Raw genomic sequence first — 196,085 nt, forward strand, 5'->3', positions numbered from 1 at the left:
TCGATCTGCGCGATTACCACGGTGCGCGCCGCGCTCGCAGCGAGATGGTCGTTCACTGAGCGCGTGGTGTAGCCCGCCGCACGCGACGAGCCGGCATAGCCGCGACCGCCATGGCCGTATTGGCTGGCGCGGACCGCCGCGCGCGCCTCCTCGGCCGAGCGGACGTGCGGGATCACCACACCGGTCGCGCCGCAATCGAGCGCGCCGAGGATCTGCGCGGGATCGGCCGAGGCGATGCGCACAAGCACATCCTTGCCACTCGACCGCGCCGCCATCACGCAGCCGTCGATTGCGGCGCGATCGAACGGGGCATGCTCGGCATCGAGGCAGAGGCAATCGAGGTCGGTCAGCGACAGCACCTCGACGATGATCGGCGATGGCGTCTTGACGAAGGTCCCGACCAGGGTCTCACGCGCGGCGAGGCGCTGTTTCAAAGACGTCATGCGCCCCGTGCCCAAATCCGTTCGCTCGCAATCGCTGCGCCGTCCGACAGCGCCGCGAGCTTGGCGTAGACGATATCGGGATCGATCGCACCAAATCCCGCGAACGTTGAAAAGCCGCAGTCGGTGCCGGCGATCACGCGGTCGCGACCGACAATATCGACATATTGTTCGATCCGCTGCGCCACCACTTTGGGATGCTCGACGAAGTTGGTGGTTGAATCGATCACGCCGGGGATCAGAACGCGATCCTCGGGGATCAGCGTTACCATGTCGGTAAAGGCCTGCCAGTCATGCTGGTGGCGCGGATTGGAGGTTTCGAACAGAAGCCCATGCGGCTTCGCCTGCATCAACGTCGGCAAGATCACCGCCATCTCGACGTCGCAGTGGTGGGGGCCTTCGTAATTGCCCCAGCAGACATGCATCCGCACCTGGCCCGCGGGCACGTTGCGCAACGCGTGATTGAGCACTTCGACATGCTGGCCGATCAGTGAGAGATAGTCGGCGTCGCTGCGATCCTTGTACCTCATGTGGCGCCCGAGCCCGAGATCGGGGCTGTCGAGCTGCAGCGTTAGCCCGGCGGCGCAGATCGCCTCGTATTCGGGCCGCATCGCCTCAGCCAGCGCCTCGAGATATGCGTCCTGCGTCGCGTAGAAGTCGTTGGGTTGGAACAAGGCGATCACGCCGGGCGAGGCGGCGTTCATGAACGCGCCGTGCGGCGCATGCAGGCGCACGGCGTGATCCAGCCGTGCGACGTCGTCGTGCAGTGGCTGCAGCGTCAGCGGCGCGATCTCGCCGACGCAGCGCGGGCGGCGATAGGTCGGCGTGCCGCCAGCTGCGGCTTGGCGCGCGAGGAAGCCGGGAAACGCCTCGAGATCGGCCGGCGGTGTGCGCGCGCTGTCGCCGGCAAAGCCGGTGATTCGGTCCTTGATATAGGTGGCGTACGAGATCTTGGACATCTCGCCGTCCGACACCAGGTCGATGCCAACAGCGACCTGGCGCGCGACGCAGGCATCGACCGCGGCACCGACGACACGGTCGAACTCGGCAGGGTCGACCGGCTCGTCGCGTTCGTGCGCGAAGATCAGGTCGGTGACCGCCTTGTCGCGCGGCAGCGAGCCGACATGCGTCGTCAGAATCCGGTCGGCCATCAGTCTTATCCCATGTTAGTGCGCTGACGATGCGGCGCGATCAATCGGCGGTCCAGCCGCCATCCACGATCAGGCTGGTGGCCGTCATCAGCGCCGAACCGGCGCCGGCGAGGAACACCACCGGACCCATCAAATCCTCAACTTGGCCAATCCGTCCGAGCTTGATCTTGGCGAGCACGCCCGCCTTGAATGCCGCATCTTCGAAATAGGGGCGCGTCAGCGGCGTCTCGATGAAGGTTGGGGCGATCGTGTTCGAGCGGATGCCGTAGGGTGCGAGGTCTAGTGCGAAGCTCTTGCTCATCCCCTCGATTGCCCATTTCGACGCGCAATACAGCGCGCGATTGGGGCCGCCGACATGGCCCATTTGCGAACTCATATGGATCAGCGAGCCGGACAGGCCTTCGGCGATCATCCTTCGCGCGGCAGCCTGCGCGACGAAGAAGCTCGCCTTGAGGTTGAGGTCGAGCACCGCGTCGTAATCCGCCTCCTCAACCTCCTGCATCGGCTTGGGCCGATTGGTCCCGGCATTGTTGACCAGCACGTCGAACGCCGGGCGCTTGGCGAAGAAGGCGGAGACGGCAGCGAGGTCTGATACGTCGAGCACCGCTGCCTCGGCCTGTACGCCGGTTGCGCGAATGGCCGCCGCCGCCTGCTCGATCTCGCCGAGGGAGCGCGCCACCAGCGTCACCGCCGCGCCCGCCGCCGCCAGCGCGGCGCTGCAGGCGAGGCCGATGCCACGCCCCGCGCCGGTCACGATCGCGCGCTTGCCGCCGAGCGACGGGGACGGTGTGATCGGCAGCCCCATCTACTCGGCCGCGACCAGCGGCTCGGCGCGCCCGGCATAGGGCACGTTGCGGCCGCCATAGCGTCGCACACGGACATTGGCCTGTTCCCCATGCCCGGCAAACCCTTCGAGCGCGCAGAGCCGGCTACAATATTCGCCGATCATGGCCGATGCCTCGTCCGTCATCACCTTCTGGTAAGTGCAGGTCTTAAGAAATTTGCCGACCCACAGCCCGCCGGTGTAGCGTGCTGCCTTCTGCGTCGGCAGCGTATGGTTGGTGCCGATGACCTTGTCGCCATAGGCGACGTTAGTGCGCGCACCGAGGAATAGCGCGCCGTAATTGGTCATGTTGGCGAGGAAATAATCGGGGTCGCGCGTCATCACCTGGACATGCTCGGAGGCAATTGCGTTGGCGATCTCGACCATCTCGGCATCGGTCTCGGCGACGATCACCTCGCCGAAACTGTCCCACGCCTTGCGGGCGTAATCGGCGGTCGGCAGGATCTGCAGCAGCCGGTCGATCTCCGCCATCGTCTCGCGTGCGAGCTTTTCCGAGGTGGTGAGCAGGACGGCGGGGCTGTCGGGTCCGTGCTCGGCCTGGCCGAGCAGATCGGTCGCGCACAATTCGGCGTCGGCCCCGATGTCGTCGGCGATCACGAGCGTCTCGGTCGGGCCGGCGAACAGGTCGATCCCGACCCGGCCGAACAGCTGGCGTTTGGCTTCGGCAACGAAGGCGTTACCGGGGCCTACAAGAATATCGACCGGGGCGATCGACGCAGTGCCGATCCCCATTGCGGCGACTGCCTGAATTCCGCCGAGGCAGTAGATTTCATCGGCGCCCGCCATTGCCTGCGCAGCGACGATCGCCGGGGCAGGCTTGCCCTTGAACGGGGGCGCGCAGGTGATCACACGCGCCACTCCGGCGACCTTGGCGGTGATGACCGACATATGTGCCGAGGCAAGCAGAGGGTATTTGCCGCCCGGAACGTAGCAGCCAGCTGCGTTCACCGGCACGTTCTTGTGGCCGAGGATGACACCGGGAAGCGTCTCGACCTCGACGTCGCGCATCGAATCGCGCTGGACCTGCGCGAAGTTGCGGATCTGCGTCTGGGCGAATTCAATGTCCTTAAGGTCCTGCGCGGCGAGCTGGTCGATGCAATCCTGGATTTCCTTCGCACTTAGGCGAAAGCTGTCGCGGTCCCAGTCATCGAAGCGGATCGACAGGTCGCGTACGGCGTCGTCGCCGCGAAGCTCTATGTCCTCCAAGATCTTTTCTACGGCGTCACGGACTTCACGATTTCGCGTTGCCTTTGCCTCGAGCGTCGCGCCGCGTTTGAGATGATATGCCATAAGCGATCCTTTGCATTCGAATGCAAACGTCGTAGCGTTGGTTTGGCGACGGATCAAGAAGTGGAAATATGGTGGGGTTCAATAAGTGCGATGCCCGCGCGCACGACGCGCTATTCCGGGCCGCGCGATAGCCCATTATTGTTATGATCGGTGCTGTCCTTGTGGGAGCAATCGTCTCCTACCTCGCGCCGCACCTGGGTCACGGCAAGGTCAATGGTGGCGACAATCCGGTCCAATTTTTGCGGTTCCGGCCTCGGTTGCGAACGCGGGTCGCGCGAAAGTGGGCAGCCAATTATCGGGCGGAAAAGCGGACGGGCAGAAATCGATCGATAGCTTGCCATCCGCGGACGAACCGTTTGTCAAACGCTGCAAGAGCGGCAAATTAGGCGATGGGAAACATCCAGCCGATAAGTCCCGCAAAGGGAGGGCACTATCAATGCGATGTCCAATGCTTTCATCAGTTACTCGACGGTTGTCACTCGCGAATTTCGTGACAGCCTTGTTGGCGGCTCAGGTCGCGCATGCACAGTCTTTCGGTGGCAGATACGACCCGCCGTCTTATCGGGACGGCAAAGCGCACTACGAGAAAGGGGAAGAGAGCTTCGGTCAATTTGCCGTTGTGCGGTATGTCGAAGACCGTCGGGAAACTCCCATACCCGATGTCGCTTCCGTTACGATGGAATCAACGCTCAACTGGCACGACAGTAGAAATAGGATCGGGTTTGCTATCAAGGACGATGGATCCTACGTTACCTTCCAAGCGCAAGGAAAAAGCGCTGACGGCAAAACGATCTGCATCATGGGAAGCACCATTGTTGACTATGATCGCAACCCGAGCACAATAAAGAACTGGCAAAACCTCCAACCTCTTATTCGTGAGCAAATAAAAGGCTGCACAGCGATAGACTATGCGGATTTTGACCGGGCTATGATGGAAATGCATACCTCAAGCTTTGACTACGTTGCAGCCGCAAACTACTGGAAAAGTGTGTCCGCAGGCCTTTTCGGTCCGTCTGGCAGGCGCTGCCTCGCAGAGCGCATGATCAAGCCCCACGTCTTGCCGCCGCAATTTGAGTGTACAAGATTTTCGCTGCCATGAAATTGCTTTCTTTAAGAAGGAGCGTTTGGCCGCGGCTTGTGACCTAGTCTTATCAAAGCTGCCGGTCGCCTTTTCACCAATTGCGGACATTCCTATTCGATGCCAAGCTTAGCACGGCAGCAGTGATTAAAGCACGAGGTTGGAGGAGAGATCGGTGAGCGGCTTCATTTTCAAGCGTGCGCTTGATAAATTCGCCGAGGAAACCCTGGCCAGTGGTGGATTTGGCCTACTGCATGCCTAGTGGGTATTATCGTGGCTGTAGCAATCGTCGCCTTCGATTTGTAGGCTCTAGTCGAAAAGCGAGAGCGGTCGAAGTTTATCCGCTTGCCATCAATTGTTCCATTACAAGGGACTGTCATGGTTCCGATCGCGCCTGCGCGTCGGCGCGGTAGGGAGACGGTGTGATGGCGGGAAAATCGCATTTCGATAGCACGCCGCAAGAGAATTACGCGCTTTTCGTAAACGCTTTGGCTGGTCTTGAGGATGATGCTGGAATCGAGTGCTACTCGCAGGAGGACATTCGTCTTTTCCGCGAGGCGCTGGAAGAATTTCGTTCCGACTATCGCGTTCGGCATGGCTAACCACCAACTATCGCCGTTCGAGCGCCGCCGGCGCGATCACCGTTTCCAAAAGTCGACCGACTGCTATTGGGCGAGAAAGTGGTCGGTCTCAAATCGGCCAAATTACAACGTGGACAGTTTGCGGATTTTGAGAATAGCCACTTCTAGAGAATTGGCGTGGTCCTGTTGCGCGTGCCATCCCCGATTGCGAATCTACTGTCAGAGGGTTCGAATCTTAACCTAGGAATCGAATTTTCGCCTCAAGTGGTTGCAATGAAAAGTTTATTTTCCGAGGTATTTTTCGAGGCTTTGTTACGAATCGTGAAGAAAAAAAGTTCAAATTATCAGTGACCTATCTCTAAATGTCGAATCCCTCCGTCTCCGCCAGGGGCTCGTTCGGAGCCCGCCGCAACAAGTTACATATCTTAGCAAAATCCCCAGAAAACCGTCGTTTCGGTCCTATCCGTGCGCATGCCTCCACACCTACCGTGGGCATCGAATGAGGTGTCGAGCAGCGTGGAGGTTGCTCGATCGGATGGATTTGTCTCCATCCGCCATTGGTTCGACCCGAAGGACGACAATCAGAGCCACTCGCCCCCCATCTCTGCTTCAGTCGGTTAGTGTCGAAAGATAGCAGTCGGACGCGCTTCTTTTTCGCTTCTCTACGACGATCTTGCATGCTTATGGCCACGGTGAGTGGGAACAAGACGTTTCGAGTTTTTGTGCCGGCAAGCCAATCGGCGCGGTGGTTGTCGACCGACCCCGTCGGCACCCGTGCGACGAGCCAGGGTCTTTGTTCCGCCACCGCAGCGCCGCCCTGCGCCAAGGCAGACGCATAAGTCGCCATTCAACGTCCTCCTCGACGTTTCCGACTTTCGACACTCGTTCATCTTCGCCGGGCAGCGGTCGATCAGCCACCGAAGGCGATATGGAATGCCGGGAAGTTGGACAAACGCGTCATTCCCAAGTTGCAGATTGAGCGTCGACTCTTGTCGGACGCCGACGTTCGGCGCTTGTCCGGGCGGCGTGGCGTTACGACTGAAGCTGGGCTGGTAGCGGGCAGTCCGGCAAACCGCCGGGTTCGAGCCCCGATCGGGCGAATACCATAGTGCCTAGCTATAACGATCCCGAGGGGGCACCGCTATTGCGTCACCAGCTACCGTAGTTTTACGCATGCCGTGAAAATGTCGAGTTAACTGGCGACCGATAAAATAGCAGATGAAATATGCGTAACATAGCGCAGCGAGGAGGGCGCTCGCTGGTGCGGCAATTGGCTCTAGGGAGGGCAGTCCACGCCAAGATTATTGTCATCATTGGCGAAGAGACGTGAGCCGATCGGATCAGGAAGTGTCTGTCCGACGGCGTGCAAGCATCGGGCTTTTTCCGGATCCCGCCACCCTCGCGCTGCCAATTTACCGGGAATTCGTCGATATGCTTTTCGGTATGCGACTTCCGGTATTAGGGCTCGGCGCCGTCTATGTGGCAATTTGCGTTATTGCGAGCTACACACTCGGCCAAACCATATTTGCCATTCTTGCAATCCTTGGCGCGTTGACGACGTGGGCGCGCGTCGCCGCTATTGGCGCGTATCAGCGCGCACCACCCGCCGAGGGCATGGAAGACGTGCGCTGCTGGGAACGGCGCTACGCCATCGGAAATTACATATCGGCAGTGCTGCTAGCAGCCCTCAACGTCGCGGCGCTCTCGACCCCTTATCCGGCTTTGCACCTCGTTACCGTAAGCTTGCTGTTCAGCTACGGCGCGGGCTGGATCTCCCGAACGTCGGTGAGACCAAAGATATGCGTGATAAGCCTCTTGCTCGCGACCGGACCAACCGTCGCGGCGCTCGCCTTCCAAGCGTTTGCGCCCCATCCTGACGCGCTACACACGGAGATGTTCCTCGTCGAAGCCGCGCTCGTTGCGATGATTGAAGGGCTCAGCCTGCATACCGTCGGACACCTTTATCGGTCGGCGGTTGAGCATCACACGGCAAGGCATGATTTTGCGCAGCTCGCCAAATATGATGCGCTGACCGGCCTCGCAAATCGCCTGCTTCTGCGGGAGCGATTTCAGGCATCCATAGACGCCGCCGAGCGCAGTCATACCCGGCTTGCGGTTCATTTTCTCGATCTCGACGGGTTTAAGGCGATCAATGATCAGCACGGCCACCCCACTGGAGACGCCCTATTGCAGCAGGTCGCGCAACGATTGAAAGCTTTGGTCGGCGCCGGGGATACTGTTGCAAGGCTGGGCGGAGATGAATTCGTGTTGCTACAGACCGGCGTGTTGCATGACGACGAAGCCAGCATGCTGGCTCGGCGAATTATCTGGCAGCTAAGCCTTCCCTACGAAATCGACGAAAACGCCGTAAATATTTCAGTCAGCGTCGGCATTGCAGTGGCCCCTCATCAGGGCGTTGAGCTCGTGCGGCTGCTGTCCCGAGCCGATGCCGCTCTTTATCATGCGAAGGCAGACGGCAAGGCGCGAGCGATGTTTTGCACCGACGACGCCGCGGTGCATCTCGCGGCATGATGTCAGTCGGGCGTGCTCCTTTTTAACTTATCGACGATGATCTTGCATGCTTGTGGTGACCATGAGCCGGAAGGGGACGTTTTAAGTTTTTGCGCACGCAACGTGCCCGACGCTTGCGCAAGATTGAGCGCGATGCTGGAAAATGAAGCGCGGCACCTAGTCGCAGCCTGAAACCTTGGCCGCGTTAAATGCGCTCGCGGGCATGCTACCACGCTGCCGACGTCGCGCGAGCGCGCCGATCGTCTGGTCAGAGTGCGGGATTATCGATAGGCGGCGGCTTCCACTCTCAGCGAAAGCCTCGAACTATGAACAATTCTGATCTCGTGGAGAAGATTGCCGCTTCCAGCGATCTGAGCAAGGGTGACGCCAAGAGCGTGGTCGATGCGGTGTTCGCCGCAATCGCCGACGCGGCAGCCGCGGGCGAAGAAATCTCGCTCAACGGCTTTGGCAAATTCAAGGTCAAGGACAGCGCCGCACGCGAGGGCCGCAATCCGTCCACGGGCGCAACCATTCAGATCGCCGCGTCAAAAAAGATGGGTTTTACGCCGGCAAAGGCTCTTAAAGACCGCCTGAACGGCTGAGCAAATCGGTGACGATCGTTGCGTCGGGCACGCTCTCGCTTGGGAGGGTGTTCGACGTCATGTTGCGCCCGCGCCTTGTGAAGGAACCATAATGGCCGAGAAGCGGAACACCTCGCCGACCGAAATCGCCCACATCACGACGGGGAAGGCAGAGGTCGACGTTGTGCTCGAGGGACTTCTGAACTCGGGGACGGGCCCTGGCACCCTCAAGTTCATCGTGGAGAATTTGCAAGCTGCTTGCCAACGCACCCGTCATCGAGAAGCCGGTGACAGCGAGCAAACCGATCCGCCTTACTCGACCAAGGCTCCCGTGCTTTCGGGGTCCACCGCAGGGTCAGCATCCGCCGACCAGGAGGAAACTCTGGCTGCCGGTACCGCGTCAGTCATCGTCACTGAACTGGTGTCGACCGATACATGGTGGGCGCAACGTTGGATCGACAAGGCGACACCAGGAGAGGTCGCCGCAATGCGCGAACTATTGGTATCCCGGGGCTGAAGCTGACCTTGCCCCGAATACGCCCAATGACAGTCGCGTCGTCCAACCAGTCAACTTCGACCCGCAATTCCATCACCGCGCTCGGCGCGAGCCCGTCGTGGATTTTCTGGGCCCACCTCCGTCGCTTCGCTGCCAGGGGCGACACGAAAACAAACATCCAGTTCCCTCGCAGCGCGGACGTACGTTCATCTGCTATTCGGATGCGTGTCGCCCCGAAAACCTAATAGACGACGACACTCCGGTCTCCCTTCCTGCTTTCCGAAACGCGCCGCTCGTTCAGGTTCGAACTTCTTGCAGTGTCGGCCATCGTCCGCGTTCGGTTAGCCACGCTAACCGAACGCAGCGATTGAGGTCAGTGCCTCGAGAGTACGCGGGCGGCGGCCTCGGCCGTGTCTTCGGGCCGCGTATTGAAGGCGATCGCGGCATTGGGCGCCGCTTTGTGGACGAGGTTCACCACGGTCTCGAACAGGCCGAGGCTCTTGGGTGGAAGCCGCAGACCGCCACCGATCACCACACAATCATAAGCGGCACCGTGCAGCGCGGTTGCCAGCATCGCGCTGCCCGCGGCGTCGGGCGTGATCATGCAGGTGTCGCCCTGCCACCCGCGCTCCCGAATTTTTTCGAGCGCAATGGCGATGCCCGCATTGATCCTGTCGGCGTTGAAGCCGGGCGGGAGCGATGGGTCCGTAAAGTCGACGGTTTCCGGCTTCTGGCCGACGAACAGGATGCTGGTCATGAGAGATCTCCTCGGAGGGACTGGTTCAGAGCTCAGGCGGTCGCCCATCCAGCGGCCGCATCCTCGGCGAAAGCGCGATAGGATCGCGGGGCATGGCCGAGCAGAGCCGTGAGGCGCGCGATCTCGGCATCGGTGGCGATCGCGCCGTCTTGCTGATAGCGCTGCATCATCAGCCGCATGTCATAGGCGAGCCACGCCGGTCCGAACGCTTTCAGCCGGTGCTCCAGCGCTTCCAGGTCGTTCCCGGCATAGCCGATCGGGCGCCCGAGCACGTCGCTCCAAAGCGCTGAGATCGTCGCGCCAGTCAGGACGTCAGGACCGACCAGTTCATAGGTCTCAGCCGCCAGGGGGGCGTCGGCTTGCTCGCGGCGAAGCAGTTCTTTGGCCGCAGCCTCGCCAATGTCGCGGATGTCGACCATCGAAATGCCCTTGTCGCCGATCGGCATGCCGTACACGCCGCCGCCCAGGAGTGCGTCCTTCTGCCGCAGGTCGTTCTGGATGAAATAGGCCGGGCGCAAAATGGTGACGGGCAGCCCTGCGGCATGGATCATGCGCTCGACCGTCACCTTGCTCGCGAAGTGCGGTACGTCGGCATAGGCCTCGCCCTTGAATACCGACAGATAGACGACGCCCTTCACGCCCGCGGTGCGCGCCGCATCCAGCGTCAGCATCGCCTGCGTCAGCTCATCGGGCGCGTTCGGCGCGAGCAGGAACAGTGTGCTTACGCCGCGAAGCGCGGCGCGAACGCTGTCGATATCGGAAAGATCGCCTTGCACGGCGGTGACGCCGGCCGGGACCTGCGCCTTTTCCGGCGTCCTCGTCAGCGCATTGACCTCGGCACCCTGCCCGGTGAGGAAGGCCAGCACCTGCGTCCCGATCGTGCCCGTGCTGCCCGTTACCAAGATCGTCATGTCGTATCTCCTTGATCGCCGAGACGACCTCTGTCGTCGCTGGGTGCAAGATAGGCGTTTCAAATCATTGCATAAGACGGCATGTTTGAGACACCTCGTCTCTAAAATGGAACGTCAATGGATCTCGCTGCCCTTGCCGATTTCAACCTGGTCGCGACCCATGGCGGCTTCGGCCGCGCCAGTCGCGCGGCGCAGCGGCCCAAGGCGACGCTGTCCCGCAAGGTCGCCGAACTGGAAGCCCAACTGGGCGTGCGGCTGATCGATCGAGGGTCGCGGACGTTGCGCCTCACGCCGGAAGGGCGCGCGCTGCATGATCGTACCCAGGGCCCGCTCGCCGAGATCGGCGAGGCCGAGCGGGCCGTCGCGTCGGGCGCATCGGAACCCCGCGGCACGCTCCGGATCAGCGCTCCGATCGTGCTCGCGCATGTTCTGCTACCACGCGTCGCGTCGGATTTCGTCCAGGCCTACCCCCATGTCGCGCTCGAGATTGTTGCCGAGGATCGCAAGGTCGACCCCGTCGAGGACAATTACGATCTGGTGATCCGTATCAACCCGGACCCCGACGAGCGGCTGGTCGGGCGACGTATTCTTGAGGACGAGCGCGTTTTGGTGGCATCCCCCGATTTGCCCAATGCCTTCCTCACGCACCCCGAAGTCGCCACAGTGACCGTAGCTGCGGTAGGGCATATCGCCACGTCCGCCGACGCGCTCTGGCGCATCAGGACCGACCAAGGGCTGCGCGTGCTGAGCCCGCAGATGCGGCTGCGCTTCTCATCTTTCCTGATGGTGCAGGGCGCGGTCCTCGCAAGCGCAGGCGTAGCCCTGATGCCGAAAATGCTTGCAGCGCAAGATATCGCTGCGGGCAGGTTGGTCGTGTGGGGCGTCGATGACGGGCCGAAAGTCGAGATCTGGGCGCTCCAGAACTCGCGCCGCCTGTCGAGCTCGAAGATCCGCGCTTTCCTAAATGTCCTTACGTCGCTGAAGTGACTGCCAATGCGCGCTTGCTGTATTGCACTCCACCAATGTGAACCGCGGGACGGCGGCCCATGCCGGCCGAACCGAAGCTCGGCGAACCGCGAAGACCCACAATCCGACATTCGTGCTACCTTGGCGTGGCCCCTGACGCGGACGTCGACTCAACTGCTTCGTAAGACATCGATAGCTCCCGATGATCGGCCGGAACGACCCGCGGCGGCTCTATGCAGCGACGCTCACGTCGTCGCCGGCGCGATTGGCGACGATTTGCTCGACCTTGGTGATATGTTCAGTGCCCCAAGCACATAGCGGTACGAGCGTATCGGCCAGCGTCTTGCCGAAAGGCGTCAGCGTATAGTCGACTTTGGGCGGGACCTGTTGATGATCGCGGCGATCGACAACGCCATCTGCATTCAGCTCCTTGAGCTGCTGGATCAGCACCTTGTCGCTCACGCCACCGATCGCCCGCTTGAGCTCTCCGTAGCGCCGCGTTTCGTGCGCCAGATGGAACAGGATCAGCGGCTTCCACTTACCGCCAATCACCGACAGCGCCACGTCCAGACCGCAGTTGAAATTCCTGCTCTCCACCGGCAACTCCAGGTACTTACCAAAAGGTGCATACTAGTAAGCACGAAAGCCCATGTCTACTTCTGCATCATTCGATGCTCGGAGCAACACATGACCAGACTTCAAGGCAAAACAGCCCTCATCACCGGCGGCACCAGTGGCATTGGCCTCGCGACCGCAAAGCGCTTCGTTGCTGAGGGCGCTTACGTTTTCATCACCGGGCGCCGCCAGGCCGAACTGGACAAAGCCATCGACGAGATCGGCGGCGCCGTCACAGGCATTCGCAGTGATGTTGCCAGCCTCCACGATCTCGACCGGTTGTTCGACGTCGTACGGGATAAGCGTGGCGGATTGGATATCGTGTTCGCCAACGCCGGGGGTGGCGATATGGCGCCGCTTGGCATGATTACGGAGGAGCAGTTCGACCGCACTTTCGATACCAACGTGCGGGGCACGCTGTTTACTGTACAAAAAGCGCTGCCACTGATGCAGTCGGGCGGATCAATCATTCTCACCGGCTCGACCACTGGGTCGAAAGGCACAGCGGCGTTCAGCGTCTACAGTGCAAGCAAGGCCGCGGTGCGCAATTTCGCGCGAAGCTGGGCGCTGGACCTCAAGGACAGCGGGATCCGCGTCAACGTGCTTTCGCCCGGAGCGACCTTCACGCCGGGTCTCCAAGGTCTCGCGGGTTCGCCCGAAGAGGAAAAGGCGCTCGTCGCCGCCCTGACGGCACAAACGCCGCTAGGTCGGATCGGCCAGCCCGAAGAGACGGCCGCAGTTGCGCTGTTCCTTGCCAGCGAAGACAGCAGCTTCATGACCGGTGCCGAGGTGTTCGTCGACGGAGGCATGGCGCAGGTCTGAGCCGTCGAACGGCAATTTCGCAGATCGCCAATGCCCGGTTCTTCGCCATCGACGGCCGCATACCGACGCTCGGCGGCGGTGTCGGCCTATCGCACACGGTTCGTGGATTACATCTATCTCGGCAATACCGGGGTCTCGCGGACGCTGCCCGTGCGCGAATGGCGACAGGGCGACACCCGATTCAGCGGGATCGAGGGGGAGGCGACGTTCCGCGCGGTCTTCGCCCTGCCGGACGGGTATAGTCCGTTTGCGAGTGGCGCGACCGACGCGCTGGATCGCCAATATTTCCGCCAGCAGCTCGACGGCGACGCTCTGCCGCGCACGCCGATGTCGCGCTATGGCGGTGATCTGGGTTGGGAAAATGGCGCACTGCGCGCGTCAGTCGGGGCGGTCCGCTATCTGCGGCAGGCCGATGTCGCCAAGGGCGAGCCGGTCTCGGACGGCTTCACGCTGGTCGATGCGCATGCCGCCTATCGCTTGGGTAGGGGCGCGCGTTACGAAGTCTTTGCGGATGTCGCCAATCTGACGAACGCGGAAGCGCGGCTGCACAACTCCTTCCTTCGGCTGCGCGCTCCATTGCCTGGCCGCGCGGTGGCCCTGGGTTTTCGCGCGACGTTCTGATCCGATGGCCCCCTGTCGGGGGCCATCGCACACTGTCTCTCCGACCTCGCTCGCGCGACGCGCTATCCCCGACACCACAGCGGCGGTACCGCGACGCATGATGTGAGGTGCGCCCCGGCCGTGCCGCTTGGCACCGAATCGCCGTTCGCGCATTGTGCAGGGCGATGGCCGATAATGATTCCGCGCTTGGCGCATTCCGTACCTGGCGGGGGGCGCCGATGGCGCTCGCCACCGTCCTGTCGACCTGGGGCTCGGCACCGCGCCCGCGCGGCAGCCACATGCTGGTCCATGCCGATGGCCGGATGGAGGGCTCGGTGTCGGGCGGCTGCGTCGAAGGCGACGTGCTCGCGCTCGCCGCCGAGGTTCTGCGCAGCGGGCGCTCCGAGCGGCGGCAATATGGCGTTGCCGACGGCTCGGCATGGCAGGTCGGGCTGCCGTGCGGCGGGACGATCGACGTGCTCGTCCAGCCGGTCGGCGATGCGGGTTTCCCCGAGGCGCTCTTCGACGCGATCGATGCGGCGCGCAGCACCGGGCACGGCCTGACCGTCCACACCGATCTCGCGACGGGCAAGAGCGCGCTGACGCCGGTCGCGGGGAACGAATCGTTCGCCAACAGCTACACTGCGCCGCGCCAGTTGCTGATCGTCGGCGCGGTGCAGATCGCGCAGTCGCTCGCGCAGATCGCGGCGACGCTCGGGGTCAAGACGGTCGTGATCGACCCACGCACGCGCTTCCTCACCGAGGAGCGTTTTCCCGGCGTGACGCTCGACGATCGCTGGCCCGACGAGGCGATCGCGGCGTGGCGGCCGGGTCCGTCGACCGCGGTCGTCACGCTCAGCCACGATCCCAAGATCGACGATCCCGGCCTGATCGCCGCGCTCGCCGCGCAGACCGGCTATGTCGCCGCGCTCGGCTCGCGGCGCAGCCATGCGGCGCGGCTCGAGCGGCTGGCGGGGGAGGGCGTCGCGGCGGCCGATCTCGCGCGGATCGACGGCCCCGCCGGGATCGACATCAACGCGCTCGGCGCGGCCGAGATCGCATTGTCGGTCGCGGCCGGGATGGTGCGGGCGCTCCGCGACGCCGGCTGATTCCGGCGCGCGGCGTTACAGCAATTTGTCGAGCGTGATCGGCAGGTCGCGGACGCGCTTGCCGGTGGCGTTGAACACCGCATTCGCCACCGCTGCAGCGACGCCGGTGATGCCGATCTCGCCGATGCCGTGCGCGCCCATCGGCGCATGCGGATCGGGGATGTCGGTCCAGATCACGTCGATCTCGGGCACGTCCATGTGGACGGGTACATGATATTCGGCGAGACTCGGGTTCATTACCCGGCCGTTGCGCTCGTCGAACTGCGTCTCCTCCATCAGCGCCATGCCGAGGCCCATGATGATCCCGCCGCGGAACTGGCTCGTCGCGGTCTTGGCATTGAGGATCTTGCCGCAGTCGAACGAGCCGAGGAACCGGCTGATCCGCACTTCGCCGGTCACCGCATTGACGCGCGCCTCGCAGAACATCGCGCCATAGGAGTGCATCGACCAATGCTGCGTCTCGAGCGGGCGCGAGCCCTCGGCCTCGACGCTCACCGAATCGCGCTGCGCGCGCGACAGGATCGAGACGTAGCTTTCGCACGCGCTCGGATCGTCGAGCTTGCACAGCCCGCCGTCATGCCCGCCGACCTCGCTCGGCTTGAGCCCGGCAAGCGGCGAATCGTTGCCCGCCAGCTTGAGCAATTCGGTGAACAAGGCGGTCTGCGCGGCGATCACCGCCGCGCCGATCGAGGCGGTCTGCTGCGACCCGCCGGCGAGCACCACCCCCGGCATCTTCGAATCGCCATAGCGGAAGGTGACCTGGTCGAGCGGCAGCCCGAGCCGGTCGGCCAGCACCATCGTATGCGTCGTCGCGGTGCCCATGCCCATTTCGTGCGCGGCGATCTCGACCGTGGCGTGGCCGTCCTTGTCGAGCGTCAGCCGCGCGGCGCCGCCGGGCATACGGTAATAGGGATAGGTCGCGGTCGCGCAGCCGAGCCCGACCAGCCATTCGCCCTCGCGGCGTGACCCCGGCGTGGCGTTGCGCTTGTCCCAGCCGAAGCGCTCGGCGCCGGTGCGATACGCCGCGACGATGTTGCGCGTCGAAAAGGGCGTGCCCGTCGTCGGGTCCTTCTCGGGCTCGTTGCGTTCGCGCAGCGCGATCGGGTCGATCCCGAGCTGCACCGCGAGCTCGTCGACCGCGCTTTCGAGTGCGAAGGTGCCGACCGATTCGCCCGGCGCGCGCATGAAGGTGTTGGCGAGCATGTCGAGCTCGACCGCCTCGACGTCGAGCCGGAAGCTGCCCGCGGCATAGGCCGACTTCGAGGGCAGGATGAACGGCTCGGGCATGTTGTTGTGCGCGGTCATCGCCACGGTGCCGGTGTGGATCAGCGCATCGAAGCCGCCATCAGCCTGCGCGCCGATTGCGACACGCTGCTCGGTCAGCGTGCGCCCGCCGACGACGCGATAGACGCCCTCGCGCGTCAGCATGATGCGCACCGGGCGCCCGGCGAGCTTGGCCGCCGCGGCGGCGAGGATCTGGTGCTGCCACAGCGTCTTGCTGCCGAAACCACCGCCGACATAGGGCGAGGTGACGTGGACCTGGTCCTCCTCGAGCCCGAACACCTGCGCCAGCGTCCAGGCGACGTGCGCGACGGCTTGCGATGCGTCATGGACGATCAGAGTGTCGCCCTCCCACAGCACGGTCGCGGCGTGCAGCTCGATCGGATTGTGGTTGTGGCGCGGGGTGCGATAGGTGACGTCGACCTTGTGCGGCGCCGCGGCGAGCGCGGCATCGGCGTCACCGATCTCGAGCAGCATCGGCTCGCCCTGGAAACTAGCGGGCTTGCTGTCGCCCCTGGCATCCTCGAACACCGTCTTGGCGGGTTCGGACTCATAGGTCGCGACGATCAGCGAAGCGGCATGGTCGGCCTGCTCCTGCGTCTCGGCGAGCACGACGGCGATCGGCTGTCCGTTCCAGTTGACGCGATCGTCCTGCAGCACGGGAATATCATCGCCGCCTGCGGCTTTCGGGCCGGTCATGAAGGCGGGCGTCGGCTTCAGCTCGGGCGCGTTGCGATGCGTCATCACCAGGACGACGCCGGGTGCGGCTTCCGCCGCCGCAACGTCGAGCGTCGCGATCCGGCCCTTGGCGATCGTGCTGAAGGCGAGCGCGGCATAGACCATATGCTCGACCGGAAATTCGGCCGAGAAGCGCGCCGCGCCCTGCACCTTGAGCGGACCGTCGAGCCGCGAGACCTGCGTACCGACCAGGCCATGCTTGTGCTGGATCAGCGGATCGGGAACGCCGCCGGGAATCCAGCTGTCGGGGGCGAGCTCGATCGCCTTCTTCATCACCGACTGGACCGCGCCTTGTACCCGCGCCGCTGCGCTCTCGACGATACTCATGCCGGGTTCTCCGTCAGTTCGGTCAATGTGGCGACGATCGCGCGCCTGGCGAGCTCGATCTTGAACGCATTGTCGCGCAAGGGGGCGGCATCGGCGAGCTCGAACTCGGCCGCGGCGCGGAAATTGGCCTCGGTCGGCGCCTGGCCGCGCAGCGCTGCCTCGGCTTTCAGCGCACGCCACGGCTTGTGCGCGACGCCACCGAGCGCGATCCGCACGTCGCCGATCGTGGCGCCGTCGAGTTCGACCGCAGCGCCGACCGAGACCAGCGCAAAGGCATAGCTCGCGCGGTCGCGCACCTTACGATAGGCCGAGCGCGCCGCGAACGACGAGGCCGGCAGCTCGACAGCGACGATCAGCTCGCCGGCGCGGAGCTCGGTCTCGATATCAGGGCGATCACCGGGCAAACGGTGGAGATCGGCCAGCGCGATGCTGCGCGCGCCCTCTGGCCCCGACAGGTGAACCTGCGCGTCGAGCGCGGCGAGCGCGACGCACATGTCCGACGGATGCGTCGCGACACACGCCGGCGACGCGCCGAGGATCGCGTGGATGCGGTTGAACCCGCCGACTGCGTCGCAGCCCGCACCGGGCTCGCGCTTGTTGCAGCGCGCGGCATCGTCGTAGAAATAGCCGCAGCGCGTGCGCTGGAGGATGTTGCCGCCGACGGTGGCCATGTTGCGGATCTGCGCGCTCGCGCCGGCGAGGATCGCGCGCGACAGCAAGGGGAATTTCGCGCGGATCGTGTGGTCGGCGGCGAGCGCGGTGTTGGTCACCGCCGCGCCGATCAGCACCGAGCCGTCGTCGCGCGCAACGATCTCTCGCGAAAGCTGGGTGACGTCGACCAGGCTCGCCGGTTTCTCGATCGTCTCGCGCATCAGGTCGACGAGGTTGGTCCCGCCGCCGAGATATTTCGCGGCGGGCTCGGCGCCGAGCAGCCGGATCGCGTCGGGCGCGTCGGCGGCGCGGGCGTAGCGGAACGGGGTCATGCCGCTTTCTCCCGATAGGTCTCGGCGATCGCGTCGACGATCCCATTGTACGCGCCGCAGCGGCACAGATTGCCGCTCATCCGCTCGCGCAGTTCGTCATGGTCGAGCGCGATCGTCTCGGCGGTGAGGTCGCCGGTCACATGGCTCGGCACGCCGCGCGCGATCTCGCCCGCCATCGCCACTGCCGAGCAGAGCTGGCCGGGGGTGCAATAGCCGCACTGGAAGCCGTCATGCTCGATGAAGGCGCGCTGCAGCGGGTGGAGTCCGTCGGCGTCGCTCAGGCCCTCGACCGTGGTGATCGAGCGCCCTTCATATTGCACCGCGAGCGCGAGGCAGGCGTTGATCCGGTCGCCGTCGACAATCACGGTGCACGCCCCGCAGGCGCCCTGATTGCAGCCCTTCTTGCTGCCCATCAGCCCGAGATTTTCGCGCAACAGGTCGAGGAGCGAGGTGCGCGGATCGGCCTCAACCTCTACCGCGCGATCATTGACGATGAAGTGCATGCGGGACCTCGGCTTCGGTCTGGATAAGGTGAGCGGGTAACGCACGCACCATGCCTTAAGGTTCCCGCGCCAGCAATGAATCGGGGCGCTGTCAGCCCTTTTTGAACGGCGTCATCGTACCCAGAAACGCCTGGTCGGATTCGACCGACTGGCGCTCGCGTTCGAGATAACCGGCGATCGCGCGGCGGAAGCCGGCGTCGGGGATGTAGTGCGCCGACCAGGTCGGCACGGGGACATAGCCGCGCGCGAGCTTGTGCTCGCCCTGCGCGCCGGCCTCGACCGTCTTGAGGCCGCGCGCAATCGCAGCGTCGATCGCCTGATAGTAACAGAGCTCGAAATGGAGGAACGGCACGTCCTCGGTGCAGCCCCAATAGCGGCCGTAGAGCGTGTCTTCGCCGATCAGGTTGAGCGCGCCGGCGATCGGGCGGCCGTCGCGCTCGGCGAGAATCAGCAGCACGCGTTCGGGCATCGTCTCGCCGAGCAGGCTGAAGAATTGCCGCGTTAGGTAGGGCTGGCCCCATTTGCGCGCGCCGGTGTCCTGATAGAACACCCAGAAGGCGTCCCAGTCGGCTTCGCTGATGTCGGCGCCCGCGACGTGGCGGATCGTCAGCCCCTCGACCGCGCCGGCGCGCTCCTTGCGGATCGCCTTGCGCTTGCGGCTGGCGAGATCTGCGAGGAAGCCGTCGAAATCGGCATAGCCCTGATTCTGCCAGTGGAATTGCGTCCCCTCGCGGATCAGCCAGCCTGCCGCCTCGAATGCGGGCAGCTGCTCGGGCGCGATGAAGGTGGCGTGCGCCGAGGAGAGACCGTGCTGGTCGGTCACCGCCTCGATCGCGGCGATCAGCGCCGGCGCCTGCGTGGGATCGCGCAGCAGCAGCCGCGGCCCCGGCGCGGGGGTAAAGGGCACCGCGATCTGCAGCTTGGGGTAATAGGATCCGCCGGCGCGCTCCCACGCATCGGCCCAGGCATGGTCGAAGACATATTCGCCCTGGCTGTGGCTCTTGGCGTAAGCCGGGGCGATTCCGGCGGGCGTGCCGTCCTCGCCGTCGACGACGATCGGGATCGGCTGCCAGCCGGTGCGCGCGCGGGCGCTGCCCGAGGCTTCGAGGATCGAGAGAAAGGCGTGGCTGACGAAGGGATTGGCGCTGCCGGCGCAGGCATCCCACTGGCCCGCAGGGATGGCGGCGATGCCGTCGGCGATGCGGGCGGTGACGGCGTTCTTCACCGCCCCAAGCTAGGGGGCGTGGGAGGCTTTCTCAACCGGTAGCGTGAACGACCAGCACAAAGCGAGCAGCAGGAACGGCGTGACGAACTCGCGGTGGCGCTCGCCAAATTCGAACCACACGCCGAACAGCAGCAGTTGCAGCCCGCACGCGGCGATCAGCAGGACGAGCGTGAAGGGCACGCGTCCGCCGAGCTTGGCCGCCGCCCCGCCGAGCATGCCGAGGTGTGCGAACAGCGACAGCGGCCACAACGCGGCGGCAAGCACACGCGGAAAGGGCGGCCCCATCGCGACGAGCCGGTCGACCCCGAAATCGGCGATCCCGCCCGCGCGCACGAACTTGGTCAGCGTCAGCCGGACGAAGCCGAGCGGATGCGTGACGATCCACTCGCGCGCGAGACCGCCGATCCGCTTGCCGTAGTCGAGCTCGGGGATGCCCTTGAGCTCGGGCGGGGGCGGTTCCCAATTGCCGGTCGCCTCGGGATTATTGCCGATCCACAGGCTCGCCTCGCCTGCGGTAGTGAGCGGCACGAAGGCGTGGAAGACGATCGCGTTGCGCACCCACCACGGCAGCAGCACGATGACGGCGACGAGTCCGCCGCGCAGTCCGGTCAGAAGGACGCCCCACAGGCCGATCCGGCCGACCAGCACCAGCCCGAACAAAGCGGCAAGCGGCGCCTCGCCCGGCTGGGTCAGCGCGAGCAGCCCGGCGGGGAGCCCCAGAGCGAGCGCGCCGCGCCAACCCGGGCGTCGATCGATCCACGCCAGCGCGAGCGCGAGCACGAGCACTGCGCACAGCGATTCCTTCTGCGCGAGCGGCGCCGAAAACAGCACCGACGGCCAGATCAGGTAGAGCCACGCCGCCCGCCGCGCGGCGAGCGCGCCGCCGAGCCGCGTGCCGAGCCGATACAGCAGCCACGCCGCGACCAGGTCGACCACAGTCCCCAGCGCCAGCACCGCGGGCGTGGCGAAGCCGAACAGCGCGCCCCAGCCGGCGAGCAAAAGCGGGTAGAGCGGCGGGAACAGCGCGCGCCACGCCGACCCGAAAAACGGCTCGTAAATCACCAGCCCGTGGCCTGCGAGCAGGCCCTTGGCGAGGTTGAGATAGGAATTGGGGTCGCCGGTCGAGGTCCGCCCGACCGCGAGCAGCGCGAAGGCGCAGCGCATCACGACGAGCGCAAGGCCCAGCGCGGCGAGCGGCGCCGGGCCGGGGCGGTCGCGCAGCATGTGGAAGCCCGTCGCGGCGAGCGCGATCCAGCCGGCGACGACGCCGACGCTGGTAAAGCTGGTGCCCCACTGCCCGGCAAGCGCAGGGATGGCGGTCAGGCCGTAGAGCAGCAGCAGCGCGAGTGCGGCTTGCAGACTGAGTGTGACCCAGCGCTCGGTCCTGCGCTCGCCCGGCATTATTGTCCGAAGCTGGTCGCGCGGTAGAGCAGGGTGATCGCGACGCGGCGATTGCGCGGGTCGGACGGCGTGCCCTTGATCATCGGCTCACGGTCGGCGACGCCCTCGATCCGGTTGAAGCGCTGCTCGGCGATCCCACCCGCCGCGAGCCGCCGGCGCGTCGCCTCGGCGCGCGCGCTCGACAGCATCCAATTGTTCATCGCGAGCGGGTCGCCATAGCCCAGGCTGTCGGTGTGTCCGCGGATCATGATGGGATTGTCGGTGCCCTTTATCGAATTCGCGATCAACCCGATGAGCGTCGACGCGCGCGGATCGAGTTGCGTCGTGCCGAGGTCGAACATCGAATAATCGGCATCGTCGAGCAGGTCGATCCGCATCCCGTCATTGGTCTTGATGAAGCGGACGTGGCTCGAGAGCTTGGCGAGCGCTGGGTTGGTCGCCATCGACTTGGTCAATTGGCGCTTCATCACCGCGAAGTTGCGGCGGTCCTCGGCCGACAGGGCGGCCTTGTCCTTGAGCGTGCCCTTCTGCCCGGTGCCGACCTGGTCGCCGCCGATCGCCTCGACCGGGATCGTCATCGAGCGCGTTCCGGTCTGCGAGGCGCGATGCGCGTAATTGTCCTTCGAGGTCATCGAATCGCCGCCGAAGATGCCGTTCGAGCCGGCGCTGTTTTCCTTCAGCTGGACAAGCGTCGGCGAGAAATAGTCGGCGAGCGCCTTGCGCTGCTTTTCGTTGGTCGCGCCGAGCAGCCACATCAGCAGGAAGAAGGCCATCATCGCGGTGACGAAATCGGCATAGGCGACCTTCCAGGCGCCGCCGTGATGCCCGCCATGGCCTTCGATGTAGATCTTCTTGTAGATGATCTTGGGCGGCACGTTGCTGCCATGCGGGGCGCGCGCGGCGGCCATCGATCAGCGCCCGCGAAGGCCGTCGAACACCTCGGCGAAGCCAGGCTGGTTCGAATGCGCGATGCCGGAGCGCGCCGCTTCGATGACGAGCGGCTGGGGGTGGCCGTGGAGCGAGGCGATGATGATCTGCTTGACGACGTGGTAGATCGCGCCGTCGGCGTCGATCACCTGCTTCAGCCGGTTGGCGAGCGGCGCGACGATGCCATAGGCGAGCAGCACCCCCATGAAGGTGCCGACCAGCGCCGAGCCGATCATCGCGCCGAGGATTGCCGGCGGCTTGTCGATCGAGCCCATCGTCTTGACCACGCCGAGCACCGCCGCAACGATGCCGAGCGCGGGCAGCGCATCCGCGAGCGTCGCGAGCGTACCCTGCGCGCCCTCGACCTCGTGGTGGTGGGTCTTGATCATATTGTCCATCACGTCCTCGACCGCGTGGACGTCGAGCGTCCCCGACGACACGACGACCAGTCGCAGCGTGTCGGCGATCAGGTTGGTGAGCGTGTGATCGGCGAGTAGGCGCGGATATTCGGCGAACACCGCCGAGGATTTGGGATCCTCGACATGCGGCTCGAGCGCGATCGGTCCGTCGGTGCGCAGCATCTTCATCAGCTTGCTGACGAGGAAGATGACGTCGAGATAATCCTGCTTCTTGTATTTCGGTCCCTTGAAGACCTTGGCCAGGCCGCCGCCAAGCGCCTTCAGTTCCTTCATCGAATTGCCGATGATCAGCGCACCGATCGCGGCGCCGCCGATGATCAGCATCTCGTGCGGGATCGCCTCCATCACCGGGCCGAGTGCGCCACCGGTGATCGCGAATCCGCCGAAGATCATCACGAGGAGGACGACAAGGCCGATAACCGGAAACATAGGTGATGGTGGCCCCTGGCTTGGCGGGTCGGGAGGACCAGCCGGCGTATCATGAGGGTTAGCGCGGATTGGTGTGCAAGCGGTTAACCAGGGCGGGTTTCTTCTGCACCGCGCTCCCCCGGCCCCACCGTGCGGGCGCGATTATTTCAGATAATCGAACAGCGACAACGAATTGAGCTTGGTGAAGCTCGCTTGCGTCGCCGACAGCACGGTCATCGTCTTCTGCAACTCGACGATGGCGCTCGATTGGTCGGTATCCTCGAGCGCCGAGCGGTCGAGCTCGCGCGCACCGGCGGCATCGGTCGCCTGCGTCGAGACGATGTCGAGCCGCGCGGCGCGCGCGCCGACCGAGCCCTGCACGCTACTGACCTGCGTCAGCGCGGCCTGCAGCCCGTTCGCGGCCGTGCCCGTCGCGGTCGACACGTCGCCGCCGGCGTTGAGCGCGGTGACGAAGGTCGACAGCAGCGCGAACACGTCGGTCGTGCCGCCGCCGCTGGTCGGGATCGCGCCGAATACGCGCCGTGCGCTGTCGGTCGCCTGGATCGCGGTGCCGTCGGCGACCGGAATCGCCGATGCTTCCCCCGTCCCGCCGAAGCTGACCGTACCGTCGGCGGCTTGCGTTACCGCGGTCGTGCCGGTCGCGGCGCCGAACAGCGGCTGGCCGCGCACATCCTTGGTCCCCGCCAGATTGACGAGATCGTCGCGAATGCTCTGCAGGTCGATCGCGATGGTCTTGCGGTCGGTGTCGTTGAGCGTGCCGTTCGCCGCCTGCGTGGTCAGTTCGGCGGCACGCTGGAGTTGCGTCGAGACCGCCGAGAGCGTCGAATCCGACTGCGCGAGCAGCGACTTGGCGAGGCTGACGTTGCTGGCATAGGCGGCGCCGTCGGCCGTTGCCTGCTTGATCGTCGCAAGCCGCGTATAGGCGACGACATCGGCCGACGGAGCGGTGAACCTCTTGGTCGTCGCGATCTGCGTGTTGAGCGCGTCGGCCTTGGCCGACAGTTTCGACAGCTGCGACGACCCGGTGTCGTAAAACTGGTTGGTCCCGATCTGCATGGAGCGTCCTAGCGAATGTCGAGGATCGACTGGAGCGTGTCGCGCGCGACCTGGATCACGCGGCTCGACGCCGAATAGGCTTGCTGGAAGCGCAGCAGGTCGACCGCTTCGGTGTCGAGATTGACCCCCGACACCGCATCGCGCGCGGCGATCGCGGTGTCGCGGATCGCGCCTTGCGCATCGGCGACCTTCTGCCGCCCGGCGAGCGTCGCGGCGTTGCTCGAGACGAGCGCTGTGGTCCTGGTCTCGAAGCCGCCGGCGGTGCGCAGCGTGTCGAGCCTGGCGAGATTGCTGTTGTCGCGCGCGCTCGCGCCGCTCGCCGCGGCGGCGATGCCGTTCGGGTCGGTCAGCGCGACGCTGATCTCGGTCGGCGCGCTTCCGGTGGCGAACAGCGCGGCACCGGTCTTGCCGGCAAGATCGCTGCCTTGCGCCTGGACCGAATTGACGCCGCTGGTGAAGGCGCTGGCGATGCCGCCGAGCTGGATCCGTGCATCGGCGATCCGCGCCGCGCCTTCGACCATTCCGGCGAGCGCGCCACCCGACGGCGTGACGGGCACATCGCCGTCCGCAGTCCCAAGCGTGAACGCGATAGTGCCGTCGGTGCCGCGCGCGTAGCTGAGGCCGGCCGACTGGTTGCCCGCGACGAGCGTCGGGCCGCCGGCATTGCCGAGCTTGACGCTCGCGCGGCCGGCAGGATCGATCGACACCGAGAGATCGCTGAGCGCGCTCATCTGGTCGAGGATCGAATCGCGCTGGTCGCCGAGCTGGGCGGCCCCGTTCGAGCCGGCCTGCGCGCGGCCGAGCCCGTCGTTGATCTTGGCAAGCGCGGCACCGAGCGTGGTGAGCGTCGTCGCGGCCTGCGTCGCGCTGCTGTCGAGATCGGCGTCGAGCGCGTCGAGCGCCTTGCCGGTCGCGGTGAAGCTGCTTGCGACGGTCCTGGCCTGTTCGAGCATCGCGGCGCGCGGCGTCGCGGCAGTCGGATCGGCGGCGATCGTCTTGGCGGCGTTGAAGAAACCGGTGATCTGGTCGCCGACTTGGTTGCCGGTCAGCGCATCCTGGATGCGGCCGAGCCAGGCGACGCTGGTGTCGCTGCGCGCGAGATCGGCGCTGGCGTTGCGCACGTCGGCGGCGCGCAGCGCATCGGCCGAGCGGGTGATGCCGGTCGCGCCGACGCCTTGCCCTACGGTGACCTTGGTACCGCTGCCGATGCCAGTCGCGGGTGCGACCTCGCGCAGGTCGGCGGTGCGCTTGGCATAGCCCGGCGTCGCGGCATTGGCGATATTCTCGGACACGGTGGTGAGCGCGGTCTGATACGCCTTCACCCCGCTCGCGCCGATGCTGAGCATGTCGCTCATGGCGTCGTGGCCTTATCGGTCGGCGCGTCGCTGGCGGGCGCGGTCGCTTGCAGCGCGGCCTGCGACTTGGCGAGGAAGTCGGTCATCGCCTTGCCGATGCCGAGCGGCGCATGTTCGGCCATGTGCTGCGCGACCTGCGTGTCCTGCATCTCCTTGAAGGTATCCATCCCCTTCGAGCCGAACAGGCCGTCCTCGGCGAGATGCGTCGAGCGCATCGACTTGACCATCATGCCGGTGAACACCGCCTCGAACTTCTTGCCCGCCGCCTCGAGATTGGCGCGGCTCTGCAAGCGGCTGGTGTCGCGGCTGATGCCGGTGGTCGGCGACGGCGCGGCGATCGGGGTGAGGGCGGGAAGCTCGCTCACAGGATGATCAACTCGGCCTTGAGCGCGCCGGCTTCCTTCAGCGCCTCGAGGATCGCCACCAGATCGGCCGGCGACGCGCCGATCGCGTTGACCGCCTTGACCACGTCGGACAGCCGCGGGCCGGGCTGGATCAGGAACATCGGATGCTTTTCCTCGTCGACCGCGACTGCGGACTTCTGCTCCTTGGTGGTCTGGCCCTGGCTGAACGGTGCGGGCTGGCTGACGCGTTCGGATTCGTCGATCCGCACCGTCAGCTTGCCGTGCGTCACCGCCGCGGTGCCGACGCGCACCGCCGAATTGATCACGACGGTGCCGGTGCGCGCGTTGACGATCACCTTCGCCGAGGGTTCGGCCGAGACGACGTCGAGATTTTCGATCTCGCTCATCAAGGTCGCACGAATGTCGCCGCCGACCGGTGCGCGCACCGCGACCGAGACCGCGTCGGTCGCCTGCGCGGTGCCGGCGCCGAGCCGCGAGTTGATCGCCGCGGCGACGTTCTGCGCGGTGGTGAAATCGGCGCGGGTGAGGTTGTAGGTCAGCGTCGGCGTGTTCTCGAACCCAGTCGCGACCGCGCGCTCGACCGTCGCGCCTTCGGGGATGCGGCCGGCCGAGGGGATGTTGACGACGATCTGCGAGCCGTCCTTGCCCTCGGCGCCAAGGCCGCCGACCGCGAGATTGCCCTGCGCCATCGCATAGATCTGCCCGTCGGCACCCATCAGCGGCGTCATGATCAGCGCACCGCCGCGCAAGGACTTGGCCTTGCCCATCGACGCGACGGTGATGTCGAGCTTCTGGCCGGGCTTGGCAAAGGCCGGCAGGTCGGCGGTGATCATCACCACCGCGGCATTCTTGAGGCCGGGGTTGACCGTCGCGGGCAACTGCAGCCCGAAGCGCGAGGCGACCGCCTTCATCGACTGGATGGTGTATTCGAGATTGTCGTCACCGGTTCCGGGCAGGCCGACGACGATGCCGTAGCCGGTCAGCTGGTTGGTGCGGATGCCCTGGAAGCCGCCGAGATCCTTGATCCGGTCGGCATAAGCAGGGGTGGCGAGGGTGAGCGTGGCCAAGATCGACAGCATGAGCCACAGCGCACGCGCCCACCCCCGTTCGCCCTGAGCCTGTCGAAGGGCCTGAGCGAACGCTGCGCGGGGTGCTTCGACACGCTCAGCACGAACGGTGGTGGATGGCATGCTGCGCGCTTTCATCAGAACGGGCTCACCACCGAGAAGAAGCGGCCGAGCCACCCCTGGCGGCTGGCGCGGGCGACATCGCCCTTGCCGGTATAGGCGATCTGCGCGTCGGCGACGCGGGTCGAGGGGACGCGGTTGTTGGCGTCGATGTCGGCCGAGCGGACCAGCCCCTTGATCTGGACGAATTCGTCGCCGCGGTTGAGCGTGACGCGCTTCTGCCCCTGGACCAGCATCGTGCCGTTCGGGAGAACCCGGCTGACCGTCACGCTGACTTCGCCCGACAGGCTGTTCGACTGGTCGGCCGCGCCGCTGCCGGTGAAATTGCGGCTGGTGCTCATGTTGACGTCGGTGCCTTGGAACAAAGCGAGATGCCCCGTCGCCGGCGGCGTGACGCTGAGCCCGCCGTTCGAGCCGAGTTTCGAGGTCGCCGATTTCGATGCGGCGGTCGCCTCGACCAGCACGATCGTCAGCGGATCGCCGACGCGGTGCGCGCGGCTGCCTTCGTAGAGCGCGGCATAGCCCGTGCTGGCCTGGAAGATCGATCCGTTCGGTACAGGGGGCGCCTCGGGCAATGCCGCGGGCATCACCGCCGAATAATCGACCGGCGGCGTCTTCTTGCCGCCGAACAGGTTCGCCTGTGCCGCCGCGGGAACGAGCGCGAGCGTGACGAGACACGCGATTCGGAAAGGAGGGAATGCCATGGCGTTAACCATCACAGATTCTGGTTAACATATTTCAGCATCTCGTCGGTCGCGGTGATCATTTTCGAATTCACCTCATAGGCGCGCTGCGTCTCGATCATGTCGACCAGCTCCTCGACGACGTTGACGTTCGACCCTTCGAGCTGACCCTGGCGGATGTTGCCGCGTCCGTCCTGCCCGGCGATGCCGAGATTGGCCGCGCCCGATGCCGAGGTCTCGGCGAGGTAGTTGTCGCCCTTCGACAGCAGGCCTGCCGCGTTGGGGAAGCTCGCGACCTGGATCTGGCCGAGCTCGCTCGACGCCGACTGGCCCGGCACGGTCGCCGAGACCGTGCCGTCGGTACCGACGGTGATCGCGGTCGCGCCCTCGGGGATCGTGATGCCCGGCTGCACCTGATAGCCCTCGCTCGTCACGAGCAGGCCTTCGGGGCTGCGCGAGAAATTGCCCGCGCGGGTGTAGCCGAGCGTACCGCCGGGCAGCTGCACCTGGAAATAGCCGTCGCCGTCGAGCGCCATGTCGAGGCTGTTGTTGGTCTGCTGGAACGAGCCCTGCGTATCGATCCGCGCGGTGCCCTGGATCTTGACGCCGGTGCCGAGGTTGAGCCCGGTCGCATATTTCGATTCGGACGAGCTCGGCGCGCCCGGCGCGGTCACGGTCTGGTAGGCGAGCGTCTCGAACGCGGCGCGGTCCTTCTTGTACGCCGTGGTGTTCACGTTCGCGAGGTTGTTCGAGATGACGCGCATGCGCATGTCCTGGGCATCGATCCCAGTCCGCGCGATCTGCATGGCTGCACTACCCATGGTCTATTCCTTCTTCAGCTTGGCAGCCGCATCAGCGATGCGCTGGATTCATCCATGTCCTTGGCCGACTTCATCAGATTGGCCTGGACCTCGTAGCTGCGCTGGTTCTCGATCATGTCGACCAGCGCCTGGGTCATGTTGACGTTCGAGCCTTCGAGCGCACCGCTCTCGATCTTCGCGTCGACGTCGGCGGGCAGCACGCCGCCGCCGCGCACGTAGAGCAGATTGTCGGTGCCCTTGACGGTGTCCGACCCCTTGGCGCTGGCGATCTTGAGCGTGTCGATCACCTGCGGGTTCTTGATGTCGCCGCCGATCGGGATGATCGACACTTCGCCGGTTTGCGAGATGCTGACGCTCTGCGCGGGAGGGATAGTGATCGGGCCCCCCGACCCGATCACCGGGAAGCCGTCGCCGGTCTGGAGCACGCCCGAGGGCGCGATCTCGAGGTCACCGCGGCGCGTATAGGCCTCGGTCCCGTCAGTCGCCTGGACGGTCAGCCAGCTGTCGCTCGCCACCGCCACGTCGAGTGGCCGCCCGGTCTGCTGGATCGTGCCGGCCTTGCGATCGGCGTCGACCACCTCGGCCGAGGCCGGGGTGCGCGTGTCGAAATCGGAGCCTTTGAGGGACAGCCGGTCGAACACCACGCGATCGGCGCGGAAGCCGATCGTCGAGGCGTTCGCCATATTGTTGGCGATCGCGGCCTGCGACGCGAGATGCGCCTTGAGCCCCGAGGCTGCGGTGTAGACCAGCTTGTCCATGCGTTACTCCAATCGCCTCCCGATCAGCCCTGGATCTGGATGATCGTCTGCGAGATCTGGCTGGCGGTATCGAGCGCCTTGGCGTTCGCCTGGAAGTTGCGCTGCGCCGCGATCAGATTGACCAGTTCCTCGGTGATATCGACGTTCGAGCCTTCCAGCGTGCCCGACAGGAGCGATCCGAAACCATTCTCGCTCGCCGCGCCGAGCGTCGCCTGGCCCGAAATGCCGCTGGCCGACCAATAGCTTTCGCCCAGCTGGCGCAGCCCGGTTGGGTTGGCGAAGTTGGCGAGGCCGATCTTGCCGAGCGAAACGGTGTCGCCGTTCGAATAGGAGGCCGAGACGATCCCCTGCGTGTTGACCGCAACACCGGCGAGCTCGCCGACCGACGCGCCATCGGACTTGCGCGTGTTGACCGCGAATGCGCTCGCCGCCTGGGTCGAGCCGGCCAGACTGAGGCTCAGCGTCTGCGTCACGCCGCCGGTGGTGGGGGTGAAAGCGTCGTAGGCGATCGGCGCGGCGGGGGCGCTGATCCTGCCGCTCGCATCGAACGTGACTGGCGTGCCCGCGGTCGAACCGCCGACCGAGAGCTCCTTGTCGCCAACGAAGCTGTGGACGGTCCACGCATTGTCGGCGGTCTTGACGTAATAATTGGTCAGCGTGCTGGCCTTGCCCGCCGAATCGTAGATCGTCGTGGTGGTCGAGCTGTTGTAGGTCGATGCATTGGTCGCGCTGAACGCCGTGGCGGACACCGTGGCGGCGGAATAGAGATTGACCCCGAGCGCGACCGCGCTGGTCGGTGAGGGCTTTCCACTGGTCTCGGGCAAGACCAGCGCGACGAGACCGTCGGCGCCGGTCGCGGTGGCATTGCCCTTGGCGTCGACCGGAAAGCCCATCAGCGCCGAGCCCTGCGCGTCGACGATCGTGTGCGTCGCGGGATCGATCTGGAACGCACCGTTGCGCGTGTAGACGGTCGATGGATTGATTCCCGCGGTCTTGACCGTGAAGAAGCCGTCGCCGCTCACCGTGAGATCGAGCGCCGAGCCGGTCGTCTTGAGATTGCCCTCGCCAAAATTCTGCTGGTTGCCTTTCACCACGACGCCAGAGCCGACGCTCTTGGTCGGATCGGCGGTGATGCTCGAGGCAATCACGTCGGCGAAGTTGGTGCGGCTCTTCTTGAAGCCGTCGGTCGCTACGTTGGCGAGGTTGTGCGAGACGGTGGAGAGTTCGGTCTGCGCGGCCTGCAGGCCGCTGAGCGAGGTGTAGAAGGACATGCGCGGGGCTCCTTGAAATCCGGAAGAATCGAGAAAGGGTCAGCCGACCTGGCGGACGGCGGTCAGCGCGACCTGGCCGACGCCGGGGACGGTGAGCGACGGGCTGCCGGTGGCGGGGACCGAGACCGCGGCGACCGGTGCCCAGACGAGGTTGCGGCTCGCGACCGTCCCGCCGCTGCCGGTCGCATTGACCGAGACGGTGAACGGGCCGGTACCGGCATCGGCGCCGCTCGCGGTCTTGCCGTCCCAGTCGTAGCTGATCGCGCCGGCCTTCTGCGCGCCGAGATCGAGCGTCTTCAGCGTCTGACCGTTGGCGTCCTTGATCGCGACCTGGACCGCGGTCGCGTCGGCATCGATTTCGGCGGCGCCGGCGATCCCGCCGCCGGTACGGCCATAGGCGGTGTTGCCCGCGGTCAGGATGGTCTTGCCGACATAGGAGAGCGCATCGGCCGTGCTGGTGCCGCTGAGCTTGCTCTGGATTTCCTTCAGCGTGGTGCCCATGTCGGCGATGCCCGAGGTGCTGGTGATCTGCGCGAGCTGCGCGACCATCTGGCTGTTGTCGGTCGGCGAGAAGGGATCCTGGTTCTGCAGCTGCGCGGTGAGCAGCTTGAGGAAGTCCGAGGTGCCGAGCGAGGTCGACTTCGAGCTCGCCGCCGCCTTTGCCGCAGTCGAGGCCGCCGAGGCGGTCGAACCGATGCCGAGACTGGAGAGTGTGGTATCGAAGGTGCTGGCCATGTTAGCGTCCCATCTTGAGGGTATCGAGAATCAGCGATTTCGCGGTCTGCATGACCTCGACATTGTTCTGGTAGGTGCGCGAGGTCTCCATCATGTCGACCAGCTCGCGCGTCTCATCGACCGCCGATTCCCAGACGTTGCCGTCCTTGTCGGCAAGCGGATGCGACGGATCGTAATGTTTCGACGGCGTCTCGCCGGCGGTGACGATGCTCTCGACGTTGACCGTCGCGAGCCCGCTCGCCTTGTCATATTGCGTGCGGAACACCGGCTTGATCGTGCGGTAGGCAGCGTCGGCGCTGGTTGCGACCGAACCGGCATTGGCGAGGTTCGACGCGGTGGTGTTCATCCGCACCAGCTGCGCCGACATCGCGCGTCCGGCGACCTGGAAGATCGTGAGGGGATCGGCCATCTTATTCGCCTCTGAGTGCGCGGGTGATCTGGCTGATCCGCCCGTTGAGGAAGGAGAGCGTCGTCTGATAGGCGACCGCATTCTCGGCAAAGGCGGTCTGCTCGGTCGCCAGCTCTACGGTGTTGCCGTCGAGCGAGGGCTGTGAGGGCACGCGATATTGCAGCGCGCCCGAGATGCTCGCGTTGCCGCCGCCGGCACTTTCGACCGCGGCGAGCGCGGTGTGGAAATCGACGTCCTGCGCCTTGAACCCGGGGGTCGAGGCGTTGGCGATGTTCGAGGCGAGCACGCCCATGCGCTGCGACCGCACTTCGAGCGCGGCACCATGAACTCCGAACAGACTGTCGTTGGGCATCGCCCGTCTCCAGCGCAGGATTGCGCGACGGGGTATCAGCAAAGGGCGTGCCAACTGCGCTGTGGGGCGCGAAATGATGCGCGATTGGGCGGAAGCGGCAAGCCCTTGCCGGGGGCGGCAACAGGATTGCCGGTCGGCACGTCGCGTCGCCCCGGCGCAGGCCGGGGCCGCTGCGATGTGGGCGAGCCAGCGCGGGGCGTTGGTGAGCGTCGCGCGCGGCAATGTGGCGGCCCCGGCCTTCGCCGGGGCGACGCGGCGTGAAACTGGCCCGCGCCTTGCAGTGCGTCCGGCGATGACAGCGCTCCTCGCCCCCTTCCTCGATCCCCTCGCCTTCGCCATCGTCGCGGGCGGGACGCTCGCCGCGATGATCCTGCGGACGCCGACGCGCGATCTGGTGCACGGCCTCGCTGCGCTCGGCACGCTCGCCGCCCCGCGCATGAGTGCCGATCCGCTGATCGAGCAGATCGCCGCCTTCGGCCGGATCGCCAAGCGCAACGGCGTGATGGCGCTCGACCGGTCGGTGATCGCCGACCGCGATGTCGCCGCCGCGGTCGCCGCGATCGTCGATGGCGCGCTGCCCGAGGATGTCGCCGAACTGTTGCGCCAGCGCCGCCGTGCGCGGACCGAGCGCGCTGTCGCCGCCGCCGAGTTGTGGTCCGGCGCTGCCGATACCGCGCCGGCGATGGGCATGGTCGGCACGCTGATCGGCCTGGTCGGCATGTTCGTGAAGATGCAGGATCCGAGCGCGATCGGCGCGGCAATGGCGGTCGCCTTGCTCGCCACGCTCTATGGCGCACTGCTCGCCAATCTGTTGCTCGCGCCGATCGCCGCGCGGCTGCGTCGCCACGCGCGAGACGAAGCGGTCGAGCGGCTGCGGCTCGACGCGCCGCTGATCGCGCTGGCCGCGCGCGAGCGGCCGCGCGGCTCCCCCTTGCGCGAGGTCGCATGAGCGCCGCGATTGCCTTGCCGGGGGACGACGATCTCCCCGAGATCGCGCTGGGTCGCCCGATCTGGTTGATCACGCTCGCCGATCTCGCGCTGTTGCTGGTTGGCTTCTTCGTGTTCGTCCAGGCCAGTCAGCATCTCGACGGCCAGGCGCTCGCCAAGGGCCTGCGCGAGGGCTTCGGCGTGCGCGGCACGGCGCCGACGATCGCCCAGCCGATCGCGGCGAAGGACCCGATGGCGGTCTCGCTCGGTGCGCTCGGCGGCTTCGCGGCGGGGTCGGCGGTGCCGCCGCAGGCGACCGCCGCGATTGTCGCCTGGGCGCGCGACGCGACGCGCGACCCGCGCGTGACGCTCCGCATCACCGGCGCGGTCGACGGGTCGGCGCGCGACGTCGATCCGGTCACCGGCAGTGGTGCGATGCTCGCCGCCGATCGCGCGCGCGCGGTCGCAACGGTGCTGCTGGTCGCGCATGCCGTCCCCGCCGATCGCCTGACCCTAGTTTCCGCCGCGCGGCCGTCCGGTCGCTCGGTTACCCTATCGACCGGCTTTGCCGGGGGCGGCACCATCCTGCCGCCCGGCAACCCGCCTTTGCCGCTGCCAAGGACCCCGTCATGATCCCACGTCTTTCCCCATTGCTGCTGCTCGTCCTCGCGACCCCACTCGCTGCGACCGCGCCGCGCGCCTTCCAGGATACCGTCGCGCTCGATCGCGCGGTCGCCGCCTTTGCCGGCAAGGGCATTGGCGACGAGGGCGGCGCGCGCACGCCGATCGACAGCCGGCTCAAGCTCGCCGCCTGTCCGATGGTGTCGATGGCGTGGCGCTCCGACGCGCATGACGCGGTGGTCGTGACCTGCACCGGCCCCGAATGGCGGATGTTCGTGCCGATGAAATTGCCGGTCGTGGCGCCCAAGTCGGCCGCGCCGCTGGTGATCACGGCGTCCGAAGGCGCGGTGGCGCGCCCGGTCTATGTCATCAAGCGCGGCGATCCGGTGACGATCAGCGCCGGCTCGACGGGCTTCTCGATCACGCGCGACGGTGTCGCGGTGGGCGACGCCGTCGCCGGCGGACGCTTCCTGGTCAAGGTCGACGCTGCCAAGGCACCGATCCAGGCGGTCGCGATCGCCAGTGGCCGCGCGACGCTGCCCGGCTGGGTCGAATGAGCGGCGCGCGGCAACTGCGCTAAAATACTTTCTTAAGGTCCGTCGCGCCCGGTCGTTTCTCTCTATGTCGGCAAAGACCGGGAAGGTGCAGGCATGGTAGACGCGATCGGACCCAAGGCAGTTACTCCGCACGATCGGCTGGTCGTGCCGGTTGCCGCAGCGTCGGCGCCGCCGGCGCCCACGTCGAGCGCGATGTCCGACACCGTCGCCAAGCAGCGCGAATTGTCGGCGATCGCGTTCGATTTCGGCAAGCCCAGCCCGGTCGACGACAAGCGCGTCGAAGAAGTCCGCCGCGCGGTGCGCAACGGCACCTACCCGATCACACCGGAAACGATTGCCGACCGCATGCTCGCCCTGAAGCTGTACTGGAGCCCGCACAAATGATCCCCGTAACGCGGCGCGACGCCCTGATCGGCGTGATCGAATCGCTTCACGCCGAAATCGCCGCGCTCAAGGCCAACGACGTTGTCGGGCTCGAGCGCGCCACCGCCGACAAGCTTGCCGGGATCGAGGCGATTGCAGGGTTCGGCGCGGCGCCGGCCGGCGACGAATTGCGCGCGCTTGCCGACGAGGCGCATCGCTTGAACGAGACGTGCCGGATCTACGTCAACCTGATGGCGGCAAATGTTCGCCGCCGCCTGCAAACCTTGACCGGCTCTGCCGGTGTCGCGGTCGGTTCGCCCCCGGGCACGGTGTATCGCCCCGGCATGGGGATCGCTGCTTACGCCTGATTAAGCATATTGGCACGGCCCTTGCTGAGATCCCTGGAAATCCGGGTGAACCAGTCGAGGACCGATGCCTTTCAATCCACTTTCCATTCTGAACGGGGTTGTCGATGCCACCGGTGCGGGCGGCGTCGTCCGCAGCGCCATCGCCAATGCCAGTCAGAAGACGGGCATCGACTTCAACTTCCTGCTCGGCCAGGCCAAGCTCGAGAGCGGGCTCAACGCCACCGCCAAGGCGGGCACGTCGAGCGCGAGCGGGCTCTATCAGTTTGTCGACCAGAGCTGGCTCCGCGTGGTCAAGGCGCATGGCGCCGAGCACGGCCTCGGCTGGGCCGCCAACGCGATCTCGACCACCAGCAGCGGTCGCGCGGTGGTGTCCGATCCGGCGATAAAGCGCGCGATCCTCGCGCTGCGCAACGATCCGTCGGCGGCATCGCTGATGGCGGCCGAGCATGCCAGCGACAATAAGGATGCGCTCGAAAGCGCGACCGGCCGCACCGCGACCGGAACCGATCTCTACATGGCGCATTTCCTCGGGCTCGGCGGTGCGCGCTCGTTCCTCACCGCGATGCAGTCCAATCCCGACCGCAGCGGTGCCGCGATGTTCCCGGCCGCGGCGCACGCCAATCGCGGCGTGTTCTACAATAGCGACGGGAGCGCCAAGTCGCTGTCGGCGATCTACAGCCGCTTCGCCAGCAAGCTCGACCAGAGCGCAGCCGGCGCGAGCGCGCCGGCGACCTCGGGCCTCGCGGCGACGCGGCTCGGCCAATGGGGTGCCGACGTCATTCCCGGCAATGCAGAGGCATCGACCTCTGACGCCGCGGTGTGGGCGCAATCGACGCTCGAACGGCTCGGCGGCGCGACCGGCAATAGCGCGACGCAACTCGCGTCGGCCTCGTCGAGCCTGATGCGGCCGACGCCGGCCAATGCGCGCCTCGCGTACATGTTGCTCGCGCAGATGGGCGCATAAGGCATGGCGGTTGCTCTAACATCCGGCGCGGCCAAGTCGGGCGGCCTGCTGCCGCTGCTGCGCTCGGCAGCGCTTCCGGTCGCGATCCTGTTGCTCGTCGTGCTGATGGTCGTGCCGATCCCGGCGGCGATGCTCGACGTGTTCTTCATCATGAACATCACGATCAGCCTCGCCGTGTTGATGGTGTCGCTGAACGCGCAGAAGCCGCTCGATTTCTCGGCCTTCCCGACCGTGCTGCTGTTCGCCACGCTGTTCCGCCTCAGCCTCAACGTCGCCTCGACGCGCGTCGTGCTGGTGCACGGCCATGAAGGCGAGAGCGCCGCGGGCCATGTGATCGAGGCGTTCGGCACCTTCCTGATTGGCGGCGACTATGTCGTCGGCCTGTTCGTCTTCGCGATCCTCGTGATCATCAACATGATCGTCGTTACCAAGGGCGCCGGGCGCGTGTCCGAAGTGTCGGCACGCTTCACGCTCGACGCGCTGCCCGGCAAGCAGATGGCGATCGACGCCGATTTGAACGCGGGCCTCATCACCCCCGACGAAGCCAAGCTGCGCCGTGTCGAAGTCGCGACCGAAGCCGATTTCTACGGCTCGATGGACGGTTCGTCGAAGTTCGTGAAGGGCGACGCGGTCGCCGGCCTGCTGATCCTCGCCGCCAATATCGTCGGCGGGTTGATCCTGGGGCCGGTCAGCCACGGCATGACGATTGCGGCCGCGGCGCATAATTACGTGCTGCTCGCGATCGGCGATGCGCTCGTCGCGCAGATCCCGTCGCTGATGCTGTCGATCGCCGCCGCCGCGATCGTCACCCGCGTCCAGTCGACGATGGATCTCGCCGGTCAGATCGGCAGCCAGTTCGGCTCGGCGCGGACCTGGACCCCGGTCGCGATCATCCTTGGCCTGCTCGGCGTGATGCCGGGGATGCCGCACCTCATCATCCTGCCCGCCGCGGGTCTCGCCGGCTTTGCTGCGTGGAAGATGCGCCAGGCCTCGCGCCGCCCCGCGCCGGTCGAGATCGTACCGGCCGAGCCCGTCGATTATTCGAAGATCGGCTGGGACGAAGTCGCCGACACGATGCAGGTCAATCTCGACATTGGCTATGGTCTCGTCCCGCTGGTCGACGAGCGCCGCGGTGCGCCGCTGATGGGGCGGATCACCGGCGTGCGGCGCCAGCTGTCGAAGGAAATGGGCTTCGTCATCCCGCAGGTCCGCGTGCGCGACGACATCAATCTGGCGCCGTTCGCCTATCGCATCATCGTCGGCGGCGTCGTCGTCGGCGAGGACAGCGTCTCGCCCGACGAGATGCTCGCGCTCGATACGGGGCAAGCGGTCGGCGGGCTGATGGGCAAGCGCGCCAAGGACCCGACGTTCGGGCTCGACGCGGTGTGGATCGCACCCGGCGACGCCGATGCGGCAACGGGCGCGGGCTATCTCGTGGTCGATCCCGGCACGGTGATGGCGACGCATCTCAACCACCAGCTCGGCGTGCATGCGTCCGAACTGCTCGGCCCCGACGAAGTCCAGGCGCTGCTCGACGGGCTCAAGGAGCGCGCGGCAAACCTCGTCGCGTCGCTCTCGCCCAACCCGTTGCCGCTCACCACGCTCACCCAGGTGCTGCGCGGGCTGCTGGCGGAGAATGTCCCGCTCAAGGAATTCCGTCGCATTGCCGCGGCGATCGCGGTCGCCGCGCAGCGCACGCTCGATGCCGACGAGATCATCGAGACGATCCGCCCCGCGCTCGGCGGGCTGATCATCGGTAAACTGTGCGGCGTGCGCGAGCCGCTGCGCGTGATGACGCTCGAAGGCGGGCTCGAGGGCCTGCTCGGTCAAGCGATGCGCAGCGATCCGTCGAAGCGCCACACGATCGAGCCCGATCTCGGCCGCCGGATCGTCGACGCGCTGCAGAATGCCGCGCAACCGCTGATCAACGAAGCCAAGCCGTTCGCGCTCGTCGTCCAGCCCGCGATCCGCGTCGCGATCCGCAAGCTGGTCAGGACCTGCCTGCCCGACATCCCGGTGATGAGCTTCTTCGAAGTGCCCGAGGACAAGGCGGTCGAAGTCGTCGCCGTGATCGGTGCCCCCAACCCGGCGCAAGTCGGCTTTGCCCCCGGAGCGCTCGCAGCATGACCGCCCAGCCCAACCCCGCCCAGCCCAACCCCGCGCCGTTTGCCGGTGCGCTCGCTGCGGTGGCCCCGCCGCTCGTCTACGGCCGCACCGCCGCGCCCGACCTCGCCGTCCTCGCGCGCAAGCATCTGCCGCTGGTCCGGCGGATCGCCTGGCATGTTCACGGCGGGATGTCGTCGGCGGTCGACGTCGAGGATCTTGTCCAGATCGGTATGGTCGCGTTGGTCGAGGCGGCGGGCGCGTTCGAAGATCGTGGCCAGGTTCCGTTCGAGCAATATCTCGCCACGCGCGTGCGCGGATCGATGATCGATGCGCTGCGGCGCAGCGCCACGCTAACGCGCGGCGCGATGCAAAGGAAACGCCGCTATGCCGAGACCGTCGCGATGCTGACCAGTGAATTGGGGCATGCCCCCGACGCGGCACAGGTCGCCGACCGGCTCGGCGTAACCCCGGAAAAGCTCCGGCTCGAATATGCCAATGCCCAGCCGCTGCGAATGGAGTCGATCGACGAGGTCTATTCGGACGAGGGGCCGTGGTTCGCGAGCGAGGATCCCGACGCTTTCGCGCTGCTCTCCGCCGGCGAGGAGCGCGATACGCTGATCGCCGCGATCGCCGCGCTGCCCGAGCGCGAGGCGCTGGTGATCCAGCTATATTATGTCGAGGAGTTCAACCTCGAGGAGATTGGCGCGGTGATCGGCGTCGGCGCGGCGCGGGTGTGCCAGATCAAGGCGTCGGCGCATGCCCGGCTGAAGAAGGCAATGCTGCGGCGCTAGGGCAGAGGGCGTTCGCCAGCCCGAAGGCAAGGAAGACGTGCCGGCGAACTTTGCGTCAGCCGGGCATCAGCCGATCAGCAACCCGGCGAGCGCCGCCGACATCAGATTGGCAAGGCTCCCCGCCGCCAACGCCTTGAGACCGAGCCGCGCGATCATCGGGCGCTGGTTGGGCGCCAGGCTCCCGGTCACCGCCATCTGGATCGCGATCGACGAGAAATTGGCGAAACCGCACAGCGCAAAGGTCACCACCGCGATGGTGTGCTCGCTCAGGCCCTTCTGCGTGCCCAGGCTGATGTAGGCGACGAATTCGTTGAGCACGATCTTCTGCCCGAACAGTCCGCCGGCGATCTGCGCTTCGCCCCACGGCACGTTGAGCAGCACCATGATCGGCGCGAAGATCGTGCCGAGCAGCCCCTGGAAGCTGAGCGCCGGATAGCCGAACCAGCCGCCGATCCCGCCGAGAATGCCGTTCGCGAGCGCGACCAGAGCGACGAAGGCGAGCACCATCGCGCCGACCGCGACGGCGAGCTTGACCCCGGTCTGTGCACCTTGCGCGGCCGCCATGATGAGGTTCGCGGGCTTTTCCTCGTCATGGCTGGCATGCGGCATCGGCTCGCCGGGAACGCCCTCGGGCAGCAGCGCGGCGGGCCCCTGGCCGCTGATCCGCGCCTCGGAGAGCTGGATATTCTCCTCGGGATGATCGCCGAGCGGCAGCTCGCCCTGGCGTACCGGCTCGTCGGGCATCATGATCTTGGCCATCAGGATTCCCGCGGGTGCTGCCATGAAGCTCGCCGCGAGCAGATATTCGATGCGAATTCCCATCGAGGCATAGGCCGCGAGGATCGTGCCGGCGACGCCCGCCATCCCGCTGGTCATCACCGTGAACAGCTGTGCCGGCGTCAGCCCGGCGAGATACGGCCGGATGACGAGCGGCGATTCGCTCTGTCCGACGAAGATGTTGGCCGCGGCACACAGCGCCTCGACCTTCGACACGCCGATCACCGCCTCGATCGCGCCGCCGAGCCAGCGAACGACGAACTGCATGATGCCGAGATAATAGAGAATCGACACCAGGCTGGCGAAGAAGATGATCACCGGAAGCGCCGCGATCGCAAAGCTGTTGCCGCCGATCTCGGGGCGGGCGAGCGGGCCGAACAGGAAATCTACGCCGTTATGCGCATAGCCGAGCAGGTTAGACACGCCGCCCGACAGGAATTGCAACGCGGCAACGCCTGCGGGCACCTTGAGCACGAGTACCGCGATCGCGACCTGCAGCGCGAATGCGGCGCCGACGACGCGCAGCCGGATCGCGCGCCGGTTGCTCGACAAAGCGAAGGCGATCAGCAGGATGACCGCGATGCCGGCGACGCCGATGAGAAGTCGATTCATGTGGGTCGGTACTCGCGTTGAAAATCGGCACGCGGCCCCCCGCGCAAGCGGGCCACCATACAGCGCCGTGCGCGGGGGGCTAGTGCGGGTTTGACCGGCGGGGTGACGTGCCGGTTTGACCGGCGGGCGAAACCGGCTAGCGTCGGCGCGATGAACACAGCTGCTTCTCCCGCGGTCGGCGGTATCCCGCGCTCGCTCTTCGCTTTCTCGATCTTCTACGGCGGGATGGTCTGCATCGCGGGCGTGCTCGGTAACAAACAGGTCTCGCTCGGGCCGATCTCGGCGATCGGGCCGGTCTTCGGCTTGGGGCCGCTCGCGGTCGAGGCGGGGATCTTCGCCTTCCTGCTGCTCGTGGTGACGTCGAGCGCCGTGGCCGAGCTGCACGGCGGCGCGGTCGCCAACCGGCTGGTGCGGATCGGCTTCGTGCCGCTGCTGATGTCGATCCTGCTGTCGTGGATCGTCTGGATCCTGCCGCCGTCGCCCGCGATGCTGCCCGCCAATCGCGACGCGATCCAGCTCGTGCTCGGGTCTACCTGGCGGATCTGGGCGGGCGGGATCATCGCCTATGGCCTGTCGCAGACGCTGAACGTCACGATCTTCGCGGCGCTGAAAGGGCGCGAGGGCAGCAGCCTGCTGTGGCTGCGCGCGGCGATCGCCAGCATGCTGAGCCAGGTGCTCGATACGCTGCTGTTCGTGACGATCGCCTTCTACGGCGAATTCCCGATCGGCCAGCTGCTCGCCGGGCAGATGCTGATCAAGGTCGTGCTGTCGGCAATCCTCGTCCCGCCGGCGATCTATCTCGCGGTTGCGATCGGGCGGCGGCTCGATCGGTAAGCACAAAGATTGCAGAACGACCGCGGGGAGGGCATGGCGCGCAACGACTGCCCGACAGGCCCTCCCCCGACCCCTCCGCCAAGCGGGAGGGGAGCAGAAGGTTCCCGCATGACCGATCATTCCCCCGCGCCCGAACTGCTCGCCAAGGCTGAAACGCTGGTCGAGGCGCTGCCCTACATGCAGCGCTACGCCGGCAAGACCTTCGTCGTGAAATATGGCGGGCACGCGATGGGCGACCCCGAGCTCGCGCGCGATTTCGCCGAGGACGTCGTCTTGATGAAGGCGGTCGGGATCAATCCGGTCGTCGTCCATGGCGGCGGCCCGCAGATCGGCGCGATGCTCAAGCGCTTGGGCGTCGAATCGCGCTTCGTCGATGGCTTGCGCGTCACCGACGCCGAGACCGCGCAGATCGCCGAAATGGTGTTGGCGGGATCGATCAATAAGGAAATCGTCGGCTGGATCGGCCAAGCCGGGGGCCGCGCGGTCGGGATTTCGGGCAAGGATGCCGGCTTCGTCACTGCCGCCAAGGTCGGCCGCGACACGCCCGACAAATTGCAGGGGATCGAGCGCCACGTCGACCTTGGTTTCGTCGGCGAGCCGATCGGAGTCGACCGGCGGATCATCGACACGCTGTCGCAGGCCGGGATCATCCCGGTGATCGCGCCGATCGCGATCGGCGCCGACGGCCACACCTACAATATCAACGCCGATACGATGGCGGGTTCGATCGCGGCGGCGCTCGGCGCGGAACGCCTGTTCATGCTGACCGACGTGGTCGGCGTGCTCGACAAGCAGGGCGAGCTCGTCACCGATCTCGATCCGGCCGGCGTCGCCGCGCTGCGCGCCGACGGCACGATCAGCGGCGGGATGATCCCCAAGCTCGAAACCTGCGTCCACGCGGTCGAGGGCGGAGTCGACGCCGCGGTCATTCTCGACGGCCGGGTGCCGCACGCGATGCTGCTCGAAATCTTCACGCGGCGCGGTGCCGGAACGCTGGTGCGGCGCTAAGCCGCACGCTTTGCGCGCCGGAGCGCGCTAGGGGTGTTCGCATCCGCTCTCTGGCGCTAGAACCGTAACGACCTTATTCGGAGACCAGCGTTGATCACGATTATCCAGATCCTGCAGGTATTGATCGATGCGGTCACGCTGATCGTTATCGTGCAGGTGATCCTGTCGTTGCTCGTGTCGTTCAATGTCATCAACACCTATAACGAAGTCGTCCGCTCGATTTACACCGGCCTCAACCGCGGCACCGAGCCGCTGTATCGCCCGTTCCGGCGGATCCTTCCCGATTTCGGATCGATCGACCTCGCCCCGTTCGCGGTGCTGCTGACGCTGCGCATCCTCAGCATCATCCTCAACAATCTTGCTGCCCATATCCTGAGCGGCACGCCGCTCTGACGCGAGGACCGCTATGACTGCCGCCATCATCGACGGGAAGGCGTTCGCCTTATCCTTGCGCGGCCGCGTTGCCGAGCGGGTCGCCGCGTTCGTCGCCAAAGCCGGACGCGCGCCGGGGCTGGCGGTGGTGCTCGTCGGCGATGATCCCGCCTCGGCGGTCTATGTCCGCAACAAGGGGCGCGCGACGCGCGAGGCCGGGATGGCGGGCGTCGAGCATCGCCTTCCGGCCGACGTCCCGCAGCAGGCGCTGCTCGATCTCGTCGACGCGCTCAACGGCGACCCGGCGATCGACGGCATCTTGGTCCAGCTGCCGCTGCCGTCGCATATCGACGAGCAGGCGGTGACGACGCGGATCGACCCCGACAAGGATGTCGACGGCTTCCACCCGGTCAATGCCGGCAGGCTCGCGGTCGGGCTGTCGGGCTTCGTGCCGTGCACGCCGATGGGGTGCCTGATGCTGCTCAAGGACCAGCTCGGCGATCTCTCTGGGCTAGACGCGGTCGTGATCGGCCGGTCGAACATCGTCGGCAAGCCGATGGCGCAATTGCTGATCGCCGAAAGCTGCACCGTCACCGTCGCGCATTCGCGCACGCGCGATCTGTCGAGCGTGGTCAAGCGCGCCGACATCGTCGTCGCCGCGGTCGGCCGGCCGCATCTGGTCAAGGGCGACTGGCTCAAGCCTGGCGCGACGGTGATCGACGTCGGCATCAACCGCACGCCCGAGGGTCTGGTCGGCGACGTCGATTATGCCGGCGCGCTGAGCGTCGCCGGTGCGGTGACGCCGGTGCCCGGCGGCGTCGGCCCGATGACGATCGCAGTGCTGCTGCGCAATACTTTGATTTCCGCCGAGCGGCGCGAAAACGTCGTCGGCGAGGGCGCGCTTTGATCGAACTCTATATTTCGTCGCTGATCACCTTCTTCGTGGTGATCGATCCGCCCGGTTGCGCGCCGATCTATGCCGGGCTGTCGTCGGGCGCCTCGCCCGCCAATCGCCGTGCGATGGCGATCCGCGCGGTGCTGGTCGCGGCCGCGATCCTGTTCGCCTTTGCCGCGTTCGGCGAAGTGCTGCTCAAGTCACTGGGCATCAGCCTCGATTCGTTCCGCATCGCCGGCGGGATCATGCTGTTCCTGATCGCGCTCGAGATGGTGTTCGAAAAGCGCACCGAACGCCGCGAGGACCGCGCCGCCAAGGTTGCTGCGACGCCCGAGGTCGAGGACGTCTCGATCTTCCCGATGGCGATGCCGATGATCGCCGGGCCAGGTTCGATCGCTTCGGTGATGCTGCTGATGAGCCGCAATCACGGGATCGAGCCGATCGCCGTCGTGCTCGCCGCGCTTGCCACGATCCTGGCGCTGACGCTCGCCGCCTTGCTTGCCGCCGGGCCGATCATGCGCGTGCTCGGCGCCAAGATCGAAGCGGTGATCACGCGACTGCTCGGCGTGCTGCTCGCGGCGCTTGCGGTGCAGTTCGTGATCGACGGGATCAAAGCCAGCCTTGGCTGATACCTGAAAGCCCCTCCCCCTCAGGGGGGAGGCGTAATTGTCAGTCCTTGATCCGCCACAGTCGCAGCGGCGACTTGGCCGGCATCGGCAATTCCTCCAGCCAGTCGAACGTCTTGCGGTGTGCCAGCTGGTCGTAGAAGCCGCCCGGCGCACGCACGCGGTAGATCGTCGATTCGGCCATGTTGGGGCAGACCAGCAGCATCGTCGCACCGTGCCGCCTGGCGATCGCGCGAAAATTGTCCGGGCTGCCCGAGAAGGCGTGTTGCACGTCGAGGATCGCGGCGCCGTTGCGGTGATACGGCCCCGCCACCGCGTCATGGTGCGTGATCGTGATGATCCGCGGCCCCAGGTCGACGAAGCTGAAGATCGTCTGCGCCGGATAGCGGTCGAGCGGGCGCAGCGACGTCATCGTGGGGCAGATGCCGCTGGCCCGGTCGACGATCTGGACACGCTTGCTCGGCCGGTCGATCGGCAGGAAGCGCACCGCCAGCCCGGCGAACAGCCCCGAGCCGATCAGCAGGATCGCGGCGAAGGTGCCGAGCACGCGCACCAGCACAGAGCCGTTGGCCTGCAGCCTCGGAATCAACAGCCAGCCGAGCGCCACCGCGCCCGGCACCGACAGCATCTGCGCGGCCGGGCCGGCCCGCGCCTGCCACAGCAGCAGCAGCGCGGCGCCGGTGACGAACAGCAAGACCGTCGCCCACGCCCCGCCGAGCGCCGTGCCGCGCGCTCGCCAGGTCGCGAGCGCGGCGCCGAGCACGCCGACCACCGGCATGATCGCGACCGGGAAGGCGACGCGGAACGGATGGCTGTAGATCGGCTTGGCCTCGCGGATCATGTTGAGCCAGTTCTTCTGCAGCTCGGGCGAGGCCTGTTCGGGCCGGCCGAGGCATTGCGGGAAGACGAGCGCGAAGCCGATGACGATGATCGCGCCGGCTACGATGGCGAGGCCGAGCCGCACCCAGCGATTGGCCGGGTTCGCCCAGCCGAGCGCGAACAGCAACGCGCCCGCCATCACCATCACGCTGAGCCACACCGGGGTCAGCGCGTCACAGCGCAGCACCGCATCGGCATAGGATGCGAACAGCGCGTAGCCGAGCCCGCTGCCCGCGCCGAGGCACAGCGCGTAGATGGCGAGCCGTGGCGCCTCGCTGCGGTCCCAGATCCAGCGCAGCGTCAGGATCGAGCCGGCCAGCGCGGCGTAGGGCAGCATCTCGAGCCCGATCGTCAGCGAGACGGCGCTCGCCACGCCGACGATCGCGCCGCCGCGCGCGCCCTTGGGGTCGGACAGGCCGGCGACCGCGAGGCTCAGCATCGCGAGCTGCCAGCCATGATGGTCGATCCGCTCGGGCATATACATCAGCATCGTCGCCGTGCAGCATAGCAGCAACACGATGCCGAGCGGCCAGGCATAGACGCTGACCAGCCGTCGGACGGTCGCGCCGAGGCCGAGCATGGCAATGCTCAAGGGGAGCAAGGGGGCGATGCCGCAGGCGAGCATCTCGGCCTCGCGCGGGCCGACGAACGGGCGCAGCAGCACGATCAGCCCGGCGATCGGAAGGTCGACCAGCCGGCTCCAATGCATGTCGAAGCCGAGCGGCGGATTGAGCCGATACTGGCGCAGATCGTACCAGCCTTGCCCGCCGAGCCAGGCGCGGACCTGCATCAGCCGCATATTGTCGTCGGTGTCGCCGAGCTGGAGGTAGTGGATCCCGGTCCAGCGCTGCGCGACATAATAGATCGCGATGCCGACCCAGGCGATCAGGCTGAGGCGGACCCAATCCCGATCGAGCGTCCGCGCCACTGTTCCGTCAACCATGTAAAACGCTTTCCTCGGGTCTCTTCGCCCTCTAGTGGCGCTATCGTAAAGGGCAAGCCAACGTGACAGCGATCCAGCGACAGATTGATAGCCTGCGGGACAATGCGCTGCTCGGGCAGCTCGTGCGCTTCGGGATTTCGGGCGCGGTGTCGACCTTGATCTACTCGGCCGTCTATCTGCCGTTGACGCTGTATGTGTTCGAGCGGCGGCATGCCGTCTACGCGGTTCCGTTCGCCTTCGTCATCGCGGTCACGGCCGGCTTCTTCCTGCACAGCCGCTGGAGCTTCAAGGGGCACGGTTCGCGTGAACCCGGCGGCTTGCGCCACGTCAAGTTCGTCGCTGTCCAGGCAACCGGAATGGCGCTCAACGCCGTCGTCACCTGGGTCGGCACCGCCAAGCTCGGCTATCCCGGATGGGTGCCGCTGCTGCCGGCGGTGGCGCTCGCGACGATCGTGACCTTCTATCTCAACCGCCGACTGGTTTTCGCGTAATGAAGAGCACTCACTGATGGACCGCATCGTCTACGATCGCATGGCAGCGCATGATTCCACGCATTGGTGGTATCGCGCGCGCCGCGACATCCTCGCCGATTATCTCGTGCGCGAGGGTAATCTGCCGGCGGACGCGCGGATTCTCGAGATCGGTTGCGGCACGGGCCACAATCTGCCGATGCTGGCGCGCTTCGGGCGGGTCGAGGCGATCGAGATCGATCCCGCCGCCCGCGCGATCGCGAGCGCACGGCTCGGCGCCCCGGTCAGTGCCGCGCCGCTCCCCGAGCTCCCCGGGATCGAGCGCGGCACCTATGATCTGATCGCGGTGCTCGACGTGCTCGAACATATCGAGGACGATGTCGCGGCGTTGAAGGCGATGGGCGAGTGTCTCAAGCCCGGCGGCAAGATCCTGATCGCGGTGCCGGCTCATCAATGGATGTGGAGCGCGCACGACGTCGTCAACCACCATCACCGCCGCTATTCGAAGCCGACGCTTGGCGCCGCGATCGCCCAGGCCGGGCTCAAGCATAACGGGCTGCGCTGGTTCAACTCGTTGCTCTTCCCGCTCGCCGCCGCGTCGCGCATCGTCGGGCGGCTGCGCGGCAAGGACGATAGCGACGATTCACCGCCGCCGGCCGTGCTCAACACGCTGTTCGAGCGGGTCTTCCGGCTCGAGCGCCACCTCGTCGGCCGCGTACCGCTGTCGCCGGGGGTTTCGATCGTGACGCTGGTGTCGAGGAAATAGCGCGGCGCGGCTAACCGTCGGTGCGGGCTGGGTCGGTCGAAGCACTGCGGGCGGTAAGCCCGCTCGGATGTGGCGCGGCGAGCCCGGCGGCAAGCTCGGGGCGAACGGATCGCGGCTCGACCTCGGCACGGTAGCCGAGCGTGGCGCGGCCCTGCACTGGCCCGACCACGTCGGCGACGAGATAGAGCGGCCGGCGCTTCGATTCGACATAGAGCCGGCCGAGATATTCGCCGATCATCCCGAGCACGAACATCTGGAACGCGCCGAGCAACACGACCACCAGCATCGTCGAGGTCCAGCCCGCCACCGCGCTGCCGCTGAAGAAGCCGATCGCGATGTAGAGGAACAGCAGCAGCGACGCCCCGGTCAGCGCGAGCCCGAGATGGCTGGCGAAGCGCAACGGCGCGGTCGAGAACCCCGTCACCGCATCGAGCGCGAGGCGGATCATCTTGCCGAGCGGATAATTGGTCTCGCCGGCATGGCGCTCGGCGCGATCGTACGGGAAAGGGATCTGCTTGAAGCCGACCCAGGCGACCATCCCCCGGATAAAACGCGCCTGCTCGGGCATCGCCAGGAAGGCGTCGAGCGCGCGCCGGCTCATCAGGCGGAAATCGCCGGTGTCGAGCGGGATCGCCGTGTCGGTGACGCGGTCGAGAAGCCGGTAGAAGACCGCCGCGGTCAGTTTCTTGAACGCCGTCTCGCCCTCGCGGCTGCGGCGCACCGCATAGACGACGTCGGCTTGGCTCGTCGCCATCGCGGCGCGCATCTCGCTCAGCAGCTCGGGCGGGTCCTGCAGGTCGGCATCGATGATCAGGATCTGCTCGCCCGAGCACAGGTCGAGCCCGGCCGTCAGCGCGAGCTGGTGGCCGTGGTTGCGCGACAGGTTGATCACCACCAGCCGCGGGTCGGCGGCGGCGAGGCGCTGCATCACCGGCCAGCTGTCGTCGCGCGATCCGTCGTTGATGAAGAGAATCTCGTAATCCTCGCCCACCGCGGCGCGCGCCGCAGCCGAGACGCGCGCATGCAGCAGATCGAGGCATTTCGCCTCGTTGTAGCAGGGGATGACGACAGAGAGAGCTGGGGAGGTCATGCTACAGGTTTAGCGCGGCTTTGCGCACGCGTCATCGGGCAATCCACCGGACTGCCCGGACGCGACGCCCCGCTCAGGCCTGCGCCCGCGCGCGCTCCTCGGTCAGCCGCTCGAGGATCACCAGCGGCACCGCGCCGTTGCGCAGCACCTCGTGGAACTGCTTGAGGTCGAAGCGGGCGCCGAGGATCGCCTTGGCCTTGGCGCGCGCGCGCACCCAGCTGACATGGCCGATCTTGTAGCTGCACGCCTGTCCCGGCATGGTGCAGTAGCGGTTGACCTCGCTCGTCGCGCGCGCCGGCGGGAAGCCGGTGACGTCGACCATATAGGCGATCGCCTTCTCGCGGCTCCAGCGCTTGGCGTGCATGCCCGTATCGACGACGAGCCGGCAGGCGCGGAACAGCAGCGACTGGTAGAAACCGATCTTGCCGAGCGGATCGGTCTCAAACACGCCGCTCTCGTCGGCGAGCTGCTCGGCATAGAGCGCCCAGCCTTCGGTATAGGCGTTGAAGAAGCTCGTCTTGCGGATCAGCGGCCCTTCCGCGCCCTGCGCGATGCTGATCTGGAGGTGGTGGCCCGGCACGCCCTCGTGATGCGTCAGCGTCGGCAGGCCGTATTTCGGCCAGTCGGTGATGTGCTTCAGGTTGATCCAGTAGATGGCCGGGCGCGAGCCATCGAGCGCGGCACGGTAATAATAGCCGTTCGACGCGCCGTCCTGGATCTCGACCGGCACCGCGCGGATCTCGAGCGGGGCGTCGGGCGGGTTGATGAACAGCGCGGGCAGTCGCGCCTGCATCGTGCGGACCTGGCCGTTAAGGCTGGCGAGCAAGGCGGAGCGGCCCTCGGCCGAATCGGGGAAGAGCTGCGCCGGGGTGGTGTTGAGCGTGTCGAGCCGTGCGCTGACGCTGCCCGTCGTCAGGCCTTGCGCCTTGAGCAGGCTGTCGAGCGTCGCGCTGATCTCGGCGACCTGGTCGAGCCCCATCTGGTGGACCTGGTCGGGGGTGAAATCGGTCGTCGTCGCGCTGGCGAGCGCGGCGGCATAGAGCGCGGCGCCGTCGGGCAGCGCCCACAGGCCGACGTCGCTGCGCGCGGTCTTGCGCAGCCGCGTGACCAACGCGATCTGCCGGTCGAGCGCGGGATAGACCGAGTCGGTGACGATCCTGGTCGCGCGCGTGCCGTAGTCGCCGCTGAGCCCGGCCGCCTTCGCCCGGCGGACGAGCGAGGTGACGAGGCCGCTCTCGGCCGGCGCCGGCTTGCGCAACGCCGCCATCTGGCCGAGCGCGAGATCGAGCGCGAAGGCGGGCGCGAGCCGGCCGCGCTTGGCGCCCTCTTCCTGCACCGCATTCTCGGCATCGAGCACGCGCGCGAAATCGGCGAGCCGGTCGAGATAGGCCTCGGCATCGGCGGCGGTGGCGACGACGTGGCGCGAATTGAGGAAGTCGGGAACGCTGAAATAGGCGCCCTGCTGCTGCGTGATCGGATAGGGCCGCTGCGGCGATCCGACACCGAAGCGCGCAGGGCCGACCTCGCGCTGGCGCAGCGAGTAGAGCACGACTTCACGGTCGAGCTTGCTCGCCGGCGACAGCGTGGCGGGGTCGATCGCGTTCAGCGCGGCGATCGCGCGGCGCGTGCGGGCGAGGCCGCGCGTGCGGTTGGCGATCGAGGGATCGTCGAGCTTGCGCTTGAGCGCTGCGTTGGCGCCCTTGTCGAGCCCGAGTTGCGTCGCGCTTTCGGGGCTGTCCTGCAGGCCTTCGTTGAAGATGCGATCGAACAGAGCCGCCAGCGCGGCGTCGCCCGCGCCAACCGCGGCCGCTGCCCGCGCAGCGGCGGCGGGAAGCAGGGCGAGCGCACCGAATACGCTGGTTGAATACAGAAAATCACGCCGGTCCATCATCGTCCCTCTGCTTGCAGGCGGCCAGCCTAACGGCTCGCTCCCCGTGCGCAAGGTCAGACTCGGACCACCGCATTGACCGCGTCGGCGGCGCGCAACGCCCCGATGACGTGCATCAGATGCTGCACGTCATGCACTTCGACGTCGATCGTGTTGGTGTGGAAACCCGTGTCGCGATTGTCGAGCCGCAGGTTGACGATGTTCGCCTTCTGCGCGCCGATGATCGTCGCGATCGTGCCCAAGGCACCGGGCTCGTTCTTGACCTCGACCGAGATCCGTCCGGTCGCCCCTTCGGTCTTGTCGCCCCACGACAGGTCGACCCAGTCGGCATCGTCGGCGGCGGCGAGCACGGGGCAGTCGATCGTGTGGACCTCGATCCCCGCATCGGGGCGGCGCAGCCCGACGATCCGGTCGCCGGGTACCGGGTGGCAGCATTCGGCGAGATCGAACGCGACGCCCGCAGTCAGCCCGCGGATCGAGATCGCGCTCGATTGCGGCGGCAGGTCGCGCATCGCATCGGCCCCCGCCGAACCCGGCATCAGCGCTTCCATCACCGCGGCATCGGGAATGCGGCGCCGCGCGATCGCCTCGAGCAGCGCCGGCTCGTCAGAGACCTTGAGTCGCTGCATCGCGGTCGCCTGCGCATTGCCGGCGAGCGGGGCGGGAAGGCGCGAGACGAGCTCGTCGTACATCTTGCGGCCGAGTGCCTGCGTCTCGACTCGCTCCTTGTGGCGCAAATGCCGCCGGATCGCCGCGCGCGCCTTGCCGGTGATCGCGAAATTGAGCCAGCCGGGCTGCGGCTCCTGCGCCTTGGAGCGCAGGATCTGCACTTGGTCGCCATTGTCGATCACGGTGCGCAGCGGGACGACGCGGCCGTTGATCTTGGCGCCGACCGCCTGATCGCCCAGATCGGTGTGGACCGCATAGGCAAAGTCGATCGGCGAGGCGCCCTTGGGCAACTGGTGGAGCTCGCCCTTAGGGGTGAAGGCGAAGATGCGATCCTGATACATCGCCATCTTGGTATGCTCGAGCAGCTCCTCGGGACTCTCGGCATTGTCGAGGATCTCGACCAGGTCGCGGATCCAGCTGACCTGCGTGTCTGGTCGGACCCGCCCGTTCATCGGGTCCTGCTTGTAGGCCCAGTGCGCAGCCAGACCCAGCTCGGCTTCCTCGTGCATGTCGCCGGTGCGGATCTGGATTTCGACGCGCGTATTGTCGGCGTGGATCACCGTCGTGTGGAGCGAGCGATAGCCGTTGCGCTTGGGGGTCGAGATATAATCTTTGAACCGCCCCGGCACCATCGGCCAGCGGCGGTGGATCACGCCGAGCGCGGTGTAGCACGCCTCCTCGTCGGGCACGATCACGCGGAACGCCATGATGTCGGAGAGCTGCTCGAAGCTGATGTGCCGCTCGGCCATCTTCTTCCAGATCGAATAGGGATGCTTCTCGCGTCCCGACACTTCGCCTACAATCCCGTGGCGGCTGAGCAGCAGCTTCAATCCCGAGCCGATCTTGGCGATCCGGTCGCCGCCGCCCTCTTTCAGCTGGGCGAGCCGCTTGGTGATCGATTCATACGCTTCGGGCTCAAGCTGCGCGAAGGCGAGCGTCTGCATCTCCTTCATGAACTCGTACATCCCGATCCGCTCGGCGAGCGGGGCGTAGATGTCCATCGTCTCGCGCGCGATGCGTTTGCGCTTGTCGGGATTCTTGATGAAATGCAGCGTGCGCATGTTGTGCAGCCGGTCGGCGAGCTTGACCAGCAGCACGCGGATGTCGTCCGACATGGCGAGCAGGAACTTGCGCAGATTCTCCGCGGCGCGCTCGTTCTCGGTCTGCGCCTCGATCTTCGACAGCTTGGTGACACCGTCGACCAGCCGCGCGACGCTCGGCCCGAACAGCCGGGCGATCTCCTCGGGCGTCGCGACGGTGTCCTCGATCGTGTCGTGGAGAATGGCCGTCGCGATCGTTTCGTCGTCGAGATGGAGGTCGGTCAGGATGCCCGCGACTTCGATTGGGTGGCTGAAATAGGGGTCGCCATTGGCGCGTTTCTGCGACCCATGGGCCTGCATCGAGAAGACGTAGGCGCGGTTGAGCAGCGCCTCGTTGGCGGTCGGATCGTAGTCGAGGACGCGATCGACGAGTTCATATTGACGCAACATCTCAGGACAAGATGGCGTCGCCGGCTGTTGCTTTGCAACATGTTTGCGCAGGCGGCAGCAAAAAGCCCGTTCCGCGCGGCGGCGGAACGGGCGGGATCAGCACCGGCGCGGGCGACTTATTTGGCGCGGGCGTTGCACTTGGCGAGTGCATCGGCGTCGATCGGCTGGCCCGCGACCGCGAAGGCCGAGAGCTTGCCGGCACGCTGCGCGATCATCTCGCAGACGATGCCCTGGCGCTGCGGGCCCTTGGTCGCGGTGAAGGCTGTGTCGGTCCACTTCCACACGGTGCCATTGGTGATGAACATCGTCTTGGCCGGCGCGGCGACCGGAGTGGCGGCGTAATAGGCGCCCGCGTCTGCCGCGCTGGCAGCAGCCGGTGCGAGGACGGAAGCGCCGATCAAAGCGGCGGCGGCGAGCGAAAGCTGACGGACCATGGGGAGGCTCCTTCCGTTTAGGTTGCGAATCACTACCTAAATGCTGCACCTGCGAGTTGCAAGGAAAAACGTAGTTTTGCTTCCCCTTGTCAACAAACATGCGATAAGGTTGTCGATTATGGATGCAAAACTGCGTGAGCCCCTGCGGGACCTGGTGAAATGCAGCCTTCCTGCGGCGCTCGAAGCAATGGGCGAACGCTGGAGTTTCATGATCTTGCGCGCCGCATTCAACGGCTTGCACCATTTCGAGGAATTCCAGTCCGAGCTCGGCATCGCGCGCAACATCCTCGCCAACAGGCTCGGGCGGCTGGTCGAGCATGGCATCCTGACGCGTACCGCGGTGGCGGCCGACCGGCGCAAGATCCAATATGAACTGACCGAGAAGGGCGCCGCCCTGCTGCCGACGATGCTCGCCTTGCGGCAATGGGGCGAGCGGTGGGAGACCGGCTTCCCGGCGAGTCCGGTGCTGGTCGACAAGCGCGATATGCGCCCGATCGCGCCGGTCGACGTGCGCGCGTGGGACGGCCGCGTGTTGACCAAGCACGAATTGCTCTGGGCACTGCCCGAAGATGTCGATTATGGTGGGACCGGGTTACGCGCAGCGGAGTAAGCATACTCGCTGAAGGATGAGGAGAGACCAGCTTGACGATAGATTCTTCCATGTTTCTTGCGTAACCCTCAGCGCGTGCCGAGCCTCCACGCCCTCGCCAATCCGGCGCGTTTTCTGAAACTTGCGCGACCGCTCACGCCCCTGCTGTTCTGGGTCGGCGTGGCGTTGATCGGCGTCGGCTCGTGGGGCGGGCTGACGCAGACGCCGCCCGATTATCTCCAAGGCGAGACGGTGCGCATCCTCTACATCCACGTGCCGACCGCCTGGCTCGGCATGGGCGGCTGGAGCGGGATCGCGATCTCCTCGCTGATGTTCCTCGTCTGGCGTCACCCGCTGGCGATGATCGCCGCGCGCGCGATCGCGCTGCCGGGCGCGGTGTTCGCCGGGCTATGCTTGGCGACGGGCTCGATCTGGGGGCGCCCGACGTGGGGGACGTGGTGGCAGTGGGACGGTCGGCTGACCTCGATGCTGCTGCTGTTCTTCGTCTATCTCGGCTTCATGGCGCTGGTCCGCGCCGATGACGATCGCGGCGGCGACGGGCGGATCCCGGCTTTGTACGGGATCGCCGGGTCAGTGCTGCTGCCGATCATCCGCTACTCGGTGGTGTGGTGGAATACGCTCCACCAGGGGCAGAGCATCGGCCTTACCAAATCGACGATCGATTCGTCGATCCTGTGGCCGCTGTGGTTCACGCTCAGCGGCTTCACCTTTTTCTTCGCGGGCATCGTGCTGATGCGGATGCGCACGATCCTTGCGCGCACCAAGGCCGAGGCACGGCTGCGGCGGATGGCCAATGTCGTCGAGGTGACCGCATGAACCCCTGGCCCTTCGTCACCGCCGCCTATGTCCTGGCCGCGGTCGTTTCGGTCGCGCTCGCCGTGTGGAGTTTCCTGGCGATGCGCAGCAGCGAGAAGAAATGAAAGCCAAACATCAACGCCTCACGCTCGTCCTGCTCGCGATCGGCGCGGTCGGCGGGGCGAGCCTGCTCGCTTTGTCGGCGTTGAAGGACCAGGCGGCGTTCTTCTACGCGCCGGGCGACGTCAAGAAGGACGGTCTGCCGATCGGCCGCGCGGTGCGGCTTGGCGGGATGGTCGCCGATCATTCGATCCAGCGGCTTGCCGATGGCGTCTCGATGCGCTTCGTCGTCACCGATGGCGTCGCGACCGTGCCGGTCGCCTTCAAGGGCATCGCGCCCGACCTGTTCCGCGAGAAATCGGGCGTCGTCGCCGAAGGCTCGTTCAACCCCGACGGCAGCTTCACCGCGACCAATCTGCTCGCCAAGCATGACGAGAAATACATGCCCCCCGAAATCGCCGGCAAGATGCACGAGACGAAGACGTTGCAGCAATGATCGTGGATCGCTCGTCCCAGCCTGCTTCGTCACCCCGGGCTTGTCCCGGGGTCCACCGCGCCGCACGCGCGACGCTCGTTGCTGGGTGGACCCCGGGACGAGCCGGGCGTGACGGCGGGGGGATGCCGGCGTGATCGCCGAGGCCGGTCTTGCTGCTTTGTGGTTCGCCGCTGCGCTCGCGCTGCTGCAGTTGGTGCTCGCAGGGCTGGGCGTTTGGCGCTCCGCTTCCGCCGTTCGCCCTGCGCGCGTCGCGACCGAACAGGGGCAGACGCTGACCGCCGAGATCATGGCGGCGGTCCGCCCGGTCGCGGTGGTGCAGGGCGTGCTCGCCTTGTTCGCGATGCTGCTGCTGATCAGCGTGTTCATGCGCAGCGACATGTCGGTGCTGCTCGTCGCCGAGAACAGCCATTCCGACAAGCCGATGCTCTACAAGATCGCCGGCGCGTGGGGGAATCACGAAGGATCGATGCTGCTGTGGGTGACGATCCTCGGCGTCGCCGGCGCCGTGGTCGCGTTGCTCGAGCGTAGCCTCGCCAAGCCCACGCTGATCGCCACGCTCGGCGCGCAGGCGGCGATCGCGCTCGGCTTCTACGCCTTCTTGCTCTTCTCCTCGAACCCGTTCGCGCGGATCGATCCGGCACCGGCCGATGGCAACGGGCTCAACCCGTTGTTGCAGGACCCCGGCTTGGCGTTCCATCCGCCGACGCTCTACATCGGCTATGTCGGCATCTCGATCGCCTTCTCCTTTGCGGTCGGCGCGATGATCACGCGCGATGTCGGCCCGGCGTTTGCGCGCGCGATGCGGCCGTGGGTGCTCGGCGCGTGGATCTTCCTGACGCTGGGCATCACGGCGGGATCGTATTGGGCGTATTACGAGCTGGGCTGGGGCGGCTGGTGGTTCTGGGATCCGGTCGAGAATGCCTCGCTGATGCCGTGGCTCGCGGCGACCGCGCTCCTCCATTCGGTCAGTGTGCTCGCGACCCGCGACGGGTTGCGCGCGTGGACGCTGATGCTCGCCGTTGTCGCCTTCTCGATGTCGATGATCGGCACCTTTCTGGTGCGTTCCGGCATCCTCACCAGCGTCCACGCTTTCGCGGTCGATCCGACGCGCGGGTCGTTCATCCTCGCTTTGCTCGCCATCTATATCGGCGGCGCGCTGCTGCTGTTTGCGCTCCGTGTCGGCACGGTGAAGCAGGGCAACACCTTCGACGCGATCAGCCGCGAGGGCGCGTTGATCGTCAACAATCTGCTGCTCTCGGTGATCCTCGCGCTCGTCCTGCTATTCACGCTCTATCCGATCGTCGCGGCGGGCTTCGGCACGCAATTGTCGATCGGCAAGCCGTTCTTCGACAAGTTCATCGGCCCGATCGCGCTTGCGCTCGGCGTGGTGATGGCGGTCGGTCCGATGGTCCGCTGGCGGCGGGACGATCCGGGCGTCGTGCTCGGGCGGATGATGGTGCCGGTTGCGGTGACCGGCTTCGCGCTGGTCGCGTTGGTCGCGCTCGGCGGCGGGATCGCGTGGCTGCCGCTGATCGGGCTCGCCCTCGCGATCGGGTTGGCGGTGGCGAGCGTGCTGCCTCTGTGGGGGCGCAACCTGCGCCGCACCCCTTTGTTCACCTACGGCATGGTCGTCGCGCATCTCGGCATAGCGGTGAGCCTTGCGGGCATGGCGTGCGATGCCGCCTTCACGCAGGAAACGCTCGTCGCGGTGCGCGTCGGCGAGCCGTATCGCACCGGGCCGTTCACCGTGACGCTCGACGGGATCAAGCCGGTGGTCGGCCCCAATTGGTCGGCGCTCGAGGCGCGGCTGAGCGCGCGACGCGGCAGCGATGGCGCGGTCTTCTACCTGCGCCCGCAATCGCGCTTCTTCGCCAATCCGGTGACGGTGACGAGCGAATCGGCGATCGCGACGCGCTGGGATGGGCAACTCTATACCGTGCTCGGCGAGCCCGATGGCACCGGGCGCTGGCAGCTGCGCCTGTGGTGGAAGCCGTTCGTGACGCTGATCTGGTTCGGCGGCGCGCTCGTCGCGATCGGCGGGGCGTTGTCGCTGCTCGGTCGCCTGCGGCGCGAACGCCGCGTGCGGGTGCGCGAGGCAGAGGCATGAGGCGCGGGCTGATCTGGGTGCCGTTCGCGGTGGCGCTGGGCTTGCTCGCTTTGGTCGGCTGGGGGCTCTACAAGCCGGCCGATCGCACGGTACGCTCGGCGCTCGTCGGGCAGCCCTTGCCCAAATTCGCGCTCCCGCCGATCGTGCCGGGCAAGCCGGGCCTCGCGACCGCCGCCTTCGCCAAGGGAAAGCCGCGCTTGCTCAACGTCTTCGCCAGCTGGTGCATCCCGTGCATCGCCGAGGCGCCGCAACTGCTCGCGATAAAGCGCGCGGGGATCGAGATCGACGCGGTCGCGATCCGCGATACGCCTGCCGCGATCGCCGATTTCCTCGCGCGCAACGGCGATCCCTATGCCGCGATCGGCGACGACAAGACGAGCTCGGTCCAGCTCGCGCTCGGATCGTCGGGGGTGCCCGAAACCTTTGTCATCGGCGGTGACGGGCGGATCGTGCTCCAGCATGTCGGCGACATCCGCGCCGAGGAAGTGCCGGGGTTGATCGCGGCGGTGAGGAACGCGCGATGAAGCGGTTGCTGCTCCTCGTGCTGATGCTGGTCGCGGCGCCCGCCTTCGCCGACAGCAACCTCCCGGCCGCGCCGCTCGCCAACGTCCAGCTCAAGGATCCAGCCAAGGAGCGCCAAGCGCAGGCGCTGATGCTGACGCTGCGCTGCGTCGTCTGCCAGGGCCAGTCAATCGCCGACAGCAATGCCGAGATGGCGGGCGACATGCGCGCGCTCGTCCGCACGCGGATCGCCGCAGGGCAGAGCCCGGAGGCGATCCGTGCATGGCTGATCGCGCGCTATGGCGAATATGTCAGCTACGACCCGCCGTTGAGCGCGATGACCGCACCGTTGTGGATCGCACCGCTGATCCTGCTCGCGCTCGGCGCCTGGCTTGCGCGGGCGAGCTTCAAGAGGCGGCGGCGGACGTGAACCTGCTGGTGCTCGCCTTGGTCGGAGTCGCTGCGGCGGGCCTGTTGTGGGCGTTGCGGCTGGGACGGTCGCTGTGGACGATCGCGGGCGCCGCGCTGGTGCTGGGGGCGGCAGGGTTCGCGTTGCAGAGCGTGCGACACCTGCCGGGCAAGCCGATCGAAGCCGATGTCACGCCGATCGCCGTCGATCCCGGAATGGTCGCGTTTCGCGACGCGGTGTTCGCCCCCTCGCGCGCCGACAGTCTCGCGCTCGCCAGCGCCGATGCGCGGCTCGAGGCGGGCGATGCGCACGCCGCGGTCGACGGGCTGCGCCGCGAGATCGCGCTGCGCCCCGATGATGCCACGCTGTGGACCGGCCTCGGCTACGCGCTCGCGCTGCATGATCGCGCGGTATCGCCCGCCGCCAAATTTGCCTTCCGCCGCGCGGTCGCGCTGGCGCCACGCAGCCCGGGCCCGGCCTTCTTCCTTGGCATGGCCTATGTCGATGCCGGCGAGGTAGCGCAGGCGCGGCCGGCTTGGGCCTATGCCCTCGCGGCGACCCCGGCGGGCGCGCCGTACCGCGACGACATCGCCCAGCGCCTCGCCGCGCTCGATCAGTTCGACAAGATGGCCGCTGCGCAGCGGGCTGTTGGTGGCGCGCCTTAACGCACCACCAGCCGGGTATAGAGGTGCCAGGTCGCATAGCCGAGCCATGGCAGCACCACCGCGAGCCCGATCGCCGCGGGGATCATGCCGAGCAAGAGCAATGCCGCGACGCGCACGCCCCAGCCGAGCACCTCGCGCGGATTGGCGCGCACCGCCTTGATCGAAGTGCGCACCGCAGTAGCGGCATCGACGGGCTGGTCGACCACCATCGGAAACGACACGATCGCCAGCACCAGCGTGAGGACGGCGAAAACGCCGCCGGCCAGATTGCCGAGCGCGATCAGCTGCCAGCCCTCGCTGGTGGTGAACAGGCGCGCGAGGACGTCGCCCGGCTGCATCGGCCCGACCGCGCCGAAGGTCGCGTCGTAGATCGCATAGGCGACGCCCAGCCATAGCACGAACAGCGCCGCGATCGCGCCGGTCAGCAGCGCCAGCGGAACACGGCTGCGGCCGTTGAGCGGATCGAGGAAATGCCACCAGCCCGAGTCGCGACCTTCCTCGCGGCGTCGGGCGAGCTCGTAGAAACCGGATGCCACGGCCGGCCCAGCGATCGAAAGCCCGGCGACCAGCGGGAAGAGCAGCGGCAGCAACGGCTCGTTGTAGACGAGCGCGACGGCGACGAAGCAGATCACCGGATAAAGCAGGCCCAGAAAGATCAGGTCCCCGCGCTTGGCGGTAAAATCCTTCCAGCCCTCTGCCAGTGCCCAGTTAAGGTCGCTGGCCGCGATGCGGCGTATTTCGGGCAGAGCCGGTATCGGCGCGGACGGCGCGCTATGGTGCAGAAGGGTAGTCATAGGCGTGTCCTCTCGAATGAGTCGACCTGCTGTTTCCCCGCTGCAGCCAGTCTACGCCTCTTCTTGAAGAACACCAAATCCTAGCCGAACGGGCGATTGAGCCGCACGATCGTCCAGTTGAGGACGGCGGCAAAGCTGACCCAGGCGAAATAGGGAACGATCAACAGCGCCGCGAAGGGCGAGATCGGCCATAGCCCGACGAGCAAGGCGACGAGCGATCCCCACAGGAATACCACTTCGCCCAGCGCCCAGTCGGGTCGACGGAGCGTGAAGAAGAGCGGGCTCCACAGAAAATGGAACAGCGCGTTGACCGCGAACAGGATGACGACGGCGGTGCGCGCCACGCCGTCGGGCGCCGATTTCCACGCGATTGCCGCCGACCACGCCGCCAATCCGAGCAGCACCGTCCAAGCGGGGCCGAACAGCCAGTTGGGCGGCTGCCAGCTCGGTTTGCGCAAGTTGCGATACCATTGGCCGATCGGCGTCGCGAGACCGCCGACGACGAGCAGGGCGATGGCGCAGCCACCGGTGACAAAGAGCGGGTTCATCGACATTGCATGGTGGAACGCTCGAACAAACGCCAGTGTCCACTTGTGGAGTGTCAAGCGCGTGGTACACAGGGGCATGTCCACGCCTTTTCCCTTTTCGGCGATCGTCGGCCAGGATGAGATGAAACTCGCGCTGCTGCTCGCGGCGGTCGATCAGCGGATCGGCGGCGTGATGGTGTTCGGCGACCGCGGTACGGGCAAGTCGACCGCGGTGCGCGCGCTCGCTGGCCTGCTGCCGCCGGTGTCTGCCGCGCGCGCCGGATATCACCCCGAAGGCGCGACGCCGCCGCCGGCCAAGGCGACCGTGCCAGTGCCGTTCGTCGACCTGCCGCTCGGCGCGACCGAGGACCGCGTGATCGGCGCGCTCGATCTCGAACGCGCGCTCGGCGCCGGGGTCAAGGCGTTCGAGCCCGGGCTGCTCGCGCGCGCCAATGGCGGCTTTCTCTATATCGACGAGGTCAATCTGCTCGAGGACCATATCGTCGACCTGCTGCTCGACGTCGCCGCCTCGGGCGAGAATGTCGTCGAGCGCGAAGGGCTGTCGGTGCGCCACCCGGCGCGCTTCGTGCTGGTCGGCAGCGGCAACCCCGAGGAAGGCGAGCTGCGCCCGCAATTGCTCGATCGCTTCGGCCTGTCGGTCGAGGTGCGAACCCCGCAGGACCTCGCGACCCGCGTCGAGATCCTGCGGCGTTGCGACGCCTTCGAGCGCACGCCCGAAATCTTCGTCGAGACGTGGCGCGCCGCCGAGAAGAAGACGCTCAAGCGGATTGCGCGCGGTCGTGCTGGTCTGCCGAACATCGTCGTCCCCGATGCGATGCTCGCGCACGCGTCGGGGGTGTGCATGGCGGTCGGCGCCGACGGGTTGCGCGGCGAACTGACGCTGATCCGGGCGGCGCGCGCGCTGGCCGCGCTCGACGCGGTCGACACGGTGACGCCGACCCACATCGCGCGCGTCGCGCCGCTCGCCTTGCGGCATCGGCTGCGGCGCGGCGTGCTCGACGAGACCGGCTCGACCATCCGGATCGAGCGCGCGCTGGAGCAATTGGCGGCGGCATGAGCGACCGGCCGACGGCGCTGGACGATGCGCTGCTGGCGGCGCGACTCTGCGCCTGCGATCCGGTCGGCCTAGGCGGGATGATCCTGCGCGGCGGGGGCGACGTGCGCGACGACGTTGTCTCGGCACTGCAAGAGGCGCTGCCGCCGCGCGCGCCGCTGCGGCGCATCCCCGCGCATGTCGATGACGACGCTCTGCTCGGCGGACTCGATCTCGGCGCGACGCTCGCGCTGGGGCGCCCGGTGCAGCAACGCGGCGTGCTAGCGGCGGCGGACGGCGGTGTGGTGGTGCTGCCGATGGTCGAGCGGATGGCGGATTCGACCGCGGCGCGAATTGCGGGCGCGCTCGATTCGCGGGCGGTCGGCGACGCGCCGGTGCGGCTGGTGGTGGTCGCGCTCGACGACGGGGTCGAGGACGAAGCGCCACCACAGGCGCTGGTCGAGCGCCTCGCGTTCCGGATCGACCTGTCCGACTGGCGCACGCCGATGGATATGGCGGCTTCCCCGACGCCGGAGAACCGCGACTCGGTACCGGCGGAGGCGAACGGCTTCGATCCGTTCGCCGTGTTCGCCGGCGCCGCGCTGGCGCTCGGGGTCGAATCGGCCCGCGCACCGCTGTTCGCGCTCCGCGCCGCGCGCGCGGCGGCGACGCTCGCGAGGCGGACGGAGCTGACCGAGGACGATCTGCTGCTCGCGGTCCGGCTGGTGCTCGCTCCGCGCGCCACGCGCTTCCCCGCGCAGGCCGAACCCGAGCGCCAGGCCGAGCCTGATCCGCACGCCTCGCAAGACCGCCAAGACGACCCCCCGCCTGCCGATGACGGCGACTCGACCGATCAGGACACGCCTGAGCCATCGATCCAGCCACCGCCCGACGATGTCGTCCTCGCCGCCGCGCTCGCCACGCTGCCGCGCGACGTCCTTGAGCGGATCGCCACCGCAAACGGCCGAAGCGCCGCAAGCCGTGCGCGCGGCGCGGGCGAGCGGCGCGAGTCCGCGCTGCGCGGTCGCCCGCTCGCCGCGCGGGCCGGCCTGCCGCGCGGGGGCCTGCGGCTCAGCCTGATCGACACGCTGCGCGCCGCCGCGCCGTGGCAAGCGCTGCGCGATCGCGGCACCGGCCCGGTCCGGATCCGCCGCGCCGATCTGCGCATCCGCCGCTTCGAGACGCGCGCTGAAATGCTGACGATCTTCGTGGTCGATGCCTCGGGTTCGGCGGCGGCGGCGCGGCTTGCCGAGGCGAAGGGCGCGGTCGAATTGCTACTCGCCCAAGCCTATGTGAAGCGCGCACACGTCGCCTTGCTGGCGTTCCGGGGAATCGCCGCCGAACTGCTCCTCCCGCCGACGCGCTCGCTCACGCGCGCCCGCCGCGCGCTCGCGGAGTTGCCGGGCGGCGGCGGCACCCCGCTCGCCGCCGGCCTGAGCGCCGCGCTCGACCTCGCGGAAACCGCGCGAGCCCGCGGGCGCACCCCCTTTCTTGTCATCCTCACCGACGGGCGCGGCAACATCGCGGCCGACGGCAGCACGGTACGCGAGCGCGCGCAGACTGATGCCGAGTCTGCCGCACGCGCGATCGGCCAGGCGCGGATCGGCGCGGCGTTCGTCGATACCTCGGCGCGCCCGCGGCCCGAGGCGGCGCGGCTCGCGCTGGCGATGGGCGCGCGCTATCTGCCGCTGCCGCGCGCCGATGCGGCGGCGATGCACCGCGCGGTTGTCGCGGTGCAGGCGGCATGAGCCGCGCGGCCTGGTCGATCGAGGGTCGCGACTGGCCCAATCGCAGCGCGAGCCGCTTCGTCGAGGCCGGGCGGCTGCGCTGGCACGTGCAACTTCTGGGGGAGGGGCCACCGCTGCTGCTGCTCCACGGCACCGGCGCGGCAACGCACAGCTGGCGCGATCTGGCACCGATGCTGGCGGAGCATTTCACGATCGTCGCGCCCGATCTCCCCGGCCACGGCTTCACCACCGGCCGGCCCTCGGGCGGGCTGACGATGACCGGTATGGCGGGGGCGGTCGCATCCCTGCTGCGCGCGCTCGACATCGCGCCCACGGCGATTGTCGGCCATTCGGCGGGTGCGGCGATCGGTGCGCGGATGATCCTCGACGGCCACACCGATCCGCGCGCGTTGATCGGGCTCAACCCGGCGCTGCAGCCTTTCCCAGGGCTCGCCGCCAAGCTGTTCCCGACGCTCGCGCGCGGGCTGTTCGTCAATCCCTTCGCGCCGCACGTCTTCGCCGCGCTCGCCCGCGGGCCGGGTGAGGCCGGGCGCTTTCTCACGCGCGCCACGGGCTCGCGACTCGATGCCGCCGGAGTCGATTTCTATCGCCGGCTGTTCGCCACCTCGGCGCAGTGCGAGGGGGCGATCACGATGATGGCGAGCTGGGATCTCGATACGCTCGCGCACGATCTGCCGCGACTCGATCTGCCCGTGCTGCTCGTCCACGGCGCGAAGGATAGTGCGATCCCGCGCAGCTCGGTCGAAGCGGCGGCAGCGGCGGTGGCCGGGAGCCGTATCGAAATTCTGCCCGACGTCGGCCATCTCGCGCATGAGGAACAGCCCGCCGAGGTTGCGGCGCTCATTCGCGCTTTCCTGGAGGCAACGGTATGAATGGGAGCTGGTTCGGCGTGCTCGACATGGCGATCGTCGGCGTGCCGGCGATCCTGTTCGTCATCTGGCAGCTCGTCTCGGTCAATCGCGAGATCAGACGCGACCGCGAGAAGGCCGCGCAGGCCAAGGACGACTCACCAGAAGGCGCGCGGCATCCGGTAGGGGAGCATAGTCTGGACGATCGGTGAACGGAAGCGCCCGAGTGACAGGCTTTCGTGCACCGCGCGCGTCGCCTCGCCGAACAGCCGCGTGTCGATCGCCGAGCGCGCGTAGAAAGGTGCATCGACCCACGTCTTGGCGATCCGCGGCGCATCCCCGGCATCGGCACGCGTCGCGCGTTCGACCAGCCAGCCGGTGCGCGGCAGCGGCGCGCGCGGCGGCGGCGCGACTTCGTGCCAGCGGCCCTGACGGTCGAACTTCAGCGCCAGGTTGAACGGCGCGCCGCCGCGGCGCTGGCCTTCGTAGAGCACTGCGACATCCTGCTTGAGATGCGCGCGCGACCATTGCCAGTCGTCGAACCCCGCCTCGAGCGGCTCGTCGCCGAAGTTCGAATCGAAATAGCCGTCGCCGCTCCAGCGCACATTGGGGTGCGTCATCTCGACCTCGACCCGCGCGCGCGGCGCGACCGGGTGCCAGCGGTGGCGCGCCTCGGGGTCGAGCGCGAAAGCGGTGGTGCCGATCATCTCGGGATACACCCGGACCTTGCCGCGCACGCGATAGGGCAGGGGCGCAGAGATTTCGTCGAGGTCGATCGTCAGCATGCTCCCGTCCCAGCGCAGCGCGCTCGGGCCGACCGCGAAATGATCGGCGTCGCGGTGGACGTGCTTGGCGCCGCGCTCGGTCATCGCCCAGGCGCGCGCGCCGGGGCCGCACAAGGCGACGTTGATCGCGCAATGATTGTCGGGACGGCCGCGCCCCGACAGCTTGTAATAAGGCGAGAAAACGCTGCCAACGAAGGCGATGATCGTCAGGCCGAAGCGACGGTCGGCGCTGAACGCGTCGATGTACCACCAGCCATAGCCACCGGGTGCCACAGCCGCGTCGAAGCGCGGTCCGTGAGCAGGCAGTCGACGGCAAGGCGGGCGGACAAGGCCGCCATCGGGACGCCCGCGCCCGGATGGGTACTCCCGCCCGCGCAATAGAGCCCAGGGATCCGCGTCCGGCTGCCGGGGCGGCGGAAGGACGCCGCCCAGCCGTGCGAGGCCCGTCCATAGAGGGCTCCACCCGTCTGTGGGAACAGCCGCGCGAAGTCGCTCGGCGTCGTCAGCTGCGTCGCCGGTGCGGCCAGGTCCAGCGTCAAGCCGGCGCGCCTGAGCGTGGCTTGCATCGAGGCTGTGCATTGCTCTGTCTCCGCTTGGGTGAGGGAATGGGTGTCGCCGGTCGGTGGCGCGTTGACGATGATCTGGAGCCGCTCGGGGCCGCTAAGCGTGCCGCCGCCTCGCGCGTCGCGATCCTGCGCGCAGACATAGACGCTGGGATCGCTGGCCAGTCGGCCCGCGTCGAGCTGGCGGAACTCGGCCGGGCTGTCGGGGGAAAAGAAGACGTTGTGGCGGACGAGCGGAAAACCCGCGGTCGTGCTGTTCGCGCACCACACCAGCGCCGAGAGCGAGCGTGCCCTGGGCGGTGTCGGCGCGACGGCGCGGCGCACCGCTGCGCCGAGCGCACCCGCGGCGAGCGCGGCGGGGTCGGCGTTGCACACGACAGCCTGCGCCGCGAGCCGCTCGCCCGAGGCCAGCACCACGCCCGCCGCGCGCCCGCGCTCGACCAGGATCTCGCGCACCGGCGCACCGTAGCGAAACTGCACCCCCTGCGCCGTGCCGAGCGCCTCGAGCGCGCGCGCGAGGCGGTGCATCCCGCCCTCGACCAGCCACACCCCCGCTGCCTCGACATGCGCGATCAGCATCAGCGTGGCCGGGCAGTGCAGCGGCGACGATCCGCTGTAGGTCGCATAGCGCCCGAACAATTGCCGCAGCCGCGGGTCGTGGAAATGCTCGCCGAGCGCCGACCACAGCGACTGATACGGCCGGATCTTGGTGAGGTCGGCAAAGCCGCGCCAGCCCAGTCGCCACGTCAGCCCGATCGGGTTGGTCCGCGGCGATCGCAGGAACGGCCGGTCGAGCGTCGCGAAAATCTGCTGCGCTTCGCTGCGGAACGCGCGATAGCCGGCGGCGTCGCGCGCGCCCGCAAAGGCACCAATCGCCGCCTCGCTTTCGCCGGGGTCGGCGAACAGGTCGAGTCGGTCGGGCCCCCAGGCATGCCGCGCGAGGATCGTTGCCGGGCGTAGCGTCACGTGCGCGTCGAGCGAATCGCCGCACGCGGCAAAAATCTCGTCGAAGACGTGGCGCAGCGTGAATACCGTCGGTCCACCGTCGACCTGGACACCCCCGGCGGTAACCTCGCGCAGCTTGCCGCCGGGGGTGCTCGCAGCCTCGACGACTGTCACCGCGACCCCGCGCGCGGCGAGCAAAGCGGCGCTCACCAGCCCGCCAATTCCGGCGCCGATGATGACAGTCGCATCCTGCTGAGCCATGTCCCGCGTCCTTACAGGTTGACGGCGCACCGAGTGTCCAGTCAACTGGACATATGATGTCGTCCAATTCTCTGCGGCTGTCAAAGCCCGTTGTCGCTCCATCGGCCCGCTCCTGGCGCCATCGATGGATCGGATGGCGCAACGCGGTGCTCGCTTCGCCGCGTTTCCAGCATTTTGCGGCGCGCTGCTGGCTCACGCGTCCGGTGGCGCGGGCGCGGGCACGCGATCTGTTCGATCTGGTCGCGGGGTTTGTCTATTCGCAGACGCTGGCCGCCTGCCTTTCCACGGGCCTGCTCGATCGGCTCGCCGCCGGCCCCGCCACGACCGACTCGCTCGCCGCCGCGATCGACCTGCCGCGCGAGGGCACGCTGCGCCTGCTGCGCGCCGCCGCGGCGCTCGACCTAGTCGAGCGACTCGACGCCGACTGGGCGTTGGGTCCCGCCGGCGCGGCGCTGCGCGGCAATCGGGGAATCGCCGAGATGGTCGCGCATCACGCCCTGCTCTACGCCGATCTCGCCGATCCGGTTGCGCTGCTGCGCCGTGGCGGGGGTGGCGGTGCGCTCTCGCACTATTGGACCTATGCGTCGGGCGACGAGTCTGCTGAAGGCGACGTTGCGCCCTATTCGCGGTTGATGGCCGCGTCGCAGCCGCTCGTCGCCGCGCAGATCCTCGAATCCTATCGCTTCGCGCACCATCGCCGCGTCCTAGACGTCGGCGGCGGCGAGGGACGTTTCCTCGAGTCGGTTGGCGCGGCAGTGCCGGGACTGGCGCGTGGCCTGTTCGATCTGCCCGCGGTGGCCGAGCGGGCGCGGACGCGGCTGGGAAGCGGGGTCGAGCTCCACTTCGGCGATTTCCACCAGGATCCGATTCCCACCGGGTACGACCTGATCACGCTGGTGCGCGTGCTCCATGACCATGACGATGCCCCCGCGCTTGCCTTGCTCCGCGCGGTGTTCGCTGCGCTACCGCCCGGTGGACGCGTGCTGGTCGGCGAGCCGATGGCAGACACACCCGGCGCCCGGCGCGCGGGCGATGCCTATTTCGGCTTCTATCTGCTCGCGATGGGATCGGGCAGGCCCCGCAGCGCCGCCGAAATCATCGCGATGCTGCGCACCGTAGGGTTCAGCGGCGCGCGCGTGCTGCCGACCGCGATCCCGCTCACCTGCCGGACGATTCTCGCGACGCGTCCAGCAAGACGTCAATCTTGATTGACAATCAAAAGTGTCCAGATAAACTGACACCATAAAGAGGCGCGTTGCAGTGCCTTGTCGCAGGGGAAGCATGGTGGAAACACTCGCAGTGGTATTGGAGGCGCCGGAACGGCTCGCGCTCCAGACGCTCGAGCTGACGCCGCTCGGTCTCGGCGACGTGCTGGTCGAAGTCGCCTGGAGCGGGATCAGCGCGGGGACCGAGAAGCTGCTCTGGTCGGGCGCGATGCCCGCTTTTCCCGGCATGGGCTATCCGCTCGTCCCCGGCTACGAATCGGTCGGACGGATCGTCGAGGCCGGCGGCGATGTGGCGGCACGCGTCGGCGAATGGGTCTTCGTTCCCGGCGCGACCTGCTATGTCGGTGCGCGCGGTCTGTTTGGCGGGAGCGCGCGCCATGTCATCCTCCCCTCGGCCCGTGCGCTGCCGGTCGATGAAGCGCTCGGGCGCGACGGCATCCTGCTTGCGCTCGCCGCGACGGCGCATCATGCGGTGGTCGCCGGCGCGTTGCCCGATCTCGTCGTCGGGCATGGCGTCGTCGGGCGGCTGGTCGCCCGGATAGCGCTCGCGCTTGGCGCCGCGCCGCCGATGGTCTGGGAAACCGACGCCGATCGCCGCGCCGGCGCGGGCTATGCGGTGGTCGACCCGGCTGCCGACGATCGCCGCGACTATCGCACGATCTGCGACGCGAGCGGCGCCCCCGACATCCTCGACACGCTCGTCCCGCGGCTCGCCAAGGGCGGCGAAATCGTCCTTGCCGGCTTTTACGACCGGCTGAGCTTCGCCTTCCCGCCCGCGTTCCAGCGCGAGGCGCGGCTGCGCATCTCGGCGGAATTCACCCCGGCCGATGTCGCCGCGGTCCAGGCGCTGGTCGCCGCGGGCACGCTGCGGCTGGACGGGTTGATCAGCCACGTCCGCCCGGCGGCGGATGCCGCCGAAGCCTATCCCGCGGCCTTCGCGGACCGGGCCTGCCTCAAGATGGTATTGGAGTGGAGTGCGGCATGACGATGCTCGATCCCGGCCCGCTACGCGACGAAGCGCAGCATGAGCCCGACCCGGTGCCCACCGGTCCCGTGACCAAGGAAACGCAGATCATCGCGATCTACGGCAAGGGTGGCAGCGGCAAGTCGTTCGCGCTGGCGAACCTCAGCTACATGATGGCGCAGCAGGGCAAGCGCGTGCTGCTGATCGGCTGCGATCCCAAAAGCGACACGACGTCATTGCTGTTCGGCGGCAAGTCGACCCCGACGATCATCGAGACGAGCTCGAAGAAGAAGCTCGCCGGCGAGGAGATCGGCATCGAGGACGTCTGCTTCCAGCGCGACGGGGTGTTCGCGATGGAGCTCGGCGGGCCCGAAGTCGGCCGCGGATGCGGCGGGCGCGGGATCATCCACGGTTTCGAGACGCTCGAGAAGCTGGGCTTCCACGAATGGGGCTTCGATTATGTCCTGCTCGATTTCCTCGGCGACGTCGTCTGCGGCGGCTTCGGCCTGCCGATCGCGCGCGACATGTGCCAGAAGGTGATCGTCGTCGCGTCGAACGATCTCCAGTCGCTCTATGTCGCCAACAACGTCTGCAAGGCGGTCGAATATTTCCGCAAGATGGGCGGCAATGTCGGCGTCGCGGGGATGATCCTCAACAAGGATGACGGCACTGGCGAGGCGAACGCGTTTGCCGAGGCCGTCGGGATTCCGGTGCTGACCGCAATCCCTGCAAACGAGGACATCCGCAAGAAGAGCGCGAACTATCAGATCATCGGCAAGCCCGGCGGACAATGGGCGAGCCTGTTCGAGCAGCTCGCGGTCAATGTCGCCGAGGCGCCGCCGCTGCGTCCAACGCCGCTCGACCAGGACGGGCTGCTCGGGCTGTTCTCGGCGGATGTGACGGGCGCCGACTACACGCTCCGGCCTGCGAGCCAGACCGACATGCGCGGCGTCGCCTATGTCACCAAGCCGACGCTCGAGGTGGTGTACGATGCCGTCTGACGCTGGCCTCCTTGCGCCTTCGCTCCCTGGAGGGGCGGAGAGACGCCCGGATCGCATCGATCTCGCGACCCAAAGCGGTGGTTGCTCGAGCGGCTCCACGCTGCGCGAAGCCGCTGAAATCGCCGGCAAATCCGACGTGCTCGCGCGCTACGACGCCGACTATCCCAAGGGCCCGCACGACCAGCCGCAATCGATGTGCCCGGCGTTCGGCTCGCTCCGCGTGGGCCTCAGGATGCGCCGCACCGCGACGATCCTCTCGGGCTCGGCGTGCTGCGTCTACGGCCTGACCTTCACCTCGCACTTCTACGGCGCGAAACGCAGCGTCGGCTACGTCCCCTTCTCGTCCGAGACGCTGGTGACGGGCAAATTGTTCGAAGACATTCGCGACGCCGTCCACCAGCTCGCCGATCCCGCGCTGTATGACACGGTGATCGTCACCAATCTGTGCGTGCCGACCGCAAGCGGCGTCCCGCTGCAACTGCTCCCCGACCAGATCAACGGCGTCCGCATCATCGGGATCGACGTCCCCGGCTTCGGCGTGCCGACGCATGCCGAGGCGAAGGATGTGCTCGCGGGCGCGATGCTCAGTTACGCGCGCAAGGAGGCCGAGCAGGGCCCCGTCGCCGCGCCGAAGCAACGACCGGACCGGCCGACCGTGACTCTCCTGGGCGAGATGTTCCCGGCGGACCCGCCAGGAATCGGGCTATTGCTCGAACCGCTGGGCTTAGCTGCCGGCCCGGTCGTCCCGACGCGCGAATGGCGCGAGCTGTACGCCGCGCTCGATTGCGCCGCGGTGGCGGCAATCCATCCGTTCTACACTGCGAGCATCCGCGAATTCGAAGCGGCCGGACGCAGCGTGATAGGGTCTGCGCCAGTGGGGGCGGAGGGGACGGCGGCGTGGCTCGACGCGATCGGCGCGGCGTGCGGTATCGCTCAAGGGAAGGTCGATGCGGCCAAGAACCGCTTTCTCCCCGCGATCCGCGGCGCGCTCGCCGCCAAACCCATCTCCGGGCGGATCACCGTCTCGGGCTATGAAGGCTCCGAACTGCTCGTCGCACGGCTGCTGATCGAGAGCGGGGCGGACGTCCCCTATGTCGGCACGGCGTGCCCGCGGACGGTGTGGTCCGATCCCGACCGCGACTGGCTCGAGGCGCATGGCTGCCGCGTGCAGTACCGCGCGAGCCTCGAGCAGGACATCGCCGCGGTCGAGGCCTATGGCCCCGATCTCGCGATCGGCACGACGCCGGTCGTCCAGCACGCCAAGCAGAAGGCGATCCCCGCGCTCTATTTCACCAACCTCATCTCGGCGCGGCCGCTGATGGGGCCGGCGGGGGCGGGAAGCCTTGCGCTGGTCGTCAACGCGGCACTCGCCAACCAGGCACGCTTCGACAAGATGACGCGCTTTTTCGAGGGCGTCGGGACGGGGCCCACCGCCGGCGTCTGGGAAGCCACGCCGGTCGACCGGCCCGAGTTCAAGATGAAATATGCCGCCAAGCGCATCGCCGCCGCCAAGGCGGAAGAGAGCGTCGGGACATGACCCTCATCCTCGATCATGATCGTGCCGGCGGCTATTGGGGCGCGGTCTACGCCTTTACCGCGATCAAGGGATTGCAGGTGATCATCGACGGCCCGGTCGGTTGCGAGAATCTCCCCGTCACCTCGGTGCTGCATTACACCGATGCGCTGCCGCCGCACGAATTGCCGATCGTCGTCACCGGCCTGGGTGAACAGGAGCTCGGCCGCGACGGCACCGAGGGCGCGATGAAGCGCGCCTGGGCGACGCTCGATCCCGATCTGCCCGCGGTCGTCGTGACCGGCTCGATCGCCGAGATGATCGGCGGCGGCGTCACGCCCGAGGGCACCAACATCCAGCGCTTCCTGCCGCGCACGATCGACGAGGATCAGTGGCAGTCGGGCGACCGCGCGCTGACCTGGCTGTGGACGCAGTTCGGCCCGAAGAAGGTGCCGGCATTGCGTCCGTTGAAGGAGGGCGAGCGCCCCAAGGTCAACCTCATCGGCCCGATGTACGGCAGCTTCAACATGCCGTCGGACCTCGCCGAGATCCGCCGCCTGGTCGAGGGGATCGGTGCCGAGGTCGGGATGGTCTTCCCGCTCGGCAGCCATCTCGCCGATGTCCGCAAATTGGCCGACGCGCGCGTCAACGTCTGCCTCTATCGCGAGTTCGGTCGCGGGCTGTGCGAGGCACTCGAGCGGCCATACCTGCAAGCGCCGATCGGGCTCGAGAGCACGACGCTGTTCCTGCGCAAGCTCGGCGAATTGCTCGGGCTCGATCCCGAGCCGTTCATCGAGCGCGAGAAGCACACCACGATCAAGCCGCTCTGGGACCTGTGGCGCTCGGTCACGCAGGATTTCTTCGGCACCGCGAGCTTCGGCATCGTCGCGACCGAAACCTATGCGAGAGGGATCCGCGCGTTTCTCGAAGGCGATATGGGGCTGCCGTGCCACTTCGCCTTCAGCCGGTCGGCCGGGATCAAGCCCGACAACCAGGCGGTGATCGACGCGATCCGCAGCAATCCGCCGCTGATCGTGTTCGGCAGCTTCAACGAGCGCATGTACATGGCCGAGGCCGGCGCGCGCGGCGTCTATATCCCGGCAAGCTTCCCCGGCGCGGTGATCCGCCGCCACACCGGTACGCCGTTCATGGGCTATGCCGGCGCGACCTATCTCATCCAGGAAGTGTGCAACGCACTGTTCGACGCGCTCTTCCACATCCTGCCGCTCGCTGGCCAGCTCGACACGGTCGAGGCCACCCCCGCCAGGATCGAGCGCGACGTCGCGTGGGAGGATGCCGCCAAGGCCGCGCTCGACGAAGCGGTCGAACGCGAGCCCGTGCTGGTGCGGATTTCTGCCGCCAAACGCATCCGTGATGCCGCAGAACGTGGCGCGCGCCGCGCCGGCGAGACCTCCGTCTCGCCGAGCCGCCTCGCGCACGCCATCACCGAAAGCCGCGGCGGATGACCGCGCGGCGTCCTTTCCCGCGTTCGCGCGGATCCGAAATCCCACGGCAGGTGCCGCGTGGATGCAGCCGGGGAGCGCATCCAACGCTCCTGATCGTGGTCGTCAGAATGGAGACGCAGCAATGAGCGATAATCGAGAAGAAAGGTTCGGGCCGGGGACCTATTTGACCCCGGAAGAAGCGAAGGAGTTTCACAAACTCTTCATCACCAGCTTCGCTTTGTTCACCGCAGTCGCGATCGTGGCGCATATCCTCGTCTGGATGTGGCGCCCCTGGATCCATTGATATTTCATCGTAAAGAGGAGACCACATCATGTGGAGAGTTTGGCTTATTTTCGATCCGCGGCGCACGCTCGTCGCTTTGTTCGCCTTCCTGTTCGTGCTGGCGTTGCTGATACACTTCATCCTGCTCAGCACCGACCGGTTCAACTGGCTCGATGGTCCGCACACCGCACCAGCGGCGGCGACTGCGCCGGCGACGACCCCCGCGCCATAGCGGGGTCGCTTGGTCAAGTGGACGGGGCGTGACAGCCGTCCCGTCCGCTTGAAGCCGGCATTGGCGAGGGATGGCGCCCGCCGCAGCGCGATGCTGCGGGGCGGCGATGGAGGATGGCGTCATGGCGCTGCTGAGTTTCGAACGAAAATACCGCGTCCGCGGCGGCACGCTGCTTGGCGGGGACCTTTTCGATTTCTGGGTCGGGCCGTTCTTCGTCGGCTTCTTCGGCGTGACGACCGCGCTTTTCGCCGGGCTCGGCACGGCGTTGATCGTCTATGCCGCTTCGCTCGGGCCGACCTGGAACATCTGGCTGATCAGCATCGCGCCGCCCGACATCCGCTATGGCCTGTCGCTCGCGCCCTTACGCGAAGGCGGCTTCTGGCAGATCATCACGATCTGCGCGGTCGGATCGTTCGTCTCCTGGGCGCTGCGCGAGGTCGAGATCTGTCGCAAGCTCGGCATCGGCTATCACGTCCCGGCGGCCTATGGCGTCGCGATCTTCGCCTATGTCTCGCTCGTCGTGATCCGCCCGATGCTGCTCGGCGCCTGGGGCTTCGGCTTTCCCTACGGCATCTTCAGCCATCTCGATTGGGTGTCGAACACCGGCTACCAATATCTGCATTTCCACTACAATCCCGCGCATATGCTCGCGGTGAGCTTCTTCTTCACGACCACGCTCGCGCTCGCGCTGCATGGTGGCCTGGTGCTGTCGGCGGCCAACCCGCCCAAGGACGGGATCGGCAATGGCGAGGTTCGCTCGCCCGAATATGAGGATGCCTTCTTCCGCGACACGATCGGCTATTCGGTCGGCACGCTCGGCATCCACCGGCTCGGGCTGTTTCTCGCGCTCAGCGCAGGTTTCTGGAGCGCGATCTGCATCATCATCTCGGGGCCGCTGTGGACACGCGGCTGGCCCGAATGGTGGAGCTGGTGGCTCAACCTGCCAATCTGGTCGTGAGGGGAGACGTACCGTGGCAAGCTATCAAAACATCTTTACCCAGGTTCAATTGCGCGGCGCGCCCGAAATGGGGCCGGCACTCGGGCCCTACGATTTCCCGCGGATCGGCAAGCCGGGCTTCTCCTATTGGATGGGCAAGATCGGCAATGCGCAGATCGGGCCGATCTATCTCGGCGGGCTCGGCATCCTCTCGCTCATGTTCGGCTTTCTCGCCTTCGAGGTGGTCGGGCTCAACATGTGGGCGTCGGTCGGCTGGAATCCGATCCAGTTCGTGCGGCAACTGCCGTGGCTGGCGCTTGAGCCACCCGGCCCCGAATATGGCTTCCAGCTGTTCGTGCCGCTGGCAAAAGGCGGCTGGTGGCAGATTGCCGGCTTCTCGATGACGACCTCGGTGCTGCTGTGGTGGCTGCGCACGTTCCGGCGCGCCAAGGCGCTCGGCTTGGGGACGCACGTTCCGTGGGCGTTCGCCAGTGCGATCTGGCTGATGCTGGTGCTCGGCTTCATTCGGCCGATGCTGATGGGCAGCTGGGCAGAGGCCGTGCCGTTCGGGATCTTCCCGCACCTCGATTGGACCGCGGCTTTCTCGATCCGCTACGGCAACCTCTTCTACAACCCGTTCCACTGCCTCTCGATCGTGTTCCTCTATGGCTCGACCCTGCTGTTCGCGATGCACGGCGCGACGATCCTCGCGGTCGGCCGCTACGGCGGCGAACGCGAGCTCGAGCATATCACCGATCGCGGCACTGCGGCCGAACGCGCCGCACTGTTCTGGCGCTGGACGATGGGGTTCAACGCGACCTACGAATCGATTCATCGCTGGGCGTGGTGGTTCGCGGTGCTGACGACGCTGACCGGCGGGATCGGTATCCTGCTGACCGGCACCGTTGTCGACAATTGGTATCTGTGGGCGATCCAGCACGGTTATGCCCCGAATTATCCGGGGACCGGCGTGGTCGATCCCGCGTCGCTTCCGGGAGCATCGCAATGACCGCGCGGCACATCCTCGTGATTGGCGTCGCCCTGGGTGGTTCGCTGCTGCTCGGCGGCTGCGAGTTCGGGCGCAAGGTGAGCCAGCAGACCGGCTATCGCGGCACCGGCGGCGACCAGATCGTTAACGTCGATCGCCTGGCCAAGGCCTCGGCGATCCCCGCACCGCCTTATGCCCTACCCGATGACAGCGGACCGCGCGCACGCGAAACCTATCAGAACGTGAAGGTCCTCGGCGACGTGTCGACCGAACGCTTCAACCATTTGATGGCGGCGATGAACCAATGGGTCGCGCCGCCCGAGCAGGGCTGCAATTACTGCCACAACCCCAACAACATGGCCTCGGACGAGAAATATACCAAGGTCGTGGCGCGGCGGATGTTGCAGATGACGCGGCAGATCAACGGTACCTGGTCGAGCCACGTCAAGCAGACCGGCGTGACCTGCTACACCTGCCACCGCGGCAATGCCGTGCCGGCGTATAAATGGGCGATCGCCGAGGGCGTTGCCGATCCCAATTCGATCGTGCGCAACAAGCATGGCCAGAACACGCCCAACGTCGCGGTCGGCTATGCCTCGCTGCCCTATGATCCGTTCGCGACCTATCTCGACGGCAAGGCGCAGATCCGCGTCGCGGCGAGCAGCCAATATCCCTCGCCGAACCACGTGGTTTCGATCAAGGATGCCGAAAAGACCTACGGCCTGATGATGCACATGAGCACCGCGCTCGGCGTCAACTGCACCTATTGCCACAACACGCAGTCGTTCCGCTCGTGGACGATCAGCCGACCACAGCGCGCGACCGCCTATTACGGCATCCGCATGGTGCGCAACATCAACACCGGCTATATCAGCCCGCTCGCACCGGTCTTCCCGGTCTATCGCAAGGGTCCGCACGGCGACCCGTACAAGGTCAATTGCCAGACCTGCCACCAGGGCCAGTCCAAACCCCTCGGTGGCGTCTCGATGCTGGCGGCGAACCCGACGCTGAAGGCCCCGCCAATGCCGACCGCCGCGCCCGAGGGCGGGGCTGCCGGCGCAGCGGTCCCGGCGGTGCTGGCCAACCCGCAGGCGATGACGCGGCGGCAATGACCGGTCGGCGCTCGCGGCTGGGGGGCTGCGAGCGCCTGTCGCGCCGGGGGAGAGCGAGCCGATGGATGGCCTGAGCTTCCATAACCATCCGCTGCGCGGCGCGCTCGCCGAGGAAATGCACGTCCGGCGCCTGCCGCGCTTTGCCGCACCGTGCCGGCTGATGCAGATCGTCACGGTGCTGGGCGAGGAAGGCGCGGCGGGCGCAGCGGCGCATTTCGAGCGGATAACGCGACACATCGGGACACGCCTTGCCCCCGACACGCGCTACGCGGTGGTCGATTTCGGCACCACCAAGCTCGTGCTCGAGCGGCATACCGAGTTCGCCAGTTATACCTTCTTGATCGAGGGGGCCTTCGACGAGCCGTTCGCGACCGACCTGTTCGATCCGCTGGCGCCCGACATCGCCGCCGACATGCCCGGCGCCGTGATTCGCGCAACGCAGATCGCCGTCTACCCACCAGGGGCCGATCCGCCCAGCGAGGCGCAACTCGATCTGCTGTTTGCACCCGACGCGCTGATCCGTTGCCAGATCGCGGGCGGCAAGGCGACGATGCTGTCGGACTTCCGGCTCAACACCGACGGGTTCGGACGTCTGCTGGTACTCGACCAGGGGCTGCTCCGCGACGAGCCGTCGCAGCTCGTGCTGCGGCTGCAGGAGCTCGGCAATTATCGCAACATGGCGCTGCTCGGACTGCCACTGGCGCAGCGGCTTACCCCCGACGTCTCGCGGCTCGAGGCGCGGCTCGCCGATCTGACGCACGCTGTGTCCGAACGGCGGACGCAGGATGACAGTCTGCTCGACGAATTGACCTATCTCTCGGCCGAACTGGCGCGGATCGTCGCCGAAACACGCTACCGGATGAGCGCGACGCGGGCTTATGCCCAGCTCAGTCTCGATCGGCTCGAGACGCTCGGGATCGGGCGGATCGCGGGCTATCAGACGCTCGCCGATTTCACCGAGCGGCGGCTGACCCCGGCGGTGCGGACCTGCGACAGCTTTTCCGCGCGGCTCGACGACCTCTCGCAGCGTGCCGCCTGGACCAGCGAACTGCTGCGCACGCGGATCGACATCGCGCTCGCCAAGCAGAATCGCGACCTGCTCGAATCGATGAACACCCGCACCCAGCTGCAATTGCGGCTGCAACAGACGGTCGAGGGGCTCTCGGTGGTGGCGATCAGTTACTATGCGGTCGCGCTGATCGGCTATATCGCGGCGCCGGCGCACGCCTGGAAGGAATGGGTGATGGTCGGCGCGGTGCCGCTGGTATTCGGCGCGGCATGGCTGTTTGCGCGGCGGTTGCGGCGGGGGCTCGAAGAGTGACGCGGGCGTCTCCCTGTCGGACGTCTCACGCGTAAATCGGTACCGCTCCGCTAGCCATTGTCATCGCAGGCGCGTCCCGGGGTCTACCGTGCCGCTCTCGCATCAGGCGCCGTGCCGCGCGCAACCGTCGACCCCGGCACGAGGCCGGGGTGACGGAAGACATCTCTCGCGGGACCTGTCTCAGCCGTGCTGCCGGCTCCGCTCACGCCGCCAGCGCACGCCGCGCCAGCGCGCATTGCGACCAGATCTCCGACAGCGCCTCGACCAACCGGTCAACGTCGCCATCGGTGTGCACCGGCGACGGGGTCAGCCGGAGCCGCTCTGTGCCGACGGGAACGGTCGGATAGTTGATCGGCTGGACATAGATGCCATGCTCGGCGAGCAGCCAGTCGCTGATCATCTTGCACTTCTTGGCGTCGCCGACCATCACCGGGATGATGTGGCTGGGATTGTCGATCGTCGGGATGCCGATCGCATCGAGCCGCCGCCGGACCTGCGCGACGCGCGCCTGGTGCTGCGCACGCTCCCAGCTGCTTTGCTTGAGATGGCGGATGCTCGCGGTCGCGCCCGCCGCCAGTGCCGGCGGCAGCGCGGTGGTGAAGATGAAGCCGCTCGCAAAGCTGCGGATGAAATCGCACAAGGCGGCCGATGCGGCGATATAGCCGCCCATCACGCCGAACGCTTTGCCGAGCGTGCCTTCGATCACGGTGATGCGGTCCATCAAGCCGCGCTCCTCGGCGACGCCGCCGCCGCGCGGTCCGTAGAGGCCGACGCCGTGGACTTCGTCGAGATAGGACATCGCGCCATGCTTTTCGCACACGTCGAGAATCTCGGCGATCGGCGCGATGTCGCCGTCCATCGAATAGACGCTCTCGAACGCGACGAGCTTGGGCCGTGCCGGATCGATTTGCGACAGTCGGCGATCGAGATCGGCAGGGTCGCTATGCTTGAAGCGGATGCATTCCGCGCGGCTGTGGCGGATCCCCTCGATCATCGAGGCGTGGTTGAGCTCGTCCGAGAGCACGACGCAATCGGGCAACCGAGCGGCGAGCGTGCCGAGCGCCGCCCAATTCGAGACATAGCCCGAGGTGAACAGCAACGCGGCTTCCTTGCCGTGGAGATCGGCGAGCTCGGCCTCGAGCACGACATGCGCGTGCGTCGTGCCCGAAATGTTGCGCGTGCCACCGGCGCCGGCGCCGCACGCATCGAGCGTGCCGTGCATCGCATCGAGCACCGCACGGTGCTGGCCCATGCCGAGATAATCGTTCGAGCACCAGACGGTGACGTCGCCGACTCCCTGCTCGGTATGATGCTTGGCGCGCGGGAAGCTGCCCGCCTTGCGCTCGAGCTCAGCGAAGATGCGGTAGCGACCGTCTTCCTTCAGCGTATCAAGCTGGACCTGAAAGAATGCCTCATAATCCACGGCCTACTCTCCCTACTCTCTTATAGCGGCTTGTGCCGCCTGGGTCTTTGCGGATGCCCAACGCCACATCTTGGCGTCGCGCAGCGGTAAAACAAGAAAAAGATGCTCGACCAGGCCGAGCGCCGAAAGTCCCGCGAGCAACGTTGCGGTGATGGCGCGCCCGCTCTGCGCCGGCGCGACTTCGGCGACCGTCCACGCCCACCACGCCAGCGCGGCGGTGCCAAGCAGCGAGACCGGGAGCAAAGGGTTGAAGGCGCGCGTGCGGAAATAGCTTTTCAGATAGGCAAGGTGCGCCGGAAAGACCTCGTCGCTGAGGTTGGGCACGCCGAGATACAGGTTGAACTTGGCGCTGAGCCGCAGGCCGAACAGCAAGAGGAAGGTCAGCGGCGCGCTCTGGTTGGGCTGCCCCCAGGTCAAGGCGACGAGCAGCACGGCGGTCAGCGCGATCGCGACCTCGTGATGGATGACCGTCGCGGTGGCGAGCTTGAGCCGCGTCCACCCCGTCGCGCTCGCGGGGCAGGGCATCCGGTTGGGGCCGGCGACGAAGCCCATCAGGAAGCCCATCTCGTGCCAGCCCCAGATCAGGATCGCGGCGGCGAAACCGAGATAGGCGCCCGCCCACGTCGCATCGGCGGCAGACCACCACACCGCCGCGGTCGCGCCGAGCGCCACCACGCCGGCCCCGCGGAAGCTGGCGCGGAACGTGGCCGGCGGCCGGCTGTCGAGCCAGACCACCGCGGCGGTGCCGATGAACCACATCACCAAGGCGAACAGGAGCGGAGGGATCGTCACCAGGCCGGAACCAGCCGCGCCGATTGGGGAATTGCGTTGCGCTTGACCGGGGTCAGATAAAGCCCCGCGAAAGCGATCGCCGCGGCGCCGACCAGCGCGACGCGCTTGACCGCGCCGACCACGCCGCCTTGCGCCCTGGCATCGTCGATGCCGCGCGCGATCCGGCGCATCCGCTCCAGTCCGGCGCGGAACCTCGGCGAATCGGTGTCGAGCACGATCGGGAAGACCTGCCGCGTGATCTCCGAACAGACGGTGTAAACGCGCTGGTCATACTCGGTCGGATCGATCCCGAGCGCCTTGTGGAAGGCCGGGCGGTTGTGATCCCGGACATACATCGTCGCATAGACCGCGACGAGGAAGAAGCGGATCCACAGCCGGTTGTGGCCGCTGAGCAACTTCGGGTCGGTCCGCATCAGGATGGCAAACGCCTCGCCGTGGCGGAACTCGTCGTTGCACCATTCCTCGAACCAGCTGAAGATCGGGTGGAAGCGCCATTCGGGGTGCCGCGCCAGATGGCGGAAGATCGTGATGTAGCGCGCATAGCCGATCTTTTCCGACAGATAGGTCGCATAGAAGATGAATTTCGGCCGGAAATAGGTGTATTTCTTGGTCTTGGTGAGGAAGCTGAGATCGACGCCGATCCCGGCATCCTTGAGCGTATCGTTGATGAAGCCGGCGTGGCGGCTCTCGTCGCGGCTCATCAGGCGGAACAGCGTCTTGATGTCGGGGTTCTGCGCGCGCTTCTGGATTTCGGCATAGAGGATGCAGCCCGAAAATTCGGCGGTGAGCGAACTGACCAGGAAATCGATGAACTCTTCGCGCAGGCCATCGGGCAGGCTCTCGATCACCCCGTCGAACGCGTCGGTGCGGCGGAAGTGGCGGCGATTGGGGTCGGCGACCATCTCGGCGATCAATTGGTCCCACTCGGCGCGGACCGGCGAGACGTCGATCCGGTCGAGCGCGGCGAAATCGGTGGTGTAGAAGCGCGGCGAGAGGACGGTGTCCTGCCGCGCGATGGCGAGCGTATCGGCGGCGGCGACGGGAGCCGCGACGATGGGGGCGATCGCATTCATGACAGTCTCCGATCGGAAAAGCTGACTTCGTACAGTTCGGCCATCTCGAAATGGCCGAGCAGCTTGGTCCACAGCCGCGCGATCGCGCTGGCGCGCTCGACCGTGGCGATCCGCTCGAACACGCGGGCCGAGCCGAAATCGACGTGGATCGGGTCGCCGTGCACGCGCACGCGGTCGCCGGGCTGGATCGCGATCCCGTCGGGCAGCTCGACATGCGCGCACAGGAAGCGATCGCTATGCTCGACCTCGATCCGGCAGGGCGTGTCGAAGCAGGTGCGCTGGAACGGCAGCATCAGCGCGCCGCCTTGGTGTCGAGCAGGGCGGCGAAGGCGGCGCGGTTGGTCGTGCCGAACGCGTCGAGTTCGATCGAGCGGCCGGTCGCGGTATCGGTCAGCGACAATTCGCCATCCTGCCAGCGCGTCAGCTCGAACGGTGGGGCACTGCCGATGCCGTGCATTCGCCGCTCGCGCGCCAGCCCGCGCATCACGCCGCGGATGAAGCCGGTCTCCTGCCCGGGGACGATCGTGCCCGCGACGTCGCCGCTGCCGACGTCGATGATCCGCACGCCGCGGTCGGCCTCGTCGAGAAAGCGCAGCGTGCGGGTCTGCAGCGGCGCGACGTGCGCGGCACTGCGCAGCGCGACCGGGGAGGCGGCCGGCGGGATCTGCGCGATCCGCATCGTCGCGGTGAGGACGAACGCGAAGCCGACCAGCGTTCCCGCCAGGATCAGCGCGCCGCGCGGCAGTTGCTCGCTGTGGGCGTGGCTCATGCTGCCACCGCCTGGCCGAAGCCCGTGACAGGGGGGGTGGCGGACGACGGCCGCGCCACGCTGCCGTTCGGCTGAACCTCGAGACAGGCGCGCCCGATCAGCGCCGCGACCTGCGCCGCATCGGGCAGCGCGCGCAGCATTGGTTGCGCTGCCGCCACATGCCACGGACGGGCGTGTGGCCACAAGGCGAGGAAGCCGAGCCGGCGCTCGCCCGTCAGCGCGAGCGGGATCTCGCCCGAGCCATCGGCATGGACGGCGAGACCGACCGTGCCGATCATCGCGAGTGGCAGGTTGATGCATTTGGGAAAGGCCACGCCGACGCGCAACACGATGCGGCGGTTGGTCAGCGTGTAGAGCGTGGTGCGCGCAGCCCCCCAGGCGAGCGCGCGGAGCAAGCCGACCGCAAGCAGTCCGAACATCGCGGTCAGCGCGACACCCGACAGATCGGCAGGCCCGTGGATACCGCGCATCGCTGCGGCAATCACCGCCCAGGCCGCGAGCGCGCCGAAATAGAGCGTCACGAGCCGCGTATGGTAGGCGCTGCGCGCCAGCGCGCGCCATTGCGGTGCGCCTTGCCACACAATGCGCTCGCCCGGCGGGAGCAGGCCCGGCAAGCCCGGGATCGGTTCGTAATCATGCTCGGTCACAGCAGCGGCTCCTGGCGGGCGGGCGTGGCGTAGAGATAGCCGCCGCCGAAATAGCCGAGCACGCGGTCTTCTTCGTACAGCGTGATCTGGCGGGCGGCGATGCGCGGGGCGTCGGCGAATTGCGCGGCGGTGATCGCGTCGCACAGCACGCGCCCGCGCCGACGATCGATCGTGACCATCATCATCGGCACGAGGATCGCGCCGGCGGCGTTGGCACCGTCGACCGCCAGATAGCGGACCAGCCGGTCGGCGCGGTCGATCCACAATTCGGAGACAGTGCCTGCCGGTCGGCCATCACACCCGAAGATCGGCATGCCGCGCGGGTCGGGATCACGCCTTGCGATCGTGATGTCGAGCGCGTCGCCAAGCGGGACGATGCGCGGGTGGCCTTCCATGTCGATGTCGGGATGCTTGGCGCGGTTGGCGAACGCCGCCGGGCCGACCCCGTCGACCAGCGGGTTGCCGGTCGGCGCATAGGGCGCGCCGGTGAAGCGGTCGGTCTGGCGCGCGGCGATCTGGAAGGGCTCGCGGCCCTTGGTCGGCGTGGTCACCGTGCCGCGGCCGAACGAGAGCTTGAAGGTCTTGGCGAGCGCGGTGTGGAACGGGCCGCCCTCGGATTCGACCCGTCCGGTCAGCTCGTGCTCGAGCGGATAGCCCTCGCGACGATCCTCGCGGCGCAGGTAGAAAACCAGGCAGATGAAGAACAGGACGAAGGCGTAGAAGACGAGCAGTGCGACATCTAGGCCAGGCGTGAGCGTCGGATGCATGGGCTGTCTCCCCTATTCAGGCCGGAAATTCGGCGAGGCCGAAGCGAGTGGTATGGGTCGGTGCGACCGGGCGGACGAGCGGTCCGAGCACGATGAGCGTGGCGAGCAGCAGGATGATCTCGACGCCGTAGACGACGCCGTAGCCGGTCGCGGGGTTGGCGAGCGTTGGACCGAGATCGCGCGCGGCCGCGGCGGCGCTGGTCACGTCGCGGACGATCGCGCCGATCGCGATCGCGGCGCCCGCGCAGGTCGCCTGCACCGCACCCCAGGCGCCGAGCGCGAGCCCGGTGCGGCCATCGAGTTCTGCGCTGTCCGAGATCGCCATTGCCGCGGTCAGCGTGCCGACCGAGAACAATCCGCCGCCAAAGCCGATGATCGTTGCACCGATCGCGAGCAAGGCGGTCGCGTGCAGCGGGGCTGCGAAGATCACGCAAAGGAATGCCGCGATCCCCGCGACGCCGCCAAAGCCCGCCAGCCGGTGCGGCTCGCCGCCATTCGCCAGGCTGCGCGCGGCGAGTGCGAAACCGCTGAGCATGCCGACCGCCCACAAGGCGGTGAGCGAGGTCGTCGCGCCGACCGACAGGCCGAGGATCTGCCCGCCATAAGGTTCGAGCAGTACGTCCTGCATCGAGAAGGCGGCCGATCCAAGCCCTGTAGCGACGAGCAGCCGCATCGTGCGCGGGCGCGCGATGAAAAGCGCCCAGATTTCGCGGAAAGCGGCCGGGCGCTCCTCGGGCACGGTGCCGCCGCGCCGACGCGGTTCCTGCTTCCACAAGGCGGTGATGTTGAGCACCAGCGTCAGCACCGCTGCGCCCTGGACGATCTGGACCAGATGCGTCGGGGTGAAATGATCGAGCAGTCGGCCGATCACGATCGCGCTGACCATCATCCCGAGCAGCAGCATGACATAGAGCAAGGCGACGACCCGCGGCCGGCTTTCGGCTGGCGCAAGATCGGTCGCGAGCGCGAGGCCGGCGGTCTGCGTCGTGTGCATCCCGGCACCGACCATCAGGAAGGCGAGTCCGGCGCCCAACTGTCCGACGATCGTTGGACCCTGGCCGAGCCCGGTCATCACCAGCAATGCGAAGGGAAGCAGCGCGAAGCCGCCGAACTGCAGCAGCGTGCCGAACCAGATATAGGGCACGCGCTTCCAGCCGAGGATCGACTGGTGGTGGTCCGACTTGAAGCCGATCAGCGCGCGCAAGGGAGCAAAGAGCAGGGGCAGCGACACCATCGCCGCGACCGCCCACGACGCCATGCCAAGCTCGACGATCATCACGCGGTTGAGCGTGCCGGTGAGCAACACCGCCGCCATCCCGACCGAAACCTGGAACAGCGACAGCCGTAGCAGTCGGCCGAGCGGGAGTTCGGCGGTTGCGGCATCGGCAAAGGGCAGGAAGCGCGTGCCGAGCTGTCCCCAGAACGCGCCGCTCCGCACGGTCGCGAGCCGACCGGGCTGCACCGCCGCCGCGCGCGGTGCGAGCGAGGCTTTCAAGGCGGCGAGGTTGCTCATGCCGTCAGGACCTCGAGCGCATGGCTGGTATAGAAGCTGGCCGAAATGCGCCGGTCGCGTCCGATCCGGCTCGTCGGGACCGCGTTGGTGATGAGCGTGCGGAGCAGGCGATCGCGCACGGGCAGGATTGCGGGCGAGCGGTCGCTGCGCGGGAACAGCCGTCCCATGCCGAGCATCGCCATCAACAGCGGCGTCTGCGGCGCGAAGGTGAAGACGATCGAGCCGTGCGTGCGCTCGGCAAGCTGCTGGAGGACAGCGACGATATCGAACGCACGGTAGTGGATCAGCGAGTCCATCGCGACGACATGGTCGAAACGTCCGAGCGCGGGATCGAGCAGGTCGCCGACGCGCCAGTCGATCGCCAGATGCGCCGGTGCGCGGTCGCGGGCGATCTGGACGAGGCTGCCCGCGACGTCGATCGCCACCACCTGCGCGCCGCGCTCGGCCGCCGCCACCGCGAGCGCCCCGGTGCCGCAGCCGGCATCGAGCAGACGAAGTCCGGTCATGTCGGCGGGCAGCCACGACAGCAGCGTGTCGCGCATCGCGGTGCGCCCGGCGCGCACCGTCGCGCGGATCCCGCTGACCGGCGCGTCCGACGTGAGCTGCTCCCACGCCTTGGCTGCGGTGCGATCGAAATAGGTTTCGAGATTGCCGCGGTAGTGGGTGTAGCTCGCCGTGCTCATCTCATTCGAACCCCAGGAATTCGAAGATCTCGCGATCCTTCATCGGCTGCGCGTCGAGCGGTTCGCAGCCCGCCCACATCTGCGCGGCGAGCCGCTTATATTCGAGGCAGGCGGCGTCGACCTCGGGGGTCGAGTCCATCTCGAACAGCGTGCATTTCTTGAGCCGCGAGCGCCGGATCGCGTCGAGATCGGGGAAATGTGCGAGCCGCTTCAACCCCGTGGCCGCGTTGAACCGGTCGATCTCGTCGGTCGCGGCCGAGCGGTTGGCGATGACGCCCGCCATCCGCACGTCGTAATTCTTGGCCTTGGCCTTGATCGCCGCGACGATGCGATTCATCGCGAAGATGCTGTCGAAATCGTTCGCCGCCACCACGACGGCGCGTTCGGCATGCTGCAGCGGGGCGGCGAACCCGCCGCACACCACGTCGCCGAGCACGTCGAAGATCACCACGTCGGTTTCCTCGAGCAGATGGTGCTGCTTGAGCAACTTGACCGTCTGCCCGACGACATAGCCGCCGCACCCGGTGCCGGCCGGCGGCCCGCCCGCCTCGACGCACATCACGCCGTTATAGCCCTCGAACATGTAATCCTCGGGCCGTAATTCCTCGGCGTGGAATTCGACCGTCTCGAGCACGTCGATCACCGTCGGCATCAGCTTCTTGGTCAGCGTGAAGGTGCTGTCATGCTTGGGGTCGCAGCCGATCTGCAACACGCGTTTGCCGAGCAGCGAGAAGGCGGCGGAGAGGTTGGACGAGGTGGTCGACTTGCCGATCCCGCCCTTGCCGTACACCGCGAACACCTTCGCGTTGCCGATCCGGTCATTGGGGTCGAGTCCGACCTGGAGCGAGCCTTCGCCGTCCAAGCCGCGAATAGGGGGATCGAGCAGAGCCATGCGTAAATTCCTTTATGCCGCCACCGCAACGATGCCTTCGAGACGATCCTCGAGTTCATCGCTGGCGGCATGGAGTGCGGCGAGCGTCGCCGCGTCGGGAGTCCAGTAGTTGCGTTCGGAAGCTTCGATCAGCCGGTTTGCGACACGCGCCGAAGCCTTGGGATTGAGGGCGGCGATCCGCTCGCGCATCTCGGGGTCGAGCACATAGGTTTCGCTGATGCGTTGGTAGACCCACGGATCGACCTCGCCGGTCGTTGCCGACCAGCCCATTGTCGTGGTGACGCTGCCCTCGATCTGGCGGACGCCTTCATAGCCGTGGCGGAGCAGCCCTTCGGTCCAGACGGGGTTGAGCACGCGCGTCCGCGTCTCGAGCGCGACTTGCTCCTGCAAGGACCGCACCTTGCCGGTCCCTTGCGTCTGGTCGCCGATATAGACCGGCGCGGTCTGGCCGCCCTTGGCGCGCGTCACCGCCCGGCTGATCCCGCCGAGCGTGTCGACATATTGGTCGATGCTGGTGATGCCGAGCTCGACGCTCTCGAGGTTCTGATACGCGCAGTCGACCGTCTGGAGTGCGGCCTTGAGCACGTCCGGCTGGCGCACCGGCGCGCCCTTTACGCCGTAAGCATAGCCCTTCTGCCGTTCGAAACTGTCGGCGAGCTCGTCGGGGTCGGTCCATGCGCCGGTGTCGATCATCAGATTGACGTTGGCGCCATATGCTCCTTCGGCGTTCGAAAAGACGCGCAGGGCCGCGGTCTCGAGGTCGCAGCCCTGCGCCGCGGCATGCGCACGCGCATGCCGACGGACGAAATTGTGGCTCTCGGGCTCGTCGGCTTCCGCCGCGAGCAAGGCGGCTTGCGCGAGCATCCGGGTCTGGAGCGGCAGCAGGTCGCGGAACACCCCCGAAAGCGTGACGACGACGTCGATCCGCGGCCGCCCCAGTTCCTCGAGCGGGACGAGTTCGGCGCCCGCAAGCCGGTTGTAGCTGTCGAACCGCGGCCGCGCGCCGAGCAAAGCGAGCGCCTGCGCGATCTGCGCGCCCTCGCTCTTGAGATTGTCGGTGCCCCACAGCACCATCGCCACCGTTTCGGGCAGGCGCCCGGCGTCCGCGAGGCTGCGTTCGATCAGCCGCTGCGCCTGCGCCGCGCCGTCCCGCACGGCGAATGCCGAGGGGATGCGGAACGGGTCGAAGCCGTGGATGTTGCGACCGGTCGGCAGGATTTCAGGGGAGCGCAACAGGTCACCGCCGGTGACCGGGTGGATGTAACGCCCGTCGAGCGCGGCGACGATTCCGTCGATCTCGCCATTGCGCGACAAGGCCCGGTCGAGCGCGGCCATGTCTTTCAGCAACGGCGTGTCGGGGGTGATCGCGCCGTCGACCAACGCAACGATCAGCGCGTGCGGCAGCTTCTCACCGCGCGCGTCGGACGATGCGGCGATCATCGCGATCCGCTCCTCGCGGCTCGCCGCCTCGCCCGCGATATGCAGGCCTTGCGGGATCAGTTCGCGCTCGATTTCGTAGAGTCGGGCGGCGAGCTCGGCGATCCACCCGGCTTCCTGCGCCGGCGCGCAGGCGAGGTCGAGCTCGCTTGCCTGATCACGGATCAGCTCGGCGAGGTCGCGCGCCTCGTCGCTCTCCGGCACCGCGACGCGCCACCGCTCGACCGATGCCTTGAGGGCAGCAAGCCCCTTGTACACGCCGGCATTGGTCAGCGCAGGGGTCAGGTACGACACCAGGGTCGCGCCCGACCGGCGCTTGGCGAGCACGCCCTCGGACGGGTTGTTGGCGGCATAGAGATAGATGTTGGGCAGATCGCCGATCAGCCGGTCTGGCCAACACGTCGCACTCAGCCCGCTCTGCTTGCCCGGCATGAATTCGAGACTGCCGTGCGTCCCGAAATGCAGCACTGCGTGCGCCCGGAAATCCTCGCGCAGCCAGCGGTAGAAGGCCGCGAAAGCGTGCGTCGGCGCGAACCGGCCGGCGAACAGCAGACGCATCGGATCGCCTTCGTAGCCGAGCGCGGGTTGCAGGCCGACGAAGACGTTGCCGAACTGCCGGCCGAGGATCTGCACCGCCGTGCCATCCGATTGCAGCTTGCCCGGCGCCGGCCCCCAACTCGCCTCGATCTCGTCGAGCCACGTCTCGCGCGCGACGATCGTGTCCGCGCTGACCCGCGCATGGACGTTGGCCTCGCTGCCGAAGCGCGCGGCATTGCCGCCGAGGATCGCCTCGCGCAGCGCATCGACGTCGGCGGGCAGCTCGACCTGATAGCCCTCGCGCGCGAGCCGGTGCAGCGTCGCGTGGAGCGAGGCGAACACGCTGAGGAACTGCGCGGTGCCGGCAGCCCCGGCGTTGGGCGGAAAGTTGAACAGCACGACGGCGACGCGCTTTTCGGCATTCTCGGCGCGGCGCAGCGCGATCAGGCCGGCGACCCGCGCGGCGAGCATGTCGGCGCGCTCGCCGCAGCTGTGCATCGCGCGGACTTCGCTGGTCGCGGGGAAGGTGCAGCCGCGCGCGCATCCGGTGCAGGGCGCATCCGACCCGTCCGAGCGCCCGCCGAACACCATCGGCACGGTGCCGCCGTCGAGCTCGGGGATCGCGATCATCATCGTCGATTCAAGCGGGAGCAGCCCCTGACGGTTCGCGCCCCAAGCCTGCAGCGTCTGGAATTCAACCGGGTGCGCGGCGATGTACGGCCGGTCGAGTCGCGCGAGAATCTCCTCGGCGGCGGCGGCGTCGTTATAGGCCGGGCCGCCGACCAGGCTGAACCCAGTGAGGTTGATCACGGCATCGACGGTCGCGACGCCGTCGCGCAGGAACAGCGCCTCGATCGCCGGCCGGCCGTCGAGCCCGCCGGCAAAGGCCGGGATCACGTCGAGCCCGCGTGCCTCGAGCGCGGCGATCACGCCGTCATAATGGCCGGCATCGTTGGCCAGTACATAGGAGCGCAGCATCAGCAGCCCGACCGTGCCGACCGCGCCGCGGCGGCGTGGCAGTTCGGTCGCGGTGGCGGCGATCCGGCCGGGCAGCGCTGGGTGATAGACCCCGACCTCGGGATAGTCGCGCGGAGCGTGCGGCTTCATCGTCCCGCGCATCGCGAGGCGCGGGCCGGCGGCATAGCGATCGACCAGCGCGCGGACCATGTCGACGACATTGTCGTCCGATGCGGCGAGCCAATATTGCATCGTCAGGAAATAGGCGCGGACGTCCTGCGCGGTGCCGGGGACGAACTTGAGCAATTTCGGCAGCCGCCGCAGCACCGCCATCTGCCCCGCACCCGAACTTGCCCCGGTCTTGTTGGTGCCGCGCAATTTCTTGATCAGCGCGAGCATGCCCGAGGCGGGCTTGTCCATGCGATAGTCGCCCATCCGCGTGAGCTTGACCACGTCGCCCGCCGACATCAGCCCGATCATCGCGTCGCATTGCTCGCGACGCGCCTGCAAGTCCGGCAGCACCGCGCGGATATGATCCTCGAGGAACAGCATCGTCACCAGCACCACGTCGCCGCGCGCGATGTCGGCGCGGGCCGCTTCGAGGCTCGCGGGCTTTTCCTCCCAGTCGGCGGCGGCGTGGAAGCCGATCGTCACGCCGGGATTTTCGCGCGCGAGCCGCACCTGCGCGCGCTGCACCGCGCCCGACAGATGATTGTCGAGCGTGATGATCACCACGCGGACCGCGGGGGCGTCGCTCTGGGCGGGCAGGGGTGCGCTAGCGGGCATAATGCGCCTTTGCGTCGTAGAGCGTGTCGAGCGTGATCGCGGCGATGCCTTGCTCGGCGGCATAGCGCTCGGTGTTGCGGCGTGCCTTGCCGCGCACGAAGAACGGGATCTTCAGCAGCTCGCGCTCGGCCTCTTGGGACCAGCCCTGCTGATCCGCCGCGATCGGCGAATGGTGGAGGGGGGCTTCCGCGGGCGTGGCGCTGCTGAGCGCGCCCGCTTGATCGACGTCGCCGGTCTGCTCGGCGGTCGCGGGGACGATCGGCGCCGATCCATGCCCCAGATGGCTCGCGCCGGCCTGGTCCGAAAACTCGAAATCGTCGCGGAACATCGTCAGCAGATGTTCCTCCAGCCCCATCACCAGTGGATGCACCCAGGTGTCGAACAGCACGTTGGCGCCCTCGAACCCCATTTGCGGTGAGTAGCGCGCCGGGAAATCCTGGACGTGGACCGGCGCCGAGATCACCGCGCACGGAATGCGCAGCCGCTTGGCGATGTGCCGCTCCATCTGCGTGCCGAGCACGAGCTCGGGCTGAAGCGTGGCGATCGCGTCCTCGACCGCGAGATAGTCGTCGGTGATCAGCGGCTCGAGCCCATAGAGCTTGGCAGCGTCGCGCATCTCGCGCGCGAATTCGCGATTGTAGCAGCCGAGCCCGACGACCTCGAACCCGAACTCGTCGCGCGCCACGCGCGCGGCGGCGACGGCGTGGCTGGCATCACCGAAGATGAAGACGCGCTTGCCGGTGAGATAGGTCGAGTCGACCGACCGGCTCCACCACGGCAGCCGCGACGTGTCGAGCGCGGCGGCGGGATCGACACCGGCAAGCGCCGCGACCTCGGCGATGAAGTCGCGCGTCGCGCCGTGGCCGATCGGCACCGTCCGGACGGTCTTCTGGCCATGCGTGCGTTCGAGCCAGCGGCAGGCCGTGTCGGCGATCTCGGGATAGAGGCTGATGTTGAAATCGGCGTCGGGGATCCGGGCCAGGTCGGCCGGTGTCGCGCCGAGCGGGGCGACGACGTTGACGGCAATGCCGAGCGTTTCGAGCAGCCGGGTGATCTCGACGACGTCGTCGCGGTGGCGGAAACCGAGCGCGGTCGGGCCGAGGAGATTGGCGGACGGGCGCTTCGTCGTCGCCGGGGCAGCGTGCTCGCGCGCCGGACACATCGCCCGCACCAATTGGTAGAAGGTCTCTGCCGCGCCCCAATTTTCCTTGCGCTGGTAGCTCGGCAGTTCGAGCGCGATCACTGGAATCGGCAGCCGCAGCGCGGAGGCGAGCCCGGATGGATCGTCCTGGATCAGTTCGGCGGTGCACGACGCGCCGACCAGCAGCGCCTGCGGGGCGAAGCGCTCGATCGCATCGCGCACCGCAGTCTGGAACAGCGCGGCCGTGTCCTTGCCGAGATCGCGCGCCTGGAAGGTCGTGTAGGTGACCGGCGGGCGCTTGCCGCGGCGCTCGATCATCGTGAACAGCAGGTCGGCATAGGTGTCGCCCTGCGGCGCGTGGAGGACATAGTGCACCCCCTCCATCGCGGTCGCGATCCGCATCGCGCCGACATGCGGCGGGCCTTCATAGGTCCAGACGGTCAGCTGCATCGCAGCCCCCGGTCGAGCGGAGCGAGAGCGGACACGGACGTCATACCTTCAACACGTCGCGCCGCCGCAGCGGACGCGCGAACAGGTCGGCGAGGTCGCCCGCCTGGTCGAAGCCGTGGATCGGCGAGAAGACCAGCTCGATCGCCCACTTGGTCGTCAGCCCCTCCGCCTCGAGCGGATTGGCGAGGCCGAGCCCGCAAACGGTGAGGTCGGGCCGTGCCGTGCGCACCCGGTCGAGCTGACGGTCGACATCCTGTCCCTCGCTGATCACCGTCGCGGCGGGGAGCAACGCCAGTTCCTGCGCCATATGCGCGCGGTGGAGGTATGGCGTGCCGACTTCGAGCGGCACCATCCCGAGTTCCTGCGCGAGAAACCGCGCCAGCGGCAGTTCCAGTTGCGAATCGGGGAGGAAGAAGATCGTCTTGCCCTCCAGCCGCTCGCGGGCGTGCGCGATCGCGCGCTTGGCCCGTTCGCGGCCGGGCGCGATCACCGCGCGGAAATGCATTTCGTCGATCCCGAAAGCCGTTGCGGCGGCATGCAGCCAGGCGCTCGTCCCTTCGGCCCCAAACGGGAACAGCGCGTCCAGTCGAACCGCGCCGCGATCTTCCAGCGCGCGCGCCGTCTCGCCGAGGAACGGCTGCGCCAGCAGGTAGCGGGTGTTGGGCCCGACCGGCGGCATCGCGCCCGCGCGGCGGGCGGGGAAGCTGCGCACCGTGGCGATGCCGAGCTGCGCGAACAGCCGGAGGAACTGGTCCTCGACCACGTCGGGCAACGCGCCGACGATCATCAGCTCCGGCGCCGCGCCCGGCGCGGTCGCGGCGAGTTCGGGCACCAGCGCGGCGAGGCAGGCATCCTCGCCTTCGGTGAAGGTCGTCTCGATCCCGCTGCCCGAATAGTTGAGCACGCGAGTCGCGCCGGCGTGCTTTGTCGACAGCCGCTGCGCCGCGCGCGACAGGTCGAGCTTGATCACCTCGGAAGGGCAGGAGCCGACGAGGAACAGCAGCTTGATGTCGGGGCGGCGGGCGAGCAGTCGGTCGACGACGCGATCGAGCTCGGCATTGCAATCGACCATCCCTGCGAGGTCGCGCTCCTCGATGATCGCCGTTGCAAAGCGCGGCTCGGCGAACACCATCACGCCGGCCGCCGATTGCAGCAGATGCGCGCAGGTGCGCGAGCCGACGACGAGGAAGAACGCGTCCTGCACCTTGCGATGCAGCCAGATGATCCCGGTCAGACCGCAAAACACCTCGCGCTGGCCGCGTTCGCGCAGCACCGACGCCCGCTGGGCCGGGGCGCAGTCGCCGCCTGCCGGAAGGGCGATGGGGAGTGCCTGGCTCATGCCGCCACCGCCTGCTGCGGCGCGATTCCGCCGAGTCGCGCCGCGCGCAGCTTGAGCAGGAACTGCGTCGCGTTGACGACGTAGGTCGCATAAGCGGCGAGCGCGAGCAGCATCCGCTCGCGTTCGGTGCCGATCCCGCCGAGCAGCATCACCAGATAGGCGCTGTGCAGCGCGAGCACGACGAAGCTGAACACGTCCTCCCAGAAGAAGGCATCGGCGAACAGCCATTTGTCGAACACGACCTTTTCCCAGATCGAGCCGGTGATCATGATCGTGTACAAGGCGAGCGTCTTGACCACGATCGACACCGTCGCGGCAAACGCGCCCTCTCCATTCACCAGATAGCGCAGCACGAGCACCGCGCTGACCACGAAGGCGACGAATTGGACGGGTGCGAGGATGCCTTGGACCAGGGTCCAGCGCGTCGCGTCGCGGCGAACCCGCTGTTCGGCGGTGTAGAGCCCAACCCGCTGCGACCGAGGCGCCCGTCCGGACGTCGCGGCACCCGTGGGCTGCGTCATCGATGTCCCGGATAGGGTGCTGGTTTGCATGGATCGGGTCCGCCTCTCTAACCCAAAGACTAAAACCCGACGGCCCAAAGTGTCAACATCATTTGACGTCCAAATAAATTGACACATGCTGCGGTGCGGGATCGATTGCGCGTTGCCAGCGGGAAAAGACAGGCATACGATGCGAGTCGCCGGACCCGCCAAACGTGGCTGCCCGACCGCTATCGCGTGTTCAACCAGACCGGGGAGGGTCGGGATGGCTTCGGTGATCAGGACTGCACAGTTTGGCCGATCAGGGAGCGCTCATTCCGATTGCGACCATCCCGCCGACCGCAGATACAACGACCGTCAGCAGGATTTCCTGAAGCGTGCCGAGGCCGATCCTGCGCGGTCGCTCAACCAGCTGATCGAACGCGAGATCATCCCGCGGCTGCTCGTGGCGCATGGCGCCGGGCCGCATCCCCCGCTCCAGATCGCGTCGAGCGATGGTGTCTCCGCGGCGGAAGTGGCGGCGTTCGCGCCGCTGACGCTGCAGGTCGAGGCTGATGAACTGCTCGATCATGTCGAGACGTTGATCGCCCGCGGCGTCTCGCTCGAGACGGTGCTGGTCGATCTGCTCGCGCCCGCCGCGCGCATGCTCGGGCACTTCTGGGAGGACGATCGCTGCGACTTCGTCGACGTGACGATGGGACTGTGGCGGTTGCAGGAAGTGGTTCACGAGCTTTCGGGGCGCGCGACGCATGACGCGCATCGGCTCGGTCAGGCGCGCCGGGCGCTGTTCGCGTCGCTCGACGGCGACCAGCACAGCTTCGGGACGGTCGTGGTCGATGAACTGTTCTGCGCCAATGGCTGGGCGACCGATCGCCTCGACCAGGCGACCACCGCCGATCTTCTCGAGCGCGTTCGCGACCAGTGGTTCGATCTCGCCGGATTGACGATAACGCTCGACTACCATATCGCGCCCTTGCCTTCGATCGTCCGCGCCATCCGGGCATCCTCCAGAAACCCCCAGATCCGGGTGATGGTCGGTGGACGCGCGCTGTCGTCGGATGCAGGTCTCGCCGCGGCGTCCGGGGCGGATGGGACAGCCCCGGACGCACGGGTCGCGGTGCGCGTTGCCGGGGAATTGGTCGACGCGGTCGCTCGGATGGGGGGTCGTCCTTGACCAGCTGATCGCTTTTGAGTCACGCGGGGGCGGTGCGGCCCGCGGGACGTAGGATTTCAGGATATGAACGGTTCGTCGATGAACGATCGTGCCACGCCCCTTGCACCCAATGCCTTCTCCGATCCCGATGCGGTGGCAAGCACACTCGCGCCGCGCGTCGCGGCTTCGCTGCTCGCCTCGGTCGGTGACATCGCGCTGGTCGTCAGTGCCGACGGTACGATTCGCGACCTCGCCATTCCCAATGCCGAACTCGCGGTGCAGGGCTTTGGTACCTGGGCCGGCAAGCGCTGGAGCGAGACGGTCTCGGGCGAGAGCGTGGCGAAGATCGAGTCGATGTTGCGCGATGCCGCCGCTGGCGCGCAGGCGCGCTGGCGCCAGGTCAATCATCCGGCGGCGAGTGGCGAGGTGCCGATCCGCTATCTCGTAACCCGGATCGGCGCCGATGGCACGGTGATGGCGATCGGTCGCGACATGCGCGCCACCGCCGCGCTCCAGCAGCGCCTGCTCCAGACGCAGCAATCGCTCGAGCGCGACTATATCAAGCTGCGCCAGGCCGAGGCGCGCTATCGCCTGCTGTTCGATCTCGGCACCGAGCCGGTGCTGATCGTCGATGCCGCGACCCGCCGGATCCGCGAGATCAACCCGGCCGCACTGCGGCTGCTCGGCGTTACTGACGGTGCGCTCGCCGACCAGCCGGTCGGCGTGATCGTCGCGGAGGAGGATCGCGAGACCTTCATCGCGCATCTCGGCGCGGCGAGTGCGAGCGATGAGCTTCCGCCGGTCGTCGTGCGGCTGGCGGGCCCTGCGGGCACCGTCGGCACGGTCGAGATGTCAGCGCGACTGTTCCGCCAGGGCCGCGCGCCGCTGCTGCTGGTGCGGATCCCGGCGAGCGCCCCGATCGTCCCCGCGGCGGTGCATGGCGACACGATGGACGAGGTGATCGAGCATATGCCCGATGCCTTCGTGCTGGTCGATGCCGCGCTCGACGTCCTCGTCGCCAATGCCGCGTTCGTCGAATTGGCGGGTGCGGCATCGGTCGATCGCGTGACCGGATCGCCGCTCGCGACCTGGCTCGGGCGACCCGGCATCGATCTCGAGCTGATCCTGGGCCAGCTGCGCGAACATGGGGTGGTGCGCAACGTCGCGACGATTCTGCGCGGGGCGGCTGGCGCGCAGGAGGAGGTCGAGGTGTCGGGCGTCGTCGCGCCGCATGGCGACACACGCTGCTACGGTTTCACGATCCGCAACGTCGGGCGGCGACTGCGCACCACGCCAACCGCCGAGCGTGATCTGCCGCGCTCGGTCGAGCAGCTCACCGAGCTGGTCGGGCGGATGTCGTTGAAGGAAATCGTGCGCGAATCGACCGATCTGATCGAGCGACTCTGCATCGAGGCGGCGCTGGCCTACACCTCTGACAACCGCGCATCGGCCGCCGAGATTCTCGGCGTCAGCCGGCAAAGCCTCTACTCGAAACTGCACCGCCACGGTCTCGGTAATCTGGTGTCTGGGGACAGCTGAAAAGATTTGCCGCCAAAGTGTCAAAGGAAATTGACGCTTCGAAATGTCCAGCCTAGCATTGGTCCATGGCACGCGCGACGACTCCTCCGCTCGCTTCGGTCCCGGTCCCCCGGGCTCGCGACGTGCTCGAACTGCTCAAGCCGATCACCTGGTTTCCGCCGATCTGGGCGTTTCTGTGCGGCGTCGTGTCGGCGGGCGTTCCGGTGGCGAGCCGTTGGCCGTTCCTGGTTGCGGGCGTGCTGCTCGTCGGTCCGCTCGTGTGTGGCACCAGCCAGGCGGTCAACGATTGGTTCGATCGCCATGTCGATGCGATCAATCAACCCGAGCGGCCGATTCCCTCTGGGCGCATCGCCGGGGCGTGGGGCCTGTGGATCGCGATCGTCGGCACGCTGATCGCGCTCGCGGTCGCGGCGGCGACGGGGTTCTGGGTGCTGGTCGCGTCGAGCGTCGGGCTGGCCTTCGCTTGGGCGTATAGCGCGCCGCCGTTCCGCCTGAAGGTCAGCGGTGTGTGGGGCCCGGCCGCGGTCGCGCTGACCTATGAAGGGCTGACCTGGTTCACCGGCGCGAGCGTGATGGCAGGCGGTCTGCCGCCGGCGCCGGTGCTGATCATCCTGACGCTGTACAGCGCGGGTGCCTTCGGGATCATGACGCTCAACGATTTCAAGGCGGTCGAAGGGGATCGCGCGATGGGGATTCGCTCGTTGCCCGCGACGCTCGGCGTCGGCCCGGCGGCGCGGCTCGCCTGCTGGGTGATGGCGGTGCCGCAGGCGGTGGTGATCGCCTTGCTCTGGCAGTGGGGCCATCCGATCGTCGCGGGGATCGTCGCGCTGTTGCTGCTCGGCCAGCTCGGCTTGATGCGGCGGCTGCTCAGCGATCCGCTTCGCCATACCCCGTGGTACAATGCGACCGGGACCAGCCTGTACGTTTTCGGCATGCTGGCGTCGGCGATCGGGCTCAGCGGGGTATTCGGGCTATGACCGCGCGACCGCTCGGCTGGATCGCGATCGCCCGACTCGGGCTCGTACAAAGCGCGATCGGCGCGATCGTGATGCTGGCGACGTCGCTGCTCAATCGCGTGATGGTGGTCGAATATGCGCTTCCCGCTGCGGTGCCCGCTGGCCTGGTTGCGTGGCATTATGCGGTGCAGCTCGCACGGCCCGCCTGGGGACATGGCTCCGACAGCGGCCGGCGGCGCACGCCGTGGATCATCGGCGGCATGATGCTGCTCGCGGGTGGCGCGGTGCTGGCGGTGTACGCTGTCGGAATGCTGGCCGAAGCGCGCTTCGCAGGCGTCGCGCTGGCGGTCGTCGCTTTTTCGTTGATCGGTGCCGGGGTCGGCGCAGCGGGAACGTCGCTGCTCGCCTTGCTCGCGACGCGCGTCGCGCCGGCGCGGCGAGCGGCGGCGGCATCGCTGACGTGGATCATGATGGTCGCCGGGATCGTGCTGTCGGCGGGCGTTGCCGGCGCGCTGGTCGATCCCTTCTCCTATCCGCGGCTGGTGGCGGTGGTCGGCGGCGTCGCCGGTACCGCCTTGGTGATCGCGGTGCTGGCGGTATGGGGCGTCGAGCGCCGCGGTCCGCTGTCGGTCGTGCCCGCCGTGCCATCGGTCGCGCCCGCCTTCATGCCGGCGCTGGTCACGCTGTGGGCCGATCCGCCGGCGCGCCGTTTCACGATCTTCGTGTTCGTCTCGATGCTCGCTTATGCGATGCAGGATCTGATCCTCGAACCCTTCACCGGATTGCGCTTCGCCCTGACACCGGGGCAGTCGACGCAGGTTTCGAGCGTCCAGCATGGCGGCGTGTTGCTCGGGATGGTGCTGGTCGGTATCGGCGGCAGCGCCTTCGGGCAGCGCGCCGGCGCTGGTGCGACACCGGGGCGGTCCGACCGGCTGGTGCGCTGGATCGTCGCCGGGTGCGTCGGCTCGGCGCTGGCGTTGAGCGGATTGGTGCTGGCGGCCCGCGTCGGGCCGGGCTGGCCGATCCTCGCCAACGTCTTTGCGCTGGGCTTTGCCAACGGGATCTTCGCCGTCGCCGCGATCGGCGCGATGATGGCGCTCGCCGGTGCCGAGGGCGATGCGCATGCCGGGTTGCGGATGGGGGTTTGGGGCGCGGCGCAGGCGATCGCTTTCGGACTCGGCGGGTTGACTGGTGCGGTCGCGGTCGATGTCGCGCGGGCGGTGACAGGGTCGATCCCCGAAAGCTTCATGCTCGTCTTCACCGCCGAGGCGCTGCTGTTCCTCATCGCGGCGGCCTTGTCGCTACGTGCGGCGCCGCGCGCGATCCGCCTCGGTCGCGCGGTGATGGCATGATCCCGTCGATCGCACCCGGATCGCCGCTCCAGCCGCAGCGTGGGAGCGAGCCCGGCGCCGAGACCTCCCTCGACGGGGTGTTCGATTGCGTCGTCGTCGGCGGCGGGCCGGCCGGCGCGACCGCGGCGAACGACCTGGCGCGGGCCGGGCACCGCGTACTGCTGCTCGACCGTGCCGGGCGGATCAAGCCGTGCGGCGGTGCGATCCCCCCGCGCGCGATCGCCGATTTCGAGATTCCCGACCATCTGCTCGTCGCCAAGGCGCGCGCGGCGCGGATGATCGCACCGTCGGCCAAGGCGGTCGACATGCCGGTCGGCGACGGCTTCGTCGGGATGGTCGATCGCGCCCCGTTCGACGAATGGCTGCGCGAGCGTGCCGCGGCGGCGGGGGCGGAGCGCCGCACCGGCAGCTTCGAGCGAATCGACCGCGATTCGCGCGGCCGCGCGGTGATCGTCTATCGCGCGGCGCGCGGTGCGGCCGAACAGCGCGTCACGGCGCGCTGCGTGATCGGCGCCGATGGCGCGCGATCGGGCGTGGCCCGCGCCGCGTTGCCCGGCGGCGGCGTAGTGCCGTGCGTCTATGCCTATCACGAGATCGTCGCCGCGCCGCCGGCAGGCGCGGACGGTTTCGACCCATCGCGCTGCGACGTCTTCTACCAGGGTAAGCATTCGCCCGATTTCTATGCCTGGGTGTTCCCGCACGGCGACACGGCAAGCATTGGGGTCGGCAGCGCGCAGAAGGGATTCGCGCTGCGCGAATCGGTCGCCGGGCTGCGGGCGCAGATCGGGCTCGACCACTGCGCGACGCTGCGCTGCGAAGGCGCGCCGATCCCGCTCAAGCCGCTCAAGCGCTGGGACAATGGCCGCGACGTGCTGGTCGCGGGCGATGCCGCAGGCGTCGTCGCGCCGGCGTCGGGCGAGGGCATCTATTATGCGATGGCGGGCGGGCGCCACGCCGCCGAGGCGGTCACGCTGTTCCTCGCGACGGGCAAGGCGTCTGCGCTCAGGCTCGCGCGCAAGCGCTTCATGCGCGCGCATGGCCGCGTCTTCCTGATCCTCGGGATCATGCAATATTTCTGGTATGCCAGCGACAAACGCCGCGAACGCTTCGTCAAGATTTGCGAGGATCCCGACGTCCAGCGGCTGACGTGGGACGCCTATATGAACAAGCGCCTGGTGCGCTCCAAGCCGGTCGCGCACGTCCGCATCTTCCTCAAGGACATGCGGCACCTGCTCGGGCTGGCGCCGGCATGAAGCTGGGCGCGCCGCGGATGCATCGCTCCTGGGGCCTGCCGATCGCGGTCGCCGCCGCCGCCGCGCTGGCGGTCGTCGTGATGGGGATGACGATCACCGAAGTCGGTCCGTGGTACGCCGGCCTCATCAAGCCGCACTGGGCACCGCCCGACGCGGTCTATGCCGTGGCGTGGACCGCCATCTATCTGTGCACCGCGCTGTCGGCGGTGACCGGCTGGCGCGCGATGCCCGATCGCTACGGCACCGACTGGATGATCGGGCTGTTTGCGCTGAGCGGCTTCCTCAACATCGTGTGGAGCCTGCTCTTCTTCCATTTCCACCGGCCCGACTGGGCGGCGATCGCGGCGGTCGCCTGGTGGGTTTCGGTCGGCGTGTGGATCTATGTCGTGTGGCCGCGCTCGTCGGGCGCCGGCGCGCTGCTGCTGCCCTATCTCGGCTGGGTGACCTTCGCGGGCTATCTCACCATGACCATCGCGCGGTTGAACGGGCCGTTCGGCTGAGCGCGCTTGCCGCCTGGCTGTTCGCGCAAGGCCATGCCGTCGATCTCATCCTCGCGATCATGCTGCTCGAGATGGTGTGGCTGACGCGGGCACGGGGGTGGGGCCTGGCCACAGCGGCGCTGGCGCTGTTGCCGGGCGCGCTGATTCTGCTCGCCCTGCGCGCCGCCTTGACCGGGATGGCGTGGCCGTGGATCGCTACGGCGCTTGCCGCGTCCTTCCCGGCGCATCTGGCCGACCTCGCGCGCCGCCGCTGAGCAAATCTGGGCGCGCAAAGCAAAGGCGGTGCCGGGGTTTCCCCCGGCACCGCCTCGCTTCACACCGGCCCGTGGCCGTCGTCGCTCAGGAATTGGCCTTCAGATAGGCGATCACGTCGGCGCGCTTCTGCGGGTCGGTGGGCCAGCCGGCGAAGCTCATCTTCGTCCCCGGCACGACGCGCTGCGGATTTTCGAGATATTGGAACAGCTTTTCCTCGGTCCAGGTAATACCGCTGTTCTTGTTCGCCGTGGAATAGGTGAAGCCCGGGATCGAGCCGGCCGCGCGTCCGACGACCGCATGGAGCGACGGTCCGATCTTGTTCACCCCGGCCTCGATCGCGTGGCAGGTCTTGCAGGTGATGAAGTCGGCCTCGCCCTTCTTGGCATCGCCCGTATAGGCGGCGAGCTTCACGCCGGCGATCGTATCGGTATTGGCAGCGGCGACCGCAGGGGCCGCGGCGGGGGCGGCGGCAGGCGCCGCGCTCGTCGTATTGGCGGCAGCCGTGGTGGTGGTCGTCGTCGTGCTGGTGTCTTCGGTCTCTGCCTTTTTCGCGCACGCCGCGAGCGCGAGCGTGGCGCATGCCACGCCAAGCGCCACCTTACCGAACCGCATCCTCGAATCTTGCATCATCCTGCTCCTGTTGGTTCTGACCACTCCCGCACGGCATATTGATACTAACGCGGCAAAACTGTCCATACCGTTTGACGTCGTGCGTGTCCGTATCGGGAATCTCTCAACGCACGAGCGCCCAATCGGCTACAAAGCGGTGAAGCGAAAATCGCGAAAGCGCGCGGTGCCGCGGCCGGCGGCGTAGAGACCGGGGCGCAACATCAGGAAGCCGCCGCGGACATTGTGGTGATAGCCCGACACTTCCATCCCGCGATCGAACCGCGTCCAGCTGCGGCCGTCGTCGCGGCTCGTGTCATACGTGACGATGTGGCGGTCGTTGGTGACGCGCAGACGCAGCCGCGCACCGTGCGGATTGGCCGGGCGCCCGCGTTCCTGGCCATATTGATGCGTCACGAAGCGTTCCGAATCGAACCCCAAACCGCAGTAGAGCGCGTGATCGTAGAAGAGCAGGAGGCCCGCGGTGGTGCCGGGATCGACCTCGACCGCGCACTCGAAGCGATACGCCGTGTCGCCCGCGATGAGCAACAGCGGCGCCGAGTCGGCCGGCGCGGTGCCGGATGCGGCGAGTGTGAGCGTGCCGTTCGCGACCGTCATGCGCTGTGCTTCGTCGGCGGCAGGGCGGAAGAAGCTCCAGCGCGTGCCGAGCGCGGGCTGGTCGAAGCGGTCGGACAGCGCCATGCCGTGTGGCACCGCGCGCCCGCCGCGCGGGGCGGGCAGCGGCTGCGACAGATCGCCGCCGGTCATGCGGAACCAGCCGTCCGCGCTCCACGCGACCGGATCGAGCAGCGCCTGGCGGCCGAGCGTCCAATAGCCATTCTCATAGCCGTGATAGAGCGCCCACCAGTCGCCCGCCGGGCCTTCGACCAGCGAGGCGTGGCCGCGCGACCACCAGCGTTCGCTTTGACCGCGCGTACGCACCAGCGGATTGGCGGGGCAATCCTGCCATGGCCCGTGGATCGAACGCGACCGCGCGGCGATGACCATATGCCCGGTCGGTGGCCCGGCGGTCCCGCCGACCGCGGTGATGAGGTAGAAATAGCCGCCGTGGCGGACGATCTTGGGACCTTCGGGCGAGAAGCTCTCGACCACCCAGTCGCTCGGATAACGCCACGGATCATAGACGTGTTCGGGCTTGCCGATCGTCGATAGCCCATCCGCGGCGAGCTGCACGCGGTCGCCGCCCGACAGGAACAGCCATCGCGAGCCGTCCTCGCCGACGGCGTGGCACGGATCGATATGCGCGGGCAGGCCTAGGTCGATCGGCTCGCTCCACGGCCCCGCGATCGACTCGGCATGGATCACCCAGATCGAATTGCGTCCCGAGCCCGGCGCGGCCTTGCTCGGGATGTAGAGGAAGTAGCGCCCGTCATGCTTGGCCAGGCTCACCGCCCAGACCGAGCCGATGTTGCGCTGAAGCGCGGGGCCGATCGGGCGCCAGTTGATCAGGTCGCGCGAGTGCCACAAGATCAGCCCGGGATAGGAATCGAAGCTCGAGAAGGTCAGATAATACTCTGCGCCGTCCTTCAGGATCGCGGGATCGGGGCGATCGCCCGACAGGATCGGATTGAGAAAGCGCCCATCGGCGAGGTCGGCAACGCGTTGCTGGTCGCGCCCGCGGCGATAAAGCGGGATGTCGGATGCGGCAGCGGGACTCGCCTGGGGCAGCAGCAGCGCGGCGCCACCACCGGCGAGCGCGAACGTATCGCGGCGGGTGATCGTCATGCGAGGCTCCGGCTCAGGCGCGCGAGGTCGTCGGTCCGCATCCGACCATTGGCCAGCGCCGCCTGATGATAGCGCCGCAGGCGTGCGCCGGCGCGACCGCGCGCGCCATCCTCGATCGCCAGCGCCGCGAGCATCTCGGCGACGCGCGTCATAGGGTCCTGCGCGATCCGCGCGAGGTCGGCGTCGAACGGGGCGAAGGCGACCGGCTCGCCTTGCCATGCGACGAGGCGCGAGCGGGCGGTTTCGGGCGAAATCGCGTCGACATGCAGCGCGAGGTCGACCAGCGCGCGGCCGATGCGGAACAGCCGCCAGTGGAGATAGCCGAGCTCGGCGCGCGGGTCGGCGGCATAGGCGCCGCTCGCCGCGATCAGCCGCTCGGCATGGATGCCCCACCCCTCGGGGAAGGCTGGCGCATACTCGAGCCGCAGCGGATGCGGGTCGGCGGCGGCTTCGAGCGGGAGCTGGAGCATGTGGCCGGGGAGCAGTTCGTGCGCGGCGACGCTCGGCAGCGTCCAGCGCGGACGATCGGCGACATGCGTGAGATCGACGATATAGCCGCCGGGTTGGCCGGTGGTGGGAAGGGTGCGGAAGCCGAGGTGTCCGGCGGCGAGATCGGCAGAGGTCGGGCGGCTCGCGCGGACGTCGAGGCAGTAAGAGGGCACCGCGCCGATCACTGCGGGAACTTGCGCGCGGAAACGCCCGAGCCAGGCGTTCATCTCCGTAACCGCGGCGTCGCGCCCCGCATCGCTGTCGGGATAGCGCTCGTCCTGCCACAGCCGCGTGAAGCGCGCGCCGGTGGTGGCCCCGTTTATGCGGATGCGATTGAACAGCGCGGTGGCGCGCGTCTCGCACAGTTGGCGCTCCTGCTCGAGCCGCGTGGTGATCGCGCGCAGATCACCCGTTCCGCCGAGCTTGCGGCGGAGCAGCAGCGCGAGATACGCCGGATCGCGTGGGCCAGCGCCCTTGGCGCGCGGATCGACGCCGAAGCGCCGGGCGATCTCGACGTCGATCGCGAAGCCCGCGCGCGCGGTGAGCAGGTCGAGCCGCGCGGATGGCGCGAGCGGCGCCGGCGTGAACGATGCCAGCAGGCGCAGCGCCGCCGCCGGATCGCGTTCGGCGCGCGCGGCATCGAGCGCGGCGCGCAGGTCGGGGAGCGCGGCGCCCGCACGCCACGGGGCAATCGCCAGCGCGGCGCCGCTCGCGAGCAGCGTGCGCCGCCCGATCATCGCGCGAGCGCGACGCGATTGTTGAGCCGGGTGACCTCGGGCGCGTCTCCTGGCAGCGCGACGGTGGCAACGAGGGCCTTCGGGTCGACGCCGGCGGGCAGGCGGAGCGTGAGCGTCACGCTCTTCGGCGTCAGGTCGGTCGGCGCGGCGAGCGGCGGGATCGCGACGGCGGCTACCTCGGTTTCGCCCGCCAGCAAGCGGAGCTGCCCGCCTGAAACCGGCACTGCGCCGAGGCTGTGCACCGTCACCGCGACGGTCCGGCCCCTGATCGTCACGTCGTCGCTGCCGATCCCGAGATCGGGCCGCGTCTCGACCGGATCGCCGGGGGTGACGAGTGCGAAGTCGAGCACCGTTGTCGTGGCGGGGGCGAAGGTCACCTCGGTGCTGGCGCTGCGTTCGAGCGTCAGCGATTGCGCCGGGCCGGCGGGAACGAGCGTCTTGCCCTCGTCGCTGCTGGTCGAGGCCTGCACCGACCAGCGCCCCGCAGTCACGGTCCACGCGGTCATCGTCGCGCGCTGCGCGGTGGCGGTGCTGTTGTACGCGAGCACGCGGAAATGCGTCGGCGTCGCGCCGGGCAGCAGGATCGCGACCTGCTCGGCGGCGCCCGCCTGCGCGAAGCGCCAGCTGACGGTGTTGCCCGGCCAGGTCTGGTTGCGCCTGAGCGCGATCCCGCCGAGCCGTTCGCGCTGGAGGATCTCGTTGGGCTGCTCGACGCGGTCGGACCACCAATGCCCCTCGGTGTACATCGCCATATGCTGCGATTTGTCAGCGATCGCGTCGGCGTGGAGCGCGGCGAGCGTGCCGAGATCGCCGTTTGCCGACCAGGCGGCATAGCGCGCGAACGGCTCGTCGCCCTTGCCCGCGCGTGCCAGCAACGCCGCACCCTGCGGGAGCGCGGTGAAGGCGTTTTCATTGAACTCGGCGAGCGCGGCGCCGCCGCCCTTGGTCGCGCGCGCGTCAATCGGGCGGAGATATTTCGCATCGCCGGTGAAGCGCCACGCCGCCCAGGCCGATTGCAGCGGCGTCGTCACCCCGCCGCCGTCGCCCGCGCGCGTTGCGTCGCTGCGCCAGTTGATCTCGTTGGGATAGGCCCAAAGCCCGTCGGCGCCCTGTTTGCCGTGCGCCATCCAGCCATCGACGGTGCCCGTCACCAGATCGCGCGCCGCTGCGTTCCCATTGTAGAGGCCGAGCAAGATCGGCGCGTGCAGGACGGTCCAGCTATACGGCTTCTGCCATTCCCACGCGCCTTCGCGGTACATCGTCCGCCCGCCATACCAGTTGCTCGCGAAGTGCAGATGGCCTGCGGGGTTCTTTAGGATCACGCCCTGCAACGCCCTGGCGGTCGCCATCAGCCGCTCGACCGCGATCGGCTCGCCCCAATTCAGATAGAGCCGCTCGGCGTCGGAGTTGAGCCCTTCCTCATAGGCGTGCAGCTCGTCGGTGGTGATGTAGCCGAGGCCATTCACCCGCATGCCGTTCTTGTACGATGCGTCGGCAAGCGCACGCAGCGATGCGTTGATCTTGTCGGGCTCGACACCCATCAGCGCGAGCCCGGGCCATTGCTGCGTGAGGTCGGTATCGTCGGAAATGCCGCCGCCGAAATCGCCATAGGGGACCTGGCGATGGTCGATCCACCAGTCGACGAACTGCCGCGTAAGCTTGAGGTCCTCGAGCTGGCGGAACGCCCACAGCGGTACGTCCGCGGGGGCGGTCGGCTGGACGAAAGGCGGCATGTTCTCGGGGCGATAATCGATGTCGGCCCAATATTGTCGTGCGAGGACATTGTCGGGATCGACGCGCAGCAGATCGCTGATGTCGCCGAATACGCGCGCGTAGAGCGCCTCGCGCTTCGAGGCGGTATGCTCCTCGACGAGGAAGCCCCAATTGTCCTTCACCTGGTTGAGCCGGTCGGCGATATGGTCTGGGAGCGCTGCGGCGCGGTCCTTGAACACCAGCCGGATCTTGGCGCCGTTGAGCGCGGCGGCGTCGAAGCCCGCGTCGCTCGACGCGATGCTGAGATAGAGGCTGTCGTTCGACAGGATGCGGTCGCGCAGGTCGAGCCACAGCGTGCGCGCCGCGCCGGGGCGGACCGAGACCGACAGGTCGATCATGTCGCGCGCGGGCCAGAGCGGGTCCTTCACGCGGATGTTCAGCGCGATCGGGCCGCTGCCTTTCAGCGCGGGGAGGTCGATCGCGATGCCGTCGAGCCCGTCGTGAAGGTTTTGCCAGCCATAATCGAACGCGCGCGCGAGCGGCTTGTCGGGATAGGCGTCGCCGAGGCTGGCCGGAATCAGGATGTGGACGATCGGCAGGCCCGCGTTGCGCGGCTGGACGGGCGCGCCGGCACCCGCCGCGCCCGCACCGACCGCGGCCTTGATCCCCGCGCTCGGCAGCGCGACGACGCTGCTGCGCTCGTCGGGGGCGTAGCGGCCGGCGATGAAGCTTTCGAGCGGGGCGAGCGACGCGATCCGGGTCGAGGCGTTGGCATCGACGGTGTAGGATAGTTTGAAACGTCCCGGGGGCTCGGACCCGGCATGGACGTCATACGCCCACACTTCCTGGATCGGCTGCTCCTGCATGGTGTTGACGAAGCTCAGCGTGCCGCCCTGCCGCTCGGGCGTGGTGGTGACGCTGCGCACGACGCCCTTCGCGCGCGTCGCGAGCGTGGAGGATGCGCCGCCATCCGACCACAGCAGCGACCCATAGGCCGCGCCGCGGATCTCGACGCGGTTGAAGCGCTCGCCCGCCGGGACGGTCAGATCGTAGCGCTTGCCGCCTTCGACATAGACGTTCCAATCGGGCAGCTCGAAATAATCGTCGCGACCGGGGAGCTTCGAGCGGTTGTAGACGCCGGGCCAGGTCGTCTCGGATATGCCGTCGACGCCCTTCCACATCCATTGCTTGAGGTCCTTCGCGTCGGCGAACTCGACTTTCCGCACCGTGGTGACGGGCGCGTCGAGCAGCGGCGGCAGCGTCTTGTCCCAGCCATAGCGGTGGAGCCAGGCAGCGCGGCGGCCGGTCGTGTCGGCCGCGACGGCCAGCGGCTCGCGCTTCTCGGCGAGCGCCGCGACATCCGCCGGGCGCAGCATGTGATCGTAGACGCGGATCTCGTCGAGATCGCTGCCGCGCATGAAATGGTAGCGGCTCTGCACCTGGTGCGGCGACATCACGCGACCGGCGAGCCCGAACTGGTCGAGCCCCGAATCAAGATCGGCGACCTGATCCTTCCGCGAGACCAGCGCGCCATCGACGAACAGCTGCACGCCCTTGGTCTCGTCCCACGCGAAGGCGATGTGCTTCCAGGCGTCGGCCGCGGGTGTCTGCGGAATCGTCCACGAGACGCGGATGCGCGAGAGATTGGCGTCGGTAACGAAGGCGTCGAAGCCGTGGCCGTTCCAGTCGATCCGCAGGAACGCCATGTCCCAGCTGGTGTGGTCTGCAAACCCTGTGCGGAAGATCACGAACGGCGCTTGGCCGAGCGGTTCGCGCGGCCGCCAGAAGAAGCTCAGCGTGCCGCGCTGCGCGCGAAAATTGCCCGGCGCCTTCCACGCGACATAGCCGTCGTCGGCCCAGCGCGCCGCGCCGCCGATCGCGCCGTCGGGGACGACTGTCACGTTGCTGCGGAAGTTCGGCACGGGGTCGCCAGCCGCCACGTCGGCGGTCAGGCTTTTGTCGGCCGAGACGCGAAACAGCAGGCCGTCCCCGTGCCTTGGCGCATCCTGCGCGATCGCCGGCGACGCGACCGCGATCGCGATCAGGCTCGCCAGTCCGACCTTACAGCGCATCGACGCGGGCCAGGCGCGGCGAGAGGAAGTGAATCACGCCGACCGCGATCAGATAGACGCTGCCGGCGACCGCGAAGATCAAAGTATAGCTGCCCGTCGTTTGCAGAATGTAGCCGGTGAACTTGGCCATCCCCATCCCGCCGATCGCGCCGACCATCCCGCCGATCCCGACGACCGAGCCGACCGCCTTGCGCGGGAACATGTCCGACGGGATCGTATAGAGATTGGCCGAGAAGGCCTGGTGCGCGGCGGTCGCGAGGCCAACGATCGCCACTGCCGCCCACAGGTTGGCGACATATTGCGCAAAGAAGATCGGCATGACGAGGAAGGCGCAGACCAGCATCACCGTCTTGCGCGCGCGATTGGCGCTCCAGCCCTGCTTCATCAGCTTCGACGACGACCAGCCGCCAGCGATGCTGCCGAAATCGGAGATGAGGTAGATCACGACCAAAGGCGGTCCGAAGCTCTTGAGATCGAGGTGATAAGCCTTCGACAGGAAGTCGGGCGTCCAGAACAGGAACAGCCACCAGATCGGGTCGATCAGGAACTTGCCGAGCGCATAGGCCCAGGTCTCGCGATAGCCGAGCAGCTGGATCCACGGCATCTTTCCGCTCGCATCGGCCGGATCGCTCTCGATGTAGGCGAGCTCGGCGGCGGAGACGCGCGGCTGTTCACGCGGGCGGCGATAGATGGCGATCCAGGCGACGAGCCAGACGAGACTCGCCACGCCGGTGACGATGAACGCCATCCGCCAGCCGAAGGCGAGCGTGATGGCCGGCACGATCAGCGGCGTGATCACCGCGCCGATATTCGCGCCGGCGTTGAACACGCCCGTCGCAAAGGCGCGTTCGCGCGCCGGAAACCATTCCGACACCGCCTTGATGCCCGCCGGGAAATTGCCCGATTCGCCCAAGCCCAGCACGAAGCGAGCGCCGGCGAACTGCAGCGTCGAGCCGGCAAAACCGCACAGCGTGTGTCCGGCCGTCCAGATAATGAAGGCGAGCGAATAGCCGACCCGCGCGCCGAGCCGGTCGACGATCGACCCGAAGCTAACATAGCCGATCGCATAAGCCGCCTGGAACCAGAAGACGACGTCGGCATAGGCATTCTCGTCCCAGCCGAATTCGCCCGAGATGTTGGGCTTGAGCAGCCCGATCATCTGCCGGTCGACATAGTTGATCGCGGTGGCGGCAAACAGCAGGCCGCAGATCAGCCAGCGATAGCGACCGGCGGCGCCGGCCACCGGTGCTGCGCTCGGGCTGGTGTCGATCGGAAATTCGGCCGTCGCCATCGTCACTCTCCTGTCGGCGACCCTTGTGCCGGGCCTTTGCCGAGTTGGTCTATCGTTGAGATCGTATCGCTATTGCGCGGAGATGCTGCACTCCACCCGCACGGTGCGGTCGAAGATCGCGACGACCTGCGCGCCGACCTCGACCGGGTGGACGCCGCTCACCGCGCCGGTCGAGATCCACTGTCCCGCCGACAAGGCGATGCCGCGCACCGCCATCAGCTCGAACAGGAAGCGCGCCGCGCCGAACGGGCCGTCGAGCATCGTCGCGGCGGTGGCGACGCCGGTCGAGACGCCGTCGATGGTCAGCTCGACGTCCCACGCGTTGAGATCGCGCTCGCGCCAGTCGGGGATCGCGTCGCCGATCACCAGGCCATTATTGTTGCCGAAATCGGAAATGGTGACGCCCGCGCCATGATCGTTGATCCCGCCGAAGGGCGAGCTGGCGATCTCGATCCCGACGCAGACGCGGTCGATCAGCGCGGTCGCTTCGGCCAGCGTGTAGCTGTGCTTGGCCGGATCGGGCGCGGTGCCGATGCGCAGCAGGAACTCGGCTTCGGCGGCCGCGAATCCGCCCGCGAACACCGGCATCGCGCGGGGCGTTTCGCCCGCGTCGAAGGTGCGGTCGGCGAAGATCGGCCCGGCGAGTCGGTCGGCGCCTTCAAACGGCGGGTTGATCCGCCCGACCTTCCACCCCGAAATCGGCGTGTCGGTCAGCGCGATCGCGGCGTCCTGCATCGCATAGGCCTCGGCCAGTGCGGCGGGCATGGTGCCGGGATAATCGACCAACGCCGTCGCGCTGCGGCGCGCGTTGACGAATTCGGTGGCGATCCGCGTGATATTGTCTTGGCCGGTCTTGGGCTGCACGTGTCGCTATCCCCCCTCTGCCGTCGTAGCGGCTTGCTGCGACTGGGTATGGGAAACCGGTGTCATTGGCAAGGGGCGGTCGATCCGCTCGTCGCGATCAGCCCGACAGCACCGCCGGCCAGTCGCCGTCGAACGCGGATTGTGCGGCGGCGGCGATCGCGTCGACCGCCCGCCGATCCTGCGCCAGCCCGCTCGAGAAGCCGAGCCCGGCCGCGATAAGGCGATCGAGCACCTCGGCCGCGCGCCCGTCGCGCGCCGCCGCGTCCAGCGCCGTCGCGGCGGGATCGGCGATCGCCACGTCGGCGCGCGAACGCTGCATCAGGAAGGCGACCCAGCAGCCCAATGCGACGACGACATGCCGCGGCAGCGCGCCCGCCGCCCGCCGCGCGGCGAGCGTATCGCCGAGGCGGTAGGGGATCTTCTGGCTGCCATCGATCGCGATCTGGTCGAGCCGGTGGACGATCATCGGGTTGCGGAAGCGCGCGAGCACCGCCGCGCGATAGGCGTCGAGATCGAGCCCGGAGACGGGCTGGAGCGTCGGCACGATATCGTCGCGGATCATCGCATCGACCAGCGCCGCGAGCGCCGGATCGGCCATCGCTTCGGCGACGCTGGTATGGCCGCGCAGCAGCCCGGCATAAGCGAGCGTCGAATGCGACCCGTTGAGCACGCGCAACTTGGCCTGCTCATAGCCCGCGACATTGTCGGTCAACGTCCCGCCGGCCCGCGCGAGCGCGGCGCAGACCGGCGAGCCGACATCCTCGATCACCCATTGCGTGAAGGCTTCGCGCTGCACCGCCGCGCGATCGGCGACGCCGAGTGCGGCGGCGACATCGGCATAGAGCGCGTCGTCGGACGCCGGCGTGATCGAATCGACCATCGTTCCCGGCACCTGCACTTCGGCCTCGATCCACGCCGCCAGCGCCGCGTCGGTCTCGGCGGCGAAGGCGACGAGCGCGGCCTTCACCTTGGCGCCGTTGCTCGCGAGATTGTCGCACGGGAGCACTATGTAGGGCGCGAGCCCCGAGGCGCGGCGCGCGGCGAGCCCGCCGACGATCCAGCCGATCACGCTGCGCGCAACCGCCGGAGCGGCGAGATCGTGGACAATGTCAGGATGCGCGCGGTCGAGCGTGCCGTCGGCGGCGAGGCAATAGCCCTTCTCGGTCACCGTTGTCGTCACCAGCTTGACCGCGGGATCGGCGAGCAACGCCTGCGTCGCGGCGGCATCGTCGGGGCCGAGGAAGCGGCTGTGCGCGGCGATGATACGATAGCTCGGTTCGGCATCGCGAATCGCCAGCGTGTAGAGGCCCTGCTGCGCCGCCAGCGCGGCGACGGTGCCGGCGCTGCGCAGCGAGACGGCGGCGATGCCCCAGCTCGGATCCTGGTCGAGCAGCGTGTCGATATAGGTCGCCTGATGCGCGCGGTGGAACGCGCCAGGACCGAAATGGACGATCCCGGTTGTCGGCGGCGCGGTGCGCGCCGACCGGACGACGCTCGCCGGCAGCGTCGCCAGTGTGTCATAGCTGAGACCGGTCATCGCATCGCCTCCATGCCGTGCCGCCGACAAGGGCGCCCGGGGTGCGCGGACATAGCGGCAGGAGCGTCGCGCATGCAAGCTGGTCAGACCACTAGCCAAAGCGGTGCACTCGCGGTTATGCCTGTCGCTTATGAAGAGCAGCGGACAACCGACGATCAACGATGTCGCGCGGATCGCGGGCGTTTCGAAGAAGACCGTCAGCCGGGTGATCAATCGCTCGCCGCTGCTCAACGAGGATACGCGCCGCCGTGTCGAGGAGGTCATCGCCGATCTCGCCTACATCCCCAACCCGCAGGCGCGCGCGCTGGCGCTCAGGCGCAATTTCCTGATCGGGCTCGTCCACGACAATCCCAATGCGCAGATGGTGATGAACGTCCAGCAGGGCATTCTCGAGGCGCTGCACGGCACCGAGTTCGAGCTGGTGGTGCGCCCGGTCGATCGCGGCTCGGCGACGATGCTGGTCGATCTGCGGCATTTCCTCGAGCGGCAGCGGCTGTTCGGGCTCGTGCTGCTGCCGCCGATCAGCGAGAATGACACGATCGCCAAGCTCTGCGCCGAGATCGGGTGCCGCTATGTCCGGATGGGATCGGCGCCGCTCGACGATAATGACCATATGGTCGCGTCGAACGATTGCGAGGCGGTGCGCGGCGCGACCGAATATCTCATCGCGCAGGGGCATCGCCGGATCGGGCTGATCGCCGGGCCGCACGGCTTCCGCTCGGCGCGCGAACGGCGGCTGGGGTTCGAGCAGGCGCTCGCCAATGCCGGGATCGCCCTGCCGCGCAGTATGATCGCCGACGGCAATTATACCTTCGAATCGGGGCTGACCGCGGCCGAGCGCCTGCTCGACCTGATGCCGCGGCCGACCGCGATCTTCGCGTGCAACGACGAGATGGCGGCTGGCGTGATGCACGCCGCGCGGCAACGCGGGCTCGATATCCCGAAGGATCTGTCGATCGTCGGGTTCGACGATACGCCGGTTGCCGCGCATGTCTGGCCGCCACTGACGACGGTGCGCTGGCCGATCGCCTCGATGGCGCGTTCCGCCGCGCTGAAGCTGACCGCCGGGCTCGACGGCGAGGATATCGTCGAGGAGCCGTCGCTCTTCCTGTCGACGCTGATCCGCCGCGCCTCGGTCGCGGCACCGAGCCACTGACGGATTTGCGCGGATCGATCTTGCGACCCAAGCTGACACCGGTTACCAAGCCCGCCAAAGACTGGCGGGGAGGAGATTGAGAATGACACGACCGCTCGTCCTGAACCCCGATCGGCTGTTCCCGAGCGACCCCGCGACGCGGGCGATCGCGCGCACGCTCTATGCCGAGATCGCCGACCTGCCGATCGTCAGCCCGCACGGCCACACCGATGCCGGCTGGTTCGCCGACGATGCGCCGTGGAGCGATGCGACCGCGCTGCTGCTCGCGCCCGATCACTATATTTTCCGCATGCTCTACAGCCAGGGCGTCGACCTCGACGCGCTCGCCATCCCGAGCCGCGCCGGCGTCCCCGCGACCGATCCGCGCGAAGCGTGGCGGTTGTTCGCGCAGAACGTCCACCTGTTCCGCGGCACGCCGTCTCGCCTGTGGCTCGACCATGTCTTTGCCGAGGTGTTCGGCTTCGACGTCGCGCTCGATGCCAGCACTGCCGACCTGTATTTCGATACGATCGCCGAGAAGCTCGCCAGCCCGGCGTTCCGGCCGCGGGCGCTGTTCGATCGCTTCAAGATCGATTTTCTCGCGACGACCGAGGGCCCGCAGGACGATCTCGGGGCGCATCACCGCATCCGCGCGTCGGGCTGGGGTGGGCGCGTCGTCACGACGTATCGGCCCGATGGCGTGATCGACGTCGAGCATGAGCAGTTCGGCCGCGCGATGACGCGCTTCGCCGAGCTGACCGGCGAGGACGTGTACAGCTGGAGTGGGTATCTCGCCGCGCATCGCAAGCGCCGCGCCGACTTCCGCGCAGCGGGCGCGACCGCGACCGACCACGGTCACCCGACCGCCGCCACCGCCAACCTGTCGGCGCAAGAGGCCGAGGCGCTGTTCGCGAAGATCGTCGGCGGCAGCTGGACCCCGGCGGATGCCGAGCTGTTCCGCGCGCAGATGCTGACCGAGATGGCGGCGATGTCGATCGAGGACGGGATGGTGATGCAGATCCATCCGGGCTCGTTCCGCAATCACAATGCCGGCCTGTTCGCGAGCCACGGCCGCGACAAGGGCGCCGACATCCCGATGCGCACCGATTACGTCAACGCGCTGAAACCGCTGCTCGACCGGTTCGGCACCTCGACCGCGCTGTCGATCATCCTCTTCACGCTCGACGAAAGCGTCTACGCGAGAGAATTGGCGCCGCTGGCCGGGCATTATCCGTGCCTCAAGCTCGGGCCGTCGTGGTGGTTCCATGACAGCCCCGAGGGGATGCGCCGCTTCCGAGAAATGACCACCGAGACCGCGGGCTTCTACAACACCGTCGGCTTCAACGACGATACGCGCGCCTTCCTGTCGATTCCGGCGCGGCACGATGTCGCGCGGCGGATCGATTGCGGTTTCCTCGCGCAGCTCGTCGCAGAGCACCGGCTCGAGGATTGGGAAGCCGCCGATCTCGCACACGAGCTGACCAGCGGCCTCGTCCGCCGCGCTTACCGTATCGACCAACCCGAAGCCGCCGCCAAAGCGGCCTGACCCCGGAGAGCCTCCCCATGTTCGACCGTACTTATTACGCCACGCATCCCGACATGATGGAATGCGTCTCGAATGACGAATTGCGCGATCGCTATCTGATCCAGGATCTGTTCCGCGCCGGCGAATGCGTGCTCAACTACACGCATGCCGAGCGTTTCGTGATCGGCGGCGTCGCGGTTGCGGGTGGTGCGGTGAAGCTGCCCGACCAGACCGAGCCGGCCTCGGCGGCGGGGCATCCCTTCCTCGAACGGCGCGAGCTCGCGGTCGTCAATGTCGGATCGGCGCAAGGCACCGTCACCGTCGACGGCGAGGTCTTCACGCTCGGCAACAAGGACTGCCTCTACGTCACGATGGGCGCGAAGGACGTGCAGTTTTCGGGCGAAGGCGCGCGCTTCTATCTGGCGTCATGCCCGGCGCACAAGGCGTTCGCGACCAAGCTGATCTCGACCAAGGATGCGACCGCGCTCGAGCGCGGGAGCCTCGCGGAATCGAACGAGCGGACGATCTTCCAGATGGTAATCCCCGGCATTTGCGACAGCGCGCAGCTGGTGATGGGCCTGACCGTGCTCAAGCCGGGCTCGGTGTGGAACACGATGCCGCCGCACATCCATGAGCGGCGCAGCGAGATCTATTTCTACTTCGAGCTCGACGATCTCGAGAAGGACCGCGTGTTCCACTATATGGGCGAGGGCGAAGCGACGCGTCACATCGTGATGGCGAACGAGGAAGCGGTGATCAGCCCGCCCTGGTCGATCCACATGGGCTCGGGCACCAAGGCGTACGCTTTCATCTGGGCGATGGCGGGCGAGAACCAGGACTATACCGACATGAACGTGCTGGATATCTGCCAGCTGGCGTAGCCGTCTTGCTCCCCTCCCTGGAAGGGAGGGGGCGGGGGTGGGTCGGCCCGTTGTGGGTCCGACACCCGCCCTTGACCAACCCACCCCCAACCCCTCCCTTCCAGGGAGGGGAGGAGCGTATGCAATGACCAATCCCTTCGATCTCACCAACAAGGTCGCCATCGTCACCGGCGCCAACACCGGCATCGGCCAGGCGATCGCCGTCGCGCTTGCCGCCGCCGGCGCCGACGTCGCCTGCGTCGGCCGCACCCCTGCCGAGGAGACGGTCGCGCAGATCCGCGCGCTAGGACGCCGCGCCGAAATCGTCTCGGCCGATCTGTCGACGATCGCGCCTGTGCAAAGAGTCGTGGATGAAACGGTGGATAAGCTCGGCGGGCTCGACATCCTCATCAACAATGCCGGCATCATTCGCCGCGCCGACGCGGTCGATTTCACCGAGGAAGATTGGGACGCGGTGGTCGACACCAACCTCAAGTCGGTCTTCTTCCTGTGCCAGGCAGCCGGGCGCCACATGATCGCCAATGGCGGCGGCAAGATCGTCAATATCGCCTCGATGCTGACCTTCCAGGGCGGCATTCGCGTGCCGAGCTATACCGCGTCGAAGAGCGGGATCGGCGGCCTCACCAAGCTGCTCGCCAACGAATGGGCGGGTAAGGGGATCAACGTCAACGCGATCGCGCCTGGCTATATCGCGACCAACAACACCGCGGCGCTGCAGGCCGACGAGAACCGCAACCGCTCGATCCTCGAGCGCATTCCGGCGGGCAAGTGGGGCGATGCGAGCGATCTTGGCGGCGCGGCGGTGTTTCTGTGCAGCGCGGCGGCGGCCTATGTGCAAGGGCATATCCTTGCGGTCGATGGCGGCTGGCTGGCACGCTGAGCCTTCAACCGTCACCCCGGCCTTGTGCCGGGGTCCACCGCGCCGCAAGCGGGGTTGCCAAGTTGAGGAGTGGACCCCGGCACAAGGCCGGGGTGACGTAAGGGGTATCGACACATGACGTTTCTGGCTTTCGGCGAACTCATGCTGCGCCTGTCGCCGCCGGGGCGTGAACTGCTGATGCAGACTCCCAAGCTCGACGTGTGGATCGCCGGCGCCGAGGCCAATGTCGCCAGCGCGCTGGCCCGGCTCGGGCATGACGTCGCAGTCGCGAGTGCGGTGCCCGACAACGATCTCGGCCGCGCGGCGCTGACCAGCCTGCGCGGGTCGGGGGTCGACACCAAAAGCATCCTGCTGCGTGGCGAGCGGATGGGGCTGTATTTCGTCACTTCGGGCGCCGGCCTGCGCGCGACTGAAGTGATCTACGACCGCGCTTACTCGTCCTTCGCCGAGACGCCGACCGAAGCGTGGGACTGGGACGCGCTGCTCGACGGCGTCGACCGGCTGCATTTGTCGGGCATCACCCCCGCGCTCGGGCCAGTCCCCGCCGCCAGCGCGATCGCGGCGGCCGAGGCGGCGGCGGCCAAGGGCATCGCGATCTCGTTCGACGGCAATTGGCGCGGTAAATTGTGGGAGCGGTGGGACAGCGACCCGCGCGGCATCCTGACGCAATTGGTCGCGCATGCCGATCTGATGTTCGGCAACCACCGTGACATCGCGCTGCTGCTCGACCGCGACTTCGGCAGCGATGGCGAAAATCGTCGGCGCGAAGGCGTCGACGCGGCATTCGAGGCCTTCCCCAAGCTGCAGACGATCGCCTCGACCGCGCGGCACGTCGAGCATGTCGATCTCCACCGTCTTTCGGCGCGGATCGATACGCGCGAGGGGCATGCTCAAACCGAGGAAGTCGTCCTCGCCGGGATCGTCGACCGGATCGGTGGCGGCGATGCGTTTGCGGCGGGCGTGCTCCATGCCTTGCGGCGCGGTGGCGACATTGGCGAAGCGGCCAGGACCGGCCTCGCGCTCGCCGCATTGAAGCATTCGCTTCCGGGCGATGCCTCCCTGTTCCGTCAGTCCGATATCGATGCGTATCTGGCAGGCGGGCTCGATGTCCGCCGCTGAGCTGACGCGCCGCGCGCTGCTCGGCAGCGGCGCGGCGACGCTGGCGCTCGGCGCGAGCGGATTGCGCGCGGCGGGACCTGCCGCGCCGCGCACCATCGCGTGTCAGGCCGGCCGCTTCGAAGGCGTCCGGGACGGAACCACGGTCGCGTACCGCGGCATCCGCTACGGTCGCGCCGAGCGCTTTCGCGCGCCGACCTCGTTCCGCTACGGCAGCGACGTCCACCGCGCCGATCAGTTCGGCCCAGTCGCACCGCAGAGCGGGACCGGCTACGGCGCGCAATCCGAAGACTGCCTGTTCCTCAACATCTGGACTGGCCCGGGCGCGGCGCGCGCGAAGCCGGTGCTGCTCTACATCCACGGCGGCGCTTATTCGAACGGCAGCGTCACCGATCCGCTCAACGACGGCGCGACGCTTGCGGCGCGCGGCGATGTCATTGTCGTCACCGTCAACCACCGGCTCAATGCGCTCGGCTATCTCTATCTTGCGCGGCTCGATCCGCGCTTTGCCGACAGCGGCAATGCCGGGCAGCTTGACCTGATCCTCGCGCTGAAATGGGTGCGCGACAATATCGCGGCGTTCGGCGGCGATCCGAACCTCGTGATGGTGTTCGGCCAGTCGGGCGGCGGCGCGAAGATCGCTACGATGATGGGGATGCCCGCCGCACGCGGGCTGTTCCAGCGCGCGGCGACGATGAGCGGGCAGCAAGTCACCGCCTCGGGCCCGCTCAACGCGACCGCGCGCACGCGCGCCTATCTCGCCAGGCTCGGCGTCGAAGAGCGCAACCTCGCGCCGTTGCTCGCGATGCCGCCCGAACGGCTCGTCGCCGCGCTCGACGCGACCGATCCGATTTTGGGCGGCGGGGTCTATTTCGGGCCGGTGCTCGACATGAAATGGCTGGTGCGCCACCCGTTCTGGCCCGACGCCAATCCACAGGGGCTCGGCATTCCGCTGATCCTCGGCAATGTCCGCGACGAGACGCGCGGCTTCATCCCGATCGATGGCCCCAAGCTCAAGGGGCTCGGCTGGGACAACATCGCCGCGCGCATGGCGCCCGAATTGCGGATCGACGTGCTCCCCGAATGGGTCGTGTCCGAATATCGCGCGCATTTCCCCGATTGGTCGCCGGTCGACGTGTTCTACGGCGCGACCACTGCGGGGCGGAGCTGGCGCGGACAAGTGATCGAGGCCGAGGCGCGCGCACGCGCCGGAGCGCCGGCTTGGGTCTATCAGGTCAATTTCGGGTCGCGCACCGACCCACGGCGCGGCGCCTTCCACACGATGGATATCCCGCTGGTGTTCGGAACGCTCGGCGCAAGCGGATCGCAGACCGGGGTCGGCGCAGACGCCCGCGCCGCGTCGCGCGCGATGCAGGACAGCTTCGCTGCCTTCGCGCGGAGCGGCGATCCCAACCATGCCGGACTGCCGGCTTGGCCGCGCTACGACCTCGCCCGCCGCACGACGATGATGTTCGACACGGTGCCGCAAGCGGCCGACGATCCGCGCCGGTGGCAGCGCGAACTGTTCGCCCGCGTCCCCTACATTCAGCCGGGCAGCTGATTCACAAAGGCCGTTGACACCGGTTACCAAAGGCGACATTTATAGCGCCGAGACGAGATCGCCGCAGAGCGACCGTCGCTCAGGAGAGGGCCGTCGCGTTGTAATGACGCGCTATTCTCCTCTCCTGCGCACTGTTCCGCCGCTCGTTTCTGGGTGCGGTGCAGCAACCGGTGTCAATCGCCGTCGCGCGGTCGCGCGACGGGCAGGGGGGATAAGAGATGAGCCGATTTTCCGGAAACGTGCGGGCCCGCGGCGGTGTGTCGATGGGCACGCTCGCGCTAGCCTTGCTATTGCCGGCACTGGTACCGGGTACGGCCTACGCACAAGCGGGCGAAGGCCAGACGGTTGCCCTACAGCCGCCCGCCGGGTCACCCGCCACTGCGAGCGACGAGACCAGCCAGGACATCGTCGTCACCGGCTTCCGCCAGTCGCTCCAGGCGGCGCTCAACGTGAAGAAGAATTCGGTCGCCGCGGTCGATTCGATCGTCGCCGAGGATATCGCGAAGTTCCCCGACCAGAACCTCGCCGAATCGCTCCAGCGCATTCCCGGCATCTCGATCCAGCGCGACGGCGGCGAAGGTCGTGCGATCACGGTGCGCGGCCTGGGGGCGCAATTCACCCGCGTCCGCGTCAACGGGCTCGAGACGGTCGCGACCTCGACCGACGGCGCCAGCGCGAACCGCGATCGCGCGTTCGACTTCAACGTGTTCGCGTCCGAACTGTTCAGCTCGCTCGTCGTCCACAAGACCGCCGAGGCCTCGCTCGACGAAGGCTCGCTCGGCGCGGTGGTCGATCTCAACACCGGCAACCCGCTCGGCGGCAAGAAAGCCGGCTTCACCGGCGCACTGTCGGTGCAGGGATCGTACAACGATCTCGCCAAGACGCTCGGGCCGCGCGTCGCGGGGCTGCTGTCGTGGCGCAACGATGCCGGGACCTTCGGCGCCTCGGTGTCGGCGGCCTATTCGAAGCTCGACACGCTCGAGCTCGGCAACAATACGACGCGCTGGGCGCAGGCGCGCTTCGACTCGGTCAATGGCACGCCGTGTTTCTATTCTTCCAATACGAGCGCCACGCCGGTCGCCAATGCCGGCGGCCTGTATCGGTCGAGCGCCGCGTGCGACCAGGCCGCGCTCGCTTTCCATCCGCGCATCCCGCGCTACGGCGTGATCACGCGAAACCGGGAGCGGCTCGGCATCACCGGCAGCGTCCAGTTCGCGCCGACCGAATCCACCAAGGTCTCGATCGACGGCCTCTATTCGCGCTTCAAGGAGACGCGCGACGAGCAATGGGCCGAGGTTCTGCTGCGCAGCAACGAACGCTCGATCGACGTCGCGAACGCGACCTACGACAAGAACAACAATCTGGTCTCGGCGACGCTCAACGATGCGTGGGTACGCACCGAACATTATCAGCGCAAATCGTCGACCGAATTCTACCAGCTCGGCGGCACCTGGGACCAGGACGTCACCGACAAATTGCGCTTCACGCTGCTCGGCGGCTTCTCCAAATCGAATGCCAGCATCCCGCAGGAAACGACGATCGTGTTCGACGATCGCGACGCGCAGGGGTATAAATACGACTATACCAATTCGCGCAGTCCGGTGCTCAGCTTCGGCACCAGCGTGACCGATCCGGCGAACTTCCAGCTCGCCGAAATCCGCGACCGGCCTTCGAGCACGATCAACAAGTTCCGCACCGCCCAGCTGCGCGCCGAATGGGATGTCGCCGAAGGCTTCCAGATCAAGGCGGGCGGGGTCTATCGCCGCTTCAGCTTCGATACCGCGGGCTTCACGCGCGATACCGTGGTGTGCCCTGCCGCCGGCAAGGACGCCGTGCTCGGCACGATCACCTGCTCGCCGACCTCGGCGTTCGGCGCGAACGCCGTCTACGGCTTCCCGGTGACGGCGGCGTTGTCGCAGACGGTCAATCTCGGCAGTGCCGGCCAGCCCGCGGGGACGACCAGCAGCTACGTCGTAGCCAATCTGCCCGCGGCGGCGGCCTACACCAATCTCTATGGCCGCACGCCGGCGATCGACGCGAGCAACACCCGCGGCGTGGTCGAGAAAGTGACCGGCGCCTATCTCGAGTTCGACGCCACGGGGGAAGTGGCCGGGCTGCGCTACGCCCTCAACGTCGGCACGCGCTATGTCCGGACCGACCAGAGCTCGTACGGCATCAACAGTGGCGTCAACGTGACGGTCAAGCGCGACTATGACGATTGGTTGCCGTCGCTCAACTTCGCGCTCTACCCGACCGACAAGGTGATCGTCCGCGCCGCAGTGGCAAAGGTCATCACGCGGCCGACGCTCGGCAATCTGACGCCAGGCGGGACGATCGACGGGTTCAACTACCGCATCACCTTCGGCAACCCGAACCTCGATCCGTTCCGCGCGACGGCCTACGATCTCGCGCTCGAATGGTATTTCGCACCGCAGTCGATCGCGTCGGTCGCGGTGTTCAAGAAGGACATTCAGAGCTTCCCGGTGTCGCAGCCGTCGAGCGGGTCCTATGCCTCGACGGGCTTGCCGCTGTCGCTGATCCCGCCGGGCTCGCCTGCCGCAGGTGCGCCCGAAGGGCAGTTGTGGACGATCACCGGCAACGTCAACGGTGCGGGCGCAAGCCTCAAGGGGATCGAATTGTCGGTGCAAGCGCCGTTCAAGTTCCTGCCCGGGTTCCTCAGCAACTTCGGCGGGATCGCCAACGCGACCTTCGTCGATTCGACCGCCAATTACACCGTGTCGGGCCCGGTGGTGAACGCGTGCGTGCCCGGCGCGACGCCGGCGGCAGCGTGCAGCTTCGGGCCGCTGGTGACGTCGACCCGCAATGGCACCTTGTTCGGTCTGTCGAAAAAGGCGTTCAACGGCACGCTCTATTATGAGGACAGCAAGTTCAGCGCGCGCGGCTCGATCAGCTATCGCGGGCCGTATGTCGACGCTAACAGCGCCACCGGCAACATCTTCGAAGGCTATAACGCGACGACCAATATCGACGCGTCGGTGCGCTATCGCTTCACCAAATGGCTCGAGCTATCGGTCGAGGGCACCAACCTCACCGACACCTATCGCGATCGCTATACCGATCTCGATGCGAACCGGAACTACGAGAACAACCATTTCGGCCGCACGATCATCTTCGGCGCGCGCATGAAGCTCTGACGTCGAGCGCTTTTCCTCCCCTCGCGGACGGTGCCGGGCTCGGCATCGTCCGTTTTTGTTTCGGGCGCGAGCCGCTGGCACGCCCGGTCGCGAGCTTGTCCGGCTGTTTCCTGTCTGGGCACGCACGCGGTGTCTCGGCTAGGAAACACGGATGATAGATGTCGGACTGATCGGGTACGGGCTCGCCGGAGCCTCCTTCCATGCGCCGTTGATCGGCGCGGTGCCGGGGCTGCGCCTGGCGAGCGTGGTGACCTCGCGCGCTGACGCGGTGGCACGCGACTGGCCCGCGGCGAAGGCGGTGGCCGATGCCGAGGCGCTGTTCGCCGATCCGCGCATCGGCCTGGTGGTGATCGCGACGCCCGACCATCTCCATGCCCCGCTCGCCAAGGCGGCCCTCGAAGCGGGCAAACCTGTCGTGATCGACAAGCCGTTCGTCACCGATCCCGCCGATGGCGCGGCGTTGATCGCGCTCGCCGCGGCGAAGGGGCTGATGCTGTCGGCCTTCCACAATCGCCGCTGGGATGCGGACTTCCTGACCGCGCGTGCGCTGGTCGACGCCGGGACGCTTGGCGACATCGCGCTTGCCGAACTGCGTTGGGATCGCTTTCGTCCCGCGATCAAGCCCGGCTGGCGCGAGACCGAGGGGGCGGGGCTGCTCAACGATCTCGGCCCGCATCTGCTCGACCAGGCGCTGCAGCTGTTCGGGATGCCCCAGGCGCTCACCGCCGATCTCGCGACCCAGCGCGCGGCGGCGACGACCGAGGATTATTTCGAACTCACGCTGCACTATGGCGCGCGCCGGGTGATCGTCTCGGCCGCCACCTTGCTCGCGGCGCCGCGACCGCGCTTCGCGCTGCACGGGACGGGCGGGAGCTTCGTCAAATATGGCATCGACCCGCAGGAAGCCGTGCTGCGCGCGGGGTTGCCACCAACGACGCCTGGCTTCGGCGAAGATGCGCCCGAGGCCTATGGCACGCTGACCGATGCCGGCGGCGTCGGGCGCGCGGTGCCGAGCGAACGCGGCGACTGGCGGCGTTATTATGAAGGCGTCGTGGCGGCGATCACTATGGGCGTGCCGGCGCCGGTCCCGGCGGAGGAAGCGCTGACGGTCATGCGCCTGATCGCGCTTGCGCGCGAGAGTGCTGCGCGCGGGCGGAGGCTTGCTACCGCTTAGTCTGGACGGTCGATCGAACCGATCGCTCCTCCCCTCCTGCAAGCGGGAGGGGAGGAGCGATCGCCGACCGCGGCACATATCAATTCTTGGGGACGACCGGCTCACGGACCCGAGCGAGCCGGCTACCGACCGGATTATCGCGCGAGGGGTGCATGCTCGATATGCGGCAGGACATGCCGTGCGAACAAATCGGCCTCGGCGGCATGCGGATAGCCCGAAAGGATGAACGCCTCGATCCCCATCTCGCGATAGGCGTTGAGCTTGGCGAGCACCTGGTCGGGATCGCCGACGATCGCCGCGCCACAGCCCGAGCGCGCACGCCCGACGCCGGTCCACAGATTGGCTTCCGCATAGCCGTCGTCCGACGCGCCTTCGCGCAGCGCGGCCTGCGCCGCGACGCCGGCCGAGGTCGAATCGAGCGATTTCGCGCGGATCGCGGCGCCCTCGGCGGCGTCGAGCTTCGACAGCAGGCGGTCGGCAGCGGTGCGCGCCTCGGCTTCGCTGTCGCGCACGATGACATGCGCGCGGTAACCGAACTTCAGCGTGCGGCCGTGCGCGGCGGCGCGGGCGGTCATGTCGGCGATGATGCCGGCGACGACTTCCTGCTTGTCGGGCCACATCAGGAACACGTCGCAGCCCTTGGCCGCGGCTTCGCGCGCGTCGGGCGAGAGCCCGCCAAAGTACAGCAACGGCGCGTTGCCCGAGACGGTGCCGACGCGCGGCGGATCGATCTTGAGCTTCCAGAACTCGCCGTCATGGTCGAGCGGCTCGCCGTTGAGCAACGTCTTGAGGATCTGCATCGCCTCGACCGTGCGCGCATAGCGCGGGGCGGAGCCGAGCGTCTCGCCGGGCATGTCCGACGAGATGATGTTGACGGTCAGCCGCCCGCCGAGCAGCCGGTCGATCGTCGCGATCTGGCGCGCGAGCTGCGGCGGCCAGGTCTCGCCGATCCGGACCGCCATCAGCAGCGCCATGCGCTTAAGCATCGGCGCGATCGCCGCGGCGAAGGCGGTCGTGTCGATCCCGAGCTGATAGCCCGACGGCAGCAGGATATTGTCGAACCCGCCGCTCTCGGCCTGCAACACGATGTCGCGGCAATGCTCCCAGCTCGACTTGAGCTTGGCATCGGGGACGCCGAGAAACTCGTAATCGTCGTCGCACAGCGCCGAAAACCAGCTGATCTCGCAGGGGGGAAGCGCGCTCATGGGAGTTTCTCGCCACGTGCGGCGACGAGCACGTCGTACCACGTCTGGCGGGTGAACTTGACCTCGTAGACGTCGGCGATCTCACCGATCCGCGCGACGTTCTGCGTGCCGACAATCGGTATCACGCGCGCCGGATGCGCCATGATCCAGGCATAGGTCGCCGCTGCGCGCGACACGCCTGCCACGTTCGCGACGACGTCGAGCGCCGCTGCGACATTCTTGGACCGATCGTCCTCGGGCGCGCCGAGCCGCCCGCCGCCGAGCGGCGACCAGGCGAGCACGGCGATGTCGCGTTCCATCGTGAGATCGAGCAGGCCGTCGGTGATCGGCGCGAGCTCGAGTGGCGAGAATTCGGGCTGGACGGTCGCGAGCGGGATCGTCAGCAGCGCCGCCAGCGCCTGCGTCTGTGCGATCGTATAGTTCGAGACGCCGACCGCGCGGACCTTGCCGCTGGTGACCATCTCCTCGAGCGTGCGCGCGACTTCCTGTGGATGCGCGAGGATGTCGGGGCGGTGGATCTGGTAGAGATCGACCTGCTCGACCTGCAGCCGCCTGAGCGAGGTCTCGAGCGCGCGCATCAGATACGTGCGGCTCGAATCATAGGGCACGGGCGGGGTGATGCCGCCCTTGGTCGCTAGCACCATCCGGTCGCGCATGCCGGGCGTCGCGCTGAAGATCTGCCCGAGCAGCGCCTCGGCATCGCCGAACCCGCCGCTGCCGTCGAAGCCATAGATGTCGGCGGTGTCGAACAGCGTGACCCCGGCGGCAAACGCCGCCTCGATCAGCGCGCTGCCCTGCGCCGGAGTGACGCCGGCGAAACGCCACATCCCCCAGGCAATCGGCGAGACCATGATTCCGCTCTTGCCGAGCGGACGCATTTCGGGTGTAAGTGTGATTTCAGACATCGTTGTCATATGAGGCGAATCCCGTGGTAGAGCAAGTGCGATATGGCCTGGTCGGTACGGGGATGATGGGCGTCGAGCACATCACCAACCTCGCCATCACGCCGGGTGCGGTGGTGACCGCGCTTGCCGATCCCGCTGCGGGGTCGCTCGGTTGGGCGAAGGATGCGCTGGGCGACAAGGCCGGCGCTGCCACCGCTTTCGACTCGGTCGAGGCGCTCGCCAGCAGCGGGCTTTGCGATGCGGTGATCGTCGCCAGCCCGAATTTCACGCACCGCGCGGTGCTCGAGCCGCTGTTCGATGCCGGCCTCCACATCCTGTGCGAGAAGCCGCTGGCGACGACGCTCGACGATTGCCGCTGGATCGTCGATCGCGCCGCGCAGAGCGACCGCGTGTTCTGGACCGCGATGGAATATCGCTACATGCCGCCCGCGGCCGAGTTCATCGCCGACATCCATGGCGGCAAGATCGGCCGGCTGCAGATGCTGTCGATCCGCGAGCATCGCTTTCCGTTCCTGGTCAAGGTTGCCGACTGGAACCGCTTCAACCGGAACACCGGCGGGACGATGGTCGAGAAATGCTGCCACTTCTTCGACCTGATGCGGCTGATCACGCAGAGCGAGGCGGTGCGCGTCTATTGCTCGGGCGCGATGGACGTGAACCATCTCGACGAGAGCTATGGCGGCGAGCGGCCCGACATTATCGACAACAGCTATACAACGGTCGATTTTGCGAACGGTGTGCGCGCGATGCTCGACCTGTCGATGTTCGCCGATGGGGCGGAGAATCAGGAAGAGATCACCGCGGTCGGCAGCGATGCGCGGCTCGACGTGCTGATCCCCGAGGGCGCGCTGGTTCACAGCCCCCGCGTCGGCTTTCGCAATCCCAAGCAGGCGACGCGCCGCGTCGTCCATACCGACGAGACTGCGCTCAACGCGGGCAGCCATCACGGATCGACCTTCTACGAGCATCAGCGCTTCAACGCCGCGGTGCGCGGGCAGGGTCCGGTCGAGGTCACCGCGCGCGACGGGATGATGGCGGTCGCGATCGGCACCGCCGCCGAGATCAGCGCGCGCGAACATCGCGTCGTTGAAATGGCCGAGCTGGGAGTCTGACGCAAAGCATAGCTTTACTGCTGGCAAGCCTGATCACGCTGTCAGAATGACGAAGACGATAATATCCATCGAAAAGATGGGATTTCATGAAGGGGATGATGATGAAAGCGCTTTACCTGACCGGAGCCGCCACGCTGGCGCTGCTCGCCGCCACGCCGATCTATGCCCAGACCGCGCCCGCCCCCGCCCCCGGCGCGCCGGCCGAATCTTCCGCCGCCGCCGATGACAACGCCCCCGGCGACATCATCGTTACCGCGCAGAAGCGGTCCGAGCGGCTGCAGGACGTGCCGGTCGCGGTGACGGTCGTGTCGGGCGATGCGCTCGCCGCGCAGGGCAAGACCAGTCTCGAGGGTGCGCAATATCTCGTGCCGTCGCTCAACTTCCTCAAATCGGGGACGACGCTCAACCAGTCGCTGTTCCTGCGCGGCGTCGGCACCTCGACCTTCTCGATCGCGGGCGAGCCGTCGATCTCGACCGTGGTCGACGGCGTCGTGTTCGCACGCGCGGGCGAGGCGTTCGGCGATCTGGTCGACATCGACCAGCTCGAAGTGCTGCGCGGGCCGCAGGGTACGCTGTTCGGCAAGAATGCCAGCGCCGGCGTGATCAACATCATCTCGAAGAAGCCGACCAGCACCTTTGGCGGCTATGTCGAGGCGGGCTTCTTCACCGACAGCGAATATCGCGGTCGCGCCGTGCTCAACGTGCCGCTCGCCGAGGGGCTGCGCTCGCGGCTGACCGGTTTCTACACCAATTATGACGGCAACATCCGCAACACGACGACGGGCAAGCTGGTCAATGGCTGGGAACATTATGGCGGCCGCCTGCAGGTCGACGCCGATGCCGGGCCGAACGTGAAGCTCGCCTTCATCGCCGATTATCACCACAATGACGACGACTGCTGCGGGGAGGTTATCGCCACCGGGCCGATCCGGGCGTCCGACGGCGCCGTGATCACCAATCCCTCCACCGTGGCCTTGCCGACGCCGCGCGGCGCCGACACGCGCGAGCTCGCGCAGAACCTCGTCACGCGCACGACCGAGACCGGCTACGGCTTCTCGCTCCAGGCCGATATCGAGGCCGGGACGCAGACCGTCACCTCGATCACCGCCTATCGCGACTACAAGAATACCGAAATTCGCGACGGCGATTTCCTGCCCGCCGCCTATATCGGCTTCAACCAGCTGCACGATTTCGGGCCGCAGACCGGCAACACCTTCAGCCAGGAATTGCGGTTGACCTCGCCGGGCAACCAGTTCCTCACTTATGTGCTGGGGGCCTATTATTCGCGCGCCGAGAGCGAGCGAATCTTCACGCGCAACGACCAGGTCTGCAACGCGGCGGCGAGCCCCGCGCCGACCGCGCTGACGCCGTGCTCGAGTGCGCTGGCCGCGCCCTCGACCTTCCCGACCGGCACTGCCGATTTCGGATCGGTGTTCAAGAATTTCGCATTGTTCGGGCAGGGGACGATCAACATCGCGTCGCGCTTCCGCGTGATCGGCGGCTTGCGCTACACGATCGACCAGCTCGACGTGTTCCACATCCGCCGCACGGCGCTCAACGGCCCCGGCATCAACACCAATTTCGATCAGGGCGTCTACAATAACGGTCTCGGCGGCGGCGTGTCGAACGGCGTGCCGTTCCGTGCCAAGACGACCAACGAGAATCTGTCGGGCAAGGCCGGCGTGCAGTTCGATATCTCGCGCAATTCGACGGCCTATGCGACCTATGCGCGCGGCTATAAGGGGCCGGCGTACAACGTCTTCTTCAACCTGACCGCGACGGGCACCAACGTGATCGCGCCGGAGACGTCCGATTCGTACGAGATCGGCCTCAAGAACACGCTGTTCGGCGGCAAGCTGACGCTCAATCTCGCCGCTTTCTATGCCAAATATCGCAATTTCCAGGCGAACAATCCCGATCTGGTGGCGGGCGTGGTCGTCACGCGCTTCACCAATGCGGGGGACGTCTCGACGCGCGGGATCGAGCTCGACACGACCTTCCGGCCGGTGCGCGATCTCAGCCTGACCGGCGGTCTTGCCTATACCGACGCGCACGTCGACAACTTCCGCGTGCCGGCACCGGGCGCCGCCGCGGTGCCCAACGGAACGCCGCTCGGTTTCGCGCCGAAGTGGAAGGGCAATCTCGGCGTCGACTACCGGGTTCGCACCGGCGGGTTCGCCGATATCCTGCTCGGTGCGCAGGGGTCGTATCAGAGCAGCCAGCTCGGCTTGTTCTCGGCCGATGCGGTGCAGCGGCGGCTCGGCACGATTGGGGCCTATGGGCTGGTCAACCTGTCGGCCGGGCTCGTCAGCCAGGACGAGCATTACCGGCTGACCTTCCAGGTGCGCAACCTGTTCGACCAGAGCTTCGCCGCGTCGATCATCAACGGCGGGCCGGGCGGGGCGTATCGCTACCAGATCCCGCGCGATGCCGATCGCTACTTCGGCGTGACGGGCCGGGTGACGTTCTGAGCCTTTAATCCTCCGTCGCCTAGCGGGGGAGGTGGCAGCCGAAGGCTGACGGAGGGGGCCTCTCCGCGAGCGGTGCGCTTGCGGCGGGCGCCCCCTCCACCACCAGCCTGAAGGAGGCTGGTGGTCCCCCTCCCCCGCTTCGCGAGGGAGGATTTTTAGTGGGCGGCTACCAGCCCGTCGCCGCGCTCGCTCTCATCGATCGGCACGATCACCGGGATCAGCAGGTGGATCGCCAGCAGCGCCGCCAGATACGACCCCGCGCAGATCGCCAGCGCCGGCGCGTAGCCCCAGCCGTGCGCGAGCGCATAGGCCTGGAACTGGATCATCCCGATCGAGCAGAGATTGCCGCAGAACGCCGCGATCCCGATGCGCGAGCCGACCGAGCGCGCCGGGGTGATGTCGGTCGTCACGCCGAATACGTTGGTCGAGAAGCCCTGATGCGCGAACAGCACGAGGCCGAGCAGCAGCGCCGCGCTCCACGGGCTCGACACCGACTGGACGAACACCACCGGCAGCACGAGCAGGGCATAGCCCAGCATCGCGGTTTTCCGCGCGCGATTGACGCTCCAGCCCATCGCCATCAGCCGCGACGGCACGAAGCCACCGGTCAACGCCCCGCACGCCGCGAGCACATAGACCAAAGCCACCGGCAGCCCGAGCGTGCCCTGCGGGAGGCCGAACAGCCGGTGGAACAGATCGGGCAGCCACAGCAGCATGAAGAACCACACCTGATCCGACAGCACCTTGGCGATCGCGATCGCGGCGGTCTCGCGGCTGCGCAGCACGCTGAGCCATGGCACCGGCGCGGGCGCGACCGCGTCGAGCGCGACCGGCTTGATGCGGATCGCGAACCACACGACCACCCAGACGACGCCTAGCCCACCCGCGAGCAGGAACGCCGCCTGCCATCCGAACGCCACCGCCAGCGCGGGGATGAACAGCGGCGTGATGATCGCGCCGATATTGGGCGCGGTGTTACCGATGCCGAGCGCGATCTGGCGGTCCTTGTGGTTGAAATAGGTCGCCGCCGATTTGACCGCGGCGGGCGTGCCGACCGATTCGGCGATGCCGAGCACGATGCGCGCGGCGAAGAAGGCGGGGACCGAGGTGGCAAAGGCATGTGCCATGCCGGCGAGGCTCCAGATCAGCACGCCGAGCGCGAAGCCGAGCCGCAAGCCGACGCGGTCGAGGAACCAGCCCGTGCCGAGAAAGGCGAACGCCGTGGCGATCTGGAAGGCGGTGCCCATATTGGCATAGTCCTGATCGGACCATTTGAACTGCGCCTCGAGCGTCGGTTTGAGCAACGCGAGGATCTGCCGGTCGACATAATTGAGCATCACCGCGACGAACACCATCGCGACGATGATCCAGCGCGCTGCGCCGCCCCTGATTGGCACCCTGATTGCCATTCCGATCCGCTCCCGTCATTTTCGTGCGACAGCGTTGTCAGATCGAGGGCGCTTGCGCTAGACCCTACGCTCCGTCACCCCGGCCTTGTGCCGGGGGCCACCGCGCCGCAAATATTCGCAGGCCCGGTGTGCGGCACGGTGGATGCCGGAACAAGTCCGGCATGACGGATAGGAAGCATGGCGAGCAAATACCCGAAACGTCCGCTCCCGATGGCCGCCGATCTCTATGGCGACCTGTATGGCGACTTCGAGACCGCGCCCAAGCATGACTGGCGCGGCTATGTCCCCGGGCTCGTCGTGGTGGCGATGGGGACGCTAGCGGCGGGCTTCCTGTCGGATCATTATGGCGTGCCGCTGACGCTGATGGCGTTGTTGATCGGCCTCGCGCTCAATTTCCTCAGTGCCGACGCGCGGTTGACGCCGGGTCTCGCCTTCGCCTCGCGCTCGCTGCTGCGCTGGGGGATCGTGCTCGTCGGGGTGCGGATCACCTTCGGGCAGATCGTCGCGCTGGGTCCCGTAGCCTTGCTGTGCGTCGTGCTGATCGTCGCGCTGACGATGGGCGCGGGGATCCTCGCCGCGCGGCGCTTCGGCTTCGACACCGCGTTCGGCATCCTCGCCGGCGGCTCGGTCGCGATCTGTGGCGCGAGTGCGGCGATGGCGCTGGCGACGACGCTCGGCGAGAAGCGCACGACGCAGGCGCAGCTGACGCTGGTGCTGGTCGGCATCTCGGCGATGAGCGCGAGCGCGATGATGGTCTATCCGCTCGTCGCGCACGCCTTCCACATGAGCGATCTCAAGGCCGGTTTCCTGCTCGGCGCGGCGATCCACGACGTCGCGCAGGCGCTGGGGGCTGGCTATTCCTATTCGGACGGTGCGGGCGGGATTGCCGCGATCGTCAAGCTGACTCGCGTTGCCTTGCTCGCGCCGGTGCTCGCGGTGGTGGCGATGGGGCTGGCGCGCTGGGGCGGCGGGGGTGAGGGCGCGGCGAAGGGGCCGGGCGTGCCGTGGTTCGTGATCGGTTTCTTCGTGCTCGCCGGGATCAATTCGTTCGGCGTGATCCCGCCGGTCGTCGCGGGCGGCGCGGAAAAGATCGCTGCGGCGATGCTCGCGACCGCGGTGACCGCGACTGCGATCCGCTCGCCGCTCGCGCAATTGCTTGAGGCGGGGCCCAAGCCGCTGCTGGTGATCCTGATCGCGACGCTGGTGGCGTTCGGCCTGGCGCTGGCGGCGGCGTTGCTGCTGATCGGCTGAAGCTGCCTCCCCCCTGGAAGGGAGGGGATCGAAGGGTGGGTTGCTCGCAATGGGAACGTCACGCCCGCCCCAGACTGACCCACCCCCAGCCCCTTCCTTCCAGGGAGGGGAGACGGCTACGCGGCGACCGGCCCGGTCGATTCGCGCACGATCAGGTCGAACGCCACTTCGCGCCGCTCGCTCGGCGCGTCGGCGGGGGCGAGCAGGAGGTCGGCGGCGGCATAGGCCATTTCGCGCGTCGGCTGGCGGATCGTGGTGAGCGGCGGCCAGACGAAGCCGGCGAGCGCGGTATCGTCGAACCCGGCGACCGACAGCTGCCCCGGCACCGCCAGCCCGCGGCGATGCGCGACGGTCAGCACGCCCGCCGCCATGTCGTCGCTCGAGGCGAAGATCGCGGTCGGCGGCACGGCGAGCGCGAGCAGTTCCTCCGCCGCGGCCGCGCCCGAGGCGAAGTCGAAACTGCCCTCGCGCACCAGCGTCGGGTCGAGCGACAGGCCGTGCCGGCCGAGCGCGCGCGCATAGCCGCGCATCCGCTGGCCGCTCGTCGCATAGTTCGGATGGCCGGCGATGAAGCCGATCCGGCGATGGCCGAGGTCGAGCAGATGCGACGTCATCGCGGCGGCGCCGGCTTCATTGTCGATGAAGGTCGCGCTCGACAGGTCGACCGCGCTGCCCGGCGAGACGCGCACGAAGCGCACCCGGCGCCGCGCGAGCAGGTCGAGCACCTGCGGATAATCGGAGACGGGCGGGGTGAGGATCAAGCCGTCGACATGCGTCGCGTCGACCAGATTCTCGATATCGTCGAGCAACGTCGCCGAGTTGCGGTCATAGGGCTGGGCGATCATCCGCACCCCGTCCTGCGCGCAGCGATCGCGGATCCCCGACTGCATCTCGTAGACGTAATAGGGGCTGGGATTGTCGCAGATCAGCGCGATCTGGAAGCTGCGCTTGCCTGCGAGCGAGCGTGCGGCGGTGCTCGGGCGGAAGTTCAGTTCGGCAACCGCCGCCTCGACCTTGGCGCGCGTCTCGGTCCCGACATAGCGTTCCTTGTTGAGGACGCGCGAGACGGTCTTGATCGACACCCCCGAAACCCGCGATACGTCCTTGATCGTCACGCGCAAAATGTCGGCTCCCATTGCCCCGCTGCGGGTGTGCCGCAGCGGGGCAGGGTCGGCAACCGTCATCGGCGCGGTGCGCGTCAGGCCATCACGTTGCGACCGCGCTGGACAGTCGCGGTGTGGCCGATGCTCGCGGCGGCGTTTGCGGTCTTGACCGTCTCGAGCATGATCCAGTCGTTGCTCGCGCTGGTCGGGGTCAGCGTCATCGCCATGTAGCCGCGGCGCGACGTGTCGCACCATTTGAGCTCGGGATTGGCGCGGACCAACGTCGCCGCGACGACCTTGGGGTCGGCGCGCGTGGCGGCTTCGTACCCGGGCGAGCTGACCGCGTGGCCGGCGAACTCGACGCCGGCGGGCTTGCCGTCCTGGCCGAGATCGTACGCCCAGGCATTGTGGCTGTCGCCCGACAGGACGATCAGGTTCGCACCGAGCGCCTGCGCGCCCTTCAGGAAGCGCGCGCGTGCGGCGGGGTAGCCGCCCCAATTGTCGTAATTGAACGGCAGGGCCGCCTTGGCGGCGGCGACGCCGGCGAGGATGTAGTTCTTGGCGCGTGCCGGCGCATCGGCGGCGACCCAGCTCAGCGCGTCCTGCGGCATCATCGTCTCGCCCATGATCGTGCCGAAGCCGACCACCTGCCAGCGCTGACCGGCGCGGACCGATTGCGCCATCGCGTGGCTGAGCCAGCTTTCCTGCTGGCTGCCCATCATCGTCACCGCCGGGTCCATCCACGCGCCGTTGCGGAACGCCTTCAGCGCGGCGGTCGGATCGCTCGCCTTGAACAACGGCGCGACGTCGGGCTGCTTGGTGCGCGCGAGGAGCCGCGTCTCGGTGCGGAACAGCGTGGCGAGCGTGCCGATGTCGTAGGCCTTCCACGGCTCGTCCGACACCGGCATCCACTCGCGATACGCCTGGATCGAGGCGGCGCGGCGGGCATTCCAGTCGCCCTCGTCGGCCTGGTGATTCTCGGCGCCGCCCTCCCAGCTGTCATTGGCCGATTCGTGATCGTCCCATTGCACGATCATCGGCACCTTCTGGTGGAGCGCCTGCAAGGCCGGGTCGCTGCGATAGCTGGCGTAGCGGATGCGATAATCGGCGAGGTGGAGCAATTCGGTCGCCGGCAGCGGCACGCGCCCGGCGACCTGATCCTTGAGCGCGGGATAATCGCCGGTGCGATATTCGTAGAAATAGTCGCCGAGATGGATCGCCAGGTCGATGTCGTCGCGCGCTGCGGCGTGGGCGTAGGCGTTGAAATAGCCGTAGGGCATGTTCGAGCAGGAGAAGGTCGCGGTGCGGAAGCGATCGACCGGGCCGACCGGGAGCGTGCGCGTGGTGCCGACCGGCGAGAAGCTGCCATCGGGCGCGACGAAGCGGAAGTGATAGCGCGTGCCGGGCTTGAGCCCGTCGACGGTGATCTTGGCGGTGAAATCGCGCCACACGCCGGTGATCTGCGAGCCGCCCGCTGCGACGCGCGTGAAATCGGGCGTTTCGGACAGTTCGACGCGGACTTCGGCGGTGTCGCCGGTGGCGGGGACGTAGCGCGTCCACAGCAGCATCGAATCGCTGGCGGGCTCGCCGCTGGCGACCGCATGGGTGAAGCCGCGGACCGAGCTGACCGACTCGGTCTGCGCGAAGCCGGGAACGGCATAGGCGCCGAGCCCAAGCGACCCGGTCAGGAGGAACGAGCGGCGGTCGATACGGATGGTCATTAGCGAAACTCCTGCGGTTCGCGCTCCCCTGCGCTACGGATATGGCGCGTTCGTGACAGTCGCGCCAAGCCCCGTTAAGGGCGAGCCATGGCGGGACGCGCGATCGGGCCGGAAGCGGCGAGGGGGCGGTGGCTGATCGGCCTGGCCGCCATGTTCGTGCTGTTCGCGGTGCTGCATCCGATCGACCATGACGAGAGCCAATATGTCGCGGCGGCCGTGCTCGGCGCGCACGGCTATCTGCCCTATCGCGACTATGCCTATCTCCAGACCCCGCTCCAGCCGCTGGCATTCGCGCCGATCGCGTGGGCGGCGGGGGCGTTCGCCTGGCCAGCGCTGCGGCTGGTCAATGCGCTGCTCGGGACGTGCATCGTCGGCTGCGTCTGGCGCGCGGCGCGCGAGGCTGGGGCGGGGCCGCGCGCCGCACTGGCCGCGGCGGGGCTGCTGGCGGGCTGCGACATCCTGCTGTTCAGCATCGCCACCGCGCGCAACGACGCGCTGCCAGCGGCGTTGCTCAGCCTGGCGCTGATCCCGATCGCGCGTGCCGAACGCGGCACGGGGACGCGCGGCGGGGCGGTGCTGATCGGGCTGCTGCTGGCGGGCGCCGCGGCGGCGAAGCTGTCCTATGCGATTCCGGCGGCGGTATACGGCCTGTACGCGCTCGTCGACCGGCGGCATCGTCCGCTGGCGGTGCTGATCGGCGCGCTGCCGCCGCTGGCGCTGGTGGCATGGAGCTGGGTGCTTGCCCCCGACGCCTTCCTGTTCGGGACGCTGCGCTTTCCCGCGCTGGCGCCGGCCGAATATTATGCGGCCCGCCCGTGGAAGCTGTCATTGCCCGCAAAGGCGATCGACACGCTCAAGTTCCTGGCGCTTGGCCCGGCGCTGTTCGCGTTGGTCGTCGTGCGGCGGCAGTTGGCACGGCCGCGGCTGTTCGCGTGGCTGACGATCGCCGGGCTGGTCGCGGCCTTGCTCCCCGAGCCGAGCTGGCGACAATATCTGCTGCCGCTGCTGCCGCCGGCGTTCGTGCTGCTTGCGCTCGAATGGCAGCGCGCCTGGCCGGGCCGCGCGGTACGCGCCACCGCGCTGGTCTTCCTGCTCGCCGGGGTCGCCCCTACGGTGATCGCGTGGGCGACGACGCGCGGCGCGAACTCGCTGCCGGTCGCGATCGACGAGGGGCAGCGCATCCGCCGCGCACTCGATGCCGCTGGTGTCGACGGACCGGTCGCGACGCTGTCGCCGCAATTCCTCGCCGCGACCGGGCGGCTGCCCGATTTGCGCTTCGCGACCGGGCCCTTCTATTTCCGCAGCCATGCCCTGCTGTCGCCGGCAGACGAGGCGCGCCTGCAGCTCGTTTCGGCCGACCGCCTGGCGCTGCTCGACCGAGCACCCCCAGTGGCGATCCTGGTCGGCGGGGAGGGGGCATGGACCAGCGGTGACGATCGCCTCGACGCCACGCTCGAGCGTTGGGCGCGCGCCCGGCCCTATCGGGCGGTCGCGATCGATAGCGCGCGCTTTCGACTCTACGTCAGCGCACCGTAAGCATCGCGCGGTACGTGGCGTGACATTCTGCCCTCGTTTCGCCGGAAAGCGCCCCTAGCCACCCGTCATGGCCGAACCCGTAGCGCTCTCAATCCGGCCGTCCGCCTTGCGCGGCACGCGCGCAATCCCGCGCTGGGCGATCCTGTTCGTCGTCGCGGCGCTGGTCCGCGCAGTGACCTTCGGCAACCCGATCGTCCATGTCGACGAGGAATTCTATTTCACCGCGGCACGCGCGATCCTCCGCGGCGCGACCCTCTACAGCGACGTCTGGGATCGCAAGCCGGTCGGGCTGTTCCTGCTCTACATGCCGGCTGCCGCGCTGGGGGTTCCGCTCGGCATCTGGGCGTATCAGGCGATGGCGCTGGCGAGCGTGACCGCGACGGCGGCGCTGATCGCGCACCTGGCGCAGCGGGCCGGTTGGGCGCGCGGCGCGTTGCCAGCCGGTCTCGCCTACCTGTTGTGGCTCAACCTGCTCGGTGGCGAAGGGGGGCAGACACCGGTCTTCTACAATCTGCTGGTCGCATCGGCGGCAAGCCTGCTGGCGCCGCGGCCCGACGACGCGCGCTCGCGCACCGGCCGGTTTCGCGCGGGCTGTGCGGCGATGGCGCTGGTCGGATTGGCGCTGCAGATCAAATACACCGTGGTGTTCGAAGGCCTGTTCTTCGGCATGTGGTGGATGTGGCGCGAGCGGCGGTTCGGCGTATCGCGCAGAAACGTGGTGCTGGCGGCACTGCCGCTCATGCTCCTGACGGCGCTGCCGACGATCGCGGCATGGGGCTGGTTTGCGGCGCACGGCCATGGCGACGCCTTCCGCTATGCCAATTTCGAATCGATCGGCGCGCGCGGGAGCGACCCGTTGGAGCGCCAGATCGGCAATTTCGTGCTGCTGCTGCTGATTCTCTCGCCGTTGATCGCGATGACGACGCTCGCCGCGCGGCTGGCCCCGACCCGACCCGGACTGGCGCGCCAGCGCGACGCCGCGCAGGTGATGCGCCGCTGGCTGCTCGTCTGGGCGATCGTGGCGGGGTTGGCGGTGCTGCTGTTCGGCGCCTATTTCGATCATTACGGGCTGCCCTTGCTCGTCCCGCTCTGCGCCTGCTCGGCGGGCTTCTTCGCCGCGCATCGGCGTGCCGCGCAGGTCACCAAGCCGTTGCTGCTGCTGGTGCTGCTCGGCTCGCAAGCCACCGTGCTGATCAAGCGGCACACCCGTGGCACGCCGACCGAGCTTGGTGCCATCACCCAGGCGATCGGGCGCGGGCCGGGCTGCCTCTTCGTTTTTTCGGGTTCATCGATCCATTACGCGCTCGCCGATCGGTGCACGCCGACCCGCTACCAATTTTCGAGCCATCTGGTTTCGCAGCGCGAACGCCCGGCGATCGGGGTCGATCAGCGCGGCGAACTCGCGCGGGTGCTGGCGCAGCGCCCCGCCATCATAGTGGTCGGACCCGCGCATTTTGGGGATCGTGAAGATTTGCGCGCCTGGTTCGTCGCGCGCGTGCGGGCGACCTATCGCGAGACGGCGGACCTGCCGCTCGGCAACAGGCGCGTGCGAGTCTACGCGCTGCGCTGAAGCGGCGCCGCGCGCTTGGCGTCGACCAGGCCCTGATAATAGGCCATCAGATCGACCGCATGGTCGCGGTCGCTGCGCACCTTCGTGGCGGCGACGAGCGCGGCGCGGCGCAGCACGCGCTGGTCGCGCGCGAACAGCCGGTGGATCGCCATCGCCGCCGACTGCGCATCGCGCGCGGTGTAGAATTCGGACGCATGCTTGTCGGCCACTTCCATGCAGCCGCCGGTGTCGGGGACGATCAGCGGCAGGCCGCCGGCCATCGCCTCGGACGCGACGAGCCCGAACGGCTCGGCCTCCGAGCCATGGATCAGTGCGTCGCAACTCGCGACGATCCGCGCGAGCCGCTCGCGATCATAGACCGGGCGGAACATGCGGATGTGCGGGGAGCCGGCGATCCGCGCCTCGATCTGGCGGCTCTCGACGCCGTTACCGAGCAGGATCAGCCCGACCGGCAGATCCGAGCCGGCGCGTTCGACCGCGTCGATCACCAGGCGCCAGCGCTTCTCGGGATGATGCCGCCCGAGCCCGAGCAGCAGATGCCCGCTCGGCGGCAGGTCGCACTGCGCGAGCAATGCCGCGCGCAGCCGGTCGTCGCGCAGATCGGGCGAGAAGTGGCCGCGCTCGATGCCGAGCGGCATCGACGCGTCGATCCGCACGCCGCGCCCCATCAGCCGCTTCTCGAGCGCCGGGCCGTTGGTGACGACCGCGTCGAAATGCTTGAGGAAGCGCGACATGTAGCGGCTGTACCAGGAGAAGGCCTGTTCGAGCCGCTCCTGCGGCGCCATCCCCTCGAACCAGCGCAGCGCATAGGCCGCCATATTGTCGTTGTGCATGAAGAACGCCTTGACCGCGCCCTCCGGATATTTCGGCTGCCACTTGCCGATCACCCAGGGCAGGCGCCACGGCGACGAGGTCTCGACCACGTCGGGCTGGAGCGCGTCGAGCCAGCGCACGATCGGCGCGGCCTCCCAGAACAACCCGTAATTCTGGTCGAGCGGGAGATGCCCGGTCTCGATCCAGATCACCTTGCCGCCGCCGGGCCGTTCCTCGACCGCATTCTCGCGGCCGGGCGCGAGCACGATCAGCTCATGCCCGAGATCGGACATGATCCCCATCTTGCGGTCGATATAGGTGCGCACCCCGCCGCCGGTCGGCGAGTAGAATTCGTTGACGTCGACGATACGCATCGCAGGATCAGCTCCCGAGCGGGCTGAAGCCACCGAGCCCGCGCAGATATTGGGCGCGAATGGTCGTCGTCACAACCCCCTCGGGTACGACGATCCGCGCCATGTCGAGCTTGGGGCGGGTACGGCCGAGCTTGACGTTGCTGGCAAAGCCCGCGCCGTCCGCCCAGAAGTTGAACTTGTTCTTGCCGTCGCGATTGTGCGTGAAGAGCAAGGCATAGGGGCCGGGGGTCGGCACGCGGATGCACAGGCTGATCGGCCCGGTCTGCGGGGTCGGCAGCCGCACGCGGCGGAAGAACTTGCCTTCCTTGATCAGGTCGCGATCGTCCTTGAGGAAATCGGCCTCGGTCGCGGGATAGAGTTCGAGCTTCAATTCGCCGGTGCGGTCCTTCAGCCCTTCGACATTGACGCGGATCGCCGGGCCGCCTGCGCTGCACGCCGCCGCATCGCTGCCGAGCACTTGCGCGGCAGACGCCATCGTCGGGAGCAGGGACGCTGCGAGCAGCGCTGCCACGCCAGCCAGAATCTTGCGCATCTTCAATTCTTCCTCACCAGGCCGACCAGCCCGAAGATCGCGATCAACACGACATGGACGAGCAGGGGCAGCGCCGCGGTCACCGCGATCAGCACCGACAGTTCCGCGTCTTGCCCGATCAATAGGGTGGCGAAGGTGGCGAAAAGAAGGTCCTTGTTCGGCACGAGCGGCAAGCGCCCGACGATCATCCGCGCCGCCGACAGCAGCAGCCACATGCCGAGCGTGACCGTCGGCAGGCCGTAATGCCAGGTGAAGGCGATCAGCACGCAGCCCGCGATCAAGCGCAGGCAATGGATGCCGAAGATCCACCACAAGGTCGCGCGCGGCAATGAGAAGACGCGCTTGGAAAAGATCAGGAACGGCAGCGACATCGCGAACACCGCGATCACCGACCAGATCGCATTGTGCAGGCCGTGCGGGGTGAGCAGGCCGATGCCGAGCGGCATGGCGACCGCGATCATCGCCAGCGTCACCATGTTGCCGGCGATCGCCGAGAGGATGCTGACGTCCTTCACCGCGCCGAACGGCGCCGCGACCATCGACGAACGCTGCCGCGCCCAGGCGTAGAAATAGGCCTCGCCCGAATAATTGAGGATGTCGTTGGCGATGCGCTTCTTGGTCAGCGCGACGAACCCCGCCGCCGGGATTCCCCACAGCCGGCGAAAGATGATGAAGTCGCCAGTGACCGGCGCGATGTAGAGCAAGGCGAAGAAGAGGTAGAACAGCGGGTTGGTCGGCATTGCCGAGATCAGGCTGTCGACCCCGAGTGCGCGCAGCTTCAGCGCGAGCCAGACGATCATCACGACCGTGACCGCCGCGCCGAGGAAGGCCGGCCAGCGTCGCTTGAGCGGCTTCATCGGTTCCAGCCCCGCGAGATCGGGGCCCGTGAAATCGGGTGTGGCGTCGAAGCCTGGCACGGGCGGCAAGGGGATGGCGCCACCCGGGGGAGGTGTCGCGGCGCCGATGCCGGGCCCAATCGTCGATTTTGTCACGTGGCGCGTTTGTCCGCTGGTTCAAGCCGGTCTCGGCGATGCCTTGGCGCGCTTTAGCGGCAGAAGTGTGGCGCGGCAAATCGGCCCGCGCGCGGGGCTCCGACACGCCGCGTCGAGCTTTTCGGAAAACCAGCGTTTATGGCCACCTATGCGAAACCTTTGCGACAAACTCGCGTTACACATTGCCTCCTATGCTGAGCCCCCGCCCCCCCGCTGCGCACATTCTTGCCTTCGCCCAGACGCTCGATGGCGGCGGGGTCGAGAAGGCGTTGCTGCGCCTGGTGCACGGGTGGACCGATCTCGGGCGGCGCGTGACGCTCGTTGTCGGCGATGCCGCCGGACCGCTCGCTCGCGAGCTGCCGGCCGGAGTCGAGACACGGCTGATCGGTCGCTCGACGATGCTCGGCATGGGCGCGCTCGCCACGCTGACGCACGAGATCGGGCCCGACATCCTGTTCTGCCCGGGCAATCATTATTCGGCGCTCGCGGCGTGGACCAGGGTGCGACTCGGGCGGGAATGCCCGCCGATCGTCGCCAAGATCTCGAACGCGCTGGTACGGCGCGATCATGGCGCGGCGCTGGCGATGGCGTATCGCCGCTGGCTGCGCTGGCATCCGAGCTTCGTCGATCGGCTCGTCGCGATGAGCCCGGCGATGGCCGAGGAAGCGCGCACCGAGATGGGCGCGAGCGCGGCGATGTTGAGCGTCATCCCCAATCCGCCGGTCCGCGCGGTGCCGGGCGCGCCGCTGCCGCCGCTGCCGACCGGGCGCTTCCTCGTCGGGGTCGGGCGGCTCGCGCCGCAAAAGCGCTGGGACCGGCTGGTCGATGCCTTCGCGACGATCGCGGACCGCGATGTCGCGCTGATGATCGTCGGCGAAGGCAGCGAGCGGTCCGCGCTCGAGGCGCAGATCGCCGCGCGCGGGCTTGGCGGGCGGGTGTCGCTGCCCGGCCACGTCGCCGACCCGACGCCGATCATCAAGCGCGCCGCCGCGCTCGCGCTAGTCTCCGATTTCGAAGGCGTGCCCGGCGTGCTGCGCGAATCGCTCGCGGTCGGCACGCCGGTGATCAGCACCGATTCGAGCGTCGCGGTGCGCGAGATCGTGTCGAGCCCGACGCTGGGCAGTATCGTCGCACCCGACGATCCGGCGGCGCTCGTCGCTGCGCTCGACCACTGGCTCGCGCGCGGGCAGCGCCGCCCGCGCCCGGTGCCGCAGCCGGGCGAAGATGCCGCGGCCGCCTATCTCGACCTGTTCGACGAAGTCGTGCTCGAACGGCGGTTCAACCGCGCGGCTTGACCGCGTCGGGGTGCGCGGCGGCGATCTCGGGTAGCGCCAGCGCTGCCTGGTCGGCGGCGCACAGGCGGGGCCAGGCGTCGAGCGGTACCGCGAAGCGCCGCGCGTTGTAGAGCTGCGGGATCAGGCAGACGTCGGCGAGGTTGGGCGCGTCGCCGCCGAGGAACGGTCCCGGCAGGTCGGCGGTCATCGCCTCGAGCGCGGTGAGGCCCTCGACCACCCAGTGCCGATACCACGCCTCGCGCGCCTCCTGGTCCGCGCCGAATTGCGCGGTCAGCCGGTTGAGCACGCGCAGATTGTCGATCGGGTGAATGTCGGCGGCGATCGCCAGCGCCTGCGCGAGCACGCGCGCCCGGATGATCGGGTCGGCGGGCAGCAGCGCCGGGGTCGGGTGCGTCGCCTCGAGATAGTCGATGATCGCCAGGCTCTGCGTCAGCACCGTACCGCCGATGTCGAGCGCGGGGAGCAGCCCCTGCGGGTTGCGCGCGAGAAACTCGGGCGCGCGCTGCGCGCCCTGCGTCAGGTCGACGCCCACGCTGCGATAGGCGATCCGTTTCAGGTTGAGCGCTATCCGGACGCGATAGGCGGCGGACGAGCGCCAATAATCGTAGAGGATCACGCTTCCGCCTCGCTTTCCGCCTCCGAGCTGCGTTCGAGCGCAACCTTGATCATAGCGGTCATCGGGTCGGCGAGCGTCAGGCCGAGGATCCCGAACAGCGTACCGGCCAGGATCTGCGCCGAGAGCGTGAGCGCAGGCGGCAGGTCGACCGTCTTCTTTGCGACCATCGGGATCACGACATAGCCGTCGACCGCCTGGATGAAGACATAGATGCCGATCGCCCAGAAGCCGGTTTGTGTCCCGGCGCTGAATCCGACCGCGACCATCAGGATGCCGCTGGTGATCGCGCCGATGTTGGGGATGAACGCGAGCAGGCCGGTGATGATGCCGAGCACCAGCGCCATCGGCACACCGGCGAACGCGAGCGCCACGCCGGTCATCGCGCCTTCGAGCGCCATGCCGAACAGGCGCCCGGCGAGCAGGCGGCGCATCGTCTTTGCCATTTCGTCGATCGTCCCGGCAAAGCGCGGACGCGCCTCGCGCGGGATCATCCATTCGAGACCGCGCCCGTAGAGGCGCGGCTCCATCGCGACGAACAGGCCGATCACCAGCACCATGACGAGGCTGGCGAAGGCGCTGAACACGATTCCGACATAGCCCGTCAGCTTGCCGAACGATCCGAGCGCCTGCTGCAGCATGCCGCTGATGTCGGTCTGTTGCGGCATGATGCCCTTGCTCGTCGCCCAGGCCGCGAGACGCGATGCCTGGCTGATCAAAGTCTGTTGCAGCTGCGCGAACTGCGCGGTGACCTGGACGCCGGTCAGCCACACCAGCCCGACGAGGAACAGCACCGTCAGCAGGACGATGATCAGCAGCCGCCACGACCGCCCGATCGGCAGCACCCGCCCGAGCAGCCGCACGCCGCCATCGAGCATCGAGGCGAACACCAGCCCGCCGAAGATGATCAGCAGCGGATGCACCAGCAGCACGAATAGCGCGATTCCACAGGCCAGTCCGAGCCACACCGTCGCGCGCGTGAGTTCCTTGCGGACGAACGGATCGCGCAGTTCGTTGGGCGCCGGTTCGGTCACGAGCTGGGCCGATTGGGGGGTATCGCTCAAGGATTACGCTCCGCATGCAGGGATGTGCCCGACCGACCGGCGCGGAACGACTGACCCCAGGTCAGGGGGTTCCAGCTGCCCAGGCCGGTTTTCGAGAAAGTGACAAATTCGGCGCGACCGCCGAGATATTCCCACGGCACCGGACCGCCCAGGCCCTGCTCCGCCAGGCTGAAACGGCTGTCGGCGCTGCGGTCACGATTGTCGCCCATCAGGAAGACATGGCCTGCGGGGATCGTCACTTCCTTGTAATTGTCGCCGACCGATTCGCCGAGCTCGACCGTGTCGTAATGGCGGCCGTTGGGCAACGTCTCGGTGACCACGGGAACGTGGCAGACGGCCTTGCCGTCGGGGCCGGTGCGCAGTGCATCGTCGCCCAGGTCGCAGGTCTCGCGCTCGGGTGGGGGAAGCTGGAGGCCGCCATAATTGGGAATGTCGACATAATGCAGCGGGCCGCGCTTCACGGGGACACCGTTGAGGATGACGGTGCCGTTGCGCACCTCGAGCCGGTCGCCGGGCAAGCCGATCAGCCGCTTGATATAGTCGGTCTCGGTCCCGGGCGGCGTCACGATCACGACGTCGCCGCGCTCGGGCAGTCGACCGAGCAGTCGGCCATGGATGAACGGCAGCAGATGGAAGGTCGGCGAGACGAACGACCAGCCGTAGGGGAATTTGCTCACCACCAGCTGGTCGCCGACGAGCAGGCCCGGCAGCATCGATTCGGACGGGATGTAGAACGGCTTGGCGATGAAGGTATGGAAACCGAGCACCGCGAGGATTAGCCAGAAGATGCCACGCAGCTCGCCGAGCCAGTCGGTGCGCGGCTTGCGGGCCGGCGGGGTGGCGGCATCGGGCTTGCCTGGCTCAGTCATCTCTTCCGTGCCCAGGGCCAGATCCTCACTCATACGCTGTCCTTCATGACCGCCTCGATGATCACGAAGGCCTGCGCCCAGGGATGATCGTCGGTCATCGTCAAATGTACCTTTGCGACGTGGCCGTCGGGAGTCAGTGCGTCAAGCCTGGCCTTCGCCCCGCCGCTCAGCGCCAGCGTCGGCGCTCCGGAGGGGGCGTTGACCACGCCGATGTCCCGCATGAACACGCCAGCCTTGAATCCGGTACCGACCGCTTTCGAAAAAGCTTCCTTGGCGGCGAAGCGCTTGGCGAGCGTGCCGGCCTTGGTGAACGGCCGGCGCGCCGCCTTGGCGCGCTCGACGTCTGTAAAGACACGGTTTTCGAAGCGGTCGCCGAAACGGTCGAGCGATGCCTGGATCCGCTCGATATTGCACAGGTCGGAGCCGAGGCCGATGATCATGCCCAATCCCCCTCCCGCTTGCGGGAGGGGTTAGGGGAGGGGCGTGCCTCGAGTGCCGCGCTAGCGAGAACAGGCCCTCCCCCGGCCCCTCCCGCAAGCGGGAGGGGAGCAGGTTGCGCGCGCTTCACCGTGCCGCGTCCATCGCCGAGCGCATCTGTCGGACCGATTCGGCCAGACCGACGAACAGCGCTTCGCCGACCAGGAAATGGCCGATGTTGAGCTCGCGGACCTGCGGGATCGCGGCGATCGGCGCGACGTTGGCGTAGGTCAGGCCGTGGCCGGCATGGATCTCGATCCCGTTCTTGGCAGCCAGGGCCGCCGCATCGGCGAGGCGGCGCAGCTCGAGCGTCCGCGCTTCGCCGTCGATCTCGGCATAGCGGCCGGTATGCAGCTCGATCACTGGAGCGCCGAGCCGGATCGCGGCGTCGATCTGCCGCGCGTCGGGTTCGATGAACAGCGAGACGCGAATCCCCGCATCGCGCAACGCCGCGACCAAGGGCGCGAGCCGATCGTAGCGCCCGGCGGCGTCGAGCCCGCCTTCGGTGGTCAGCTCCTCGCGCTTTTCGGGGACGATGCACGCGGCGTGCGGACGGTGGCGCAGCGCGATCGCCAGCATCTCGTCGGTCGCCGCCATTTCGAGGTTTAGCGGGATCGTCAGCTGCTGCGACAGGCGCGCGATGTCGTCGTCGGTGATGTGCCGCCGGTCCTCGCGCAGATGCGCGGTGATGCCGTCGGCGCCCGCCTCGGCAGCGAGCAACGCCGCGCGTACCGGATCGGGATAGCCCGAGCCGCGCGCGTTGCGGACGGTGGCGACATGATCGATGTTGACGCCGAGGCGGAGGTCGCGGGTCATGCCGCGCGGCTCCCCGGCTTGATCGCCGGGATCGCGGCGAGTTCGGGCGGCAGTGCGTCGGCGGCGTAGGTCGGAACGTCGAGCGCGATCAGCGGGAAGAAGGGGACGCCGAGCTCGGCGGTGCCGCTCGAGCGGTCGACCAGTGCCGCCGCCGCGATCGTCTCGCCGCCGGCGCGCCCGATCGCGGCGATCGCCTCGCGCGAGCTGAGCCCGGTGGTGACGACGTCTTCCATCATCAGCACCTTGGTGCCCGGCGCGATGCGGAAGCCGCGGCGCAGTTCGAACACGCCCTCGGGCCGCTCGAGGAACATCGCTGGTACGCCGAGCGCGCGGCCCATCTCGTGCCCTGCGATGACGCCGCCCATCGCCGGCGAAATCACCGCGGCGATCTGGCTGCGGATCTCGGCGGGCAGGCGGGCGGCGAGCGCGTCGGCCAGCCGCGCGCCGCGCGCTGGGTCCATCAGCACGCGCGCGCATTGCAGATAGCGCGGGCTGCGCAGCCCCGACGACAGGATGAAATGCCCTTCGAGCAGCGCCTCTGCGGCGCGGAATTCGGCGAGAACGTCGTCGTCGGTCATGGCGTGATGGTCCTGCAGGAAGAGCCGGCTGATTAGGGTTACAGGCGGCGCGACGCAACGATTGCGCCAAAAAAGGCGGTTACGCGGGTTGAGGCGAGAGCCGAGCCTGCTATAGGCCAAGGTATAGAGGCGTATCCCCGTCTTGATAATGCCGTAAAAGCGGTGCTCGCAGAGGGTAGAAGCAGAAGATGCGTATGATCGGGATCAAATCGATCGTGCTGGCCGCAGGCCTCGCGATGCTAAGCATCGGGGCCGCAGACGCTGCACCCCAAGCCGCGCCGATCGTTCCGGTCACCCAAGCTGCCGGTGCCGCTCCCGTTGCTGGAGCCCCTGCTGCCGCTCCTGCTCCTGTCGTGTCGAATGACCCGATGCTCGCGGTCGACGGTGGCCCGGCGGTCGCGATCGACCCCAAGGTCGGCCAGCCGGTCGACGGCCTGATCACCATCCAGCCGCAGGTCACGCCGAATGGCCGCCAGGCCTTGTGGTTCCACAACTGGCTGCTGGTGCCGACGATCACCGCGATCACGATCTTCGTGCTGCTGCTGCTGATGTGGGTGGTGTTCCGCTATCGCCGCGCGCGCAACCCGGTCGCGTCGAAGACCTCGCACAACACGATCCTCGAAGTGCTGTGGACCGGCCTGCCGGTGCTGATCCTGCTCGGCCTCGCGCTCCCCTCGATCGGGCTGCTGCAGGCGCAGTACAAGCCCGCGCCGAAGACCGCGGTGACGCTCAAGGCGATCGGCAACCAGTGGTACTGGTCGTATCAATATCCCGACAATGGCGGGTTCGAGGTCACCTCGAACATGCTCAAGGAGGCCAATGAGGTCGGCAAGGGCGAGCGCGCCCGTACCGCCGCCGACGGCCCGCGCCTGCTGGCGACCGACAATCGCGTCGTGCTCCCGGTCGGCGTGCCGATCCGCCTGATCACCACCTCGAACGACGTGATCCACAGCTGGGAAATCCCGGCTTTCTGGATCAAGCTCGACGCCGTCCCCGGTCGCTTGAACGAGACCAGCTTCACGATCGACAAGCCAGGCGTCTATTTCGGCGTCTGCTCCGAGCTGTGCGGCGCGCGCCATGGCTACATGCCGATCACGGTGGTGGCGGTCGCCCCGAACGTCTTCGCGCAGTGGGTCAAGGCCAAGGGCGGCACGATGCCGGGCGCGGCCGCAGCGCCGGTCACCGCGGCACCTGCTGCCGCCGCACCCGCTACCGACGTGACCGCGAACGTCACCGGTCCGGTCGAAGCCGGCACCGCCACCGGACCTGTCAGAAACACGAGCGCGACGGCCAACGCCGCCGGCGCCGGCACAGTTGGACAATAAGCCATGACCGACTCCGCTCTTACCGCGCACGCGTTCGACGCGCACCCGCACTCGGATGCGCACGCACATGACGATCACCAGATGTCGTTCTTCGCGCGCTGGTTCATGTCGACCAACCACAAGGACATCGGGACGCTGTACCTGATCTTCGCGATCACCGCGGGGATCATCGGCGGCGCGATCTCGGGCCTGATGCGCGCCGAGCTGGCGCATCCCGGCATCCAATATCTCGGCTATTGGGCGAGCTTCCTGCCCGGTGGCGAGCAGGGGCTCGATCACTCGCTCCATCTGTGGAACGTGCTGATCACCGCGCACGGCCTGATCATGGTGTTCTTCATGGTGATGCCGGCAATGATCGGCGGCTTCGGCAACTGGTTCGTGCCGATCATGATCGGCGCGCCCGACATGGCCTTCCCGCGGATGAACAACATCTCGTTCTGGCTGCTGATCCCCTCGTTCACGCTGCTGCTCGCCTCGCCCTTCTTCGGTGGCGCGGGTAACGGCTGGACGCTCTACGCACCGCTCTCGACCTATGGCGAGCCGGGGCCGTCGACCGACATGGCGATCCTCTCGCTCCATCTCGCGGGCGCCTCGTCGATCCTCGGCGCGATCAACTTCATCACGACGATCTTCAACATGCGCGCGCCGGGCATGACGCTGCACAAGATGCCGCTGTTCGTGTGGTCGGTGCTGGTCACCGCCTTCCTGCTGCTGCTCGCGCTGCCGGTGCTCGCCGCGGCGATCACGATGCTGCTGACCGATCGCAACTTCGGCACGACCTTCTTCGATCCGGCCGGCGGCGGCGATCCGATCCTCTACCAGCATCTGTTCTGGTTCTTCGGTCACCCCGAGGTCTACATCATGATCCTGCCGGGCTTCGGCATCGTCAGCCAGGTGATCTCGACCTTCTCGAAGAAGCCCGTGTTCGGCTATCTCGGCATGGCGTACGCCATGGTCGCGATCGGCGTTGTCGGCTTCGTCGTGTGGGCGCACCACATGTTCACCACCGGTCTCAGCGTGAACACCAAGATGTACTTCACCGCGGCGACGATGGTGATCGCGGTGCCGACCGGCATCAAGATCTTCTCGTGGATCGCGACGATGTGGGGCGGCTCGATCAGCTTCAAGACCCCGATGCTGTGGGCGATCGGCTTCATCTTCATGTTCACCGTCGGCGGCGTGACCGGGGTCGTGCTCGCCAACGGCGGCATCGATGATTACATGCAGGACAGCTATTACGTGGTGGCGCATTTCCACTACGTGCTGTCACTCGGCGCGGTGTTCTCGCTGTTCTGCGGCTTCTATTACTGGTTCCCGAAGATGTCGGGCAAGATGTACAACGAGTTCCTCGGTCAGGTACACTATTGGGTGTTCTTCATCGGCGTGAACGTCCTGTTCTTCCCGATGCACTTCCTCGGGCTCCAGAACATGCAGCGCCGCGTGCCCGACTATACCGATGCGCTCGCGCAGTGGAACTGGGTCGCCTCGATCGGCTACATGATCATGGCGGCGTCGATGGTCGTGTTCTTCGTCAACCTCGTCATCTCGCTGATGTCGGGCAAGAAGGCCGGCGACAATCCGTGGGGCGACGGCGCGACGACGCTCGAATGGACGCTGTCGAGTCCGCCGCCGTATCACCAGTTCGAGACGCTGCCGCGGATCGACTGAGCGTGAAACGCCCTCTTCCGTACGCGGGGAAGGGCGCTTCTTATTCCCCTCCCGCTTGCGGGAGGGGCTAGGGGAGGGCAGTGGGGGCCTTTCTCGACAGGCCTCCCCCGACCCCTCCCGCAAGCGGGAGGGGGGAAGAAGTGAAATGACCGTAACCACGCTTACCCCGACCGCCACGCTGCCCGCCGACTGGCGCGATTTCTTCGCGCTGACCAAGCCGCGCGTGATGCGTTCGGTCGTGTTCACCGCGCTCTGCGGGATGCTCGCGGCGCCGGTGCAGCTGCCGTTCGTGCTCGCCTTCACCGCGATCCTGTGCATCGCGCTGGCCGCGGGCGCGGCGGGGGCGCTCAACCAATGGTATGAATCGGACATCGATGCGCTGATGAAGCGCACCGCCAACCGGCCGCTGCCGGCGGGCAAGATGGACCGCGAGACCGCGCTCCAGTTCGGCGTCGCGCTGGGCGTCTTCTCGGTGCTGCTGATGGGGATGGCGATCGGGCTGATCGCCGCCGCCTTGCTCGCCGCGTCGATCCTGTTCTACGTGCTGGTCTACACCGTCGGCCTCAAGCGCCGTACGCCGCAGAACATCGTCATCGGCGGCGCCGCCGGTGCCTTCCCGCCGCTGATCGGCTGGGTCGCGGCGACCGGCAGCATCTCGACGCTGCCGCTGCTGATGTTCGCGATCATCTTCCTGTGGACTCCGCCGCACAGCTGGGCGCTCGCGCTGCTGATCCGCGACGATTACGCCAAGGGCGGCGTGCCGATGCTGCCGGTCGTGGCGAGCGCGCGCACGACGCGCTGGCAGATGTTGTTCTACGCCGTGCTGATGGCCGCGGCGGCAGTGTCGCCCTGGGCGCTCGATCTGGCGGGAACGACCTATGGCGTGATCGCAGCGGCAACGTCGGCAATCTTCCTCGGGCTCACCGTATGGGTGGTCGCCGCGGCGGCACCTACACCCAAGGCGATGAAGGCCGAACGCTATCTGTTCGTCTATTCGATCGGCTATATCCTCGTGATCTTCGCCTCCCTCGCTTTCGATCGGCTGACCGCATGATCCCCAACCCGCCGGGCGACCCGCACGCCGACCTCGTCCGCAAGCGCCAACGCACGCGTGCCGCGGTGCTCGGCGTGATCCTCGGCGCGTTTGTCGTGCTGGTGTTCGCGATCACCATCGCCAAAATCAAGGCAGGGATGCCACACTGATGGTCCTCGACGGCAAGCTTCGCACCGCGCTCTTTGCCGTCCTCGGCATCTGCTTCATGACCGGGCTCGGCTGGGCGAGCATCCCGCTCTACCGGATGTTCTGCCAGGCGACCGGGCTCAACGGCACCACGCAACGCGGATTGGTCGCACCGGGCGCGGTCAACCGGCAGATCCGCATCGATTTCGACACCAACGTCGCGCCGCACATGCCGTGGAAATTCGCGCCCGAGCACCCGTCGGAGACGGTCGACATCGGCGCGCGCGACATGGCGTTCTTCACCGCGACCAACATGTCGGACAAGCCGATCACCGGCACCGCGACGTTCAACGTGACGCCGTATCAAGTCGGAAAATATTTCACCAAGATCCAGTGCTTCTGCTTTACCCAGCAGACGCTCAAGCCCGGTGAGACCGCGCGGATGCCGGTGATCTTCTTCGTCGACCCCAAGATCCTGCAGGATCCCGACGCAAGCGACGTCCAGACGATCACGCTCAGCTACACATTTTACCCGGTGGATTCCGCGAAGGCCAAAGGCTAGAGCGGAAGCGTAGGGACGGATTAGACCAGAAGAGGGAAAACCCATGGCCGGCGCCAAGAACCACGATTACCATATCCTGCCGCCCAGCATCTGGCCCCTGGCGGGCTCGATGGCGGCGCTGGTGATGGCGGCGGGCGGCATCATGTGGATGCATTCGGCGGCCGGTGGCGGGCTGATCTTCTACGCCGGCGTCGCGGGCGTGCTCGCGGTGATGTACGGCTGGTGGAACCAGGTCATTAAGGAAGCGCATGCCGGCGATCATACGCCGGTGGTGCAGCTCCACCTGCGCTACGGCATGATCCTGTTCATCGCCTCCGAAGTGATGTTCTTCGTCGGGTGGTTCTGGGCGTTCTTCGATTTCTCGTTGTTCCCGGCGCACATAGCGTACGATTCGGTTGCCAAGACGGTCAGCGTCGTCAGCGACGTCGCGGGGACCTGGCCGCCCAAGGGCCTCGACGTGATCGACGCCTTCCGCTTCCCGCTGCTCAACACGCTGATCCTGCTGACCAGCGGCACGACGATCACCTGGGCGCATCATGCGCTGATCCACGGTGACCGCGACGGGCTGAAGAAGGGGCTTTGGCTGACGATCGTGCTCGGTCTGATCTTCAGCTGCATCCAGGCCTACGAATATGCCGAGGCGCCCTTCCCCTTCAAGGGGCTCAACTATGGCGCGTCCTTCTTCATGGCGACCGGCTTCCACGGCTTCCACGTGATGATCGGCACGATCTTCCTGATCATCTGCCAGATCCGCGTCTATCGCGGCGACTTCACCCCCAAGCAGCATTTCGGCTTCGAAGCCGCTGCCTGGTACTGGCACTTCGTCGATGTGGTGTGGCTGTTCCTGTTCGTGTCGATCTACGTCTGGGGTGGCTGGGGCGCACCGGTCCACGCCGGATGAGGCGATGACCGAGCCGCGGGCCGAGGCCGTCACGCCGACGCCCGTTGCGGCGCCTCCCGTCGCGGCGGCGCTCAAGGGCCTGTGCCCGCGCTGCGGCGCGCCGGGGCTGTTCAAGGGACTGCTCGACTTCAGCGATCGCTGCAAAACGTGCGGGCTTGATTTCACGACCTTCAACGTCGGCGACGGGCCGGCGGCGATCCTGACGCTGGTGCTCGGCGCGATCGTCGTCGGGCTCGCGATCACGATCCAGCTCGCCTACGGCCCGCCGATCTGGTTGCAGATGCTGATCTGGTTGCCGGTCACCGTGGTCAGCGTGGTTGGATCGCTGCGCATCGCCAAGGCGGCGCTGCTCGGCTCGGAATATCGCACCGCCGCGCATGAAGGGCGCATCGCCTCGCCCGAGCCGCGACCATGAAACGCGTTCCCGTCATCCCGACGATCATCGTCGCGCTCGCGATCGTCGCGATGATCGGGCTCGGCGTCTGGCAGCTCGAGCGGCGGAGCGAGAAGGCGGCCTTGCTCGCCCGCTACGCGCGCAACGCAACGCTGCCGCCGATGGCGTTTCCGCGCGATGCGACCGACAGCGGCCTGCTCTTCCGCCGCGCGAGCGCGCTCTGCCTCGAGCCGACGAGCTTCGCGATCGAAGGCGGCCGCAACGCGCGCGGCGGCACCGGCTGGCGCCAGATCGCTCAGTGCCGCACCGGCGCCGAGGGGCCGGGCTTCAAGGTTCAGCTCGGCTTCGGCAACGACCCCCACGCCAAGCCCAATTGGAAAGGCGGGCCGGTCGCCGGCTACCTGACCTACGCGCCCGACCATGCCGCGCTGATCGCGGGCATGGTCGGCGAGGGGACGCCCAAGACGCTGATGCTAGTCGCCGATCCGCCGGCGGCCGGACTCGACGCGAACCCCGGCCCCGATCTGACGGCAGTGCCGAACAATCATCTGGCCTATGCGGTACAATGGTTCGTGTTCGCGGCGCTCGCCGCAATTATCTATGCGCTGGCGCTGCGGCGGCGAACGGTTGCCGAGTCGCCTCCGCCCCGCTAACCGCTACGGCCATGCGCTATATCAGCACGCGCGGCTCCGCGCCGACCCTCGACTTTCGCGACGTAACGCTCGCGGGCCTTGCCAAGGATGGCGGACTCTATCTGCCCGAGAGCTGGCCGAGCTTCTCGACCGAGCAGATCGCCGCGCTGCGCGGCCTGTCCTATGTCGACACGGCGGTGGCGGTGATGCTGCCGTTCGTCGAGGGCACGCTCGACGAGGCCGAACTGCGCGGCTTGTGCACGCAGGCCTATGGCCGCTTCGCGCACGCCGCGGTCGTCCCGCTCGCGCAGCTCGACGAGCGGCAGTGGCTGCTCGAGCTGTTCCACGGCCCGACGCTCGCCTTCAAGGATGTCGCGCTGCAATTGCTCGGGCTGCTGTTCGAGCGGTTCCTGACCGGGTCGACGCAGCAGGTGACGGTGGTCGGCGCGACCTCGGGCGATACCGGCTCGGCGGCGATCGACGCGCTTGCGGGGCGCGCCGGGGTCGACGTCTTCATGCTTCACCCCAAGGGGCGCGTGTCGGACGTCCAGCGCCGCCAGATGACGACGGTGATCGCGCCCAACATCCACAACATCGCGCTCGAGGAGGCTAGCTTCGACGATGCGCAGGCGCTGGTGAAGGCGATGTTCAACGATCCTGCCTTCTCGGGCCAGTTCGCGCTGTCGGCGGTCAATTCGATCAACTGGGCGCGGTTGATGGCGCAGATCGTCTATTATTTCTACGCCGCGGTCCGGCTCGGCGCGCCCGAGCGGCCGGTCGCCTTCTCGGTGCCGACGGGCAATTTCGGCGATGTGTTCGCAGGCTATGTCGCGGCCAAGATGGGGCTGCCGGTCGCCAAGCTGATCGTCGCGACCAACGTCAACGACATCCTCCACCGCGCGCTGAGCAGCGGCGACTATTCGCAAGGGGCGGTCGTGCCAACGCCGAGCCCGTCGATGGACATCCAGGTGTCGAGCAATTTCGAGCGGTTGCTGTTCGATCTCGGCGGGCGCGACGGCGCGGCGCTGGGCGAACAGATGCGCGGGTTCGAGGCGAGCAAGGCGATGCGGCTGACCAACGCGCAATCGCAGGGTGCGAGCGCGCTGTTCGCGAGCGACCGGATCGACTTGGACGACATGGCGCTGGCGATGCGCTGGGCGTGCGAGGCGAGCGGGCAGGTGCTCGATCCACACACCGCGATCGGGCTGGCGGCGGCACGGCGCGCCGATCTGCCGGCCGACGTGCCCGTCGTCACGCTGGCGACCGCGCACCCCGCCAAGTTCCGCGACGCGGTCGAGCGCGCGACGGGGCAGCGGCCGGTGCTGCCGGCGCGGATAGGCGACCTGTTCCAGCGCGAGGAACGCTACGCCTCGCTTCCGGGGACGTTCGAGGCTGTCACGGCGTATATCGCCGAGCGGGCGAGCGCGCGGTGAACGACCTCGTCACCCTCATCGCCGAACCCTGGCAGGATTACGGCCTCGTCGACTCAGGGCACGGCCGCAAGCTCGAGCGCTACGGTCGCTTCCGCTTCATCCGCCCCGAGCCGCAGGCGATGTGGGCACCGGCGGCGGACAGCTGGGAAGCCGATGGCGACTTCATCGGCGCGTCGGACGAGGATGGCGGCGGGCGCTGGCATCTGTCGCGCGACGTACCGCGCGGCGGCTGGCACGTGCGCTGGAACGAGGTGCTGTTCACCGCGCAGAATACGCCGTTCCGCCACCTGGCCTTCTTCCCCGACATGGCGCCGCAGTGGGAGTGGATGCGCGGGCAGGTCGCCGAGGGTGACCAGGTGCTCAACCTGTTCGGCTATACCGGCGTCGGCACCCTCGCGCTGGCGGCGAAGGGCGCGGCGATGACGCATGTCGATGCCTCGAAGAAATCGGTCGATGCGGGCAAGGCCAATGCGTTTCTGTCGGACATGTCGGACCGTCCGATCCGCTGGATGGTCGACGACGCCGCCAAGTTCGCCGCGCGCGAAGTGCGACGCGAGAAGCGCTACGACGGCATCTTCCTCGATCCGCCCAAATTCGGTCGCGGGCCCGATGGTGAAGTGTGGAAGCTCGAGGAAGGCTTGCCCAGCCTGATCGCCGATTGTGCGCGGTTGCTCGACAAGGACAGCAAGTTCCTCGTGCTGACCGTCTATGCCGTGCGCATGTCGGCGCTGGCGATCGGCGAAGTGGTGCGCCAGGCGCTGGCAGATCTTGGCGGGACGGTCGAGGTCGGCGAGATGGCGGTGCGCGAGGAAGCTCGCGGGCTGCTGCTGCCGACCGCGATCTTCGCGCGCTGGTCGCGCGGCTAGGACGCGCAAAGCCCTGCTGAGCGTCAGTCGAGCGCGCTGCGCATCGCCGCGCCGGCGACGAACGGCGCCCCCGCCAGCAGCACGAGGCTCGTCGCGGCGAGCAGCTTGACCGCGGCCATCCCGCCGTCGAGCGATCCGGCGCCGAAGATCAGCAGCGGCACGGCGAGCGGCAACATCACCAGCCCGGCGACCGATCCCGCGCCGCGCAGCCCGGTAACCAGCGCCGAGGTCGCCACCGCCAGCGCCGCCAGGCCCGGCGTGCCGATCAGCAGGCCGAGCTCGACCGTGCCGAGCGTCGTCGCGGGCAGGCCGAGCAATCCGGCCGCGACGACCGCCGCGAGCATCAAGGGCGGGCCGAAGCCGAGCCAGTGCGCGACGATCTTGGCGGCGGCGACGGTCGGCATCGCGAAGCCGCGCACGCTCAACTGGTCGAGCACGCCCGCTTCGGCATCGGGGCCGACCAGCCGTTCGACCGGCATCAGCGCGGCGAGCAACGCCGCCGCCCAGATCACCCCGCCGCCGATCCGCGCGAGCAGCACCGTGTCGGGGCCGACCGCGAACGGGAAGAGGATCGTGACGAGCAGGAAGAAAGCGAGCGCGTTGATCATGCCGCCGCTCGACCAGGCGGTGCGCAGGTCGCGCAGGATCAGGACGAACAGCGCACTCATCGCAGTGCGACCTGAACGGCGTCGGGCAAGGCGAGCGGCAGATGCGTCGCGACCAGCACCGCGCCGCCCGCGGCGCGGTGGTCGGCAATGAGGCGTTCGAGCATCGCGACGCTGGCGAGGTCGAGGCCGTTGGCAGGCTCGTCGAGCAGCCACAGCGGCGCCCCGCTGGCGACGACGCGCGCGATCGTCGCGCGGCGGCGCTGGCCGGTCGAGAGCAGCCGCACCGGGATCGCGGCGATGGCTGCGAGGCCGACCGCATCGAGCGCTGCGGCGACGCGCGCGCGCGGCTGCGGGGTGGGGTCGAGCGCCGCCCAGAAGCCGAGCGCATCGGCGAGCGTCCGTGCAGGGTCGAGCGCGCTCGCCTCCGCAAGCAAGGCGCGCGTCGGCGATCCGCTGACCTCCCCGGCGGCGGGGCGCAGGAGGCCGGCGGCGATGCGGATCAGGCTCGACTTGCCGACGCCGTTTGGCCCGCTCACCAGCGCCGCGCCGCCCGGCCCGATCGCCAGCGAGAGCCGTTCGAACAGCGTCCGTCCGCCGCGCTGGCAGGTCACGCCGTGCAGCGCGAGCGCACCGTTCATGCAGCGCCCGCTTCGAGCGCGTGCATCGCATCGTCGGACAGGCCGAAATGATGGCCGATCTCGTGGATTGTGACGTGCGCCACCAAGGCGGTGAGATCGACCCCGGTCTCGATCCACTCCTCGAGGATCGCACGGCGATAGAGGTGGATGCGGTCGGGCAGGCCGCCGCTGTCCATCGACGATTTCTCGCCGACCGGGCGCCCGTGATACAGGCCGGTCAAATCGAGCGGATGCTCGATCCCGAGCGCGTCGAGCGTCTCGTCGTCGGCAAAGTCCTCGACGATCAGCACGACCTCGCCGAGATGCGCGCGGAACTGCGCGGGCAGGCCTTCGATCGTGGCGCGCGCGATCGCCTCGATCGTGTCGGCGTCGGGCGCGGTGCGCGGTTGATCGGGGTGCGGCATCCGCTATGTCTTACGGCGAAGGCGCGCCGCGCGCCAGCAGGAGAGCAGTGCGTGAGGGTGGACCCGCTGACCGAAGACGACCGCGCCGAGGCGCTCGATACGCTCGACGAGTGGGATTATGACGAAGCGCGCGACGCGATCACGCGGACCTTCACCTTCGCCGATTTCAGCGAGGCGTTCGCCTTCATGACGCGCGTCGCGTTGCTTGCCGAGAAAGCCGATCATCATCCCGAATGGTCGAACGTGTGGAACCGCGTCGACATATTGCTAACGACGCACGATGCGGGTGGGCTGTCGCACAAGGACGTCGCGCTGGCCGAGGCGATCGACGTGCTACTGGGCTGAGCCAATCGTCCCGCGGCGCATCCGCTTGCGCAAGCTGCCCGGCATCCAGCGCGCGGCGAACGCCATCTTGTCGGCGGTCTTGCCGACATAGGTATGGACCTTGTCGCCGTGGACCGCGTCCCACGCCGCCTGCGCGACCGCGTCGACGTTGGTCAGCTCGAGCCCGGCGTTGGTGACGACCTGCTTGATCGAATAATTGCTGTTGCCCGCGGGCGTCGCGAGCAAGGGCGTGTCGATGAAGCTCGGCACGAGATCGCGCACCTTGATCCCGGCGCCATACCATTCGCCGTCGAGCGCCTCGGTCAGCGCGCGGACGCCGAACTTGGTCGCCGAATAGACCGGCAGCCCCGACGAGCCGTAGATCGCCGACGCAGACGCGGTGTTGAGCAGGCACGATCCCGGCGTGCGCGCGAGATAGGCATAGCCGATCTTGGCGCCATTGAGCACGCCGACCAGGTTGATCGCGACCACGCGGTCGAGATCGTCGAAGCTCATCTCGGCGATCGGGCCGCCGGTGCCGATCCCGGCATTGTTGAACAAGACGTCGAGCCGCCCGCCGGTGGTGGCGGTGAAGGCGTCGAGCGCCGCGACCCAGCCGTCGCGGTCGCGCACGTCCATTGTATAGGTCTCGGCCATCCCCGCCGGCAGCATCGCGGCGGTCGCCGCGAGCCCGGCGGTGTTGACGTCGGCGAGCCCGACCCGCCAGCCGCGCGCGGCGAACAGTTTCGCGGTCGCCTGCCCGATGCCCGAGCCGCCGCCGGTGATGAAGATCGCCTTTTGCATCCTGTCCGTTTCCTCATGGCCTCGCCTGTCCCGGCGGAGCGGGCGGCGCAGATTGAAGGCGACTGTGCGGCAGCGTCGGCTGTCGGACAAGACCGCTTCGACCGGCGCCGCGACAATCTCCGGTTTGACGGGTGCGCGAGCGTGCAGCACAAGCAGCGCAATGTCTGACACCACCTCTCGCGGCCCCGCCGTCGCCTTTGCCGGCGTGACCAAACGCTACCCCGGCGGGACGGTCGCGGTCGGCGACGTCTCGGTCGAGATCGCCGGCGGCAGCTTCGTGGCGCTGGTCGGCAGCTCGGGCTCGGGCAAGTCGACCTTGCTCAAGATGATCAACCGGCTGATCGAGCCGAGTGCCGGCAGCGTGCGGATCGGCGGCGAGCCGGTCGGCGACGTCGCGCCGCACACGCTGCGGCGGCGGATCGGCTATGTCTTCCAGAATATCGGGCTGTTCCCGCACATGACGGTCGCCGAGAATATCGCGATCGGGCTGCGGCTGGCGGGCGAGCCGGACCGTGCGCCGCGTGTCGCCGAACTGCTCGCGCTCGTCGATCTGCCGCAGGCGTTCGGCGCGCGGATGCCCGATGCGCTGTCGGGCGGACAGCGCCAGCGCGTCGGCGTGGCGCGTGCGCTCGCCACCGCGCCGGGGCTGATGCTGCTCGACGAACCGTTCGGCGCGCTCGACCCGGTGACGCGCGACCAGCTCGGCCAGGCGATCCGCCAGCTGCACGACCGGCTCGGGCTGACGACGATCATGGTGACGCACGACATGGCCGAGGCGCTGATCCTCGCCGATCGCGTGCTGGTGATGGACGCCGGGCAAGTAGTCGCCGATGCGACCCCCAAGGCGCTGCTCGCGGGTGAGGGCGGGGCGGTCGCCGACGCGCTGGTCGCGGTGCCGCGCGAACAGGCGCGCGCGCTGCATGCGCTGGAGACCGGCGCATGAGCGGCAGCCCGTTCCTCGAGGCGATGACGCGCGTGCCCGATCTGCTCGCGGCGCATCTGCTGCTGGCGGCGTCAGCGCTGCTGCTGGGGTTGGCGATCAGCCTGCCGCTGGCGATCTGGTCGGCGAGGCGGCCGGCGGTCGCACGGGTCGCGCTCGGTTTTGCGAGCCTCATCCAAACGATCCCGAGCCTGGCGCTGCTCGCGCTTTTCTATCCGCTGCTGCTGTTCCTGTCGGGGCTGGTCGGCGGCGGGATCCCCGCGCTCGGTTTCCTGCCCTCGCTGCTCGCGCTGACGCTCTATGCGCTGCTGCCGATCCTGCGCAACGGCGTGACCGGACTGACCGGGCTCGACCCCGCGCTGGTCGAGGCGGCCGATGGCGTCGGGATGACGGCGTGGCAGAAATTGCGGCTGGTCGAGGCACCGCTGGTCGCGCCGGTGCTGATGGCGGGGATCCGCACTGCGGCGGTGTGGACGATCGGCGCGGCGACGCTGTCGACCACGGTCGGGCAGCCGAGCTTGGGCGACATGATCTTCGCCGGACTGCAGACGCAGAATTGGGCGCTGGTGCTGGCCGGCTGCCTCAGCGCGGCGGCGCTGGCGCTGGCGGTCGACGCGCTGCTCGGCGTGATCGAATATGGCATCGCGCAGCGCAAGCGCGTGCGCGCGTTCGTTGCGGCGGGGGTGCTGGCGGTCGGCGTGCTGGTCGCGCTCGCGCCGCTGCTGCCGCGCACGCAGCCGACGATCACGATCGGCGCGAAGGGCTTTTCCGAACAGTTCATCCTGGCGCGGATGATCGGGCATCAGCTCGAACATGCCGGCTACCGCGTGCAGTACCGCGAGGGACTCGGCTCGGCGGTGGTATTCGGCGCGCTCAAGAGCGGGACGATCGACGTTTATGTCGATTATTCGGGCACCGTCTGGACCAACGAGATGAAGCGCGCCGATTATCCGGCGCGGCCGGCGATGGTCGCGGCGATCGCGGATTGGGCGAAGAAGACCTCGGGTGTGCGGCTGCTCGGCGCGCTCGGCTTCGAGAATGCCTATGCGTTTGCGATGCGCGGCGACGATGCCCGCGCGCGCGGCATCGCGTCGCTCGACGATCTCGTCGCGGCGGCGCCGCGGCTGACGCTCGGCTCGGACCTCGAATTTCTCGAACGCCCCGAATGGGCCGGGGTGAAGCGCGCCTACCCGCTGCGCTTCCGCGCGTCGCACGCGTACAACCCGACCTTCATGTATCGCGCGCTCGAGAGCGGTCAGGCCGACGTGATCTCGGCTTTCTCCTCCGACGGGCGGATCGCGGCGCAGCATCTGACCGTGCTCAGCGACCCGCGCCGGGCGATCCCGGGCTATGACGCGATCCTGATGGTCGCGCCGGGGCGGGCGGGGGATGCCAAGCTTATCGCGGCGTTGCAGCCGCTGGTCGGGCGCATCCCGGTCGAGGCGATGCGCGAGGCAAACTATCAGGTCGATCGCGACACCGACAAGGTCTCGCCCGAGGCGGCAGCGCGGTGGCTGGAGCGCAAGGTCGGGTTGTAAAGTGCCTCCCCTCCCTGAAAGGGAGGGGCTGGGGGTGGGTCGGTCTCCCGGGCGCGGTACGCTCGCCAAAAGCGGGGTTTGCGGTTCGCTTGGCAGGCGCCCGGCGAAACAACGGGCCGACCCACCCCCGACCCCTCCCTTTCAGGGAGGGGAGGATTAGCGGGTGGCGGTCACGAAATAGTCGAGCTTGGTATCGTCGCTAAGCACGAAGCCCTTCGCCACCGAGAAGCCCAGCCCCCGCACATCGACCACCCTCAACCCCGCCGCGACCACCAGCTCGGTCAGCGCCTCGGGCGTCAGGAACTTGTCCCAATCGTGCGTCCCGCGCGGGATCGTGCCGGTCCCTTCCGCAAACGTGATCAGCGCGAGGCGCGACAGCGCGGTGCGGTTGGGGGTCGACAGCACGAGCAGTCCGCCGGGCGCCAGCGCGGTCGCCAGCCCGGCGATGAAGCCCGCGGGGTCGGTGACATGCTCGATCACCTCGAGGCTGGTGACCAGATCGAACGTCTCGCCGCCCAGATCCTCGACGCTGCCGGTGCGATAGTCGATCGCCAGCCCCGACTGCGCGGCATGAGTCGCCGCCACCGCGACATTCTCCGCCGCCGCATCGAGCCCGGTCACCGCCGCGCCCAGCCGCGCGAGCGGCTCGCACAGCAGCCCGGCGCCGCACCCGACATCGAGCGCGCGCTTGCCGGCGAGCGGGGTGAAGCCCGTCTCGTCGCCGAGCCAGTGCGCGTCGATCCGCTCGCGCAGATAGCGCAGCCGCACCGGATTGAGCCGGTGGAGCATCGCCGACGAGCCTTTGGGATCCCACCACTCGGCGGCCATCGCGCCGAAATGCGCGGCCTCGGCGGGGTCGATAGTGGTTGCAGACGTTACGGTTGCGCTGTTCATGCCCGCTTCCTATCAGGACCGCCCGAATAGCCCAAGCCCCACCCCAAGGACTTCTGCCACCTATGGCCCGTATCGTGATGAAATTCGGTGGCACCTCGATGGCCGGAATCGAACGCATCCGTTCGGTTGCCGCGCGGGTCAAACGCGAGGTTGCAGCGGGCAATCAGGTGGCGGTGGTCGTCTCGGCGATGGCGGGCGAGACCGACCGGCTGGTCGGCTTCTGCCGCGAGGCGTCGTCGCTCTACGACCCCAAGGAATATGACGTCGTCGTCTCGGCGGGCGAGCAGATCACCAGCGGCCTGCTCGCGATCGCGCTCCAGGCGGCGGGTGTGCCCGCGCGCAGCTGGCTCGGCTGGCAGCTCGCGATCTCGACCTCGGACGCGCATGCCTCGGCACGGATCGAGAATATTGACATGGTCGCGCTCGAGGCGAGCCTGGCCGCTGGCGAAGTCGCGGTGGTCCCGGGGTTCCAGGGCGTCGACGAGCATGGCCGCGTCACCACGCTCGGCCGGGGCGGTTCGGACACCTCGGCGGTGGCGATGGCGGCGGCGATGAAGGCGGATCGGTGCGACATCTACACCGACGTCGACGGCGTCTACACCACCGATCCGCGGATCGTGCCGCGTGCGCGCAAGCTGAAGAAGGTGACGTACGAGGAAATGCTCGAGCTGGCCTCGGTCGGCGCGAAAGTGTTGCAGACCCGCTCGGTCGGGCTCGCGATGAAGGAAGGCGTCCGCGTCCAGGTGCTGTCGTCCTTCACTGGCGAGGACGCACCGATGGCGGATAGATTGCCCGGCACGATGATCGTGGGCGAAGAGGAGATCGAAGACATGGAAAGCCAGCTCATCACCGGCATCGCGCACGACAAGAACGAAGCCAAGATCACGCTGGTCGCGGTGCCCGACAAGCCCGGCGCGGTCGCGGCGATCTTCGCGCCGCTCGCGCAGGCGAACATCAACGTCGACATGATCATCCAGAATATCGCGCATGCCGCGGGGTCGACCGACGTGACCTTCACCGTCCCCGCTGCCGACCTCGCGCGCTCGATCGAGGTGCTCAACCAGGCGCGCGGCCAGATCGGTTTCGCCGAGCTGGTCCACGACACGCGCGTTGCCAAGATCTCGGTGGTGGGCGTCGGGATGCGCAGCCATGCCGGCGTCGCCTCGACGATGTTCACCACGCTCGGCGAGCGCGGGATCAACATCCAGGCGATCTCGACCAGCGAGATAAAGGTCTCGGTGCTGATCGAGGAGGATTATACCGAACTCGCGGTGCGCGTGCTGCACACCGCCTACGGGCTCGACGCGGACGACGTCGCGGCCTGAGCCGCCGTTCGATCAGTCGCGGCCGAGCAGCTTGCTCGCGAGCTTGCCGACGAAGGTGACCGGATCGCGGCCGCGGCCATAGCCGAAGTGGCGCATCTCGGCCTTCGAGCAATCGCGCTGGCCGGCGAACATGCCGCACGCGCCGACCGGGGTCAGCGCGGCCATGCCGGTGCCGCGCGTGACGCGGGCATCGTCGGGTTCGTCGTCGGGATTGTCCCAGCCATCGGCGGCGGCCAGCGGCGTGCGATCGTGGCGCGACGCGCAGACAACGATCTCGGACGCGCTGGCGGTGCGGCAGCGCTGCAGCACCGCGAGCCGGTCGCGATCGGGGAGGTGCGCGAGGTCGAACTCGATCGGCAGCGTCGCGCTCGCGCTCTGGAGGATCAGCATCAACACCAGCGACATCGGCCACCCCTCACTATCCGGGTGGGGGTGGCCGCAGATCGCGGCGGAACGATGGCAAGGCGTTGCCGCCGCGTGATTTTTTTCGCTCGAAATACGCCTCAGCGGGGCGCCGTCATGCCTTGCGCGCGAACGGGCGGCTGGCGACGCCCGACCAATCCTGTTCGCCCATCCCGGCATCGACCGCGTCGCCCATCCGCGTGCGCACCGCGTCGAGCACCGGTAGCGTGATCTGCGCTGCGTCGGCCAGTTCGGTCGCGAGGCGGAGGTCCTTGAGTCCAAGCTTCATCTTGAAGCCGGGGGTGAAGTCGCCCGAGACGATCTTGGGGGCATAGCTCTGATAGGCGCGTGCGCCGAACAGCGTGCCGGTCATCAGCTCGAGGAACGTGTCGGCCGCGACGCCGTTGTCGCCCGCCAGCGCGACGCCCTCGGCCATCGCCTCGATCGCCATCGTGAGCATCATGTTGCCGGCGATCTTGGCGGCATTGGCTTGGGCGGGCTCGGTGCCGAGCGGCCAGACCTTGGTCGAGAGTGTCTCGAGCAAAGGGGTGATCGTGCCGATGGCGGCGTCGGGGCCGGCGACGACGATGTTGAGCTGTGCCGCGGCGGCGGCATCGGGGCGGCCGAAGACGGGCGCGGCGACGTATGCGATGCCGCGCTCGGCATGGTCCTCGGCGAGCGCCTTGGAGAAGGCGACCGAGATCGTCGCGGTGACGACGTGGATCAGCCCGGCCTTCGCGCCGTCGAGCACGCCCGAATCTAGCAGCACCGCACGGATCGCGGCATCGTCGGCGAGCATCGTGAACGCCACGTCGCCTTCGAGCGCCGCCGCGACGCTGTCGACGATGGTGACGCCGGGAATGTCCGCCGCGTCGACCGGCGAGCGGTTCCAGGCGTGGACCTGATGGCCCGCCTTGGCGAGGTTGACGGCCATGGCGCTGCCCATCTTGCCGAGCCCGATGAAACCGATCTGCATTGGGGTGTTTCCTGTCTGGAGAAGGTGCAAGCGCAAGCGTTTGGCGGGGAGGGAGGTTCCGGGCGTGGGGTCGAGAAGAAGGCCCTCACCCAACCCTCTCCCGCGAAGGGCGGGAGAGGGCTTGCGCGTTGCGGGGCGCCTGCCCCCTTCTAGCCCTCTCCCGCTTGCGGGAGAGGGTTGGGTGAGGGCCTTCTTCTTTCAAGCAGCGCCGCGTGGACGACGGTGGCAACACCTTCCAGATTGGTCAGAACGTCGGTGTTCCAGAAGCGCAGGATCTTGAAGCCCCGCGCCTCCAGAAACGCAGTGCGCTTCGCATCCGCAGTCTCCGTATGCTGGCTCCCATCGATCTCCACGATCACCATCGCCTCGAGGCACACGAAGTCGGCCACATAGTCGCCGATCGTATGCTGGAAGCGGAATTTGAACCCGTCGAGCTGCCGGCTTCGCACCGCCTGCCAGAAGCGATCCTCGGCGTCGGTGCGCTCGCGCCGGAGGCGCGCGGCGTGGGGGCTGATCTGGCGACGGACCGGCGGCATGGTGTTGATTATAATGGAAAGTAGGCCCTCACCCAACCCTCTCCCGCGAAGGGCGGGAGAGGGCTAGCATGTGGCGAGCCGCCTGCCTCCTTCTAGCCCTCTCCCGTCTTCACGGGAGAGGGTTGGGTGAGGGCCTTCTGCTTCTATTCCCCGATCAAATGCGCAGCCACGCGCCGCCGATGCCCCACCCGGCGATGTTCGAACAGGTAGATCCCCTGCCACGTCCCCAGCACCGGGCGCCCGCCCGCGACCGGAATCGACAGGCTCGTCGCGGTCAGCGCAGCGCGCAGATGCGCGGGCATGTCGTCCGGCCCCTCGTCGTCATGTTCGTACGCCGTGCTCTCCGGGGCGATCTTCGCGAAAAAGCGCTCGACGTCGCGGCGTGCGGCGGGGGCGGCATTCTCCTGGATCAGCAGCGAGGCCGAGGTGTGGCGGACGAACAAAGTGAGCAGCCCGGTCTCGATCGCGCTGGCCGCGACCCAGCGCAGCACCGCGTCGCTGATCTCGTGGAGTCCCTGTCCGGGGGTGGGAATTATCAGTTCGGTCGAAGTCTGTCGCATGACGCGGGCTTGCCCCAAAGCCCTGCGCACGGCTAGGCCCGGTGGCATGAACGAAATCTCCTCGATCGGCGCTGCGCGCCTCACCCGGCGCATGGCGCGCGGTTCCGCATTTCTGGGCTCGGAGGTCGCGATCCTGTGTGGGGCGATGTCGTGGGTGTCCGAGCGCAACCTCGTCGCCGCGGTGTCGAACGCCGGCGGCTTCGGGCTGATCGCATGCGGCGCGATGACCCCCGAATTGCTCGACCGCGAAATCGCCGCGACCAAGACGCTCACGACCAAGCCGTTCGGCGTGAACCTGATCACGATGCACCCCGCGCTGTTCGACCTGATCGAGGTGTGCAACCGCCACGCCGTCGGCCACGTCGTGCTGGCAGGCGGCCTGCCGCCGACGGGATCGATCGATGCGATCAAGGCCAATGGCGCCAAGCTGATCTGCTTCGCGCCCGCCTTGTCGCTCGCCAAGAAACTGATCCGCTCGGGCGTCGACGCGCTCGTCGTCGAGGGGATGGAAGCCGGCGGGCATATCGGCCCTGTGTCGACCAGCGTGCTTGCGCAGGAAATCCTCCCCGAGGTCGCTGACAAGGTGCCGGTGTTCGTGGCGGGCGGGATCGGGCGCGGCGAGGGGATCGCGGCGTATCTCGACATGGGCGCGGCGGGCGTCCAGCTCGGTACGCGCTTCGTCTGCGCGATCGAGAGCATCGCGCATGCCAATTTCAAGAAGGCGTTCCTGCGCGCGTCGGCGCGCGATGCGGTCGCCAGCGTGCAGATCGATCCGCGCCTGCCGGTCATCCCGGTGCGCGCGCTCAAGAATGCCGGCGGCGACCTGTTCACCGCCAAGCAGCGCGAAGTCGCGCAGCTGCTCGACGAGGGCAAGGTGGCGATGGCCGAGGCGCAATTGCAGATCGAGCACTATTGGGCCGGCGCGCTGCGCCGCGCGGTGATCGACGGCGATGTCGAGCATGGCAGCTTGATGGCGGGCCAGTCGGTCGGGATGGTGACCAAGGAAGAACCGGTCGCCGAGATCGTCGCGCTGCTGATGGCCGAGGCGGCGGCGGCGCTGGAGCAGCGCGCGGCCTGAGCAAAAGGCGGACCCGCCGAAGGTGGTTAACGGTCTGTTTACCTTATTCTGCGACACCAGCCTCCCCGGCGGGCTGGAGTTGCATGATGAGATCGATTCGAACCTCCACATCCGTTCTGCTGCTGGCCAATGTCGCGCTGGTCGGCGGGTGCGCGTCGCATCGTGTCGCCCCGGTCGCGATGGTCGCGCCGCCACCGCCGCCGGTAGCGGTGGCGATCGCGCCGCCGGCGGGCAGCTATGCCGGAATGCCGATCCCCGCGCGGCTCGCCGATGGCTCCTATGAGACGCCCAATCGCGCGGTCACGCCGGCGGCGACGACGTGGCATTTTCGTGCCGGACTGAACGTCGCGGCGCTGGCCTGTCGCGGTCCCGACGATGCTGTGCTGGTCGCGCGCTACAATGCCATCCTGGAGCGCCAGCGCAGCGTGCTGCGCGACGCCGAAGCGCAATTGTCGGGCGAGTATCGCAGCAACGGCGGTGCGGCGTGGCGCGAACGCTACGATCATTCGATGACCGTGCTCTACAATTTCTTCTCGCAAGGCTTCGCGCACGACGCCTTCTGCGCCACCGCGGCGCGCATCCTGGCGGAGAGCGAGACGATCGCGCCCGCCGCGTTCCCGGCCTTTGCGGCGGCGCGGCTGCCGGCGCTCGATGCGGTCTTCACCGATTTCTACGCGCGCTACGACACTTGGCGCGCGACGCTGCGCGCTGCCCCCACATCGGCCCCCGCGCCGATCATGGCGAGCGTCGGGCCGGCGATGCCGCCGCGCTCGACCGTGCCGACGCAAAACGTGTCATGGATCAAGCTCAACCGGGTCGCGTTGCTACCCGACCCCGCGGGCAACGAACTGCGCGCCCCGCTCTCATCGCGCGTGCGCGCGTCGGTTCAGCCGAGCAGATAGACCGCCACGGCTGCACCGCCGCCGAAGATAGCGGCGATCAGCAGCGACAGGATCCCGGCGACCACCCCGCCACCGCCACGGCGACGCGCGAAGCTGCTGCGCGGCGCCGGTTTGCCGAGTGTGAGCTCGACATAGCCCGCCGCCGCGCCGCCGAGCGCGGTCATCGCCAGCGTGATGACCGCACCGACCGGACTGCGCAACGCGATCGCGATCGGTAGCAGCACGACGAACGGTGCCGCCATCGCGAAGGCGGCGAGCAGCTTGGCGCGCCCGATCACCGCGGTGTCGACCGGTGCCACGCTGAGCAGATCGGGCGAATCCTCGGCCGACACGGTCAGCCACGCAAAGCTCGCGACGAGCTGGCTGGCGACCAGGACGCTGGTGAAGGCGAGCACGCTGGGCACCGGCAGCGCATGCCCACGCCCGAACGCGAGCAGCAGCAGCGGCGCCATGTAGATCATCCGCATCACGATCTGGAAGGCGAGCGCCGGGTCGCGCGCGAGCAGCCGCCACTCCTTGGCGAACACGCTGCGCGTCAGCCCGGCATGAAACAGCCGCGCGCTCGCCTTGCCGGTCGGTTTGCTGCGCGACAGGCGAGTGCCGCCATCCTGATAGCCCGACAGGAACAGCCGCTCGAGCGTCGCGCCGGCGCCGGCGAACAGCAGCAGCGCGACCCCGAGGATGATCGCGATCGCCAGCGGGTCGCCGAAGGCGGCACGGCCGGGAAGGCCGCTCGGCCCGTGCGTGCCGACCCCGGCGTCGCGCAGCCGGTCGAACAGCGCGCGCATCGCGCTGCCGCTGCGATCGCCGCGCGGGAGGAGCTGCGAGGCGAGGAACACCGCGCCGCCGAGCAGCGCGGCCAGGATCTGCCCGACGGTGCGCGCCGCGCGCGGCCCCGCCAGCGTCGCCACGCTAAGCGTCAGCGCAAGGCCGAGCGCGGCGGCGCCGAGCGCGAGCGCGACGAGCAACGCGACCAGCCCGAACAGCTGCGGATGGCCGAGCAGCGCAACCGGCACGATGATCGGCAGCAGCAGCACGGCATAGGTCAGCGCGATCGTCGCGGCGATGCCGAGCAGTTTGGCGAGCAGGACGCTGCGCCCCGGGATCGGCGCGGAAAAGAGCAAGGCGAGGTCGCCGGCTTCGTACAGGCTGCGCTGGCTGCCGAGCATCGCCTGCGCCGTCATGAAGGTGAAGGCGAGGATACTCGCGGCGAGCAGCCCGACGCGGATCTCGGCGAGGTCGGGAATCGCGACGTCGTGCAATCCCCAGCCGATCGCGCAGCCGACCAGCAGCCAGCCCGCGCCGAGCAGCACGCCGAACACGCGCGTCGCGCCGATCCGCGCCGTCCAGCCGCGCTTGCCCGCGCCGCTGCGCGCGCGCGCAGCGAGCCGCAGTTCATGGAGTGCGAGCCAGCCGAACGATCCGGCCGGCAGCTGCCGCATCGCCCAGTTCATGCAGCGACGGGATCGGTCAGGCGGATGAAGGTATCCTCGAGCGTCATCCCCTCGGTGCCGGCGCGGTCGCGCAGCTCGTCGAGCGTGCCCTCGGCGAGGAGCGTGCCGCCGCCGATGATGCCGATCCGGTCGGCCATGCGTTCGGCGACCTCGAGGATGTGCGTCGTCACGATCACGGTCTTGCCGGCGTCGACCGCACTGCGCAGCGCGTCCTTGACCGAACGCGCCATGCTCGCGTCGAGCCCGGTCAGCGGCTCGTCGAGGATGAGCAATTTGGGATCGTGGATCAGCGCGCCGGCGAGCGCGACCTTCTGCTGCATTCCGCGCGAAAAGCCCTCGCAGCGCGTGTCGCGCTTGTCCCACAGGTCGAGCCAGTGGAGCAGGCGGTCGGCCTCGGCGGCGGCATGGCCCGGATCCATCCGCCACAGCCCGGCGACGAAGGCGAGATATTCGAGCGGGGTGAGCTTGTCGTAGAGCATCGGCTCGTCGGGCAGCCACGCGGTGATCGCCTTGGCGGCGAGCGGATCACGCCGCGCGTCGACGCCGAAGATCTCGATCGAGCCGGCATCGGGCCTGGCGAGCCCCGCGACCATCCGCAGCGTCGTCGTCTTGCCCGCGCCATTGGGGCCGAGCAGCGCATAAAGCTGCCCGGCGGCGATATCGAGGTCGAGCCCGGCGATGACGGGCTTGTCGAACGCCTTGGCCAAGCCCCTGATGCGCAGCGCTGAATCGGTCATGTGTCCTGTTTAGGCGATACACTTGCGTCGTCCAGCGCAAACAGCGCCTCGACCGGGCGTCCGAGCGCGGCGGCGAGCTTGAGCGCGAGGATCGTCGAGGGGACGAACACGCCGTTCTCGACGGTGTTGATCGTCTTGCGGCTGACGCCCACGCGTTCGGCGAGCGCCGCCTGCGTCAGATCGAGCCGCTCGCGTTCGGCCTTGAGGCTATTGTGGAGCGTTTCGGCCACTCAGCGGGCGGCCTGGAGTTCGAGCGTCGCGAGCCTGACCTGCGCCGCCACGATCGCGGCGGTAAAGATGATCCGTGCGGTGTCGCTCGCCGACACCAGCCCCGGCACGCTGCCGATCGCGAGCATCGCGGCGGCGGCGAGCAGGGCCGCCCAGAAGCCGATCGCGCTGCTTGCGCGGCGATGATCGCGCGTGACCTCGTCCTCGAGCAACTGCGCGAGCGGCCCGCTTTTCAGCCGGGTCACGAGCGGCGACAGATAGAGTACCGAGACGAGCGTGAAGCCGAGCCACATTCCCTGGAAGAAGGACGGCCGCCATGTCACGAAGGTCAGGCCGAGCAACGCGACGGTCAACGCGGCAAAGACGTAGAGGCCGAGCGCGCGGGCGCGCGCCTTGCGTTCGGCGAGTTCGATCATACCCATCGTTGTCCCCCAGCTGATTCGTAACCTATGGGTTACATGTAACCCACGGGTTACATCGCCGCAAGACCCGTTAAGGGTTTCCTCGCCTGCCCGGTTGGATTAACAGCGCGGGCATGACGACGGCCAGCGACCTCGATCAGCCCGCGCAAGGCCGCATCGTCGGAACCGTCCACCGGTTTCCGCTGCGGGTCTATTTCGAGGACACCGATCTTTCGGGGATCGTCTATCACGCCAATTATCTGCGCTATATGGAGCGGGCGCGATCGGACATGCTGCGGCACGTCGGGATCGACCAGCGCGCGCATCAGGAGAGCGGGGGCGGGGCCTATGCGGTGACCGCGCTCGCCATCCGCTACCGTGCGCCGGCGAAACTGGACGATGCGCTGATCGTGCTGACGACGTTGCAGAAAGTCCGCGCGGCGTCGGTCGATATTCAGCAACGAGTCATGCGCGGCGAGACGATAGTGACCGAGGCGGACGTCACCGCGGCGTTGGTTTCTGCAACGGGCCGGCCACTGCGCCAGCCCAAGGAATGGATCGCGGCGTTCACCCGAGTGATGGGCGAGCGCGCGATGGAATCAGGGGAAAGCCTCACGTGAACGACATCATGCTCAATACCGATGCCGCGACGCTGTCGCCGATCGCCCTGTTCCTCCAGGCCGACTGGGTGGTGAAGACGGTGATGATCGGGCTGCTGCTCGCCAGCGTGTGGACCTGGGCGGTGATCCTCGGCTTCTTCTTCCGGCTGGGCGCGACGCGCCGCAACACCGCGACCTTCGAGCGCGATTTCTGGAAGGCCGAGGATATCGACGCGTTCCACCGCAGCCAGGGCGAGAGCGACCTGCCGATCGCGCGGGTGTTCGCCGCCGGCGTCGCGGAATGGCGCCGCTCGACCGTCGGCGGGCAGGTTGACCGCGGGGGCACGCGCGAGCGGCTCGCCACCGCAATGGGCGCGGCGGTCGCCAATGAGATCGATCAATTGTCCGATCGGCTGAACATCCTCGCGACGGTCGGCTCGGTCGCGCCGTTTGTCGGGCTGTTCGGCACGGTGTGGGGGATCATGCGCAGCTTCACCGGCATCGCGCAGGCGCAGAACACCTCGCTCGCGGTGGTCGCACCGGGGATCGCCGAAGCGCTGTTCGCGACTGCGATCGGCCTGTTCGCGGCGATTCCGGCGGTGATTGCGTACAATCGCTTCAGCCACGGCATCAACCGCATTGAGGCGCGGCTCAACCGCTTCGCCGACGGCTTCCACGCGACGCTCAGCCGCCAGCTCGAGAGCGAGGTGCGCCGGTGAGGCGCGCGCTGTCGATCCTCCCCGGAACGGGGAGGAATAAGGCATGTCGATGAACCTCCCGTCGCAGCGCGGCCGTGGCCGGCGCGCGCCGATGGCTGACATCAACGTCACCCCTTTGGTCGACGTGATGCTCGTGTTGCTGATCATCTTCATGGTCACCGCCCCGCTGCTGACCGCGGGAGTCCCCGTGACGCTGCCCGACAGTCGCGCGAAGGCGCTCGACCAGGACCAGAAGCCGCTCGTCCTGTCGCTTGACGGCGCGGGCAAACTGTTCCTCGACAAGGATCCCTTGAGCGAAGCGATGCTACCCGACGTGCTCGCGCAGCTCGCCGCCAAGGGCGATCCGGCCAAGCCGCCGCAGGTCTTTCTGCGCGCCGACCGCAAGCTCGATTACGGGCACGTCATGCGCGTGATGGGCGAGCTCAACCGCGCCGGCTATAACCGCGTGGCGCTGGTGACGGTGGGCCAGGACGGCCAATGACGCGAGCGGAGCAATACGGACTCGGGGCGGCCGTCGTCGGCCATGTCGCGTTGTTCGCGCTCCTGTCGCTTGCCTGGAGCAGCGCGCCCACCCCGCCGCCGATGAACAAGCCGATCGAAGTCTCGCTGGTCGATGACGTCGCGCTCGATCAGCATGCCCCCGCAGCACCCGAGCCGCCGACGCAATCGACCGCGCCCGATCCCGGCCCGCCTGCCGACGCGCCGCCGCCCGAGGCCGAAGAGGTCGCGCCCGAACCGACCCCGCCCAAGCCTGCGCCGGTGGTGCCCAAACCGGCCCCGCCGAAGCCTGCGCCCAAGCCAGCGCCGAAACCCGAGCCCAAGCCCGACGCGGTCCCGCCCCCCAAGCCCGCTCCGAAGCCCAAGCCTGCGCCCAAGAAGCCTGCCGCGGAGAAATCCGAGCAAGCCGACAAGCCCGTTGCCAAACCCGCTCCCGCCAAGCCTGCGCCCGCGAAAGCCGTGGCGGCGAAGGGCGCGGCATCGGCCAAGCCGGCCGCGACGGCGAAGGCGAACGGCACCAATCCCAAGGCGACCAAGGCCAAGCCGACCGGCTCGCTGCTCGACGACGATTTCCGCAAGGGCCTGACGCAATCGCCCTCCAAGGCGAAGGCCTCAGAAGCGGCTCCCGGGGCGACGATGGATGCAAAGGCCAGCGCCGACATCGGCTCGGCAATCCAGCGGCAGGTGCAGCCGTGCGCCAATCGGCAGACCATTCCTGGGCCAGGCGCGTCCCGGATCGTCGTTTATGTTCGGTTGCAGCTCAACCGCGACGGCTCGCTCGCGGCGCGTCCGACGATCCTGCCCAATCATCGCGGTGTCGATGACGACAACAACATCTATCTCGATGCGGTGGGCCGCGCCGCAATTGCGACCTTCACTGGTTGCGCGCCACTGCGCGGCCTTCCGCTCGAGCTTTATGACGTGCCACACGGGTGGAAGGTCTTTACTCTGACTTACCACATGCCCGGCTGAGGAAAGACGATGATGCTCCCCAAGACGATCCTCGCACTTGCTCTGGCGGCGGTGCCAGCGGCAGCGTTGGCGCAAACGGGTTCGGTCCCGTTGCCGGTGCCCTTTCCGAACGGCCCGCAGACCGCGCCGCCGGCTGGTGCACAGGTGCCGGGGCAGGCGGGTGCGGCCAACCCGCAGCAGCAGGGCGAGTTGGTCGTCGACGTCGTCGGCGGCGTCTCGGCGCCGCTCGGCATCGCGATCCCGGTGATGCCAACGGCGGAGGCGGTCGATACCCCCGCCGGCCGGACCGATGAACTCGGCCGGCAATTGTCGCAGATCGTCACCACCGACCTGCGCAATTCGGGGCTGTTCAAGCCGCTTGGCGGCGATGCGCTGCGTCCGATCGGCTTCCCCGAAGTGACCGCGCCGAGCTTCGACACTTGGGGGCCGGCGGGCGCCTCGGCGCTGGTGCAGGGTTTCATCCGCGCCAATGGCGACGGCACGCTGACGGTCGGTTGCTATCTCTACGACGTCTCGTCGCGCGCCGAACTCGCGCGGCAGGGCTTCGTCGTGCCACCCGCCGACTGGCGCCGCGCCGGGCACAAATGCGCCGACATGGTCTATTCCAAGCTGACCGGCGAAGGCCCCTATTTCGACAGCCGCGTCGTCTACGTCTCCGAGACCGGCCCCAAGGGCAAGCGCATCAAGCGGCTCGCGATCATGGACCAGGACGGCGGCAACCACCGCTTCCTCACCAACGGCCAGGCGATCGCGCTCACCCCGCGCTTCTCGCCCGACCAGCGCTCGATCGTCTACATGAGCTATGTCGGCGATCGCCCGGCGATCTATGTCTACGACATTGCCAGTGGCAAGCAGCGTCTGCTCGTCCCCAACACCAACCTCACCTTCGCGCCGCGCGTTTCGCCCGACGGGCGGTGGGTGCTGTTCTCGATGGCGGTCGGCGGCAATACCGACGTCTACCGCGTCGCGCTCGCCGGCGGCACGCCGCAGCGGCTGACCGATTCGCCCGGCATCGACACCGGCGGCACCTATTCGCCCGACGGCAGCCGGATCGTGTTCGAGAGCGATCGCTCGGGCACGCAGCAGCTCTATGTGATGAATGCCGACGGCTCGCAGCAGCAGCGCATCAGCTTCGGCAGCGGGCGCTATGCGACGCCGGTGTGGAGCCCGCGCGGCAACCTGATCGCCTACACCAAGATCGGCGGATCGTTCCGCATCGGGGTGATGAGCCCGGCCGGCGGCAACGAGCAATTGCTCACCGACGGCGCGCAGGACGAGGGCCCGAGCTGGTCGCCCAACGGCCGCGTGATCATGTTCTTCCGCTCCGGAATGGGTGGCGGCGGGCGCGCCGATCTGTGGTCGGTCGATCTCACCGGGGTCAATGTCCGGCGGGTGCCGACGGTGCTCGATGGATCCGATCCCGCGTGGGGACCGTTACGCCCCTGACACGGGGTGAAATGTTTGACTCCGCGACACGTGCGGGCAAAGCCTATGGCCTGATTTTGGCCCGTTTCCGAAACGATTTTCAACTCTGGGAGAAGCCGCCATGGCGAAACTGACCACGACGCTGCTGATTGCCACCGCCTTGCTCGCGACCACCGCCTGCACCAAGAAGCGCCCGGCCGAGCTGCCGCCGGCGCCGGGTGGCCCCGTCAGCGGCCCGGGCACCAACGATCCGAACAGCGTAGCCCCCGGCTCGCGGGCCGATTTCGAGCGTACCGTCACCAGCAACACGGTGAATTTCGCGCTCGACAGCTTCTCGCTCGACGATCGCGCGCGCTCGATCCTCGACAGCCAGGCGACGTGGCTGACGCGCTATCCCAACGTGCCGGTGAGCCTCGAAGGCCATGCCGACGAACGCGGCACGCGTGAGTACAATCTGGCGCTCGGCGATCGCCGCGCGCTGTCGGCGAAGAACTATCTGGCGGCACGCGGCGTTGCGCCGGGTCGCATCTCGACGATCAGCTATGGCAAGGAGCGCCCGATCGCGCTGGGTTCGGACGAAGCCAGCTGGGCGCAGAACCGTCGCGCGGTGACGATCGTTCTGAACTGAGCTGATCCGTCACCCCGGCCCCGTGCCGGGGTCCACCCGGATGCGCGTCCTACGCTCATAGGATGTGCGGCACGGTGGACCCCGGCACGGGGCCGGGATGACGAATACGGGATTCAGGGGCGACGCTGGCTTGGCCGGCGTCGCCCTTGCCATGTCTGTCACCCGCACCCTTCCGTCGCTGCGCTCCTTTTTCCAGCATCGGGTCGGTCATGCCCCCGGCATGACCTGAGCAGCGCGGGGCGCTGTTCACCCGATGCTCCCACAGGACGATGGATTGGCCTTGCACCGCCACGAAACCCGATATAAATATGATATCATATTAACGGGAGGCATTGATGGTCGAGTCGCCAACACGCAACACCGCACTGACGCTGTCGCACGAGCGCAGCGCGGCCACGTCGAGCGGTTACATGATGCTGCTTGCGATGCTCGTGGCACTCGGGTTCGGGCTGTTCGGGGCGAGCTTGCTCCAGGACGATCCGACGCTGGGCGGTTCGCTCATCGCTGTGGCGAGCCTCGTCATCGCCTTCCTCGCCTGCGGTTTCTACATGCAGCAGCCCAACCAGGCGACCGCGATCACGCTGTTCGGCGCGTACAAGGGCACCGATCGCCATACCGGCCTGCGCTGGCTGCTCCCCTGGCTCGCGCGGAAAAAGGTTTCGCTGCGCGCCAACAACATGATTTCCGAGCGGCTGAAGGTGAACGACCTGCGCGGCAACCCGATCGAGATCGCCGCCCAAGTCGTGTGGCGCGTCACCGACACCGCGCAGGCGCTGTTCGACATCGACGATTACAAGGCGTTCGTCATCGTCCAGATCGAGGCGGCGGTGCGCACGATCGGCGCGCGCTACCCCTATGACGATTTCGAGCATCAGGAAGTGACGCTGCGCGGCAATCACGATCAGGTCGCGACCGAGTTGCGTGCCGAACTGATTGCGCGCCTGGCGACGGCGGGGATCACCGTCGACGAATGCGGCTTCACCCACCTTGCTTATGCCTCCGAGATCGCCGGCGCGATGCTGCGCCGCCAGCAGGCGCAGGCGGTGGTCGCGGCACGCAAGACCTTGGTCGAGGGCGCGGTCGGAATGGTCGAGATGGCGCTTGCCTTGCTGAGCGAGAAGAACGTCGTCGAGCTCGACGACGAACGCCGCGCCGCGATGGTGTCCAACCTGATGGTCGTGCTGTGCGGCGAGCGTGATACGCAGCCGGTCGTCAACGCCGGCTCGCTCTACCAGTAACGGGCTGGACGGTGGCGGCTCCTCCCAAGAAGGCGTTCGCGCTTCGTCTCGACCCCGCGCTCTATGCGGCGGTCGAGCGGATCGCCGCGGCCGATCTCAGGAGCGTCAACGCCCAGTTCGAATGCCTGCTGCGCGAGGCGCTCGCCAAGCGGGGTGTGAAGCTCGAGGCGCCCAATCCGCCCCGCCGCGGGCGGCCACCCAAGGAGGACGACGATGCAGACGCGTGATGTGATCGACCATTACCGGGCCGAGCCGGGCTATTGGTTCGTGCCCAAGCTGTTCGGCTTCGGCGCGACACCGGTGACGTGGCAGGGCTGGGCGCTGACGATCGGGTTTGCGGTGTTGCTCGTTGCCGACATTCGCCTGGTCCACGAGCGGATCGCGCAGGTCGGGATCGGCGTGGCGCTGTTTGCGGTCTTCACCGTGATCGCAGTGCGCAAGACCAAGGGCGGCTGGCGCTGGCGCTGGGGTATCCGGGGCTAAGCAGCCTCAGCGGAGCGCCTGGTCGAGCAATTTCGCCAGGCGCAGCCCGCCGCGCTCGACCTCGAGCCGGGCGATCGGCACGTCCTTCTCGATCGTCGCTTCGTCCATCGTGACGTGTGCCGGCGTCGGCGCGCACGGATCGGCCATCACGCTGGCATAGGTCACGTCGCGCGCGACCTGCCAGCTCTCGCGGCTCCAGTCGGTGACGTCGCCCGCGGCGATCTTCGCGCGCACCGCAGCCGGGTAGCGCCGAACGATCGGCGGCCCGCTGGTGATCGCGCGCTCGGCGAGATAGCCGTCCCAGATGCTGTGGAGGTTGAGCCGCGCCGTGCCGTAGCCGCCATAGCTCGCGAGCACCTTGTTGCCGCCCTGATCGTCCTTCTCGCCCGCGTGGAGCGGTTGGTGGAGGTCGCCGACGAAGTGGATCAGGAAGGCGAGCGCCTGGACGCGGTCGTGCAGCGGCGCGCGCTTGTTCTTGAGCAGCGCGACGTCCTTGGTGATCTGCGCAGAGACGCAATTGCCGTCCTTGCACGCCGAAACCAGGTCGAACGGGTGGCAGATGTTCACGTCCTGATAGTGCCAGCTATAGGCATAGCCGAAGCGCGATTTACCGTCGGCGCCTTTCAGCGGCTTGATGCAATCGGCCCACACCGCGGCGTCGGAGATGGTCGAGGCCTTGCACTCGGGCGTGCCGAGCAATTCCGAATGCGCGAGCAGCGCGCGGATCGCGGCGCGCGTCCTGGGGCGGACATTGGCGTCGGCGATCTGCGCGATCGTCTGATGGCCATATTCCCAATAGGCCGACGCGGGCGCGGCGGTCGCCGCGGCGAGCAGGGTGGCGGCAACGGCAAGGCCGGGACGAACGCGACGAAGACTGGTCATGCAGCGGGCTTTAGGGCGGGCGTCCGCCGCGGGAAAGCGAAGATGATCGCGCCCACTCCCGAAGGGAGCGGGATTTCGACTTCATTCGTCGCCGAATATCGCGACGTCGCGGTCCCCAGCCGCGTTGACGCGTGCGCGGTACATGCCCGGCGTCGAGAAGCGCCACAGCGCCTCGCCCTGCGGCCCGGCAATGATGATCCCGCCCGTTCCGCCGAGCGCGGTCACCTCCGCCAGCACCGTCTCGACCGCGTCCTCGAGCGTTTCGCCCGCGAGCCGTACGCGCGCGCAAATCTCGTGTGCGACGTTCGCGCGGATGAAGAACTCGCCCGAGCCGGTGCACGAGACCGCCCCCGCGCGATCATCGGCATAGGTGCCCGCGCCGATCAGCGGCGAATCGCCGATCCGGCCCCAGCGCTTGCCCGTCACCCCGCCGGTCGAGGTCGCCGCCGCGACATGGCCGTGTGCGTCGCACGCCACAGCGCCGACCGTGCCATATTTCATGTCGACATCGAACGCGCCGCCGCCCGCGAGCATCTCGTCGAGCTGCGCACGCCGCTCGGGCAGCACCAGCCAGTCCTGTGTCGCCGGCTCGCACCCCTGCTCGCGCGAAAACGCGTCGGCGCCTTCGCCGCTCAGCAGCACATGCGGGCTTTCGGCCATCACCGCGCGCGCAAGGCTGACCGGATGGCGCGTCCCGGTCACCCCGGCCACCGCGCCGGCATTCCGGTCGCGCCCGTCCATGATCGCGGCGTCGAGCTCGGCGACCCCCGCATGCGTCAGCGCCGCGCCGCGCCCCGAGTTGAAGTGCGGATCATCCTCCAGCACACGCACCGCCGCCTCGACCGCGTCGAGCGCCGCGCCGTCCGCCGACAGCACCGCCGCGCCGGCATCGAGCGCGCGCCCGAGCGCGGCGCGGGCGCCCTCGGCCTGTGCCGCAGTAACGGTGTCGCGCGTCATCTGCCCCGCGCCGCCATGAAGTACCAACGTCCAGCTCATCACGTCTCTTTCGTCTGGGGGAAGGGCCGCAGGCCGATCAGCGGACGCAGCCAGCCGATCTCGCGGCCGATCGCGTAAAACAGCCAGCAACCGACCAGCGTCGTCACGACCAGCACGCCGAACTCGACGAAGCGCGGCAGGCCGAACGGGAGCAACGCGCCCTCGACCCCGACGATGATCGTCTGGTGGATGATGTAGAAGGGGAACACCGCCTCGGTCAGCACGCGCCGCCACGGCAGGTCACGGTTGAGATAGCTGTCGGCGAAACCGATCAGCGCGATGATCATGCTCCAGCCCTGCACCGCGCGCGCGCTGGCGAACAGGATGCCCCACGGCCAGGCCGGCATCGAGCTGTTGGGCCAGCGCAGCTCGGTCGCCGCGACGATTCCGTAGCAGATGATCCCGACCGCCAGCGCCCACGGCCACAGCCGCCGCATCGTCGCCAGCGCCGACGAGGATCCGGCAAGCGCGAAGCCGAACAGGAAGGCCGGGAGATATTGCACGTGGCTGACCGAATCGCCGACCAGATCGTTGCTCGGCCCGATCCCGGGGAACAGCCACGCGCTGACCAGCACCAGCCACGCCGCCGGGAGCAGCCACACCAGCCACCCGCCGAACAGCCGGTCGAAGCCGCGCTGCAAGCTGCGCTGTCCCATCGCCGCGACGAGCAAAGCGAGCACCATCGTATAGATCCAGAGATAGCCGACGAACCACAGATGCTGCCAGGTCGGCAGCGCGAGCCCGTTGACGACGCGGAAGCTGAAATAATCGTGCAGCAGGAAATAGCCGAAGTCATGGACGTAGCCACGCTGCGTGATCAGCTCGATCCACGGCTGCAGCGGTACCACGACGATCACGCCGAACAGCAAGGGGATGATCAGCCGCCACGTGCGGTTGACCGCGAAATGCCCCGTCGCCGGCCCGCGCACGAGCAGCGCACGGCTGGCATAGCCCGACACGACGAACAACAGCAGCAGCCGCCAGCTGTTGACCGCCAACATCGGGATCGCGACCCACGGCAGCGGCTGCGCGGTTTTGGCGTGATAGCCCCACGGCACGAACACCATGCCGATATGATAGAGGATCAGCAGCGCGAACGCTCCGATGCGCAACCAGTCCAGACCGTAATGCCGTTCCATCGCGCGGCCCTAATGCCGCGTGCCGCCGGGAGCAAACTCTAGCGGTTTCCGATGGCGCGGATCGTCGCTATATGGGCGCGACCAACCAGAGGAAGTTTTCCATGTCCCTCCGCCCGTGGCGCGACATCAATCGTCGTCAAAGCCGCCAGATCATGGTCGGCAACGTGCCGGTCGGCGGCGACGCGCCGGTTACCGTGCAGACGATGACCAACACGCCGACCGACGACGTCAAGGCGACGATCGACCAGATCCGGCGCTGCGAGGATGCCGGCGTCGACATTATCCGCGTGTCGTGCCCCGACGTGGAGAGCACCGCGGCGTTGAAGCAGATCGTCCGCGCGAGCCGCGTGCCGATCGTCGCCGACATCCATTTCCACTATAAGCGCGCGCTCGAAGCCGCCGATGCGGGTGCGGCGTGCCTGCGCATCAACCCCGGCAACATCGGCTCGGCGAGCCGCGTGAAGGAAGTGATCGACGCTGCCAAGTCGAACGGCTGTGCGATCCGCATCGGCGTCAACGGCGGCAGCCTCGAAAAGCATCTGCTCGAAAAATATGGAGAGCCGTGCCCCGACGCGCTGGTCGAATCGGCGATGGATCACATCAAGATCCTGCAGGACCACGACTTCCACGAGTTCAAGGTCGCGGTGAAGGCGTCGGACTTCTTCCTCGCGGTGGCGGCGTATCAGCAGCTGGCTGAACTGGTCGATTGCCCGCTGCATCTCGGCATCACCGAGGCCGGCGGCTTTGTCGGCGGTACCGTCAAGTCGTCGATCGGGATCGGTTCGCTGCTGTGGTACGGCATCGGCGACACGATCCGCGTCTCGCTCTCGGCTGAGCCCGAGGACGAGGTCCGCGTCGGCTTCGAGATCCTCAAGGCGCTCGGCATCCGCAATCGCGGTGTGCGCGTCGTGTCGTGCCCGTCGTGCGCGCGGCAGGGCTTCGACGTGATCCGCACCGTTCAGGCGTTGGAAGAGCGGCTCCAGCACATCCGCACGCCGATGTCGCTGTCGGTGCTCGGCTGCGTCGTCAACGGACCCGGCGAAGCGCGCGAGACCGATATCGGCCTGACCGGCGGCGGCAACGGCAAGCATATGGTGTATCTCTCGGGCGTGACCGATCACACGGTCAATTCCGAGGACATGCTCGAGCACATCGTCAAGCTGGTCGAGGAAAAGGCGGCGTCGATCGAAGCGCATGATGCGGCGCTGGCGGCGGCGGCTCCGGTAGCGGTGGCAGCAGAATAGGTCTTGTGGTATGTGCCAGGTCTCGGGAGGCCTGACATGACCTATCACGCCAAAGTGATCGCTGGTGGCAAGATCGTCATCCCCGCGGAATTGCGCCGCGAATTCGGGATTGCGGACGGTGATTCGCTGGTGCTCGCCAAGAGCATTGATGGAGGAATATCGCTGAAAACCTACGGACAGGTGGTCCGCGAGGCGCAGCAGGCATTCCGCGCCATGACCGGTGACGACTATTCGGTCGATCAGTTCTTGCGCGAGCGTGCGAGCGACTGGCGCGAGGAGTGAGCGTCGTTCTCGACGCGTCCGCCATCCTCGCGGTACTGTTGGATGAGGCGGGTGCGGAGATCGTGATCCCGGTCATGCGCGGGAGCGCCCTCTCTGCGGTGAACGCGTCCGAGACGTTCCAACGCGCAGCAGACAAGGGTCATAAGACGCAGCGCGTTCTCACCCTGCTGAAGGGCCTTGAGATCGAAGTCGTTCCTTTTACGATGGATCACGCGATTGCTGCGGCCGATTTGCGTCCCGCTACCAAAGCGGCGGGCATTTCGCTCGGCGATCGCGCCTGTCTCGCGCTTGCCGCCGAGCGGCGCGCGACCGTCTACACCGGAGACCGTCGACTTGCCGGTGTCGATATCGGTCTCGATCTTCGTCTGATTCGCTGAATATGCTCGTGCCAACTTCAATTAAGGTGGGTGCGGCTACCGCTTTCGCGGTCGCCGCCGGCGGTATCGCGACCTATTCGGCGATGGACGTGCTGATGAAGGGCCTGAGCATCACCAGCGGCGCTTACTCAGCGGTGCTGTGGCGCTCGCTCGTCGGCGTGGCGTTGCTCGGGACGATCTTCGTGCTGCGGCGGCGGCCGTTTCCGGGGCGGGCGGCGCTTCGGCTGCATGCCTTGCGCGGCGGGACCGCGGGCTTCTCGGTCTTGCTGTTCTTCTGGGGGCTGGTGCGCGTGCCGATGGCGCAGGGGGTGGCGCTGACTTTCCTCGCGCCGCTGATCGCGCTCTATTTCGCCGCCGCCCTGCTCGGCGAGACGATCCGGCGTGCGGCGATCTTCGGCTCGATCGTCGCGAGCCTCGGTGTGCTGATCATCGCCGCGGGCGAGGTGCAGGGGCATGCCTCGACCGCCCATGTGCTCGGTTCGCTCGCGATCTTCGCGGCGTCGATCTTCTATGCCTACAGCCTGATCCTGCTGCGCCAGCAGGCGCAGGTCGCCGATCCGCTCGAGGTTGCCTTGTTCACCAGCATCGTGCTCGGCGGACTGCTGCTGCTCGGCGCGCCGTGGTTCGCTGGAGTGCCGACCACGGCACAGCTCCCGTCGATCGGCGCGGCGGCGGTGCTCGGGTCGATCTCGGCGATGGCGCTCGCCTGGGCGTACAGCCATGCCGAGGCGCAGGTGCTCGCACCCGTCGAATATACCGCCTTCGTCTGGGCGTCGCTGTTCGGCTGGTGGGTTTTCCACGAGACCGTCTCGCTCTACACCGCGGGCGGCGCGGCGCTGATCATCCTGGGATGCGTCCTCGCCGTGCGCGGCCATGCCGCACCCGCTCCACAAACCGAGGCCGCCGCATGATCGAAATTCGTACCGCCACCCCAGCCGACGTCGCGCTGATCCTGCATCTCGTGCGCGAACTCGCCGAGTTCGAGCGCGCCGCCGACAAGGTCGTCGCGACCGAGCCGCTGCTCCACGACGCGCTGTTCGGCGCGCACCCCGCAGCCGAGGCGGTGATCGCCGAGCTCGACGGCAAGCCCGTTGGGATGGCGCTGTTCTTCCACAATTTCTCGACCTGGACCGGCTGGCGCGGGCTGTATCTCGAGGATCTCTACGTGACGCCCGAGGCGCGCGGTGCCGGCGTCGGCAAGGCGTTGCTGCAGCATCTTGCCAAACTCGCAGTCGAGCGCGGCTGCACGCGCTTCGAATGGTCGGTGCTCGACTGGAACGAGAAGGCGATCGCTTTCTATCGCTCGATGGGCGCCGCGCCGATGGAGGAATGGACCGTCTACCGCGTCACCGGCGATGCACTCGCCAAGCTGGCGGGGCAGGGCTGATGGCGGTCGATTCGGGCCTGATCGCCTGGATCGAGGAAGCGCTTGCGCCGCTCGGCACGGTGACCAAGCGCGCGATGATGGGCGGGGCGACGCTCTACCTCGATGGCACGATCTTCGCGATCGGCTTCGAGGACGGGCTGTGGATCAAAGCCGATGCGACGAGCGATGCGGTGTGGGATGCCGCCGGCTGCCCGCGTTTCACCTACACGATGGGCGAGGGGCGCGAGGGCTCGATGAACTATCGCCGCGCGCCCGACGATGTCTATGATGACGCCGATGTGTTGCGCGAGTGGGCCAGCCTCGGCGTTGCGGCCGGCATGCGCGCGCCGGTAAAGAAGAAACGGACATAAGCCCTTCACCCCTCCCCTTCAGGGGAGGGGCAGGGGGTGGGGGGTGTCTCACCGAGCGTAATGCCCGTGTGACACCCTACCCAGCCCCCCTCCCGAAGGGGAGGGGCTCAAGCGGCTCAGTCTTCCTGTGCGACCAGGCCCGGCGCGGGGTCGCCTGCGGCCTTGGCGGCGTCGTAGCGTTCGATCGCCTCGATCACGACCTTGCGGGCTTCCTCGCGGTCGCCCCACTTGCCGACGCGGACCCACTTCTTCTTCTCGAGGTCCTTATAGTGCGTGAAGAAATGTTCGATCTGCTCGAACACGATCTCGGGCATGTCGCCACGCTCGTTGACGTTCGAATAGTAAGGGAAGGTCGAATCGACCGGCACGCAGACGAGCTTCTCGTCGCCGCCGGCCTCGTCTTCGAGGTTCAGCACCGCGATCGGCCGCGCGCGCACGACGCAGCCCGGGATGAAGGGCGAACGCGCGACGACGAGCGCGTCGAGCGGATCGCCATCGGGCGACAGCGTGTGCGGCACGAAACCGTAATTCGCCGGGTAGCGCATCGGCGTGTGCAGGATGCGGTCGACGAACAGCGCGCCCGATGCCTTGTCGAACTCATACTTGACCGGCTCGCCGCCGGTCGGGACCTCGATGATCACGTTGAGGTCATCCGGCGGCCCCTTGCCGACGGGAATCATGTCGATACGCATGCAAAATCCTTGCCTTGTCTAAACCGTTAACGCGTTCCTGTCACCGCGGGGCCAGCAGCCGGTCGAGCCCGCTTTCCCCGGTGCCGATCTTTGCGAGGTGCGGATAGCGCAAGCCTCCGTGATAGTCGATGCTGACGGTACCAACCCGGTCGTTGCTCTTGACCAGCAGCACGATCGGCGCCGTGCCGCCCTTCGCCGCGGTGATCGCGCCCTTGAGCGCGGAGTCGGAAAAGGCGGTGCCGTTGACGGCGACAATGCTGTCGCCGATCGTCAACCCGGCCTTGTACGCCGGCGAATCCCAGCCGACCCCGGTCAGCTTGCCGTCCTTGTCGACCGTCAGGCCGAGCGAGAAGGTGAGGTTGGTGTTCTTGCGCGCCGTTTCGCCATTCTTGAAGGCGAGCGTCGGCTCCTCGGTATAGACGAGCTTGTAGCCATTCGCCTCGAAGCCCTTGAGCGGGGCGGGGGCGCCGGTCTCGGTCAGGCGCTTGGTGAGCAGGGCGGCCCAATCATAGGGCTGGATCGTGTTCAGCGTCTTCACCACGTCGTCGAACGTGTAGGTGACTTCGCCATAGTCGCCGTCGTTGAGACCGAAGAAGGCGCGGCCGAAATCGTCGATCGACTTCTTGCCGCGCGATTGCTGGCGCAGGATCGAATCGACCTCCATCCACACCAGCAGGCCCTCGTTGTAATAATCCTCCGAGCGCTGGAAGCTGGTCCAGCCCTTGGGGCGGCGCTGCGAGATCGTCGGGTCGTTGGTCGTGTCGACCATGTCGCGCCAGGTACGCGCCGGGCGGTTGTCGAGCTCGGCCATGATCGCGGCATAGCCGTCGAGTGTGTCCTGCTTCGACACCAGCCCCGAGCGTGCCTGGAAGACGTAGCCCCAGAATTGCGTCTGGCCCTCATAGACCCACAGCAGGCTGCCGCGCATCGGCATGCGGAAATCGGGGGTCCACAAGTCGGCGCCACGGCGGAACTTGCCATCCCAGCTGTGATTATACTCATGCGGCAACAAATTGCGCGACCCCGGGCCGTCCTTCCACTTGGTGAAATAGCCGAGCTTCACGCCGTCTTCCGACGAGCGGTGATGCTCGAGCCCGATCCCGCCCATTACGTCGGAGATCGACAGCAGGAATTCGTAGGTGTCGTAATGCTGTGCACCGTAAACCTTGACCGCCTGCTCGACGAGCTTCTTGTGCGCGGCAATTTGCTCGGGCGTCGCGGCGAGCTCGGCCGCGCTGTCGGCATAGACGTCGAGGTTGACGCGCGGCGAGAGCGGCCATTGCTTGCAGTAGCGCCCCGCCAGCACTGGCGAATCGACCAGCACTTCATAATTGGTCGGCGCATAAGTGTAGGTCGATCCGCTCGCGGTCGAGGGCAGCCCCGACGAGGCCGTGAAGCCAGCGGGGTAGGTCACCACCGCCTTGACCGGGATCTGCCGCGTGAAATAGCCCGCCGGATAGAGGCTCATCGAGTTCCACTGGAGCCGCAGCATGTCGGGCGTCATCACCACCGAGCCCTGGTCGGGCGCCGTCGCCGAGAGGAATTGCAGGTCGATGTCGAGGCTGTCGGCGCCGGTCGGCACGTCGATGTGGAAGGCATAGACGTCGACCGGATCGCGCGTCCATGCGAGTTCCTTGCCGCCGGCGCGGATGTGCAACCCGGCGAGTTTATCGAGCTGGCCGGTCGGCGAATGGTTGCCGGGCAGCCACTTCGGGAAGAGCAGCACCATAGGCCCTGCGCTCACGCCGCTGATCGTCTCGCGCGTGGTGAAGATGCCGCGTGTCGTGTCGGTCGCGTCGATCGCAAGGCTGATCGTGCCGGGAAAGGCTATGTCCTTGGCCGCCGGGATCGTATCGACGATCGGCACCGGCTGGGGCTTCGAATTTTCGGCCAGCGCCGGGGCTGCGACGGAGGCAAGCAAAAGGGCGGTAAGCGCTACACGACGGACCATGCGGGAGGACTTTCTGGAAAAGATCGGCTGTGGCGGTGGTTTAAGCGGCTGAAGCGCGCGGCGTCCAGTCTAGGATCCGCTGCTGCTGCCGAGCACGTTGATCGTGAAGGCGAGCACGCCGATGTTGAACACGAACGCCGCCAGGCACTGCCCGAGCGCGACCCGCCGCATCTTGCGCGACGAGATTTCGACGTCGGAGGTCTGGAAGGTCATGCCGAGCGTGAAGCTGAAATAGAGGAAGTCCCAATAATCGGGCTCGGCGCATTTCGGGAAATCGAGCCCGCCGGCATCCTTCCCGTCATCGTCGCAATCGCTGTAGAACAGATGCGCGTAATGCAGCGCATAGACCGTGTTCGAGAACAGCCAGGCGAGCACCAGCGTGAAGATCACCAGCACCGTCGCGGCGATGCTGGTCTTGCCCTGCAACTCCTTGGCGACCGACGTCAGGATGATCAGCATCGTCACCGCGGTGAGGATCAGCAGCCCGGCGCGGTTGGCGTCATTGTCGGTTGCCGCCTTGCGCATCCGGTCCGCCTGGCCGTGAAACAGCAGGGTCGAGATCGCGACGAGGAACACTGCCGCGGCGACGTCGAACGCCGCCATCGCCCCGCGGCCCCAGCCGAGCGGCGGGATGGCCACGAACAGCCCGACCACGAACAGCGTCGCAAACAGGATGAAGCGGGGTGGGGCGACTTTATTGCCGAGGTTCAGGCTCATGGCGGCACGCTACCGCGCTTTTGCGCGCGGCGAAATGCGCGCGCAAACATAACGTTTTCGTCACATGTGCAGCGCGCGATTGGCCATCACGGCGGCGATGAACAGCAGATAGCCGCCGAACACGCGCTTCAGCGGCTCGGGCGGCAGCGCATGCGCGGCGGCGACGCCGAGCGGCGCGGTGAGGATCGACATCGAGGTGATGACGACGGCGCCGAGCACATTGACATAACCGAGCGAGCCGACCGGCAGGCCCGGCTTGCCGAGCCCGATCAGGATCCAGCCGATCGTGCCGGGCACCGCGATGATGAAGCCGAAGCCGCTCGCGGTGGCGATCGCCTTGTGGATCGAGCGGCCGCACAGCGTCATCACGATCACCGCGACCGTCCCGCCGCCGATCCCGAGCAGCGACGAGAACAGCCCGAGCCCGCCGGCGATCGCCGCGCGCGGCAGGCCGCGCGGCATCGTGTCGCTGACCTGCCGCCGGGCGAGCCGGGGCACGAGGAAGTTGATCGACATGAGCACGATCCCGCCGGCGAAGATGAAGGTCAGCGTCTGCCCGGTCATCCGCTGCGCCAGCAGCACGCCGATGCCGACGCCGAGAATGATCCACGGCGCCCAGTCGCGCAGGATCTGGAAGTCGACCGCGCCGCGCCGATGGTGGCTGAGCGTCGAGCGGAGCGCGGTGATGACGATCGTCGCGAACGACGTGCCGATCGCGACATGCGTATATTCCCCCTTCGCGCCCCCGAGCAGCGGCAGCAGCGCGATCATCGCGGGAACCACGACGAAGCCGCCGCCGATGCCGAACAGTCCGGCGGCAAAACCGGCGAACAGCCCGGCGGCGAGCATGGCGAGGATGGCAGGCGCCCAGGCGGCGACGACGCTCATGCGCGGGGGCTCGCGGGCAGGAAAACGGAGATGGTGAGCAGACGCATGACGACCTTTCCGAAACGAGCCGGGTGAGATCCTGCGGATGCTGAAAAGGGAACTGTTGCCGCCCCCGTTGCGCCGATGCTGCGGCGCGGGAGCAGGGCGTGTCAAGCGGCTCGCACCTCCCCTGCCTGGAAGGGAGGGGATCGAGGGGTGGGTCGGCCCGTGGCGGCGTCGGCCCTCTCCCTAGGCCGACCCACCCCCAACCCCTCCCTTCCAGGGAGGGGAGGAAGCGGGCCGACCCTCCCTTCCAGAGAGGGGAGGGAGGACGGCGGGGAAAGGTTTCCTCACACAACCATCTGGCGCTTGGCCCAACGCTCGCATAGAGAACGCACCCTTATGGCCCGCATAGAAACCCCAAAACGCATCCGCGGCACGCAGGACATCTTCGGCGAGGAGCAGCGTCGCTTCGCGCGCGTCGTCGAGACGTTCGAGCGCGTCCGCCGGCTCTATTGTTTCCAGCGCGTCGACATCCCCGTATTCGAAAGCACTGCTGTGTTCGCGCGCTCGCTCGGCGAGACGACCGACGTCGTGTCGAAGGAGATGTACACCTTCGAGGATCGCGGCGGCGATTCGCTGACGCTGCGCCCCGAATTCACCGCCGGGATCGCGCGCGCCTATTTGACCGAGGGCTGGCAGCAATTTGCGCCGCTCAAGATCGCGACGCACGGCCCGGTGTTTCGCTACGAGCGCCCGCAAAAGGGGCGCTTCCGCCAGTTCCACCAGATCGACGCCGAGGTGATCGGCGCGGCCGAGCCCGCCGCCGACGTCGAACTGCTCGTGCTGGCCGACCAGTTGCTCCACGAGCTCGGCATCGCCGATGGCGTGACGCTGCAACTCAACACGCTCGGCGACGCCGAGACGCGCGACGCGTGGCGTGCGGCGCTGGTCGCGCATTTCGAGGCGCATCGCGACGTGCTGAGCGAGGACAGCCTAGCGCGGCTCGACAAGAATCCGCTGCGTATCCTCGATTCGAAGGACCCGCGCGACCGCCCGGTGGCCGACAGCGCGCCCGATATCGACGCCTATCTGACGCCCGAGGCACGTGCCTTTTTCGACGCGGTGACGGCAGGGCTCGATGCGGCGGGCGTGGCGTGGACCCGCAACGCGCGGCTGGTGCGCGGGCTGGATTACTATCGCCATACCGCGTTCGAATTCGTCACCGATCGGTTGGGCGCGCAAGGCACCGTGCTGGCAGGCGGGCGCTACGACGGTCTGATCGGTTCGCTCGGTGGGCCCGAGACGCCGGGCGTCGGCTGGGCGGCTGGCATCGAGCGGCTGGCGATGCTGCTCGAGGAACCGGCGGTCGAGACGCCGGACGTTGTCGTTGTAGCTGAAGCTGACGAGTTTGAACTTGCCGCTTTCAAAATGACGGCGGGATTGCGTCGCGCTGGATATTCGTCGGCGGCAGTGGTGAGCGGTAGTCCCAAAAAGCGCTACGATAAGGCTCTGAAGATGAATCCGGCATGGACCGTGGTCCTCGCGCTTAAAGACGGCGAAGCCTGCCTTGTCGAACGCGGTCATAAAGGGGTTTTCAATTCTGAGACCTTCAGAACTATCCTTGATCCCATTTACAACGCCATAGCATGACCTCGATCTCCCCCGAACGCATCCTGCAGATCGAGGCGCGGCGCGACGAATTGTCGGCGCTGATGGCGTCGGGCGACCTTCCGTCCGATCGCTTCGTCCAGGTCTCGAAGGACTATGCCGAGCTCGAGCCGATCGCGCGTGCGGCGGGCGAGGTGCGGCGGTTGCGTGCCGAGCTCGACGTGCTCGCCACGATGGAGGAGGAGAACGACCCCGAGATCAAGCTGATGGCGCGCGAGGAGATCGCGACGATCCGCGATACGCTGCCCGATGCCGAGCGCGCGCTCGCGCTGTCGCTGCTGCCGCGCGACGCCGCCGACGAGCGCGCCGCGATGCTCGAGATTCGCGCCGGCACCGGTGGCGACGAGGCGGCGCTGTTCGCTGCCGACCTGTTCCGCATGTATCAGCGCTATGCCGAAGCGCAGGGGTGGCGGGTCGAGCTGATCTCCGCCTCGTCGTCCGAAAGCGGCGGCTTCAAGGAAGCGATCGCCTCGGTCGAGGGCAAGGGCGTGTTCGCCAAGCTGAAGTTCGAAAGCGGCGTCCACCGCGTCCAGCGCGTCCCCGCGACCGAGGCGCAGGGGCGCATCCACACCTCGGCAGCGACCGTCGCGGTGCTCCCCGAGGCCGAGGAAGTCGACGTCAAGATCGACGACAAGGATCTGCGGATCGACGTCTACCGCTCGTCGGGGCCGGGCGGGCAGTCGGTCAACACCACCGATTCGGCGGTGCGGATCGTGCATATCCCGACTGGGCTGACCGTCATTCAGCAGGACGAGAAGTCGCAGCACAAGAACCGGGCCAAGGCGATGCGCGTGTTGCGCACGCGGTTGTACGAGGCCGAGCGCGATCGCTTGCATCAGGAGCGGGCGGGGGCGCGGAAGTCGATGGTCGGGTCGGGGGATCGTTCGGAGCGGATCCGGACGTACAATTTTCCGCAGGGGCGCGTGACCGATCATCGGATCAACCTGACGCTGCACCGGCTGCCGGAGATCTTGCAGGGTGAGATGGATGAGCTTGTTGGGGCTTTGATCGCGCAGGACGAGGCTGAACGGCTGGCGGCACTCGATGCGTGACTTTGTCTCCCTCTCCCCTCTGGGGAGAGGGCAAGCGAGGCGAAGCCGAAGCGCGGGAGAGGGGCAGTGAGCGACGGCGGTTCGTGGGACAGCCCCTCTCCCCGACCCTCTCCCCGGAGGGGAGAGGGAGTGCGGGCAGCGCTTGCCTCTGCGACAGCCGTCCTCGCCGACGTCAGCGCCACCCCCCGCCTCGACGCCGAGCTCCTCATGGCGCATGCGCTCGGCATCCCCCGCGAGCAACTCCTCCTCAACCGCCTCGATTCCCCCACCCCGCACAGCTTCGGCCCGCTGCTCGCACGCCGTCTCGCGCACGAGCCGATCGCCTACATCACTGGCACCCGCGCCTTCTGGACGATCGAGCTCGCGGTCGGGCCCGGCGTGCTCGTGCCGCGCGCCGACAGCGAGACGCTGCTCGAGGCTGCGGTGGCGCATTTCGACAAGGTCGCGCCGCAGCGGATCCTCGACCTCGGCACCGGCCCCGGCACGCTGCTGCTCGCCGCGCTCGACCAATGGCGTGCGGCGACCGGCCTCGGCGTCGACGCATCGCCCGACGCGCTGGCCTATGCGACGCGCAACGCGACCGCGCTCGGCATGGCTGATCGCGCGCAGTTCCGCCGCGGCGATTGGGCCGCGGGGATAGCGCCGGCGTTCGACCTGATCCTCGCCAACCCGCCCTATATCGGCACCGCCGAGCCGCTGCCCGCCGAGGTGCGCGACCATGAGCCGGGCATGGCGTTGTTCGCCGGTGCCGACGGGCTCGACGACTATCGCGTGATCGTGCCGCAGCTTGCCGCGTTGCTTGCGCCGGGCGGGGCGGCGATCCTCGAGATCGGCGCGACCCAGGCGGCGGCGGTCACCGCCTTGCTCGCCGCCGAGGGCTTCAGCGTTGCCGTGCACCACGATCTTGGCGGCCATCCACGCACGCTCGTTGCGACAGTGCCGGCGTGATTTGCGACGACAGAGCCACAATATTCTGCTTGGCGATCGCGTCGCGACCCGCTATTGGACTGCGCAGGGGCACGCATTTTCTTCACAACAAGTTGAAAATGGGCTGTTGCCCGCTTCCTTCGTCCTGCAGTCGCCCCGTCCGGCGACGCTGGCAAGTGCGCATCGCCGATGGTCGGCGGCCCGCGCGCGGGGAGCATTTGCATCCATATTTCTGGAGCACGACCAGGTTGGTTTCAGTTTGAGCCTAGGGACAGGACAACAAAACGTTGATCAATAATCGTCAGGCCGGTCGCCGTCGCGGCCGTGGCGGGCAGCAGCAGCGCTCGTCGGGTGGTGGTGGCAATCCGGGTCGTCAGGACACCGGTAACCGCATCGACAATCGCGCTCGCGGCAATGCCGCGCAGTTGCTCGAGAAATACAAGACGCTCGCGCGCGACGCGCAGATGCAGGGCGACCGCGTCAACGTCGAATATTATCTCCAGTTCGCCGATCACTATTTCCGCGTGCTCGCCGAAACGCGTGCGCGCTTCGAGGAAAATGGCGGTGCCGTCTCGACCAAGCGGATCCAGGGCGCGACGCTCGACGAGGACGAGCCCGATTACGAGGACGAGGGCGAGCGCGTGATCGAGCAGCCGCGGTTCGACCAGCAGCGTGGCGATCAACAGCGCGGCGACCAGCAGCGTGGCGATCAGCAGCGTGGCGATCAACAGCGTGGCGATCAACAGCGTGGCGACCAGCCCCGGGGCGATCAGCAGCGCGGCGGCCAGAACGGCTATCGTCAGGACAGCAACCGCCAGGATGGCAATCGCAGCTATGCGCAGAACGGCCAGCACAACGGCACCGCGCCGCATGCAGGCCAGCAGAATGGCGAATCGCGCGCCGACGGCCAGGCCTATGACGATCGTCCGCGCAACCGCGCGAATGGCAATGGCAACGGCAACGAGGGCGGCGGCTACGAGCGCAACGCCGACGCGCCGCGCGAAGACCGCAGCGAGCGCCAGCCGCGCGCCGAACGGCAGGACCGCAGCGCGCGCGCGCCGGCGCCCATCGTCGAACAGGCCGACAGCAGCGACCAGTTGCCGCTCGAAACGTCGATTATGGCTGAAGCGCCGGTGACGGCCGCGGTCGAAGCGCCGGTCGAGCCACCGCGTCGCGGTCGCGGTCGTCCGCGCCGCGAAGTCGCGCCGGTGGTCGAGAGCGCGCTCGACGAGGCCGGTCTCGAGGAAGACCGCTTCGCCGCCGATCGCCTGCCCCCGATGCTCAGGGTCTCGGCGGTCGTCGCCCCCGAGGTCGACGGTGACGGCGAGCTGATCGAAAAGCCGCGCCGCCGCCGCGGTCGTCCGCCCGCAAGCGCGAGCAGCACGGCCGAATAAACGCCTGCACTGCAGGCTGAAGAAGGGCCTCCCCGGCAAGCGTCGGGGAGGCCCTTCGTCGTTTGGTGGATGCCGGCGCGCAACCGAGAAGCGATTGTAACGCCGCTGTTATATCCCTAGCCTACGCCAGCTATAACGGAGGGGCTGACATGCGGATCTGGCTGGCGACGACGATGCTGTGCGCGCCTACGCTGTTGCATGCCCAAGTCCTGCCCGCGCCCGCGTCGGGCGAAGCGCCGGTCGGTCCGCAATCGGCGCAGGGCGATGTCGCCGTCACCATCTACAATAACGACCTCGCGCTGATCCAGGACACGCGCCAGCTCGCCTTGCCGCGCGGCCGCACGCGCCAGGAATTCGCCGATGTCTCCGCCGCGATCCGCCCCGAGACGGTCACGCTGACCACCGCCGGCGCCGGCATCGTCGAGCAGAATTTCGATTACGACCTGCTCTCGCCCGAAAAGCTGATGGACAAGGCGGTCGGCCAGACCGTCACGCTGGTGCGCACCAACCCCGCCACCGGCGTCGAGACGCGCGAGCAGGCGCGCATCCTTGCCAACAATGACGGCACGATCGTCCAGATCGGCGACCGCATCGAGGTGTTGCAGCAGGGCAGCAGCGGTCGCGTGATCTTCCCGACGCTGCCGCCCAACCTGCGCGCCCGCCCGACGTTGTCGGTCACGCTCGACAGCGAGGCCGCCGGCACCCGCCCGGCGACGCTGACCTATCTCTCGCGCGGCCTCGGCTGGAAGGCCGATTATGTCGCCTTGTTCGACGAGAAAGCCGGCAAGCTCGACGTGCAGGGCTGGATCACCCTGAACAACAGCAGCGGCACGACCTTCACCGCCGCCCGGACGCTGCTCGTCGCCGGATCGGTCGGCAGCGAGAATCAGGAGCGCCCGCGTTTCTATGGCCGCCCCGCCACGCCGCGCGGCAACCAGCCCGGCACCGAGACCGCCAATCGCGAGCAACTCGGCGACTTCTACCTCTATCCGATCGCCAACCGCACCACGATCGCCAATGCGCAGACAAAGCAGGTCAGCTTCCTCGACGTCGCCGGAACACCCGCTGCCAAGGTCTATTTCTATCGCAACGCCTGGCTCGCGACGCAGAGCGAGGCGCGCAGCGTCGACACCGTGCTCAAGTTCAGTTCGTCGCGCGAGGGCGGCCTCGGCGATGCGCTCCCCGCCGGCACCGTCCGCGTCTACATGCGCGATGCCCGCGGTGCGCCGCAATTCATCGGCGAGAGCGGCATCCCGCACACGCCGATGGGCTCGCGGCTCGCGCTCAAGACCGGCGAGGCGTTCGACGTGAAGATGCTGCCGGTGGTCGAAAAGCGCGAGAAGATCTCCGAAACGCGCTGGCGCACGACGATGCGCTACACGCTGACCAACGCGCGAGCGAGCGAGGCGACCGTCGAGGTCGCGCAGGACGGGCTCGACAGCTGGTGGCACGACACGCGCGTCATCGCCGAGAGCCAGCCGAGCGAGCGCATCAATGCCGACGAAGCCGTGTGGCAGGTGCGCGTGCCGGCCAATGGCTCGGCCACCGTGACCGCGACCTTCGACACGCGGTTCTGAGCCGCGTGCGCCCCGCGCTGACCCGCGCGCTGGGATGGCCGAGCGTGCTGATCGCCGCAGCGGTGGCGAGTGCGGCCCCGGCGCAGACCGTCTCGCCCGCGCCCGACCGCGTCGCGGTGACGATCTATCGCGCACCCGACCGATCCGCCGACGCGCCGATCGACCGCAATTGGCTACAAGGCTATGCGTTAATCACCGAGCAACGCCGCGTGACGATCCCCGCCGGGCAATCGGTGCTGCGCTTCGAGGGCGTCGCGGCCGGCATCCTGCCCGAAAGCGCGATCGTCACCGGGCTTCCCAATGGCGTGCGCGAGAAGAATCTCGATGCCGACCTGCTGTCGCCGCGCAGCCTCTACGCCAACAGCTTCGGCCGTCCCGTCACGATCCGCCGGACGATCGCGAAGCGGGTGGTGGAGGAGCCGGCGATCATCCGCTCGGGCCCCGACGGCGCCGCGATCCTCCAGACGCGCGACGGCTTCGTCGCGGCGAATTGCGGGCCCGCCGACGAGGCGTTGGTCTATCAGCGCGTGCCGCCGGGCCTGTCGGCGAAGCCGACCTTGTCGGTCGCGCTCGATTCGCCCGCCGCCGCGACCGTCACCGTGACGCTGTCTTATCTCGCCTGGGGCTTCGACTGGCAGGCCAACTATGTCGCGACGTTGCGTCCCGACGGGCAGAGCGCCGATCTGTTCGCCTGGGTGACGCTCGCCAGCAGCGACACGACGAGCTTCGCCGAGGCCGAGACGATGGTCGTCGCGGGTCGGCTCTCGCGCGCGGACCGCGCGCCTTATCCGCACTCCGGTGCGGGGGGAGCGCTGGAGCTCCGCTGCTTCGTCCGTCCGCCACCGTCGGCGCCGCCGCCGCCACCACCGCCTGCGCCCGCGCCGATGGCGGAAGCGATGGACATCGTCGTCACCGCCAGCCGGATGAGGGCGCCGCGCCTCGTCAAACAGGAGGAGCTTGGCGACCTCAAACTCTATCGCGTCCCCGATCGCACCACCGTCGCCGCGCTCGCGCAGAAGCAGGTCGCCTTGCTCGACCGCGAAGCCGTGCCGGTCGATCTCGTCTATGTCGCGCAGGTCTCGGACAGATCGGTCGGACCCCCGATGCTCACCTTGCGCGCGCGCAACCGCAAGGAGCAGGGACTGGGCATCCCGCTCCCCGCCGGTCCGGTCGCGCTGTTTCAGCCGCGCGGCGGGGCGCGGCTGCTGATCGGCGAAGGCGCGATCGCCGACAAGGCGGTCGGCGAGGAGGTCGAGGTCAAGGTCGCCGCGGCGACGCAGGTCAGCGTCGACCTCGAGCGGCCGGACGGCCGCCTCGGTGGGCGCGATCAGGTCGTGACGGTGCGCAACGCCAATCCCTATCCGGTCCGCTTCGAGGCGCAGTTCGATGCCGACGCGGCGTCGCGGCTGTCGGGACTGCGCGAAAAGCTCGTGCGCAAGGACGGCAAGCTTATCTGGGCGCTGACCCTCCCCGCCAACGCCACGCGCAGCCTCGGCTATCGCATCGCCCGCGACGACTGACCCACGCCCGCTTCCCATCGCGCCGCAAACGTGAAATCCTCCCCCGCCTGAGAGACTCGGCTGACGAGCGCAGACAGGAGAGAGCCAATGACGATCGCGGCAATCCTTAGCAGCAAAGGGCGCGAGGTGATCTCGATCACCACCGACCAGAATGTCGGCGACGCGGTCGCCTTGCTCGCCACGCGCCGCGTCGGCGCGGTGCCGGTGATGGAAGACGGCGCCGTCGTCGGCATTTTCTCGGAACGCGACGTGATCCACGCGATCGCCGCGCATGGCGGCGAAGCGATGGGGCGCAGCGTCGGCGACACGATGACCGCGCCGCCGATCACCGTCGCGCCAAGTGAAGCGGTGATCGGCGCGCTGTCGCTGATGACGCGGCGACGGATCCGCCATCTGCCGGTGGTCGAGGATGGCCGGGTGATCGGATTCGTCTCGATCGGCGACCTCGTCAAATATCGCATCGACAAGATCGAGGCCGATGCCGAGGCGATGCGCAGCTACATCCAGTCGGCTTAACCGCTCAGGCCGGGATCGGCTGCTTGCGCACCACCGCGACGAGCTCGCGCACCGCCGCGCGCGAGAAGAGCAGCAGCCACCCGACATAGACGCACGCGCCAGTCGCGACGAGAATCGCCAGCTCGGCCCAGTCGCCCATCGGTGGCAACAGCGCGTCGACCGCGGTCACGCACAGCGCCATCGCCAGCGCGGCGAACAGCGCGGGAGCGATCGCCACGGCGATGCTGCGCACGGTGGTGCCGATCACCGGGAGCGAGCGCCACAGGCTGAAGGCGAGGTAGATCGGATAGGTGACGATCCACGCGGTAGCGAGCCCGGTCGCGCCCCAGTGCACGCCGACCAGGAATCCGCTGCCGAGCACGACCGCCCCGAACGCCCCGTTGCGCACGCCGATCCCGGGCCGCCCGCGGGCATCGCAGGCGGGTTGCAGCAGCACCTGCAAGGTCATGAATGGCATGGCGAGCGCGAGCAGATGGACGACCGGCGCGGTCTCGCTCCATTTGTCGCCGAGCACCGCCTGCACCAGCGGCGCGGCAGTCGCGGCAAGCCCGAAGTAGAAGGGCAGCGCGGCGAGCATGATGATCCGCACCGAGCGGTTGAACGCGGTGGCGACCGCGGTGGGGTCGTGCTGGATCCGCGCATAAGCCGAGAAGGCGACTTCGTTGAGCGGCGGGACGAACTTGGAGACGAACACCTGCGCGAGGAACAGGCTCTCGGTATAGACGCCGAGTTCATGCGGCGAGAAATGCCGCCCAGCGATGAACACGTCGGCCTGGCTCTGCGCGAACCAGAAGAGCTGGCCGACCGCCATTACCCCGCCATAGCGCGCGAGCGTGCCTGCGCCGCGAAAGTCGAAGCTCGGCCATACCAGCGACCTCGCGGCGATCGTCATGCCGATCGCGCGGACGCCGAACAGCACCAGCGGGGCAAAGACCAATGTCCACACGCCGAGCCCGCTGAGCGCTCCACCGAGCGCTGCGCTGGCGCTCGCCATCGACGCGACGATGTTGACGCGCGCCTGCAGCTTGAAGTCGAGCGTCCGCGAGAGCAGCGCATAGGGCAAGGCGATGAAGGGCGTGGTGCAATAGAGCAGGGCCTGGACCTGCAGCATGTGCGCGACGATCGGCTGGCGGTAATAAGCCGCGGCAGCCGGGGCGAGCAGGAAGATCTGTGCGGCGGCGAGCGCCCCGTTGAGCAGCAGCAGCATGCCGAACAGTTGGCGGATGTCGCGCGTGGTGACCTCGGGCTTCTGGATCAGCCCGCTCGCCAGGCCGTAGCCGTTGAGCATGTTGAGGAACACCAGCACCACACCGGTCATCGCGAACAGCCCGTAATCGTGCGGGTTGAGGATGCGGATGACGAGGAAGGTCGCCGCCCATTGCACCATCTGCGCGAGGATCTGGCTGCCCGAGCGCCAGATCACGGCGCTGCGCACTTGGTTCGAGAGCGACTCGGCGGGGCGATTCGGAATTTCGGCGACGACGGTCATGGCCCAGCTCTTAGCGGCAAAGCCTTTAAGGAGCCTAAACCCGAGGATTTGTGCGGGTTTGACGCGGGATTGAAAGAAAAGTGCAAAAAAGGGTTTGACCGAATCAGGGCGTGGACCTAGAGGGGTGTCACCGCAGCGACGGACCGGACGGTTCGCTTCTGCAGTCACCAAATTGTCGGCGCCGAGGGGCTCTTTGAAAGAAGGGCATTTCCTTAGCGTCGGTATTTTGCGCTCTTTGACATTGTCGGTTTAGATGAAGGGACA

Annotated in this window: 196 protein-coding genes (1 of these 196 only partly in view); 105 read left to right on the plus strand and 91 right to left on the minus strand. The window is 67.7% G+C overall.

Annotation, left to right across the window (positions count from 1 at the left end):
* The 4 genes in view from U1872_RS16110 to hisD are tightly spaced (at most 40 nt apart) and all read right to left on the minus strand, a layout consistent with a single transcriptional unit that may run on beyond the window.
* Positions 1-443: the 5' portion of an HpcH/HpaI aldolase family protein gene (locus tag U1872_RS16110; protein WP_332793937.1), read on the minus strand. The gene continues 310 nt to the left of window position 1, outside the view; the window shows 443 of its 753 coding nt (coding positions 1-443); it begins with the start codon at positions 441-443; the stop codon falls past the left edge of the window.
* A complete protein-coding gene (locus U1872_RS16115) occupies positions 440-1,591 on the minus strand; it encodes a cobalamin-independent methionine synthase II family protein (protein ID WP_332793938.1) in 1,152 nt (383 codons plus the stop codon). The genes U1872_RS16110 and U1872_RS16115 overlap by 4 nt, the downstream gene beginning before the upstream one ends.
* 40 nt (positions 1,592-1,631) lie before the next feature.
* Positions 1,632-2,396 (minus strand): SDR family NAD(P)-dependent oxidoreductase, encoded by a 765-nt coding sequence (locus U1872_RS16120; protein WP_332793939.1) that lies wholly within the window; start codon positions 2,394-2,396, stop codon positions 1,632-1,634.
* Complete coding sequence (hisD, locus tag U1872_RS16125) at positions 2,397-3,725, minus strand: histidinol dehydrogenase (protein WP_332793940.1); 1,329 nt, start codon at positions 3,723-3,725, stop codon at positions 2,397-2,399. It abuts the gene before it with no gap.
* A gap of 490 nt (positions 3,726-4,215) precedes the next feature.
* Between hisD and U1872_RS16130 the strand changes: the two genes are divergently transcribed.
* The 5 genes from U1872_RS16130 to U1872_RS16150 all read left to right on the plus strand — a co-directional run bounded on the left by U1872_RS16130 (position 4,216) and on the right by U1872_RS16150 (position 8,993).
* Complete coding sequence (locus tag U1872_RS16130) at positions 4,216-4,824, plus strand: hypothetical protein (RefSeq protein ID WP_332793941.1); 609 nt, start codon at positions 4,216-4,218, stop codon at positions 4,822-4,824.
* Positions 4,825-5,228: 404 nt separating this feature from the next.
* Positions 5,229-5,405 (plus strand): hypothetical protein, encoded by a 177-nt coding sequence (locus U1872_RS16135; RefSeq protein ID WP_332793942.1) that lies wholly within the window; start codon positions 5,229-5,231, stop codon positions 5,403-5,405.
* A gap of 1,305 nt (positions 5,406-6,710) precedes the next feature.
* A complete protein-coding gene (locus tag U1872_RS16140; protein ID WP_332793943.1) occupies positions 6,711-7,916 on the plus strand; it encodes a diguanylate cyclase domain-containing protein in 1,206 nt (401 codons plus the stop codon).
* Positions 7,917-8,221: 305 nt separating this feature from the next.
* Positions 8,222-8,497: an HU family DNA-binding protein gene (locus U1872_RS16145; protein ID WP_332793944.1), complete on the plus strand. Its 276-nt coding sequence runs from the start codon at positions 8,222-8,224 to the stop codon at positions 8,495-8,497.
* A 91-nt stretch (positions 8,498-8,588) separates the two neighbouring features.
* Positions 8,589-8,993 carry a hypothetical protein gene (locus U1872_RS16150; protein ID WP_332793945.1) on the plus strand — a complete coding sequence of 135 codons (405 nt, stop codon included), beginning with the start codon at positions 8,589-8,591 and terminating at the stop codon, positions 8,991-8,993.
* A 352-nt stretch (positions 8,994-9,345) separates the two neighbouring features.
* On the opposite strand, the gene U1872_RS16155 is transcribed toward U1872_RS16150, so the two are convergent.
* Positions 9,346-9,729: a hypothetical protein gene (locus U1872_RS16155; protein WP_332793946.1), complete on the minus strand. Its 384-nt coding sequence runs from the start codon at positions 9,727-9,729 to the stop codon at positions 9,346-9,348.
* Positions 9,730-9,761: 32 nt separating this feature from the next.
* A complete protein-coding gene (locus tag U1872_RS16160; RefSeq protein ID WP_332793947.1) occupies positions 9,762-10,640 on the minus strand; it encodes an SDR family oxidoreductase in 879 nt (292 codons plus the stop codon).
* Between the two features lie 117 nt (positions 10,641-10,757).
* Between U1872_RS16160 and U1872_RS16165 the strand changes: the two genes are divergently transcribed.
* A complete protein-coding gene (locus tag U1872_RS16165; RefSeq protein WP_332793948.1) occupies positions 10,758-11,627 on the plus strand; it encodes a LysR family transcriptional regulator in 870 nt (289 codons plus the stop codon).
* 210 nt (positions 11,628-11,837) lie between these two features.
* Here U1872_RS16165 and U1872_RS16170 read toward each other — a convergent pair whose 3' ends face one another.
* Entirely contained in the window at positions 11,838-12,203 is a 366-nt protein-coding gene (locus tag U1872_RS16170; protein WP_332794120.1) for a winged helix-turn-helix transcriptional regulator, read from the minus strand.
* 90 nt (positions 12,204-12,293) lie between these two features.
* Here U1872_RS16170 and U1872_RS16175 point away from each other — a divergent pair, with 90 nt between their 5' ends.
* The 3 genes from U1872_RS16175 (at position 12,294) to U1872_RS16185 (ending at position 14,752) form a co-directional block, all read left to right on the plus strand.
* Positions 12,294-13,043, plus strand: coding sequence for an SDR family NAD(P)-dependent oxidoreductase (locus U1872_RS16175; RefSeq protein WP_332793949.1), 750 nt, complete (start codon positions 12,294-12,296; stop codon positions 13,041-13,043).
* Between the two features lie 30 nt (positions 13,044-13,073).
* The gene (locus tag U1872_RS16180) at positions 13,074-13,664 is read left to right on the plus strand and encodes a TonB-dependent receptor domain-containing protein (protein WP_332793950.1); all 591 of its coding nucleotides are present in this window, start codon (positions 13,074-13,076) and stop codon (positions 13,662-13,664) included.
* Positions 13,665-13,828: 164 nt separating this feature from the next.
* On the plus strand, positions 13,829-14,752 hold the full coding sequence (locus U1872_RS16185) for an XdhC family protein (RefSeq protein WP_332793951.1): 924 nt from the start codon (positions 13,829-13,831) through the stop codon (positions 14,750-14,752).
* Positions 14,753-14,767: 15 nt separating this feature from the next.
* Here the strand turns inward: U1872_RS16185 and U1872_RS16190 are convergent, their stop codons facing one another.
* From U1872_RS16190 to flgB, 18 genes are all read right to left on the minus strand, one after another.
* On the minus strand, positions 14,768-17,098 hold the full coding sequence (locus U1872_RS16190) for a xanthine dehydrogenase family protein molybdopterin-binding subunit (protein ID WP_332793952.1): 2,331 nt from the start codon (positions 17,096-17,098) through the stop codon (positions 14,768-14,770).
* Positions 17,095-18,081, minus strand: coding sequence for an FAD binding domain-containing protein (locus tag U1872_RS16195; RefSeq protein ID WP_332793953.1), 987 nt, complete (start codon positions 18,079-18,081; stop codon positions 17,095-17,097). Before U1872_RS16195 ends, U1872_RS16190 begins: the two co-directional genes overlap by 4 nt.
* Complete coding sequence (locus U1872_RS16200) at positions 18,078-18,584, minus strand: 2Fe-2S iron-sulfur cluster-binding protein (protein WP_332793954.1); 507 nt, start codon at positions 18,582-18,584, stop codon at positions 18,078-18,080. The genes U1872_RS16195 and U1872_RS16200 overlap by 4 nt, the downstream gene beginning before the upstream one ends.
* Positions 18,585-18,675: 91 nt before the next feature.
* Entirely contained in the window at positions 18,676-19,809 is a 1,134-nt protein-coding gene (locus U1872_RS16205) for a GNAT family N-acetyltransferase (RefSeq protein ID WP_332793955.1), read from the minus strand.
* A gap of 9 nt (positions 19,810-19,818) precedes the next feature.
* The gene (locus U1872_RS16210; RefSeq protein WP_332793956.1) at positions 19,819-21,210 is read right to left on the minus strand and encodes a glycosyltransferase; all 1,392 of its coding nucleotides are present in this window, start codon (positions 21,208-21,210) and stop codon (positions 19,819-19,821) included.
* Complete coding sequence (locus tag U1872_RS16215) at positions 21,210-22,118, minus strand: flagellar motor protein MotB (RefSeq protein ID WP_332793957.1); 909 nt, start codon at positions 22,116-22,118, stop codon at positions 21,210-21,212. The genes U1872_RS16210 and U1872_RS16215 overlap by 1 nt, the downstream gene beginning before the upstream one ends.
* 3 nt (positions 22,119-22,121) lie before the next feature.
* Positions 22,122-22,985, minus strand: a complete 864-nt coding sequence (gene motA / locus U1872_RS16220) for a flagellar motor stator protein MotA (protein WP_332793958.1) — start codon at positions 22,983-22,985, stop codon at positions 22,122-22,124.
* A 141-nt stretch (positions 22,986-23,126) separates the two neighbouring features.
* Positions 23,127-24,041, minus strand: coding sequence for a flagellar hook-associated protein FlgL (gene flgL / locus U1872_RS16225; protein ID WP_332793959.1), 915 nt, complete (start codon positions 24,039-24,041; stop codon positions 23,127-23,129).
* Positions 24,042-24,049: 8 nt separating this feature from the next.
* Positions 24,050-25,396, minus strand: a complete 1,347-nt coding sequence (gene flgK / locus U1872_RS16230; protein ID WP_332793960.1) for a flagellar hook-associated protein FlgK — start codon at positions 25,394-25,396, stop codon at positions 24,050-24,052.
* Positions 25,393-25,761, minus strand: coding sequence for a rod-binding protein (locus tag U1872_RS16235; RefSeq protein ID WP_332793961.1), 369 nt, complete (start codon positions 25,759-25,761; stop codon positions 25,393-25,395). Before U1872_RS16235 ends, flgK begins: the two co-directional genes overlap by 4 nt.
* Entirely contained in the window at positions 25,758-26,840 is a 1,083-nt protein-coding gene (locus U1872_RS16240) for a flagellar basal body P-ring protein FlgI (RefSeq protein ID WP_332793962.1), read from the minus strand. Before U1872_RS16240 ends, U1872_RS16235 begins: the two co-directional genes overlap by 4 nt.
* Positions 26,841-26,965: 125 nt before the next feature.
* Entirely contained in the window at positions 26,966-27,652 is a 687-nt protein-coding gene (locus U1872_RS16245; protein WP_332793963.1) for a flagellar basal body L-ring protein FlgH, read from the minus strand.
* An 11-nt stretch (positions 27,653-27,663) separates the two neighbouring features.
* Positions 27,664-28,452, minus strand: a complete 789-nt coding sequence (gene flgG, locus U1872_RS16250; protein ID WP_332793964.1) for a flagellar basal-body rod protein FlgG — start codon at positions 28,450-28,452, stop codon at positions 27,664-27,666.
* Positions 28,453-28,466: 14 nt separating this feature from the next.
* Positions 28,467-29,210, minus strand: a complete 744-nt coding sequence (locus U1872_RS16255) for a flagellar basal body rod protein FlgF (RefSeq protein ID WP_332793965.1) — start codon at positions 29,208-29,210, stop codon at positions 28,467-28,469.
* A 23-nt stretch (positions 29,211-29,233) separates the two neighbouring features.
* Positions 29,234-30,481, minus strand: a complete 1,248-nt coding sequence (locus tag U1872_RS16260) for a flagellar hook protein FlgE (protein WP_332793966.1) — start codon at positions 30,479-30,481, stop codon at positions 29,234-29,236.
* 39 nt (positions 30,482-30,520) lie between these two features.
* On the minus strand, positions 30,521-31,216 hold the full coding sequence (locus U1872_RS16265) for a flagellar hook assembly protein FlgD (RefSeq protein ID WP_332793967.1): 696 nt from the start codon (positions 31,214-31,216) through the stop codon (positions 30,521-30,523).
* Between the two features lies 1 nt (position 31,217).
* Positions 31,218-31,625, minus strand: coding sequence for a flagellar basal body rod protein FlgC (gene flgC, locus U1872_RS16270; protein ID WP_332793968.1), 408 nt, complete (start codon positions 31,623-31,625; stop codon positions 31,218-31,220).
* Between the two features lies 1 nt (position 31,626).
* Positions 31,627-31,977, minus strand: coding sequence for a flagellar basal body rod protein FlgB (flgB, locus tag U1872_RS16275; RefSeq protein ID WP_332793969.1), 351 nt, complete (start codon positions 31,975-31,977; stop codon positions 31,627-31,629).
* Positions 31,978-32,050: 73 nt separating this feature from the next.
* Here flgB and U1872_RS16280 point away from each other — a divergent pair, with 73 nt between their 5' ends.
* The 8 genes from U1872_RS16280 to U1872_RS16315 all read left to right on the plus strand — a co-directional run bounded on the left by U1872_RS16280 (position 32,051) and on the right by U1872_RS16315 (position 38,674).
* On the plus strand, positions 32,051-32,926 hold the full coding sequence (locus U1872_RS16280; protein WP_332793970.1) for a MotA/TolQ/ExbB proton channel family protein: 876 nt from the start codon (positions 32,051-32,053) through the stop codon (positions 32,924-32,926).
* A complete protein-coding gene (locus U1872_RS16285) occupies positions 32,923-33,537 on the plus strand; it encodes an OmpA family protein (RefSeq protein WP_332793971.1) in 615 nt (204 codons plus the stop codon). The genes U1872_RS16280 and U1872_RS16285 overlap by 4 nt, the downstream gene beginning before the upstream one ends.
* Positions 33,534-34,082: a flagella basal body P-ring formation protein FlgA gene (locus U1872_RS16290; protein ID WP_332793972.1), complete on the plus strand. Its 549-nt coding sequence runs from the start codon at positions 33,534-33,536 to the stop codon at positions 34,080-34,082. Before U1872_RS16285 ends, U1872_RS16290 begins: the two co-directional genes overlap by 4 nt.
* A gap of 93 nt (positions 34,083-34,175) precedes the next feature.
* A complete protein-coding gene (locus U1872_RS16295; RefSeq protein WP_332793973.1) occupies positions 34,176-34,466 on the plus strand; it encodes a flagellar biosynthesis anti-sigma factor FlgM in 291 nt (96 codons plus the stop codon).
* A complete protein-coding gene (locus U1872_RS16300; protein WP_332793974.1) occupies positions 34,463-34,813 on the plus strand; it encodes a flagellar protein FlgN in 351 nt (116 codons plus the stop codon). Before U1872_RS16295 ends, U1872_RS16300 begins: the two co-directional genes overlap by 4 nt.
* A 64-nt stretch (positions 34,814-34,877) precedes the next feature.
* Positions 34,878-35,777, plus strand: coding sequence for a lytic transglycosylase domain-containing protein (locus U1872_RS16305; protein ID WP_332793975.1), 900 nt, complete (start codon positions 34,878-34,880; stop codon positions 35,775-35,777).
* A gap of 3 nt (positions 35,778-35,780) precedes the next feature.
* Positions 35,781-37,904 (plus strand): flagellar biosynthesis protein FlhA, encoded by a 2,124-nt coding sequence (gene flhA, locus U1872_RS16310; RefSeq protein WP_332793976.1) that lies wholly within the window; start codon positions 35,781-35,783, stop codon positions 37,902-37,904.
* Entirely contained in the window at positions 37,901-38,674 is a 774-nt protein-coding gene (locus tag U1872_RS16315; RefSeq protein ID WP_332793977.1) for a sigma-70 family RNA polymerase sigma factor, read from the plus strand. The genes flhA and U1872_RS16315 overlap by 4 nt, the downstream gene beginning before the upstream one ends.
* A 66-nt stretch (positions 38,675-38,740) precedes the next feature.
* Here the strand turns inward: U1872_RS16315 and U1872_RS16320 are convergent, their stop codons facing one another.
* A complete protein-coding gene (locus U1872_RS16320) occupies positions 38,741-40,063 on the minus strand; it encodes a NupC/NupG family nucleoside CNT transporter (RefSeq protein WP_332793978.1) in 1,323 nt (440 codons plus the stop codon).
* 150 nt (positions 40,064-40,213) lie between these two features.
* Here U1872_RS16320 and U1872_RS16325 point away from each other — a divergent pair, with 150 nt between their 5' ends.
* The 5 genes from U1872_RS16325 to U1872_RS16345 all read left to right on the plus strand — a co-directional run bounded on the left by U1872_RS16325 (position 40,214) and on the right by U1872_RS16345 (position 43,801).
* A complete protein-coding gene (locus tag U1872_RS16325; protein ID WP_332793979.1) occupies positions 40,214-40,897 on the plus strand; it encodes a queuosine precursor transporter in 684 nt (227 codons plus the stop codon).
* A gap of 108 nt (positions 40,898-41,005) precedes the next feature.
* Positions 41,006-41,905, plus strand: coding sequence for an acetylglutamate kinase (argB, locus tag U1872_RS16330; protein WP_332793980.1), 900 nt, complete (start codon positions 41,006-41,008; stop codon positions 41,903-41,905).
* Positions 41,906-41,995: 90 nt separating this feature from the next.
* Positions 41,996-42,298: a YggT family protein gene (locus U1872_RS16335; RefSeq protein WP_133191407.1), complete on the plus strand. Its 303-nt coding sequence runs from the start codon at positions 41,996-41,998 to the stop codon at positions 42,296-42,298.
* Between the two features lie 13 nt (positions 42,299-42,311).
* Complete coding sequence (folD, locus tag U1872_RS16340; RefSeq protein ID WP_332793981.1) at positions 42,312-43,184, plus strand: bifunctional methylenetetrahydrofolate dehydrogenase/methenyltetrahydrofolate cyclohydrolase FolD; 873 nt, start codon at positions 42,312-42,314, stop codon at positions 43,182-43,184.
* Entirely contained in the window at positions 43,181-43,801 is a 621-nt protein-coding gene (locus U1872_RS16345) for a MarC family protein (RefSeq protein WP_332793982.1), read from the plus strand. Before folD ends, U1872_RS16345 begins: the two co-directional genes overlap by 4 nt.
* A 40-nt stretch (positions 43,802-43,841) precedes the next feature.
* Here the strand turns inward: U1872_RS16345 and U1872_RS16350 are convergent, their stop codons facing one another.
* A complete protein-coding gene (locus U1872_RS16350) occupies positions 43,842-45,620 on the minus strand; it encodes an AcrB/AcrD/AcrF family protein (RefSeq protein WP_332793983.1) in 1,779 nt (592 codons plus the stop codon).
* A gap of 62 nt (positions 45,621-45,682) precedes the next feature.
* Between U1872_RS16350 and U1872_RS16355 the strand changes: the two genes are divergently transcribed.
* Positions 45,683-46,111, plus strand: a complete 429-nt coding sequence (locus tag U1872_RS16355; RefSeq protein ID WP_332793984.1) for a GtrA family protein — start codon at positions 45,683-45,685, stop codon at positions 46,109-46,111.
* Between the two features lie 16 nt (positions 46,112-46,127).
* The gene (locus tag U1872_RS16360) at positions 46,128-46,856 is read left to right on the plus strand and encodes a class I SAM-dependent methyltransferase (protein ID WP_332793985.1); all 729 of its coding nucleotides are present in this window, start codon (positions 46,128-46,130) and stop codon (positions 46,854-46,856) included.
* Positions 46,857-46,866: 10 nt separating this feature from the next.
* Here U1872_RS16360 and U1872_RS16365 read toward each other — a convergent pair whose 3' ends face one another.
* The 4 genes from U1872_RS16365 to U1872_RS16380 form a co-directional block, all read right to left on the minus strand.
* Entirely contained in the window at positions 46,867-47,946 is a 1,080-nt protein-coding gene (locus U1872_RS16365; RefSeq protein WP_332793986.1) for a glycosyltransferase family 2 protein, read from the minus strand.
* Positions 47,947-48,019: 73 nt separating this feature from the next.
* On the minus strand, positions 48,020-49,834 hold the full coding sequence (locus tag U1872_RS16370) for a DUF885 domain-containing protein (RefSeq protein WP_332794121.1): 1,815 nt from the start codon (positions 49,832-49,834) through the stop codon (positions 48,020-48,022).
* 56 nt (positions 49,835-49,890) lie between these two features.
* On the minus strand, positions 49,891-51,993 hold the full coding sequence (locus U1872_RS16375; protein ID WP_332793987.1) for a RelA/SpoT family protein: 2,103 nt from the start codon (positions 51,991-51,993) through the stop codon (positions 49,891-49,893).
* A 116-nt stretch (positions 51,994-52,109) separates the two neighbouring features.
* A complete protein-coding gene (locus U1872_RS16380; protein WP_332793988.1) occupies positions 52,110-52,427 on the minus strand; it encodes a CC_3452 family protein in 318 nt (105 codons plus the stop codon).
* A gap of 118 nt (positions 52,428-52,545) precedes the next feature.
* On the opposite strand from U1872_RS16380, the gene U1872_RS16385 reads away from it, so the two are divergent.
* The 7 genes from U1872_RS16385 to U1872_RS16415 all read left to right on the plus strand — a co-directional run bounded on the left by U1872_RS16385 (position 52,546) and on the right by U1872_RS16415 (position 58,070).
* The gene (locus U1872_RS16385) at positions 52,546-53,037 is read left to right on the plus strand and encodes a winged helix-turn-helix transcriptional regulator (RefSeq protein ID WP_332793989.1); all 492 of its coding nucleotides are present in this window, start codon (positions 52,546-52,548) and stop codon (positions 53,035-53,037) included.
* Positions 53,038-53,112: 75 nt separating this feature from the next.
* On the plus strand, positions 53,113-53,853 hold the full coding sequence (ccmC, locus tag U1872_RS16390; RefSeq protein WP_332794122.1) for a heme ABC transporter permease CcmC: 741 nt from the start codon (positions 53,113-53,115) through the stop codon (positions 53,851-53,853).
* A gap of 100 nt (positions 53,854-53,953) precedes the next feature.
* On the plus strand, positions 53,954-54,388 hold the full coding sequence (gene ccmE, locus U1872_RS16395; RefSeq protein ID WP_140850785.1) for a cytochrome c maturation protein CcmE: 435 nt from the start codon (positions 53,954-53,956) through the stop codon (positions 54,386-54,388).
* A 130-nt stretch (positions 54,389-54,518) separates the two neighbouring features.
* Positions 54,519-56,495, plus strand: a complete 1,977-nt coding sequence (locus U1872_RS16400; RefSeq protein ID WP_332793990.1) for a heme lyase CcmF/NrfE family subunit — start codon at positions 54,519-54,521, stop codon at positions 56,493-56,495.
* The gene (locus U1872_RS16405; RefSeq protein WP_332793991.1) at positions 56,492-57,019 is read left to right on the plus strand and encodes a redoxin family protein; all 528 of its coding nucleotides are present in this window, start codon (positions 56,492-56,494) and stop codon (positions 57,017-57,019) included. The genes U1872_RS16400 and U1872_RS16405 overlap by 4 nt, the downstream gene beginning before the upstream one ends.
* Positions 57,016-57,426, plus strand: a complete 411-nt coding sequence (locus U1872_RS16410; RefSeq protein ID WP_332793992.1) for a cytochrome c-type biogenesis protein — start codon at positions 57,016-57,018, stop codon at positions 57,424-57,426. Before U1872_RS16405 ends, U1872_RS16410 begins: the two co-directional genes overlap by 4 nt.
* Positions 57,423-58,070 (plus strand): tetratricopeptide repeat protein, encoded by a 648-nt coding sequence (locus U1872_RS16415; RefSeq protein ID WP_332793993.1) that lies wholly within the window; start codon positions 57,423-57,425, stop codon positions 58,068-58,070. The genes U1872_RS16410 and U1872_RS16415 overlap by 4 nt, the downstream gene beginning before the upstream one ends.
* Here U1872_RS16415 and U1872_RS16420 read toward each other — a convergent pair.
* A complete protein-coding gene (locus U1872_RS16420) occupies positions 58,067-58,864 on the minus strand; it encodes a DUF2189 domain-containing protein (protein ID WP_332793994.1) in 798 nt (265 codons plus the stop codon). The genes U1872_RS16415 and U1872_RS16420 overlap by 4 nt on opposite strands.
* Before the next feature lie 80 nt (positions 58,865-58,944).
* Positions 58,945-59,412 (minus strand): TspO/MBR family protein, encoded by a 468-nt coding sequence (locus tag U1872_RS16425; protein ID WP_332793995.1) that lies wholly within the window; start codon positions 59,410-59,412, stop codon positions 58,945-58,947.
* A 76-nt stretch (positions 59,413-59,488) separates the two neighbouring features.
* Between U1872_RS16425 and U1872_RS16430 the strand changes: the two genes are divergently transcribed.
* Genes U1872_RS16430 through U1872_RS16445 form a run of 4 tightly spaced genes read left to right on the plus strand, consistent with a single transcriptional unit; the run spans position 59,489 to position 63,253 of the window.
* Positions 59,489-60,469, plus strand: a complete 981-nt coding sequence (locus U1872_RS16430; protein WP_332793996.1) for a magnesium chelatase ATPase subunit I — start codon at positions 59,489-59,491, stop codon at positions 60,467-60,469.
* Entirely contained in the window at positions 60,466-62,193 is a 1,728-nt protein-coding gene (locus U1872_RS16435) for a magnesium chelatase subunit D (protein WP_332793997.1), read from the plus strand. Before U1872_RS16430 ends, U1872_RS16435 begins: the two co-directional genes overlap by 4 nt.
* Positions 62,190-63,065, plus strand: coding sequence for an alpha/beta fold hydrolase BchO (gene bchO / locus U1872_RS16440; RefSeq protein ID WP_332793998.1), 876 nt, complete (start codon positions 62,190-62,192; stop codon positions 63,063-63,065). The genes U1872_RS16435 and bchO overlap by 4 nt, the downstream gene beginning before the upstream one ends.
* Positions 63,062-63,253: a hypothetical protein gene (locus tag U1872_RS16445; RefSeq protein ID WP_332793999.1), complete on the plus strand. Its 192-nt coding sequence runs from the start codon at positions 63,062-63,064 to the stop codon at positions 63,251-63,253. Before bchO ends, U1872_RS16445 begins: the two co-directional genes overlap by 4 nt.
* Here the strand turns inward: U1872_RS16445 and U1872_RS16450 are convergent.
* Together U1872_RS16450 and crtD are read right to left on the minus strand one after the other, a co-directional pair.
* Entirely contained in the window at positions 63,200-64,099 is a 900-nt protein-coding gene (locus U1872_RS16450) for a carotenoid 1,2-hydratase family protein (protein ID WP_332794000.1), read from the minus strand. The genes U1872_RS16445 and U1872_RS16450 overlap by 54 nt on opposite strands.
* Positions 64,033-65,595 (minus strand): 1-hydroxycarotenoid 3,4-desaturase CrtD, encoded by a 1,563-nt coding sequence (gene crtD, locus U1872_RS16455; protein WP_332794001.1) that lies wholly within the window; start codon positions 65,593-65,595, stop codon positions 64,033-64,035. Before crtD ends, U1872_RS16450 begins: the two co-directional genes overlap by 67 nt.
* A gap of 146 nt (positions 65,596-65,741) precedes the next feature.
* Here crtD and U1872_RS16460 point away from each other — a divergent pair, with 146 nt between their 5' ends.
* The 11 genes from U1872_RS16460 (at position 65,742) to U1872_RS16510 (ending at position 76,617) form a co-directional block, all read left to right on the plus strand.
* Positions 65,742-66,803, plus strand: coding sequence for a methyltransferase (locus tag U1872_RS16460; RefSeq protein ID WP_332794002.1), 1,062 nt, complete (start codon positions 65,742-65,744; stop codon positions 66,801-66,803).
* 76 nt (positions 66,804-66,879) lie between these two features.
* Positions 66,880-67,806, plus strand: a complete 927-nt coding sequence (gene bchC, locus U1872_RS16465) for a chlorophyll synthesis pathway protein BchC (protein WP_332794003.1) — start codon at positions 66,880-66,882, stop codon at positions 67,804-67,806.
* A complete protein-coding gene (locus tag U1872_RS16470) occupies positions 67,803-68,786 on the plus strand; it encodes a chlorophyllide a reductase iron protein subunit X (protein WP_332794004.1) in 984 nt (327 codons plus the stop codon). The genes bchC and U1872_RS16470 overlap by 4 nt, the downstream gene beginning before the upstream one ends.
* The gene (bchY, locus tag U1872_RS16475; protein WP_332794005.1) at positions 68,776-70,323 is read left to right on the plus strand and encodes a chlorophyllide a reductase subunit Y; all 1,548 of its coding nucleotides are present in this window, start codon (positions 68,776-68,778) and stop codon (positions 70,321-70,323) included. The genes U1872_RS16470 and bchY overlap by 11 nt, the downstream gene beginning before the upstream one ends.
* Positions 70,320-71,765 carry a chlorophyllide a reductase subunit Z gene (gene bchZ / locus U1872_RS16480; RefSeq protein WP_332794006.1) on the plus strand — a complete coding sequence of 482 codons (1,446 nt, stop codon included), beginning with the start codon at positions 70,320-70,322 and terminating at the stop codon, positions 71,763-71,765. Before bchY ends, bchZ begins: the two co-directional genes overlap by 4 nt.
* A gap of 121 nt (positions 71,766-71,886) precedes the next feature.
* On the plus strand, positions 71,887-72,048 hold the full coding sequence (gene pufB / locus U1872_RS16485) for a light-harvesting antenna LH1, beta subunit (protein WP_133191433.1): 162 nt from the start codon (positions 71,887-71,889) through the stop codon (positions 72,046-72,048).
* A 28-nt stretch (positions 72,049-72,076) separates the two neighbouring features.
* On the plus strand, positions 72,077-72,259 hold the full coding sequence (gene pufA / locus U1872_RS16490; RefSeq protein WP_133191434.1) for a light-harvesting antenna LH1, alpha subunit: 183 nt from the start codon (positions 72,077-72,079) through the stop codon (positions 72,257-72,259).
* Positions 72,260-72,380: 121 nt separating this feature from the next.
* Entirely contained in the window at positions 72,381-73,217 is an 837-nt protein-coding gene (gene pufL / locus U1872_RS16495; RefSeq protein ID WP_332794007.1) for a photosynthetic reaction center subunit L, read from the plus strand.
* Between the two features lie 13 nt (positions 73,218-73,230).
* Complete coding sequence (gene pufM / locus U1872_RS16500) at positions 73,231-74,205, plus strand: photosynthetic reaction center subunit M (protein ID WP_332794008.1); 975 nt, start codon at positions 73,231-73,233, stop codon at positions 74,203-74,205.
* The gene (gene pufC, locus U1872_RS16505) at positions 74,202-75,296 is read left to right on the plus strand and encodes a photosynthetic reaction center cytochrome PufC (RefSeq protein WP_332794009.1); all 1,095 of its coding nucleotides are present in this window, start codon (positions 74,202-74,204) and stop codon (positions 75,294-75,296) included. The genes pufM and pufC overlap by 4 nt, the downstream gene beginning before the upstream one ends.
* 61 nt (positions 75,297-75,357) lie before the next feature.
* The gene (locus U1872_RS16510; RefSeq protein ID WP_332794010.1) at positions 75,358-76,617 is read left to right on the plus strand and encodes a DUF3422 family protein; all 1,260 of its coding nucleotides are present in this window, start codon (positions 75,358-75,360) and stop codon (positions 76,615-76,617) included.
* 202 nt (positions 76,618-76,819) lie between these two features.
* Here U1872_RS16510 and hemA read toward each other — a convergent pair whose 3' ends face one another.
* The 14 genes from hemA to bchF are packed head-to-tail and all read right to left on the minus strand — an operon-like array spanning position 76,820 to position 92,344.
* Positions 76,820-78,040, minus strand: a complete 1,221-nt coding sequence (gene hemA / locus U1872_RS16515) for a 5-aminolevulinate synthase (RefSeq protein ID WP_332794011.1) — start codon at positions 78,038-78,040, stop codon at positions 76,820-76,822.
* Positions 78,041-78,052: 12 nt separating this feature from the next.
* On the minus strand, positions 78,053-78,832 hold the full coding sequence (gene puhE, locus U1872_RS16520) for a putative photosynthetic complex assembly protein PuhE (RefSeq protein WP_332794012.1): 780 nt from the start codon (positions 78,830-78,832) through the stop codon (positions 78,053-78,055).
* Positions 78,829-79,905: a magnesium-protoporphyrin IX monomethyl ester (oxidative) cyclase gene (acsF, locus tag U1872_RS16525; protein WP_332794013.1), complete on the minus strand. Its 1,077-nt coding sequence runs from the start codon at positions 79,903-79,905 to the stop codon at positions 78,829-78,831. Before acsF ends, puhE begins: the two co-directional genes overlap by 4 nt.
* On the minus strand, positions 79,902-80,198 hold the full coding sequence (locus U1872_RS16530; protein ID WP_332794014.1) for an O2-dependent cyclase accessory protein: 297 nt from the start codon (positions 80,196-80,198) through the stop codon (positions 79,902-79,904). Before U1872_RS16530 ends, acsF begins: the two co-directional genes overlap by 4 nt.
* A complete protein-coding gene (gene puhC, locus U1872_RS16535) occupies positions 80,198-80,674 on the minus strand; it encodes a photosynthetic complex assembly protein PuhC (RefSeq protein WP_332794015.1) in 477 nt (158 codons plus the stop codon). Before puhC ends, U1872_RS16530 begins: the two co-directional genes overlap by 1 nt.
* Positions 80,671-81,321, minus strand: coding sequence for a photosynthetic complex putative assembly protein PuhB (gene puhB / locus U1872_RS16540; RefSeq protein ID WP_332794016.1), 651 nt, complete (start codon positions 81,319-81,321; stop codon positions 80,671-80,673). The genes puhC and puhB overlap by 4 nt, the downstream gene beginning before the upstream one ends.
* Positions 81,318-82,088: a photosynthetic reaction center subunit H gene (gene puhA / locus U1872_RS16545; RefSeq protein ID WP_332794017.1), complete on the minus strand. Its 771-nt coding sequence runs from the start codon at positions 82,086-82,088 to the stop codon at positions 81,318-81,320. The genes puhB and puhA overlap by 4 nt, the downstream gene beginning before the upstream one ends.
* Positions 82,089-82,104: 16 nt before the next feature.
* Positions 82,105-83,601, minus strand: a complete 1,497-nt coding sequence (locus U1872_RS16550; protein ID WP_332794018.1) for a BCD family MFS transporter — start codon at positions 83,599-83,601, stop codon at positions 82,105-82,107.
* Complete coding sequence (gene bchM / locus U1872_RS16555) at positions 83,598-84,284, minus strand: magnesium protoporphyrin IX methyltransferase (protein WP_332794019.1); 687 nt, start codon at positions 84,282-84,284, stop codon at positions 83,598-83,600. The genes U1872_RS16550 and bchM overlap by 4 nt, the downstream gene beginning before the upstream one ends.
* 1 nt (position 84,285) lies before the next feature.
* On the minus strand, positions 84,286-85,176 hold the full coding sequence (bchL, locus tag U1872_RS16560; protein WP_133191447.1) for a ferredoxin:protochlorophyllide reductase (ATP-dependent) iron-sulfur ATP-binding protein: 891 nt from the start codon (positions 85,174-85,176) through the stop codon (positions 84,286-84,288).
* 12 nt (positions 85,177-85,188) lie between these two features.
* A complete protein-coding gene (locus tag U1872_RS16565) occupies positions 85,189-88,893 on the minus strand; it encodes a magnesium chelatase subunit H (protein ID WP_332794020.1) in 3,705 nt (1,234 codons plus the stop codon).
* Positions 88,883-90,484: a ferredoxin:protochlorophyllide reductase (ATP-dependent) subunit B gene (gene bchB / locus U1872_RS16570; RefSeq protein WP_332794021.1), complete on the minus strand. Its 1,602-nt coding sequence runs from the start codon at positions 90,482-90,484 to the stop codon at positions 88,883-88,885. The genes U1872_RS16565 and bchB overlap by 11 nt, the downstream gene beginning before the upstream one ends.
* A gap of 40 nt (positions 90,485-90,524) precedes the next feature.
* Positions 90,525-91,823, minus strand: coding sequence for a ferredoxin:protochlorophyllide reductase (ATP-dependent) subunit N (locus U1872_RS16575; RefSeq protein WP_332794022.1), 1,299 nt, complete (start codon positions 91,821-91,823; stop codon positions 90,525-90,527).
* On the minus strand, positions 91,820-92,344 hold the full coding sequence (bchF, locus tag U1872_RS16580; protein WP_332794023.1) for a 2-vinyl bacteriochlorophyllide hydratase: 525 nt from the start codon (positions 92,342-92,344) through the stop codon (positions 91,820-91,822). The genes U1872_RS16575 and bchF overlap by 4 nt, the downstream gene beginning before the upstream one ends.
* Before the next feature lie 244 nt (positions 92,345-92,588).
* Here bchF and U1872_RS16585 point away from each other — a divergent pair, with 244 nt between their 5' ends.
* The 7 genes from U1872_RS16585 (at position 92,589) to U1872_RS16615 (ending at position 99,330) form a co-directional block, all read left to right on the plus strand.
* Positions 92,589-93,497 (plus strand): cobalamin B12-binding domain-containing protein, encoded by a 909-nt coding sequence (locus U1872_RS16585; protein ID WP_443025400.1) that lies wholly within the window; start codon positions 92,589-92,591, stop codon positions 93,495-93,497.
* Between the two features lie 63 nt (positions 93,498-93,560).
* Positions 93,561-95,015, plus strand: coding sequence for a transcriptional regulator PpsR (gene ppsR, locus U1872_RS16590; RefSeq protein ID WP_332794025.1), 1,455 nt, complete (start codon positions 93,561-93,563; stop codon positions 95,013-95,015).
* 65 nt (positions 95,016-95,080) lie between these two features.
* A complete protein-coding gene (gene chlG, locus U1872_RS16595) occupies positions 95,081-95,992 on the plus strand; it encodes a chlorophyll synthase ChlG (protein ID WP_332794026.1) in 912 nt (303 codons plus the stop codon).
* Positions 95,989-97,323 carry a BCD family MFS transporter gene (locus U1872_RS16600; RefSeq protein WP_332794027.1) on the plus strand — a complete coding sequence of 445 codons (1,335 nt, stop codon included), beginning with the start codon at positions 95,989-95,991 and terminating at the stop codon, positions 97,321-97,323. Before chlG ends, U1872_RS16600 begins: the two co-directional genes overlap by 4 nt.
* Entirely contained in the window at positions 97,320-98,576 is a 1,257-nt protein-coding gene (locus U1872_RS16605; RefSeq protein ID WP_332794028.1) for a geranylgeranyl diphosphate reductase, read from the plus strand. Before U1872_RS16600 ends, U1872_RS16605 begins: the two co-directional genes overlap by 4 nt.
* A gap of 17 nt (positions 98,577-98,593) precedes the next feature.
* A complete protein-coding gene (locus tag U1872_RS16610) occupies positions 98,594-99,076 on the plus strand; it encodes a TspO/MBR family protein (protein WP_332794029.1) in 483 nt (160 codons plus the stop codon).
* Positions 99,077-99,135: 59 nt separating this feature from the next.
* The gene (locus tag U1872_RS16615; protein WP_332794030.1) at positions 99,136-99,330 is read left to right on the plus strand and encodes a hypothetical protein; all 195 of its coding nucleotides are present in this window, start codon (positions 99,136-99,138) and stop codon (positions 99,328-99,330) included.
* A gap of 85 nt (positions 99,331-99,415) precedes the next feature.
* On the opposite strand, the gene U1872_RS16620 is transcribed toward U1872_RS16615, so the two are convergent.
* The 7 genes from U1872_RS16620 to U1872_RS16650 form a co-directional block, all read right to left on the minus strand.
* Positions 99,416-99,943, minus strand: a complete 528-nt coding sequence (locus U1872_RS16620; protein ID WP_332794031.1) for a c-type cytochrome — start codon at positions 99,941-99,943, stop codon at positions 99,416-99,418.
* A gap of 144 nt (positions 99,944-100,087) precedes the next feature.
* The gene (locus U1872_RS16625; protein ID WP_332794032.1) at positions 100,088-101,683 is read right to left on the minus strand and encodes a family 43 glycosylhydrolase; all 1,596 of its coding nucleotides are present in this window, start codon (positions 101,681-101,683) and stop codon (positions 100,088-100,090) included.
* Positions 101,680-102,909 carry a DUF885 family protein gene (locus tag U1872_RS16630; protein WP_332794033.1) on the minus strand — a complete coding sequence of 410 codons (1,230 nt, stop codon included), beginning with the start codon at positions 102,907-102,909 and terminating at the stop codon, positions 101,680-101,682. Before U1872_RS16630 ends, U1872_RS16625 begins: the two co-directional genes overlap by 4 nt.
* A complete protein-coding gene (locus U1872_RS16635) occupies positions 102,906-106,694 on the minus strand; it encodes a LamG-like jellyroll fold domain-containing protein (protein ID WP_332794034.1) in 3,789 nt (1,262 codons plus the stop codon). Before U1872_RS16635 ends, U1872_RS16630 begins: the two co-directional genes overlap by 4 nt.
* Complete coding sequence (locus tag U1872_RS16640) at positions 106,684-107,985, minus strand: MFS transporter (RefSeq protein ID WP_332794035.1); 1,302 nt, start codon at positions 107,983-107,985, stop codon at positions 106,684-106,686. Before U1872_RS16640 ends, U1872_RS16635 begins: the two co-directional genes overlap by 11 nt.
* A gap of 69 nt (positions 107,986-108,054) precedes the next feature.
* Entirely contained in the window at positions 108,055-108,849 is a 795-nt protein-coding gene (locus U1872_RS16645) for a 2-keto-4-pentenoate hydratase (protein ID WP_332794036.1), read from the minus strand.
* 97 nt (positions 108,850-108,946) lie between these two features.
* Positions 108,947-110,386 carry a mannitol dehydrogenase family protein gene (locus tag U1872_RS16650; protein ID WP_332794037.1) on the minus strand — a complete coding sequence of 480 codons (1,440 nt, stop codon included), beginning with the start codon at positions 110,384-110,386 and terminating at the stop codon, positions 108,947-108,949.
* 130 nt (positions 110,387-110,516) lie between these two features.
* Here U1872_RS16650 and U1872_RS16655 point away from each other — a divergent pair, with 130 nt between their 5' ends.
* The 8 genes from U1872_RS16655 to U1872_RS16690 all read left to right on the plus strand — a co-directional run bounded on the left by U1872_RS16655 (position 110,517) and on the right by U1872_RS16690 (position 121,813).
* Positions 110,517-111,542: a LacI family DNA-binding transcriptional regulator gene (locus U1872_RS16655; RefSeq protein ID WP_332794038.1), complete on the plus strand. Its 1,026-nt coding sequence runs from the start codon at positions 110,517-110,519 to the stop codon at positions 111,540-111,542.
* Between the two features lie 82 nt (positions 111,543-111,624).
* Complete coding sequence (uxaC, locus tag U1872_RS16660) at positions 111,625-113,067, plus strand: glucuronate isomerase (protein WP_332794039.1); 1,443 nt, start codon at positions 111,625-111,627, stop codon at positions 113,065-113,067.
* A gap of 17 nt (positions 113,068-113,084) precedes the next feature.
* Positions 113,085-113,927, plus strand: coding sequence for a 5-dehydro-4-deoxy-D-glucuronate isomerase (gene kduI, locus U1872_RS16665; protein ID WP_332794040.1), 843 nt, complete (start codon positions 113,085-113,087; stop codon positions 113,925-113,927).
* Positions 113,928-114,051: 124 nt separating this feature from the next.
* Positions 114,052-114,807 (plus strand): 2-dehydro-3-deoxy-D-gluconate 5-dehydrogenase KduD, encoded by a 756-nt coding sequence (gene kduD / locus U1872_RS16670; protein ID WP_332794041.1) that lies wholly within the window; start codon positions 114,052-114,054, stop codon positions 114,805-114,807.
* A gap of 114 nt (positions 114,808-114,921) precedes the next feature.
* Entirely contained in the window at positions 114,922-115,926 is a 1,005-nt protein-coding gene (locus tag U1872_RS16675; protein ID WP_332794042.1) for a sugar kinase, read from the plus strand.
* The gene (locus U1872_RS16680; protein ID WP_332794043.1) at positions 115,913-117,484 is read left to right on the plus strand and encodes a carboxylesterase/lipase family protein; all 1,572 of its coding nucleotides are present in this window, start codon (positions 115,913-115,915) and stop codon (positions 117,482-117,484) included. Before U1872_RS16675 ends, U1872_RS16680 begins: the two co-directional genes overlap by 14 nt.
* Before the next feature lie 218 nt (positions 117,485-117,702).
* Positions 117,703-120,639, plus strand: a complete 2,937-nt coding sequence (locus tag U1872_RS16685) for a TonB-dependent receptor (protein ID WP_332794044.1) — start codon at positions 117,703-117,705, stop codon at positions 120,637-120,639.
* A gap of 151 nt (positions 120,640-120,790) precedes the next feature.
* Positions 120,791-121,813, plus strand: coding sequence for an oxidoreductase (locus tag U1872_RS16690; protein WP_332794045.1), 1,023 nt, complete (start codon positions 120,791-120,793; stop codon positions 121,811-121,813).
* A 134-nt stretch (positions 121,814-121,947) separates the two neighbouring features.
* On the opposite strand, the gene U1872_RS16695 is transcribed toward U1872_RS16690, so the two are convergent.
* Entirely contained in the window at positions 121,948-123,018 is a 1,071-nt protein-coding gene (locus U1872_RS16695) for an LLM class flavin-dependent oxidoreductase (protein WP_332794046.1), read from the minus strand.
* A complete protein-coding gene (locus U1872_RS16700) occupies positions 123,015-123,923 on the minus strand; it encodes an aldo/keto reductase (RefSeq protein ID WP_332794123.1) in 909 nt (302 codons plus the stop codon). Before U1872_RS16700 ends, U1872_RS16695 begins: the two co-directional genes overlap by 4 nt.
* Before the next feature lie 35 nt (positions 123,924-123,958).
* Here U1872_RS16700 and U1872_RS16705 point away from each other — a divergent pair, with 35 nt between their 5' ends.
* On the plus strand, positions 123,959-125,035 hold the full coding sequence (locus U1872_RS16705; RefSeq protein ID WP_332794124.1) for a Gfo/Idh/MocA family protein: 1,077 nt from the start codon (positions 123,959-123,961) through the stop codon (positions 125,033-125,035).
* Positions 125,036-125,136: 101 nt separating this feature from the next.
* Positions 125,137-127,506, plus strand: a complete 2,370-nt coding sequence (locus tag U1872_RS16710; protein ID WP_443025401.1) for a TonB-dependent receptor — start codon at positions 125,137-125,139, stop codon at positions 127,504-127,506.
* 155 nt (positions 127,507-127,661) lie between these two features.
* Here U1872_RS16710 and U1872_RS16715 read toward each other — a convergent pair whose 3' ends face one another.
* Positions 127,662-128,903: an MFS transporter gene (locus tag U1872_RS16715; RefSeq protein ID WP_332794125.1), complete on the minus strand. Its 1,242-nt coding sequence runs from the start codon at positions 128,901-128,903 to the stop codon at positions 127,662-127,664.
* Between the two features lie 222 nt (positions 128,904-129,125).
* Here U1872_RS16715 and U1872_RS16720 point away from each other — a divergent pair, with 222 nt between their 5' ends.
* On the plus strand, positions 129,126-130,166 hold the full coding sequence (locus U1872_RS16720; RefSeq protein WP_332794126.1) for a YeiH family protein: 1,041 nt from the start codon (positions 129,126-129,128) through the stop codon (positions 130,164-130,166).
* Between the two features lie 116 nt (positions 130,167-130,282).
* Here the strand turns inward: U1872_RS16720 and U1872_RS16725 are convergent, their stop codons facing one another.
* Both U1872_RS16725 and U1872_RS16730 read right to left on the minus strand, forming a co-directional pair.
* Complete coding sequence (locus U1872_RS16725; protein ID WP_332794048.1) at positions 130,283-131,302, minus strand: LacI family DNA-binding transcriptional regulator; 1,020 nt, start codon at positions 131,300-131,302, stop codon at positions 130,283-130,285.
* Between the two features lie 62 nt (positions 131,303-131,364).
* Entirely contained in the window at positions 131,365-132,990 is a 1,626-nt protein-coding gene (locus U1872_RS16730) for an alkaline phosphatase D family protein (RefSeq protein WP_332794049.1), read from the minus strand.
* A gap of 87 nt (positions 132,991-133,077) precedes the next feature.
* Between U1872_RS16730 and U1872_RS16735 the strand changes: the two genes are divergently transcribed.
* Together U1872_RS16735 and U1872_RS16740 are read left to right on the plus strand one after the other, a co-directional pair.
* Positions 133,078-134,526 (plus strand): DUF2029 domain-containing protein, encoded by a 1,449-nt coding sequence (locus tag U1872_RS16735; protein WP_332794050.1) that lies wholly within the window; start codon positions 133,078-133,080, stop codon positions 134,524-134,526.
* Between the two features lie 67 nt (positions 134,527-134,593).
* Complete coding sequence (locus U1872_RS16740; RefSeq protein WP_332794051.1) at positions 134,594-136,096, plus strand: ArnT family glycosyltransferase; 1,503 nt, start codon at positions 134,594-134,596, stop codon at positions 136,094-136,096.
* On the opposite strand, the gene U1872_RS16745 is transcribed toward U1872_RS16740, so the two are convergent.
* Genes U1872_RS16745 through U1872_RS16755 form a run of 3 tightly spaced genes read right to left on the minus strand, consistent with a single transcriptional unit; the run spans position 136,081 to position 138,672 of the window.
* Positions 136,081-137,283, minus strand: coding sequence for a glycosyltransferase (locus U1872_RS16745; RefSeq protein WP_332794052.1), 1,203 nt, complete (start codon positions 137,281-137,283; stop codon positions 136,081-136,083). The two genes, U1872_RS16740 and U1872_RS16745, sit on opposite strands and share 16 nt — an antisense overlap.
* 7 nt (positions 137,284-137,290) lie before the next feature.
* On the minus strand, positions 137,291-137,815 hold the full coding sequence (locus U1872_RS16750) for a DUF2141 domain-containing protein (RefSeq protein ID WP_332794053.1): 525 nt from the start codon (positions 137,813-137,815) through the stop codon (positions 137,291-137,293).
* Between the two features lie 2 nt (positions 137,816-137,817).
* Entirely contained in the window at positions 137,818-138,672 is an 855-nt protein-coding gene (locus U1872_RS16755) for a hypothetical protein (protein ID WP_332794054.1), read from the minus strand.
* 326 nt (positions 138,673-138,998) lie between these two features.
* Between U1872_RS16755 and U1872_RS16760 the strand changes: the two genes are divergently transcribed.
* Positions 138,999-140,102 (plus strand): glycosyltransferase, encoded by a 1,104-nt coding sequence (locus tag U1872_RS16760; protein ID WP_332794055.1) that lies wholly within the window; start codon positions 138,999-139,001, stop codon positions 140,100-140,102.
* Here the strand turns inward: U1872_RS16760 and maiA are convergent.
* From maiA to pyrE, 6 genes are all read right to left on the minus strand, one after another.
* Complete coding sequence (gene maiA / locus U1872_RS16765) at positions 140,086-140,718, minus strand: maleylacetoacetate isomerase (protein WP_332794056.1); 633 nt, start codon at positions 140,716-140,718, stop codon at positions 140,086-140,088. The genes U1872_RS16760 and maiA overlap by 17 nt on opposite strands.
* Positions 140,715-141,779 (minus strand): AI-2E family transporter, encoded by a 1,065-nt coding sequence (locus U1872_RS16770; RefSeq protein ID WP_332794057.1) that lies wholly within the window; start codon positions 141,777-141,779, stop codon positions 140,715-140,717. Before U1872_RS16770 ends, maiA begins: the two co-directional genes overlap by 4 nt.
* The gene (gene lepB / locus U1872_RS16775; protein WP_332794058.1) at positions 141,776-142,681 is read right to left on the minus strand and encodes a signal peptidase I; all 906 of its coding nucleotides are present in this window, start codon (positions 142,679-142,681) and stop codon (positions 141,776-141,778) included. Before lepB ends, U1872_RS16770 begins: the two co-directional genes overlap by 4 nt.
* Positions 142,678-143,088 carry a holo-ACP synthase gene (gene acpS, locus U1872_RS16780; protein ID WP_332794059.1) on the minus strand — a complete coding sequence of 137 codons (411 nt, stop codon included), beginning with the start codon at positions 143,086-143,088 and terminating at the stop codon, positions 142,678-142,680. Before acpS ends, lepB begins: the two co-directional genes overlap by 4 nt.
* Before the next feature lie 124 nt (positions 143,089-143,212).
* Positions 143,213-143,941, minus strand: a complete 729-nt coding sequence (locus tag U1872_RS16785) for a pyridoxine 5'-phosphate synthase (protein WP_332794060.1) — start codon at positions 143,939-143,941, stop codon at positions 143,213-143,215.
* Positions 143,938-144,519: an orotate phosphoribosyltransferase gene (pyrE, locus tag U1872_RS16790; RefSeq protein WP_332794061.1), complete on the minus strand. Its 582-nt coding sequence runs from the start codon at positions 144,517-144,519 to the stop codon at positions 143,938-143,940. The genes U1872_RS16785 and pyrE overlap by 4 nt, the downstream gene beginning before the upstream one ends.
* A 194-nt stretch (positions 144,520-144,713) precedes the next feature.
* Here pyrE and coxB point away from each other — a divergent pair, with 194 nt between their 5' ends.
* The 10 genes from coxB to U1872_RS16840 all read left to right on the plus strand — a co-directional run bounded on the left by coxB (position 144,714) and on the right by U1872_RS16840 (position 153,480).
* The gene (coxB, locus tag U1872_RS16795; protein ID WP_332794127.1) at positions 144,714-145,844 is read left to right on the plus strand and encodes a cytochrome c oxidase subunit II; all 1,131 of its coding nucleotides are present in this window, start codon (positions 144,714-144,716) and stop codon (positions 145,842-145,844) included.
* Between the two features lie 3 nt (positions 145,845-145,847).
* Positions 145,848-147,512 (plus strand): cytochrome c oxidase subunit I, encoded by a 1,665-nt coding sequence (gene ctaD / locus U1872_RS16800; RefSeq protein ID WP_332794062.1) that lies wholly within the window; start codon positions 145,848-145,850, stop codon positions 147,510-147,512.
* 145 nt (positions 147,513-147,657) lie between these two features.
* A complete protein-coding gene (locus U1872_RS16805) occupies positions 147,658-148,566 on the plus strand; it encodes a heme o synthase (protein ID WP_332794063.1) in 909 nt (302 codons plus the stop codon).
* On the plus strand, positions 148,563-148,715 hold the full coding sequence (locus U1872_RS16810; RefSeq protein ID WP_332794064.1) for a cytochrome c oxidase system small membrane protein: 153 nt from the start codon (positions 148,563-148,565) through the stop codon (positions 148,713-148,715). Before U1872_RS16805 ends, U1872_RS16810 begins: the two co-directional genes overlap by 4 nt.
* Entirely contained in the window at positions 148,715-149,254 is a 540-nt protein-coding gene (locus U1872_RS16815) for a cytochrome c oxidase assembly protein (RefSeq protein ID WP_332794065.1), read from the plus strand. The genes U1872_RS16810 and U1872_RS16815 overlap by 1 nt, the downstream gene beginning before the upstream one ends.
* A 43-nt stretch (positions 149,255-149,297) precedes the next feature.
* Positions 149,298-150,155 carry a cytochrome c oxidase subunit 3 gene (locus U1872_RS16820; RefSeq protein ID WP_332794066.1) on the plus strand — a complete coding sequence of 286 codons (858 nt, stop codon included), beginning with the start codon at positions 149,298-149,300 and terminating at the stop codon, positions 150,153-150,155.
* Between the two features lie 4 nt (positions 150,156-150,159).
* Positions 150,160-150,570: a DUF983 domain-containing protein gene (locus U1872_RS16825; protein WP_332794067.1), complete on the plus strand. Its 411-nt coding sequence runs from the start codon at positions 150,160-150,162 to the stop codon at positions 150,568-150,570.
* Positions 150,567-151,202, plus strand: a complete 636-nt coding sequence (locus tag U1872_RS16830; protein WP_332794068.1) for an SURF1 family protein — start codon at positions 150,567-150,569, stop codon at positions 151,200-151,202. The genes U1872_RS16825 and U1872_RS16830 overlap by 4 nt, the downstream gene beginning before the upstream one ends.
* A gap of 11 nt (positions 151,203-151,213) precedes the next feature.
* Entirely contained in the window at positions 151,214-152,614 is a 1,401-nt protein-coding gene (gene thrC, locus U1872_RS16835; RefSeq protein ID WP_332794069.1) for a threonine synthase, read from the plus strand.
* A complete protein-coding gene (locus tag U1872_RS16840) occupies positions 152,611-153,480 on the plus strand; it encodes an RsmD family RNA methyltransferase (RefSeq protein WP_332794070.1) in 870 nt (289 codons plus the stop codon). Before thrC ends, U1872_RS16840 begins: the two co-directional genes overlap by 4 nt.
* Positions 153,481-153,503: 23 nt before the next feature.
* Here U1872_RS16840 and U1872_RS16845 read toward each other — a convergent pair whose 3' ends face one another.
* The 3 genes from U1872_RS16845 to U1872_RS16855 are packed head-to-tail and all read right to left on the minus strand — an operon-like array spanning position 153,504 to position 155,130.
* The gene (locus U1872_RS16845; RefSeq protein ID WP_332794071.1) at positions 153,504-154,148 is read right to left on the minus strand and encodes a heme exporter protein CcmB; all 645 of its coding nucleotides are present in this window, start codon (positions 154,146-154,148) and stop codon (positions 153,504-153,506) included.
* Positions 154,145-154,726 carry a heme ABC exporter ATP-binding protein CcmA gene (gene ccmA / locus U1872_RS16850; protein ID WP_332794072.1) on the minus strand — a complete coding sequence of 194 codons (582 nt, stop codon included), beginning with the start codon at positions 154,724-154,726 and terminating at the stop codon, positions 154,145-154,147. Before ccmA ends, U1872_RS16845 begins: the two co-directional genes overlap by 4 nt.
* Positions 154,723-155,130, minus strand: coding sequence for a metallopeptidase family protein (locus tag U1872_RS16855; protein WP_332794073.1), 408 nt, complete (start codon positions 155,128-155,130; stop codon positions 154,723-154,725). Before U1872_RS16855 ends, ccmA begins: the two co-directional genes overlap by 4 nt.
* Before the next feature lie 51 nt (positions 155,131-155,181).
* Here U1872_RS16855 and U1872_RS16860 point away from each other — a divergent pair, with 51 nt between their 5' ends.
* Complete coding sequence (locus U1872_RS16860; protein WP_332794074.1) at positions 155,182-155,475, plus strand: 4a-hydroxytetrahydrobiopterin dehydratase; 294 nt, start codon at positions 155,182-155,184, stop codon at positions 155,473-155,475.
* Here the strand turns inward: U1872_RS16860 and U1872_RS16865 are convergent.
* Positions 155,464-156,258: an SDR family oxidoreductase gene (locus tag U1872_RS16865; RefSeq protein WP_332794075.1), complete on the minus strand. Its 795-nt coding sequence runs from the start codon at positions 156,256-156,258 to the stop codon at positions 155,464-155,466. The genes U1872_RS16860 and U1872_RS16865 overlap by 12 nt on opposite strands.
* Before the next feature lie 160 nt (positions 156,259-156,418).
* On the opposite strand from U1872_RS16865, the gene U1872_RS16870 reads away from it, so the two are divergent.
* Complete coding sequence (locus tag U1872_RS16870) at positions 156,419-157,201, plus strand: ATP-binding cassette domain-containing protein (RefSeq protein ID WP_332794076.1); 783 nt, start codon at positions 156,419-156,421, stop codon at positions 157,199-157,201.
* Positions 157,198-158,736: an ABC transporter permease/substrate-binding protein gene (locus U1872_RS16875; RefSeq protein ID WP_332794077.1), complete on the plus strand. Its 1,539-nt coding sequence runs from the start codon at positions 157,198-157,200 to the stop codon at positions 158,734-158,736. The genes U1872_RS16870 and U1872_RS16875 overlap by 4 nt, the downstream gene beginning before the upstream one ends.
* Before the next feature lie 156 nt (positions 158,737-158,892).
* On the opposite strand, the gene ubiG is transcribed toward U1872_RS16875, so the two are convergent.
* A complete protein-coding gene (gene ubiG, locus U1872_RS16880) occupies positions 158,893-159,630 on the minus strand; it encodes a bifunctional 2-polyprenyl-6-hydroxyphenol methylase/3-demethylubiquinol 3-O-methyltransferase UbiG (RefSeq protein ID WP_332794078.1) in 738 nt (245 codons plus the stop codon).
* A 62-nt stretch (positions 159,631-159,692) separates the two neighbouring features.
* On the opposite strand from ubiG, the gene U1872_RS16885 reads away from it, so the two are divergent.
* On the plus strand, positions 159,693-160,955 hold the full coding sequence (locus U1872_RS16885; protein ID WP_332794079.1) for an aspartate kinase: 1,263 nt from the start codon (positions 159,693-159,695) through the stop codon (positions 160,953-160,955).
* 12 nt (positions 160,956-160,967) lie between these two features.
* Here the strand turns inward: U1872_RS16885 and U1872_RS16890 are convergent, their stop codons facing one another.
* The 4 genes from U1872_RS16890 to U1872_RS16905 form a co-directional block, all read right to left on the minus strand.
* Positions 160,968-161,360: a hypothetical protein gene (locus tag U1872_RS16890; protein ID WP_332794080.1), complete on the minus strand. Its 393-nt coding sequence runs from the start codon at positions 161,358-161,360 to the stop codon at positions 160,968-160,970.
* A 112-nt stretch (positions 161,361-161,472) separates the two neighbouring features.
* Positions 161,473-162,333, minus strand: coding sequence for an NAD(P)-dependent oxidoreductase (locus U1872_RS16895; RefSeq protein WP_332794081.1), 861 nt, complete (start codon positions 162,331-162,333; stop codon positions 161,473-161,475).
* 149 nt (positions 162,334-162,482) lie between these two features.
* On the minus strand, positions 162,483-162,869 hold the full coding sequence (locus tag U1872_RS16900; protein WP_332794082.1) for an endonuclease domain-containing protein: 387 nt from the start codon (positions 162,867-162,869) through the stop codon (positions 162,483-162,485).
* Between the two features lie 143 nt (positions 162,870-163,012).
* Positions 163,013-163,429, minus strand: coding sequence for a secondary thiamine-phosphate synthase enzyme YjbQ (locus U1872_RS16905; RefSeq protein ID WP_332794083.1), 417 nt, complete (start codon positions 163,427-163,429; stop codon positions 163,013-163,015).
* A gap of 46 nt (positions 163,430-163,475) precedes the next feature.
* Here U1872_RS16905 and U1872_RS16910 point away from each other — a divergent pair, with 46 nt between their 5' ends.
* Positions 163,476-164,507 (plus strand): NAD(P)H-dependent flavin oxidoreductase, encoded by a 1,032-nt coding sequence (locus tag U1872_RS16910; protein ID WP_332794084.1) that lies wholly within the window; start codon positions 163,476-163,478, stop codon positions 164,505-164,507.
* An 86-nt stretch (positions 164,508-164,593) separates the two neighbouring features.
* Positions 164,594-165,409: a hypothetical protein gene (locus U1872_RS16915; RefSeq protein ID WP_332794085.1), complete on the plus strand. Its 816-nt coding sequence runs from the start codon at positions 164,594-164,596 to the stop codon at positions 165,407-165,409.
* Here U1872_RS16915 and U1872_RS16920 read toward each other — a convergent pair.
* The 4 genes from U1872_RS16920 to U1872_RS16935 are packed head-to-tail and all read right to left on the minus strand — an operon-like array spanning position 165,394 to position 168,250.
* Positions 165,394-166,851: a hypothetical protein gene (locus U1872_RS16920; protein WP_332794086.1), complete on the minus strand. Its 1,458-nt coding sequence runs from the start codon at positions 166,849-166,851 to the stop codon at positions 165,394-165,396. The genes U1872_RS16915 and U1872_RS16920 overlap by 16 nt on opposite strands.
* 8 nt (positions 166,852-166,859) lie before the next feature.
* Positions 166,860-167,600, minus strand: a complete 741-nt coding sequence (locus U1872_RS16925; RefSeq protein WP_332794087.1) for an ABC transporter ATP-binding protein — start codon at positions 167,598-167,600, stop codon at positions 166,860-166,862.
* Entirely contained in the window at positions 167,597-167,830 is a 234-nt protein-coding gene (locus tag U1872_RS16930; RefSeq protein WP_332794088.1) for a helix-turn-helix transcriptional regulator, read from the minus strand. The genes U1872_RS16925 and U1872_RS16930 overlap by 4 nt, the downstream gene beginning before the upstream one ends.
* Positions 167,831-168,250 carry a hypothetical protein gene (locus tag U1872_RS16935; protein WP_332794089.1) on the minus strand — a complete coding sequence of 140 codons (420 nt, stop codon included), beginning with the start codon at positions 168,248-168,250 and terminating at the stop codon, positions 167,831-167,833.
* Positions 168,251-168,363: 113 nt separating this feature from the next.
* Between U1872_RS16935 and ybgC the strand changes: the two genes are divergently transcribed.
* The 9 genes from ybgC (at position 168,364) to U1872_RS16980 (ending at position 174,791) form a co-directional block, all read left to right on the plus strand.
* Positions 168,364-168,849 (plus strand): tol-pal system-associated acyl-CoA thioesterase, encoded by a 486-nt coding sequence (ybgC, locus tag U1872_RS16940; RefSeq protein WP_332794090.1) that lies wholly within the window; start codon positions 168,364-168,366, stop codon positions 168,847-168,849.
* Positions 168,850-168,857: 8 nt separating this feature from the next.
* Positions 168,858-169,547: a protein TolQ gene (gene tolQ / locus U1872_RS16945; RefSeq protein WP_332794128.1), complete on the plus strand. Its 690-nt coding sequence runs from the start codon at positions 168,858-168,860 to the stop codon at positions 169,545-169,547.
* A gap of 43 nt (positions 169,548-169,590) precedes the next feature.
* Positions 169,591-170,028 (plus strand): protein TolR, encoded by a 438-nt coding sequence (gene tolR, locus U1872_RS16950; RefSeq protein ID WP_133191561.1) that lies wholly within the window; start codon positions 169,591-169,593, stop codon positions 170,026-170,028.
* Positions 170,025-171,017: a cell envelope integrity protein TolA gene (gene tolA / locus U1872_RS16955; RefSeq protein WP_332794091.1), complete on the plus strand. Its 993-nt coding sequence runs from the start codon at positions 170,025-170,027 to the stop codon at positions 171,015-171,017. The genes tolR and tolA overlap by 4 nt, the downstream gene beginning before the upstream one ends.
* A gap of 9 nt (positions 171,018-171,026) precedes the next feature.
* Positions 171,027-172,463, plus strand: coding sequence for a Tol-Pal system beta propeller repeat protein TolB (tolB, locus tag U1872_RS16960; protein WP_332794092.1), 1,437 nt, complete (start codon positions 171,027-171,029; stop codon positions 172,461-172,463).
* A gap of 100 nt (positions 172,464-172,563) precedes the next feature.
* Positions 172,564-173,070 (plus strand): peptidoglycan-associated lipoprotein Pal, encoded by a 507-nt coding sequence (gene pal, locus U1872_RS16965; protein WP_332794093.1) that lies wholly within the window; start codon positions 172,564-172,566, stop codon positions 173,068-173,070.
* A 335-nt stretch (positions 173,071-173,405) separates the two neighbouring features.
* A complete protein-coding gene (locus U1872_RS16970; protein ID WP_332794094.1) occupies positions 173,406-174,308 on the plus strand; it encodes an SPFH domain-containing protein in 903 nt (300 codons plus the stop codon).
* An 11-nt stretch (positions 174,309-174,319) separates the two neighbouring features.
* Positions 174,320-174,535 (plus strand): type II toxin-antitoxin system antitoxin, encoded by a 216-nt coding sequence (locus U1872_RS16975; RefSeq protein ID WP_332794095.1) that lies wholly within the window; start codon positions 174,320-174,322, stop codon positions 174,533-174,535.
* On the plus strand, positions 174,522-174,791 hold the full coding sequence (locus U1872_RS16980) for a hypothetical protein (protein WP_332794096.1): 270 nt from the start codon (positions 174,522-174,524) through the stop codon (positions 174,789-174,791). The genes U1872_RS16975 and U1872_RS16980 overlap by 14 nt, the downstream gene beginning before the upstream one ends.
* A gap of 6 nt (positions 174,792-174,797) precedes the next feature.
* On the opposite strand, the gene U1872_RS16985 is transcribed toward U1872_RS16980, so the two are convergent.
* From U1872_RS16985 to U1872_RS16995, 3 genes are all read right to left on the minus strand, one after another.
* Positions 174,798-175,673 (minus strand): S1/P1 nuclease, encoded by an 876-nt coding sequence (locus U1872_RS16985; RefSeq protein WP_332794097.1) that lies wholly within the window; start codon positions 175,671-175,673, stop codon positions 174,798-174,800.
* A gap of 81 nt (positions 175,674-175,754) precedes the next feature.
* Positions 175,755-176,669, minus strand: a complete 915-nt coding sequence (locus U1872_RS16990) for an isoaspartyl peptidase/L-asparaginase family protein (protein WP_332794098.1) — start codon at positions 176,667-176,669, stop codon at positions 175,755-175,757.
* Complete coding sequence (locus tag U1872_RS16995; protein WP_332794099.1) at positions 176,669-177,808, minus strand: acyltransferase family protein; 1,140 nt, start codon at positions 177,806-177,808, stop codon at positions 176,669-176,671. Before U1872_RS16995 ends, U1872_RS16990 begins: the two co-directional genes overlap by 1 nt.
* A 101-nt stretch (positions 177,809-177,909) precedes the next feature.
* Here U1872_RS16995 and ispG point away from each other — a divergent pair, with 101 nt between their 5' ends.
* Genes ispG through U1872_RS17025 form a run of 6 tightly spaced genes read left to right on the plus strand, consistent with a single transcriptional unit; the run spans position 177,910 to position 181,448 of the window.
* Positions 177,910-179,052, plus strand: a complete 1,143-nt coding sequence (gene ispG / locus U1872_RS17000; protein WP_332794100.1) for a flavodoxin-dependent (E)-4-hydroxy-3-methylbut-2-enyl-diphosphate synthase — start codon at positions 177,910-177,912, stop codon at positions 179,050-179,052.
* A gap of 36 nt (positions 179,053-179,088) precedes the next feature.
* On the plus strand, positions 179,089-179,334 hold the full coding sequence (locus U1872_RS17005; protein WP_332794101.1) for an AbrB/MazE/SpoVT family DNA-binding domain-containing protein: 246 nt from the start codon (positions 179,089-179,091) through the stop codon (positions 179,332-179,334).
* Positions 179,331-179,711: a type II toxin-antitoxin system VapC family toxin gene (locus tag U1872_RS17010; RefSeq protein ID WP_332794102.1), complete on the plus strand. Its 381-nt coding sequence runs from the start codon at positions 179,331-179,333 to the stop codon at positions 179,709-179,711. The genes U1872_RS17005 and U1872_RS17010 overlap by 4 nt, the downstream gene beginning before the upstream one ends.
* 26 nt (positions 179,712-179,737) lie before the next feature.
* Positions 179,738-180,622: a DMT family transporter gene (locus U1872_RS17015; protein WP_443025402.1), complete on the plus strand. Its 885-nt coding sequence runs from the start codon at positions 179,738-179,740 to the stop codon at positions 180,620-180,622.
* A complete protein-coding gene (locus U1872_RS17020; protein ID WP_332794104.1) occupies positions 180,619-181,098 on the plus strand; it encodes a GNAT family N-acetyltransferase in 480 nt (159 codons plus the stop codon). The genes U1872_RS17015 and U1872_RS17020 overlap by 4 nt, the downstream gene beginning before the upstream one ends.
* Positions 181,098-181,448 (plus strand): TfoX/Sxy family protein, encoded by a 351-nt coding sequence (locus U1872_RS17025; RefSeq protein ID WP_332794105.1) that lies wholly within the window; start codon positions 181,098-181,100, stop codon positions 181,446-181,448. The genes U1872_RS17020 and U1872_RS17025 overlap by 1 nt, the downstream gene beginning before the upstream one ends.
* A gap of 116 nt (positions 181,449-181,564) precedes the next feature.
* Here the strand turns inward: U1872_RS17025 and ppa are convergent, their stop codons facing one another.
* From ppa to U1872_RS17045, 4 genes are all read right to left on the minus strand, one after another.
* Complete coding sequence (gene ppa / locus U1872_RS17030; protein ID WP_332794106.1) at positions 181,565-182,140, minus strand: inorganic diphosphatase; 576 nt, start codon at positions 182,138-182,140, stop codon at positions 181,565-181,567.
* Positions 182,141-182,180: 40 nt separating this feature from the next.
* Positions 182,181-184,091: a M61 family metallopeptidase gene (locus U1872_RS17035; RefSeq protein ID WP_332794107.1), complete on the minus strand. Its 1,911-nt coding sequence runs from the start codon at positions 184,089-184,091 to the stop codon at positions 182,181-182,183.
* A gap of 69 nt (positions 184,092-184,160) precedes the next feature.
* The gene (locus U1872_RS17040; protein ID WP_332794108.1) at positions 184,161-184,808 is read right to left on the minus strand and encodes a DUF1345 domain-containing protein; all 648 of its coding nucleotides are present in this window, start codon (positions 184,806-184,808) and stop codon (positions 184,161-184,163) included.
* 60 nt (positions 184,809-184,868) lie between these two features.
* The gene (locus U1872_RS17045) at positions 184,869-185,696 is read right to left on the minus strand and encodes a sulfite exporter TauE/SafE family protein (protein ID WP_332794109.1); all 828 of its coding nucleotides are present in this window, start codon (positions 185,694-185,696) and stop codon (positions 184,869-184,871) included.
* 381 nt (positions 185,697-186,077) lie between these two features.
* Between U1872_RS17045 and hisS the strand changes: the two genes are divergently transcribed.
* The 7 genes from hisS (at position 186,078) to U1872_RS17080 (ending at position 194,332) form a co-directional block, all read left to right on the plus strand.
* A complete protein-coding gene (hisS, locus tag U1872_RS17050) occupies positions 186,078-187,328 on the plus strand; it encodes a histidine--tRNA ligase (RefSeq protein ID WP_332794110.1) in 1,251 nt (416 codons plus the stop codon).
* On the plus strand, positions 187,325-188,398 hold the full coding sequence (gene prfA, locus U1872_RS17055) for a peptide chain release factor 1 (protein ID WP_332794111.1): 1,074 nt from the start codon (positions 187,325-187,327) through the stop codon (positions 188,396-188,398). The genes hisS and prfA overlap by 4 nt, the downstream gene beginning before the upstream one ends.
* Before the next feature lie 129 nt (positions 188,399-188,527).
* Positions 188,528-189,346 carry a peptide chain release factor N(5)-glutamine methyltransferase gene (gene prmC, locus U1872_RS17060; RefSeq protein WP_332794112.1) on the plus strand — a complete coding sequence of 273 codons (819 nt, stop codon included), beginning with the start codon at positions 188,528-188,530 and terminating at the stop codon, positions 189,344-189,346.
* Positions 189,347-189,612: 266 nt separating this feature from the next.
* The gene (locus U1872_RS17065; protein ID WP_332794113.1) at positions 189,613-190,719 is read left to right on the plus strand and encodes a DUF4167 domain-containing protein; all 1,107 of its coding nucleotides are present in this window, start codon (positions 189,613-189,615) and stop codon (positions 190,717-190,719) included.
* Between the two features lie 149 nt (positions 190,720-190,868).
* Entirely contained in the window at positions 190,869-192,296 is a 1,428-nt protein-coding gene (locus tag U1872_RS17070; RefSeq protein ID WP_332794114.1) for a DUF4139 domain-containing protein, read from the plus strand.
* Positions 192,230-193,816 carry a DUF4139 domain-containing protein gene (locus U1872_RS17075; protein WP_332794115.1) on the plus strand — a complete coding sequence of 529 codons (1,587 nt, stop codon included), beginning with the start codon at positions 192,230-192,232 and terminating at the stop codon, positions 193,814-193,816. Before U1872_RS17070 ends, U1872_RS17075 begins: the two co-directional genes overlap by 67 nt.
* An 87-nt stretch (positions 193,817-193,903) precedes the next feature.
* Positions 193,904-194,332 (plus strand): CBS domain-containing protein, encoded by a 429-nt coding sequence (locus U1872_RS17080; protein WP_332794116.1) that lies wholly within the window; start codon positions 193,904-193,906, stop codon positions 194,330-194,332.
* 4 nt (positions 194,333-194,336) lie between these two features.
* Here the strand turns inward: U1872_RS17080 and U1872_RS17085 are convergent, their stop codons facing one another.
* Positions 194,337-195,821 (minus strand): lipopolysaccharide biosynthesis protein, encoded by a 1,485-nt coding sequence (locus U1872_RS17085; RefSeq protein WP_332794117.1) that lies wholly within the window; start codon positions 195,819-195,821, stop codon positions 194,337-194,339.
* Positions 195,822-196,085: the final 264 nt, after the last annotated feature.

It is taken from the genome of Parasphingomonas frigoris, from assembly GCF_036663815.1.
Lineage (GTDB): Bacteria > Pseudomonadota > Alphaproteobacteria > Sphingomonadales > Sphingomonadaceae > Sphingomonas.

What these genes read in the sequence shown, in the direction of transcription:
- U1872_RS16995 (WP_332794099.1), bottom strand. Translation starts at nt 177,808, where the DNA reads ATGGAACGGCATTACGGTCTGGACTGGTTGCGCATCGGAGCGTTCGCG.
- U1872_RS16680 (WP_332794043.1), top strand. Translation starts at nt 115,913, where the DNA reads ATGTCCGCCGCTGAGCTGACGCGCCGCGCGCTGCTCGGCAGCGGCGCG.
- U1872_RS16300 (WP_332793974.1), top strand. Translation starts at nt 34,463, where the DNA reads ATGATCCCCGTAACGCGGCGCGACGCCCTGATCGGCGTGATCGAATCG.
- U1872_RS17025 (WP_332794105.1), top strand. Translation starts at nt 181,098, where the DNA reads ATGGCGGTCGATTCGGGCCTGATCGCCTGGATCGAGGAAGCGCTTGCG.
- U1872_RS16510 (WP_332794010.1), top strand. Translation starts at nt 75,358, where the DNA reads ATGGATGGCCTGAGCTTCCATAACCATCCGCTGCGCGGCGCGCTCGCC.
- U1872_RS16530 (WP_332794014.1), bottom strand. Translation starts at nt 80,198, where the DNA reads ATGCTGCCGTTCCAGCGCACCTGCTTCGACACGCCCTGCCGGATCGAG.
- prfA (WP_332794111.1), top strand. Translation starts at nt 187,325, where the DNA reads ATGACCTCGATCTCCCCCGAACGCATCCTGCAGATCGAGGCGCGGCGC.
- U1872_RS16350 (WP_332793983.1), bottom strand. Translation starts at nt 45,620, where the DNA reads ATGGTTGACGGAACAGTGGCGCGGACGCTCGATCGGGATTGGGTCCGC.
- kduI (WP_332794040.1), top strand. Translation starts at nt 113,085, where the DNA reads ATGTTCGACCGTACTTATTACGCCACGCATCCCGACATGATGGAATGC.
- U1872_RS16210 (WP_332793956.1), bottom strand. Translation starts at nt 21,210, where the DNA reads ATGCCGGGCGAGCGCAGGACCGAGCGCTGGGTCACACTCAGTCTGCAA.
- U1872_RS16255 (WP_332793965.1), bottom strand. Translation starts at nt 29,210, where the DNA reads ATGGACAAGCTGGTCTACACCGCAGCCTCGGGGCTCAAGGCGCATCTC.
- motA (WP_332793958.1), bottom strand. Translation starts at nt 22,985, where the DNA reads ATGTTTCCGGTTATCGGCCTTGTCGTCCTCCTCGTGATGATCTTCGGC.
- tolR (WP_133191561.1), top strand. Translation starts at nt 169,591, where the DNA reads ATGTCGATGAACCTCCCGTCGCAGCGCGGCCGTGGCCGGCGCGCGCCG.
- U1872_RS16970 (WP_332794094.1), top strand. Translation starts at nt 173,406, where the DNA reads ATGGTCGAGTCGCCAACACGCAACACCGCACTGACGCTGTCGCACGAG.
- pufL (WP_332794007.1), top strand. Translation starts at nt 72,381, where the DNA reads ATGGCGCTGCTGAGTTTCGAACGAAAATACCGCGTCCGCGGCGGCACG.
- bchL (WP_133191447.1), bottom strand. Translation starts at nt 85,176, where the DNA reads ATGGCTCTGCTCGATCCCCCTATTCGCGGCTTGGACGGCGAAGGCTCG.
- bchB (WP_332794021.1), bottom strand. Translation starts at nt 90,484, where the DNA reads ATGCAGCTGACCGTCTGGACCTATGAAGGCCCGCCGCATGTCGGCGCG.
- U1872_RS16905 (WP_332794083.1), bottom strand. Translation starts at nt 163,429, where the DNA reads ATGCGACAGACTTCGACCGAACTGATAATTCCCACCCCCGGACAGGGA.
- U1872_RS16820 (WP_332794066.1), top strand. Translation starts at nt 149,298, where the DNA reads ATGGCCGGCGCCAAGAACCACGATTACCATATCCTGCCGCCCAGCATC.
- U1872_RS16585 (WP_443025400.1), top strand. Translation starts at nt 92,589, where the DNA reads ATGGCTTCGGTGATCAGGACTGCACAGTTTGGCCGATCAGGGAGCGCT.
- U1872_RS16600 (WP_332794027.1), top strand. Translation starts at nt 95,989, where the DNA reads ATGACCGCGCGACCGCTCGGCTGGATCGCGATCGCCCGACTCGGGCTC.
- U1872_RS16635 (WP_332794034.1), bottom strand. Translation starts at nt 106,694, where the DNA reads ATGCGCTGTAAGGTCGGACTGGCGAGCCTGATCGCGATCGCGGTCGCG.
- U1872_RS16155 (WP_332793946.1), bottom strand. Translation starts at nt 9,729, where the DNA reads ATGACCAGCATCCTGTTCGTCGGCCAGAAGCCGGAAACCGTCGACTTT.
- ppsR (WP_332794025.1), top strand. Translation starts at nt 93,561, where the DNA reads ATGAACGGTTCGTCGATGAACGATCGTGCCACGCCCCTTGCACCCAAT.
- bchM (WP_332794019.1), bottom strand. Translation starts at nt 84,284, where the DNA reads ATGAGCACGGCGAGCTACACCCACTACCGCGGCAATCTCGAAACCTAT.
- U1872_RS16910 (WP_332794084.1), top strand. Translation starts at nt 163,476, where the DNA reads ATGAACGAAATCTCCTCGATCGGCGCTGCGCGCCTCACCCGGCGCATG.
- flgC (WP_332793968.1), bottom strand. Translation starts at nt 31,625, where the DNA reads ATGGCCGATCCCCTCACGATCTTCCAGGTCGCCGGACGCGCGATGTCG.
- U1872_RS16385 (WP_332793989.1), top strand. Translation starts at nt 52,546, where the DNA reads ATGGATGCAAAACTGCGTGAGCCCCTGCGGGACCTGGTGAAATGCAGC.
- U1872_RS16885 (WP_332794079.1), top strand. Translation starts at nt 159,693, where the DNA reads ATGGCCCGTATCGTGATGAAATTCGGTGGCACCTCGATGGCCGGAATC.
- U1872_RS16855 (WP_332794073.1), bottom strand. Translation starts at nt 155,130, where the DNA reads ATGCCGCACCCCGATCAACCGCGCACCGCGCCCGACGCCGACACGATC.
- U1872_RS16865 (WP_332794075.1), bottom strand. Translation starts at nt 156,258, where the DNA reads ATGCAAAAGGCGATCTTCATCACCGGCGGCGGCTCGGGCATCGGGCAG.
- U1872_RS16410 (WP_332793992.1), top strand. Translation starts at nt 57,016, where the DNA reads ATGAAGCGGTTGCTGCTCCTCGTGCTGATGCTGGTCGCGGCGCCCGCC.
- U1872_RS17070 (WP_332794114.1), top strand. Translation starts at nt 190,869, where the DNA reads ATGCGGATCTGGCTGGCGACGACGATGCTGTGCGCGCCTACGCTGTTG.
- U1872_RS16720 (WP_332794126.1), top strand. Translation starts at nt 129,126, where the DNA reads ATGGCCGCCGATCTCTATGGCGACCTGTATGGCGACTTCGAGACCGCG.
- uxaC (WP_332794039.1), top strand. Translation starts at nt 111,625, where the DNA reads ATGACACGACCGCTCGTCCTGAACCCCGATCGGCTGTTCCCGAGCGAC.
- U1872_RS16810 (WP_332794064.1), top strand. Translation starts at nt 148,563, where the DNA reads ATGATCCCCAACCCGCCGGGCGACCCGCACGCCGACCTCGTCCGCAAG.
- U1872_RS16920 (WP_332794086.1), bottom strand. Translation starts at nt 166,851, where the DNA reads ATGCGGCAGCTGCCGGCCGGATCGTTCGGCTGGCTCGCACTCCATGAA.
- ppa (WP_332794106.1), bottom strand. Translation starts at nt 182,140, where the DNA reads ATGCGTATCGACATGATTCCCGTCGGCAAGGGGCCGCCGGATGACCTC.
- U1872_RS16425 (WP_332793995.1), bottom strand. Translation starts at nt 59,412, where the DNA reads ATGAACCCGCTCTTTGTCACCGGTGGCTGCGCCATCGCCCTGCTCGTC.
- U1872_RS16175 (WP_332793949.1), top strand. Translation starts at nt 12,294, where the DNA reads ATGACCAGACTTCAAGGCAAAACAGCCCTCATCACCGGCGGCACCAGT.
- lepB (WP_332794058.1), bottom strand. Translation starts at nt 142,681, where the DNA reads ATGAGTGAGGATCTGGCCCTGGGCACGGAAGAGATGACTGAGCCAGGC.
- U1872_RS16925 (WP_332794087.1), bottom strand. Translation starts at nt 167,600, where the DNA reads ATGACCGATTCAGCGCTGCGCATCAGGGGCTTGGCCAAGGCGTTCGAC.
- flgG (WP_332793964.1), bottom strand. Translation starts at nt 28,452, where the DNA reads ATGGGTAGTGCAGCCATGCAGATCGCGCGGACTGGGATCGATGCCCAG.
- U1872_RS16610 (WP_332794029.1), top strand. Translation starts at nt 98,594, where the DNA reads ATGCATCGCTCCTGGGGCCTGCCGATCGCGGTCGCCGCCGCCGCCGCG.
- U1872_RS16695 (WP_332794046.1), bottom strand. Translation starts at nt 123,018, where the DNA reads ATGAGCGCGCTTCCCCCCTGCGAGATCAGCTGGTTTTCGGCGCTGTGC.
- ctaD (WP_332794062.1), top strand. Translation starts at nt 145,848, where the DNA reads ATGACCGACTCCGCTCTTACCGCGCACGCGTTCGACGCGCACCCGCAC.
- U1872_RS16730 (WP_332794049.1), bottom strand. Translation starts at nt 132,990, where the DNA reads ATGACCATCCGTATCGACCGCCGCTCGTTCCTCCTGACCGGGTCGCTT.
- U1872_RS16650 (WP_332794037.1), bottom strand. Translation starts at nt 110,386, where the DNA reads ATGACCGGTCTCAGCTATGACACACTGGCGACGCTGCCGGCGAGCGTC.
- U1872_RS16160 (WP_332793947.1), bottom strand. Translation starts at nt 10,640, where the DNA reads ATGACGATCTTGGTAACGGGCAGCACGGGCACGATCGGGACGCAGGTG.
- U1872_RS16420 (WP_332793994.1), bottom strand. Translation starts at nt 58,864, where the DNA reads ATGACTACCCTTCTGCACCATAGCGCGCCGTCCGCGCCGATACCGGCT.
- U1872_RS16405 (WP_332793991.1), top strand. Translation starts at nt 56,492, where the DNA reads ATGAGGCGCGGGCTGATCTGGGTGCCGTTCGCGGTGGCGCTGGGCTTG.
- U1872_RS16575 (WP_332794022.1), bottom strand. Translation starts at nt 91,823, where the DNA reads ATGAGCCAGGCACTCCCCATCGCCCTTCCGGCAGGCGGCGACTGCGCC.
- tolQ (WP_332794128.1), top strand. Translation starts at nt 168,858, where the DNA reads ATGCTCAATACCGATGCCGCGACGCTGTCGCCGATCGCCCTGTTCCTC.
- U1872_RS16690 (WP_332794045.1), top strand. Translation starts at nt 120,791, where the DNA reads ATGATAGATGTCGGACTGATCGGGTACGGGCTCGCCGGAGCCTCCTTC.
- U1872_RS16260 (WP_332793966.1), bottom strand. Translation starts at nt 30,481, where the DNA reads ATGTCCTTCTACACCTCGCTCAGCGGCCTGCAGGCCGCGCAGACCGAA.
- U1872_RS16285 (WP_332793971.1), top strand. Translation starts at nt 32,923, where the DNA reads ATGAGCGCCGCGATTGCCTTGCCGGGGGACGACGATCTCCCCGAGATC.
- U1872_RS16135 (WP_332793942.1), top strand. Translation starts at nt 5,229, where the DNA reads ATGGCGGGAAAATCGCATTTCGATAGCACGCCGCAAGAGAATTACGCG.
- folD (WP_332793981.1), top strand. Translation starts at nt 42,312, where the DNA reads ATGACTGCCGCCATCATCGACGGGAAGGCGTTCGCCTTATCCTTGCGC.
- U1872_RS16605 (WP_332794028.1), top strand. Translation starts at nt 97,320, where the DNA reads ATGATCCCGTCGATCGCACCCGGATCGCCGCTCCAGCCGCAGCGTGGG.
- U1872_RS16675 (WP_332794042.1), top strand. Translation starts at nt 114,922, where the DNA reads ATGACGTTTCTGGCTTTCGGCGAACTCATGCTGCGCCTGTCGCCGCCG.
- U1872_RS16640 (WP_332794035.1), bottom strand. Translation starts at nt 107,985, where the DNA reads ATGGCGACGGCCGAATTTCCGATCGACACCAGCCCGAGCGCAGCACCG.
- acsF (WP_332794013.1), bottom strand. Translation starts at nt 79,905, where the DNA reads ATGAATGCGATCGCCCCCATCGTCGCGGCTCCCGTCGCCGCCGCCGAT.
- U1872_RS16265 (WP_332793967.1), bottom strand. Translation starts at nt 31,216, where the DNA reads ATGGCCAGCACCTTCGATACCACACTCTCCAGTCTCGGCATCGGTTCG.
- U1872_RS16740 (WP_332794051.1), top strand. Translation starts at nt 134,594, where the DNA reads ATGGCCGAACCCGTAGCGCTCTCAATCCGGCCGTCCGCCTTGCGCGGC.
- U1872_RS17040 (WP_332794108.1), bottom strand. Translation starts at nt 184,808, where the DNA reads ATGAGCCTGAACCTCGGCAATAAAGTCGCCCCACCCCGCTTCATCCTG.
- ybgC (WP_332794090.1), top strand. Translation starts at nt 168,364, where the DNA reads ATGACGACGGCCAGCGACCTCGATCAGCCCGCGCAAGGCCGCATCGTC.
- bchO (WP_332793998.1), top strand. Translation starts at nt 62,190, where the DNA reads ATGAGCCGCGCGGCCTGGTCGATCGAGGGTCGCGACTGGCCCAATCGC.
- U1872_RS16875 (WP_332794077.1), top strand. Translation starts at nt 157,198, where the DNA reads ATGAGCGGCAGCCCGTTCCTCGAGGCGATGACGCGCGTGCCCGATCTG.
- hisD (WP_332793940.1), bottom strand. Translation starts at nt 3,725, where the DNA reads ATGGCATATCATCTCAAACGCGGCGCGACGCTCGAGGCAAAGGCAACG.
- U1872_RS16710 (WP_443025401.1), top strand. Translation starts at nt 125,137, where the DNA reads ATGAAAGCGCTTTACCTGACCGGAGCCGCCACGCTGGCGCTGCTCGCC.
- pyrE (WP_332794061.1), bottom strand. Translation starts at nt 144,519, where the DNA reads ATGACCGACGACGACGTTCTCGCCGAATTCCGCGCCGCAGAGGCGCTG.
- flgB (WP_332793969.1), bottom strand. Translation starts at nt 31,977, where the DNA reads ATGCCCAACGACAGTCTGTTCGGAGTTCATGGTGCCGCGCTCGAAGTG.
- U1872_RS16895 (WP_332794081.1), bottom strand. Translation starts at nt 162,333, where the DNA reads ATGCAGATCGGTTTCATCGGGCTCGGCAAGATGGGCAGCGCCATGGCC.
- flhA (WP_332793976.1), top strand. Translation starts at nt 35,781, where the DNA reads ATGGCGGTTGCTCTAACATCCGGCGCGGCCAAGTCGGGCGGCCTGCTG.
- pufC (WP_332794009.1), top strand. Translation starts at nt 74,202, where the DNA reads ATGACCGCGCGGCACATCCTCGTGATTGGCGTCGCCCTGGGTGGTTCG.
- U1872_RS16725 (WP_332794048.1), bottom strand. Translation starts at nt 131,302, where the DNA reads ATGGGAGCCGACATTTTGCGCGTGACGATCAAGGACGTATCGCGGGTT.
- U1872_RS16550 (WP_332794018.1), bottom strand. Translation starts at nt 83,601, where the DNA reads ATGAGCAACCTCGCCGCCTTGAAAGCCTCGCTCGCACCGCGCGCGGCG.
- U1872_RS16815 (WP_332794065.1), top strand. Translation starts at nt 148,715, where the DNA reads ATGGTCCTCGACGGCAAGCTTCGCACCGCGCTCTTTGCCGTCCTCGGC.
- argB (WP_332793980.1), top strand. Translation starts at nt 41,006, where the DNA reads ATGACCGATCATTCCCCCGCGCCCGAACTGCTCGCCAAGGCTGAAACG.
- hisS (WP_332794110.1), top strand. Translation starts at nt 186,078, where the DNA reads ATGGCCCGCATAGAAACCCCAAAACGCATCCGCGGCACGCAGGACATC.
- flgK (WP_332793960.1), bottom strand. Translation starts at nt 25,396, where the DNA reads ATGAGCGACATGCTCAGCATCGGCGCGAGCGGGGTGAAGGCGTATCAG.
- U1872_RS16115 (WP_332793938.1), bottom strand. Translation starts at nt 1,591, where the DNA reads ATGGCCGACCGGATTCTGACGACGCATGTCGGCTCGCTGCCGCGCGAC.
- U1872_RS16915 (WP_332794085.1), top strand. Translation starts at nt 164,594, where the DNA reads ATGAGATCGATTCGAACCTCCACATCCGTTCTGCTGCTGGCCAATGTC.
- U1872_RS16685 (WP_332794044.1), top strand. Translation starts at nt 117,703, where the DNA reads ATGAGCCGATTTTCCGGAAACGTGCGGGCCCGCGGCGGTGTGTCGATG.
- U1872_RS17080 (WP_332794116.1), top strand. Translation starts at nt 193,904, where the DNA reads ATGACGATCGCGGCAATCCTTAGCAGCAAAGGGCGCGAGGTGATCTCG.
- U1872_RS16990 (WP_332794098.1), bottom strand. Translation starts at nt 176,669, where the DNA reads ATGAGCTGGACGTTGGTACTTCATGGCGGCGCGGGGCAGATGACGCGC.
- U1872_RS17020 (WP_332794104.1), top strand. Translation starts at nt 180,619, where the DNA reads ATGATCGAAATTCGTACCGCCACCCCAGCCGACGTCGCGCTGATCCTG.
- U1872_RS16380 (WP_332793988.1), bottom strand. Translation starts at nt 52,427, where the DNA reads ATGGTCCGTCAGCTTTCGCTCGCCGCCGCCGCTTTGATCGGCGCTTCC.
- acpS (WP_332794059.1), bottom strand. Translation starts at nt 143,088, where the DNA reads ATGATCATCGGCCTCGGCTCCGACCTGTGCAATATCGAGCGGATCCAG.
- U1872_RS16750 (WP_332794053.1), bottom strand. Translation starts at nt 137,815, where the DNA reads ATGCGCAAGATTCTGGCTGGCGTGGCAGCGCTGCTCGCAGCGTCCCTG.
- bchY (WP_332794005.1), top strand. Translation starts at nt 68,776, where the DNA reads ATGCCGTCTGACGCTGGCCTCCTTGCGCCTTCGCTCCCTGGAGGGGCG.
- U1872_RS16280 (WP_332793970.1), top strand. Translation starts at nt 32,051, where the DNA reads ATGATGCGCGATTGGGCGGAAGCGGCAAGCCCTTGCCGGGGGCGGCAA.
- ubiG (WP_332794078.1), bottom strand. Translation starts at nt 159,630, where the DNA reads ATGAACAGCGCAACCGTAACGTCTGCAACCACTATCGACCCCGCCGAG.
- U1872_RS16240 (WP_332793962.1), bottom strand. Translation starts at nt 26,840, where the DNA reads ATGCTGTCGATCTTGGCCACGCTCACCCTCGCCACCCCTGCTTATGCC.
- U1872_RS17045 (WP_332794109.1), bottom strand. Translation starts at nt 185,696, where the DNA reads ATGAGCGTCGTCGCCGCCTGGGCGCCTGCCATCCTCGCCATGCTCGCC.
- U1872_RS16470 (WP_332794004.1), top strand. Translation starts at nt 67,803, where the DNA reads ATGACGATGCTCGATCCCGGCCCGCTACGCGACGAAGCGCAGCATGAG.
- pal (WP_332794093.1), top strand. Translation starts at nt 172,564, where the DNA reads ATGGCGAAACTGACCACGACGCTGCTGATTGCCACCGCCTTGCTCGCG.
- U1872_RS16630 (WP_332794033.1), bottom strand. Translation starts at nt 102,909, where the DNA reads ATGATCGGGCGGCGCACGCTGCTCGCGAGCGGCGCCGCGCTGGCGATT.
- U1872_RS16435 (WP_332793997.1), top strand. Translation starts at nt 60,466, where the DNA reads ATGAGCGACCGGCCGACGGCGCTGGACGATGCGCTGCTGGCGGCGCGA.
- flgL (WP_332793959.1), bottom strand. Translation starts at nt 24,041, where the DNA reads ATGCAGATCGGGACCAACCAGTTTTACGACACCGGGTCGTCGCAGCTG.
- U1872_RS16805 (WP_332794063.1), top strand. Translation starts at nt 147,658, where the DNA reads ATGACCGTAACCACGCTTACCCCGACCGCCACGCTGCCCGCCGACTGG.
- U1872_RS16430 (WP_332793996.1), top strand. Translation starts at nt 59,489, where the DNA reads ATGTCCACGCCTTTTCCCTTTTCGGCGATCGTCGGCCAGGATGAGATG.
- U1872_RS16745 (WP_332794052.1), bottom strand. Translation starts at nt 137,283, where the DNA reads ATGCGTATCGTCGACGTCAACGAATTCTACTCGCCGACCGGCGGCGGG.
- U1872_RS16845 (WP_332794071.1), bottom strand. Translation starts at nt 154,148, where the DNA reads ATGAGTGCGCTGTTCGTCCTGATCCTGCGCGACCTGCGCACCGCCTGG.
- kduD (WP_332794041.1), top strand. Translation starts at nt 114,052, where the DNA reads ATGACCAATCCCTTCGATCTCACCAACAAGGTCGCCATCGTCACCGGC.
- chlG (WP_332794026.1), top strand. Translation starts at nt 95,081, where the DNA reads ATGGCACGCGCGACGACTCCTCCGCTCGCTTCGGTCCCGGTCCCCCGG.
- coxB (WP_332794127.1), top strand. Translation starts at nt 144,714, where the DNA reads ATGATCGGGATCAAATCGATCGTGCTGGCCGCAGGCCTCGCGATGCTA.
- U1872_RS16200 (WP_332793954.1), bottom strand. Translation starts at nt 18,584, where the DNA reads ATGCACTTCATCGTCAATGATCGCGCGGTAGAGGTTGAGGCCGATCCG.
- U1872_RS16215 (WP_332793957.1), bottom strand. Translation starts at nt 22,118, where the DNA reads ATGGCCGCCGCGCGCGCCCCGCATGGCAGCAACGTGCCGCCCAAGATC.
- U1872_RS16870 (WP_332794076.1), top strand. Translation starts at nt 156,419, where the DNA reads ATGTCTGACACCACCTCTCGCGGCCCCGCCGTCGCCTTTGCCGGCGTG.
- thrC (WP_332794069.1), top strand. Translation starts at nt 151,214, where the DNA reads ATGCGCTATATCAGCACGCGCGGCTCCGCGCCGACCCTCGACTTTCGC.
- U1872_RS16315 (WP_332793977.1), top strand. Translation starts at nt 37,901, where the DNA reads ATGACCGCCCAGCCCAACCCCGCCCAGCCCAACCCCGCGCCGTTTGCC.
- ccmA (WP_332794072.1), bottom strand. Translation starts at nt 154,726, where the DNA reads ATGAACGGTGCGCTCGCGCTGCACGGCGTGACCTGCCAGCGCGGCGGA.
- U1872_RS16890 (WP_332794080.1), bottom strand. Translation starts at nt 161,360, where the DNA reads ATGTCGCTGGTGTTGATGCTGATCCTCCAGAGCGCGAGCGCGACGCTG.
- U1872_RS16305 (WP_332793975.1), top strand. Translation starts at nt 34,878, where the DNA reads ATGCCTTTCAATCCACTTTCCATTCTGAACGGGGTTGTCGATGCCACC.
- U1872_RS16150 (WP_332793945.1), top strand. Translation starts at nt 8,589, where the DNA reads ATGGCCGAGAAGCGGAACACCTCGCCGACCGAAATCGCCCACATCACG.
- U1872_RS17005 (WP_332794101.1), top strand. Translation starts at nt 179,089, where the DNA reads ATGACCTATCACGCCAAAGTGATCGCTGGTGGCAAGATCGTCATCCCC.
- U1872_RS16700 (WP_332794123.1), bottom strand. Translation starts at nt 123,923, where the DNA reads ATGTCTGAAATCACACTTACACCCGAAATGCGTCCGCTCGGCAAGAGC.
- U1872_RS16625 (WP_332794032.1), bottom strand. Translation starts at nt 101,683, where the DNA reads ATGACGATCACCCGCCGCGATACGTTCGCGCTCGCCGGTGGTGGCGCC.
- U1872_RS16195 (WP_332793953.1), bottom strand. Translation starts at nt 18,081, where the DNA reads ATGACCCCGTTCCGCTACGCCCGCGCCGCCGACGCGCCCGACGCGATC.
- U1872_RS16365 (WP_332793986.1), bottom strand. Translation starts at nt 47,946, where the DNA reads ATGACCTCCCCAGCTCTCTCTGTCGTCATCCCCTGCTACAACGAGGCG.
- U1872_RS16785 (WP_332794060.1), bottom strand. Translation starts at nt 143,941, where the DNA reads ATGACCCGCGACCTCCGCCTCGGCGTCAACATCGATCATGTCGCCACC.
- pufA (WP_133191434.1), top strand. Translation starts at nt 72,077, where the DNA reads ATGTGGAGAGTTTGGCTTATTTTCGATCCGCGGCGCACGCTCGTCGCT.
- ccmE (WP_140850785.1), top strand. Translation starts at nt 53,954, where the DNA reads ATGAAAGCCAAACATCAACGCCTCACGCTCGTCCTGCTCGCGATCGGC.
- U1872_RS16655 (WP_332794038.1), top strand. Translation starts at nt 110,517, where the DNA reads ATGAAGAGCAGCGGACAACCGACGATCAACGATGTCGCGCGGATCGCG.
- U1872_RS17085 (WP_332794117.1), bottom strand. Translation starts at nt 195,821, where the DNA reads ATGACCGTCGTCGCCGAAATTCCGAATCGCCCCGCCGAGTCGCTCTCG.
- U1872_RS16145 (WP_332793944.1), top strand. Translation starts at nt 8,222, where the DNA reads ATGAACAATTCTGATCTCGTGGAGAAGATTGCCGCTTCCAGCGATCTG.
- U1872_RS16185 (WP_332793951.1), top strand. Translation starts at nt 13,829, where the DNA reads ATGGCCGATAATGATTCCGCGCTTGGCGCATTCCGTACCTGGCGGGGG.
- U1872_RS16760 (WP_332794055.1), top strand. Translation starts at nt 138,999, where the DNA reads ATGCTGAGCCCCCGCCCCCCCGCTGCGCACATTCTTGCCTTCGCCCAG.
- ispG (WP_332794100.1), top strand. Translation starts at nt 177,910, where the DNA reads ATGTCCCTCCGCCCGTGGCGCGACATCAATCGTCGTCAAAGCCGCCAG.
- U1872_RS17035 (WP_332794107.1), bottom strand. Translation starts at nt 184,091, where the DNA reads ATGGTCCGTCGTGTAGCGCTTACCGCCCTTTTGCTTGCCTCCGTCGCA.
- U1872_RS16615 (WP_332794030.1), top strand. Translation starts at nt 99,136, where the DNA reads ATGCTGCTCGAGATGGTGTGGCTGACGCGGGCACGGGGGTGGGGCCTG.
- puhA (WP_332794017.1), bottom strand. Translation starts at nt 82,088, where the DNA reads ATGCATCCGACGCTCACGCCTGGCCTAGATGTCGCACTGCTCGTCTTC.
- U1872_RS16830 (WP_332794068.1), top strand. Translation starts at nt 150,567, where the DNA reads ATGAAACGCGTTCCCGTCATCCCGACGATCATCGTCGCGCTCGCGATC.
- bchF (WP_332794023.1), bottom strand. Translation starts at nt 92,344, where the DNA reads ATGACGCAGCCCACGGGTGCCGCGACGTCCGGACGGGCGCCTCGGTCG.
- U1872_RS16985 (WP_332794097.1), bottom strand. Translation starts at nt 175,673, where the DNA reads ATGACCAGTCTTCGTCGCGTTCGTCCCGGCCTTGCCGTTGCCGCCACC.
- U1872_RS16320 (WP_332793978.1), bottom strand. Translation starts at nt 40,063, where the DNA reads ATGAATCGACTTCTCATCGGCGTCGCCGGCATCGCGGTCATCCTGCTG.
- puhC (WP_332794015.1), bottom strand. Translation starts at nt 80,674, where the DNA reads ATGAGCCACGCCCACAGCGAGCAACTGCCGCGCGGCGCGCTGATCCTG.
- U1872_RS16980 (WP_332794096.1), top strand. Translation starts at nt 174,522, where the DNA reads ATGCAGACGCGTGATGTGATCGACCATTACCGGGCCGAGCCGGGCTAT.
- pufB (WP_133191433.1), top strand. Translation starts at nt 71,887, where the DNA reads ATGAGCGATAATCGAGAAGAAAGGTTCGGGCCGGGGACCTATTTGACC.
- U1872_RS16295 (WP_332793973.1), top strand. Translation starts at nt 34,176, where the DNA reads ATGGTAGACGCGATCGGACCCAAGGCAGTTACTCCGCACGATCGGCTG.
- bchZ (WP_332794006.1), top strand. Translation starts at nt 70,320, where the DNA reads ATGACCCTCATCCTCGATCATGATCGTGCCGGCGGCTATTGGGGCGCG.
- tolB (WP_332794092.1), top strand. Translation starts at nt 171,027, where the DNA reads ATGATGCTCCCCAAGACGATCCTCGCACTTGCTCTGGCGGCGGTGCCA.
- U1872_RS16445 (WP_332793999.1), top strand. Translation starts at nt 63,062, where the DNA reads ATGAATGGGAGCTGGTTCGGCGTGCTCGACATGGCGATCGTCGGCGTG.
- U1872_RS16165 (WP_332793948.1), top strand. Translation starts at nt 10,758, where the DNA reads ATGGATCTCGCTGCCCTTGCCGATTTCAACCTGGTCGCGACCCATGGC.
- U1872_RS16360 (WP_332793985.1), top strand. Translation starts at nt 46,128, where the DNA reads ATGGACCGCATCGTCTACGATCGCATGGCAGCGCATGATTCCACGCAT.
- U1872_RS16620 (WP_332794031.1), bottom strand. Translation starts at nt 99,943, where the DNA reads ATGCGGTTCGGTAAGGTGGCGCTTGGCGTGGCATGCGCCACGCTCGCG.
- U1872_RS16900 (WP_332794082.1), bottom strand. Translation starts at nt 162,869, where the DNA reads ATGCCGCCGGTCCGTCGCCAGATCAGCCCCCACGCCGCGCGCCTCCGG.
- U1872_RS16190 (WP_332793952.1), bottom strand. Translation starts at nt 17,098, where the DNA reads ATGAGTATCGTCGAGAGCGCAGCGGCGCGGGTACAAGGCGCGGTCCAG.
- U1872_RS16290 (WP_332793972.1), top strand. Translation starts at nt 33,534, where the DNA reads ATGATCCCACGTCTTTCCCCATTGCTGCTGCTCGTCCTCGCGACCCCA.
- U1872_RS16825 (WP_332794067.1), top strand. Translation starts at nt 150,160, where the DNA reads ATGACCGAGCCGCGGGCCGAGGCCGTCACGCCGACGCCCGTTGCGGCG.
- crtD (WP_332794001.1), bottom strand. Translation starts at nt 65,595, where the DNA reads ATGGCTCAGCAGGATGCGACTGTCATCATCGGCGCCGGAATTGGCGGG.
- tolA (WP_332794091.1), top strand. Translation starts at nt 170,025, where the DNA reads ATGACGCGAGCGGAGCAATACGGACTCGGGGCGGCCGTCGTCGGCCAT.
- U1872_RS16375 (WP_332793987.1), bottom strand. Translation starts at nt 51,993, where the DNA reads ATGTTGCGTCAATATGAACTCGTCGATCGCGTCCTCGACTACGATCCG.
- U1872_RS16935 (WP_332794089.1), bottom strand. Translation starts at nt 168,250, where the DNA reads ATGGGTATGATCGAACTCGCCGAACGCAAGGCGCGCGCCCGCGCGCTC.
- U1872_RS16370 (WP_332794121.1), bottom strand. Translation starts at nt 49,834, where the DNA reads ATGGACCGGCGTGATTTTCTGTATTCAACCAGCGTATTCGGTGCGCTC.
- U1872_RS16120 (WP_332793939.1), bottom strand. Translation starts at nt 2,396, where the DNA reads ATGGGGCTGCCGATCACACCGTCCCCGTCGCTCGGCGGCAAGCGCGCG.
- U1872_RS16325 (WP_332793979.1), top strand. Translation starts at nt 40,214, where the DNA reads ATGAACACAGCTGCTTCTCCCGCGGTCGGCGGTATCCCGCGCTCGCTC.
- U1872_RS16180 (WP_332793950.1), top strand. Translation starts at nt 13,074, where the DNA reads ATGCCCGGTTCTTCGCCATCGACGGCCGCATACCGACGCTCGGCGGCG.
- U1872_RS16565 (WP_332794020.1), bottom strand. Translation starts at nt 88,893, where the DNA reads ATGCCCGCTAGCGCACCCCTGCCCGCCCAGAGCGACGCCCCCGCGGTC.
- U1872_RS16245 (WP_332793963.1), bottom strand. Translation starts at nt 27,652, where the DNA reads ATGGCATTCCCTCCTTTCCGAATCGCGTGTCTCGTCACGCTCGCGCTC.
- U1872_RS16735 (WP_332794050.1), top strand. Translation starts at nt 133,078, where the DNA reads ATGGCGGGACGCGCGATCGGGCCGGAAGCGGCGAGGGGGCGGTGGCTG.
- U1872_RS16755 (WP_332794054.1), bottom strand. Translation starts at nt 138,672, where the DNA reads ATGAAGCCGCTCAAGCGACGCTGGCCGGCCTTCCTCGGCGCGGCGGTC.